Source organism: Pantoea sp. NGS-ED-1003 (genome assembly GCF_000738765.1).
In the GTDB taxonomy this organism is placed as follows: domain Bacteria; phylum Pseudomonadota; class Gammaproteobacteria; order Enterobacterales; family Enterobacteriaceae; genus Pantoea; species Pantoea septica.
Map to the genome: position 1 here is coordinate 224063 of NZ_JPQA01000005.1, position 226822 is coordinate 450884.

213 protein-coding genes, 10 tRNA genes, 1 other RNA gene and 1 riboswitch (1 of these 225 only partly in view) are annotated in these 226822 nt (G+C 60.4%); of the genes, 96 read left to right on the top strand and 128 right to left on the bottom strand.

All coding sequences use genetic code 11. The features are described from left to right. From artP to JS46_RS11980, 5 genes are all read left to right on the top strand, one after another. On the top strand, positions 1 to 646 hold the 3' portion of the coding sequence (gene artP / locus JS46_RS11960; protein ID WP_033751350.1) for an arginine ABC transporter ATP-binding protein ArtP. 83 nt of this gene lie to the left of the window's left edge; only the last 646 of its 729 coding nucleotides appear in the window; its start codon lies beyond the left edge, outside the window; the stop codon is at positions 644 to 646. Between the two features lie 15 nt (positions 647 to 661). Beyond that, positions 662 to 1393, top strand: coding sequence for an arginine ABC transporter substrate-binding protein (artJ, locus tag JS46_RS11965; RefSeq protein ID WP_033751352.1), 732 nt, complete (start codon positions 662 to 664; stop codon positions 1391 to 1393). A gap of 6 nt (positions 1394 to 1399) precedes the next feature. After that, on the top strand, positions 1400 to 2116 hold the full coding sequence (gene artQ, locus JS46_RS11970; protein WP_033751355.1) for an arginine ABC transporter permease ArtQ: 717 nt from the start codon (positions 1400 to 1402) through the stop codon (positions 2114 to 2116). Next, complete coding sequence (gene artM / locus JS46_RS11975) at positions 2116 to 2784, top strand: arginine ABC transporter permease ArtM (protein ID WP_033751357.1); 669 nt, start codon at positions 2116 to 2118, stop codon at positions 2782 to 2784. The genes artQ and artM overlap by 1 nt, the downstream gene beginning before the upstream one ends. A 118-nt stretch (positions 2785 to 2902) precedes the next feature. Beyond that, positions 2903 to 3634: an arginine ABC transporter substrate-binding protein gene (locus JS46_RS11980; RefSeq protein ID WP_033751358.1), complete on the top strand. Its 732-nt coding sequence runs from the start codon at positions 2903 to 2905 to the stop codon at positions 3632 to 3634. Between the two features lie 63 nt (positions 3635 to 3697). Here JS46_RS11980 and rlmC read toward each other — a convergent pair whose 3' ends face one another. The 10 genes from rlmC to JS46_RS12030 all read right to left on the bottom strand — a co-directional run bounded on the left by rlmC (position 3698) and on the right by JS46_RS12030 (position 12474). Beyond that, the gene (gene rlmC, locus JS46_RS11985) at positions 3698 to 4849 is read right to left on the bottom strand and encodes a 23S rRNA (uracil(747)-C(5))-methyltransferase RlmC (RefSeq protein WP_033751362.1); all 1152 of its coding nucleotides are present in this window, start codon (positions 4847 to 4849) and stop codon (positions 3698 to 3700) included. Between the two features lie 48 nt (positions 4850 to 4897). Further along, positions 4898 to 5365 carry a YbjO family protein gene (locus JS46_RS11990; RefSeq protein WP_033751364.1) on the bottom strand — a complete coding sequence of 156 codons (468 nt, stop codon included), beginning with the start codon at positions 5363 to 5365 and terminating at the stop codon, positions 4898 to 4900. A gap of 73 nt (positions 5366 to 5438) precedes the next feature. Then, positions 5439 to 6284, bottom strand: coding sequence for a putrescine ABC transporter permease PotI (gene potI, locus JS46_RS11995; RefSeq protein ID WP_033751365.1), 846 nt, complete (start codon positions 6282 to 6284; stop codon positions 5439 to 5441). Continuing rightward, a complete protein-coding gene (gene potH, locus JS46_RS12000; protein WP_033751366.1) occupies positions 6281 to 7246 on the bottom strand; it encodes a putrescine ABC transporter permease PotH in 966 nt (321 codons plus the stop codon). The genes potI and potH overlap by 4 nt, the downstream gene beginning before the upstream one ends. 9 nt (positions 7247 to 7255) lie before the next feature. After that, complete coding sequence (gene potG, locus JS46_RS12005) at positions 7256 to 8389, bottom strand: putrescine ABC transporter ATP-binding subunit PotG (RefSeq protein ID WP_096072867.1); 1134 nt, start codon at positions 8387 to 8389, stop codon at positions 7256 to 7258. A 117-nt stretch (positions 8390 to 8506) separates the two neighbouring features. Then, the gene (potF, locus tag JS46_RS12010; protein ID WP_033751371.1) at positions 8507 to 9613 is read right to left on the bottom strand and encodes a spermidine/putrescine ABC transporter substrate-binding protein PotF; all 1107 of its coding nucleotides are present in this window, start codon (positions 9611 to 9613) and stop codon (positions 8507 to 8509) included. A 381-nt stretch (positions 9614 to 9994) separates the two neighbouring features. After that, complete coding sequence (locus JS46_RS12015) at positions 9995 to 10474, bottom strand: YbjN domain-containing protein (RefSeq protein WP_033751373.1); 480 nt, start codon at positions 10472 to 10474, stop codon at positions 9995 to 9997. Between the two features lie 87 nt (positions 10475 to 10561). Continuing rightward, the gene (gene rimK, locus JS46_RS12020; protein WP_033751933.1) at positions 10562 to 11464 is read right to left on the bottom strand and encodes a 30S ribosomal protein S6--L-glutamate ligase; all 903 of its coding nucleotides are present in this window, start codon (positions 11462 to 11464) and stop codon (positions 10562 to 10564) included. Between the two features lie 18 nt (positions 11465 to 11482). Further along, on the bottom strand, positions 11483 to 12205 hold the full coding sequence (gene nfsA / locus JS46_RS12025; protein WP_033751376.1) for an oxygen-insensitive NADPH nitroreductase: 723 nt from the start codon (positions 12203 to 12205) through the stop codon (positions 11483 to 11485). Beyond that, a complete protein-coding gene (locus tag JS46_RS12030; RefSeq protein WP_033751379.1) occupies positions 12205 to 12474 on the bottom strand; it encodes a DUF1418 family protein in 270 nt (89 codons plus the stop codon). The genes nfsA and JS46_RS12030 overlap by 1 nt, the downstream gene beginning before the upstream one ends. Before the next feature lie 195 nt (positions 12475 to 12669). On the opposite strand from JS46_RS12030, the gene JS46_RS12035 reads away from it, so the two are divergent. Beyond that, positions 12670 to 12927, top strand: a complete 258-nt coding sequence (locus JS46_RS12035) for a GrxA family glutaredoxin (RefSeq protein ID WP_033751382.1) — start codon at positions 12670 to 12672, stop codon at positions 12925 to 12927. Between the two features lie 52 nt (positions 12928 to 12979). Here JS46_RS12035 and ybjM read toward each other — a convergent pair whose 3' ends face one another. Continuing rightward, a complete protein-coding gene (gene ybjM, locus JS46_RS12040; RefSeq protein ID WP_033751935.1) occupies positions 12980 to 13336 on the bottom strand; it encodes an inner membrane protein YbjM in 357 nt (118 codons plus the stop codon). 251 nt (positions 13337 to 13587) lie between these two features. Here ybjM and JS46_RS12045 point away from each other — a divergent pair, with 251 nt between their 5' ends. Both JS46_RS12045 and ybjG read left to right on the top strand, forming a co-directional pair. Further along, a complete protein-coding gene (locus JS46_RS12045) occupies positions 13588 to 15276 on the top strand; it encodes an aspartate:alanine antiporter (RefSeq protein ID WP_033751385.1) in 1689 nt (562 codons plus the stop codon). 329 nt (positions 15277 to 15605) lie between these two features. Beyond that, positions 15606 to 16211, top strand: coding sequence for an undecaprenyl-diphosphate phosphatase (gene ybjG, locus JS46_RS12050; protein WP_033751388.1), 606 nt, complete (start codon positions 15606 to 15608; stop codon positions 16209 to 16211). 261 nt (positions 16212 to 16472) lie between these two features. On the opposite strand, the gene JS46_RS12055 is transcribed toward ybjG, so the two are convergent. Next, positions 16473 to 17675, bottom strand: a complete 1203-nt coding sequence (locus JS46_RS12055; protein WP_048784904.1) for a serine hydrolase — start codon at positions 17673 to 17675, stop codon at positions 16473 to 16475. A gap of 267 nt (positions 17676 to 17942) precedes the next feature. On the opposite strand from JS46_RS12055, the gene JS46_RS12060 reads away from it, so the two are divergent. Further along, positions 17943 to 18599, top strand: coding sequence for an HAD family phosphatase (locus tag JS46_RS12060; RefSeq protein WP_033751393.1), 657 nt, complete (start codon positions 17943 to 17945; stop codon positions 18597 to 18599). On the opposite strand, the gene JS46_RS12065 is transcribed toward JS46_RS12060, so the two are convergent. The 9 genes from JS46_RS12065 to JS46_RS12105 all read right to left on the bottom strand — a co-directional run bounded on the left by JS46_RS12065 (position 18600) and on the right by JS46_RS12105 (position 28413). Next, positions 18600 to 19733, bottom strand: a complete 1134-nt coding sequence (locus JS46_RS12065) for a PQQ-dependent sugar dehydrogenase (protein WP_033751396.1) — start codon at positions 19731 to 19733, stop codon at positions 18600 to 18602. It lies immediately after the preceding gene. A 108-nt stretch (positions 19734 to 19841) separates the two neighbouring features. Further along, positions 19842 to 20498 (bottom strand): DUF3313 domain-containing protein, encoded by a 657-nt coding sequence (locus JS46_RS12070; protein ID WP_033751399.1) that lies wholly within the window; start codon positions 20496 to 20498, stop codon positions 19842 to 19844. A gap of 109 nt (positions 20499 to 20607) precedes the next feature. Next, positions 20608 to 21243 carry a carbonic anhydrase gene (locus tag JS46_RS12075; RefSeq protein WP_033751938.1) on the bottom strand — a complete coding sequence of 212 codons (636 nt, stop codon included), beginning with the start codon at positions 21241 to 21243 and terminating at the stop codon, positions 20608 to 20610. A 448-nt stretch (positions 21244 to 21691) separates the two neighbouring features. Beyond that, positions 21692 to 22141, bottom strand: coding sequence for a DUF4385 domain-containing protein (locus tag JS46_RS12080; protein ID WP_033751401.1), 450 nt, complete (start codon positions 22139 to 22141; stop codon positions 21692 to 21694). Next, positions 22138 to 23043 carry a glutathione ABC transporter permease GsiD gene (gene gsiD, locus JS46_RS12085; RefSeq protein ID WP_033751404.1) on the bottom strand — a complete coding sequence of 302 codons (906 nt, stop codon included), beginning with the start codon at positions 23041 to 23043 and terminating at the stop codon, positions 22138 to 22140. Before gsiD ends, JS46_RS12080 begins: the two co-directional genes overlap by 4 nt. 9 nt (positions 23044 to 23052) lie before the next feature. Beyond that, positions 23053 to 23973, bottom strand: a complete 921-nt coding sequence (gene gsiC, locus JS46_RS12090) for a glutathione ABC transporter permease GsiC (RefSeq protein WP_033751407.1) — start codon at positions 23971 to 23973, stop codon at positions 23053 to 23055. Between the two features lie 49 nt (positions 23974 to 24022). Continuing rightward, entirely contained in the window at positions 24023 to 25558 is a 1536-nt protein-coding gene (gene gsiB / locus JS46_RS12095) for a glutathione ABC transporter substrate-binding protein GsiB (RefSeq protein WP_033751410.1), read from the bottom strand. A 38-nt stretch (positions 25559 to 25596) separates the two neighbouring features. Continuing rightward, positions 25597 to 27444: a glutathione ABC transporter ATP-binding protein GsiA gene (gene gsiA, locus JS46_RS12100; protein WP_033751412.1), complete on the bottom strand. Its 1848-nt coding sequence runs from the start codon at positions 27442 to 27444 to the stop codon at positions 25597 to 25599. Positions 27445 to 27453: 9 nt separating this feature from the next. Next, on the bottom strand, positions 27454 to 28413 hold the full coding sequence (locus JS46_RS12105; RefSeq protein WP_033751414.1) for an isoaspartyl peptidase/L-asparaginase family protein: 960 nt from the start codon (positions 28411 to 28413) through the stop codon (positions 27454 to 27456). A gap of 225 nt (positions 28414 to 28638) precedes the next feature. Between JS46_RS12105 and moeA the strand changes: the two genes are divergently transcribed. Beyond that, positions 28639 to 29874, top strand: coding sequence for a molybdopterin molybdotransferase MoeA (moeA, locus tag JS46_RS12110; protein WP_033751418.1), 1236 nt, complete (start codon positions 28639 to 28641; stop codon positions 29872 to 29874). After that, a complete protein-coding gene (gene moeB, locus JS46_RS12115; protein ID WP_033751420.1) occupies positions 29874 to 30626 on the top strand; it encodes a molybdopterin-synthase adenylyltransferase MoeB in 753 nt (250 codons plus the stop codon). The genes moeA and moeB overlap by 1 nt, the downstream gene beginning before the upstream one ends. A gap of 214 nt (positions 30627 to 30840) precedes the next feature. On the opposite strand, the gene JS46_RS12120 is transcribed toward moeB, so the two are convergent. The 8 genes from JS46_RS12120 to mntR form a co-directional block, all read right to left on the bottom strand. Then, positions 30841 to 32433, bottom strand: coding sequence for an ABC-F family ATPase (locus JS46_RS12120; protein ID WP_033751423.1), 1593 nt, complete (start codon positions 32431 to 32433; stop codon positions 30841 to 30843). A 175-nt stretch (positions 32434 to 32608) separates the two neighbouring features. Further along, entirely contained in the window at positions 32609 to 33010 is a 402-nt protein-coding gene (locus tag JS46_RS12125) for an H-NS family nucleoid-associated regulatory protein (RefSeq protein WP_033751426.1), read from the bottom strand. Positions 33011 to 33437: 427 nt separating this feature from the next. Continuing rightward, positions 33438 to 34922, bottom strand: coding sequence for a sugar porter family MFS transporter (locus JS46_RS12130; protein ID WP_033751429.1), 1485 nt, complete (start codon positions 34920 to 34922; stop codon positions 33438 to 33440). A gap of 278 nt (positions 34923 to 35200) precedes the next feature. Further along, entirely contained in the window at positions 35201 to 36730 is a 1530-nt protein-coding gene (locus JS46_RS12135) for an efflux transporter outer membrane subunit (RefSeq protein ID WP_033751432.1), read from the bottom strand. 1 nt (position 36731) lies between these two features. After that, on the bottom strand, positions 36732 to 38300 hold the full coding sequence (locus tag JS46_RS12140; protein ID WP_033751435.1) for a DHA2 family efflux MFS transporter permease subunit: 1569 nt from the start codon (positions 38298 to 38300) through the stop codon (positions 36732 to 36734). Continuing rightward, a complete protein-coding gene (locus JS46_RS12145) occupies positions 38297 to 39436 on the bottom strand; it encodes an HlyD family secretion protein (protein ID WP_033751438.1) in 1140 nt (379 codons plus the stop codon). The genes JS46_RS12140 and JS46_RS12145 overlap by 4 nt, the downstream gene beginning before the upstream one ends. A gap of 146 nt (positions 39437 to 39582) precedes the next feature. Next, entirely contained in the window at positions 39583 to 40692 is a 1110-nt protein-coding gene (locus JS46_RS12150) for an SLC13 family permease (protein WP_033751440.1), read from the bottom strand. A gap of 17 nt (positions 40693 to 40709) precedes the next feature. Next, on the bottom strand, positions 40710 to 41171 hold the full coding sequence (mntR, locus tag JS46_RS12155) for a manganese-binding transcriptional regulator MntR (protein WP_033751442.1): 462 nt from the start codon (positions 41169 to 41171) through the stop codon (positions 40710 to 40712). Between the two features lie 266 nt (positions 41172 to 41437). Here mntR and JS46_RS12160 point away from each other — a divergent pair, with 266 nt between their 5' ends. Further along, a complete protein-coding gene (locus tag JS46_RS12160; RefSeq protein WP_033751444.1) occupies positions 41438 to 41632 on the top strand; it encodes a hypothetical protein in 195 nt (64 codons plus the stop codon). A 192-nt stretch (positions 41633 to 41824) separates the two neighbouring features. On the opposite strand, the gene ompX is transcribed toward JS46_RS12160, so the two are convergent. Then, positions 41825 to 42337, bottom strand: a complete 513-nt coding sequence (gene ompX / locus JS46_RS12165) for an outer membrane protein OmpX (RefSeq protein ID WP_033751446.1) — start codon at positions 42335 to 42337, stop codon at positions 41825 to 41827. 375 nt (positions 42338 to 42712) lie between these two features. On the opposite strand from ompX, the gene rhtA reads away from it, so the two are divergent. The 6 genes from rhtA (at position 42713) to ybiO (ending at position 49414) form a co-directional block, all read left to right on the top strand. Beyond that, a complete protein-coding gene (gene rhtA / locus JS46_RS12170) occupies positions 42713 to 43624 on the top strand; it encodes a threonine/homoserine exporter RhtA (protein ID WP_033751447.1) in 912 nt (303 codons plus the stop codon). Positions 43625 to 43952: 328 nt separating this feature from the next. Continuing rightward, on the top strand, positions 43953 to 44456 hold the full coding sequence (gene dps, locus JS46_RS12175) for a DNA starvation/stationary phase protection protein Dps (protein ID WP_033751449.1): 504 nt from the start codon (positions 43953 to 43955) through the stop codon (positions 44454 to 44456). A 322-nt stretch (positions 44457 to 44778) separates the two neighbouring features. After that, entirely contained in the window at positions 44779 to 45525 is a 747-nt protein-coding gene (gene glnH / locus JS46_RS12180; protein WP_033751452.1) for a glutamine ABC transporter substrate-binding protein GlnH, read from the top strand. A gap of 74 nt (positions 45526 to 45599) precedes the next feature. After that, complete coding sequence (glnP, locus tag JS46_RS12185; RefSeq protein ID WP_033751454.1) at positions 45600 to 46259, top strand: glutamine ABC transporter permease GlnP; 660 nt, start codon at positions 45600 to 45602, stop codon at positions 46257 to 46259. Next, the gene (glnQ, locus tag JS46_RS12190; RefSeq protein WP_033751456.1) at positions 46256 to 46978 is read left to right on the top strand and encodes a glutamine ABC transporter ATP-binding protein GlnQ; all 723 of its coding nucleotides are present in this window, start codon (positions 46256 to 46258) and stop codon (positions 46976 to 46978) included. The genes glnP and glnQ overlap by 4 nt, the downstream gene beginning before the upstream one ends. Before the next feature lie 165 nt (positions 46979 to 47143). Next, complete coding sequence (gene ybiO, locus JS46_RS12195; RefSeq protein ID WP_033751458.1) at positions 47144 to 49414, top strand: mechanosensitive channel protein; 2271 nt, start codon at positions 47144 to 47146, stop codon at positions 49412 to 49414. Between the two features lie 2 nt (positions 49415 to 49416). On the opposite strand, the gene rlmF is transcribed toward ybiO, so the two are convergent. Beyond that, positions 49417 to 50337 (bottom strand): 23S rRNA (adenine(1618)-N(6))-methyltransferase RlmF, encoded by a 921-nt coding sequence (gene rlmF / locus JS46_RS12200; protein ID WP_033751460.1) that lies wholly within the window; start codon positions 50335 to 50337, stop codon positions 49417 to 49419. A gap of 141 nt (positions 50338 to 50478) precedes the next feature. On the opposite strand from rlmF, the gene JS46_RS12205 reads away from it, so the two are divergent. Next, positions 50479 to 51111 (top strand): flavin reductase family protein, encoded by a 633-nt coding sequence (locus JS46_RS12205; RefSeq protein WP_033751462.1) that lies wholly within the window; start codon positions 50479 to 50481, stop codon positions 51109 to 51111. A gap of 17 nt (positions 51112 to 51128) precedes the next feature. On the opposite strand, the gene hutG is transcribed toward JS46_RS12205, so the two are convergent. Continuing rightward, a complete protein-coding gene (gene hutG / locus JS46_RS12210) occupies positions 51129 to 51920 on the bottom strand; it encodes an N-formylglutamate deformylase (RefSeq protein ID WP_033751465.1) in 792 nt (263 codons plus the stop codon). Then, on the bottom strand, positions 51917 to 53134 hold the full coding sequence (gene hutI / locus JS46_RS12215; RefSeq protein WP_033751467.1) for an imidazolonepropionase: 1218 nt from the start codon (positions 53132 to 53134) through the stop codon (positions 51917 to 51919). Before hutI ends, hutG begins: the two co-directional genes overlap by 4 nt. Positions 53135 to 53218: 84 nt before the next feature. Between hutI and JS46_RS12220 the strand changes: the two genes are divergently transcribed. Then, positions 53219 to 54574 (top strand): formimidoylglutamate deiminase, encoded by a 1356-nt coding sequence (locus JS46_RS12220; RefSeq protein ID WP_033751469.1) that lies wholly within the window; start codon positions 53219 to 53221, stop codon positions 54572 to 54574. Then, on the top strand, positions 54571 to 55110 hold the full coding sequence (locus tag JS46_RS12225; RefSeq protein ID WP_033751471.1) for a HutD family protein: 540 nt from the start codon (positions 54571 to 54573) through the stop codon (positions 55108 to 55110). Before JS46_RS12220 ends, JS46_RS12225 begins: the two co-directional genes overlap by 4 nt. Here JS46_RS12225 and hutC read toward each other — a convergent pair. After that, positions 55094 to 55849 (bottom strand): histidine utilization repressor, encoded by a 756-nt coding sequence (gene hutC, locus JS46_RS12230; protein ID WP_033751474.1) that lies wholly within the window; start codon positions 55847 to 55849, stop codon positions 55094 to 55096. The genes JS46_RS12225 and hutC overlap by 17 nt on opposite strands. A gap of 264 nt (positions 55850 to 56113) precedes the next feature. On the opposite strand from hutC, the gene hutH reads away from it, so the two are divergent. From hutH to JS46_RS12245, 3 genes are all read left to right on the top strand, one after another. After that, positions 56114 to 57673: a histidine ammonia-lyase gene (gene hutH / locus JS46_RS12235; RefSeq protein ID WP_033751476.1), complete on the top strand. Its 1560-nt coding sequence runs from the start codon at positions 56114 to 56116 to the stop codon at positions 57671 to 57673. 10 nt (positions 57674 to 57683) lie between these two features. Continuing rightward, positions 57684 to 59369, top strand: a complete 1686-nt coding sequence (gene hutU, locus JS46_RS12240) for a urocanate hydratase (protein ID WP_033751478.1) — start codon at positions 57684 to 57686, stop codon at positions 59367 to 59369. 901 nt (positions 59370 to 60270) lie between these two features. Next, the gene (locus JS46_RS12245; protein WP_033751481.1) at positions 60271 to 61428 is read left to right on the top strand and encodes a M20 aminoacylase family protein; all 1158 of its coding nucleotides are present in this window, start codon (positions 60271 to 60273) and stop codon (positions 61426 to 61428) included. Position 61429: 1 nt separating this feature from the next. Here the strand turns inward: JS46_RS12245 and ybiB are convergent, their stop codons facing one another. Together ybiB and dinG are read right to left on the bottom strand one after the other, a co-directional pair. Further along, entirely contained in the window at positions 61430 to 62398 is a 969-nt protein-coding gene (gene ybiB / locus JS46_RS12250; RefSeq protein ID WP_033751484.1) for a DNA-binding protein YbiB, read from the bottom strand. A gap of 54 nt (positions 62399 to 62452) precedes the next feature. Further along, entirely contained in the window at positions 62453 to 64630 is a 2178-nt protein-coding gene (dinG, locus tag JS46_RS12255) for an ATP-dependent DNA helicase DinG (protein ID WP_033751487.1), read from the bottom strand. A 183-nt stretch (positions 64631 to 64813) separates the two neighbouring features. On the opposite strand from dinG, the gene JS46_RS12260 reads away from it, so the two are divergent. Then, positions 64814 to 66076 carry a histidine-type phosphatase gene (locus JS46_RS12260; RefSeq protein WP_033751490.1) on the top strand — a complete coding sequence of 421 codons (1263 nt, stop codon included), beginning with the start codon at positions 64814 to 64816 and terminating at the stop codon, positions 66074 to 66076. Here JS46_RS12260 and JS46_RS12265 read toward each other — a convergent pair. The 3 genes from JS46_RS12265 to JS46_RS12275 are packed head-to-tail and all read right to left on the bottom strand — an operon-like array spanning position 66061 to position 67609. Continuing rightward, entirely contained in the window at positions 66061 to 66528 is a 468-nt protein-coding gene (locus tag JS46_RS12265; protein ID WP_033751493.1) for a GNAT family N-acetyltransferase, read from the bottom strand. The two genes, JS46_RS12260 and JS46_RS12265, sit on opposite strands and share 16 nt — an antisense overlap. Beyond that, positions 66525 to 67052, bottom strand: coding sequence for a GNAT family N-acetyltransferase (locus tag JS46_RS12270; protein WP_033751495.1), 528 nt, complete (start codon positions 67050 to 67052; stop codon positions 66525 to 66527). Before JS46_RS12270 ends, JS46_RS12265 begins: the two co-directional genes overlap by 4 nt. Then, complete coding sequence (locus JS46_RS12275) at positions 67049 to 67609, bottom strand: helix-turn-helix domain-containing protein (RefSeq protein WP_033751941.1); 561 nt, start codon at positions 67607 to 67609, stop codon at positions 67049 to 67051. The genes JS46_RS12270 and JS46_RS12275 overlap by 4 nt, the downstream gene beginning before the upstream one ends. A 155-nt stretch (positions 67610 to 67764) precedes the next feature. Here JS46_RS12275 and JS46_RS12280 point away from each other — a divergent pair, with 155 nt between their 5' ends. Next, a complete protein-coding gene (locus JS46_RS12280) occupies positions 67765 to 68505 on the top strand; it encodes a MerR family transcriptional regulator (RefSeq protein ID WP_033751498.1) in 741 nt (246 codons plus the stop codon). Between the two features lie 165 nt (positions 68506 to 68670). Here the strand turns inward: JS46_RS12280 and JS46_RS12285 are convergent, their stop codons facing one another. From JS46_RS12285 to JS46_RS12300, 4 genes are read right to left on the bottom strand one after another with little or no spacing between them, the layout of a single operon-like run. Beyond that, positions 68671 to 69402: an ABC transporter permease gene (locus JS46_RS12285; protein WP_033751500.1), complete on the bottom strand. Its 732-nt coding sequence runs from the start codon at positions 69400 to 69402 to the stop codon at positions 68671 to 68673. Further along, complete coding sequence (locus tag JS46_RS12290) at positions 69402 to 70337, bottom strand: ABC transporter ATP-binding protein (protein ID WP_033751502.1); 936 nt, start codon at positions 70335 to 70337, stop codon at positions 69402 to 69404. Before JS46_RS12290 ends, JS46_RS12285 begins: the two co-directional genes overlap by 1 nt. Further along, positions 70324 to 71505 (bottom strand): ABC transporter permease, encoded by a 1182-nt coding sequence (locus JS46_RS12295; protein WP_033751504.1) that lies wholly within the window; start codon positions 71503 to 71505, stop codon positions 70324 to 70326. The genes JS46_RS12290 and JS46_RS12295 overlap by 14 nt, the downstream gene beginning before the upstream one ends. A gap of 3 nt (positions 71506 to 71508) precedes the next feature. Continuing rightward, positions 71509 to 72423, bottom strand: a complete 915-nt coding sequence (locus tag JS46_RS12300) for an ABC transporter substrate-binding protein (protein ID WP_033751506.1) — start codon at positions 72421 to 72423, stop codon at positions 71509 to 71511. A gap of 208 nt (positions 72424 to 72631) precedes the next feature. On the opposite strand from JS46_RS12300, the gene JS46_RS12305 reads away from it, so the two are divergent. Next, a complete protein-coding gene (locus tag JS46_RS12305; RefSeq protein WP_033751507.1) occupies positions 72632 to 74107 on the top strand; it encodes an MFS transporter in 1476 nt (491 codons plus the stop codon). Between the two features lie 33 nt (positions 74108 to 74140). On the opposite strand, the gene idi is transcribed toward JS46_RS12305, so the two are convergent. The 3 genes from idi to JS46_RS12320 form a co-directional block, all read right to left on the bottom strand. Continuing rightward, the gene (gene idi / locus JS46_RS12310) at positions 74141 to 74674 is read right to left on the bottom strand and encodes an isopentenyl-diphosphate Delta-isomerase (RefSeq protein ID WP_033751508.1); all 534 of its coding nucleotides are present in this window, start codon (positions 74672 to 74674) and stop codon (positions 74141 to 74143) included. Positions 74675 to 74962: 288 nt separating this feature from the next. Next, positions 74963 to 76858: a methyl-accepting chemotaxis protein gene (locus JS46_RS12315; RefSeq protein WP_033751511.1), complete on the bottom strand. Its 1896-nt coding sequence runs from the start codon at positions 76856 to 76858 to the stop codon at positions 74963 to 74965. 163 nt (positions 76859 to 77021) lie between these two features. Then, entirely contained in the window at positions 77022 to 78131 is a 1110-nt protein-coding gene (locus JS46_RS12320; RefSeq protein WP_033751514.1) for a suppressor of fused domain protein, read from the bottom strand. 262 nt (positions 78132 to 78393) lie between these two features. Here JS46_RS12320 and JS46_RS12325 point away from each other — a divergent pair, with 262 nt between their 5' ends. Beyond that, on the top strand, positions 78394 to 78687 hold the full coding sequence (locus tag JS46_RS12325; RefSeq protein WP_033751517.1) for a hypothetical protein: 294 nt from the start codon (positions 78394 to 78396) through the stop codon (positions 78685 to 78687). An 84-nt stretch (positions 78688 to 78771) separates the two neighbouring features. Here the strand turns inward: JS46_RS12325 and JS46_RS12330 are convergent, their stop codons facing one another. Beyond that, positions 78772 to 79644 (bottom strand): oxygenase MpaB family protein, encoded by an 873-nt coding sequence (locus tag JS46_RS12330; protein ID WP_033751520.1) that lies wholly within the window; start codon positions 79642 to 79644, stop codon positions 78772 to 78774. 69 nt (positions 79645 to 79713) lie between these two features. Further along, positions 79714 to 82011: a beta-glucosidase BglX gene (gene bglX, locus JS46_RS12335; RefSeq protein ID WP_033751523.1), complete on the bottom strand. Its 2298-nt coding sequence runs from the start codon at positions 82009 to 82011 to the stop codon at positions 79714 to 79716. Positions 82012 to 82168: 157 nt separating this feature from the next. Here bglX and dld point away from each other — a divergent pair, with 157 nt between their 5' ends. Then, on the top strand, positions 82169 to 83881 hold the full coding sequence (dld, locus tag JS46_RS12340; protein WP_033751526.1) for a D-lactate dehydrogenase: 1713 nt from the start codon (positions 82169 to 82171) through the stop codon (positions 83879 to 83881). A gap of 100 nt (positions 83882 to 83981) precedes the next feature. Here dld and JS46_RS12345 read toward each other — a convergent pair whose 3' ends face one another. The 3 genes from JS46_RS12345 to JS46_RS12355 form a co-directional block, all read right to left on the bottom strand. Then, positions 83982 to 86420 carry a DUF3772 domain-containing protein gene (locus JS46_RS12345; RefSeq protein ID WP_033751528.1) on the bottom strand — a complete coding sequence of 813 codons (2439 nt, stop codon included), beginning with the start codon at positions 86418 to 86420 and terminating at the stop codon, positions 83982 to 83984. A 141-nt stretch (positions 86421 to 86561) separates the two neighbouring features. Beyond that, positions 86562 to 87509 carry a D-alanyl-D-alanine endopeptidase gene (gene pbpG / locus JS46_RS12350; protein ID WP_033751531.1) on the bottom strand — a complete coding sequence of 316 codons (948 nt, stop codon included), beginning with the start codon at positions 87507 to 87509 and terminating at the stop codon, positions 86562 to 86564. A 222-nt stretch (positions 87510 to 87731) separates the two neighbouring features. Further along, the gene (locus tag JS46_RS12355; protein WP_033751944.1) at positions 87732 to 88319 is read right to left on the bottom strand and encodes a Yip1 family protein; all 588 of its coding nucleotides are present in this window, start codon (positions 88317 to 88319) and stop codon (positions 87732 to 87734) included. Between the two features lie 209 nt (positions 88320 to 88528). On the opposite strand from JS46_RS12355, the gene JS46_RS12360 reads away from it, so the two are divergent. Beyond that, a complete protein-coding gene (locus tag JS46_RS12360) occupies positions 88529 to 89104 on the top strand; it encodes a DedA family protein (RefSeq protein WP_033751534.1) in 576 nt (191 codons plus the stop codon). Here JS46_RS12360 and JS46_RS12365 read toward each other — a convergent pair. Further along, complete coding sequence (locus JS46_RS12365; protein WP_033751536.1) at positions 89101 to 89883, bottom strand: SDR family oxidoreductase; 783 nt, start codon at positions 89881 to 89883, stop codon at positions 89101 to 89103. The genes JS46_RS12360 and JS46_RS12365 overlap by 4 nt on opposite strands. 118 nt (positions 89884 to 90001) lie before the next feature. Here JS46_RS12365 and JS46_RS12370 point away from each other — a divergent pair, with 118 nt between their 5' ends. The 4 genes from JS46_RS12370 to JS46_RS12385 all read left to right on the top strand — a co-directional run bounded on the left by JS46_RS12370 (position 90002) and on the right by JS46_RS12385 (position 94992). Next, complete coding sequence (locus tag JS46_RS12370) at positions 90002 to 91816, top strand: glycoside hydrolase family 15 protein (RefSeq protein ID WP_033751539.1); 1815 nt, start codon at positions 90002 to 90004, stop codon at positions 91814 to 91816. Positions 91817 to 92001: 185 nt separating this feature from the next. Continuing rightward, the gene (locus tag JS46_RS12375; RefSeq protein WP_033751542.1) at positions 92002 to 93090 is read left to right on the top strand and encodes a L,D-transpeptidase family protein; all 1089 of its coding nucleotides are present in this window, start codon (positions 92002 to 92004) and stop codon (positions 93088 to 93090) included. Between the two features lie 67 nt (positions 93091 to 93157). Then, complete coding sequence (locus tag JS46_RS12380; RefSeq protein ID WP_033751545.1) at positions 93158 to 93652, top strand: glutathione peroxidase; 495 nt, start codon at positions 93158 to 93160, stop codon at positions 93650 to 93652. A 332-nt stretch (positions 93653 to 93984) separates the two neighbouring features. After that, positions 93985 to 94992, top strand: a complete 1008-nt coding sequence (locus JS46_RS12385) for a hypothetical protein (RefSeq protein WP_033751547.1) — start codon at positions 93985 to 93987, stop codon at positions 94990 to 94992. 215 nt (positions 94993 to 95207) lie between these two features. On the opposite strand, the gene JS46_RS12390 is transcribed toward JS46_RS12385, so the two are convergent. Continuing rightward, entirely contained in the window at positions 95208 to 96233 is a 1026-nt protein-coding gene (locus JS46_RS12390; protein WP_033751550.1) for a transporter, read from the bottom strand. A gap of 165 nt (positions 96234 to 96398) precedes the next feature. Between JS46_RS12390 and JS46_RS12395 the strand changes: the two genes are divergently transcribed. Then, positions 96399 to 98003 carry an inorganic phosphate transporter gene (locus JS46_RS12395; RefSeq protein ID WP_033751553.1) on the top strand — a complete coding sequence of 535 codons (1605 nt, stop codon included), beginning with the start codon at positions 96399 to 96401 and terminating at the stop codon, positions 98001 to 98003. A gap of 17 nt (positions 98004 to 98020) precedes the next feature. Here JS46_RS12395 and JS46_RS12400 read toward each other — a convergent pair whose 3' ends face one another. The 4 genes from JS46_RS12400 to JS46_RS12415 all read right to left on the bottom strand — a co-directional run bounded on the left by JS46_RS12400 (position 98021) and on the right by JS46_RS12415 (position 102185). Further along, positions 98021 to 99208 carry an MFS transporter gene (locus JS46_RS12400; protein WP_033751556.1) on the bottom strand — a complete coding sequence of 396 codons (1188 nt, stop codon included), beginning with the start codon at positions 99206 to 99208 and terminating at the stop codon, positions 98021 to 98023. Between the two features lie 72 nt (positions 99209 to 99280). Continuing rightward, the gene (gene dusC, locus JS46_RS12405) at positions 99281 to 100231 is read right to left on the bottom strand and encodes a tRNA dihydrouridine(16) synthase DusC (protein WP_033751558.1); all 951 of its coding nucleotides are present in this window, start codon (positions 100229 to 100231) and stop codon (positions 99281 to 99283) included. Between the two features lie 4 nt (positions 100232 to 100235). Continuing rightward, positions 100236 to 101585, bottom strand: coding sequence for an ATP-dependent RNA helicase RhlE (gene rhlE, locus JS46_RS12410; protein WP_033751560.1), 1350 nt, complete (start codon positions 101583 to 101585; stop codon positions 100236 to 100238). Between the two features lie 207 nt (positions 101586 to 101792). Next, on the bottom strand, positions 101793 to 102185 hold the full coding sequence (locus JS46_RS12415) for a YbhQ family protein (RefSeq protein ID WP_033751562.1): 393 nt from the start codon (positions 102183 to 102185) through the stop codon (positions 101793 to 101795). Positions 102186 to 102364: 179 nt separating this feature from the next. On the opposite strand from JS46_RS12415, the gene JS46_RS12420 reads away from it, so the two are divergent. From JS46_RS12420 to JS46_RS12430, 3 genes are read left to right on the top strand one after another with little or no spacing between them, the layout of a single operon-like run. Then, positions 102365 to 103126, top strand: coding sequence for an endonuclease/exonuclease/phosphatase family protein (locus JS46_RS12420; RefSeq protein WP_033751565.1), 762 nt, complete (start codon positions 102365 to 102367; stop codon positions 103124 to 103126). Then, the gene (gene clsB / locus JS46_RS12425; protein WP_033751567.1) at positions 103123 to 104367 is read left to right on the top strand and encodes a cardiolipin synthase ClsB; all 1245 of its coding nucleotides are present in this window, start codon (positions 103123 to 103125) and stop codon (positions 104365 to 104367) included. Before JS46_RS12420 ends, clsB begins: the two co-directional genes overlap by 4 nt. Next, on the top strand, positions 104367 to 105335 hold the full coding sequence (locus JS46_RS12430; RefSeq protein ID WP_033751569.1) for a lysylphosphatidylglycerol synthase domain-containing protein: 969 nt from the start codon (positions 104367 to 104369) through the stop codon (positions 105333 to 105335). The genes clsB and JS46_RS12430 overlap by 1 nt, the downstream gene beginning before the upstream one ends. A gap of 51 nt (positions 105336 to 105386) precedes the next feature. Here JS46_RS12430 and JS46_RS12435 read toward each other — a convergent pair whose 3' ends face one another. After that, positions 105387 to 106094: a Bax inhibitor-1/YccA family protein gene (locus tag JS46_RS12435; protein WP_033751572.1), complete on the bottom strand. Its 708-nt coding sequence runs from the start codon at positions 106092 to 106094 to the stop codon at positions 105387 to 105389. Between the two features lie 92 nt (positions 106095 to 106186). Continuing rightward, positions 106187 to 107281: a DUF1615 domain-containing protein gene (locus JS46_RS12440; protein WP_033751575.1), complete on the bottom strand. Its 1095-nt coding sequence runs from the start codon at positions 107279 to 107281 to the stop codon at positions 106187 to 106189. Between the two features lie 150 nt (positions 107282 to 107431). Between JS46_RS12440 and JS46_RS12445 the strand changes: the two genes are divergently transcribed. Continuing rightward, positions 107432 to 108217 (top strand): OBAP family protein, encoded by a 786-nt coding sequence (locus tag JS46_RS12445; protein ID WP_033751578.1) that lies wholly within the window; start codon positions 107432 to 107434, stop codon positions 108215 to 108217. Here JS46_RS12445 and moaE read toward each other — a convergent pair. From moaE to moaA, 5 genes are all read right to left on the bottom strand, one after another. Continuing rightward, positions 108214 to 108666: a molybdopterin synthase catalytic subunit MoaE gene (moaE, locus tag JS46_RS12450; protein ID WP_033751581.1), complete on the bottom strand. Its 453-nt coding sequence runs from the start codon at positions 108664 to 108666 to the stop codon at positions 108214 to 108216. The two genes, JS46_RS12445 and moaE, sit on opposite strands and share 4 nt — an antisense overlap. Position 108667: 1 nt before the next feature. Continuing rightward, positions 108668 to 108913: a molybdopterin synthase sulfur carrier subunit gene (gene moaD, locus JS46_RS12455; RefSeq protein WP_033751584.1), complete on the bottom strand. Its 246-nt coding sequence runs from the start codon at positions 108911 to 108913 to the stop codon at positions 108668 to 108670. Further along, positions 108906 to 109388, bottom strand: coding sequence for a cyclic pyranopterin monophosphate synthase MoaC (gene moaC / locus JS46_RS12460; RefSeq protein ID WP_033751587.1), 483 nt, complete (start codon positions 109386 to 109388; stop codon positions 108906 to 108908). Before moaC ends, moaD begins: the two co-directional genes overlap by 8 nt. A gap of 3 nt (positions 109389 to 109391) precedes the next feature. Beyond that, positions 109392 to 109907 carry a molybdenum cofactor biosynthesis protein B gene (moaB, locus tag JS46_RS12465; RefSeq protein ID WP_033751590.1) on the bottom strand — a complete coding sequence of 172 codons (516 nt, stop codon included), beginning with the start codon at positions 109905 to 109907 and terminating at the stop codon, positions 109392 to 109394. Positions 109908 to 109923: 16 nt separating this feature from the next. Then, complete coding sequence (moaA, locus tag JS46_RS12470; protein ID WP_033751592.1) at positions 109924 to 110910, bottom strand: GTP 3',8-cyclase MoaA; 987 nt, start codon at positions 110908 to 110910, stop codon at positions 109924 to 109926. Further along, positions 110900 to 111034, bottom strand: a riboswitch (molybdenum cofactor riboswitch). Its footprint overlaps the gene before it by 11 nt. Before the next feature lie 179 nt (positions 111035 to 111213). On the opposite strand from moaA, the gene yvcK reads away from it, so the two are divergent. Further along, complete coding sequence (gene yvcK, locus JS46_RS12475; RefSeq protein ID WP_033751595.1) at positions 111214 to 112119, top strand: uridine diphosphate-N-acetylglucosamine-binding protein YvcK; 906 nt, start codon at positions 111214 to 111216, stop codon at positions 112117 to 112119. 4 nt (positions 112120 to 112123) lie between these two features. Here the strand turns inward: yvcK and uvrB are convergent, their stop codons facing one another. Continuing rightward, complete coding sequence (gene uvrB / locus JS46_RS12480; RefSeq protein WP_033751598.1) at positions 112124 to 114145, bottom strand: excinuclease ABC subunit UvrB; 2022 nt, start codon at positions 114143 to 114145, stop codon at positions 112124 to 112126. A gap of 889 nt (positions 114146 to 115034) precedes the next feature. Here uvrB and JS46_RS12485 point away from each other — a divergent pair. Further along, complete coding sequence (locus JS46_RS12485; RefSeq protein ID WP_033751601.1) at positions 115035 to 115757, top strand: ABC transporter ATP-binding protein; 723 nt, start codon at positions 115035 to 115037, stop codon at positions 115755 to 115757. A gap of 3 nt (positions 115758 to 115760) precedes the next feature. Here the strand turns inward: JS46_RS12485 and bioD are convergent, their stop codons facing one another. From bioD to bioB, 4 genes are read right to left on the bottom strand one after another with little or no spacing between them, the layout of a single operon-like run. Continuing rightward, positions 115761 to 116429, bottom strand: coding sequence for a dethiobiotin synthase (gene bioD, locus JS46_RS12490; RefSeq protein ID WP_033751603.1), 669 nt, complete (start codon positions 116427 to 116429; stop codon positions 115761 to 115763). Then, positions 116426 to 117181: a malonyl-ACP O-methyltransferase BioC gene (gene bioC, locus JS46_RS12495; protein WP_033751605.1), complete on the bottom strand. Its 756-nt coding sequence runs from the start codon at positions 117179 to 117181 to the stop codon at positions 116426 to 116428. The genes bioD and bioC overlap by 4 nt, the downstream gene beginning before the upstream one ends. Beyond that, the gene (bioF, locus tag JS46_RS12500; RefSeq protein WP_033751608.1) at positions 117165 to 118304 is read right to left on the bottom strand and encodes an 8-amino-7-oxononanoate synthase; all 1140 of its coding nucleotides are present in this window, start codon (positions 118302 to 118304) and stop codon (positions 117165 to 117167) included. The genes bioC and bioF overlap by 17 nt, the downstream gene beginning before the upstream one ends. After that, positions 118304 to 119335 carry a biotin synthase BioB gene (gene bioB / locus JS46_RS12505; protein WP_033751611.1) on the bottom strand — a complete coding sequence of 344 codons (1032 nt, stop codon included), beginning with the start codon at positions 119333 to 119335 and terminating at the stop codon, positions 118304 to 118306. Before bioB ends, bioF begins: the two co-directional genes overlap by 1 nt. A gap of 87 nt (positions 119336 to 119422) precedes the next feature. On the opposite strand from bioB, the gene bioA reads away from it, so the two are divergent. Then, positions 119423 to 120715: an adenosylmethionine--8-amino-7-oxononanoate transaminase gene (gene bioA, locus JS46_RS12510; protein ID WP_033751614.1), complete on the top strand. Its 1293-nt coding sequence runs from the start codon at positions 119423 to 119425 to the stop codon at positions 120713 to 120715. Positions 120716 to 120801: 86 nt separating this feature from the next. Beyond that, the gene (locus tag JS46_RS12515) at positions 120802 to 121278 is read left to right on the top strand and encodes a kinase inhibitor (protein ID WP_033751616.1); all 477 of its coding nucleotides are present in this window, start codon (positions 120802 to 120804) and stop codon (positions 121276 to 121278) included. A gap of 48 nt (positions 121279 to 121326) precedes the next feature. Here the strand turns inward: JS46_RS12515 and pgl are convergent, their stop codons facing one another. After that, positions 121327 to 122325, bottom strand: a complete 999-nt coding sequence (gene pgl, locus JS46_RS12520; RefSeq protein WP_033751619.1) for a 6-phosphogluconolactonase — start codon at positions 122323 to 122325, stop codon at positions 121327 to 121329. Between the two features lie 158 nt (positions 122326 to 122483). Here pgl and JS46_RS12525 point away from each other — a divergent pair, with 158 nt between their 5' ends. Next, positions 122484 to 123302, top strand: coding sequence for a pyridoxal phosphatase (locus JS46_RS12525; protein WP_033751622.1), 819 nt, complete (start codon positions 122484 to 122486; stop codon positions 123300 to 123302). Here the strand turns inward: JS46_RS12525 and modC are convergent, their stop codons facing one another. The 4 genes from modC to JS46_RS23395 form a co-directional block, all read right to left on the bottom strand. Then, entirely contained in the window at positions 123303 to 124361 is a 1059-nt protein-coding gene (gene modC / locus JS46_RS12530) for a molybdenum ABC transporter ATP-binding protein ModC (protein ID WP_033751626.1), read from the bottom strand. It lies immediately after the preceding gene. Continuing rightward, positions 124361 to 125050, bottom strand: coding sequence for a molybdate ABC transporter permease subunit (modB, locus tag JS46_RS12535; RefSeq protein ID WP_033751628.1), 690 nt, complete (start codon positions 125048 to 125050; stop codon positions 124361 to 124363). The genes modC and modB overlap by 1 nt, the downstream gene beginning before the upstream one ends. Further along, a complete protein-coding gene (gene modA / locus JS46_RS12540) occupies positions 125047 to 125820 on the bottom strand; it encodes a molybdate ABC transporter substrate-binding protein (protein ID WP_033751631.1) in 774 nt (257 codons plus the stop codon). The genes modB and modA overlap by 4 nt, the downstream gene beginning before the upstream one ends. A 136-nt stretch (positions 125821 to 125956) precedes the next feature. Continuing rightward, the gene (locus JS46_RS23395) at positions 125957 to 126109 is read right to left on the bottom strand and encodes an AcrZ family multidrug efflux pump-associated protein (RefSeq protein ID WP_033751635.1); all 153 of its coding nucleotides are present in this window, start codon (positions 126107 to 126109) and stop codon (positions 125957 to 125959) included. Between the two features lie 134 nt (positions 126110 to 126243). Here JS46_RS23395 and modE point away from each other — a divergent pair, with 134 nt between their 5' ends. The 6 genes from modE to gpmA all read left to right on the top strand — a co-directional run bounded on the left by modE (position 126244) and on the right by gpmA (position 132939). After that, positions 126244 to 127026 carry a molybdenum-dependent transcriptional regulator gene (gene modE, locus JS46_RS12550; RefSeq protein ID WP_033751637.1) on the top strand — a complete coding sequence of 261 codons (783 nt, stop codon included), beginning with the start codon at positions 126244 to 126246 and terminating at the stop codon, positions 127024 to 127026. Positions 127027 to 127102: 76 nt separating this feature from the next. Next, entirely contained in the window at positions 127103 to 128572 is a 1470-nt protein-coding gene (gene modF, locus JS46_RS12555; protein WP_033751638.1) for a molybdate ABC transporter ATP-binding protein ModF, read from the top strand. A 237-nt stretch (positions 128573 to 128809) separates the two neighbouring features. Further along, complete coding sequence (gene galT, locus JS46_RS12560) at positions 128810 to 129853, top strand: galactose-1-phosphate uridylyltransferase (protein WP_033751639.1); 1044 nt, start codon at positions 128810 to 128812, stop codon at positions 129851 to 129853. Next, entirely contained in the window at positions 129850 to 130998 is a 1149-nt protein-coding gene (gene galK, locus JS46_RS12565; protein WP_033751641.1) for a galactokinase, read from the top strand. The genes galT and galK overlap by 4 nt, the downstream gene beginning before the upstream one ends. Further along, positions 130992 to 132026: a galactose-1-epimerase gene (gene galM / locus JS46_RS12570; RefSeq protein ID WP_033751643.1), complete on the top strand. Its 1035-nt coding sequence runs from the start codon at positions 130992 to 130994 to the stop codon at positions 132024 to 132026. Before galK ends, galM begins: the two co-directional genes overlap by 7 nt. A 160-nt stretch (positions 132027 to 132186) precedes the next feature. Next, positions 132187 to 132939 (top strand): 2,3-diphosphoglycerate-dependent phosphoglycerate mutase, encoded by a 753-nt coding sequence (gene gpmA, locus JS46_RS12575; protein WP_033751646.1) that lies wholly within the window; start codon positions 132187 to 132189, stop codon positions 132937 to 132939. A gap of 96 nt (positions 132940 to 133035) precedes the next feature. Here gpmA and aroG read toward each other — a convergent pair whose 3' ends face one another. Then, a complete protein-coding gene (gene aroG, locus JS46_RS12580; protein WP_033751648.1) occupies positions 133036 to 134088 on the bottom strand; it encodes a 3-deoxy-7-phosphoheptulonate synthase AroG in 1053 nt (350 codons plus the stop codon). 288 nt (positions 134089 to 134376) lie between these two features. Between aroG and JS46_RS12585 the strand changes: the two genes are divergently transcribed. From JS46_RS12585 to zitB, 4 genes are all read left to right on the top strand, one after another. Continuing rightward, positions 134377 to 134733, top strand: a complete 357-nt coding sequence (locus JS46_RS12585; protein ID WP_033751651.1) for a YbgS-like family protein — start codon at positions 134377 to 134379, stop codon at positions 134731 to 134733. An 88-nt stretch (positions 134734 to 134821) separates the two neighbouring features. Beyond that, positions 134822 to 135403 (top strand): response regulator transcription factor, encoded by a 582-nt coding sequence (locus JS46_RS12590; RefSeq protein WP_033751654.1) that lies wholly within the window; start codon positions 134822 to 134824, stop codon positions 135401 to 135403. Then, a complete protein-coding gene (locus JS46_RS12595; RefSeq protein ID WP_033751657.1) occupies positions 135385 to 138444 on the top strand; it encodes an ATP-binding protein in 3060 nt (1019 codons plus the stop codon). The genes JS46_RS12590 and JS46_RS12595 overlap by 19 nt, the downstream gene beginning before the upstream one ends. Continuing rightward, positions 138434 to 139393 (top strand): CDF family zinc transporter ZitB, encoded by a 960-nt coding sequence (zitB, locus tag JS46_RS12600; RefSeq protein ID WP_033751660.1) that lies wholly within the window; start codon positions 138434 to 138436, stop codon positions 139391 to 139393. Before JS46_RS12595 ends, zitB begins: the two co-directional genes overlap by 11 nt. Here zitB and pnuC read toward each other — a convergent pair. From pnuC to JS46_RS12615, 3 genes are all read right to left on the bottom strand, one after another. After that, positions 139387 to 140109, bottom strand: a complete 723-nt coding sequence (gene pnuC / locus JS46_RS12605; protein WP_033751661.1) for a nicotinamide riboside transporter PnuC — start codon at positions 140107 to 140109, stop codon at positions 139387 to 139389. The genes zitB and pnuC overlap by 7 nt on opposite strands. Positions 140110 to 140119: 10 nt before the next feature. Continuing rightward, positions 140120 to 141181 (bottom strand): quinolinate synthase NadA, encoded by a 1062-nt coding sequence (gene nadA / locus JS46_RS12610; protein WP_033751664.1) that lies wholly within the window; start codon positions 141179 to 141181, stop codon positions 140120 to 140122. 127 nt (positions 141182 to 141308) lie between these two features. Then, complete coding sequence (locus JS46_RS12615) at positions 141309 to 141839, bottom strand: methylated-DNA--[protein]-cysteine S-methyltransferase (protein WP_033751667.1); 531 nt, start codon at positions 141837 to 141839, stop codon at positions 141309 to 141311. A gap of 157 nt (positions 141840 to 141996) precedes the next feature. On the opposite strand from JS46_RS12615, the gene JS46_RS12620 reads away from it, so the two are divergent. Then, positions 141997 to 143469 (top strand): AlkA N-terminal domain-containing protein, encoded by a 1473-nt coding sequence (locus JS46_RS12620; protein ID WP_033751670.1) that lies wholly within the window; start codon positions 141997 to 141999, stop codon positions 143467 to 143469. 237 nt (positions 143470 to 143706) lie between these two features. On the opposite strand, the gene JS46_RS23400 is transcribed toward JS46_RS12620, so the two are convergent. The 23 genes from JS46_RS23400 to sdhC all read right to left on the bottom strand — a co-directional run bounded on the left by JS46_RS23400 (position 143707) and on the right by sdhC (position 163622). Next, a non-coding RNA gene (locus JS46_RS23400) (RtT sRNA) lies at positions 143707 to 143834 on the bottom strand. A 45-nt stretch (positions 143835 to 143879) separates the two neighbouring features. Next, positions 143880 to 143955, bottom strand: a tRNA-Lys gene (locus tag JS46_RS12625). A 43-nt stretch (positions 143956 to 143998) separates the two neighbouring features. Continuing rightward, positions 143999 to 144074: transfer RNA gene (locus JS46_RS12630), tRNA-Lys, on the bottom strand. Positions 144075 to 144142: 68 nt separating this feature from the next. Next, a tRNA-Lys gene (locus JS46_RS12635) sits at positions 144143 to 144218 on the bottom strand. Between the two features lie 166 nt (positions 144219 to 144384). Beyond that, positions 144385 to 145188, bottom strand: coding sequence for a cell division protein CpoB (gene cpoB / locus JS46_RS12640; protein WP_033751673.1), 804 nt, complete (start codon positions 145186 to 145188; stop codon positions 144385 to 144387). 9 nt (positions 145189 to 145197) lie between these two features. Further along, positions 145198 to 145728: a peptidoglycan-associated lipoprotein Pal gene (gene pal, locus JS46_RS12645; protein ID WP_033751676.1), complete on the bottom strand. Its 531-nt coding sequence runs from the start codon at positions 145726 to 145728 to the stop codon at positions 145198 to 145200. Positions 145729 to 145791: 63 nt separating this feature from the next. Then, the gene (gene tolB / locus JS46_RS12650) at positions 145792 to 147087 is read right to left on the bottom strand and encodes a Tol-Pal system beta propeller repeat protein TolB (protein WP_033751678.1); all 1296 of its coding nucleotides are present in this window, start codon (positions 147085 to 147087) and stop codon (positions 145792 to 145794) included. 115 nt (positions 147088 to 147202) lie between these two features. Beyond that, complete coding sequence (tolA, locus tag JS46_RS12655; RefSeq protein ID WP_033751681.1) at positions 147203 to 148534, bottom strand: cell envelope integrity protein TolA; 1332 nt, start codon at positions 148532 to 148534, stop codon at positions 147203 to 147205. A gap of 27 nt (positions 148535 to 148561) precedes the next feature. Continuing rightward, positions 148562 to 148990 (bottom strand): colicin uptake protein TolR, encoded by a 429-nt coding sequence (tolR, locus tag JS46_RS12660; protein ID WP_033751683.1) that lies wholly within the window; start codon positions 148988 to 148990, stop codon positions 148562 to 148564. 13 nt (positions 148991 to 149003) lie between these two features. After that, a complete protein-coding gene (tolQ, locus tag JS46_RS12665) occupies positions 149004 to 149690 on the bottom strand; it encodes a Tol-Pal system protein TolQ (RefSeq protein ID WP_033751685.1) in 687 nt (228 codons plus the stop codon). After that, on the bottom strand, positions 149687 to 150091 hold the full coding sequence (gene ybgC, locus JS46_RS12670; protein WP_033751687.1) for a tol-pal system-associated acyl-CoA thioesterase: 405 nt from the start codon (positions 150089 to 150091) through the stop codon (positions 149687 to 149689). Before ybgC ends, tolQ begins: the two co-directional genes overlap by 4 nt. A 177-nt stretch (positions 150092 to 150268) precedes the next feature. Then, positions 150269 to 150562, bottom strand: a complete 294-nt coding sequence (gene ybgE, locus JS46_RS12675; protein ID WP_033751690.1) for a cyd operon protein YbgE — start codon at positions 150560 to 150562, stop codon at positions 150269 to 150271. Beyond that, positions 150562 to 150675, bottom strand: coding sequence for a cytochrome bd-I oxidase subunit CydX (gene cydX / locus JS46_RS23405; RefSeq protein WP_065426323.1), 114 nt, complete (start codon positions 150673 to 150675; stop codon positions 150562 to 150564). Before cydX ends, ybgE begins: the two co-directional genes overlap by 1 nt. A 15-nt stretch (positions 150676 to 150690) precedes the next feature. Further along, complete coding sequence (cydB, locus tag JS46_RS12680; protein WP_033751693.1) at positions 150691 to 151830, bottom strand: cytochrome d ubiquinol oxidase subunit II; 1140 nt, start codon at positions 151828 to 151830, stop codon at positions 150691 to 150693. Positions 151831 to 151841: 11 nt separating this feature from the next. Further along, positions 151842 to 153413, bottom strand: coding sequence for a cytochrome ubiquinol oxidase subunit I (gene cydA, locus JS46_RS12685; RefSeq protein ID WP_033751696.1), 1572 nt, complete (start codon positions 153411 to 153413; stop codon positions 151842 to 151844). Between the two features lie 617 nt (positions 153414 to 154030). Then, complete coding sequence (sucD, locus tag JS46_RS12690; RefSeq protein WP_033751698.1) at positions 154031 to 154906, bottom strand: succinate--CoA ligase subunit alpha; 876 nt, start codon at positions 154904 to 154906, stop codon at positions 154031 to 154033. Next, positions 154906 to 156072, bottom strand: a complete 1167-nt coding sequence (gene sucC, locus JS46_RS12695) for an ADP-forming succinate--CoA ligase subunit beta (RefSeq protein WP_033751700.1) — start codon at positions 156070 to 156072, stop codon at positions 154906 to 154908. Before sucC ends, sucD begins: the two co-directional genes overlap by 1 nt. A 73-nt stretch (positions 156073 to 156145) precedes the next feature. After that, positions 156146 to 157366 carry a 2-oxoglutarate dehydrogenase complex dihydrolipoyllysine-residue succinyltransferase gene (gene odhB, locus JS46_RS12700; protein ID WP_033751703.1) on the bottom strand — a complete coding sequence of 407 codons (1221 nt, stop codon included), beginning with the start codon at positions 157364 to 157366 and terminating at the stop codon, positions 156146 to 156148. 16 nt (positions 157367 to 157382) lie between these two features. Continuing rightward, positions 157383 to 160190, bottom strand: coding sequence for a 2-oxoglutarate dehydrogenase E1 component (gene sucA, locus JS46_RS12705; RefSeq protein ID WP_033751706.1), 2808 nt, complete (start codon positions 160188 to 160190; stop codon positions 157383 to 157385). Positions 160191 to 160393: 203 nt separating this feature from the next. Then, the gene (locus tag JS46_RS12710) at positions 160394 to 161110 is read right to left on the bottom strand and encodes a succinate dehydrogenase iron-sulfur subunit (RefSeq protein ID WP_033751709.1); all 717 of its coding nucleotides are present in this window, start codon (positions 161108 to 161110) and stop codon (positions 160394 to 160396) included. A 14-nt stretch (positions 161111 to 161124) separates the two neighbouring features. Further along, a complete protein-coding gene (gene sdhA / locus JS46_RS12715) occupies positions 161125 to 162891 on the bottom strand; it encodes a succinate dehydrogenase flavoprotein subunit (protein WP_033751712.1) in 1767 nt (588 codons plus the stop codon). Further along, positions 162892 to 163239 (bottom strand): succinate dehydrogenase membrane anchor subunit, encoded by a 348-nt coding sequence (gene sdhD / locus JS46_RS12720; RefSeq protein WP_033751715.1) that lies wholly within the window; start codon positions 163237 to 163239, stop codon positions 162892 to 162894. Continuing rightward, entirely contained in the window at positions 163233 to 163622 is a 390-nt protein-coding gene (gene sdhC / locus JS46_RS12725; RefSeq protein ID WP_033751718.1) for a succinate dehydrogenase cytochrome b556 subunit, read from the bottom strand. The genes sdhD and sdhC overlap by 7 nt, the downstream gene beginning before the upstream one ends. A gap of 633 nt (positions 163623 to 164255) precedes the next feature. On the opposite strand from sdhC, the gene JS46_RS12730 reads away from it, so the two are divergent. Then, positions 164256 to 165539, top strand: coding sequence for a citrate synthase (locus JS46_RS12730; protein ID WP_033751723.1), 1284 nt, complete (start codon positions 164256 to 164258; stop codon positions 165537 to 165539). 466 nt (positions 165540 to 166005) lie between these two features. Here the strand turns inward: JS46_RS12730 and nei are convergent, their stop codons facing one another. The 11 genes from nei to JS46_RS12785 form a co-directional block, all read right to left on the bottom strand. Continuing rightward, on the bottom strand, positions 166006 to 166794 hold the full coding sequence (gene nei / locus JS46_RS12735) for an endonuclease VIII (protein ID WP_033751725.1): 789 nt from the start codon (positions 166792 to 166794) through the stop codon (positions 166006 to 166008). A gap of 10 nt (positions 166795 to 166804) precedes the next feature. Beyond that, on the bottom strand, positions 166805 to 167452 hold the full coding sequence (gene pcp / locus JS46_RS12740; protein WP_033751727.1) for a pyroglutamyl-peptidase I: 648 nt from the start codon (positions 167450 to 167452) through the stop codon (positions 166805 to 166807). Between the two features lie 7 nt (positions 167453 to 167459). Beyond that, complete coding sequence (locus JS46_RS12745; RefSeq protein ID WP_033751729.1) at positions 167460 to 168476, bottom strand: DUF979 domain-containing protein; 1017 nt, start codon at positions 168474 to 168476, stop codon at positions 167460 to 167462. Further along, the gene (locus JS46_RS12750; RefSeq protein ID WP_033751732.1) at positions 168476 to 169204 is read right to left on the bottom strand and encodes a DUF969 domain-containing protein; all 729 of its coding nucleotides are present in this window, start codon (positions 169202 to 169204) and stop codon (positions 168476 to 168478) included. The genes JS46_RS12745 and JS46_RS12750 overlap by 1 nt, the downstream gene beginning before the upstream one ends. Before the next feature lie 54 nt (positions 169205 to 169258). Beyond that, complete coding sequence (gene pxpA, locus JS46_RS12755) at positions 169259 to 169996, bottom strand: 5-oxoprolinase subunit PxpA (RefSeq protein ID WP_033751734.1); 738 nt, start codon at positions 169994 to 169996, stop codon at positions 169259 to 169261. Continuing rightward, positions 169986 to 170918, bottom strand: a complete 933-nt coding sequence (gene pxpC, locus JS46_RS12760) for a 5-oxoprolinase subunit PxpC (protein WP_033751736.1) — start codon at positions 170916 to 170918, stop codon at positions 169986 to 169988. Before pxpC ends, pxpA begins: the two co-directional genes overlap by 11 nt. Continuing rightward, on the bottom strand, positions 170912 to 171568 hold the full coding sequence (pxpB, locus tag JS46_RS12765) for a 5-oxoprolinase subunit PxpB (RefSeq protein ID WP_033751738.1): 657 nt from the start codon (positions 171566 to 171568) through the stop codon (positions 170912 to 170914). The genes pxpC and pxpB overlap by 7 nt, the downstream gene beginning before the upstream one ends. 136 nt (positions 171569 to 171704) lie before the next feature. Then, the gene (locus tag JS46_RS12770; protein WP_033751740.1) at positions 171705 to 172448 is read right to left on the bottom strand and encodes a type 2 GTP cyclohydrolase I; all 744 of its coding nucleotides are present in this window, start codon (positions 172446 to 172448) and stop codon (positions 171705 to 171707) included. Between the two features lie 17 nt (positions 172449 to 172465). Continuing rightward, on the bottom strand, positions 172466 to 173893 hold the full coding sequence (phrB, locus tag JS46_RS12775) for a deoxyribodipyrimidine photo-lyase (protein ID WP_033751743.1): 1428 nt from the start codon (positions 173891 to 173893) through the stop codon (positions 172466 to 172468). A 1-nt stretch (position 173894) separates the two neighbouring features. Next, positions 173895 to 174851, bottom strand: a complete 957-nt coding sequence (locus tag JS46_RS12780; protein WP_033751746.1) for a 2-thiouracil desulfurase family protein — start codon at positions 174849 to 174851, stop codon at positions 173895 to 173897. Between the two features lie 161 nt (positions 174852 to 175012). Continuing rightward, entirely contained in the window at positions 175013 to 175213 is a 201-nt protein-coding gene (locus JS46_RS12785) for a DUF2517 family protein (RefSeq protein ID WP_033751749.1), read from the bottom strand. Positions 175214 to 175446: 233 nt separating this feature from the next. Here JS46_RS12785 and kdpE point away from each other — a divergent pair, with 233 nt between their 5' ends. Beyond that, positions 175447 to 176121 carry a two-component system response regulator KdpE gene (kdpE, locus tag JS46_RS12790; RefSeq protein ID WP_033751947.1) on the top strand — a complete coding sequence of 225 codons (675 nt, stop codon included), beginning with the start codon at positions 175447 to 175449 and terminating at the stop codon, positions 176119 to 176121. Between the two features lie 281 nt (positions 176122 to 176402). On the opposite strand, the gene pgm is transcribed toward kdpE, so the two are convergent. Together pgm and seqA are read right to left on the bottom strand one after the other, a co-directional pair. Further along, on the bottom strand, positions 176403 to 178043 hold the full coding sequence (gene pgm / locus JS46_RS12795) for a phosphoglucomutase (alpha-D-glucose-1,6-bisphosphate-dependent) (protein ID WP_033751752.1): 1641 nt from the start codon (positions 178041 to 178043) through the stop codon (positions 176403 to 176405). A 25-nt stretch (positions 178044 to 178068) separates the two neighbouring features. Then, a complete protein-coding gene (gene seqA / locus JS46_RS12800; protein ID WP_033751754.1) occupies positions 178069 to 178620 on the bottom strand; it encodes a replication initiation negative regulator SeqA in 552 nt (183 codons plus the stop codon). 250 nt (positions 178621 to 178870) lie between these two features. On the opposite strand from seqA, the gene ybfF reads away from it, so the two are divergent. The 4 genes from ybfF to fur all read left to right on the top strand — a co-directional run bounded on the left by ybfF (position 178871) and on the right by fur (position 181529). Then, positions 178871 to 179635 (top strand): esterase, encoded by a 765-nt coding sequence (gene ybfF / locus JS46_RS12805; protein WP_033751757.1) that lies wholly within the window; start codon positions 178871 to 178873, stop codon positions 179633 to 179635. A gap of 155 nt (positions 179636 to 179790) precedes the next feature. Next, positions 179791 to 180066 carry a LexA regulated protein gene (gene ybfE, locus JS46_RS12810; RefSeq protein ID WP_033751760.1) on the top strand — a complete coding sequence of 92 codons (276 nt, stop codon included), beginning with the start codon at positions 179791 to 179793 and terminating at the stop codon, positions 180064 to 180066. 134 nt (positions 180067 to 180200) lie between these two features. After that, positions 180201 to 180731 carry a flavodoxin FldA gene (gene fldA / locus JS46_RS12815; protein WP_033751762.1) on the top strand — a complete coding sequence of 177 codons (531 nt, stop codon included), beginning with the start codon at positions 180201 to 180203 and terminating at the stop codon, positions 180729 to 180731. Between the two features lie 354 nt (positions 180732 to 181085). Then, a complete protein-coding gene (fur, locus tag JS46_RS12820; RefSeq protein ID WP_033751764.1) occupies positions 181086 to 181529 on the top strand; it encodes a ferric iron uptake transcriptional regulator in 444 nt (147 codons plus the stop codon). A 59-nt stretch (positions 181530 to 181588) separates the two neighbouring features. Here the strand turns inward: fur and JS46_RS12825 are convergent, their stop codons facing one another. The 3 genes from JS46_RS12825 to nagE form a co-directional block, all read right to left on the bottom strand. Beyond that, a complete protein-coding gene (locus JS46_RS12825; RefSeq protein ID WP_033751768.1) occupies positions 181589 to 181984 on the bottom strand; it encodes a hypothetical protein in 396 nt (131 codons plus the stop codon). 236 nt (positions 181985 to 182220) lie between these two features. Further along, entirely contained in the window at positions 182221 to 183888 is a 1668-nt protein-coding gene (glnS, locus tag JS46_RS12830) for a glutamine--tRNA ligase (RefSeq protein ID WP_033751771.1), read from the bottom strand. 163 nt (positions 183889 to 184051) lie between these two features. Further along, positions 184052 to 186082 carry an N-acetylglucosamine-specific PTS transporter subunit IIBC gene (gene nagE / locus JS46_RS12835; RefSeq protein WP_033751775.1) on the bottom strand — a complete coding sequence of 677 codons (2031 nt, stop codon included), beginning with the start codon at positions 186080 to 186082 and terminating at the stop codon, positions 184052 to 184054. Between the two features lie 331 nt (positions 186083 to 186413). On the opposite strand from nagE, the gene nagB reads away from it, so the two are divergent. The 12 genes from nagB (at position 186414) to JS46_RS12895 (ending at position 193259) form a co-directional block, all read left to right on the top strand. Next, a complete protein-coding gene (gene nagB / locus JS46_RS12840) occupies positions 186414 to 187214 on the top strand; it encodes a glucosamine-6-phosphate deaminase (RefSeq protein ID WP_033751778.1) in 801 nt (266 codons plus the stop codon). Positions 187215 to 187271: 57 nt separating this feature from the next. Continuing rightward, positions 187272 to 188420, top strand: coding sequence for an N-acetylglucosamine-6-phosphate deacetylase (gene nagA / locus JS46_RS12845; RefSeq protein WP_033751781.1), 1149 nt, complete (start codon positions 187272 to 187274; stop codon positions 188418 to 188420). Positions 188421 to 188427: 7 nt separating this feature from the next. Continuing rightward, on the top strand, positions 188428 to 189648 hold the full coding sequence (locus JS46_RS12850; protein WP_033751784.1) for an N-acetylglucosamine repressor: 1221 nt from the start codon (positions 188428 to 188430) through the stop codon (positions 189646 to 189648). Between the two features lie 20 nt (positions 189649 to 189668). After that, positions 189669 to 190421 (top strand): HAD-IIA family hydrolase, encoded by a 753-nt coding sequence (locus tag JS46_RS12855; protein WP_033751787.1) that lies wholly within the window; start codon positions 189669 to 189671, stop codon positions 190419 to 190421. Between the two features lie 294 nt (positions 190422 to 190715). Further along, the gene (asnB, locus tag JS46_RS12860; protein ID WP_033751789.1) at positions 190716 to 192383 is read left to right on the top strand and encodes an asparagine synthase B; all 1668 of its coding nucleotides are present in this window, start codon (positions 190716 to 190718) and stop codon (positions 192381 to 192383) included. A 216-nt stretch (positions 192384 to 192599) separates the two neighbouring features. After that, a tRNA-Met gene (locus tag JS46_RS12865) sits at positions 192600 to 192676 on the top strand. A gap of 8 nt (positions 192677 to 192684) precedes the next feature. Further along, positions 192685 to 192769, top strand: a tRNA-Leu gene (locus JS46_RS12870). 21 nt (positions 192770 to 192790) lie between these two features. Then, positions 192791 to 192865 (top strand) — tRNA-Gln (locus tag JS46_RS12875). A gap of 34 nt (positions 192866 to 192899) precedes the next feature. Continuing rightward, positions 192900 to 192974 (top strand) — tRNA-Gln (locus tag JS46_RS12880). Between the two features lie 26 nt (positions 192975 to 193000). Then, positions 193001 to 193077, top strand: a tRNA-Met gene (locus tag JS46_RS12885). Positions 193078 to 193083: 6 nt separating this feature from the next. Then, positions 193084 to 193158 (top strand) — tRNA-Gln (locus JS46_RS12890). Positions 193159 to 193184: 26 nt separating this feature from the next. Then, positions 193185 to 193259 (top strand) — tRNA-Gln (locus tag JS46_RS12895). Between the two features lie 284 nt (positions 193260 to 193543). On the opposite strand, the gene ubiF is transcribed toward JS46_RS12895, so the two are convergent. Further along, positions 193544 to 194716, bottom strand: a complete 1173-nt coding sequence (gene ubiF / locus JS46_RS12900) for a 3-demethoxyubiquinol 3-hydroxylase (protein WP_033751791.1) — start codon at positions 194714 to 194716, stop codon at positions 193544 to 193546. A gap of 213 nt (positions 194717 to 194929) precedes the next feature. Here ubiF and miaB point away from each other — a divergent pair, with 213 nt between their 5' ends. The 9 genes from miaB (at position 194930) to JS46_RS12945 (ending at position 204209) form a co-directional block, all read left to right on the top strand. Next, positions 194930 to 196366: a tRNA (N6-isopentenyl adenosine(37)-C2)-methylthiotransferase MiaB gene (gene miaB, locus JS46_RS12905; RefSeq protein ID WP_033751793.1), complete on the top strand. Its 1437-nt coding sequence runs from the start codon at positions 194930 to 194932 to the stop codon at positions 196364 to 196366. Between the two features lie 204 nt (positions 196367 to 196570). Then, positions 196571 to 197632, top strand: coding sequence for a PhoH family protein (locus JS46_RS12910; RefSeq protein WP_033751796.1), 1062 nt, complete (start codon positions 196571 to 196573; stop codon positions 197630 to 197632). Beyond that, positions 197629 to 198102 carry an rRNA maturation RNase YbeY gene (gene ybeY / locus JS46_RS12915; protein WP_033751799.1) on the top strand — a complete coding sequence of 158 codons (474 nt, stop codon included), beginning with the start codon at positions 197629 to 197631 and terminating at the stop codon, positions 198100 to 198102. The genes JS46_RS12910 and ybeY overlap by 4 nt, the downstream gene beginning before the upstream one ends. Positions 198103 to 198183: 81 nt before the next feature. Next, positions 198184 to 199065 carry a CNNM family magnesium/cobalt transport protein CorC gene (gene corC, locus JS46_RS12920; RefSeq protein ID WP_033751802.1) on the top strand — a complete coding sequence of 294 codons (882 nt, stop codon included), beginning with the start codon at positions 198184 to 198186 and terminating at the stop codon, positions 199063 to 199065. Positions 199066 to 199069: 4 nt separating this feature from the next. Further along, the gene (gene lnt, locus JS46_RS12925) at positions 199070 to 200593 is read left to right on the top strand and encodes an apolipoprotein N-acyltransferase (protein ID WP_033751805.1); all 1524 of its coding nucleotides are present in this window, start codon (positions 199070 to 199072) and stop codon (positions 200591 to 200593) included. 417 nt (positions 200594 to 201010) lie between these two features. Next, on the top strand, positions 201011 to 201910 hold the full coding sequence (locus JS46_RS12930) for a glutamate/aspartate ABC transporter substrate-binding protein (RefSeq protein ID WP_033751807.1): 900 nt from the start codon (positions 201011 to 201013) through the stop codon (positions 201908 to 201910). A 155-nt stretch (positions 201911 to 202065) separates the two neighbouring features. Then, positions 202066 to 202806: an amino acid ABC transporter permease gene (locus tag JS46_RS12935; protein WP_033751810.1), complete on the top strand. Its 741-nt coding sequence runs from the start codon at positions 202066 to 202068 to the stop codon at positions 202804 to 202806. After that, the gene (gltK, locus tag JS46_RS12940; RefSeq protein ID WP_033751813.1) at positions 202806 to 203483 is read left to right on the top strand and encodes a glutamate/aspartate ABC transporter permease GltK; all 678 of its coding nucleotides are present in this window, start codon (positions 202806 to 202808) and stop codon (positions 203481 to 203483) included. Before JS46_RS12935 ends, gltK begins: the two co-directional genes overlap by 1 nt. Continuing rightward, a complete protein-coding gene (locus JS46_RS12945; protein ID WP_033751815.1) occupies positions 203484 to 204209 on the top strand; it encodes an amino acid ABC transporter ATP-binding protein in 726 nt (241 codons plus the stop codon). It abuts the gene before it with no gap. Between the two features lie 124 nt (positions 204210 to 204333). Here the strand turns inward: JS46_RS12945 and JS46_RS12950 are convergent, their stop codons facing one another. Beyond that, positions 204334 to 204822 (bottom strand): zinc ribbon-containing protein, encoded by a 489-nt coding sequence (locus JS46_RS12950; protein ID WP_033751817.1) that lies wholly within the window; start codon positions 204820 to 204822, stop codon positions 204334 to 204336. Between the two features lie 224 nt (positions 204823 to 205046). On the opposite strand from JS46_RS12950, the gene leuS reads away from it, so the two are divergent. The 13 genes from leuS (at position 205047) to lipA (ending at position 218555) form a co-directional block, all read left to right on the top strand. Further along, positions 205047 to 207629 carry a leucine--tRNA ligase gene (leuS, locus tag JS46_RS12955; protein WP_033751819.1) on the top strand — a complete coding sequence of 861 codons (2583 nt, stop codon included), beginning with the start codon at positions 205047 to 205049 and terminating at the stop codon, positions 207627 to 207629. 14 nt (positions 207630 to 207643) lie between these two features. Continuing rightward, a complete protein-coding gene (gene lptE / locus JS46_RS12960) occupies positions 207644 to 208237 on the top strand; it encodes an LPS assembly lipoprotein LptE (protein WP_033751820.1) in 594 nt (197 codons plus the stop codon). Next, a complete protein-coding gene (holA, locus tag JS46_RS12965) occupies positions 208234 to 209265 on the top strand; it encodes a DNA polymerase III subunit delta (protein WP_033751822.1) in 1032 nt (343 codons plus the stop codon). The genes lptE and holA overlap by 4 nt, the downstream gene beginning before the upstream one ends. Beyond that, positions 209258 to 209902: a nicotinate-nucleotide adenylyltransferase gene (gene nadD / locus JS46_RS12970; RefSeq protein ID WP_033751824.1), complete on the top strand. Its 645-nt coding sequence runs from the start codon at positions 209258 to 209260 to the stop codon at positions 209900 to 209902. The genes holA and nadD overlap by 8 nt, the downstream gene beginning before the upstream one ends. Before the next feature lie 119 nt (positions 209903 to 210021). Continuing rightward, positions 210022 to 210339 (top strand): ribosome silencing factor, encoded by a 318-nt coding sequence (gene rsfS / locus JS46_RS12975; RefSeq protein WP_033751826.1) that lies wholly within the window; start codon positions 210022 to 210024, stop codon positions 210337 to 210339. A 3-nt stretch (positions 210340 to 210342) separates the two neighbouring features. Continuing rightward, positions 210343 to 210813 (top strand): 23S rRNA (pseudouridine(1915)-N(3))-methyltransferase RlmH, encoded by a 471-nt coding sequence (gene rlmH, locus JS46_RS12980; RefSeq protein WP_033751828.1) that lies wholly within the window; start codon positions 210343 to 210345, stop codon positions 210811 to 210813. A 34-nt stretch (positions 210814 to 210847) separates the two neighbouring features. Beyond that, complete coding sequence (mrdA, locus tag JS46_RS12985) at positions 210848 to 212752, top strand: peptidoglycan DD-transpeptidase MrdA (RefSeq protein WP_033751830.1); 1905 nt, start codon at positions 210848 to 210850, stop codon at positions 212750 to 212752. An 8-nt stretch (positions 212753 to 212760) separates the two neighbouring features. Next, positions 212761 to 213873 (top strand): peptidoglycan glycosyltransferase MrdB, encoded by a 1113-nt coding sequence (mrdB, locus tag JS46_RS12990; RefSeq protein ID WP_033751950.1) that lies wholly within the window; start codon positions 212761 to 212763, stop codon positions 213871 to 213873. A 10-nt stretch (positions 213874 to 213883) separates the two neighbouring features. After that, positions 213884 to 214972, top strand: a complete 1089-nt coding sequence (rlpA, locus tag JS46_RS12995; protein ID WP_033751832.1) for an endolytic peptidoglycan transglycosylase RlpA — start codon at positions 213884 to 213886, stop codon at positions 214970 to 214972. A gap of 131 nt (positions 214973 to 215103) precedes the next feature. Continuing rightward, the gene (dacA, locus tag JS46_RS13000; RefSeq protein ID WP_033751834.1) at positions 215104 to 216315 is read left to right on the top strand and encodes a D-alanyl-D-alanine carboxypeptidase DacA; all 1212 of its coding nucleotides are present in this window, start codon (positions 215104 to 215106) and stop codon (positions 216313 to 216315) included. A 100-nt stretch (positions 216316 to 216415) separates the two neighbouring features. Continuing rightward, a complete protein-coding gene (ybeD, locus tag JS46_RS13005) occupies positions 216416 to 216679 on the top strand; it encodes a DUF493 family protein YbeD (RefSeq protein WP_033751835.1) in 264 nt (87 codons plus the stop codon). A gap of 81 nt (positions 216680 to 216760) precedes the next feature. Then, positions 216761 to 217420: a lipoyl(octanoyl) transferase LipB gene (lipB, locus tag JS46_RS13010; RefSeq protein ID WP_033751837.1), complete on the top strand. Its 660-nt coding sequence runs from the start codon at positions 216761 to 216763 to the stop codon at positions 217418 to 217420. Positions 217421 to 217589: 169 nt separating this feature from the next. Next, entirely contained in the window at positions 217590 to 218555 is a 966-nt protein-coding gene (lipA, locus tag JS46_RS13015; protein WP_033751839.1) for a lipoyl synthase, read from the top strand. Between the two features lie 103 nt (positions 218556 to 218658). On the opposite strand, the gene tatE is transcribed toward lipA, so the two are convergent. The 6 genes from tatE to JS46_RS13045 form a co-directional block, all read right to left on the bottom strand. Then, positions 218659 to 218862 carry a twin-arginine translocase subunit TatE gene (gene tatE, locus JS46_RS13020; protein WP_033751842.1) on the bottom strand — a complete coding sequence of 68 codons (204 nt, stop codon included), beginning with the start codon at positions 218860 to 218862 and terminating at the stop codon, positions 218659 to 218661. A gap of 103 nt (positions 218863 to 218965) precedes the next feature. Continuing rightward, positions 218966 to 219736: an amino acid ABC transporter ATP-binding protein gene (locus JS46_RS13025; RefSeq protein WP_033751845.1), complete on the bottom strand. Its 771-nt coding sequence runs from the start codon at positions 219734 to 219736 to the stop codon at positions 218966 to 218968. Then, the gene (locus tag JS46_RS13030; protein WP_033751847.1) at positions 219733 to 220689 is read right to left on the bottom strand and encodes an amino acid ABC transporter permease; all 957 of its coding nucleotides are present in this window, start codon (positions 220687 to 220689) and stop codon (positions 219733 to 219735) included. Before JS46_RS13030 ends, JS46_RS13025 begins: the two co-directional genes overlap by 4 nt. Then, positions 220686 to 221573: an ABC transporter substrate-binding protein gene (locus JS46_RS13035; RefSeq protein WP_033751850.1), complete on the bottom strand. Its 888-nt coding sequence runs from the start codon at positions 221571 to 221573 to the stop codon at positions 220686 to 220688. The genes JS46_RS13030 and JS46_RS13035 overlap by 4 nt, the downstream gene beginning before the upstream one ends. 21 nt (positions 221574 to 221594) lie before the next feature. Next, positions 221595 to 222389 (bottom strand): deaminated glutathione amidase, encoded by a 795-nt coding sequence (locus JS46_RS13040; protein ID WP_033751953.1) that lies wholly within the window; start codon positions 222387 to 222389, stop codon positions 221595 to 221597. Then, positions 222389 to 223357 carry a nitrate ABC transporter substrate-binding protein gene (locus tag JS46_RS13045; RefSeq protein ID WP_033751852.1) on the bottom strand — a complete coding sequence of 323 codons (969 nt, stop codon included), beginning with the start codon at positions 223355 to 223357 and terminating at the stop codon, positions 222389 to 222391. The genes JS46_RS13040 and JS46_RS13045 overlap by 1 nt, the downstream gene beginning before the upstream one ends. 131 nt (positions 223358 to 223488) lie before the next feature. Between JS46_RS13045 and JS46_RS13050 the strand changes: the two genes are divergently transcribed. Continuing rightward, positions 223489 to 224844 carry an aminotransferase class I/II-fold pyridoxal phosphate-dependent enzyme gene (locus JS46_RS13050; protein ID WP_033751854.1) on the top strand — a complete coding sequence of 452 codons (1356 nt, stop codon included), beginning with the start codon at positions 223489 to 223491 and terminating at the stop codon, positions 224842 to 224844. Here JS46_RS13050 and JS46_RS13055 read toward each other — a convergent pair. The 3 genes from JS46_RS13055 to pagP all read right to left on the bottom strand — a co-directional run bounded on the left by JS46_RS13055 (position 224828) and on the right by pagP (position 226455). Next, a complete protein-coding gene (locus JS46_RS13055) occupies positions 224828 to 225253 on the bottom strand; it encodes a GNAT family N-acetyltransferase (RefSeq protein WP_033751856.1) in 426 nt (141 codons plus the stop codon). The genes JS46_RS13050 and JS46_RS13055 overlap by 17 nt on opposite strands. Positions 225254 to 225521: 268 nt before the next feature. After that, a complete protein-coding gene (gene cspE / locus JS46_RS13060) occupies positions 225522 to 225731 on the bottom strand; it encodes a transcription antiterminator/RNA stability regulator CspE (protein ID WP_033751857.1) in 210 nt (69 codons plus the stop codon). Between the two features lie 151 nt (positions 225732 to 225882). Continuing rightward, complete coding sequence (gene pagP, locus JS46_RS13065; RefSeq protein WP_369799165.1) at positions 225883 to 226455, bottom strand: lipid IV(A) palmitoyltransferase PagP; 573 nt, start codon at positions 226453 to 226455, stop codon at positions 225883 to 225885. Positions 226456 to 226822: the final 367 nt, after the last annotated feature.

Consider the following 226822-nt stretch of genomic DNA (forward strand, 5'->3'; position numbering starts at 1 on the left):
CGAAACGCTGGTGCTGCTCGGCCCAAGCGGCGCGGGGAAAAGCTCACTCCTGCGCGTGCTTAACCTGCTGGAGCAGCCACGCTCGGGCAGCCTGAAAATCGCCGGCAACCATTTCGACTTCAGCAAGACGCCGTCCGACGCCGCCATCCGCGAGCTGCGTCAGAATGTTGGCATGGTTTTCCAGCAATATAACCTCTGGCCGCATCTTACCGTGGTGCAGAACCTGATCGAAGCGCCGTGCCGCGTGCTGGGCCTCAGCAAAGCGGAGGCGCGCGCGCGCGCCGACAAGCTGCTGGAGCGCCTGCGTCTTACGCCCTATGCCGATCGTTTCCCGCTGCACCTCTCCGGCGGCCAGCAGCAGCGCGTCGCCATTGCCCGCGCTCTGATGATGGAGCCGCAGGTGCTGCTGTTCGACGAGCCGACCGCCGCGCTCGATCCGGAAATCACCGCGCAGATCGTCAGCATTATTCGCGAACTCGCCCAGACGCACATTACCCAGGTCATCGTGACGCACGAAGTGGAAGTCGCCCGTAAAACCGCCAGCCGCGTGGTCTATATGGAGAACGGCCATATCGTGGAACAGGGCGACGCCAGCCGATTTACACAGCCGCAAACCGAGGCGTTTGCACATTATCTTTCGCATTAAGTCAGGAAGCTCTCAATGAAAAAAATCGTACTTGCTGCACTGCTTGCTGGTCTGAGCCTGAGCGCGTATGCGGCGCAGACTATTCGCTTCGCCACGGAGGCCTCCTATCCGCCGTTTGAGTTCGTCGATTCCAGCAACAAGATTCAGGGCTTCGACGTCGACCTGGCGAACGCGCTCTGCAAAGAGATGAACGCGACCTGCACCTTCACCAACCAGGCGTTCGACAGCCTGATCCCGAGCCTGAAGTTCCGCCGTTTCGACGCGGTGATGGCCGGTATGGACATTACGCCCGAGCGCGAAAAACAGGTGCTGTTCAGCAAGCCTTACTACGACAACTCCGCGCTGTTTATTGCGCAGAAAGGCAAAGTGGCCGACGTGGCCGCGCTGAAAGGCAAGCGCGTCGGCGTGCAGAATGGCACGACGCACCAGAAATACCTCAACGATCAGCATGCCGATATCACCACCGTGCCCTACGACAGCTATCAGAACGCGGTGCTGGATCTGAAAAACGGCCGTATCGACGCGGTCTTCGGCGACACGGCGGTGGTCAACGAATGGCTGAAGCAGAACGCCAGTCTGGCGGCGGTCGGCGATAAAGTCACCGACAAAGCCTACTTCGGCACCGGTCTCGGCATCGCCGTGCGCCAGGGCAATACCGATCTGCAGGCGAAGTTCGACGCCGCGCTGGAGAAGGTAAAGGCTGACGGCACCTATAAAACCATCTACAGCAAATGGTTCCAGCAGTAATTAACCATGAGTGAGTTCTATCCTCTCGCCAGCGCCGCCGGCATGACCGTCGGCCTCGCTGTGTGCGCCCTGATCGCCGGCCTCGTGCTGGCGATGATTTTCGCCGGCTGGGAATCGCTGCGCATTAAGCCGCTGGCGTGGATCGGCACGGCGCTGGTGACGCTGATCCGCGGCCTGCCGGAAATCCTGGTGGTGCTGTTTATCTATTTTGGCGCCTCGCAGCTGCTGCTGGTGCTTTCCGACGGCTTTACCCTCAATTTCGGCCTGTTTCAGCTGCCGGTGCAGGTTCAGATCGAGAACTTCGACGTCAGCCCGTTTCTGTGCGGCGTGATTGCGCTGGCGATCCTCTACTCTGCCTACGCCTCGCAAACCCTGCGCGGCGCGCTCAAGGCGGTGCCGCAGGGTCAGTGGGAGTCGGGTCAGGCGCTGGGCATGAAGAGGTCCGCCATCTTCCTGCGCCTGATCATGCCGCAGATGTGGCGCCACGCGCTGCCCGGACTCGGCAACCAGTGGCTGGTGCTGCTAAAGGATACCGCGCTGGTATCGCTGATCAGCGTTAACGATCTGATGCTGCAGACCAAAAGCATTGCGACCCGCACGCAGGAGCCTTTTACCTGGTTTCTGATCGCCGCGGCTATCTATCTGGTGATAACGCTGCTGAGCCAGGCGGTACTGCGCCGTATTGAGCTGCGCACCACCCGCTTCGAGCGAGGGAATAGCTGATGCTGAGCTACCTGCCTGAAATTCTGAAAGGGCTGCACACCAGCCTGACGCTCACGCTGGCGTCGCTGCTGGTGGCGCTGGTGCTGGCGCTGCTCTTCACCGTGGTGCTGTCGCTGAAAACGCCGCTGCTTACTCCGCTGGTGAAGATCTATATCACCCTGTTTACCGGTACGCCGCTGCTGGTGCAGATCTTTCTGATTTACTACGGCCCCGGCCAGTTTCCCAGCCTGCAGAGCGTTCCCTGGCTGTGGCATCTGCTGTCGCAGCCCTGGCTGTGCGCCATGCTGGCGCTGTCGCTCAACAGCGCCGCCTATACCACACAGCTGTTTTACGGCGCGATGCGCGCCATCCCTTCAGGTCAGTGGCAGTCCTGCGCCGCGCTCGGGATGAACCGCAAAGATACGCTGCGCATTCTGCTGCCCTATGCGTTTAAGCGCGCCCTCTCCTCCTATTCCAACGAGGTGGTGCTGGTGTTTAAAGGCACCTCGCTCGCCTACACCATTACGCTGATGGAAGTGATGGGCCACGGCCAGCTGCTTTACGGCCGCACCTACGACGTGATGGTGTTTGCCGCCGCCGGGCTGGTCTATCTGGTGGTAAACGGCCTGCTGACGCTGATGATGCGGCTGATCGAGCGGCGCGCGCTCGCCTTTGAGCGCAGAAGTTAATATCCAGGCGAGCAATGCTCGCCTTTTTCATTTTTTACTCACAAATATTGCATAAAGATTCATTTACTGGCATCGTGTCAACCATTCCGCCTCTGGCATGGTTTTCAGGAGTAATACGATGAAAAAATGGATCCTTGCCGCCGCGCTGGCGACGCTGACCCTGAGCGCCCACGCGGCGGATACCCTCCGCTTCGCCTCTTCCGCCACCTATCCTCCGTTTGAATCGCTGGATCGCGATAATCAGATCGTAGGCTACGATATCGATCTGGCTAAAGCGCTCTGCCAGCAAATGCAGGCGGAGTGCACTTTTACCAATAACGCCTTCGACAGCCTGATCCCTTCGCTGAAGTTTCGCCGCTTTGACGCGGTGATCTCCGGCATGGATATCACCGACGATCGCAGCAAGCAGGTCGATTTCACCCAGCCCTACTACGCCAACTCCGCCATCGTCATCGCGCGCAAAGGCAAGTTCAGCGATTTCGCTTCGCTCAAGGGCAAGCGTATCGGGGTCGAAAACGGCACCACGCACCAGAAATATCTGCAGGAGAAGCATCCTGAGATCGCTACCGTCGCCTACGACAGCTATCAAAACGCCATTCTCGATATGAAAAATGGCCGTCTTGACGGCGTATTCGGCGATACGGCAGTGGTGAATCAGTGGCTGAAGACCAACGGCGATTTAGCGCCGGTCGGCGAGCACGTGACGGATAAGGCTTACTTCGGCACCGGTCTGGGCATCGCGGTGCGTAAAGGCAACGACGCGCTGCGCGACAGGCTAAACGCCGCGCTGGCGACGCTGAAGAGCAACGGCGTCCTTCAGCAGCTCAATCAGAAATGGTTCCCTGAGTAAGACGCTATTATGGGCTGGCGGACGGGCGTCCGATCGGTTCTGCATCGTTCCTGGCTCTGAGGCTCAGGACGCTGGCCCACCCTCTTCCGCGCTATAGCGCGTCAGCAGGCAGAGCACTTCGAAGTGCGCGGTATGCGGAAACATGTCGAACAGCTGCACGCGCGTCACGCGATAATCCGCCAGTCGCGCGATATCCTGCGCCATGCTCTCTGGATTACAGCTTGAGTAGAGAATGTTATCCGGCGCCATGCGGCTGAGATAGTCGCACAGCGCGGCGCCGATGCCGCGCCGCGGCGGGTTGACCAGCACCAGATCGGGCACCGCGTCCCGCCCGGTGGCGAAGGCGGTGGAATCCAGCGCGGCGAAACTCACCTTTTCCAGCCCCAGCATCTCGGCCGACCGCTGCGCGCAGGCGATCGCTTCGGCGCTGATCTCAATGCCGGTCAGCTGCATCTGCGGCGTGGCGCAGTGCAGGCCGAAGCCGCCGACGCCGCAGAAAAGATCCCACATGCTGCCGATGCGCAGCTCGCCGACCCAGTCGCGCGCGGCGGCGTAAAGCGCGGCGGCGACCTGCGGGTTGGTCTGGAAAAAGCTTTGCGGACGGATCCAGAGCGGCACCTGATTGAAATTTTCCGCCAGCGACTGCGACGGCGTCAGCGCAATCTCCTCATCCCCTTCCAGAATCGCCATGTGCACCGGCTGTATATTCGCGGAGATTATCTTGAGCTGCGGCAGCTGCTGCTGCAGCCAGGGCAGCGCGGCGCGCAGCTGGTCCAGCTTCTCTCTGGAGCGCAGCACAAAGCGCAGCATCATGCCGCCCTGAGTGCTTTCGGTAAGCAACAGGAACTTCAGCTCGCCGCGCCTGCGCGCCACGTTATAGGGGGTTAAGCCCGCGCAGGCGATAAAGGGCTTCAGCGCGGCGAAAACCGGCGCGAAGCTGTCTGGATAGAGCGGACAGGCGCAGAGATCCACCGCGCTGCCGTCGCGCTGCACCATGCCCAGCACCGGGCGCTCCACGCTGCCGCTGACCACCATCTTCGCCTTATTGCGAAACGCCTGCTGCGCCGAGGTGACCGGCGGCAGCCACTGCGCCACCGGCTGCTGCGCCAGCAGCGACTTCAGCCGCGACTGCTTGTCGCTGAGCTGCTGCGAATAGGGTTTTTCCAGCCACTGGCATGAGCGGCAGCGGTCGGCGTCATAAAGCGCGCATTGCATGGGGTAAGGCCTGTGTCATTCAAGGGGGTCGGGCGGAGCGCGATTGTATCACCGCTTACGGAAAAATGCGCGGCTGGCGGCCGGCACGAACAGCAGGCCGAGCACCAGCAGGTCGGGCAGCTTTTGCATCAGCGTATGGTGAATGATTTGCGCGTTGTTCGCGCCGCTGATGCTGAAAATCTCCGGATAGATACCGCCGGTAGAGGCCAGCAGCATATAGAGCAGCACCACCAGCTGAGTGGCGGCGAAGCCCCAGCGGCCGCGATTGCTGCCGCGCAGCAGCAGAAAGGCGCAGCGCAGCTCATAGAAAAAGATCAGCTGACTGGCGATAAAGATAAGCGTGGAGTCCCAGGCCTGCGCGCTGCGGTGCACGAAGTTCGCGATCTCCTCCAGACCCAGCTCGTTCGCCAGCATCAGCACGCTCAGGCAGCGCGTCGCGATAATGGCGATGCCCGCTACCGTCACCGGCACGGGCGCAAGAGAGATAAAATCGCCTTTTTTCAAGGTTTCGGACATGGCCAGGCTCCATCACTACACGCAGACGGGCGGAAAAATCCGCCCGCCTTTATAGTGGCAAAGATCAGGGATTTCAGCCACGTCTCGCCTTCTGAATATCACGAATACGCTGTTTTTCTTCGTGCGCCATCCAGCGCCAGGCGATAAAGCCCACCAGCCCGACCACAAACAGGATCAGCGACGCCAGCGCGTTAATCTCCGGGTTCACGCCGCGCCGCACCGTGGCGAAGATCGCCATCGGCAAGGTGGTGGCGCCCGGCCCGGTGACGAAGCTGGCGATCACCAGATCGTCCAGCGACAGCGTAAAGGCGAGCAGCCAGCCGGTGACGATTGCCGGGGCAATCATTGGCACGGTAATCACGAAAAACACCTTGAGCGGTGTCGCCCCCAGGTCCATCGCCGCCTCTTCAATCGAGCGATCCAGCTCGCGCAGGCGCGAGTTGATCACCACCGCCACATAGGCGGTACAGAAGGTGACGTGCGCCAGCCAGATGGTCAGCATGCCGCGGTCGCTCGGCCAGCCGAAGGCGTTGCCCATCGCGACGAACAGCAGCAGCAGCGACAGGCCGGTGATCACGTCGGGCATCACCAGCGGCGCGGTCAGCATAAAGGCGAAGCCGGTATGGCCGCGGAAGCGGCCAAAGCGCACCACCACCACCGCCGCCATGGTGCCGAGCACCACCGCCATGGTAGCGCTCAGCGCGGCGATAGTCAGGCTGAGGCCTACCGCGTCCAGCATGGCGCTGTCCTGGAACAGCACGCGATACCAGTGAAACGAGAAGCTCTCCCACACCGTTACCAGCTGCGAGCTGTTGAAGGAGTAAACCACCAGCAGCAGCATCGGCGCATAGAGAAACAGGAAGCCGCAGATCAGAATGGCGGTGCGCCACGGCGAGCGAATCGCAGGCAGCTGATTCATTCCTTCTCTCCCATTTCACGGTTTTGATGCTTGTGGAACCAGACGATCGGCAGGATCAAAATCAGCAGGATAATTACCGCCAGCGCCGAGGCGACCGGCCAGTCGCGGTTGTTAAAGAACTCCTGCCACAGGATGCGGCCGATCATAATGCTGTCCGGGCCACCCAGCAGTTCCGGGATTACGTACTCGCCCACCGCTGGAATAAACACCAGCATCGAGCCGGCGATAATGCCTCCTTTGGTGAGCGGTACGATGACGCTGAAAAAGGTCTTCAGCGGCTTCGCGCCCAGGTCGAGCGAGGCTTCCACCAGCGAGTAGTCGATGCGCGTCAGCGCGGTATAGATCGGCAGCACCATAAAGGGCAGATAGCAGTAAACGATGCCGATATAGACCGCCGTATTGGTATAGAGGATCACCAGCGGATGATCGATAACGCCCAGCCACATCAGGAAACGGTTCAGGATACCGTTGTTATTGAGCAGCCCCATCCAGGCGTAGACGCGCACCAGAAACGAGGTCCACGACGGCAGGATCACCAGCAGCAGCAGGATGGTGCGCATCGAGGGCTTGCTGTGCGCCACCGCCCAGGCGAGCGGGTAGCCGACCAGCAGGCAGATCAGCGTCGAGATCGCCGCCACCTTCAGCGACTGCAGGTAGGCGTCCACGTAGAGCGGATCGTCGGTGAGCGTCAGATAGTTGCCGAAATTCAGCACCACATTGAGCTGATCGTCGGCCCAGCTAACCAGCTCGGTATAGGGCGGGATCGCGCGCGCGATATCGGCAAAGCTGATCTTCAGCACGATTAAAAACGGCAGCAGGAAAAAGAGCACCAGCCAGACGTAGGGCAGCGCAATCGCCAGCTTGCGGCCGTGGCGCATTTTCATGCGCGTCGCCCAGCGCTGCAGCGGCGTGCCGGCCAGCCAGGCGCGCGCCGGTTTGCTGGAGTGAAAAAGTTGGCTCATCGCATCTCCTCAGGCGGTCAGCACGACGCAGCTGTCGACATCCCAGCAGAGGCGCACTTCGTCGCCCCAGGTCGGCAATCCTTTGCGGAAACGGTGGGCGTTCTGCAGCTGGGCGCTGATCATCTGCCCGCTTTTCAGACGCACGTGAAAGATAGAGAGATCGCCGAGATAGGCGATATGCACCACTTCCCCGACGGCGAAGTTGTAGCCGTCCGCCGGCACCTCGTCGCACAGCATCACTTTCTCCGGGCGCAGCGCGACGTGCACCGGCACGTTATCCGGCACCGAGACGTCGGAGTCAACCTTCAGCGGATGCACCAGGCCAGGGCTGTCGATCACCAGGCCATCCTCCTGACGTTCGCGCAGCAGCCCGCTGAAGACGTTAACCGAGCCGATAAATTCGGCGCTGTAGACGGTGGTGGGATGCTCGTAAATCTCTTCCGGCTCGCCGATCTGCACGAACTTGCCGCGGTTCATAATGGCGATGCGGCCCGCCATGGTCATCGCCTCTTCCTGGTCGTGGGTCACCATGACGCAGGTGGCGCCGACGCGCTCCAGAATATCCACCACTTCCAGCTGCATGCGGTCGCGCAGTTTTTTATCGAGCGCGCCCATCGGCTCGTCAAGCAGCAGCAGCTTAGGACGCTTCGCCAGGCTGCGCGCCAGCGCCACGCGCTGCCGCTGGCCGCCGGAGAGCTGATGCGGCTTGCGCTTCGCGAACTCCTGCATATGCACCAGCGCCAGCATCTCCTGCACCCGCGCCGTGATTTCGCCCTTCGGCAGCTTGTCCTGCTTCAGGCCGAAGGCGATATTCTGCTCTACCGTCATGTGCGGAAAGAGCGCATAGGACTGAAACATCATATTGACCGGACGCTGATACGGCGGCACGTGAGAGAGATCCTGACCGTCCAGCACAATCTGGCCGCTGGTCGGCGGCTCGAAACCCGCCAGCATGCGCAGCAGCGTCGATTTTCCGCAGCCGGAGGCGCCGAGCAGCGCGAAAATTTCGCCTTTATAGATGGTCAGACTGACATCGTCCACGGCGTGCTGTCCGTCGAACGATTTGGTCAGGTTGCGGATTTCCAGCAAGGGCGTTAACGCCTTTGCGGTTTTAGGTTGGGGACGAGGGATCGCGTCGTTCACTAACAGTTCACTCCGGTCTACGCGGAACGGCTAAGCCAGCCGCTAAAAAAGAGAAAACAGAGGCCAGCGCAGCGCCTCTGTTCCAGGTTGTAAATGTGCGAATGCGCAAAAAGCCGCTTATTTCCCGCTTTTCACTCGCGTCCACGCACGGGTGCGCGCGCGATCCAGCTTCGGATCCTGCACCTTCAGCACGAACAGCTTCGACATCGCCTCTGGCGTCGGGAAGATGCCCGGATTGTTGCGGATATCGGCGTTGATCAGCGGCAGCGACGCCTTGTTACCGTTAGCGTAGGACATCTTGTTGGAAACGTCGGCAATCACTTTCGGATCCATGATGTAGTTCAGCCATTGATAGGCCGCGTCGAGATTTTTCGCGTCTTTCGGGATCGCCATCATATCGAAGAAGGCGAGCGCGCCCTCTTTCGGCACGCTGTAGGCGAGATGCACGCCGTTTTTCGCCTGCTCGGCGCGGTTTTTCGCCTGCAGAATATCGCCCGACCAGCCGATAGCGACGCAGGTGTTGCCGTTCGCCAGATCGTTGATGTACTGCGACGAGTGGAAGTAGCGAATGCTGGGGCGCAGTTTCAGCAGCAGATCGGTCGCCGCGCCGGAGTAATCTTTCGCGTCTGAACTGTTGGGATCTTTGCCGAGGTAGTTGAGCACGGTGGCGAAAATCTCTTCCGGCGCGTCAAGGAAAGAGACGCCGCAGCTTTTCAGCTTTTCGAGGTTTTCCGGCTTCAGCACCAGATCCCAGCTATTGACCGGCGCGTCGGCGCCCAGCGCCGCCTTCACCTTCTCGACGTTATAGCCGATGCCGGTGGTGCCCCAGAGATAAGGAATGGCGTATTTGTTATCGGGATCGTGCTGCGCCACTTTCTTCATCAGCTCAGGATCGAGATTCTTGTAGTTCGGCAGTTTGCTCTTATCCAGCGGCTGGAATACGCCGGACTGCAGCTGGCGCGCCAGGAAGCTGGAGGATGGCACCACCACGTCGTAGCCGGTGCTGCCCGCCATCAGTTTGCCTTCCAGCACTTCGTTGGAGTCGAAGACGTCGTAGACCACCTTAATGCCGGAGGCTTTTTCAAAATTCGGCACCGTGTCTGCCGAGATATAATCTGACCAGTTATAAACATGCAGCGTTTTATCTTCCGCCATCGATCCTGCAGAGGCGACCATCAGTACGCCGGTAACCGCAGCTGACAACCATTTTTTTTGATTGAACATCTTTTTATTTCCTCCTGAGCGGATCGTCACGGCCTGGCTAAAGCGAATGCCAGCGCTGCGAGCTGTGCGTCAATTCACAGACACAATGAATCAATATTCATTGAGAGTTTAATAGTAAAAACTGATACCTGCGCTGCGAATCCACGTCTCATGCAGCCCCGCAAGAATAGCCCTGCTACCCTGCCGCTGCCAGACCCCAGCGTAAAAAACGCCTTTTAGCGACAGGTTATGCATGTTTGTGCTATGTGGTCTGGCAGGAACGGCACAAACCACGAGAAATATCTGGCATTAAAGGGCAAAATGCAGAATAAAAAATGGTGGGCCGAAAATGAAAACTGCCGCATAAAGCGGCAGTTAAAGCGGGGCGGAAGAAAGGCTGGCTTAGTGCAGCAGCGAGTGGCTGAAACTGACCGGCGCACGCTCTTCTTCTTCGCCCATCATCAGCAGATTATTGGCAAACGCTTCCATAATTACCATGGAGACCTGCTCTTCGCTCTGCTTCATAAAGCTGGCGAACTGGCCGAAGGTCAACCCAGCGCTGGTCGTCAGGGACTGGCAGACAATCAGCTTCGGCAGGTTGTCGTCCTGAATGTCGACAAAGGCTTTTACCGTCAGCGAGCTGGCGTTGATCTGCGACAGATCGCCGACCAGCGGGATCAGCGCCGTCGGCTTCACTTCCGCCAGCGCGGAAAAGAGAATAACGTTGTCGACCAGATCGATTTTGGCGTCGAACACCCCATCGAAATTTTGCATGTGCGGCAGATGAAGTGCCTGACAGGCATCACATTCGAACCAGGTGATATTTTGCTGATCCAGCCAGCGACGCAACAGGTCGATATCCGGAACGACAAGAGAATCCATCGTAGTGTCCCAAGGGGTGAATAAACAGGCGACTAAGCTTACGGAAAAAATGCGCCTGACGCTACGAAAACCGCTGAAAAGCGCGCGTCAGCCGCCGGTTTTAAGACTGAAACCGGGCAGAGCGTTGCGCTCTGTCCAGCCGATCATCAGGCCGGCGATATCGATGCCGGTGCTGGTTTCGATCCCTTCCAGGCCGGGTGAGGCGTTTACCTCCATTACCAGAGGTCCGCGATGCGCGCGCAGAATATCGACGCCCGCCACGTCCAGCCCCAGCGTCGCGGCCGCTTTGACCGCGATGGCGCGCTCCTGCGGCGTAATCTCCACCGGATGCGCTTTGCCGCCGCGATGCAGATTAGAGCGGAAATCGCCCTCTTTCGCCTCGCGCTCGATCGCCGCCACCACTTCGCCGCCAATCACCAGGCAACGCACGTCGCGTCCTTTTGCCTCCTGGATAAACTCCTGCACCAGTATATGCGCGTTAAGGCCGCGAAAGGCGTCGATGACGCTCTCCGCCGCCTGCCGCGTCTCCGCCAGCACCACGCCGATGCCCTGCGTGCCCTCTACCAGCTTCACCACCAGCGGCGCGCCGCCGACCATGGCGATGAGATCCTGGGTATCATCCGGCGACGAGGCGAAGCCGGTCACCGGCATATCGATGCCCTGACGCGCCAGCAATTGCAGCGAGCGCAGCTTGTCGCGCGCGCGGGCGATTGCCAGCGACTCGTTGAGCGGATAGCTGCCGCACATCTCGAACTGGCGCAGCACCGCCGTGCCGTAGAAGGTAGCGGCGGAGCCGATGCGCGGAATGACCGCATCGAAATGGCCGAGCGGCTCGCCGCGGTAGTGCACCGCTGGGGAGGCCGGGTTGATATTCATGTAGCAGGAGAGCGGATCGATGATTTGAATCTCATGCCCGCGCAGCTCGGCAACCTCGCGCAAGCGTCGGCTGGAGTAAAGTTGCCCGTCGCGCGACAGGATAGCGATTTTCATCATCGGCCCTCTCTGGAATTAGCGCGTCGCCCAGCCCTGCTGGTGCAGGTAGTCGAGCATAAAGGGGCGCGTCTCTTTGACGATCAGACGCTGAATCAGCTCGCTCCAGGTCTCGCTGCGCTGATTGCTGTCGCGCTGCTCGTAGTAGATCGCCGTGCGGCTATCGTAGTCGGCCAGCACCTGCGGATCGACCGGCTGATAACGGTTCTCATGCACCAGCATCGCCTGCGGCAAACGCGGTTTAACGGCGGGCTCCGCATCGGGATAGCCGATGCAGAAGCCGAACAGCGGCAGCACGAATTTCGGCAGGCCGAGCAGCTCGGTCACCTGCGCGATATTGTTGCGGATGCCGCCGATAAAGACGCCGCCCAGGCCGAGGGATTCGGCGGCGACCATGGCGTTTTGCGCCATCAGCGCGGTATCGACGCAGCCGAGCAGCAGTTGCTCGGCGCGGCCCAGCTGCGCATCGGGACAAATCTGCAGGTGGCGGTTGAAGTCGGCGCAAAATACCCAGAACTCCGCCGCGTCCGCTACCCACTGCTGACCGCCGGTCAGCGTCACCAGCTGCTGGCGCAGCGCGGTATCGGTGATGCGAATAATGGAAGAGCACTGCAGAAAGCTGGAGGTGGACGCCGATTGCGCCGCGGCGATAATCGCCTCACGCTGTTCCGCGCTGATCGCCTGGTCGGTAAAGGCGCGAATAGAACGGTGGCTGCACAATAGATCGATTGTCGGTGTCATTAAGGTCTCCGGCGAGTGTCATTTTTAGTATTGGCGCGACCAAACAGCTGCGGCGCCATCGCTTGCGCGGTACGCCAGATCATCAGCCAGGCGGCGGGCAGCATCAGGAGAATGCCGATAATCAGCAGCGCGGTCGCCAGCGTCTTGCCGTCAGCGTGCGCGGGCAGCGGCAGCCAGCGGTTAGCCAGCAGCAGCGCGCACAGCGTCAGCAGGCCGCCGAGCGCCTCCATGATCAGCAGAGCTTTGGGTAAACGCGCCAGATTCGGCATAGCATTCTCCTGGGTCGCACCGGGTTCAGGCCGTCAATTATGGTCAAGGTTCACAGACTTGCATAGACGACGCGCATCAGACTAACAGGCATTTCCTGCTTTCTTTAAGCGGTTTGAGCGGGCATCATGTTGACCATCCACCTTGAGCTTGTGTGACATGGGTCACATTAAATAGCCTGAATTAAGGAGCTTTTCATGGTTACTGTCATTTTTGGTCGTCCTGGCTGCCCCTATTGCGTACGTGCGAAAGAGCTGGCCGACAAGCTCAGCGCTGAGCGCGACGACTTTAGTTACCAGTATGTGGATATCCAGGCGGAAGGCATTACCAAAGCGGATCTGGAAAAAAGCGCGGGCAAACCCGTCACCACCGTACCGCAGATTTTCATCGACGAGCAGCATATCGGCGGCTACACCGATTTCGCCGCCTGGACCAAAGAAAACCTGAGCGCATAAGATTTTTTCGCCAGCGTAACGGGCCGACACGGCCCGTTTTTTCGTTCTGACGTCAGCGCCAGACGATGCGCGCCAGACGCACCAGCAGCGCGCCGCTGCCCGCCCAGAAGAGCGCGCTCAGGCTCCAGACCAACAGGGTCAGCCAGCTGGTGTGGGCCAGCAGCGTGCTGTTGAGCAACAGAACGCCGAGAAGCGTGCCCCAGAGCGCCATCAGCAGCGTGCTTTTCAGCGGACTCTCCGCATGCAGCAGCGCCATTACCGCGCCCGGCAGCAAAAAAAGCAGCAGCTCAGGCTGCCCGCCCAGCGGCGCATTGCCCACCAGCCAGTAACGATGCGCATAAATAAACACCAGACTGTAGAGCGCAACGCCAAGCGTCGCACTGGTCCAGCGTAAGGAACGCTGTGGCATATCACCCCACTTATTGAAAATCATCACAATGACAACAACCTGCCGCGATCTCTGGTGGAAATAAAATGAAACAGGCCGTTAGCGGTATGAAATTTAAAGCTAATGGCTGAGGGTGATTTTTATGATTAGAATACCTGCCGTTTAAGAGCGGCCTGTTTAAAATCTGGCAGCAGGCTCACTGCGCAGCCTGCACAAGATAGCGAAAAACAGGCCTGTCATCAACAGCTTACAAGTAAACAAGAAGTTAAACAGTGAACATAAACGTCGCAGATTTGTTAAGCGGAAATGACGTTCTGTTATTATTTGTCGTTTTAGCACTCGGTCTTTGCCTGGGTAAATTGCGCCTGGGTTCAGTGCAGTTGGGAAATTCCATCGGCGTATTAGTCGTTTCTTTATTACTCGGCCAACAACACTTCGCGATAAATACCGCCGCATTGAGCCTCGGCTTTATGCTGTTTATTTTTTGCGTCGGCGTAGAAGCGGGGCCCAACTTTTTTTCTATTTTCTTCCGCGACGGTAAAAACTATTTTCTGCTGGCGATCGTCATGGTGCTGAGCGCCCTGCTGCTGGCGCTGGGCTTCGGCAAACTTTTCGGCTGGGATATCGGCATGACGGCGGGGATGCTGGCGGGCTCGATGACCTCGACGCCGGTGCTGGTCGGCGCGGGCGATACCCTGCGACAGAGCATCAACGACGGCGGCCAACTGGCGCTAATGCAGGATCACCTCTCGCTCGGCTACGCCCTGACCTATCTGATAGGCCTGGTAAGCCTGATTTTCGGCGCGCGTTATCTGCCACGCCTGCAGCATCAGGATCTGCCCACCTGCGCCCAGCAAATCGCGCGCGAGCGCGGCCTGGACGCCGACAGCCAGCGTAAAGTCTTTCTGCCGGTGATCCGCGCCTACCGGGTCGGCCCGGAGCTGGTGGCGTGGAGCGGCGGCAAGAATCTGCGCGAGCTCGGTATCTATCGCCAGACCGGCTGCTATATCGAACGTATTCGCCGTAACGGCATTCTCGCCAGCCCGGACGGTGACGCGGTGCTGCAGCTCGGCGACGAAATTTCGCTGGTGGGTTATCCAGATGCTCACGCGCGGCTCGACGCCAGCTTTCGCAACGGCAAAGAGGTATTCGACCGCGATCTGCTCGATATGCGCATCGTGACGGAAGAGATTGTGGTGAAAAACCACAACGCCGTGAATAAGCGCCTCAGCAAACTCAATCTCACCGATCACGGCTGCTTTTTGAACCGGGTCATCCGCAGTCAGATCGAGATGCCGATCGACGACAGCATTATGTTGCACAAAGGCGATATCCTGCAGGTCAGCGGCGAGGCGAAGCGCGTGAAAAACGTAGCGGACCGCATCGGCTTTATCGCGATTCATAGCCAGGTGACCGATCTGCTGGCGTTCTGCGCCTTCTTTATCGTCGGGCTGATGATCGGGCTAATCACCTTTCAGTTCAGCAACTTCAGCTTCGGCATCGGCAACGCTGCCGGGCTGCTGTTCGCCGGCATTATGCTCGGCTTTTTGCGCGCCAACCATCCTACCTTCGGCTATATCCCGCAGGGCGCGCTGACCATGGTGAAAGAGTTCGGGCTGATGGTGTTTATGGCGGGCGTCGGGCTGAGCGCCGGCAGCGGCATTAACCAGGGTTTGGGTAGCGAAGGCGCGCTGATGCTGCTGTGCGGTCTGCTGGTGAGCCTGCTGCCGGTAGTGATCTGCTATCTGTTCGGCGCCTACGTGCTGCGCATGAACCGCGCGCTGCTGTTTGGCGCGATTATGGGCGCGCGCACCTGCGCGCCGGCGATGGAAATTATCTGCGATACGGCGCGCAGCAATATTCCGGCGCTGGGCTATGCGGGCACCTACGCCATCGCCAACGTGCTGCTGACGCTGGCGGGCACGCTGATTGTGATTATCTGGCCGATTTTGCCCTTATAAAATTTTTTCGACTCAGTCCAGAACTTTTTTGTTAAGGGTGAGTCTGAATAAGTGCCACTGCTTTTCTTTGAAATCCCCAAATTGTGGAGCCCGCCAGCTTTTTTGCTGACGGGTTTTTTTATGCCTGCGGTTTACCCGGCCGCGACAGGCAGAGCGCATAAGGGATGCGCGCACTGTCACTGAACTTAAACCGTTCTGAAACCTGCGCGTCATTTAGGAGCCGGCGCTATATATCCCGGCGCGCGGCGTCGCCAGAATAGGCCTGTTCATTGACATTTTGTGCGCAGCGGCGAATGAGCGCAGGTACACGACGAGGATTTATTACCCCTATGGAAGCGTTTAACCACTCTCTGTTTTTATCCATTAACGCGACGCCCGATTCGCCCGACTGGCTGCTGGCGCTGGCGACCTTTATCGCCAAAGATCTGATCGCCATCGTGCCGCTGCTGATTGTCGCGCTCTGGCTGTGGGGGCCACGCGACCAGGTGAAATCGCAGCGCGTGCTGGTGCTGAAAACCGGCATGGCGCTGATCTATGCGCTTGCTATCTCCTGGTGCGTCGGCCAGCTTTTCCCTCATCCGCGCCCATTCGCCATCGGGCTTGGGTATCAGTTTCTGCATCATGCGCCTGACGACTCCTACCCGAGCGATCACGGCACCACGATTTTCACCTTCGCGCTGGCGTTTATCTTCTGGCATCGCCTCTGGTCAGGCGTGATCCTGATGGCGCTTGGCACGGCCATCGCCTGGTCGCGCGTCTACCTCGGCGTGCACTGGCCGATGGATATGCTGGGCGGGTTTCTGGTGGGGCTGCTCGGCTGTCTGGCGTCGCATCTCGCCTGGCAGGGATATGGCGCGCGCATGCTGGCGACCTTTAACGCCGCCTACCGCGCGCTGTTCGCCCTGCCGATACGCAAGGGCTGGATCCAGGATTAAGCAAACTGGCAGCGCGCTGGCCTCAAAGCTGATGGCGCTCTTAGTCTGAAAGCGGATGGCATGGGCAAAGGAGCAAAGCGTCCCGCGACAGGGACAAAAACGCCGGGAGCGTTTTTGAACAACGCAGCGCGTTGGCCCGTTTACGGGCGCACCTCAGGGATGAGGTGCGTAACCACGCGGGCCGAGCGCGCAGGGAGGCCTTGAGCGACTTTGCGATCGGCCCATGCCATCCGCGTCTGCTCAACGCTACCAGAGTGTGCTTTAACTAAACCACTTGCCGAACAGGGAGTGGAACTGCATCAGCACGAAATCGACGATGCGGCTGAAGAAATTGCCCTCCGGCACCTCCTCCATCACCACCAGCGGCCGTTGCTCAATGGTTTTGCCGTCAAGCTGGAAGTCGATAGTGCCCACCACCTGATTTTTCTTTAACGGCGCCTCAAGCTGCGGCGTAGTGAGGGTATAGCTCGCCTTCAGGTTCTTCATCTGTCCTTTCGGCAGCGTCAGCGCGGCATCCTTCTCGACGCCGAGGTTGACCTCTTTGCGATCGCCGAACCAGACGCGCTGCTGGGCGAAGGGCTTATCCGCCTTAATGGGCGTCACGGTCTCAAAAAAGCGGAAACCCCAGGTCAGCAGCTTCTCGCTCTCGCGGAAGCGCGCGGCGTCGGTGGCAGTGCCGAGCACCACGGAGATCAACCGCATATCGTTCTCGGTGGCGGAGGCTACCAGGTTGTTACCGGCGCCCGAGGTATGGCCGGTCTTGATGCCGTCGACCTGCAGGTTGGTGCTCCAGAGCAGCCGGTTGCGGTTCATCTGGCGAATATGGTTGAAGGTAAACTCTTTCTCTTTATTCAGCGCATACTCTTCCGGCACGTCGCGGATCAGCGCCTGACCAATCAGCGCCATATCGCGCGCGGTGCTGTACTGTCCTTCCGCATCCAGCCCGTGCACCGTCATAAAGTGGGTGTTCTTCAGCCCGAACGCCTTAACGTAGTTGTTCATCAGGCCGATAAAGGCGTCCTGGCTGCCGGCGACATAGTCCGCCAGCGCGATGCAGGCGTCGTTGCCTGACTGAATAACAATGCCTTTATTCAGCTCCGACACCGGAATGCGGTCGCCGGGCTTGAGGAACATCAGCGAAGAGCCTTTTAGTTTGGGATTGCCGGTCGCCCAGGCGTCCTGGCCGATGGTCACCATATCGTCGCGCTTGATTTTGCCCGACTTCAGCGCCTGGCCGACCACATAGCTGGTCATCATCTTGGTCAGGCTGGCGGGATCGAGCCGATCGTCCGCATTGCCTTCCGCCAGCACCTTGCCGCTGGCGTAATCCATTAATATCCAGGCTTTGGCCTCGACCTGAGGTGGCGCAGGCGCATCCACGGCAAAAGCAACGGGGGCGATAAACAGCAGTAACGAGGCGGCGGCGACGTGCCGCAGGCGGCGTGGAGAGCGAATAGTTGTCATGTGCGAGGAAATTCCATGTTAAATCGCGGTTTTAAGGCAAAAACCTACAGAGTGAAACGCTACCCTCTGCAGAGCATGAAAAAAACCGCCCAACCGTAAAGTTTTATAGAGTTTAGTAGAGGAACCTTGGCATTTGCCGGGCGCGCTTACCAGTGTCGCGCCAGGCAAGCGCCCGGAAAAGCCGGTGAAATTCCGATTTTTCGTAGAAAGGTTAAGAGCGTCACAAAATTCTGCCAGGCTGTTGTGAGTCTACAGAGGAGACCCACCATGGACTTAGCCGTATTCGATCTCGACGAAACCGTTATCTGCGCAGACAGCACCGGCCTCTGGCTGCGCTGGCTGGTATCGCAGGGCTTTGCCCGTGAAGAACTGCTGGCGCAAGAGCAGGCGCTAATGGCGCAGTACTACGCCGGCACGCTGGCGATGGAGGATTATATGGCGCTGACGCTTTCGCCGCTGGTCGGTCTGGCGGCACCGACCGTCGCAGGCTGGGTGCGCCGCTGGATCCAGCGCGACATTCTGCCGCGCGTCTATCCTGAAGCGCGCGACCGCATCAGCTGGCACCAGCAGCGCGGCGACAAAGTGGTGATATGCTCCGCCAGCGGCGAACATCTGGTGACGCCGATAGCCGAACGGCTGGGCGCGCACGGCGCGCTGGCGATTGGCGTCGAGGTGGTGGATGACCGCTACAGCGGACAAACCTACGGCACCATGACCTATAAAGAGGGCAAGGTGACGCGATTGACCGACTGGCGCGCCCTGCAGCAGGAGCAGGATTTCGCCCGCACCTGGGCCTACAGCGACTCGATGAACGACCTGCCGCTGCTGGCGCAGGCCGATCACGCGCTCGTCATTAACCCGGATGCGCTGCTGCATCAGGAGGCGCTGAACCGCGGCTGGCAGGTCTGCCGCTGGGCGCGCTGATTAGCCGCGGGACGCGCTGGCGTCCTGCGCCAGGCCCACTTTAAGCAGCTTACCGTTGTCGTCGTCGGTCAGCACGTAGAGATAGCCGTCCGGCCCCTGGTGCACGTCGCGGATGCGCTCGTCGCGATCCGTCAGCAGGCGCTGCGCCTCCACCACCTTATCGCCATTGACGCTGAGGCGGATCAGGTTCTTTTCTTTAAGCGCGCCGATAAACAGCGAATTTTTCCACTGCGGGAAGCGGGCGCTGTTGTAAAACGCCATGCCGCTCACCGCAGGCGATTTTTTCCAGTAGAAGACCGGCTGTTCCGTTCCCTCTGCGTGGCTGCCCTTCGATTCCGGCACCTTGCTGCCGTTGTAGTCGATGCCCCAGGTCGCCAGCGGCCAGCCATAGTTTTTGCCTTTCTGCGGGATATTCACCTCGTCGCCGCCGCGCGGGCCGTGCTCGCTCTCCCATATCTGCTGCGTCCAGGGGTTCAGCGCCAGACCCTGCGGATTGCGCAGGCCGTAGGCCCAGATCTCCGGACGCGCGCCGCTGCGGCCGACGAAAGGATTATCTTTCGGCACGCTGCCGTCCTGAGTCAGCCGCAGGATTTTGCCGGTCAGCTTGTCGAGATCCTGCGCGCTGCTGCTGTGAAAGTTATCGCCGAAAACGATATAGAGATAGCCGTCGCGATCGAAGGCCATGCGCGTGCCGAGATTATTGCCCGCCGAAAGCGCCGGCGTCTGACGGATGACGGGTTTAAAGCCGGTCAGACGCCGGTTATCCGCGCTGAGCTGGCCATAGCCGACCACCGCGCCCAGTTCGCCGCTGCTGCTGGCTTCGGTATAGCTGAGCCATACGCGACGGCTCTGCGCGAAGTCCGGCGCCAGCACCACGTCGAGCAGTCCCGCCTGGCGGCGCACTGTCGCTTTCGGCACCCCTTCGATCGGCTGCGACAGGCCGCTGTCGGGCCGCCAGCTGCGCAGCTCTCCGCTCCGTTCAGTTATCAGCAGCGTTTGATTGTCGGGCAGAAACGCTACCGACCAGGGATGATTAAGCTTGTCCTGCAAAACCTGAACCTGCAGCTCCTCCGCCAGCGCGGGGAGAGTAAACAGCGCGCCGCCAAGTAGCAGCGCAGCAGTCAGTCGGGCCATAGTGTGCTCCAGTCATCAGGGGATGAGCTTAAGCGTAGCCAGCGCGACCCGATAATGTTCAGGCTTTACAAAAGATTAAACAAGGCGTCCCTGCCCTCGGCGCGCGACTCAGGGCGCGCTGAAGTGCACGGCGTCGCTGACCGTATCGTCAATGGCGCTTTTCACGTCAGCGTAAGTGATGGGCGCGCTGCTGTTGTTCAGCGGCTTGCCGAACGCCTTGCGCACTACCTTGATCAGCGGCTTGCCGGTCTGCGCGTCGCGCGCCTCGATCTCCAGAAACAGCGCGCTATTCTGGGTGCGGTGGCCGGTGGCCGCCATGGTGCTGGCAATCACCGCCGCCACCGGCACCACCTCATAGAACTGGACGCCCTCGTTTTCCGCCGTCACGCCGGTAATGGCGCTGCGCACGATCAGCGTATGCGGACCAGGCTGGGTCACCAGCTTTTTACGTTCGCCAATCGCCGCCTTAAGTCGCGTATCGGTGTAGCTGCGGATCTGATCCAGCGTCTGCTGGCTGACGCGCGCCGTCGGCTTCGCCGCCGGATAGTAAACCACCGGCGTATAAACGACCGAGGTATAGTCGCTGTCGCGATAGTCGGGCGAGATCCAGCGCAGCGTAGGGCGATCGCTGGCGGAGGTGGCGGGTTTAAGCTGGCTGTAATCAGTGATAAAACCGGAATATTGCTGTTTATCGGCAACGTGCGAGGTGCATCCCGCCAGCAGCATGGCGCTCGCCATCAGGGTCAACAAGGAAATTTTGCGCATAGTCAGTTCTCAAGTGGAAACAGGACGTTAATAGCTTAGATAATCCGTTGAGAACGTGCCGGGAGAAACAGAAAGAAAACGCCCGCTGCGGGTGCAGCGGGCGAAAGGCTTACTCGAAGCAGGTTTCCGGGTTATCGGAGAGAGAGATAAAGCTCTTGCCGCCTTCGGTCAGGGCGATGATTTTGCCTGACTCGATATCGTAGACCCAGCCGTGCAGGCGCACTTTGCCTTTACGCAGCGCCAGCGCCACGGATGGATGTGTCTTGATGTTGTTCAGCTGGGCGATGACGTTCTCTTTGACCATCTCGTTCAGCTTCGCTTCCGGCGTCTCGTATTCGCGCTCTTCCACCACGGTTTTCGCCGCATCGGCGTAGTGCAGCCAGTGATCGACCGCCGGCATATTGTCCATGCACTGACAGGAGGCGATAGCGTTCATCGCGCCGCAGTTGGAGTGACCGCAGATGATAATTTCGCTTACGCCCAGCACCATGACCGCATATTCGATGGTGGCCGATACCCCGCCTGGCTCCGGCCCGAACGGCGGCACGATGTTCCCCGCGTTGCGGATCACGAAGAGCTGGCCCGGCTCCTGCTGGGTCACCAGCTCCGGTACTAACCGGCTGTCGGAACAGGAGATAAACAGCGCTTTCGGATTTTGGTTCGACGCCAGGCTTTTGAAAAGATCCTTCCTTTCAGGAAACACATTCTGTTGAAAACTCAGAAATCCGTTAACGATCTCTTTCATCATTGCGCTCTCACATTATCCACTTAGTCGACTGCGGCGACAGGTGTCCGCAGCTGCCTTGTTATCTGCTTATTATTGAATTCACAGTAAATTTGAATTCAGGATTTAAGCACCAGGCCGCGTTAAACTCAACCCTGTTCTGATCATTGACAAATGATGCGCCTGTAGCGGATAAGAATTTTTGCTGAAATTCCGGCAGGTTAGCCTCACACCATCCGGCCGCGACGTTTGCACTTATTTACGTAACATGCGGGCAGATCGCCGCCTTTTTATCAGGTAAAAGCGCCGCTTATCTCACTGAAAAGACGTCATAATTCCCCCACAAAAAGCACGGCAATTTCAGGCGAAACGCGACGAAAACGCGCACGCGCAATCGCCGACGTGCCGAATGAGGCCAGCGTCAGGTAGGATGGATGGCGAAATTCAGCCGATCGCTGGCATGATGGATTTAACCGTACAGCTTCTGATGCGCCTGCTTGCGCGTCAGGTAATCTTCATCTTCGCGCAGGCGATCCCAGTAGGCTTTGAAAACGGCCGCCGCAGCGGCCTTTTCTTCGTCGACGCCGCGCGGCAGCTCGTTGCCGTCGGCGTCGTACTTGCGCCCGCCCTTGTGATTGCTGTAGCGGCGCGCGCGGGTATAGCCCATCTGGATGAACTTGCGCGCCATATCCATACCGACAAAATCATCCTGCGCGCGGTAGGCTTCAAACAGCTCCATGATCTTCGCCGCCGATGCTTCGGCGATCGGCACGGTGCGGAAGCGCCAGTGCGGCAAGATTTCGCTTTTATAGGGCTCTACCATCAGCACGCCCTGCTCGCCGCGCCCGACCTGATAGCGCTCCGGCTGTTTGCGGAAGTCGATGGTTTTAAAGTCCTGCTCGTAATCGAATTTTTTCATGTCTTGAGTTTAGGATCGAGTGCGTCGCGTAGCCCGTCGCCAAGCAAATTAAATGCTAAAACCGTGAGAAAAATCGCGAGACTGGGAAAAATCGCCACGTGCGGCGCCAGTACCATATCGGCGCGCGCCTCGTTGAGCATCGCGCCCCACTCCGGCGTCGGCGGCTGCGCGCCCAGTCCGAGAAACGACAGGCTGGCGGCGGTAATAATCGAGGTGCCGATGCGCATGGTGAAGTAGACCACGATAGAGGACACCGTGCCGGGCAGAATATGCCTGAGTAGAATGGTGGCGTCGGACGCGCCGATGCTGCGCGCCGACTCGATATAGGTCTGATGCTTCAGCACCAGCGTATTGCCGCGCACCAGGCGGGCGAACGCCGGAATGCTGAAAATAGCCACCGCGATAATCACGTTGCTCATGCCGCTGCCCATAATCGCCACCACGGCAATCGCCAGCAGAATGCCGGGAAAGGCGAACAGCACGTCGCAGATGCGCATGGTGACGCGATCCCAGGCGCCCTCGTAGTAGCCCGCCAGCAGGCCGAAGAAGGTGCCGATGGCCGCGCCGATCGCCACCGAAAAGAAGCCGGCGATCAGCGAGATGCGGGTGCCGACCAGCACGCGGCTGAAGATATCGCGGCCCAGCGCATCGACGCCGAACCAGTGCATCAGCGAAGGCCCCTGATTGAGCCGGTCGTAGTCGAAATAGTTCTCAGCGTCGAACGGCGCAATCAGCGGCGCGATAAACGCCAGCACGATCAGCAGCAGCACGAACAGCCCGGCGGTCATCGCCACCGGCTGGCGACGAAAGCGTCGCCAGAACTCGCTCCAGGGCGTACGAACCCGATTTTCCGTCGTCAGCGGCAGGCTTTTCAGCACCGCTTCGCGTCGCCAGTTTTTCATTGCGACTCCTTACCTGTAGCGAATAGCGGGATTGATTGCCGCATAGAGCAGATCGACAATCAGGTTAATCAGGATGAACTCCAGCGAGAAGAGCAGCACTTCGGCCTGGATCACCGGGTAGTCGCGCATCTCCACCGAATCCACCAGCAGGCGGCCGAGGCCAGGCCAGTTGAAGACCACCTCCACCACGATCGAGCCGCCGAGCAGAAAGCCGAACTGCAGGCCCATCATGGTGACCACCGGGATCATGGCGTTGCGCAGGCCGTGTTTGACCACCACCAGCGATTCGCGCACCCCTTTGGCGCGCGCGGTGCGCATATAGTCTTCCTGCATCACCTCGACGAACGAGGCGCGGGTAAAGCGCGCCATCACCGCCGCCACGGCGGCGCCCAGCGTAATCGACGGCAGAATATAGTGCCGCCAGCTGTCGGCGCCGACGGTCGGCAGCCAGCCCAGCTCCACCGAAAAAACCTGCATCAGCAGCATGCCGAGCGCGAAGGCGGGAAAGGAAATGCCCGAAACCGCCAGCGTCATGCCGAGGCGATCGGGCCAGCGGTTGCGCCACACGGCGGAGACGATGCCGATCGTCATGCCGAAAATCACCGCCCAGATCATGCTGGCCAGCGTCAGCCACAGCGTCGGCATAAAGCGGGTGGCGATCTCCTCGGCGACCGGCCGCTTCGACACCAGCGAATGGCCGAAGTCGCCCTGCAGCGCATTCAGAATAAAGTGCCAGAACTGCTGCGGCAGCGGCTGATCCAGACCCAGCTCCTGGCGCACCAGCGCCACCACCGTGGCGTCGGCGTCCTGACCGGCGATCAGGCGCGCCGGATCGCCTGGCAGCAGGTGCACAAACAGGAACACCAGCACCGCGACAATCAGCAGCGTCGGGATCAGCCCGAGCAGACGTTTAATAAAATAGTTAAGCATGCGAAATCCTGCGCAGCGGCGGCCAGCCCGCGCGGGCTGGCCGATCGGGTTACTTCAGGTCGGCCTCGTCAAAGCTGAATGAGGTATCGGGCATCACGTAAAACCCGGTCAGCGACGCGGTGTTGGCGGAAACCAGCTGCTCCACCACCAGCGGGATCCACGGATGATCGTTCCAGATCTTATCCTGCGCATCTTTATACAGGCTGGCTTTACGCTCGCGATCGGTGGTCTTCAGCGCATCGGCCAGATCTTTATCCACCTGCGGATTGCTGTAGAAGGCGGTATTGAAGATCGCCGGCGGCCAGGAGGTGGTGGCGAATAGCGGCGTCAGCGCCCAGTCGGCTTCGCCGGTAGAGGCGGACCAGCCGGTGTAGAACATGCGGACGCCGCTCTCTTTCTGTCCTTTACTCTCCACCTCGGCGGCGCGCTGGCCAGCGTCCATCGCCGTCACTTTGACCTTCACGCCCACCTGCGCCAGCTGCTGCTGGGTAAACTGCAGCACTTTTTGCGCGGTGCTGTGGTTATGCGATGACCAGAGCGTAGTCTCAAAGCCGTTGGGGTAGCCCGCTTCCTTCAGCAGCTCGCGCGCTTTGGCCGGGTTATACTGAATCGCCGGGTAGCGCTGCGCAAAGTCGATCGACGGCGGCACTATGCCGGTCGCCGGCGTCGCGTAGCCGGCAAAGGCGACTTTAGTCAGCGCCTCGCGGTTGATGGCGTACTCTAGCGCCTCACGCACTTTCGGGTTATCGAACGGCTTCTGGGTGACGTTCAGGCTGATATAGCGCTGCATGATCGACGGCGAGGTCACCACCTTCAGCTTCGCGTTCTTCTCCAGCAGTTTGGCCTGCTCGAAGGGGATCGGGAACGCGAAGTTCGCTTCGCCGGTCTGCAGCATCGCCGCGCGCGTGTTGTTGTCCACTACCGGGCGCCAGGTAATGCTGTCGAGCTTCGGATAGCCCTTCTTCCAGTAGCCGTCCCACTTTTTCACCTTCACGTAGTCGGTCTGGTTCCAGGTTACCAGCTCATACGGGCCGGTGCCGACCGGGTGAAAGCCGATCTCTTTGCCATATTTCTTCAGCGCGGTGGGCGAAATCATCGCGGCGGCCGGGTGCGCCAGATTGTTGATAAAGGCTGAAAAAGGCTGCTTCAGGGTGATCTTCACCGTAGTGGGATCGACGGCCTCGGTGGTGGCGATATATTTAAACAGGTTATAGCGCTTAAGGTGGTTATCCGGATTGCTGGCGCGCTCCAGGTTAACCTTGACCGCTTCGGCGTTGAAGTCAGTGCCGTCCTGGAATTTAATCCCTGGGCGCAGCTTAATGGTGTAGGTCAGGCCGTCCGGGCTTGCCTGATAGCTTTCCGCCAGCACGTTGGTCAGCTTCATCTCTTTATCGAAGCCGAACAGCCCCTGATAGAACGATTTCGCCACCGCCTGCGACAGCGTGTCGTTGGCGTCGTAAGGATCGAGCGTGGTGAAGTTGGACCCGACGGCGATAACCGCGTCTTTTGCCGCCCAGGCGGGCAGCGCCGCCATGGCGCTCATCACGCCCGCAGCCAGTAACCCTTTACGCATTGCGTTGTGCATCGTGTTCTCCTGTATCCCTGCTTAGTGTGATTGTGATGTCAGGTGCTGCTGATAGCGTGGCGCGCGACGAAATGGCCTGGCGCCACCTCCATCAGCGGCGCGACTTCAGGCTCGTCGCCCAGCGCGCGCACGGCGCTGGGTATTTCATCCACCATCAGCGCGCGTTCGCGCCGGCGATGCGCCGGATCCGCCACCGGCACGGCGGCCATCAGCTTGCGGGTATAGGGGTGGCGCGGCTGCTCGAACACCGCCTGGCGCGGCCCCATTTCAACGATTTGTCCCAGATACATAACCGCCACGCGATGGCTGATGCGTTCGACAACGGCCATATCGTGCGAAATAAACAGGAAGGCGATGCCGAATTCGCGCTGCAGATCGAGCATCAGATTGACGATCTGCGCCTGAATCGATACGTCAAGCGCCGACACCGACTCATCGGCGATAACCACTTTGGGATTGAGCGCCAGCGCGCGCGCGATGCAGATGCGCTGGCGCTGGCCGCCGGAGAATTCGTGGGGATAGCGCTGCGCGTGCTCCGGCAGCAGCCCCACCTTTTCCAGCAGCCAGGCGACGCGCTGTTCCGCCTCGCGGCGCGGCATCACCTTATGCACCAGCAGCGGCTCCATAATAGAGAAGCCCACCGTCAGACGCGGATCGAGCGAGGCGTAGGGATCCTGAAAGATAAACTGGATATCGCGCCGCAGATGCGCCAGCGCCGAGCCGGCGAGCCTGTCGATGCGCTGGCCGTTGAAGGTAATGGTGCCGCCCTGGCTCGCCACCAGCCGCAGCAGCGAACGCCCGGTGGTGGATTTGCCGCAGCCCGATTCGCCTACCAGCGCCAGCGTCTCGCCGGCGTAGAGATCGAAGCTCACCTTCTCTACCGCGTGTACGCGACGCTTCACGCGGTTAAGCAGGCCGCCGCGAATATCGAAGCGCGTCACCAGTTCGCGCACCTGCAAAATCGGCTCGAGGTCGCGACGCACAGTATCCTGCGGCGTCTCCGGCTCCGCCTGACCGCCGGCGCGCAGCAGCGGAAAACGCGCGGGCAGCGGCTGGCCGCTCATCGCGCCGAGCTTCGGCACCGCCGCCAGCAGCGCCTGGGTATAGGGCTGCTGCGGCGCGTCGAACAGCTGCTGCACCGGCGCGCTCTCCACCACGTCGCCGCGGTACATCACCTGGACGCGGTCCGCCATTTCAGCCACCACGCCCATATCGTGGGTGATAAAAATCACCCCCATCTGCATCTCTTTTTGCAGCACGCGGATCAGCTGCAGGATTTGCGCCTGAATGGTGACGTCGAGCGCCGTGGTCGGCTCATCGGCGATCAGCAGCGCGGGACGGCACGACAGCGCCATGGCGATCACCACACGCTGGCGCATGCCGCCGGAGAGCTGATGCGGATAGCGCGACAGCACGCCCTGCGCTTCGGGAATGCGCACCAGATCGAGCATACGGCGCGCTTCCGCCAGCGCCTGCTGATGGCTTTTGCCCTGATGCAGGCGGATCGATTCGGCGATCTGCTCGCCAACGGTGAAAACCGGGTTGAGCGAGGTCATCGGCTCCTGAAAAATCATCGCCATGTCGGCGCCGCGCACGCGGCGCATCACGCCTGGCGCTGCGCGCGTCACATCCAGCAGCTCGCCGCTGCGGCGGCGCAGCACTATATCGCCGCTGACCTCGCCGCCCGCCTGTTCGATCAGCCGCATCAGCGCCAGCGAGGTGACCGATTTGCCGGAGCCGGACTCGCCGACGATTGCCAGGGTTTCGCCACGCTGCACCTCGAGCGACAGGTCGCGCACCGCGTGCGTCACGCGCCCTTCATGGCTGAAGCGCACGTTGAGATTGCGTACCGCCAGAACCTGATCCGGCGCCATTTGCTGCGTCATGCCTGCTCCTTAGCCTTCGCGGTAGATGCCGACCTCAATCTCTTCGCCCACGCGCGCGACGCCGCGGTACATGCCTTCGCTATTGAACGGCAGCGCCACGTTGCCGAAGCGGTCGATAGCGATCAGGCCGCCGCTGCCGCCCAGCTCAGGAATGGCGTCGTGAATGACGTTAACGCACGCCTGCTGCAGCGAATGGCCGCCGTAGCGCATCTGCGCGGCGATATCGTAGGCCGCCAGGGTGCGAATAAAGACTTCACCCGTACCGGTGCAGGAGACCGCCACCGTATCGTTGCTGGCGTAGCAGCCTGCACCCGGCAGCGGCGAATCGCCGACGCGGCCCGCCTGTTTGTTGGTCATGCCGCCGGTCGAGGTGGCGGCGGCAAGGTTGCCCTCCGCATCGATCGCCACCGCGCCGACAGTGCCGAATTTACGGTCGGGATGGAGCGGGTCGTCCGATTTCGCCGCGCCGTCGTGATCCAGCACCATCTCGTCGCTGGCCAGCGCGCGCTGAAGCTGCTCCCAGCGTTCCGGCGTCGAAAAGAAAGCGGGATCGACCTCTTCCAGCCCGTTATCCCGCGCGAACTGCTCCGCGCCCGCGCCGATAAAGAGCACGTGCGGACTCGATTCCAGCACCTTGCGCGCCGCCAGCACCGGATTGCGCAGGCGCGACACGCCTGCCACCGCGCCTACCGCCAGCGTGCGGCCGTCCATTACGCAGGCGTCCAGCTCGTGCGTGCCCTGATGGGTGAACACCGCGCCCTTGCCAGCGTTGAACAACGGGCACTCTTCCAGCTGCCGCACCGCTTCGGTCACGGCGTCCAGCGCGCTGGCACCCTGCGCCAGCATCTGCTGTCCCGCGCTAAGGATATCGCTCAGCGCCTGACGATACGCCTGCTCTTTTTCTGCGCTCATTGCCGAGCGCGTAATGGCGCCTGCCCCACCGTGAATGGCGATGACTGCTTTAACCATAACGCTTGCCCTGTCCTTTTACCGGAGTGAAAACACTGATTTAAAATGGTTTTCAGCCAATTTAAATGATTTTTGACTATAGAAAGCCTGTCAAAGCTTGTAAAGGGGAAACTGGCGCGTCAGCCATAACCTTTTATTGTGGCTTATGCCGCGGCGGAAATGTGACTCCGCTGGCAATTAGCACCATAATAGTCAGCAACTGTCTTTACTCAGGTTGCTAATACGATGGAAAGCTTTACCGCAGGATTAATTTCTCTGGAAGAGGCGCAGGCGAAAATGCTGGCGCAGCTTCAGCCTCTGCGCGATCGCGTCAGCGTGCCGCTGGCGGACGCGGCCGGCCGCATTACCGCCTTGCCGGTCACCTCGCCGATCGACGTGCCCCCGTTTGATAACTCGGCGATGGACGGCTACGCCGTGCGGCTGGCCGATATTCAATCCGATCGACCGCTGAAGATCGCCGGCAAAGCCTTTGCCGGCGCCCCTTTTGACGGCGACTGGCCGGCGGGCAGCGCGGTGCGCATTATGACCGGCGCGCCGGTGCCGCCAGGCTGCGAAGCGGTGGTGATGCAGGAAGAGACGCGCGAGGTCGAGGACGGCATTGTGATTAACGCGCCGGTGCGGGCGGGACAAAATATCCGCCTGATCGGCGAAGATATCCGTCGCGACCAGCCGGTGCTGGCGGCAGGCGTGCGCCTCGGCGCGGCAGAGCTGCCGCTGCTCGCCTCGCTCGGCCTGGCCGAGGTCAGCGTGCTGCGCAAGCTGCGCGTCGCGGTTTTCTCCACCGGCGACGAGCTGCAGCCGGTCGGCCAGCCGCTGGCGCCGGGTCAGATCTACGACACTAACCGTTTTGCCGTCTCGCTGATGCTGCGCAAGCTCGGCTGCGAGGTGATCGACCTGGGCATCATCAAAGATGATCCGCAGGCGCTGCGTCACGCTTTCGCAGAGGCGGATCGGCAGGCCGACGTGGTGATCAGCACCGGCGGCGTGTCAGTGGGCGAAGCGGATTTCACTAAAGCTATGCTGGACGAGCTGGGCGTCATTACCTTCTGGAAGCTGGCCATCAAGCCGGGCAAGCCTTTCGCCTTCGGCCGTCTCGCCAGCAGCTGGTTCTGCGGGCTGCCGGGCAATCCGGTGTCGGCCGCCGTCACCTTCTATCAGCTGGTGCAGCCGCTGCTCGCCGCCCTGACCGGCCAGCGCGAATCGCCGCTGCCGCCGCGTCTGCGCGCGCGCGCCGCCTCACGCCTGAAAAAATCACCCGGCCGCCTCGATTTCCAGCGCGGCATCATGCGCCGCGGCGCGGACGGCGAGCTGGAGGTGCACAGTACCGGCCATCAGGGCTCGCACGTATTTAGCTCGTTCGCCGCCGCCAACTGCTTTATCGTGCTGGAGCGCGATCGCGGCGCGGTCGAGCCGGGCGAATGGGTCGAGGTGGAGCCCTTCAACGCGCTGCTGGAGGGATAATGCTGCCTGAACTCAGCGATAAAGAGATGCTGCGCTATAACCGCCAGATTGTGCTGCGCGGCTTCGACTTCGATGGTCAGGAGAAGCTCAAAGCGAGCCGCGCGCTGATTGTCGGTCTCGGCGGGCTGGGCTGCGCGGCGTCGCCTTATCTGGCCGCGGCGGGCGTCGGCGCGCTGACCCTGCTCGATTTCGATACCGTCGCGCTGTCGAATCTGCAGCGTCAGATCCTGCATCACGACGCGGATATTGGCCGCGCCAAGGTCGACTCGGCGGCGGAGAGTCTGTCCGCCATCAACCCGCATGTGCATATCGATACCGTTAACGGCATGCTGGAAGATGAGGCGCTTGAGACGCTGATCGCCAGCCATCAGGTGGTGCTCGACTGTACCGACAACGTGCAGATCCGCGAACAGCTGAACCGCCTGTGTCGGTCGCGTGGCGTGCCGCTGGTTTCCGGCGCGGCGATCCGTATGGAAGGCCAGATTAGCGTCTTTACCTGGCAGCCGGGCACGCCCTGCTATCGCTGTATTAGCCGCCTGTTCGGCGAGCAGACGCTCAGCTGCGTCGAAGCGGGCGTGATGGCGCCGCTGGTCGGGGTGATTGGCGCCATGCAGGCGATGGAGGCGATTAAAGTGTTGACGGCCTTCGGCACGCCCGCCTCCTCGCGGCTGCTGATGTATGATGCGATGAGCGCGGAATTCCGCAGCGTGAAGGTGGCGCAGGATGCGCACTGCGAAGTCTGTGGTAAATAATAAAGGGGATAGCTTACGCTATCCCCTTTATGCCCTCAATTAAGCTGTCTGCCTGTTTTGCGCTAACGCAAGTGGCGTGGACCGATCGCAAAGTCGCTTTACGCATCCCTGCTCGCTCGGCCCGCGCCATCCATGGCGCGGGACGCTTTGCTCTTCGGTCCACGCCACCCGCTTATTAGCGTTCTTCGTCGTCTGTCAGAAGGATCCGGCGGCCTTAGTAAATACCCTGACTGCGCAGATAGTCTTCGTAGGTGCCGGTAAAGTCCACCACGCGGTCCTCTTTGATCTCCAGCACGCGCGTCGCCAGCGAGCTGACGAATTCACGGTCGTGCGAAACGAAAATCAGCGTGCCTTCATACATCTCCAGCGCCATATTCAGCGACTCGATCGACTCCATATCCAGGTGGTTGGTCGGTTCGTCCATAATCAGGATATTGGGTTTCTGCATCATCAGCTTGCCGAACAGCATGCGCCCCTTTTCCCCGCCCGACAGCACCTTCGCCGGTTTTTTGATGTCGTCGTGGCTGAACAGCAGACGACCCAGAATGCTGCGCACCGCCTGCTCGTCATCCCCTTCCTGCTTCCACTGGCTCATCCAGTCGAAGACGCTAAGGTCGTCGGCGAAGTCGGCGGCGTGATCCTGCGCGTAATAACCGATGCGCGCATTTTCCGACCATTTAACGCTGCCGCTGTCTGGCTCAAGTTCGCCTACCAGCGTTTTCAGCAGCGTGGATTTACCAATACCGTTCGCGCCGATAACCGCCAGCTTTTCGCCCACTTCAAGCAGCAGATTGAGATTTTTAAACAGCGGACCGTTATCAAAACCTTTGGTAAGCGCTTCGACTTCCAGCGCATTACGGAACAGCTTCTTGTCTTGTTCAAAACGAATAAACGGGTTTTGACGGCTGGACGCTTTAACTTCATCCAGCTTGATTTTATCAATTTGTTTCGCGCGCGACGTCGCCTGACGCGATTTAGAGGCGTTGGCGCTAAAGCGGCTGACGAAAGACTGCAGCTCGGCGATCTGCGCTTTTTTCTTGGCGTTGTCTGCTAATAAACGTTCGCGCGACTGGGTAGCCGCCGTCATATACTCGTCATAGTTGCCTGGATATACGCGTAATTCGCCGTAATCGAGATCCGCCATATGCGTACAAACCATATTCAGGAAGTGACGGTCGTGCGAAATGATGATCATGGTGCTTTCACGCTCGTTCAGCACCTGCTCCAGCCAGCGGATAGTATCAATATCCAGGTTGTTGGTTGGTTCGTCCAGTAACAAAATATCAGGATTTGAAAATAACGCCTGCGCCAGCAGCACGCGTAATTTCCAGCCCGGCGCAATTTCGCTCATCGGGCCATAATGCTGTTCAACCGGGATGCCAACGCCGAGTAATAACTCGCCAGCGCGCGACTCGGCGCTGTAGCCATCCATTTCGCCGTAAAGCGCTTCAAGGTCTGCGACTTTATAGCCTTCCTCTTCGCTCATTTCCGGCAAAGCATATATGCGGTCGCGCTCCTGCTTTACTTCCCACAATTCATGGTGACCCATGATGACGGTGTCCAGCACGCTATATTGTTCAAACGCGAACTGGTCCTGTCTTAACTTGCCGATGCGCTCGTTGGGATCGTAAGAGACATTACCGCCGGTGGGCGCCAGATCGCCGCCGAGGATTTTCATAAAGGTGGATTTACCGCTGCCGTTTGCACCGATTAAACCGTAACGATTACCGCCGCCAAATTTTACGGAGATATTTTCGAACAGTGGCTTGCTGCCAAACTGCATGGTGATATTGCTGCTTACTAACACGGCATTGACCTTTATGGCTGAGTGAGGGGAAAAACGGCGGCCATTATGCCAGACATCGCCTTACGCATGCCAGCGCCAGGCGTGCGGCCTGAGGCAAGCCGCTGGCAGTGGGGGAAAAATAAAAAGCCGGTGGCTGTTCAGGCCACCGGCTCCCACTTGCAAGGATTGGGTAAATTTAGCCGATCAGGAAATCGTCAAGGCTTTTGCCGGAATCGAGCGCCTTTTTAATTGCCGCTGGAGTACGGCCCTGGCCGGTCCAGGATTTTACTTCGCCGTTTTCGTCGGTATAAGAATACTTGGCGGGACGCGGCGCGCGCTTGGCGCGTTTTTTACCGGTTTCCAGCGCGCCCAGTAATTCGTTCGGGTCGATACCGTCAGCCAACAGCATTTCGCGATATTTAGAGAGCTTTTCTTCTTTTTCGCGGTTTTGCGCTTCTTCAGCTTCCACTTCTTCACGACGTTCTGTGACGACGACGGTTAATTTTTCCAGAATTTCTTCCAGGTCGCTCAATGGCAGTTCGCGTGCCTGAGCACGTAATGTGCGAATGTTGTTCAGAACTTTAAATGCGTCACTCATTATACTGTCCTTGACTAAGGGGTTTAATAAAACTGTAGCGACAAGATTACCCAATTCAAATAAAAAAATAAATTAATTTTCTACTCCAGAAAATTCCGAAGCGCGCAGGTAAAATTTCGTAGCAGAAACTTAAGGGAATTCTCACGGTGTTATTAACGGTGAATTAACAGTGCACGTCTGGATAAAAGCGCGCGGCTGAAATCGTTTTCATTGAAGGTTGAAGGGTTTAATAGCTCGCAGCCTGAGGATAAAAGGCGATATAAAGTGCTTTTCAGATGATATTTTACAAATAGTGCCTGCTCGGTTCATGTAAGACGCCTGCGGGGAGTTTAAGCGTAAGCGAGCATGAAAAGGTTAATCTTCGGCACGAATGGATAAAAAAAAGCCGGCGCGGGCGCCGGCTCAGACTCAAATTGATAACCTTTTATTATGATGTTTTATTTGCCGGCCGTCTCAGGGGTTCGCGCACAATCTCATCATCGCGCGAGAGGGTTTCATGCAGATAGTGTTCAATCTGCTCCAGACTACGATTACGCGTTTCCGGTACGCACTTAATGACAAATATCGCGCCCGCAATACCCACCAGCGCAAAGATAAAGAAAGCACCTGCCAGACCGACGCTTGCCAGCAGCACCGGAAACATTAGCGAAATAAGGAAATTGGCGATCCACATAGCGAATACCGCGCCGCCCATAAAAATACCGCGCAGACGCGTTGGGAATATTTCCGACAGCAGCAGCCAGGTGACCGGCGATAACGCGCCCTGCTGAAAACTTAAAAACAGCAGCATGCCGAACAGCACCATATAGCTGCGCCACATATCAGGTTGCCCATTAACGGTTTCCGGCATCAACAGCGTCACTGCGCCGATAAAAACCAGGCAGGCGGTGCAGCCGAACTGTCCAGTCATGGTCAGCGTTCGCCGCCCCATTTTTCCCAGCAGCCAGATGCCGACAAAGGTCATTAACACTGAGATAGCACCGTTGGCGATCGTGGCGAACAGCGCCGCGCTGTCATCCATGCCGACCGCTTTCAGCATGGTCGGTGCGTAATACATAATGGTATTGACGCCCGTTAGCTGCTGAATGACCGCAATACCCATACCGATCAAAAAGAGCTTGAACAGCCAGGGTTTGCGCAGCTCGCTCAGCCGCGGGCGCTGCTGCTGCTCTTCCGTCAGCGTCTCTTCTATTTCCGTCAGTTCCCATTCAACGTCCTGGCGAGCGCGGGTCCGCTCCAGCACCCGGCGCGCATCGGCCAGGCGCCCTTTCATCGCGTACCAGCGCGGCGTGTCTGGCATAAACATCATGCCGAAGAAAAGCAGTACCGCCGGCAGCGTCGCTACCGCCAGCATCCAGCGCCAGGTCGTTTCACCGCCCCAGGCGGCGTTGAAACCGGCGTTGGAGATATAGGCCAGCATCTGGCCGGAGACGATCATCAGCTCCTGGAGCGTCACCAGCTGGCCGCGTCGGTTCGCCGGCGCGATTTCCGCGATATAGACCGGTACGGTGGCCGCCGCGCCGCCGACGGCGACGCCCAGCACCAGACGGAAGAAAATCATCCAGGCCACATCTGGCGCCATCGAGGTGCCCAGGGCGCCCATGGCGAAGATCACGGCCAAAACCAGAATAATTTTTTTCCGTCCGGCCGCTGCCGCGAAATGACCGGAGAGCAGCGCGCCAAAGGCCGCGCCAAACAGCAGGCTGCTGGTCACCAGACCGGTGGTAAACGGCGTCAGATGGAGTTCCGGGCCCATAAACAGCAGCGCACCCGAGATCACGCCGGTGTCGTAGCCAAACAGCAGCCCGCCAAGCGTAGCGACCACGGCGATGACTTTAACAAAAGGTTCGGTGCGGGCGTTGCTGTTCGGCCCTGAGGCTTTATTCAGCGTAAGGTAGGATTCTCTGGACATGTCTTCTCCCGATGGTGTGCAGATGTCCAGTGAAAATAGATTATTTTTATCGCAAATATAAAATATGAAATATTAGTTTTGCGTGGTGAATCATAGGCTCCGCTTATTTTTGCCTGATAGATCACATTTATGCGCCGTAAGCCTTTACCTGGCACCGTTAATTGCGCCGTGCGTAAAACGCATCAAGGCGATAAAAAGAAATTTTTATTTCATTAATAGCGGCGTGGCTGTGGAGAGCGGCTGCGACAGATGCCGCAGCCGTAAGCAGAGAGAAAGCGTTAGCTGGCGGCCGGGCCGAAAACGTCGAACTGCGGCAGCGTAACATTCTGGTAAGTTTCCCAGCCGCCGCCCAGCGCTTTATAGAGCGCCACTAAATCGAGCGCGCTCTGCATGCGCGCCTGGGTCGCCTGTTCCTGCGCCTGCGCCAGCTGACGCTGCGCGTCCAGCACGTCGATAAAAGTTGAGATGCCCTGACGATAGCTGTCGCTGGCCAAATCGAAGGCGCGCTGCAGCGACCCGGTGGTTTCATCCAGCGCCGTGACCCGCGCCTGATCGGCGCGATAGCTCACCAGCGCGTTTTCTACATCCTGCAGCGCGGTAAGCACCGTCTGACGATAGTCGAGCGCCGCACTCGCCTGCTGGGCGCGCGCCAGCTTCACGCTGGAGACCAGACGACCGCCCTGAAAAATGGGAATCGACAGCGAGGGGCCGACGGAATAGAAGTGGCTGCTCCAGTTGTCGAGATAGCTGACGTCGGTATTGCGCACCCCGAGCTGCCCGGTAAGCGACAGGCTGGGAAAGAGCTGCGCCACCGACACGCCGATATTCGCCGTCTGCGCGTGCAGCGTCGCCTCCGCCTGACGAATATCGGGTCGGCGGCGCGCCAGCGTGGCGGGAATGCCGACCGGCACGATCTGCGGCAAGGCGGGCATCGCTTTGGGCGCAAAGAGCTCGTTATCCAGCGCGCCGGGCGTTTTGCCCAGCAGCACCGCCAGCCCGTTCATCGCCTGGCGCGCCTGAGACTGATACTGCGGCAGCTGCGCCTGCAGTGAACTAAGCTGCGCGCGCGCATTCTCTACATCGGTAAGCGGCGCCAGTCCGTTGCGCTGCTGGCTTTGCGTCAGCTCCCAGCTCTGCTGCGCCACCGCAATCTGCTGCTCCAGCGTGGCGACCGTCGCCTGCGCGCCGCGCAGCTGCAGATAAGCGCGCGCCACCTCCGCCTCCAGCGAGACCAGCGCGTCGTTGCGCTGTTCAATAGCCGCCTGAGTTTGCGCATCGGCCAGTTCGACCTGACGGCGCACTTTACCCCAGAGATCCAGCTCCCAGCTGGCGTCAAAGCTGCCCTGATAGAGCGTCACCGGCTGTTCCAGGCTGCTGAGCTGGCTGGCGGTCTCGCTGTCTAGCTGGTCGGTGGCGCCGTTCGCTTTCAGCAGGCCTTCCAGCCCCAGCTGCTGACGCGTGACTTTCGCGCTGCCGTTCAGGCTGGGAAAGAGACCGCCGCGCGCCTGCGCCAGCTCCTGCCGCGCGCCCGCGATGCGCAGCACCGCCTGCTGCAGCGTCAGGTTGCCCTCGACGGCGCGGTCGATAAGGCTGTTGAGCTGCGGATCGTTAAAGGTTTGCCACCAGCGCGTATTAACGGCGCCGGGCGCGGTTTTCGACGCCTGCTGCGCGTCCATCAGGTGGTAACCGCCGGGCAGCTGCGGCTTCGGCGCCTCATAATCGGGACCGACGGCGCAGCCCGCCAGCCAGAGCGCCAGCGTCAACAGGCTGAGCGGTCTCGCCAGCGAGCGTGTAGAGATAACCTTCATGTCAGTGTGCTCCTGCGCTGCCTTCGCTCTTAATCGGCGACAGCAGCCAACAAAATGGAATCAAGATCAGGGCAACGATACTCAGGCCCGTAAAGACGTCGATGTACGCCAGAATGCGCGACTGCGCCACCATCTCCTGATAGAGCTGACCGGCCGCCAGCGTGGCGGGATCGCCCACCGCCGAGGTAAAGTCGCGGATCGCCTGCGCCCAGTGCTGCACGGTGATGTTGAACTGTTCGTTCAGCGGCGTCATGTTGTGCACCATATGCGCCGAGCGCACCTGCTCGCGCTCGGTGATCGCCGCGGTCGAAAGCGAAATGCCGATAGAGCCCGCCACGTTGCGGAACATGGTAAACAGCGCCGAAGCGTCGGCGTTGAGGCGCTGCGGAATAGTAATGAACGCGATGGTGGTCAGCGGCACAAACAGAAAACCCAGCCCGATAGACTGCGCGCTGCGCATCAGCACCAGCGTTTTAAAATCGACATCCGGTGTCAGGGTCGAGGAGTACATAAACGCCAGCGCCAGGCAGGTAAAGCCGAAGGCGATGATGTAACGCGTCTGCACGCGCGGCATCAGGGCGAGCACCAGCGGGATGGTGAGCACAATTAAGACTGCGCCCGGCGACAGCACCAGTCCCGACCAGGTCGCGGTGTAGCCGAGATCCTGCTGCGCCAGCTGCGGCAGCACCACGGAGCTGCCGTAGAGGATCATTGCCATGCCCGCCATCAACAGCCCGGAGACCCAGAAATTGCGGTCTTTCATCACCAGAATATCCACCACCGGCTTACGCGCATACATCAGCCAGTAGACTGCGCCGACGATACCGACCAGCGCCAGAGTGGCGAACAGCACGATAAAGTGCGAGGCGAACCAGTCTTCATCTTCGCCGCGATCGAGAAAGACCTGCAAACAGCCGAGTCCCAGCGTAATCAGCCCGATGCCGATATAGTCGATCTTCAGCCGCCCTTTCGCCCACTTGCGCTCCCAGGGTGGATCTTCCAGCAGCTGGTAGATCGCCAGCACCGTCAGGATGCCGACCGGGATATTGATAAAGAAGACCCAGCGCCAGCTGTAGTTATCGGTGATCCAGCCGCCCAGCGTCGGTCCGATAACGGGCGCGACAATAATGGCAATAGAAGAGAGGCCGAACGCCTTACCGCGATCTTCCGGCTTAAAGTAGTCGAGCAGCACCGATTGCTGCACCGGCTGCAGGCCGCCGCCAAAAAAGCCCTGCAGCACGCGGAACAGGATGATTTGCCATAGCTCGGTGGCGATACCGCACAGGAACGAGCAGACGGTGAACATCACGATGCAGATCAGGAAGAACTGCTTACGGCCGAAGAGTCGGCTGAAAAAGGCGGAGATCGGCAGCACGATGCCGTTCGCCACCAGATAAGAGGTCAGCACCCAGGTAGATTCGTCATAGCTGGAGGAGAGCGAACCGGCAATATGAGGCAGCGCCACGTTAACGATAGTGGTGTCCAGGATCTCCATAAACACCGCCAGCGTGACGGTCACCGCCACCAGCCAGGGATTGCTGGAAGGTTGCCAGCTCTGCGCCTGACTCATTCCACGGTGACCTTAGGTTCTACCGACAGGCCGAGCGGCAGCGGATGGTTCGGATCCAGCCCTTTGTCGATCACGATTTTCACCGGGACGCGCTGGACGATCTTCACGTAGTTGCCGGTAGCGTTCTCTGCCGGGAAGGTCGAGAAGCGCGACCCCGAGCCCATCTGAATGCTGTCGACGTGCCCTTCCAGCTCCATATCGGGCCAGGCGTCGACGCTAATCGCGACTTTATCGCCTGGATTCATACGCGCCAGCTGCGACTCTTTAAAGTTGGCGGTGATCCAGATATCGGGCGACACCAGCGAAAACAGCGAACTGCCCGCCTGCACCAGGGTGCCGAGCTGCACGTTGCGTTTGGTGACGAAGCCGTCGTACGGCGCGCGCACCTGGGTATAGGAGAGATTCAGCTCAGCGGTATTCAACTGCGCCTGCGCCTGCGCGACCTGCTGTTGTCGCGCTTCTACGTTGGTTTCCTGCTGGCGAATTTGCAGCGCCACCTGCGAGGCGACTTCCACCTGCGCTTTGGCGCTCTGCAGCTGCGCCTGGGCCGAACGCAGCTGCGCGGCGGCGGTATCGATATTGCGCTGGCTGGTGGCGCGCGGATCGACGCCGCGCTGACGACGATAGTCCGCCTCGGCGTTCAGCAGGTTAGCCTGGGCTTTCGCCTGATCGGCCAGCGCCTGGTCGCGCTGCGCCGGATACTGTACCTTCGACAGCGCCAGCTGCGCCTGCGCCTGATGGAGCTGCGCCTGCGCCAGACCCAGCTGCGCTTTGGCCTGGTCACGCTGCGCCAGGGTATCGCGCGGATCGATCTCCACCAGCAGATCGCCTTTCCTTACGCGCTGGTTGTCTTTAACCAGCAGCTTTACCACGTAGCCGGAGGCTTTGGGCGCGATGGTGACCGCGTCGCCTTCGGTAAAGGCATCGTCGGTGGTCTCTTCATTGCGCGTGCTGAACCAGAACCAGAAGCCGACGATCAGCATGATCACCACCACCACGGCGAGAATGATCAGCGGTTTTTTGCCGGGTCTTTTACGTTCAGGCTCATCGTTATTCTGGTCAGACTGCTCACTGGATGGATCCTGCTTTTTCTTCGCATCATCCTGATGAGATTCGCCTTTTTCATTCTCGCTCATAGTCAGTTCCGCATAGCTAACGCCCTAATTCCAGGGCATAAAAGGTCAGATAAACAGTAGATGGTAAACTGACATTTTCCAGCGTTTCTTGACCTTTCCCGACAAAAGAGGCACAACCTGCAACATTTTTTTAAGCGCAGCGGAAGTTAGTGCAGCAGGCGTAGCAGCAGCCAGCCGCTCAGCATCGACCAGGCGAGCATCGGTATAGAGAAGAGATGGAACTGCCACCAGACGGCGCGATCTTTCGCCATGCGTAGCGCGATCAGGTTGGCGAGCGAGCCGGGCAGCAGGCCGAAGCCGCCGATATTCACCGCCCAGGCGAGTACGTCGGAAGGCGGGATCTTCTGCAGCAGCAGAATGGTGGCGGGCACGTTGCTGATAACCTGCGACAGGCCGATAGCCAGCAGGTAAATTGCGCCTTCGCTGAAGTGCGACACGGCGTCGAAGTGACGCTGCACCATCGGCAGATGGGTGAGCAGATAGACGTCGATAAACATGGCGATAAAGACCGCCAGCAGACTCCAGTCGATGGCGAGCAGCACCTTCCGCGCCATGACCAGATAGCAGCCCATAATCAGCAGCAGCGCCCAGCCGGTCATCTGCCACTCCAGCGCGGCGACGAACAGCAGATAGAGCAGCACGCTGACGGCGAACAGCGGTTTCTGCCAGTCGCGCGTCTCGTCGCTGCCCTGCTTTTGAATATCGCGCGGCTTAAAACTGAACCACGTCAGCGCCAGCAGCGTCACCAGCAGCCAGACCGCCAGCGGCGTCATTTGCCCGATGAACCCGGCCACGCTGAGCTTACCGTGACTCCACAGCAGGATATTTTGCGGATTGCCTACCGGCGTCAGCAGCGATCCGGCATTGACCGCCAGCGCTTCAAAGATGATCAGTCGCGAAAGAGGCAGGCGCGAATATTTACGCAGCGTCAGGGTCAGCGGCACCAGAATAAACAGCGCCACGTCGTTGGTCAGAAAGGTAGAGAGCAGCGCGGCGGCCAGCACCATAAACAGCGCCAGCGCGCGTTCATGGCGGAAGCGGCCAATCAGGCGCGCGCCCAGCACGTCGAAGTAGCCGCTGGTCTCCAGCCCTTTGGTTAACAGCAGCAGCCCCGTCAGCGTGACGATGGTGTGCCAGTCGACGGCGCCAGGCAGATCCGCCCAGCGGAAATTCGCCAGCAGCAGCAACACCGCGCCGAGCGCTAACAGCAAATGCAGAATACGATCATGCAAAAAAGGGCGCAGCACGGTGAGCATGGTAGCGAGTCCGGTGATTAGTGGCGGCTTTCGCAAAACTTCTGGAAGACAGCGAGCGTTTCATCGCTGACGTGATGCTCGATGCCTTCGGAATCGCGACGCGCGGTTTCCGGGCTGATGCCCAGCGCAAGCAGAAAGGTTTCGACGATATGATGGCGGGCGCGACTCTCCGCCGCCAGCTTCTCGCCCTCGCCGGTCAGAAAGACGCCGCGATAGGGAACCTGTTCCACCAGCCCGGCGCTGCTGAGGCGTTTCAACATTTTGGCGACGGTAGGCTGCGAAACGCCCAAACGCGCTGCCATATCGACCTGACGCGCTTCGCCGAATTCACCGATTAAATCTGAGATCAACTCAACGTAGTCATCGATCAGTTCGCGACGATGCGCTTCGCGAACCTGTCGAAATCCTTCGACATGCTCTTCAACATCTTTCAGGGGTCCAGGCGACGCGGACGCCCCACTTTTGGCACGACGACTCATTCAGCTTCCTCTTTATTATTCTCCGCACCCGCGCAGCGAGACGGATTTGCTGCGCTCATTGTAAACCAGGCACAAAGAAGCTCAAATTTTTCGTAAATAGCATTGGCTACAGGGTATAGCCAGTGCTATATTTGTCGATATTGTAGGCAAACGCGCAGACAATCAGGAGACGATCGTGCAGGATCCTTATCTGTTATTACTGCTTTTTCTCCTGTTTATCGCCGGTCTTTGCCTGCTATTACGACGTTACTGATTGGGAGGTCGATATGAGCACCCTGAAATGCTGTCTTGACTGCGGCAAATGCTTCCAGACTGAAAAACCGGCTTCATCCGCAACGCTGAAATCCTGGCTTTGCCTGCTGAGCCGCTCCCCGTTTTCGCTCCGTCTGATGCTGGTTGAAAAACTGCTGGGCGAAAAACGCAGCAGTCGCAACTGCCCAAATCTTATCTGGCGCGGCTGACGCGCAACCTTTCTGATGCAGCCTCTGCTTTTCGCCTGGGCTGCTTTGCTGTTCGCCCTTCTCACTCCTTTTAGCGCCATTTCCCTTCTTTAGCGAAGCGATTGCGCCGATCCGATAATAAGACGCGCTAAAAAAGGATAAAAAAAACGGCCGCAAAGGGCCGTTTTTTTCTGCAACTGGTCTAAGCAAAACTTAGAAGCTGTAACCTACGCCAGCAATCCAGGTGCCTACGTCGACGTTACGGATACGGCTCTGCTCGTAACCCACGTCAATAGCGAACTGCTGGTACGGGTTGAACTGCAGACCGGCACCGTAGGAGAAGCCCACGTCGCTGGAATCAGAGTTAGAACGGAAAGTGGTTTCGTTCTGCTGGAATTTACCGTAGCCGATACCTACAACGCCGTAGATGCTCGCCCAGTCGTTCAGACGGTAAGCAGGACCTGCGGTGAAACCGTAGTACTGGCCTTTGTTGTACACGCCAGAATCAGTGCGATCTTTTTCGGTGTAGGTGAAAGAACCGATCCAACCCAGCGGGTTAGAGCCGTCTTCGTAACGGTATTTCAGGTTGAAACCGTTCGCTTTGTTAGCCACGCCCTGATAGTCGGACTGAGCGTAACCGCCGGTGACTGTGCTCTGCGCCATTGCGGAACCCGCAGAAACTGCCAGAACACAAGCCAGTGCTGAAAGACATGCAATTTTTTTCATAACCACCTCAAATGTGATAATACTTCTCTCCTGACAACGCTGAAAATATAACAAAACTTAGCAAGAAACTCTGCCCGCAAATTATTGTCTAACAGAATGTTTGGTGTAACAGAAAGTTAATGAAGCATCCTATGCTATTCATTTTACTTATGATTTTCGTCATTAAACTGCAATGAATTTCTCGCAATAAAAATTGTCCTTTAAGTTAAATCCTAAAAAAACCTGACATTTCTTTACGCTACTGGCCCTGAAATTGCCTGATTTTTGCTCAGTCGTCTGCGGATTTTCCTGATTGTCTCCTCTGCTTTTACTGCTGCTTCGATTAAACTGGGCCTCATAAAGCCTTTCCGCCGATCATCAGGACGCGTTTACAGGATGTCACTTTCTCTCTCGGGTAAAACCTCTGCTCCGGCCGTCTCGGTCGCCGTACTGCTGATAGCGATGCTGTCGCTCCAGGGCGGCGCCTCGCTGGCTAAATCGCTTTTCCCTACGGTAGGCGCCACCGGCATTACCGCGCTGCGTCTCGGCCTCGGTACGTTGATGCTGTGCGCGATTTTCAAACCCTGGCGGCTGCGCTTTACCCGCGAACAGCGTCTGCCGCTGCTGCTGTACGGGCTGGCGCTGGGCTGTATGAACTTTCTGTTTTACCTGTCATTGCGCACCGTGCCGCTCGGCGTCGCGGTGGCGCTGGAGTTTACCGGGCCGCTGACGCTGGCGCTGCTGGGCACGCGCCGCCTGCTCGATTTCATCTGGGTGGTGCTGGCAGTAGCCGGACTCTGGTTTCTGCTGCCGTTCGGCGACAGCATGAAAACCATCGATCCGCTGGGCGCGGCGCTGGCGGTGGGCGCGGGCGCCTGCTGGGCGCTCTATATTCTGGCGGGGCCGCGCGCCGGCGCGCAGCACGGCCCGGCAACCGTGGCGATGGGCTCCTTAATCGCTTCCGCGATCTTCGTGCCGCTGGGGCTGACGTTCGCCGAGCCCGGCATCTGGCACTGGAGCGTTATTCCCGTCGCGCTGCTGGTCGCCCTGCTCTCCAGCGCCATCCCCTACGCACTGGAAATGGTGGCGCTGACGCGCCTTCCAGCACGTATTTTCGGCACGCTGATGAGCCTGGAACCGGCGGTAGCGGCGCTGTCGGGCATTTTGTTCCTGGGTGAAACGCTGTCGCTGACGCAGAGCCTGGGTTTGCTGGCGATCATTCTGGCGTCGGCCGGTGCGACGCTGACGCTCAAGCCCAGAAATAAGGCGCTTAAAGAAGTCGAAATATCCACGCCGCCGCCGCAATAAATTATTCCGCCTGCGTCTAACGCAGGCGAATAATATTCAGCTGCAGCAGGCGGCTTTATTTTAACCAATGGTAAACATTATTATTATCATTCTGAAACATACTGTATGATCTCAACCCAGGTAAAATTCTAAATATTTAATATTTAAGTATTTTTCCTTAAATCAGCTACAACCGGCTTATCTGCTGGCCGTTATTGCCGTTCACTCTTTATCTGTAAATGCTATCTATTTCAGCCATTGATAAGCTCAATCCTGCAAACGCCTAAAGCGCTGCTATACTTATTCCCGTGCTTGATTAGGACAACCCATCAAAGAGAGGATTCATACGATGAGTACCGCAAAACTGGTTAAAACGAACGCTTCCGATCTGCTTTACACCCGTAACGATGTGGCTGACGACGAGAAAAAAGCCACCATCGAGGTGCTCAACCGTCTGGTAGTGGAATTTATCGATCTGTCGCTGATCACCAAGCAGGCGCACTGGAATATGCGCGGCTCCAACTTTATCGGCGTGCATGAAATGCTGGACGGTTTCCGTACCACCATTACCGATCATCAGGACACCATTGCTGAACGCGTTGTACAGTTAGGCGGCGTGGCGCTGGGCACCACTCAGGTCGTTAACGACAGAACGCCTCTGCAGAGCTATCCGCTGAACATTCACAGCGTACAGGACCATCTGAAAGCGCTGGCCGATCGCTACGCCATTGTGGCGAACGATACCCGTAAAGCGATCTCTGAAGTGAAAGACGAAGACACTGCAGATATCTTCACTGCGGCATCGCGCGATCTGGATAAATTCCTGTGGTTTATCGAGTCCAACATCGAATAAGTGTGAATGCACTCATCAGGCGGGGAAACCCGCCTTTTTTATGCCCGCTTAACAGCAAAATTACTATTTTTTGACCTCCATAACATTTCTGAACGCCTCTCCTTCCCTCGCCCAATGCCGCATGCAAAGGTGCATTGCACCAGAATAATCCTATGCACCATTTTGGTGATCGTTTATGGTGCAAAAGTTTTTACCTGTGCAAAATCGTGTCAGCTTTCAGGTTTAACCCATTGATTGTGGTTAAAATGAAAAGTTGGCATAATTTTTTCATATGGTAAGCCGTAAACACCGCCTTCAGGCCGGGTAGTAATAAGGAAAAATGATGAAGTCACTGTTTAAAGTCTCTGTGGCCGCGCTGGCGCTGGCCTTCTCACTCTCTTCCACCGCAGCAGAAAAAAAACTGATCGTTGCCACCGATACCGCGTTCGTTCCTTTTGAATTCAAACAGGGCGATAAGTATGTCGGCTTCGACGTCGACCTGTGGGACGCCATCGCTAAAGAGCTGAAGCTGGACTATACCCTGAAGCCGATGGACTTCAGCGGCATTATCCCTGCTCTGCAGACGCGCAATATCGACCTGGCGCTGGCGGGCATCACCATTACCGACGAGCGTAAAAAAGCGATCGAGTTTTCTGACGGCTACTACAAAAGCGGTCTGCTGGTGATGGTTCGCAACAATGAAAACGACATCAAAGGCATCGACGACCTGAATGGCAAAGTGGTTGCAGTGAAGAGCGGCACCGGTTCGGTCGATTACGCTAAAGCGCATATCAAAACCAAAGATCTGCGTCAGTTCCCGAATATCGACAACGCCTATATGGAGCTGGGCACCAACCGCGCCGACGCGGTGCTGCACGACACGCCAAACATCCTTTACTTTATCAACACCGCAGGCAAAGGCCGCTTTAAAGCGGTCGGCGACTCTATCGAAGCGCAGCAGTACGGCGTCGCGTTCCCGAAAGGCAGCGACGAGCTGCGTGAGAAAGTAAACGGCGCGCTGAAGACCCTGAAAGAGAACGGCACTTACAACCAGATCTACAAAAAATGGTTTGGCAGCGAACCTAAATAATAATTTTTTGTTTCTATTTTGAGCAGGGACGCGTGCCCTGCTTTTTTCCATCGCAACACAACTGGAGTCACACCATGGAGTTTGACTGGAGCGTCATCTGGCCCGCGATGCCGGCGCTGATCGAAGGCGCGAAAATGACCCTGCTGATCTCGGTGCTCGGCCTGGTCGGCGGGCTGATTATCGGCCTGGTCGCCGGCTTCGCCCGCGCCTACGGCGGCTGGATCGCTAACAACCTCGCGCTGGTCTTTATTGAGATCATCCGCGGCACCCCTATCGTGGTGCAGGTGATGTTTATCTACTTCGCGCTGCCGATGGCCTTCCCCGATCTGCGCATCGATCCCTTCACCGCTGCGGTGGTGACCATCATGATCAACTCTGGCGCCTATATCGCCGAGATCACGCGCGGCGCGGTGCTGTCGATCAATAAAGGCTTCCGCGAAGCGGGCCTGGCGCTGGGGCTGTCGCGTCGTGAAACCCTGCGCTACGTGATTATGCCGCTGGCGCTGCGCCGCATGCTGCCGCCGCTCGGCAACCAGTGGATCGTCAGCATCAAAGATACCTCGCTGTTTATCGTTATCGGCATGGCGGAACTGACGCGTCAGGGCCAGGAGATCATCGCCGGCAACTTCCGCGCGCTGGAGATCTGGAGCGCTGTGGCGATTATCTACCTTGTGATTACGCTGGTGTTGAGCTTTGTGCTGCGCCGCATCGAGAAAAGGATGAAAATCCTGTGATTGAATTTAAAAACGTTTCAAAGAGCTTTGGCACCACCCAGGTGCTGCACGATATCAACCTGAAGATTAATCAGGGCGAGGTGGTAGTGATTATCGGGCCGTCCGGCTCCGGCAAATCGACGCTGCTGCGCTGCATCAACAAGCTGGAAGAGATCACCAGCGGCGATCTGATCGTCGACGGCCTGAAGGTCAACGATCCCAAAGTAGACGAGCGTCTGATCCGTCAGGAAGCGGGCATGGTGTTCCAGCAGTTTCATCTGTTCCCGCAGATGAGCGCGCTGGATAACGTAGCCTTTGGCCCGATTCGCGTGCGCGGCGCGAAGAAAGAGGATGCGCATACGCTGGCGCGCCAGCTGCTGGCGAAGGTCGGCCTGGCCGAGCGCGCGCACCACTTTCCATCCGAGCTTTCCGGCGGCCAGCAGCAGCGCGTCGCCATCGCCCGCGCGCTGGCGGTAAAGCCGAAGCTGATGCTGTTCGACGAGCCGACCTCCGCGCTAGATCCCGAACTGCGCCACGAGGTGCTGAAGGTGATGCAGGATCTGGCGGAAGAAGGCATGACCATGGTGATCGTCACCCATGAAGTCGGCTTCGCGCAGAAAGTCGCGTCGCGCCTGATCTTTATCGATAAAGGCACCATCGCGGAAGATGGCGATCCCGATGCGCTGATTACCCAGCCGCCGAGCGATCGCCTGCGCGAGTTCCTGCAGCACGTTTCCTGAGTTTCCGGGCCGACATCTGTCGGCCCGTCGCTTTTTATCTCTACAACAGGGCGGCATGGCCCGCCCCTTTCCTGAACCGTACGATTAATGCCTTTCTGACCATTCACGCCCGGCGCCTGACTATACTTCTCCACCTGTGAGCCAGAGGTTGCTAAGGAGAAAGCCATGTCGTCAGCCCACAACTATTGTCGCCTGGTGCGGCAAGGGATCGCGCTGTTGCTGCTTTGCTGTTTTATGCTGCCCGCCGCACAGGCGGTCACGCTGCCGCAGGCGGCGGTGGCGGCGCAGCAGTCGTCCGGCAGCGCCAGCAGCGCGCAAAACGAGCCAACGCTCGACGAGAAAAAAGCCGCTTACGCCGCGCTGGCGAATATTCTGGAAGACGATCGGTCGCGCGCAGAGCTGATTAACCAGCTGCGCGGCGCCTCCAGCGCAGCGGCGAAAGACAACGCGCCTGCGCTGACGCCGCCGACCGAAGAAGAAGATAAAACCGTGCTGCAGGGCGTGACGGACGTCACCCGCGAGTTCGGCGGCAACGTAGCGCAAAAGTTCGCCCGCCTGCATGACAATATCGTCGACGCGCCGCACAAGGCGTTCAACCCGGAGACCTTCTTCAACGCGCTGCGCCACTTCGTGGTGCTGGCGGCGGCGCTGTTCGCCTTTTACTGGCTGCTGCGCCGCGCGATGTCGCCGCTCTATCGCCGTATGGGCCGCTGGGGACGCGCAAAGAACCACGAGCAGCATAACTGGCTGCAGTTGCCGGCGGCGATTATCGGCGCCTTCGCGATCGACCTGCTGATGCTGGCGCTGACGCTGTTTGTCGGTCAAATCCTCAGCGACAACTATCACGGCGACAGCCGCACTATCGCCTATCAGCAAGGGTTGTTCCTCAACGCCTTCGCGCTGATTGAGTTTTTTAAAGCGGTGCTGCGCCTGATTTTTTGTCCCGGCTTCGCCGACCTGCGCTTCTTTCATCTCAGCGACGGACGCGCCCGCTACTGGAGTACGCGCTTAAGCTGGCTCTCCGGGCTGATCGGCTACGGGCTGCTGGTGATCGTGCCGATTGTCTCCAATCAGGTTAACGTGCAGGTCGCGGCCGTGGTCAACGTATTGATTATGGGGATCATGACCGGCTGGGCGCTGTTTCTTATCTTTACCAACCGCCGCGCGATTCATTTCGCGCTGCAGGCGTTGTCGGATCGCAGTATGGCCTTTTTCGCCTTTTTTATCCGCGCCTTCGCGCTGGTGTGGCACTGGCTGGCGAGCGCCTACTTTATCGCGCTGTTCCTGCTCTCTATTTTCAATCCCGGCGACAGCCTGAAATTTATGATGGCGGCCACGGTGCGCACGCTGGCGATTATCGGCATTGCCGCCTTCGTCTCCGGCATCCTGACGCGCTGGATAGGCAAAACCATTACGCTGTCGGCCGACCTGCGCCGCAACTATCCGGCGCTGCAAAAGCGCGTCAACGACTGGGTGAAGGCGCTGCTGAAGCTGGCGCGCGTCGTCACGGTGTTCGCCACGCTGCTGCTGCTGCTTAACGCCTGGAACCTGTTCGATCTCTGGCACTGGCTCACGGTGGGTGCCGGAGAGAAGATGGTGGATGTGCTGATCCGCATCGTGATGATCCTGCTGTTCTCGGCGATAGGCTGGACGGTGCTGGCGAGCCTGATTGAGAGCCGACTCGCCTCCGACTCGCACGGCCGCCCGATGCCGAGCGCCCGCACCCGCACGCTGCTGACGCTGTTCCGCAACGCGCTGGCGGTGGTGATCAGCACCATTACCATCATGATTCTGCTGTCAGAAATCGGCGTCAATATTGCGCCGCTGCTGGCGGGCGCGGGCGCCCTCGGCCTGGCGGTCTCATTCGGTTCGCAAACCCTGGTGAAGGATATTATCACCGGCATCTTTATCCAGTTCGAGAACGGCATGAATACCGGCGATCTGGTGACTATTGGCGCCATCACCGGCACGGTAGAGCGGATGTCGATTCGCTCGGTCGGCGTGCGTCAGGATACCGGCGCCTATCACATCATTCCCTGGTCTTCGATCACCACCTTCGCCAACTTCGTGCGCGGCATCGGCTCTTTTGTGGCGAATTATGACGTCGAGCGCGGCGAGGATAGCGAGCGGGTGAATCGCGTGCTACAGGAGGCGGTGGATGAGCTGCTGAAGAATACGGATATTCGCGGCATGGTGATTGGCGAACCGAACTTCGCCGGTCTGGTGGGCTTAACTAACCAGGCCTTTACCGTGCGCGTCTCCTTTACCACCCAGCCGCTAAAGCAGTGGACGGTGCGCTTCGCGCTGGACAGCATGGTGAAGAAACATTTCGACGCGGCCGGGATTAAAGCGCCGCGCCAGACGGTCGAGGTGATGCAGACTGGCAGCAGCGTGGCGAGCGCGGCCGCCCTGCCCGCGCTGCCGGCACCGGAGTAAGGCTATTTCGCCAGCCGCTGCGCACGCGTCGCGGCTGGCATAAAGCTCCAGGCGAGGAAACGACTCTGCTTCTGCCCCTGCGCCATATTCACCACCCGCACCTCCGCCGCGTCGAGCGCCTGCAGCTGTTTTTCCAGCGCGGGCAGGTTCTCGCGGCGCGACACCAGCGAAGTGAACCAGACGCACTGGCTCGCCAGCGCCGCGCTCTCGGCAATCATCTTGCCGACGAACGCTTTTTCGCCGCCTTCGCACCACAGCTCGTTATGCTGACCGCCGAAGTTGAGCGGCGTGGCGCTCTCCAGCTTCAGATTACGCGTTTTACGCTGCGAGGCGCCCGCCGCTTCCGCCGCCGAGGCGTGGAACGGCGGGTTGCAGATCACCGCGTGAAAAAATTCATTTTTATTCACTACGCCCGCCAGCACTGCCTGCGGATCTTTCTGCCGACGCAGGCGAATCGCGCGCTGTAATCCGGGATTGGCCGCCACGATACGGCTGGCCGCCTTCAGCGCCGCCTCGTCGATATCGGTGCCGGTAAAGCGCCAGCCATACTCCGCCTGGCCGATTAGCGGGTAGATGCAGTTTGCGCCGCAGCCGATATCCAGAATATCCGCCTGCGGGATCGTGCCGCGATTGTCCAGCGCCAGCAGATCGGCCAGATAGTGCAGGTAATCAGCGCGGCCCGGCACCGGCGGACAGAGCGCGCCGGGCGCCAGCTGCCACTCGATGCCGTAAAAAAGCTTCAGCAGCGCATGGTTGAGCAGCATTACCGCCTCCGCGTCGGCAAAATCGATCGACTGCGCGCCGTAGCCGTTGGGCCGTACTTTGGCCGCCAGCGGCGGATGCGCGGCGGTCAAGGCGGCAAAGTCATATTCGCCCTGATGGCGGTTGCGGGCGTGGAATAAATTACTGGCTGGCTTGTTCATGGCGTCTCCCGTTTTGCAGGCGCGTACAATACGCCGCAGCGCCGGGAAAAGAAAGCCGCACAATCCGCTTACACATTTCTTCCCGATGCAGCCGATGCTGTAGCGCTAAGATATTGTTAACACTTCGCTACGGGATAAAAGATGACGCATAAACGCTACTCCTACCAGCCGCGCGCTGGCCACGGCCTGCCGCACGACCCGCTGAATGCCATTATCGGGCCGCGCCCCATCGGCTGGATCAGTTCGATTTCCGCGGCGGGCCAGCGCAACCTGGCGCCCTACAGCTTCTTCAACTGCTTTAACTACCATCCGCCGATCATCGGCTTCGCCAGCAGCGGCTGGAAAGACAGCGTGCGCAATATCAGCGAAAGCAAAGAGTTCGTCTGGAACCTGGCGACGCGCTCGCTGGCGGAAGCGATGAACGAGAGTTCGGCCTCGGTGCCGCCGGAGCAGGATGAGTTCGCGCTGGCGGGCGTCACGCCGCTGGCCGCCTCGCAGGTGAAGGCGAGCCTGGTGGCGGAAAGCCCGGTGAATTTCGAATGCCGCCTGACGCAGCTGATCCAGCTGCAGGATGCGCAGGGCAACCCGCTCGACAGCTGGCTGGTGCTGGGCGAAGCGATCGCCATTCATATCGACGAGTCGCTGCTGGATGAGGGGATTTACCAGACGGCGCGCGCCCAGCCTATTCTGCGCGCCGGCGGGCCGAGCGCCTATTACGGCATCAGCGAAAACGAGCGCTTCGACCTGATGCGGCCGGACGCGCGCCGCGGCTAAGCGCGGCACGCCGCCCGCTACCGGCTTTTGCCGCGCGCGATAAAACTTTGCATAAGCGGCTTCAGCACCTTCTGCAGCGCTGAAGCCCGCTCCTGCCGCCAGGCGAACGGCGGCGTCTCCTCCATATAGTTCCGCTGTGCCAGCTCCAGCTGCACCGCCTCGACCTGCTCCTCCGGCTGACCATAGGCGCGCGTAATGTAGCCGCCCTTAAAGCGTCCGTTCACCACCCAACTGTAGTCGCTCTGCGCCGCGCAGACCGCTTCCAGCCCCTGCGTGACTTCAGAACGGCAGCTTTTGCCATCGTTGGTGCCGATATTGAGATCCGGCAGACGTCCCTCAAAGAGTCGCGGGATGACGCTGGCGATGGAGTGAGCGTCAAACAGCAGCGCGTAGCCATGTTCCGCCTTCAGACGCGCCAGCTCCTGCTGGATCTGCTGATGATAAGGCTGCCAGATATCGCGGAGATAGCCTTCGCGCTGCGCCACACAGGGCGTCTGGCCCGGCGCGAAGGTCGGCGAGCCGTCGAACAGGGTTTCCGGAAAGAGTCCGGTAGTGGCCGTAGCGTAGAGCGGCTGATTGTCCGGCGGACGATTCAGGTCGATAACAAAACGCGAATAGCGGCCGATCAGCACGCTGGCACCCAGATCGCGCACAAAATCGAACAGCAGCGGAATATGCCAGTCGGTATCGGGCAGGCCGCGCGCCGCCTCGCTCAGCCCCGCTTCCACCTCCGGCGTAAGCTGCGTGCCGGCGTGAGGAATGCTGACCAGCAGCGGCAGGCTGCCTGGCGTAAAGTCAAAAGGTGTCATTGCGCTTCTCCGCGATAGATAACGGTACAGGGCAGCTCGCCGCCCAGCCAGTAAACCAGTTCCGCCGGACGCGCCAGCGGCCAGTGGACGAAATTCGCCACTTTGCCCGCTTCCAGCGAGCCGTGCGTCTGCTGCAGCCCCAGCGCTTTCGCGCCCCAGAGCGTGACGCCTGCCAGCGCCTCTTCCGGCGTCATGCCGAACAGCGTGCAGCCCATATTGAGCATCAGGCGCAGCGACAGCGCAGGCGAAGTGCCGGGATTGGCGTCGCTGGCCAGCGCCATGGGCACGCCGTGCTGGCGAAACAGCGCCACCGGCGGCCGTTGGGTTTCGCGCAGCAGATAGAAGGCGCCGGGCAGCAGCACCGCCACCGTGCCCCGCTCGCCCATCGCCCGCGCGTCCTCTTCGGTAGCATATTCCAGGTGGTCGGCGGAGAGCGCGCCGTAGCCCGCCGCCAGCCGCGCGCCGCCCAGCGAAGAGAGCTGCTCGGCATGCAGTTTCACCGGCAGGCCAAGCTCCACGGCCTTATCGAACACACGCGCTACCTGCGCCGGAGAAAAGGCCAGATGCTCGCAGAAAGCGTCGACCGCGTCCGCCAGCCCGTTGGCTTTCACCTGCGGCAGAATGCGCTGGCAAATCAGATCGACCCAGCCGTCGGGATCCTGTTTAAACTCCGGCGGAAAGGCGTGCGCCGCCAGGCAGGTCGCCAGCACGTCAACGGGCGCGCTTTCGCCTAACTGGCGGATAGCGCTCAGCATCCGCAGCTCGCTCGCCTCATCCAGCCCGTAGCCCGATTTAATCTCTACCGTGGTGACCCCTTCCGCCAGCAATCGGTCGAGCCGCCAGCGCGCCGACGCTACCAGTGACGCCTCGCTGGCTTCGCGCGTGGCGCGCACCGTCGAGAGAATGCCGCCGCCCTGCGCGGCGATCTCGGCGTAGCTGACGCCGTTGAGGCGCTGCTCAAACTCCGCGCTGCGGTCGCCGCCGAACACCAGGTGGGTATGACAGTCAATCAGTCCTGGCGTCAGGATGCCGCCGTCGAAGCGGTGCTGCTGACGCGGCGTAAAATCGGGCATCTCTGCGCGCGGCCCTACCCACACCAGCCGGTCGCCTGTGACCGCCAGCGCGCCATCCTCGATGATGTGATATTTGCCTTCGCGCATAGTGACCAGATCGGCCCCCAGCCACAGGCTGTCGATCGCTTTGCTTTCCGCCATTGCGCTTTCTCCCGTTGCGGACGATTTACTCCGCCTTTTAAAGTATGTATATGTATATACAACTACAGCCGGTGAGGATCAACTATGGCAACCTTTTTTGCTCCACGCGCGCTGCTGGCCGACGGCTGGCGACATCAGGTGCGCATTACCGTTAACGACGCCGGCATCATTGAGCGCGTCACGCCCGACAGCGACGCACACGACGCTATCCGCCTGCCCGGCGCAACCCTTCCCTCTGTCGCTAACCTGCACTCGCACGCCTTTCAACGCGCCATGGCCGGGCTGGCGGAGGTCGCGGGCGATCCCCAGGATAGCTTCTGGACCTGGCGCGACCTGATGTATCGCATGGTGCAGCGCCTGACGCCGGAGCAGGTCGGCGCTATCGCCGCGTATCTCTATATCGACATGCTAAAAGGCGGCTATACCCAGGTAGCGGAGTTTCACTATCTCCATCACGATCCCAGCGGCGCGCCCTACGCGCAGGACGAGATGCTGCAGCAGCTGATGCAGGCCGCCGACATCGCCGGCATCGGCCAGACGCTGCTGCCGGTGCTCTACAGCCACAGCGGCTTCGGCGCGCAGCCGCCGCTGCCGGGACAAAAACGTTTTATTCAGCAAACCGACGCCTGGCTGCGGCAGCAGGAACGGCTGGCGGCGAGCGTGCGCGATAAGCCGCTGCTTAATCGCGGCCTCTGCTTTCACTCGCTGCGCGCGGTGAGCGAAACGCAGATGCGCGAGGCGCTGGCCGCGAGCGATACCGCGCTGCCGGTGCATATCCACGTCGCCGAGCAGGAGAAAGAGGTCAACGACTGCCTGGCCTGGAGCGGCGAGCGGCCGGTGGAGTGGCTGCTTAACCGCTTTGAAGTCGATGCGCGCTGGTGCCTGATCCACGCCACGCATCTCGACGCGCGCGAAATCGCGCAGCTCGCCGCCAGCCGCGCGGTGGCCGGTCTCTGCCCGACCACCGAAGCTAATCTCGGCGACGGCATCTTCCCGGCGGCTGAGTTTATCGCCCAGGGCGGACGCTGGGGCATCGGCTCCGACAGCCATGTTTCCCTCAGCGCGCTGGAGGAGCTGCGCTGGCTCGAATATGGCCAGCGGCTACGCGATCGCCGCCGTAACCGCATCACCACGGCGGAGCAGCCCTCGGTAGGCGATCTGCTGTGGCGCGGCGCGGCGCTCGGCGGCGCGCAGGCGTGCGGCGTTGCGCTCGGCGAACTGTCGCCGGGTAAACGCGCCGACTGGCTGGTGCTGGCGGAGGATGAATGGCTCGACAGCGTGGGCGACGAGGCGCTGCTCAACCGCTGGCTGTTTGCCGGACAGCGCGCACAGATCCGCGAAGTGTGGGTCGCGGGTCGCGCGGTGATCGAGGCGGGACGCCACGCCGCGGAAGAGCGCTGCGCGGCCGCGTTTCGCCAGGCGATGGCGGCGCTGCGATGAGAACGCGCTTCTGTTATGCCGACCTTCCGGTCAGCCGCTGGCGCAACGGCGGCGGCGAGACGCGCGAAATCGTCAGCTATCCGCCGGGCGAAGCGGATTTCGCCTGGCGCGCCAGTATCGCCACCCTCGCCCACGACGGCGATTTCTCGCGCTTTCCCGACATCGATCGGGTGATTACGCTGCTGCGCGGTGATGAGGTGCGGCTCAGCGCGCCCGGTACGACCCACCGGCTGATGCCGCTTCAGCCGTGGCGCTTTCCCGGCGAATGGGCCATCCACGCCGCGCTGCAGGGGGAAAGCGAAGATTTTAACATCATGACGCGACGCGACAGCTGGGCGGCGGAGGTAGCGGTGACCGCGCAGGCGGCGGCCAGCCTGCACGGCGTCGCCTGGACGATCGCCGGCGAATGGCGGCTGGATAACGGCGAACGGTTAGGCGTCGCGCAAGGTGTCTGGTGGCTGGATGAGGAGACGCGGCTGACGCCGGTCACGCCAGGTGCGCAGCTGCTGCTGACGCGTCTTAGCCGTGTCCCTTAAAGCGGCCGAGCAGCTTATAGCGCGATCCTGGATAGAGCAGGCGCGCGTAGGTGACGATTTTGGTGTCGCTCCAGGTCTGGCGTCGAATCAGCAGGCAGGGCTCGTGCTCATCCAGCGACAGATATTTACGCTGGCGCGCGTCTGGCAGCACCGCTTCGACGATATGCTCGCCTGCGGTGAGCGGCGCCACCTGCATCAGATAGGTATAGGGCGTAAGCCGATGGTAATCCTGGCTCAGGTAATCGGGCGCCACCAGCGGATTGACCAGACGATCCTCCAGCTGCACCGGCAGATCGTCCTCATAGTGCACGATCAGCGAATGAAATAAGGTTTGACCGGTGCTTAAGCCAAGCACCGCCGCCTGCTCGGGATCGGCTTTATTCTGGCCGATCGCGAGGATCTGGCAGCGATGCTGGTGGCCGCGCTGGGCGATCTCGTCCGCGATGTTATGCACTTCAAGCATCGCCGTGTAGCCTTTCATCTCGGCGACGAAGGTGCCGACGCCCTGCATCCGCACCAGAAACCCTTCACTGGTCAGTTCGCGCAGCGCGCGGTTGATGGTCATGCGGCTGACGCCCAGCTCGTTGACCAGCTCGCTTTCAGACGGCACGCGCTGGTTCGCCTTCCAGCTGCCCGCGCGGATCTGGCTAACGATCGCCTGCTTGACGCGCTGATAGATTGGGGCTGGCTCATCGCTCATCGCGGCCGCCAGCTGCGCTATTGCCGAATGCTCGACCATATTCATTTCCTTATCACGGTAGTGCCTGAAGTTTACTGTCTTGCGGCGTAAATGTATATACATCCTCAGCCCCGCCCGTCTCGCTATCGCACGCCAGCTGAGCACGCTAATTTGTGATCGCGCTGGCATAGCAAATGCTTATAGCTTGCCAGTTGTATAGACAAGAATAGACACTTGTGGTTCACTCGATTTCATTCGCTGCGCAGAGTGAAAACGGTTCAGGTTTTTGCTTAACGCGCTTACTTGTATAGACAGGAGTAGACTATGTCAGGTTCGGCTCAGGCGATGCGCCTGGTTCCCGGTAAAGTGGATCTTGCCGCGCTGCGCAGGATATATCAGGGCGGCGTGACGCTCACGCTCGATGAGCAGGCGCAGGAAGCTATCCTGCGCGCGCAGCAGACCGTGGATGAGATTGTCGCTTCCGGCAAGGTGGTATACGGCATCAATACCGGCTTCGGCAAGCTGGCGCAGACGCAAATCCCCGCCGCCCGCCTTGCGGAACTGCAGCGTAATCTGGTGCTGTCGCACAGCGTCGGCCTGGGCGATCTGCTGCCCGACAACGTAACGCGCCTGGTGATGGCGACCAAAATCATCAGCCTGGCGCGCGGCCATTCCGGCGTGCGTATCGCGCTGATCGACGCGCTGCTGACGCTGTTTAACGCTGGCGTGATGCCCTGTATTCCGGAAAAAGGCTCGGTCGGCGCGTCGGGCGATCTGGCGCCGCTCGCCCATCTCTCGCTGATGCTGCTCGGCGAAGGCCAGGTACGCGTCGAGGGCGCGCTGATCCCCGCGCGCGACGGCCTGGCCTCTGTTGGGCTGGAACCCTTCGTGCTCGGCCCGAAAGAGGGTCTGGCGCTGCTTAACGGCACCCAGGTGTCGACCGCGCTGGCGCTGCGCGGCCTGTTCGAGGCGGAAAACCTGATGGCCGCCGGGCTGGTAGCGGGCGCGCTGTCGCTGGAGGCGATTAAAGGTTCGCTGAAACCTTACGACGCGCGCATTCATCAGGCGCGTGGCCAGCGCGGGCAAATCGCGGTGGCCGCCGCCGTCGAGACGCTGGTCAACGGCAGCGAAATTCTTGGTTCGCACGCTAACTGCGGCCGGGTGCAGGACCCCTACTCGGTGCGCTGCGTGCCGCAGGTAATGGGCGCCTGCCTCGACAATCTTACTCACGCCGCGCGCGTGCTGCAGATTGAATCCAACGCCGCTTCCGATAACCCGCTGGTGTTCAGCGACAGCGGCGATGTCATCTCCGGCGGCAATTTCCACGCCGAACCGGTGGCCTTCGCCGCCGACATTATCGCGCTGGCGGTGGCGGAGATCGGCGCCATTTCCGAACGCCGCATGGCGCTGCTGCTCGACACCGGCCTTTCTGGCCTGCCGCCCTTTCTGGTGCGCGACGGCGGCGTCAACTCAGGCTTTATGATTGCGCAGGTCACCGCCGCCGCGCTGGCCTCAGAGAATAAATCGCTGGCGCATCCGGGCAGCGTCGACAGCCTGCCAACCTCCGCCAATCAGGAAGATCACGTCTCGATGGCGACCTATGCGGCGCGGCGCCTCGGCAGCATGTGCTTTAACACCGCCGCAGTGGTCGGTATCGAAGCGATGGCGGCGGCGCAGGGCATCGAGTTCCATCGTCCGCTGCAAAGCTCCGCCCTGCTCGAGCATGAGATTAGCCGTATTCGTCAGCAGGTTGCCTTCCTTGAGGAAGACCGCCTGCTGGCGCCCGATATCGACGCCATGCGTCTGTGGGCCAGCCGTAGCGACTGGCCCGATTTTCTCACGGCGCTGCTGCCCAGCCAGCAGACCGTCTCTTCTGGTGAATAAGGAATCTGCTATGAGCGAAACTCTCTCCCAGGCCGTGGCGCGCGAAGTGCGTGCGCCGCACGGCACTACGCTGCACTGCGCCAACTGGCTGATCGAAGCCGCCTGGCGCATGATCCAGAATAACCTCGATCCCGACGTGGCCGAGCGGCCTGAAGATCTGGTGGTTTACGGCGGCATCGGCAAAGCGGCGCGCAACTGGGAATGCTTTGAACAGATCCTGCGCTCGCTGGAGCTGCTGCAGCCCGACGAAACCCTGCTGATCCAGTCGGGCAAGCCCGTCGGCGTCTTCCGCACCCACGCCGACGCGCCGCGCGTGCTGCTGGCGAACTCCAACCTGGTACCGCACTGGGCCAACTGGGATCATTTTCACGAGCTGGATAAGGCCGGGCTGATGATGTACGGCCAGATGACCGCCGGTTCGTGGATCTATATCGGCGCGCAGGGCATCGTGCAGGGCACCTATGAAACCTTCGTCGAAGCGGGCCGCCAGCACTATAACGGCGATCTGGCCGGACGCTGGATCCTGACCGCCGGTCTGGGCGGCATGGGGGGCGCGCAGCCGCTGGCAGGCGTGCTGGCGGGCGCCTGCGTGCTGGCCATCGAATGTCAGGAGTCGCGCATCGATTTTCGTCTGCGCACCCGCTATGTCGATCACAAAGCCTACACGCTGGACGAGGCGCTGACGCTGATTGAAGAGGCGACGCGGGCGAAACAGGCGATCTCCGTCGGCCTGCTGGGCAACGCCGCCGAGATCCTGCCGGAGATGGTGAAACGCGCCCGCGCGGGCGGCCTGAAGCCCGATATCGTGACCGATCAGACCTCCGCGCACGACCCAATTAACGGCTATCTGCCGATCGGCTGGGACGTGGCGCGCTGGCAGTCCGAACGCGCCAGCGCGCCGAAAGCGGTGGAAAAAGCGGCGCGCGCCTCAATGGCGGTGCACGTGCAGGCGATGCTCGACTTCTGCCATATGGGCATCCCCACGGTGGACTACGGCAACAATATTCGTCAGGTAGCGCTGGACGAGGGCGTCGAGAACGCCTTTGATTTCCCGGGCTTCGTGCCGGCCTATATTCGCCCGCTGTTCTGCGAGGGCAAAGGGCCGTTCCGCTGGGTGGCGCTGTCGGGCGACCCGGAAGATATCTACAAAACGGATGCGAAGCTCAAAGAGCTGTTTCCGCAGCATAAAAGCCTGCATCGCTGGCTCGATATGGCGCAGGAGCGCATCGCCTTTCAGGGCCTGCCAGCGCGCATCTGCTGGCTGGGGCTGGGCGAGCGCCATCTGGCCGGACTGGCGTTCAACGAGATGGTGCGCAACGGCGAGCTGAAAGCGCCGATTGTGATTGGCCGCGATCATCTCGACTGCGGTTCCGTCGCCTCGCCGAACCGCGAAACCGAGTCGATGAAGGATGGTTCCGACGCGGTGTCCGACTGGCCGCTGCTTAACGCCCTGCTGAATACCGCGGGCGGCGCGACCTGGGTGAGCCTGCACCACGGCGGCGGCGTCGGCATGGGCTTTTCGCAGCATGCGGGCGTGGTAATTGTCTGCGACGGCAGCGAGCAGGCCGACCAGCGTCTGGGCCGCGTGCTGTGGAACGATCCCGCTACGGGCGTGATGCGCCATGCGGACGCCGGGTATGAGCGCGCCCAGGCCTGCGCGGCCGAGCACGGGCTTAATCTGCCGATGGTGAAGTGAGGGACGCCGGGCCGGGCGCGGGCGGCGGCGGGTTCCGTCCCGCCTGACGGGGGTTGCCTGCTGCGCAGGCGGCGCTGAGCGGGTTCCGCCCGCCAGGCGGCAGGGAGTTTCAGCCGCTCCGCTGCTGGCGTGCGTGTTAAGGGGCTCGCCAGCCCCTTAACAATCCCGGCTTCCGGCAGCCTCCACGCCGCGCTGCGCGCGGTTCCTTCGTTGCTTACGTCGGCCGCACGGACCCGTCGGGACAGGCCGTCCTGGCCTGGCCCTCCCTCTCGCCGACGTCCTGTCGGCTCGTCCTGGCCGCCGTGCGCGCCTCAGCGTGTCGGATGCCTCTACTAACCCCCGCCTGTGATTTCCTGGCTTTTCATTAACTACGGCATCATCTGAATGCATGTCTCATGCTTTCAACGACGAAGTTGCGTCTTCAATAATCAGGACGTACAGCGGGGGTTGTGGGGGCCATCGCAGCCGCTGAGCGGAGGAAGGATTTCAGGATGAGGCGACAGGACGTCGCCGAAAGCGCGGGCCAGGCCAGGACGGCCTGTCCTGCGCGGTCCGTCAGAAATCCTGACGAAGCGAAGGGACCCGCGCAGCGGGCGGCTGAGCTGGCCCGGGGCGCGGGTGCAGGGCCGGCGCCTACCGGCCCTGCTCGGTCGCCCGCAGCGGGCGAAATGAAACTGCCAGGCTACCGGGCGAACGAAACCCGCTCAAGACCGCCTGCGCAGCAGGCCAGTCGCCGCGCACAAAAGGCAAGCGGGGCCGCTACCCCGCACCGCCCCAGCCGGTCTGCTGCCCCTTATTCCCTTTGGTTCTGACCTATAGCCAAATTCCCAGCCCGGAAGATAGACGCGCCTGCGCCTTGCCACTAAAGTGGAGACTCATCACTACAGGAGCGCGATTCCGCATGACCCTATCCCCTGCCCTGCTCGACAAAGCCCAACACTGGCGTCATCAGCTGCACCGCGAACCGGAACTCGGTTATCAGGAGCATAAAACCAGCGATCTGGTCGCGCAGGAGCTGGAAATGGCGAGGCTACAGGTGCATCGCGGGCTGGCAGGCACCGGCGTGGTCGGCACGCTGCGCAACGGCGACGGCCCGGTTATCGGACTGCGCGCCGATATGGACGCCCTGCCCATCACCGAAAAAGGCAACCCGCAATGGCGCTCTGCGCGTCAGGGCGTGATGCACGCCTGCGGCCACGACGGCCATACCTCGATATTGCTGGCGGCAGCGCTGCAGCTGGCGGCCACGCGTCGCTTTCGCGGCACGGTGCACTTTATCTTTCAGCCCGCCGAGGAGAATCTGGGCGGCGCGCGCAAAATGGTGGAAGAGGGTCTGTTTCAGCGCTTCCCTATGGATGCGATCTATGCGCTGCATAACTGGCCGGGCATGCCGGTGGGATCGCTGGCGGTCAATCCCGGCGCGATGATGGCGTCGCTCGACTCGTTTGAAATAACCCTGACCGGCAAAAGCTGCCACGCGGCAATGCCGGAAAGCGGCGCCGATCCGATGGTGGTGGCCGCCGAACTGATTCTGGCGCTGCAAACCATTCCCTCGCGCCGCCTCTCGCCGCTCGCCTCGGCGGTGGTCAGCGTCACGCAGATCCACGGCGGCGAAGCGATTAACGTCATTCCGGAAACGCTGGTGCTGCGCGGTACGGTGCGATGTTTGCAGACCGACGTACGCAACAAGGTACGCGGTCTGATCGAAGAATTTGTCACTACTCTGCCGCGCCCGTTCGGCGTCAGCGGCGCTGTGCACTGGTTTCCCGGCTATCCGGTCACCGCCAACCACGCCGAACCCGCTGAGCAGGTACGCATGGCGGCGCAGCAGATGCTGGGCGAAGAGCAGGTCCACTGGCAGGTGAATCCCTCTATGGCGTCGGAAGATTTCGCCTGCATGCTTGATGTCTGTCCCGGCGCCTATTTCTGGCTGGGCGCCGATGGCGCGACGCCTTCTGCACCGCTGCACAATGCCGAATATGACTTTAACGACGCGCTAATCCCGCTGGGCGTGACGTTCTGGCAGCGCCTGGTCGAACAGGCGCTGCCGCAAGGCTAACTTAAAACCCGGCGTCGCTGAGGCGTGCCAGGCCCGCCTCCAGCGACGCGCTTTCTCCGCTGGCGCGCAGGCAGCAGGCGATTTGCAGACGCAGCGCCTGCGGCACCGGGATCTCGCCCTTCAGCACCCTTTCCGTCCAGCGCGCGGTCGCCTCGGCCGATTTATCCGCTGGCAGCTCCGGCGCCGCTTCCGGCTGACGCTCAACCCAGACTTCCGCTTCGCGTCCCGCGCCGGGAATAAAGCTGATTGCCGGACAGCGCAGCGGACTGGCGTAGACTTCCCCTTCCGTGCCGTTCAGCAGAATGGCGGGCGCGTCGATATCGCTAAAGAATTTCGCCACGCGCGGCACATATTCCGGATGCGATACGCTGGAGAGACGCAGCGCGGCGCGTTCGCCGAACGGCGTCGCCAGCTTCACCAGCGTATGGGCGCTGCTGCGCACTCCCATCCGCCAGCGCAGCGAAAGCTGCTTCGCCATCGGCGGGCAGAGATGATCGATGGTGATAAAGGCGAGGCCGCTTTGGTCCAGCGCCGCCTGCGCCTGCTGCTGCGTGGTCACCGCCGCAATGCCGAGCGCGGCGAACACCGCCTCGCTGGTGATGCGCGTCGGATCATCGCTGACGCCGTGCACCAGCACCGGAAAGCCCAGACGATTCAGCAACAGCGCCAGCAGCGGCGTCAGGTTGCCCTGACGCCGCGCGCCGTTGTAGCTGGGAATAACTATCGGCTGCGGACGCTGCGCGGGCGCCTGCAGCGACATCATGCGCGCCTGCATCGCCTGATAGAAACCGCGCATCTCCTCTTCGCCTTCGCCCTTGATGCGCAGCGCGATGAGAATGCCGCCCAGCTCCAGCTCCGGTACTTCACCCGCCAGCATCGCCGTATAAAGCGCCTGCGCGGTGGCGAGGTCGAGATCGCGCGCGTGATTTTTGCCGCGTCCGATCTCTTTAATCACTTTGTTCAGTTCCATTCTTCGCTTCCGGTCAGGGGCCGCGCCAGGCGGCGGCCAAAAGTTAGTCAGTGGTTAACGCTTCGCCGCCGGCCGCCGGGTGGGGCGCCGTTTGTTACCCGCCAGCGTGGGCGCGCGTTTCACCTTCAGCGCGGCGGGCGCCTCCGGCTGCTCGATAGGAAAGACCGGCAGCGCAGCCAGCAGGCGGCTGCCATAAGTTTTGCTCAGCAGACGACGGTCATAGATGACGATTTCGCCGTAGCACTGATGACTACGGATCAGGCGGCCAACCTGCTGGATCAGCGTAAAGGAGGCGCTCGGCAGGCTCTGCACCTCAAACGGGTAGCGATTCAGGCTCTTGAGCCATTCGCCTTCGGTCAAAATTACCGGACTGTCCACCGGCGGAAAAGCGATTTTATGAATATGCACCTGGCTCAGCAGCTCGCCTTTTAAATCCAGCCCTTCGGCGAACGACTGCAGACCCACCAGAATGCTGGTGTCGCCCTTCGCCACCCGTTTACGGTGCAGCTCCACCAGGCGCGAGCGCGGCTGATCGCCCTGCACCAGCATGGTCAGACGCAGCTCCGGCAATTGTGCGACGAACTGCTGCATCGCGCGGCCGCTGGCGAACAGCACCAGCACTCCTTTGTGCTTCTCCTCTTTCATCTGCTGACGGAAAAAGGCCGCCATTTCGGCGATATGCTCCGCTTCGTTAGCCAGCAGCGGCTCGTAGCGCATCTGCGGGATCACCAGCTTGCCCTGCTCGACGTGATTAAACGGCGAGTCGAGCGCCACAAATCGGTCGCCGGCCTTCTCGCTCAGGCCCGACATCTCCTGCAGGCGGCCGAAGCTGTTGAGCGAGCGCAGCGTGGCGGAAGTCATTACCACATGAGGGATTTTGCGCCACAGCAGCTTCTCCAGCTGATCGCTGACGCGAATGCCAGCGCAGTGAAACAGCAGATGCGCCTGGCCGTCGCGCAGCTCGCGCGTGATCCACTTCGACACCGGCGCGCCCGACGCTTTCGGCATCGCCGCCAGCCGCCACAGCTTGCTGACCGATTCGAACCAGCCGAACTGGCGGTTAAGCTGCAGCAGATTGCGGTGCAAACGCATCAGATCGACGCTGCCGGTCTGCTCGCTGAGGGCGTTGATCAGCCCTTCCGCCAGCCCGCGCAGCGCGTCGCTCAGCTTGAACAGGCGCGCGCAGAGGGCCAGCAGCTCTTCAGGCAGCTCGCCGAGCACAAAGCGAAACTCGCCCGGCTGGTTGTCGGCGGGCAGCAGCGGATTGAGCGCCTGGCTCAGCGTCGTCAGCAGCTCGCGCAGCTCCTCGCAGTGCGCCTTAAGACGCTCCGGATTGCTGAGCGGCGGCGGCGATTTCGGGCGCATCTGCGTCATAATGCCCTCTACCAGCCGCACGAAGAGATCGAGCTGCAGGCTGCTCCAGCCGGGCGTGATGTCGGCGCTCATCTCCAGCGCGTCGCGCGCCACCTCCGGCAGATGGTGTCCTTCGTCCAGCACCAGCATCAGGTGCTTCGGCGGCGGCAGCACCGACTCGTTCTCCATCGCCGCCATCACCAGCGCATGGTTAGCCACCACCACATCCACCTGCTCGATTTCACGGCGGGCGACGAAAAAGGGGCATTCGCGATACCAGCGGCAGTGCGCACCGAGGCAGCTCGCCTTGTCGGTCGAGAGGCGCTGCCACAGGCTGTCGCTGATGTTCTCTTCGCTGTGATCGCGCAGTCCGTCCCACGCGTAGCTGCCGAGCGACTTCTCCAGGCGGCCGCACTGCGTTTGCTCCTCCTGAGTGCTGCTTACCGCTTCGTCGTCGAGATAGAGCAGCAGATCGCCCTGCTGATCGTCGCTGGCCGCCAGCGCCGCCAGATTGCGCGGACAGACGTAGCGCCCGCGCCCGAAGGCGGCGGTAAAGGTAAGATCGGGAATGATCTTTTTCAGCAGCGGCAGATCTTTGGTAAAGATCTGATCCTGCAGCGCCACGTTGGCGGTGCTGACGATCAGGGTCTTCTCTTCGGCGCGGCTCGCCGCGATGCCGGGGATCAGATAAGAGAGAGTTTTGCCGACGCCGGTCGGCGCTTCAATCGCCAGATGACGCGCGTCGTCGCCCGCCAGGCACTTCGCCACTTCGGCGATCATCTGACGCTGCGGCGCGCGCGGAATAAAGTCCGGCACCTGCGGCTGTAGCGCCTTATACCACTGCGCTATCTGGCTTTTTATTGCTGCTGTCAGGGCCATAGTCGTTTACCGCCGGGTGAAAATGGCCTGTATTTTTACACAGTAATCCGCCAGCGTCAGCTTCGGGCCGCATTTTTTCGCGCCACCTCGAGGAATTGCGCAGCGGAAAAATCTTGCCGTAGCCAGCGGCCGGGCTTCAGCGCTATGGTGTCGCATCACCGCCGTTCTCCTGAGGAAGAAGAGATGATTTTCCCCCGCCGCGCCTTTGCCGCTCTCTGCGCCCTGCTGCTCTGGTCGACGCAGGCCGCCGCACAGCCGCCGACATATCAGCTGGAGCAGGTGGTGGAGCTGAGCCGCCACGGCGTGCGTCCGCCCACGCCGGGCAACCGCAAAGAGATTGAGGCCGCCACTCAGCGTCCCTGGCCAGTATGGAGCACGCGCGACGGCGAGCTGACTGGCCACGGCTACGCGGCGGTGGTCAATAAAGGGCGCTGGGAGGGCGAACATTATCGCCAGCTCGGCCTGCTGACGGCCGGCTGCCCGCAGCCGCGGGATATATACGTGCGCGCCAGCCCGCTGCAGCGCACCCGCGCCACCGCCGAAGCGCTGGTGGACGGCGCCTTTCCCGGCTGCGGCGTGCCGGTGCATCACGTGGCAGATGAAGCCGATCCGCTGTTCCAGACCGACGCCTTCGCCGCGACGGCGACCGATCCCGCGCAGCAGCGGGCGGCGGTCGCGGCGAAGGCGGGCGATCTGGCCGCGCGCCAGCGGGCGCTGCAGCCCTCCGTCCTGGCGCTGAAGCAGGCGGTATGTCTCTCCGACGCCCACTGCGCGCTGTTCGATCAGCCCTGGCAGATCCGCCAGAGCAAAAGCGGCCATGCCTATATCGCCGGCCTGAGCGTGATGGCGAGCATGGCGGAGACGCTGCGCCTCGCCTGGAGCGAAAACCTGCCGCTCAGCCAGATCGCCTGGGGCCATATCACCCGCTCCGCGCAGATCACCGCCATTCTGCCGCTGCTGTCGGCGAACTACGACCTCAGCAACGACGTGCTCTACAGCGCGCAAAGGCGCGGATCGATTCTGCTCAACGCCATGCTGGAGGCAGCGGAAAGCCACAATGCCGCGCCGAATGCGCGCTGGCTGCTGCTGGTGGCGCACGACACCAATATCGCGATGGTGCGCACCCTGATGGGCTTTAGCTGGACGCTGCCCGGCTATGCGCGCGGCAATATCCCGCCCGGCGGTAGCCTGGTTTTCGAGCGCTGGCGCGACAACGCCAGCGGCCAGCGCTTCCTGCGCGTCTATTTTCAGGCACAAAGCCTGGATGACCTGCGCCGTCTGCAGCCGATCGACGCCGCGCATCCGCTGCTGCGCGAAGAGTGGCGGCAGGCGGGGTGCCGCGTGACGCCGGTAGGAACCCTCTGCCCGCTGAAGAGCGCCGTTCGCGCGCTAAGCCGGCAGATTGACCGTCGGGCGGTGACGCCGGTCAGCTATGCGCTGCCCTGACCATCCAGCCGCTTGCCCAGACATTGCGCCTGCGGCATCGCGGCATAAGGTCCGAACGCGGCAATGGGCTGAAAGCCGTGGCGTGCGTAAAAAGCCAGCGCGCGCGCATTGACGCGCCGCGTCTCCAGCCACAGCTCCCGATATCCCTCCAGCCGCGCCTGTTGCTCAAGGAAGTGCAGCAGCGCCGCGCCAGCGCCCTGGCTTCCGGGCAAGGCGAACATGCGTTTAAGCTCAGCCACGTCGGGCTGCAACGGGCGAAAGGCGCCGCATCCGACAGGCTGCCGCTGCGCATTCCGGGCCACGGCGAAGCAGCGTCCCGGCATCGCCATTTCCGCCGCATCAAAACGGATGCGGCCGCTGCTGCCGGTTAACTGCGTCAGGGTGTCGGAAAGCTGATCCAGCAGCCAGCGAGCGTCGGGATGATCCGCATCTTCACGCATAACCTGGATCATGGCAGGGGCTTCAGCAGCTTAAACATCACCGTCGTCGCCTCTAGCTCGCCCGCGATCGATTCGGCGTAGCCTGGAATCGCGCCGGCGATCTGCCAGCCGAGCGAAAGATAGAGCTGCGTGGCGGCGTCGCCGCTGCGGGTGTCCAGCACCAGCAGCGTTTTGCCCAGCGCCTGCGCACGCTGCTCGGCCAGCTGCATCAGCTGGCGCGCGATGCCCTGACGGCGGGCGGCGGGATGCACCAGCAGCTTGTTGATCTCCGCGCGATGGCGGCCGTTGGGCATCACGGCGGCGCTCAGGGTTAGCGTGCCGACCACTCGCTCGTGCTGGCGCGCAACGATGAGTTCGTTCTCCCCCTCGGCGAGGCTGGCTGCGCGTTGCTGCCAGAAACGCGCTATCGTCGCGCGGTCCTGCGGATCGGTAAAGCCGATACTGGCACCGTCCGCCACGCACGCCTGCAGCAAATCGCTGAGAAAGCCCTGCTCGATGCGCGCCCGATCTGCGTCAATCCATTCATACGTCGTCATGGTTTGCACACCACCAGCACATAGCGCGCGCCGTCGGTAAGATGCGCCTCGAACGCCGAGCGGCCGGTCAGATGAAAACGCAGGCAGTCGCCGCTCTGTAAGGTCCAGCTCTGCCCGTCCATGGTGATGGTCAGGCCGCCCTGCTGCAGCCAGATATGCTGCTCCAGCCCCTGAACAGGTGGCGCATCGTAATCGATGCGCGCGCCCGGCCGCAGCTGCCCTTCCACCAGCTCTGCGCGAAAGTGGGCGACTGGCGGCGAGACGTTGCGGCGCACGAAGCCGCTGGCGTCATCGCGCCATACCGGCTGCTGTTCCGGCGTCAGCAGCAGATTAACCGCCTCTTCCACTTCACTTAACAGCCGCGACATGGTAAGACCATAAGCGACGCACAGGCGATTCAATAAGGCAGCCGTCGGGCTGGTTTCGCCGCGCTCGATACGCGACAATGACGCCCGGCTGATGCCGGTCGCTGTGGCAAGCTCATCCAGCGACCAGCCGCGCTGAACGCGGAGTTCTGCCAGGCGAGCCGCAAGGCGTTGTTCAGTCTCTTCAGTCAGCACTATTCTCGTCTCATATTTGGAAAAAATATCTCATATATGAGATTAAGCGTGAAACTTGCGCCACGGTCAACTTGTACACTTAAAAAACATTTGTACAAGTTGATCGGGTTGGTTAAGGTTATTGGATCGCAGTCAGGAAGTTTGGGGAAGTTATGGCCTTTTACAGTATCGGTGACGTCGCCGAACGCTGTGGAATAAACCCAGTCACGCTGCGTGCGTGGCAACGACGTTATGGCTTATTAAAGCCGCAGCGATCGGAGGGTGGACATCGTCAGTTTGATGACGAGGATGTGCAGCGCATCGAAGAAATTAAACGCTGGATCGAAAGCGGCGTGCCGGTGGGCAAAGTCAAAGCGCTGCTCGAAGGCGAAAGCGTGAACGTGCACGACGGCTGGGTGAACCTCCAGGAAGAGCTGATGAGCGTGCTGCGTCACGTCAAACCGTCGAAGCTGCGCGCAAAAATCGCCGCGCTGGGGCGTGAAAATCCAGTTGATCCGCTTATCGATCACGTCATTATGCCGGTTCGGCAGAAACTCGGTCTGGATCAGAATACCGCACGCGTGATGAGCAGCCTGCTGGACGGCGCGCTGATAGATTACGTCGCCTTCTGTCTGGCCGCCAGTCGTAAAAAAGCGGGTAAAGACGCGCTGATCCTCGGCTGGGCGGTAGAAGACCGCACCCGCATCTGGCTGGAAGCCTGGCGGCTCTCGCAGGAGGGCTGGCGGCTTGACGTGCTGGCGGAGCCGCTTGACCTGCCGCGCCCCGAGCTTTTTCCCGGTCAGACTATTTTTGTCTGGACCGGCAAAAAGCTTACGCGTCGCCAGCAGGAACAGCTGACGCACTGGCAAGAGCAGGGATATACCATTCGCGCCCACGAGACGCGCTTTCAGTAAAACGCACGCAGGGCCCTTTTCGCCTCGCCCTGCCCGCGTTATTATCCCCGGCTTTCGGGCTCTACTCAGGTTTCCGCATGAACTGGCAAAAAATCTTCTTCGCAACGCTGTTTTTCATTATGGCCGTCGGCGGCACCGGCGGGCTGATGCTGGTCGGCTACACCCTTATTCTCCACTCACGCTAAGCCAGCGCTGCAGGCGCTCAAACAGGCGATCGCTGACAATCGCCAGCAGCGCCACCAGCAGCGCGCCCTGAATCACATAGGCGGTGTTAAAGCCGCTCAGGCCGATGATTACCGGCGAACCGAGACTCTCCGCGCCCACGGTCGAGGCAATGGCCGCCGTGCCGATGTTAACGATCACCGAGGTGCGCACGCCCGCCAGTATCACCGGCGCAGCCAGCGCCAGCTCTACCTGCCACAAACGCTGCCATGCGCTCATGCCGACGCCGTCGGCGATTTCCCGACTGCTGGCGGGCACGCTATCGAGTCCGGCCAGCGTGCCCTGTAAAATCGGCAGCAGGCCGTAAAGCAGCAGCGCCACCACCGCCGGCCAGGCGCCGAACCCCATCACCGGCACGGCGATCGCCAGCACTGCGACCGGCGGAACGGTCTGTCCGGCCGCCACGATGGTTTCTACCAGCGGCCGAAAGCGCCGTCCCGCGCGCCGGGTAACCAGCACCCCGCCGCCGACGCCGACCAGCAGCGCCAGCGCGCTGGCGGTCACCACCAGAAAAAGATGCGCCAGCGCCAGCTGGAGAAAGCTCTCCTGTTGGTAGAGCGGACGCGCCTGCTCGGGGAACCACCAGGCGAAAAGCGGTCCGCTGTAGGGCAGGCCGAGCAGCAGCGCCACAAACAGGATAATCAGCCACAGCAGCGGATCCTTCAGCCAGCGCATCATTGACCCTCGCGCAGCGTCAGCAGATCGCTGAAGTAGAGCACGCCCAGCGGCTGCTGGCGTTCATCCACCACCGGCAGCTTATCGGCGCGCCGGGCGATAAACTGCGACAGCGCTTCGCGCAGCGACTGCGCGGCCGCCAGCGGCTCGCCTTCCAGCCACTCGCCGCGCCGCGCCGCGTTGCCGACCTGTCCCAGCGACAGCAGACGCACGCCCAGCTCGCTTCTGCCGAAGAAGTCCTGCACAAAGTCGTTTTTCGGCTGCGTCAGCAGCGCGGCGGGCTTGCCCTGCTGCACAATTTCCCCCTGATCCATCAGCACGATGTTATCCGCCAGCGTCAGCGCCTCGTCGATGTCATGCGTAACCAGCACGATGGTGCGGCCCGAGAGGCGGTGAATGCGCAGCATCTCCTGCTGCAGCGCGCCGCGCGTGACCGGATCGAGCGCGCCGAAGGGTTCATCCATCAGCAGCACTTCAGGATCCGCCGCCAGCGCCCGCGCCACGCCGACGCGCTGCTGCTGGCCGCCGGAGAGCTGATGCGGCAGACGCCGCGCCAGATGCGCATCCAGACTAAGCAGCGCCAGCAGCTCCTCAACTCGCGCGCGGATGCGGGCTTTGGGCCAGCCGAGCAGTTCAGGCACGGTGGCGATATTTTTTTCCACCGTCCAGTGGGGAAACAGACCGATGGACTGAATGGCGTAGCCCATGCGCCGGCGCAAATCGCGCGCGTCAAGGCGTCGGATCGACTCCCCCGCGAACAGGATCTCGCCCTCGTCGAACTCCACCAGGCGATTGATCATCTTCAGCGTGGTCGATTTGCCGGAGCCCGAGGTGCCAAGCAGCACGCTAAACTCGCCCTCGCCGATCTGCAGCGACAAATCCTTCACCGCCGCTTTGCCAGCGAAGTGCTTACTGACGCCGTTAAAGTGAATCATGGGTTCTCTCCAGCAGGGAAATCAGCAGGCGGAACAGCGCGTCAATCACCACCGCCAGCGCAATCACCGGGATCACCCCCAGCAGCACCAAATCGAGCGCGCTGCTGAGGAGTCCCTGAAAAATTATGGCGCCGAAGCCGCCTGCGCCGATCAGCGCAGCGATCACCGCCATGCCGAGCGTCTGCACCACCACCACGCGCAGCCCAGCGAGCCAGACCGGCAGCGCCAGCGGCACGTCGACGGCGAAAAAGCGCTGCAGCTGGCCCATGCCCATGCCGCGCGCGCTTTCGCGCACGTCGCGCGGCACCTGCTGCAGCCCGGCCACCACGCTGCGCACCAGCGGCAGCAGCGCATAGAGCGTCAGCGCGATCAGCGCCGGCGCCATGCCGATGCCGCTGACGCCCCAGCTTTTCAGCCAGGGAAAAGCGCTCGCCAGCCCGGCCAGCGGCGCGATCAGCAGGCCGAACAGCGCCACCGACGGCACGGTCTGAATAACGTTCAGCACGCTGAAAACGCCGCTCTGCCACGCCGGACGCCGGTGCAGCAAGATGCCGAGCGGCAGGCCGATGAGCAGCGCAGGCAGCAGCGTGCCGCTGAGCAGCGTCAGATGGCGCGCCAGCGCCGCGTCGAACACCGCGTGGCGGTTGGCGTACTCCTTCAGCAGCGACAGCGCGTTCAGCTCGCCGCTGAACAGCATCAGCAGCGGCAGCAGCCAGATCTGCAGATTGAGCAGCAGTCGCCAGAGATTATTGCGCGTCAGCGTGCGCGCCAGCTCCGCGCCCAGCAGCAGCGTGACGCCGCACGCCAGCCACAGGCCGCCGCCGAAGCTGGTGCGCGCCAGCGCGCTGCCCTGCGCCGCCAGCCGCGCCGCCTCGTGCCCGCTCAGCCAGACCATGCCGGTCAGCAGCGCGTCGCAGGCGAGCAGCATCAGCGCCAGCGCCGCACGCGTCGGGCGCGCCCACAGCAGCAGCCAGAGCGCCGCCAGCGGCAGCGCCAGCCAGCCGGCGTCGCTGACCTGGCCGAGCATCAGCGGCTGGCCGGAAACCAGCCGGTTTGGCGCGTAGCTGAGAAACGGCAGCCAGTAGAACGCCAGACTTAGCAACAGCAACAGCAGCAGCGCGACCGGCTGACGCCGCGCCGCCAGCATCGCATCCCGCGATAGCGCCATGGTTTACAGCAGCTTCTGCTGCTGCAGCCATTCGCTCGCCACGCTGCTGGCGTCCTGGCCTTCGACAGCAATCTTCGCATTAAGCTGCTGCAGGGTTTTCTCATCCAGCTTGCTGAAGACCGGCTTCAGCCAGCTTTCGATGTCGGGATAGGCTTTCAGCACCGCGGCGCGGATCACCGGCGTCGGCGCATAGATCGGCTGCACGCCTTTGGGATCGCTCAGGGTTTGCAGGCCCAGCGCCGCCACCGGGCCGTCGGTGCCGTAGGCCATCGCCGCATTGACGCCGGAGGTCTGCTGCGCCGCCGCCTTGATGGTTACCGCCGTATCGCCGCCCGCCAGCGAGAGCAGCTGGCTCTGCGTCAGCTTAAAGCCATAGGCTTTTTCAAAGGCTGGCAGAGCGTCGCCGCGCTCGATAAATTCCGCCGAGGCCGCCAGCTTGAAGGTGCCGCCTTTTTTCAGGTAGCTGCTGAGATCGTCAAGCGAACTGAGCTTGTTCTGCTGGGCGACATCCTGGCGCACCGCGATGGTCCAGGTGTTGTTCGCTGGCGCAGGCGTCAGCCACACCAGCTGATTTTTGTCGGCGTCGAGCTTTTTCACTTTCTCATAGCCCTGACGCGCATTTTTCCAGGCGGCGTCTTTTTCGTCGTTGAAGAAGAAAGCGCCGTTGCCGGTATATTCGGGATAGATGTCCAGTTCGCCGGCGGTGATGGCGCCGCGCACCACCTGGGTGGTGCCGAGCTGGATTTTGTTCACTGTTTTCACGCCGTGCTTTTCCAGCACCTGCAGGATCACGTTGCCCAGCAGCGAACCTTCCGTATCGATTTTCGAACCCACGCGCACGGGATCGGCGGCCTGCGCCGCGCCTGTCGCCAGCAGCAGCGCGGCTGCCGTCAATGCCAGAAAACCAGACCTTGCCATGAGGTGTTCCTTTAATTCGGTTATTTGTGAGGTGCTTATAGAGAATAGTCGTTTCGTCAGGCATCGCGTAACACATTGCCTGAAGCGTGAAGTGTCGCGCCTCAACTTTCTCATACTGTTATCGGCTCGGTTATAACTGAAAAGAATTTACGTCCAGACGTCTGGACGGTAAGCTGTCCATTCACTCACAATAATCACAGACAACATTATGACCGACTTCACTTCATCTTCCGCCCACGTGGCGTTAACAGGGAACCGGCGCGAAGGGGAAACGCAGTGGATCCGCAGCGCGGCGGACGTGTCGCGCCTGATAAACAGCGGCGACGGCGCGCGCAATAACGCGCGCATTGTGGTGGCGATCGCGCTGGGCGGCGTGTTTCTCGATGCTTACGATCTCGGTGCGCTGGCGTTCGGCATCAAGGATGTGGCGCGCGAGTTCAACCTCACTCCGACCGGCACCGGCATGGTCGCCTCCGCCATTACCTTTGGCGCCATTGTCGGCGCGCTGATCGGCGGCTACCTCACCGATAAGATCGGCCGCTATCGCGTTTTTATGGCGGATATGTTCTTTTTCGTGGTGGCAGCGCTCGCCTGCGCCTTCGCGCCCAATGAGTATGTGCTGGGCGGCGCGCGTTTTGTGATGGGGCTGGGGGTCGGCATTGATTTGCCGGTGGCAATGGCGTTTCTCGCCGAGTTTTCCCGCCTGCGCGGCAAGGGCAACAAGGCCGCCAGCGTGGCGATGTGGTGTCCCACCTGGTATGCGGCGATCAGCATCTCCTATCTGCTGGTGCTGCTGCTCTATGCAGTGCTGCCGGAGAGCCACACCGGCTGGCTGTGGCGCCTGATCCTCGGCTTCGGCGCGGTGCCGGCGCTGATTATTATCGCGATACGCAGTCGCTATATGAGCGAGTCGCCGGTCTGGGCGGCCAATCAGGGCGATCTGAAAGGCGCGGCCGCCATTTTGCGCAGCGGCTGGAATATCAACGCGCAGGTGGCCGAGGATGCGTCCACAGCGCCTGTCCAGCCTGCACGCCGTGCCAGCTGGCGCAACTACGGCGCGCTGCTGCGCGGCGTCTATCTGCGCCGCACGCTGTTGGCGACCATCACCTCAGTCGCCTCTTCCTTCGCCTATAACGCGGTGGCCTTTGGCCTGCCGGTGATCATCACCAGCTTTTTCGCCCAGTCGATGCTGACCACGATTCTGGTGTCGCTGGCGCTCAATTTGCTGTTCGCCTTTGTCGGCGGCGTGCTGGCGGTGCGGCTGGTGCCGCGTCTGGGCGCGTGGAAGATGTCGGTAGCAGGCTACGCCTGTCAGTGCGTGGCGCTGCTGGGGCTGGCGCTGATTGGGCGTCCCGAAGGCGGTCAGGAAGCGGGCATCGCCATCGCGATGCTGGCGCTGTTTCTGTTTGGTCAGGGCTTTGGTCCCGGTTCGCATACCATGACCTTCGCGTCGCTCAGCTATCCGACTTCGCTGCGCGGCGTCGGCGTCGGTTTTAACCAGACGCTGATGCGCGGCAGCTCGACCGTTTCGCTGTTTCTGTTTCCGGTGCTGGTCGCCGCGCTGGGCACCGGGGTTTTCTGGGTGATTTTCCTGGCGCCGCTGGCGGGTCTGCTGGCGCTGCTGGCGATCCGCTGGGAGCCGTCGGGCTACGATGTGGACGCGGAGGATTTTGCCGCGCGTTAACGAAATGGCCGCCCGAACGGGCGGTCATTCTCTTTACGCCGGCATACTCAGCGCATTTAAATAGGCGGGGATGCGCGGAAAGGTGTAGAGAAACCAGGGCGTGAACTGCTGCGGCTCCTCAAGCATCGCGCGCTGGATGTCGCTTACCGAGAGATAGCGCCAGTCATCCGCTTCTTGCGGGTTGGGCGTGGGCTGGTCATCGCTGACGGCGAAGTAGACATGACCATACTCATGCTCGATCAGGCCGTTGCTGAGCGGCAGGTTGTAGCTCAGCTCGAAGACCGGCGTCAGCGACAGCTCCAGCCCCATCTCCTCGTATAAACGACGTTCCGCCGCCTGCTGCGTCGGCTCCGCCGGACAGGGGTGCCCGCAGGTGGTGTTGCTCCACAGCCCGCCGCAGTGGTATTTGCCGCTGGCGCGGCGCTGCAGCAGCAGTTCGCCGGACGAATTAAATACGTAGACCGTGACCGCGCGGTGCAGCAGCCCCTTCTCATGCACTTCCAGCTTTTCCATTTTACCGGTGGGACGATCGAGATGGTCGACGAGAATAACTTCGATAGCAGACATGAGGATTCCTTAAGATAACTCTTACTATTCTGGCACATCCCTGCCGTTTCATGCCGCGTGAATTCGTGCGGTTTTGCGCAAAAAAACGGGCTCGCCTGTGCGAGCCCGTGGGATAGCTGACGTTGTGATGACGCGGATGACAGGGAGCGATCGCAAAGACGCAAAAAACGCCATCCATGGCTGCTCGGCCCGCGCAGTCCCTTGCGCGGGACGCTTTGCTCTTCGCGCCCTGTCACCCGCGTTCTGCGTTTGCTGACGAGCTCGCCTGCGCGAGCCCGTGGGTGACGCTTACAGGCGGAAGCTTTGCACCACCTGCTCCAGCTGCACGCTCTGCTCTTCCATCGCCTGGGCAGCGGCGGAAACCTGCTCCACCAGCGCGGCATTCTGCTGCGTCGTGCCGTCGAGCTGGGTGATCGCCACGTTGACCTGCTCGATGCCCATGCTCTGCTCGCGGCTGGCGGACATGATTTCGCTCATCAGCGTGGTGACGCTGCTGACGCCCTGCATCAGTTCGTCCATGGTCTCGCCCGCCTGCTCCACCAGCTGACTGCCGGCGTCGATATTGGCCACCGACTCTTCGATCAGCTTTTTGATTTCGCGCGCCGAGTTGGCCGAACGTTGCGCCAGGTTACGCACTTCAGAGGCGACCACCGCGAAGCCGCGGCCCTGCTCGCCTGCGCGCGCCGCTTCTACCGCGGCGTTGAGCGCCAGGATATTGGTCTGGAAGGCGATGCTGTCGATGACGCTGATAATATCGACCACTTTGCGCGATGAATGATGGATCTCGCCCATGGTGCTCACCACCTGACGCACCACTTCCGTACCGCGCGCCGCCACCTGCGACGCATTGCCCGCCAGTTGATTGGCGTGGGTAGCGTTGTCGGCGTTCTGGCGCACCGTGCCGGTCAGCTGCTCCATAGAGGCGGCGGTTTCGACGATCGAGCTGGCCTGATCTTCGGTGCGTGACGAGAGGTTGGCGTTGCCGCTGGCGATCTCGCGCGACGCAGCGGTGATCGCCAGCGCGCTGTCGCCGACCTGACGCATCAGCCCCTGCAGATAGCCGATAAAGTTGTTGAAGCTCTGCGCCACGGCGTTGAACTCCGGGCTGTTGCTGGTCGGCAAACGCTGGGTCAGATCGGCCCCGCCCTGCGCCAGCGCGTCGATGTTGCGGTGCAGCACGTTAAGGCGCTGCATCATCGCGCGGATAAAGCCCAGCAGCACCAGCAGCAGCACGATCGCCAGCGGGATCTGCACCAGGCCGAGACGCGTCAGCATGCTGTGCGCCTGCGCGGTGAGCAGGCTGGTCGGCACGTCGCTGGCCAGATACCACGGGCTGCCCGGGATAGCCTGCAGGAACAGCGTATGTTCGCCATCCTCGCCGTCAAAGGTCGTCTCGGTCGGCTGCGAGCCTGCGCCGCTCAGCAGGCCCTTCAGCGGCGCCGCCATCGGCAGTTGCAGATCGGTCAGGTTTTCCAGCTTCGGCGTGCCGTCTACCAGCGCGGCGTTGCCCACCACTTTGCCGTCGGCCTCGACGATCAGCACGCGTCCCTGAATGGCGTCGCCCATCTCTTTCGCCAGATGGTTGAAAAAGCCGAGGGTGACGTCGATGGTGGCGACGCCCCAGACGGTGCCGTCGCGGTAGATCGCCATGGCGCAGTTGGTGCGCGGCTGCGGACTAGCGGCGTCCTGATAGGCTTTCGCCCAGGCGCACTGCCCTTTCGGCGCGGCCATGCCGTCCTTGTACCAGGGTTGCTCCCAGTATTTATCGGCGGCGTCGGAGTTCCAGTAGGTGTTGACCTGCAGCTGGTTGCTGGCGTTGCGCGCAAAGAAGCTGCTGTCTTTCTCTTTCGCCGGATCGCGACGGTTAGGCAGCGGCCAGATGCCGCCGCCGAAGACGTTGCTGTCCTGATACTGGTTCACCAGCGCCGGCAGCATCTGATCGATGGCGGGACTCTCCATCACGCTCGCGGCTTCGGTGATGGCGCGCTGCTGCGCCTGAACGCGGTTCATCTGTTCCACGATGCCGGTCGCCAGCGCGTCAACCTGGTAGCGCACCAGCTGGCTCTGATTCGCGGTCAGCTGTGGCGAGATAAACTGTTTAATCACTACTACGGTGATGAGCATCAAAACGAGAAAAAAGAGTACAAGAACCGCGGTAAAGCGGGACTGAGTTGTTTTTAGCATCTGCTTTCCCCTGGCAGAAACGGCGCGATTGCCTGATCAGGGTTAACGGCGCAGCAGCAGCTAACTTGAGATGCGCGAGATCACAAATTTAACAACTCGTTGAGGCAGGTGATTATTTAGTCACTAACGACCGGCGGCGCGCTGGGCAAGCAGCGCGCCGCCGTCAGATTTCGCTCTCCACTACCTGCTGGCGCGGACGGAAGATATGGTTATTGCCCGCCGCCATCAGCAGCTCCGCCAGCTGCTGACCGCCCAGCTCATCCGCCTGCGCGAACTGACGCTCCGCTTCGGTGATCGGCGTCGCCCACAGCAGGTTAGGCCGATCGCCGTCGCGCTTCGGCAGGTTAAACTGCGCGCTCTCGTCCGCCAGCGCGTTGGCCAGCAGAAAGCTTTCAAAACCGACCGGCGCCACTTCCGACGCCAGCGTATGCCCTTCGCCCAGCCAGGTGAGACGCGCCCAGGGCAGATGGGCGAACTCCGCCAGCGCGCTCGCCATCTGCACCGCATTGCCTTCGGTCATCACTTCGCCATCCACCGCCATCGCCAGCTCGACGCGGCGATACTGCGGCGCCAGTTCGTCGAACAGATAGTCGACCTGCGGCATCGGGCGAATGATCATGCCGAGCGTGAGGAAATACCATACGCCCTGATGCCAGTGCTGGGAGATAGCCATCGGCGGCCAGCTGCCCTGATCGATGGCGTAATACTTCACCGACTCGCCGAACTGCGCCTGATAGCGCTGCAGCAGCGCCTGCTGCACCCGATCCCACTCGTTGCCGTCGTGCCAGTCGCGCCAGAACTGACGCTGATGCTCCGCGCGCGCGTAGTAGTCGTTGGTGGAGGCGGAGCCAAGCGGCGCGGTCAGCCGGTTTTTTTTGATGCAGCCGGCAGAGAAGCTGACCTGTTTATCCTGGTAGAGGCTCCAGCCGGGGATCACTGCCAGCAGCTGGCCGTAATACCACAGCGCCGCGCCGTCGTCGCTCGGCTCCCACAGCACCTGCAGGCCCGCCGGATCGAGCGGCGGCTCCGCCTCCAGCGTGCGGCAATACTCGGCGCTGAGCAGCGGCGCGATGCCCTGCTCCATCGCCGCGCGATCTTCCTGCGCCGGCGCAGGCAGCAGATTGCGCAGCCAGCAGCCGCGCACCGCATACTGGCTGCGGAACAGATCCGTCGGCCAGATGTAGAAGTAAGCGGTGCGCTCATCCTGTTCGACAATCGCCGTCAGTGTATGTTGCTGATTGTGGACCTCAGCAATCAGAGGTTGGTAAGTCATAGCGCCTCGACAAAGCTTAGGGATCCATTTCCCCGAGATTAGAGCAGGATCCCCACTGCCGCCACGTGAGACAAGGGTAAAACTCTCAAAGTCGGCGCAATGCGCCTGCGCAAGGGTAAGCAAAAGTAAAGCGGAGAACGCGGCGCGGCGCGGAAAGGCGCAACGCCGCTAAAGAGTGGGCAGCCCGGATGGTGAAACGCTATTCGCGTTTCTGGCGCGCAGCGGCGTGCTAAGGTCGATCTCACCTTTTTATCGGAGGCGCATGATGCAGCCCGTTACCGATTTTGCCTGGCGCGAGCTGGCGTTTCTCGCGCTTTTTCTCTGGCTTCTTTATCGCTACACCACGCTTACGCTTGCCGTCACGCTGATAGCGGTCGGCCTGGCGGCGCTTATCCTGCTGCCTGTCGACCTCACCTTCGGCCTGCTGTCGCTGGCCGCCATCGGCGCCGGGCTGGGCCTGCTGGCGCACCGCCTGCAGCAGCGCCGGACGGCAAAGCAGCGGCAGACGCGCGCGCCGCGCAGCTATACGCGGCCGCACGACGAATTTCATCATTAATCTTCGGTTACCTTTACTGCCGCCGCGCTGTTAAGCGGCGGCATAGCGTCGACAGGCTGGCGTACAGAAAAGGTTAAGAAGGCGTTAAGGCTGGCGTCCCATGCGCAGCATGGCGCGATGGTATGCGCCGCGCGTAATTGACCAGCGCAGGGTTTTCGCCAGCAGCCGCATCTCGGCGTCGAGCAGCGCGCGCGACAGCGGGCTGAAGCGATAGCCGGACATCTGCTGCGCCCAGTCGGGCAGCAGGGCCATGCCGGAATTCAGCATCACTTTCATCGCTGGCTTTGCCTGCCAGCCTGGCGCAGGCGCCTCGCGCAGCAGGCGCGTCACCTCGGCGGTGCGCTCGTCATAGCGTAGCTCGCCGCGCATATCCTGCAGGTATCGCCTCACCGCCTCGACGCTTTTCGGCACGCCGGTGGCCCCCAGCGCTTCGGCGATCAGCGCCGCTTCCTGATAGTAGCGATCCTGCTCCGCCAGGCTGAGCTGCGGATTTTTAAAGCGCAGATGCGCGGCGAGAAAGGCGCTGGTTTCGGCGACGTGCACCCAGGTAAGAAGACGCGGGTCGCTGGCGGCGTAGGGCTGCCCGTAATTGTCGACGCCGCTGACGCGCAGATGAATGTTTTTAATGCGCTCAATCAGCAGGCTGGCGTCGTGACGATTGCCGAAGGTGGTGACGGCGATGAACTGGCTGGTGCGCCGCAGGCGGCCCATCATATCCTGGCGGAAGTTGGAATGATCCCAGACGCCCGCCAGCGCGGAAGGATGCAGCATCTGTAACAGCAAGGCGCTGATGCCGCCGCACAGCATGGCGGGAAAGTCGCCGTGCACGCGCCAGATAACGCTGTCGGGGCCGAACAGGCCGGGATCGCCGGGCGGCTGCGAAATATCGAACTCATTAAGCGCCAGGCCGTTAACGCGAAAAACCTGGTTCTGGATACGGTTGCGGATGCTGTTCATAAGGTTGCGGTTGGCCTGGTGTGCCCGCTGCTCCCGGCCGCCAGGCCGGGAGCAGCGTATCGTGCAGCGTCAGAGATAGTCGAACTGCGCGTTCTGGGTGCGTACCGAATCAAGTCCGATCATCACGTTGAACTTGCCTGGCTCCGCTACCTGTTGCATCTGCTGGTTCCAGAACTTCAGCGCGTCCACGTCGATCTTAAAGCTGACGGTCTGCGATTCGCCTGCTTTAAGCATAATCCGCTTAAAGCCGCGCAGCTCGCGCACCGGACGGCTGATGGAGGCGACCGGATCGTTCAGGTACATCTGTACCACCGTCGCGCCGTCGCGGTCGCCGGTATTGGTCACCGTCACGCTCGCCTCGACCGTGCCGTTGCGCGGCATCGTGGCCGCCGACATTTTCACCGGCGAGACGCTGAAGCGGGTGTAGCTCAGCCCGTAGCCAAACGGATAGAGCGGGCCGTTCACTGAATCATAGTAGTGCGAGGTGTATTTGTTCGGCTTGGCGAAGTTGTAAGGACGGCCGGTCGGCAGATGGTTGTAGTAGAGCGGGATCTGCCCCACCGAGCGCGGGAAGGTAATCGGCAGCTTGCCGGACGGGTTGTAGTCGCCGAACAGCACGTCGGCGATGGCGTTGCCGCCTTCAGTGCCGCTGAACCAGGTTTCCAGCAGCGCGTCCGCCATGCGATCTTCATTGACCAGCGTCAGCGGTCGGCCGTTCATCAGCACGATCACCAGCGGTTTGCCGGTGGCCTTCAGCGCCGCCAGCAGCTTCTGCTGGCTGGCTGGAATGGTGAGTTCGCTGCGGCTGGAGGCCTCATGCGCCATCCCCTGCGCTTCGCCGACCGCCGCGACCACCACGTCCGCCTGCTTCGCCTTCTCCACTGCCTCGTCAATCAGCGCCTGCGGCGAGCGCGCGTCCACCGACACCGCCTGCTCGTAGAGGTTAAGGAAGTCCTGAATGCCTTTGTTGTCGCTGATGTTGGCGCCTTTCGCGTAGAGCAGCGACGCTTTGCCTGCGGTGGCGTTACGCATGCCCTGCAGCAGGCTTACCGACTGCTTCGCCACGCCCGCTGCCGACCAGCTGCCCATAATGTCGCGCTGGCTATCCGCCAGCGGCCCAATCAGCGCAATGGTGCCGGCGCGCTTCAGCGGCAGGGTTTCCAGCCGGTTTTTCAGCAGAACGATGCTTTTACGCGCCACATCGCGCGCTTCGGCGCGGTGCAGGCGGCTTTCGGCGTTGGTATCCTGCGGATCGCTCTCTTTCGGGCCAAGATGGCTATAAGGATCGTTGAACAGCCCCATATCATATTTAACGTTCAGCACATGGCGCGCCGCGTCGTCGATCTCCGCCATGCTCACCGCGCCGCGCTTCACCAGGCCCGGCAGATATTTGCTGTAGTACTCGTCGCTCATGCTCATATCGATGCCCGACTTCAGGGCGACGCGCACCGCATCCTCGGGATCGGTCGCCACGCCGTGCTTGAGCAGCTCTTTAATCGCGCCGTGGTCGCTGATGGTGATGCCTTTGAATTTCCACTGATCGCGCAGCACCGTTTTCAGCAGCCAGCCGTCGGCGGTGGCGGGCGCGCCGTTAAGCGAGTTAAGCGCCACCATCACGCCGCCGCTGCCGGCGTCGAGCGACGCTTTATAGGGCGGCAGATAGTCCTGGAACAGGCGCTGCGAGCTCATGTCCACGGTGTTGTAGTCGCGGCCGCCCTCGATACCGCCATAGGCGGCGAAGTGTTTGACGCTGGTCATTACCGCATAGCGATCGGCGGGGCTTTTGCCCTGCATCGCCTTCACCATGGTGCTGCCCATCTTCGAGGAGAGCCAGGTGTCTTCGCCGAACCCTTCGGAGATGCGGCCCCAGCGCGGTTCGCGGCTGACGTCTACCATCGGCGCCCAGGTCATGTTCAGCCCGTCGTCGGCGGCTTCATAGGCCGAGACGCGTCCGACCTCGCTGACGGCGTCGAGATCCCAGCTGGCGGCGAGCCCCAGCGGGATAGGGAAAATGGTACGCTGGCCATGCACCACGTCATAGGCGAAAAACAGCGGAATTTTCAGGCGGTTGAGCTGCATCACCTGATCCTGCATGGCGCGAATATCCTGACGCGTCACGGTATTGAAAATCGCGCCGACCTGACCTTTCTGTATCATGTCGCGAACCGCCGATTTCGGGGTATCCGGCCCCACGCTGATCAGCCTGAGCTGGCCGATTTTTTCGTCCAGCGTCATTTTGGTCAGGAGTTGATTAACGAAAGCGTCGCGCGCCTGCGCGTTCATGGGATGCGGTCCCGTCAGCTCGTCGGCCAGCGCGGGTTGCAGAGCGAGTGAGACAGCGAGACTAACAGAGTAAATCCATTTCATCAGGTCGGGTTCTCTTAAGTAACTGCGCAATATCGAATAAACAGGCGGCAGTGTGCCACAAGTTGAGGATAGCAGGTAGCTGTCAGCGTCACACTGCGCCGCGCTTTTCCCTGACGTGCTACAGTAATGGCGCCATGTAATGACAAGGGAGTTGCACATGATCCATCCAGCGTCTCATTCCGCTTTACTCTCCGATCTGCGCCGCCACGTTGGCGCCTCCCACCTGCTTACCGACCAGGAGCAGACCGCGCGCTACCGCAAAGGCTTTCGCTCCGGCGAAGGCGAGGCGCTGGCGGTGGTCTTTCCCGGCACCCTGCTGGAGCTGTGGCGCGTGCTGCAAACCCTGGTTAGCGCCGACGCCATTATCCTGATGCAGGCGGCCAATACCGGTCTGACGGAGGGTTCGACGCCCAGCGGCAACGACTACGATCGGCCGGTAGTGATTATCAGCACGCGACGTCTCGATAAGCTGCAGCTGATCGACGACGGCAAACAGGTGCTCGCCTTTCCCGGCAGTACCCTTTATCAGCTGGAGAAGACGCTGAAGCCGCTTAACCGCGAGCCCCATTCGGTGATCGGCTCCTCCTGCATCGGCGCCTCGGTGCTGGGCGGCGTCTGCAATAACTCCGGCGGTTCGCTGATCAAACGCGGCCCGGCCTACAGCGAGATGGCGCTGTTCGCCCAGGTGGACGAGCAGGGCAAGCTGAAGCTGGTGAACCATCTCGGCATCGATCTCGGCGCCTCGCCGGAAGAGATCCTCGGCCGGCTGGACGATGAGCGCTGGCGAGCGGAAGATGTGCAGCACGACGGACGTCATGCCTCCGACCCCGACTATGCCGACCGCGTGCGGCACGTTGACGCCGATACGCCGGCGCGCTTCAATGCCGATGCGCGCCGGCTGTTCGAAGCCTCCGGCTGCGCGGGCAAGCTGGCGGTGTTCGCGGTGCGGCTGGATACCTTCCCCTGCGAGCCGCAGCAGCAGGTATTCTATATCGGCACCAACGATCCGGCGGTGCTGAGCGATATTCGCCGCCATATTCTCGCCCACTTCACCCATCTGCCGGTGGCGGGCGAATATATGCATCGCGATATTTACGACATCGCCGAAGTCTACGGCAAAGATACCTTTCTGATGATCGACAAGCTGGGCACCGATAAGATGCCGCTGTTTTTCACGCTGAAGGGACGCGTTGACGCCTGGCTGGCGAAGCTGAGCTTCGTTAAGCCGCACCTGACCGATCGCCTGCTGCAGCGCGTCAGCGCCCTTTTCCCGGCGCATCTGCCGAAGCGCATGAAGCAGTATCGCGATAAATACGCGCATCACCTGCTGCTGAAGATGTCCGGCGCGGGCGTCGAGGAGGCGCGCGACTACCTGAAAGAATATTTCCGTGAAGGCGGCGGCGCGTTTTTCGAGTGCGAAGGCAAAGAGGGCGCGCACGCCTTCTTGCATCGCTTCGCCGCGGCGGGCGCGGCGGTGCGCTATCACGCGGTGCACGCCGACGAGGTCGAAGATATTCTGGCGCTTGATATCGCGCTGCGCCGCAACGATCGCGACTGGTTTGAAACCCTGCCGCCGGAAATTACCCAGTCGCTAAGCCATCGCCTCTATTACGGCCACTTCTTCTGCCACGTTTTCCATCAGGATTATATTGTGAAAAAAGGAGTGGACGCGCACGCGCTGAAAGAGCAGATGCTGGCGCTTTTAGAGGCGCGCGGCGCAGAGTATCCGGCGGAGCATAACGTTGGCCATCTCTATCGGGCGAAGCCGCAGCTGGCGGACTTCTATCGTCGGCTCGATCCCACCAATACCTTTAATCCGGGAATTGGCAAAACCAGCAAGCAGAAAGGCTGGGCGGTGAAGCAGCCCTGAGGAAGCGGGGACTGTGATGAAGGGATTTTTGCAGACGGCTCGGGGCGTAAAACGCGGATAACGATCAATCCTGTCATCCACGTCGGCGCCCCTTGCGGGCTTAAGGCAGCGGATCGGCCGCCTGCTCCGCCATCTGCTGGCGGCGCTCGATAATCATGGTCTGCGGCGTCGACAGCACAATGCCCTCTTTGCGCAGGCGCGTCAGAATATCGAACAGCAGGTCGCTCTTCGCGCCTGCAATCTGCCGCTGGCTGGCAACGTTGCCGGTCACGCTCAAGATGATGCCCTGCGCCGTCAGATCCTTAAAGGAGACCGACGGCTCCGGCGTCTCGAGAATACGTTCATTCTCGTTATAAACCTCCAGCAGCAGCTCGCGCACCCGCACCGGATCGATATTGAGCGGGAAAGTCAGCGTAATGGTCACCACGCCCTGCGCGTTGCCCATGGTGGCGTTGCGCACGTTCTGCGAGATAAACTGCGAGTTCGGCACGATCACCGTCGACTTGTCGCCCAGCTGGATCTCGGTAGCACGTACGTTGATACGGCGGATATCGCCCTCAATGCCGCTGATGGTTACCAGGTCGCCCACCTTTACTGGCCGCTCGGTCAGCAGGATCAGGCCGGAGATAAAGTTCTTCACAATCTCCTGCAGGCCGAAACCGATACCCACCGACAGCGCGCTGACGATCCACGCCAGCTTGTTCCACTGCAGGCCCATTATCGACAGCGTCAGCAGGATCACCAGCACGTAGCCGATATTGCTGAACAGCGTGATCAGCGACACGCGCATGCCGGCGTCCATGGTGGTTTTCGGCAGGAAATCGTTGTCGAGCCAGCGGCGCACGCTGCGCAGCACGTAGATGCCCACCACCAGACAGATAATCGCGTTGACCATGTGCGCCGGCACGATGTTCAGCGACTCCAGCCCTTTGCCGCCCCAGAACTCAATCGCTTTTTGCAGCAGCTCGATTGGCGTCGACGAGGCGAAGGTGCCGTTAAGCAGCGCCAGCGCGACAAAGCCGATCAGCAGGGTTTTGCCCAGCGCGGCCAGCAGCGTCGCCGCCTGCTGCAGATGGCGCTCGTCGATGTTAAGCGAAGTTTGCAGCCGTCGGCCGGTCAGGCTGTTGACAGAAAAGAGGCTTTCGCAGCCGTCGTTAATCAGGTGGCTGAGGAAGTAGAACGAACCGAACAGAATGCCGCACCACACCACCTCGTAGCTCAGGAAGCGCGCCAGGGTAACGTAGCCGATAATCAGCGACAGCAGAATGGCGACCGCCGTCAGCGTCAGCGCCATCTGGATCAGCCCCACCAGCGTCGAGCGCACTTCCGGCGCGTTGCCCTCGTGCGCCATACGGCGACGCACGCGGTTGGTGCGCATGCTGATCGCCAGCGCGGTGCTGCCGATCAGCAGCGCCGTCAGGCCGTTGGCGAAAATCGTGGTGTTCAGGCTGGTGCCGACGGTGTAGTTAAAGTTCTCGACCGTCTGGAAAATAAACACCAGCGCGGCGGTAATCGGCGGGAACGGCTTCAGCGCCATCGCCACTTCATTAGAGATGGCGGGCAGACGCCAGCTCGGACGCCGCGTCGAGAGAAAAGCGCGTCCCAGACCGGCAATCAGGCCGCAGAAGACGCTGAGCTTCACCAGACTCACCACGAAGTCCTGTACGTCGCCGGAGACCTCATCGCGGCGCGCGAACGCCAGCGCGGTAAAGTTAAAGGTCAGCACCACCGCCGCCAGCGTGGTCAGGGCGATCGCCGCGGCAAGGAAGCTGCGGCGCAGCCGCCCTTCCGGCATCTTGTGGATGCTGATCCAGGCGAGGAACTCTTCGCTGTAGCGGCGTCCCAGCGTCATCACCAGCATCGCCGCCAGCAGCCAGGCGACGGTGCCGAAACGGTAGCCCGGCTCCCACGACAGCGCGGCGGTGTCCTGCAAATCCTGCAGGAAGCCGTCGATCTTCTCGTTGTCCAGATCCTGCTTCACAAACAGCGGCGCCCAGAAGCGCGGGCCGAGGATACTGCCGGAGTTAAGCGCCAGCTGGGTTTTCATCAGATCGCGGCGCAGGTTGGTGATCTGCGACGAGAGCATCAGGGCGCTGTTTTTAATGCCGTCCGCCTGCTTGATCTGATCGTCCAGCTTACTCTTCTGCGACTCCAGCGAGCTGCGCTTGCGGGTCACTTCCGGCGTCTCTTTCACGCCGCTGTCCGCTTTAGGCGCGGGGCCCAGCACCGCCAGCTGCGCGTCGAGCTGCTGACGCTGCGGCTGCAGCGCCTGCGCGAGCGTATCGGCGTTGCCCGACAGCTCCAGCGCCAGCTCGTTAAGCTGCGTCAGCTGGTTTTCATTGGTCTGCCCCGACACCTGACCTTTGATCTTGTCGAGGACTTTCTGCATTTTCGGCAGTTCAACCGCCGCGTTCACTTTGGGCGCGGCGTCAGCTTGCTGCGCGGCATCGGCCGCATCGTCGTCTGCCATGCTCCAGGCGGGGAACAGCGTCGCCGTCAGCAGCATCAGCAGCGGTAAAAAGAGGCGTAACGTAAACATATAGAGGTTCCAGCACAAATTCAGGCGATCGACCATCGCGTTGGCGCGTAGTTTAGGGCCAGGCGCACCGGGAAACTATAGGAATGCTGGCCGTTGTCGTCGAACAGGTTGCGGCGTCCGCGCGCGGACGCCGGTAAAGGGTTATTCCACTACCGCCGCGCCGTGGACGTTGTTCACCACCAGCCCCGCCTTCTGCTTTTTATAGGCGAGTGCCGCCGCCGGCACCGGCGCAGCCTTGCCGGTTTCCAGCCAGTCGCGCAGACGGTTGGCATCGGCGAAGTGGGTATATTTGCCGAAGGCGTCCAGCACCACCAGCGCTACCGGCCGGTTATTGATCGTGGTGCGCATCGCCAGGCAGTGGCCCGCTTCGTCGGTATAGCCGGTTTTGGTGAGCTGAATGCGCCAGTCGTTTTTATAGACCAGATGGTTGGTGTTGCGGAACGGCAGCGCATAGCTGGGATGGGTGAAGACCGCAGTCTGTTCTTTCGTGGTACTCAGCTCGCCCAGCAGCGGATAGTCGCGCGTGGCGCGCAGCAGCTTAACCAGGTCTTCCGCGCTGGAGACGTTCTGAGTCGACAGACCGGTCGGCTCGACGTAGCGCGTATGGGTCATGCCCAGCGCGCGCGCTTTGGCGTTCATGGCGCGGATAAAAGCGTCGTAGCCGCCGGGATAGTGATGCGCCAGGCTGGCCGCCGCGCGGTTCTCCGACGACATCAGCGCCAGCAGCATCATATTGCGGCGGCTGATTTCGCTATTGAGCTTGACGCGGGAAAAGACGCCGCGCATCTCCGGCGTGTGGCTGATATCCACTGAAATTCGCTCATCGAGCGACTGCTTCGCATCCAGCGCCACCATCACCGTCATCAGCTTGGTGATAGAGGCGATAGGCCGTACGCGGTTGGGATGGCTGGAGAACAGCACTTTCCCGGTGTTGAGATCGACGATCATCGCGCTGCCTGAGGCGATTTGCGGCTCGGCGACCGGCGCGAGCTGAGAAAGTGACGTAGCCGCCTGCGCGGGCGCGATAGCCGCCTGGCCGCCGAACAGCAGCGCCAGCGAAAGCAGTGAATAGCGAATGGTTACAGGCATCTTATAAAAAGACCGATTAAGATAGTACGCCGTGTTTTACACAGGCCGCCCGCCGCAGAGCCGACCACGCGGAGGCTGGCAGCAGCATAATACGCGGAAGCGTAAGAAATTTCCTGGCGAGAATGTTTCCGGGCGTTAAAAAAAACGTTTTGGACATTTCTGTCGCAGGACGCTTTGCGCGGCGGCGCGCTTTATCCGCCGCTGGCGCGGTTGGCCAGGGGGTTAAAACAGCCGCGGCCCGTAGCCCCACAGCACCACGGTCAGCGCCAGCAGCACTTCAAATACCAGCACGCCGATCGCCAGCGTCGAGCCGGAAAAACGCAGGCTCTCGTCACGGTCGATATTCAAAAACAGCGGAATGCCGATATAGAGCAGATAGCCGGTGTAAACCAGCGCCAGCGCGCCCGCCAGCACGCAGAGCCAGACCAGCGGATAGAGCGCCACAATACCGCTGAGAAACAGTGGCGTGGCGACATAGCCGGCGAACACCGTACAGCGCTGCACGCTGGGCCGCTGCGGATAGTCGCGCGCCATCCAGTGAATGACGCGGCCCATAACCGCCACGCCGCCTAAGATAATCAGATAAAAGAGCACGCCGAGCGCAATGCCGGTCAGCAGATTAAGCTGGACAAACTGCCCTTCGCCCAGATTCCAGCCCAGTTGCGTAGTGCCGATAAAGGCGCAGATCACCGGGATCGCCGCCATCAGCAGAACGTGGTGGGTGTAATGGTGCGAAACGCTTTCATTCTCTTGCTTGATATCGCGCATTTCCCGATCGGGATGCGCCATAAGACCCCAGACATGATTCATATCATCACCTCGCAGATGCGAAAGGCCGCCCAGAACCCGCATCGCCGATCCCTCAGGCAGCATTCCCTGAAGTATAAACGGCATTGCTGCTTTTGTAGCCAGTACGACGGGATCAGGCGAAAAATTGTGATCGAACGAGCCGGCTGCCTGAAGGATTGGCCGAAGCGGTATAGAATGTATGAATCGCTGACCGAACAGGGAGTTTACTTTTGCATTTCGATATCAACGGATTAATTACGCAATATGGCTATCTGGCGCTGCTGATCGGCTGTATCGCCGAAGGGGAAACCTTTACGCTGCTGGGCGGCGTGGCGGCTCATGAAGGGTTGCTCAACTTTGTCGGCGTGGTGCTGGCGGCGATGGCTGGCGGCATTATCGGCGATGAGCTGCTCTACTGGATCGGCCGTCGCTACGGCACGAAAATTCTGCGCAAGCTGAAAAAACATCAGGACAAGGTGCGTAAGGCCAACCGGCTCATCCAGCGCCATCCCAGCCTGTTTGTTATCGGCGTGCGCTTTATGTACGGCTTTCGCATTATCGGCCCGATTATCATCGGCGCCAGCCATCTGAAGCCGCTGAAATTTCTGTTGCTCAATATTATCGGCGCGGCGATCTGGGCGACGATTTTTGTCGCCCTGGGCTACTTTGCCGGCGGCATTATCGCCCCGTGGCTGCACAAACTCGACCAGCACCTGAAGCATATTCTGTGGCTGGTCGCGGCGGTGGTCTTCGCCTTTGCCCTGCGCTGGGTGATCCGTCGCTGGAACACCCGCCGCGCCGGTTAAATATCTTTCCCGCCGTAAAACTGCGGATTGGCCAGCATAAAGCCGCCGTCGACGATAAAAGATTGTCCGGTGGTGTAGCTGGCCCATTCTGAGCAGAGCCAGGCCACCAGGCTGGCAATTTCACGCACGTCGCCCGGCCGTCCAATCGGAATCTCCGGCGTCTTGATCTTCTGCGCGTCGCCGTCGCCCATATTGTTCATCGGCGTGGCGATCGCCCCGGGCGCCACCGAGTTCACCAGAATATTGTGTTTGATCAGGCTGATGGCCATCGATTTGGTCAGGCCGCCCATGGCGTGCTTCGCCGCCGTGTAGGCGACGGCGTCGGGCAGCGGCGTATGCTCATGCACCGAGGTGATATTGATAATGCGCCCGCCGTCGCCCTGCTCCACCATTTTGCGCGCGGCGATCTGCCCGCAGACAAAGGCGCCGTCGACATCGACGCTGAAGACCTTGCGCCACTCCTCAAACGGCGTGTCGAGGAATTCAGATTTAGCGTTCGCCCCTGCGTTGTTGACCAGCGCGTCGATACGGCCCAGCTTGTCGATCAGCGCCGAAAGCGAACGGCCGCCCTCCTGCGGATCGGCGAGGTCGAGGTGGATCAGTTCCGCACGGCGGCCTTTGTCGCGCACCAGGCGCGCCGTCTCCTGCGCGCCCTCTTCATCGGAACGCCAGGTGATGCCGAGATCGTAGCCTTGCTCCGCCAGCATCAGCGCGCTGGCGCGGCCAATGCCGGAATCAGATGCGGTAACGACGGCGACTTTGTTCTGTGGTGTGGTCATGATTGCCTCCTCAGGGTATCGGGTAAGCTGAAGTATAGAAGCAATCGGGTAATGTCCAGCCGCAGCCGCTTCTGCCGCTTTGTCTATAGTTAACAGATTGCCCGCTATGGAGATGAGGATGAGCACGATAAAACGCCCGATCGAAGATCACGGCATCATTGGCGATCTGCGCACCTGCGCGCTGGTGGCCAACGACGGCACCATTGACTATCTCTGCTGGCCGGCGCTCGACAGCCCCTCGGTGTTCGCCGCGCTGCTCGACAGCGACGACGCCGGGCTTTTTTCGCTGGCGCCGGAGTGGGAAAACGTACGGCGCCAGCAGCTCTACCTGCCGGATACCAATATTCTGCAGACGCGCTGGCTGGGCGCAGAAGGCGTCGCAGAGATCACCGACTATATGCCGATCTGCGACGACGCGAAAAAACAGCCGCGCCTGGTGCGCCGGATCAAAATGGTGCGCGGCAGCGCCTGGTTTAACATGCGCTGCGCGCCGCGTCACGACTACGCCCGCGCCGAAACCCGCGCGCAGGCCGCTGGCGACTGCATCGACTTTTACGCCGAGAACCAGCCGACGCTGCGGCTCGCCGCCACCGTGCCGCTGACCTGCGAAGCGGACGCCGCGACGGCGCGTTTTGAACTCCAGTCGGGCGAGCACGTCGAGTTCGAATTCGGCAACCAGGAGGACGCGCGCATCGGCGACGTCGCCACGGAAGTCTGCTTTGAAGAGACCCTCGACTACTGGCGGCGCTGGAGTAAAAAAAGCAACTACAGCGGGCGCTGGCAGGAGATGGTGCAGCGCTCGGCGCTGGCGCTGAAGCTGCTGACCTCCAGCCAGCACGGCTCTATCGCCGCCGCCGCCACTTTCGGCCTGCCGGAAGAGTTGGGCGGCGTGCGCAACTGGGACTATCGCGCCTCCTGGATCCGCGACGCCTCGTTCAGCATGTATGCGCTAATGCGCCTGGGCTACGTCGACGAAGCGAAACACTTTACCCGCTGGGTCGGCCGCTGCGTCGAGAACAGCCACCATGACGAGATGCGTCTGCAGGTGATGTATCGCCTCGACAGCGGCATCGAGCTGCATGAGATCGAGCTGCTTAACCTCTCCGGCTACGCCGACTCGCGGCCGGTGCGCATCGGCAACGACGCCTGGCAGCAGACGCAGCTCGATATTTACGGCGAGCTGATGGACGCAGTCTATCTGGCGAACAAGTATGGTGAGGCAATCTCGGAACGCGGCTGGCAGCACGTGGCGCAGATGATCGATATGGTGTGCGAAAGCTGGAACCAGCCCGACGCCGGTATCTGGGAGATGCGCGGCGAGCCGGAGCATTTTCTTCATTCACGCCTGATGTGCTGGGTGGCGCTGGACCGCGCGCTGCGCCTCGGCATGAAGCGGTCGCTGCCGATGCCCTACACCCGCTGGGACAGCGCGCGCAGCGAGATCCGCGCCGATATCTGGCAAAACTTCTGGAATGCCGAGCGCGGCCATTTTGTCTCGACGCGCCACGGCGACCATCTCGACGCTTCGATGCTGCTGATGCCGCTGGTGCGCTTCGTCGGCGCGACCGATCCCGAGTGGCTGTCGACGCTCGACGCCATCAAGCGCGAGCTGGTGAGCGACGGCATGGTGCGCCGCTACAATATCGACGAGACGCCTGCCGACGGTCTGACCGGTTCGGAAGGCTCTTTCGGCGCCTGCTCCTTCTGGTACGTGGAGTGTCTGGCGCGCGCCGGCCGCATCCACGAGGCGCATTTCGAATTTGAAAAGCTACTGAGCTACGCCAATCCGCTGGGTTTGTATGCCGAGGAGTTTGACAATCACGGCCGCGCGCTGGGCAATATGCCGCAGGCGCTGACCCATTTGGCCCTGATCAGCGCCGCCTTTTTTCTCAACCGTAAACTGAGCGGCGAAGTGACCTTATGGCAGCCCTGACCGGCTTCGTTATCGCGGCAAGGAGGCCCGATAACACAGCTGGATACCTAAAGTCTGCGATGGCTGCTAAAATCCTGATTCACAACATCGAAACAATGCCCATATAATGTGCAGCCGGCCACGCTGACCGGTACGGGTTCGATAAACTGACAAGCCTGCTAACAGGCCATAACGACTTGTAAAATATGAAAATGATTCGCGCGTTCGCTTCAATGGCTCTGGCGCTGGCTGCATTCAGTCAGTCCGCCTTCGCTGTGGTTTACCCCTTACCAGCCGCCAACAGCCGTCTGGTTGGGCAAAATATTGAGATTACCGTCCCTCAGGACAACAAACTGCCGCTGGAAGCCTTTGCGGCGCAGTACCAGATGGGCCTCAGCAATATGCTGGAAGCCAACCCGGGCATGGACGTCTACCTGCCGCAGGCGGGCAAAAAAATGATTATTCCGCAGCAGCTGATTCTGCCTGACGCCCCGCGCGAAGGCATCGTGATCAACAGCGCGGAGATGCGCCTCTACTACTATCCGAAAGGCACCAAAACCGTTGTGGTTCTGCCGATCGGTATCGGCGAGTTAGGCAAAGATACGCCGGTCAACTGGACGACGACCGTACAGCGCAAGAAAGCGGGTCCGACCTGGACGCCGACCAAAGCGATGCATGCAGAGTACGCGGCCCGCGGCGAGAGCATGCCAGCAGTGTTCCCGGCCGGTCCGGACAACCCGATGGGCCTTTACGCGCTCTATATTGGTCGTCTGTATGCCATCCACGGCACTAACGCCAACTTCGGTATCGGTCTGCGCGTCAGCCACGGCTGCGTGCGTCTGCGCGCCGACGACATCAAATGGCTGTACGATAACGTGCCGGTCGGCACGCGCGTGCAGTTCATCGACCAGCCGGTTAAAGCGACGGTAGAGCCGGATGGTTCGCGCTACGTAGAGGTGCATAATCCGCTCTCTACTACCGAAGAGCAGTTCAACTCGCGCGAAGTAGTGCCGATCACCCTGACCTCTGCGGTGACCAAAGTGATCACCGACGCCAGCGTCAGCCAGGATCAGGTCAACGCGGCGATTCAGAACCGCACCGGCATGCCGACCAAAGTGAACGGCGTTGCCGACAGCGTGCAGACCGCGCCGACCGAAGTACCGGAAGCGCCGGGCGCGCAGCCGCAAGAACAGCCGATGACGCCGGTTACGCCGCAGGGCGCGAACGTTGTCGACCCGAATGCCGCACCGCAGGCGCAGCCTGTTGCTCCGGCTCCGGCTAATAATCCCTCGTAAGGGTTGTTGGTAAATCGCTGTTTTAAAAGCCCGCTTCTGCGGGCTTTTTTATTCTGAGGATGCTGTCATGACCGCTTTTCATCAACTTGTCGCCACCAGCCTGCGAGGCGAACTTATCCCTATGGCCAACTACGCCGGCAAGCTGGTGCTTGTGGTCAACACCGCCAGCCACTGTGGTTTTACGCCGCAATACGCCGGCCTGGAGTCGCTTTACAAAAAATACGCTGCGCAGGGGCTGGTGGTGCTGGGTTTTCCCTGCAACCAGTTCGGAAAGCAAGAACCAGGCGGCGCGGAGGAGATCGCGCAGACCTGCCATATCAACTATGGCGTGAGCTTCCCGATGTTCGAGAAAGTGGCGGTCAACGGCGCTTTAGCGCACCCCATTTTTCGTTATCTGAAAAGCGAGCTGCCCGGCGTGCTGGGTGGGCGCATCAAATGGAATTTTACCAAGTTCCTGATTGGACGCGACGGCAAGCCGCTCAAGCGCTTTGCGCCGATCGCTACGCCGGAGAAAATGGAAGCGGCTATCCGGGCGGCGCTTGAAAGCCAGGCGGCTGGGTAGTTTGAATCACTGATTCCTGGCGCGTTTCCGACAGGCAAAGGGGAGATGTGCGGGAAAAAACCTTTGCACCTGGCCTGCTTCTTGTCCGCGTAAACCGGCTTTGTGGCAAAAGCGGCGCTCTCTTAGCTCCATAGCGCCCACAACTCTACAGCGGTACAGAATGCAATATTTTTTATCCTGCAGACAATTGCCTTCCAGAGTTCTCAGCCTCTGGCTCGGTGAGAATCTGTCTGCCGCCAGGGAGTCACAGGCAAACGCACATTGACTTTTGATTAACGCATATTTATAGAAGTATGCAAGTCACGGTAACTTTTCTCAGGAGATACAGGCTTATGCCATTGCAGGATGACCTTAAACAGGAAGTTATAGAGTCTGTAAAGAAATCACTGACCTTTAATATTTTCTATCAGAGAATAAGGCCAGATATATCACCGTTTATTGCTGCCACTTCAAAAGTGCCTTTAAAAAGCCTTGATGAATGGGAGCGCCTCATTCAACAGACGATTTCCTTGTCTCTTCAGCGGTTTAATCCGTTACGTACAAGGGTCGAAGACCGTTTGGTTGGCTCTCTCAGATGGCTTGATATATGTAACGCTAATGGTTTCAGAAGGGAGAGAGCGTTAAGGATATTAGCAGGTGACGCACCTAATAGTTTTTTATTCGCTTTGATCGTCAGAAAACTAAATGACTGGGTTCCTCAGGTAAGAGAAGCAGCACGTGATGCCCTACTTTTGATAGCTAAGGATTCTGATCCAGAAATTATTGTTGATGTTTTGTTTATAACACTGCCCTACTGGGATTCATGGGGGAGAATGGGAGAAAAAGAAAAAGAGACGCTGATGGAAATTATTTTAATGGACAAAGTAACTCGCTGTCTAAAAAAACGACTTATATTATCTACTTCAGGACCTGCTGCTACTATATTTATGCAGACAGGCCGAACGTCAGCCTTAGACAATTTTGTGGCTGAGATTGCAGAATCATCGGTTCAACCCTCTTTGCGAGCAAGAGCATATCGCTGTCAGTTTGAAGGAAAATTTGTCTGGGCTGAGGGGACAGAATGGCAGTGGATCGACAAAGCATACGGCATAAGACGGCGCATTCCTGCTTTAAAAGAACGAACAATATCGATAACAACCCCTTTCCTTGAAAATCTGAGGGCGGCGGCAATCGATCGCTCTCCAATGGTTCGGCGTATAGCTGGCGAAATGCTTATTAAAGAGTTAGATAATATCGGTGATGAAGCTTTCAGCCTGGCAAAAATGCTGGCATCCGATATATCAGCCTCAGTAGCAGAAAGAGGAAAATATGCTCTGGCAGACTTACAAAAACGTAAGTGACGTCTTAATTGCAAAGGGTATATAAAGTCTGTCGATTTTACTGCTTGGGCAGTCTCTTCTAATCTGCTCTAAATTGCATCACAACGTCCTGAGCTTATTCATTTTAAGAGCGGTGCTAACGTCCGCTCTTCGCTTATAGCGAACAACCAACGCTTCCTCTGCTTGTCCCCCATCACGGAAGCGCGCACAACCACACTGCCCCGATAGCCTTTCCTTCACTTCCGCGGCCTTCTCAGCGCCAGCCAGCCCGCCACGATGGTAAACGCCAGCACCACCAGCACCAGAATCAAAAAGCCGTGCGCATTGCCCGCCAGCGGGATGCCGCCGACGTTCATGCCGAAGAAGCCGGCGACGATATTGATCGGCAGCGCCAGTACGGTAATCACGGTTAACAGAAACAGCGTGCGGTTGCTCTGCTCCATCAGGCGCGCGGCGATCTCCTCCTGCAGCAGCCGGATGCGCTCCATCAGGCTGGCGAGGTCGTTAAGCACTACGCTGAACTCCTCGGTAAAGGCGCGCAGCTCGCGCAGCGTATCGCGGTTCAGCCAGGCGGGCGGACGATTCAGCAGGCGAAACAGCGCGGCCGGCTCCGGCGCCAGCAAACGCTGAATACGCAGCAGCATGCGGCGCAGCTGCCCCAGTTCGCTGCGGTTCGCCTTGATCGCCGGGCTGAGCAGCCGCTCCTCGATCGCGTCCACCGCCAGGCTGGTGCGCCGCACCACCTGCTCCAGCTGCCGCTCCTGCTCGCCCAGCAGGCTGAGCAGCATCTCTTCAGCGTTGCGAAAGGCGCACGACTGCAGGCGCTGGTGCATGCGTTCGATCATATCGACCTGGCGATAGCGCGCGCTGACCAGCAGCTGGCGACGGCACCAGATCCAGAGGGTGGCGTTCTGCGCGCTGTGCTCTTCCTGGCTAAAGGTGACGTCGTTAAGGATCGCCATCAGCGCCTCGCCCTGCTCCGCCAGCCGGGTGCGCGACGAGGCGGAATGGATCTCCTCGAAGAAATCTTCATCAACCTGAAAATGGCGCTGAACCCAGTGCTGGGCGCGGGCGTGATTAAGATTGATATGCAGCCAGAGAAACTCGCCGTCGCGGCGCGGACTCTCTCCGGCCTGCACCGCTTCGCGCGCGTTCAGGCGACGCGGCGGCGCGTCGGGCGACATCAGATAGCCGTGAATTAAACCGGCGACCTCGTCGTCGAAATCGGATTTATTAGGCGCCAGCAATAGCTCAGAAACCATGGATGGACTAAATATCAGAGCGGACCAGATCCACAGCCTGATGCAGAGTGATGACAGAATAATGACAGCGGCCGCGCAACATCATTGTTCTGTCATATAAAGCGCGTATCCCTGCCAGTAATGGGTGCGGACAGGGCGCGCCCGTCACTATCCACCGAGGTGTTTATGAGCGAAAACAGCTTATCGTCATCCCCATCGGTTGCCGGGCGTCCCAACCTTACTGGCAAGCGCAACCGTTTTTCAAAACCGCTGTTTCTTATCCTGCTGATCGCCGGGCTCTCTTTTGCCGGGTTCAACTTGTTCAGCGACGTACAGGAGACCGACACGCCGGTCACCAGCTACGTCCCCTTCTTTCTGCTGGGCCTGGCGCTAGTGATCGCGCTGGGGTTTGAGTTCGTTAACGGCTTTCACGATACCGCCAACGCGGTGGCGACGGTGATCTACACCCACTCGCTGACGCCCGGCGTGGCGGTGGTCTGGTCAGGACTGTGCAACTTTCTCGGCGTGCTGCTCTCCAGCGGCGTGGTGGCGTTCGGCATTATCTCGCTGCTGCCGGTCGAGCTGATTTTGCAGGCGGGCAGCGGCGGCGGCTTCGCCATGGTCTATGCGCTGCTCTTCTCCGCCATTATCTGGAATCTGGGCACCTGGTATCTCGGCCTGCCCTCCTCCTCTTCCCATACGCTGATCGGTTCGATTATCGGCGTCGGCGTCGCCAATGCGCTGCTGCACGGTCGCAGCGGCATGAGCGGCGTGGACTGGGATCAGGCGATTAAAATCGGCTATTCGCTGATCCTCTCGCCGCTGGTAGGTTTTATCTGCGCCGCGCTGCTGCTGCTGGCGATGAAGGCCTTTATTCGCAACCGCGACCTCTATGAAGCGCCGAAAAGCAACGAGCCGCCACCGGCCTGGATCCGCGGCCTGCTGATCCTGACCTGCACCGGCGTCTCCTTTGCGCACGGCTCTAACGACGGGCAGAAAGGCATGGGGCTGATTATGCTGATTCTGGTGGGCACCATGCCGATCGCCTATGCGCTGAACCGTTCGCTGCCGCCGGATCAGATCCCGCGCGTGGCGGCGCTGGCGCAGGTGACGGAAAACCAGCTGCTGCAGCTACAGCCCGCCAGCGCCCGTCCGCCGGTCGCGCGCGACGTGCTGACCGACTATGTGCGCACTAATCAGATGAACCCCAACGTGCTGCCCGCGCTGGCGCTGACGCTGGGCGACATCAGCGAGCAGATCCGCCGCTACGGCTCCATGGAGAATATCCCGGCGCAGGCGGTGTCGAACACCCGTAACCAGATGTACCTGACCTCGGAATCGATCAAGCATATCCAGACCAATAAAGTGGCGATGCCGGAAGAGACGCAGCGCAATCTGACGGCGATTAAGCATGAGCTGGACAGCGCCACGCGCTTTATTCCGATGTGGGTGAAAGTGGTGGTGGCGATTGCGCTGGGCCTCGGCACCATGGTCGGCTGGCGTCGCATCGTGGTGACCGTGGGCGAACGCATCGGCAAAACCCACCTTAACTATGCGCAGGGCGCCAGCGCGGAGCTGGTGGCGATGGCGACCATCGGCGCGGCGGACAGCTTCGGCCTGCCGGTCTCTACCACCCATGTGCTCTCGTCCGGCGTGGCGGGCAGCATGGCGGCCAACCGCTCCGGCCTGCAGCTCGCCACGCTGCGCAACCTAGCGATGGCGTGGATCCTGACGCTGCCGGTTTCTGTTTTGCTGGCCGCCGGACTCTACGCCCTTTTCTCGCAGTTCTAGTGGCCGTCGGCGCGGCGCTACGCCGCGCCGCTGTAGCGCTGCATCAGGCGCAGCGTAATGGCGAAGGCGCCCAGCACCATCATCGCCGCCGCCAGATAGACCGACTGCATGCCCCAGTAGCCAATCAGCAATCCTGCCACCGGCCCGGTCAGGCCGAGCCCCAGATCGAGAAACGCCGAGTAGACGCCGAGCGCCGAGCCCTGATCCTGCCGCTCTACCTGTTTCACCGCCTCCACGCCCAGCGCCGGGAAAATCAGCGAAAAGCCGCAGCCGGTGAGCAGCGCGCCGAGATCCACCAGCAGGCTACTCTCCGCCTGCCAGATAATCAGCAGCCCGGCGCACTCCAGCAGCAGAGAGACGATAGCGACGCGCAGCCCGCCGAAGCGCGTTATGGCGCGGCTGAACAACAGGCGAAACAGCACGAAGCCGAGGCTGAACAGCGACAGCGCGAAGGCGGCGCCGCTCCAGTCGCGGCTGGCAAAGTAGAGGGTAATAAAGGTGGAGATGACGCCGAAGCCGATGGTACCGAAGCCGAGCGCCAGGCCGAACAGCCAGACGCGCGAAAAGACGCGATGAAACGGAATGCGTTGCCCCTGACTCACCTCGACCGCCGGTTTGCGGCTCGCCAGCAGATAACCCACGACGCCCATCAGCGCCACCAGGCCGGCAAAGCCGCTGATGCCCAGCCCCTGGTTCAGCATCACGCCGAGCGGCGCGCCGATCGCCATCGCCAGATAGGTGGCGACGCCGTTCCAGGAGATCACGCGCGCCGTCTGCAGCGGCCCGACGATGTTCATGCCCCACAGCGTGGAGCCGGTGCTGCTGAAGCTCTCGCCGACGCCGAGGAACAGGCGTCCAGCCGCCAGCAGCAGCAGGCTGACCAGCGGCCAGTCGCGGCACAGCGCGGCGATAATGGTCATCACGCCGCTCATGCCGCAGAGCAGCGTGCCGAGCATCACCACCCGTTTCGGCCCCAGGCGATCCGCCAGCCGGCCTGACTGCGGACGGCTCAGCAGCGTGGCGAAATATTGCAGGCTGATAATCAGACCCGCCACAAACGAGCTGAAGCCGAGCTGGTTATGCACGAAGCCCGGCAGCACCGCCAGCGGCAGCCCGACGGAGAGATAGCAGAAGAAGGTGAAGATCAGAACCGAGAGAATGCGTTTGTTGAGTTGACCGTTAGTCAGTACCGCGACATCAGACATAGCAGGCTGGCTTGTTGTGAAAAATGGCTTTCACTATACGCTTAGCCTGCTAACGGGTCGCCTGAATTTTTGTCACAGGGCCAGCGAGAGGGCCTGTCGGTCGATCGCCTCGGCGATAGCGGCGGAGTGTCTTAGCGCGCGAATGTCGGTGAACAGGCCGTCGGCCTGCGGATAGGCTTTGCGCAGGTAGCCGAGCCACTGCTTGATACGCGCGACGTGGTAGAGGCCTGTGTCGCCCTGCTTCTCCAGCCGCGTATATTTCTGCAGCAGCGCCACCACGTCCGGCCAGGCCATCGGCGCCTCGTTGTACTTCACCACCAGGCTGAGGTTCGGCACGTTGAGCGCGCCGCGACCGATCATCACCGCATCGCAGCCGGTGGCGCTCAGACACGCCTGCGCGCTCTGCCAGTCCCAAATCTCGCCGTTCGCCACCACCGGGATGCGCAGCCGCTGACGGATCTCGCCAATCGCCTGCCAGTTGATCGCCTCGGCGCGGTAGCCATCCTCTTTGGTGCGGCCGTGCACCACCAGTTCGCTGGCGCCCGCCTGCTGCACCGCGTCGGCGATTTCAAAGCGCCGCTCGCCGGAATCCCAGCCGAGACGCACTTTCACCGTGACCGGCAGATGCGACGGCACCGCCTCGCGCATCGCTTTCGCGCCGCGATAGATCAGTTCGGGATCTTTCAGCAGCGTAGCACCGCCGCCGCTGCCGTTCACCAGCTTCGAGGGGCAGCCGCAGTTAAGATCGACGCCCCAGGAACCCAGCTCGGCCGCGCGCGCCGCGTTCTCAGCCAGCCATTCAGGATGCTGGCCGAGCAGCTGCAAACGCACCCGCGTGCCCGAAGGCGTGCGGCTGTTATTGCGCAGCTCGGGACAGAGCCGGTAAAACGATTTTACCGGCAGCAGCTGATCCACCACGCGCAAAAACTCGGTGACGCAGAGGTCGTAGTCGTTGACCTCGCTCAGCAGCTCGCGCACCAGCGAATCCAGCACGCCCTCCATCGGGGCAAGCAACACCCGCATGGCGTTACGCGGTTCCGGTTTTCTTCGCAGCCGGACGACGCGACGGACGCGCAGGCTTAGCGCCCTGCTCAGACTGGCTCTGACGGCGCGGCTGCGGCGCGCGTTTGTCGCCCTGCGGACGTGCAGATGACGGCGCGCCGCCCTGGCCACGACCGCGGCCGCGCGGCTGCTGTTGCTGGCCGCGACCGTTTTGAATCGGCTCCGCCTTGATGCTCGGATCCGGCTCGTAGCCCGGCACCGCCATACGCGGGATCTCGCGCTTCAGCAGACGCTCGATATCGCGCAGCAGCTTGTGCTCATCCACGCAGACCAGAGAGAGCGCGGCGCCGGTTGCGGCGGCGCGGCCGGTACGGCCGATGCGGTGCACATAATCTTCCGCCACGTTCGGCAGTTCATAGTTCACCACGTGCGGCAGCTCTTCGATATCGAGACCGCGCGCGGCGATATCGGTCGCTACCAGCACGCGGATCGCGCCGGTTTTAAAGTCTGCCAGCGCGCGGGTACGGGCGCCCTGGCTTTTATTACCGTGGATCGCCGCGGCGGTGATGCCATCTTTATTCAGCTGTTCCGCCAGGTGGTTGGCGCCGTGCTTGGTGCGGGTAAATACCAGCACCTGCTGCCAGTTGCCTTCGCCGATCAGCTGCGAAAGCAGTTCCCGCTTGCGCTTCTTGTCGACGAAATGCACCAGCTGCGATACCTGCTCGGAAGCGGTGTTGCGGCGCGCCACTTCGACCTGCTCTGGGTTGTGCAGCAATTTTTCCGCCAGCGTTTTAATGTCGTCGGAGAAGGTTGCGGAGAAAAGCAGGTTCTGGCGCTTAGCCGGCAGCTTGGCCAGCACGCGACGGATGTCGTGGATAAAGCCCATGTCGAGCATGCGATCCGCTTCGTCCAGCACCAGCACTTCGATCTGCGACAGATCGACCGCGTTCTGGTGTTCCAGATCGAGCAGACGGCCCGGCGTGGCGACCAGAATATCGACGCCGCCGCGCAGTTTCATCATCTGCGGGTTAATGCTGACGCCGCCGAACACCACCAGTGAACGCAGCTCCAGGTATTTGCTGTAGTCGCGCACGTTTTCGCCGATCTGGGCGGCCAGTTCGCGCGTCGGGGTCAGGATCAGGGCGCGTACCGGACGACGACCGCGTCCCGAGGCAGCCTGAGTAGAAAGCTTTTGCAGCAGCGGCAGCGTAAAGCCGGCGGTTTTGCCGGTACCGGTCTGCGCGCTGGCCAGCAGATCGCGCCCGGAGAGCACCACAGGGATCGCCTGGCGCTGGATAGGCGTAGGTTCACGGTAGCCCTGTTCAGCGACCGCACGCAAAATATCGGCGCTCAGGCCGAGAGAGTCAAAAGACATTAAGTGTGTTACTCCGGTCCGCCCTGACCGCGATTCACGGTGTAGTTTTCAGGGGGGAAAGTGACGCCAGCCGAGGGCTAACGTGTGAAAAGGGCACAAACTACGATGCGTAAGGCAGGCAGTGTAGCAGCTTTCGTCGCGGGGTGCGAGAAAGGCAGAAACAACAAGGGCCGCCTTGCGGCAGCCCCTGATAGCGAACGCGGAAGCTTAGCTGCGCTTCTTCTGGATGCGCCCTGCCGGCTCTTTCGCCAGCAGCGAGACCAGCGCCGGCCCTACCAGCATCACCACGCCCAGCATGCCGATCAGCAGGGCGTTATGGATGTAGCGCGAGACGATAAACAGCGTCATCATCGCCGCGCCAAAATAGTAGGTGGTAGTCGCTTCTTCAAGATAATCACCGATGCGACGCAAACGAACACTACGCTGCAGGACCAGCATGGCGATAAACACCACGGCATAGGCGGCTACCAGCGTGCTGCACACTTCGATCAGAGCTTTGTGCTTCCAGCCCCAGATCAGCGCGGCGATCACCAGCGCGTGCATTGCGATATGCACGCAGGTTTGTCCAGTGATGATTTGAACACGATTAGACCATTTCATTCTTTTCTCCTGGCAGACCCAACAGGTCGCCCAAGTGCAACCGGCACAGGCCGGTAACGGTTTCCTCAATGTAAAGCAATTTTCGGATAACGCCCTAAATTTCCATCCTTATCCGCACCCGTTTGTGACAAAGACTACACTTTACTTTTGTTGCTGATGAAAAGGAGTGCGTCGAGAGTATGCCACAAACCAAGCAAGGATTTTCCCTTAAAGTCCTGACGATCAATACCCACAAGGGATTTACCACTTTTAACCGTCGCTTCATCCTGCCGGAACTGCGCGAAGCGGTACGCGCCACCTCAGCGGATATCGTCTTTTTGCAGGAGGTGATGGGCACGCATGCCGTACACCCGCTGCATCACGAGAACTGGCCGGGCACGCCGCACTACGAGTTTCTGGCCGACACCATGTGGAACGACTTTGCCTACGGCCGCAACGCCGTCTATCCGGAGGGACACCACGGGAACGCGATTTTGTCACGGTTTCCCATTCAGGAGTACGAAAATCGCGATATTTCTGTTGCAGGAAGTGAAAACCGCGGCATGTTGCACTGCAAAATCAGCCTGCCGGAGCCGCACGGCACCCTGCACGTGATCTGCGTGCATCTGGGTCTGAAAGAGGCGCACCGCCACGCACAGATGAAAATGATGTGCGACATGGTGGCCTCGCTGCCGCACGACGCGCCGCTGGTCGTTGCGGGCGATTTCAACGACTGGCAGCTGCGCGCCAATCACATTCTGAAGCATGGCGCAGGATTAAAAGAGGTATTTAGCATGAAACACGGTCGCCCGGCGCGCACCTTCCCTGCCCGCTTTCCGCTGCTGCGGCTCGATCGTATCTATGTCCGCAACGCCACGGTCAGTCATCCCTGGGCGCTGCCGCGCAAACCCTGGTCGCACCTGTCGGATCACGCTCCGCTCGCCGTGGAGATCCACCTATGAATTTTGAATGGCGAGAAGGCAACAGTCTGCGTCTGCTGGAGAACGGCGAAGAATTTTTCCCGCGCGTGTTCGGCGCGATTCAGCGTGCCGAACGCAGCGTAATGCTGGAAACCTTTATCCTGTTTGAGGATGAGGTCGGCAACGCGCTGCACCGCGAGCTGCTGGCCGCCGCGCAGCGCGGCGTGAAGATAGAGGTGATGGTGGACGGCTACGGCTCGCCGGATCTCTCCGACAAATTCGTCAACAGCCTGACGGCTGAAGGCGTGCGCTTTATCTATTACGATCCGCGTCCGCTGGTGATGGGGATGCGCACCAACGTCTTCCGCCGCCTGCATCGGAAAATCGTGGTGGTGGACGACGTCATCTCTTTCGTCGGCGGCATTAATTTTTCCGCAGAGCACAACACCAGCTACGGCCCGGAGGCGAAGCAGGACTATGCCGTTGAGGTCAAAGGCCCCATCGTGGAGGATATCACCCGCTACGTGCGCGAGGCGATGGGCAGCGAAGCGGTGACGCGCCGCTGGTGGGGCGGCCGCTCGCATCGCCCTGCGGTCAACGCCGTGCCCGGCAACGCGCAGGTGCTGTTCGTCTATCGCGACAACGACGACCACCGCGACGATATCGAAAAGCACTATCTTGATATGCTGCGCACCGCGAAAGAGGATGTGATTATCGCCAACGCCTACTTTTTTCCCGGCTATCGGCTGCTGCGCGAGATGCGCAGCGCGGCGCAGCGCGGCGTGCGGGTCAGGCTGATCGTGCAGGGCGAGCCCGATATGCCCATCGTCAAAGTCGGTGCGGAGCTGCTCTATAACTACCTGGTGGATGCCGGCGTGGAAGTCTACGAATATATTCGCCGCCCGCTACACGGCAAGGTGGCGGTGCAGGATCGCCAGTGGGCCACCGTCGGCTCCAGCAACCTCGATCCGCTAAGCCTGTCGCTCAACCTCGAAGCTAACCTGATCGTCTACGATCGCGATTTCAACCAGACGCTGCGCGATAACCTGGAACAGCTGCTGGCGAAAGACTGCCAGCGCGTGCAGGAAGATCGCTTGCCGCCGCGCAACTGGTGGCAGCTGACCAAAAGCGTGGTGGTGTTTCACTTCTTACGCCATTTCCCGGCTATCGCCGGCTGGCTGCCCGCGCATACACCACTGATTGCGCAGGTCGATCCGCCGGTTCAGCCGGAAATGGAAACGCAGGACCGTGTCGAAACAGACAATGAAGGGGCGAAATCCTGATGGCGGAAAAACATCCTAAATGGAAGCTGGCGAAGAAGGTGCTGACCTGGCTCTTTTTCATCGCGGTCATTGTGCTGCTGGTGGTCTACGCCCGCAAAGTGAACTGGGAAGATGTCTACAACGTTATCGTCAACTATAACCGCCTGGCGGTGCTGAGCGCGGTCGCGCTGGTGATCGTCAGCTACCTCACCTACGGCTGCTATGACCTGATCGGCCGCGCCTACTGCGGCCATAAGCTGGCGAAGCGACAGGTGATGCTGGTGTCGTTTATCTGCTACGCCTTTAACCTGACGCTAAGTACCTGGGTCGGCGGCGTGGCGATGCGCTACCGGCTCTATTCGCGGCTGGGGCTGGACAGCGCGACCATCACGCGTATTTTCTCGCTCAGCATCGCCACCAACTGGCTCGGCTATATTCTGCTGGCGGGCATAGTGTTTAGCGCGGGTATGGTGCCAATCCCCGGCGGCTGGTTTATCGGCGAGACCACGCTGCGCATTATCGGCGTGGTGCTGCTGGCGGTGGTGGCGGTCTTTCTCTGGGCCTGCGCCTTTTCAAAGCGCCGCAAGTGGACCATCCGCCGTCAGACGCTGCAGCTGCCGTCGCTGCGCATGGCGCTGTTTCAGTTCGCGGTCTCCTCCGCCAACTGGCTGGTGATGGGCGCGATTATCTGGCTGCTGCTGGCGCGTCAGGTGGATTACCCCATCGTGCTCGGCGTGCTGCTGATCAGCAGTATCGCGGGGGTGATTATTCATATTCCGGCCGGGATCGGCGTGCTGGAGGCGGTGTTCCTGGCGCTGCTGAGCGGGCAGCACGCGTCGCACGGCACCATTATTGCGGCGCTGCTCGCCTATCGCGTGCTCTATTTTATTCTGCCGCTGCTGCTGGCGCTGGTGCTCTACCTGATGCTGGAGAGTCGCGCGAAGCATCTGCGCGCGAAGAATGAACAGAAACTGCAGAAGAGTGCGTAGTACGCAATGGCTCCATCCCGGCCTGGCGGGCGGGATGGAGCGCATCGTTCCTTAGCGACGGTTGCCGAAGATACGCAGCAGCATCAGGAACAGGTTGATAAAGTCGAGATAGAGCTTCAGGGCGCCCATAATCGAATAGCGGCGCAGCGACTCGCGGTCGCGCACGTCGATCTGCTCGCCCATCTGGCGCAGCTGCTGGGTGTCATAAGCAGTCAGCCCCACGAAAACTACCACGCCGATATAGGTAATCGCCCACATCAGCGCCGGGCTCTTCAGCCAGAAGTTCACCAGCGACGCCAGCAAAATCCCGATCAGCGCCATAAACAGCAGGCTGCCGAAGCGGCTCAGGTCGCGTTTAGTGGTGTAGCCATAAAAGCTCATGGCGCCGAACATCCCCGCCGTCACAAAGAAGGTGCTGGCGATGGAGGTGTAGGTGTAGGCGAGGAAAATGCTGGCCATCGTCAGGCCGGTCAGCACCGAATAGAGCATAAACAGCCCGGTCGCCAGCGCGCCGCTCAGGCGGTGCACCATGCCGGAGAGCACGAACACCACCGCCAGCTGGGCGATAATCAGACCGAAGAAGGTCATACGGTTGGAAAAGATAAAGAACATGATGCGCTCGTTGCCCGCCGCATACCAGGAGACGAAGGCGGTGAGCAGCAGCCCGCAGGTCATCCAGCCGTAAACCTGCGCCATAAAAGCCTGCAACCCGCTCGTCGCGGGCTGCACCAGAGAATCATTGCGTGGATATCGATCCATGATGCACCTCATGTGAGTGAAAAGGCGTCGGCAAGCCGACGGATATGCCTAATTGTGGCACAGCATGGCTTAACTGCCCCACAATGCGCGCCTCAGCGGCGCGATAAACATTGCTGATAGCGGCTGTCGACGCGCTGCGCGAACCAGGCCGTGGTGAGATTGCGGGTGATTTTCGGGCTCTCCAGCTTGATGCCCGGCAGCATCTCGCGCGGCAGCGGGCGGCCAGCCATCTTGTCCGCCAGCGCGAAGACCTGCTTCCACAGCGTGCTGTCGCTGAAGCTCGCCTGCTCTCCTTTCTCCAGGTCGCGACGAATGGCGCTGTCGCTCATGTCGATCTGCTTCGCCAGGGTGCGCACCGCCAGCTCGGTCGCGCCCGCTTTGTCTGAGCCATAAAGGATCAGATCGCCGTCCAGCGCCAGCTTCATGCCGGTCGCGCGCGCCACCGCCGCCTGAAAAGCGGCGTTGCGGCTGGCGTACCAGCCGGCGTTAAAGTCGGCGAAGCGGTAGATCGGCTTACTGTAGTCCGCCGGATAGCCAAGCAGATGCATAATGCCGAAGTACATGCCGCCGTGGCGGGTAAAGACCTCGCGGCGGATCGAGCCGTCGATCGGCCAGGGATAGCCTTTGGCGTGCGCCTCGGCGAAGCTGATGCTGACCTGCATCGGGCCGCCGGTATGAATCGGGTTCAGGTTGCCGAACAGCGTCTGCCCCATCGGCACCATATCAATAAAATCGTCGAAAATGGCGCTCAGCTCTTTTTCGCTGCGTACTTTGTCGAGCCGCGCCGCATAACTTTCGCCGTTAGAGGATTTAATCATCAGCGCGGTGCGCACCAGGAATGCCGGCACGTGCACCTTTGCCGCGCGGCGGTCGATCTCGCCCCAGGCGATTTTCGGCAGGCCGGGCACCGCCGCCTCGGCGCTGAAGTTCGACTCCTGATCCGCGACGGCGATGGCGGCGCACAGATTGCTGACGCTGGGGTCGATCTGCTGGGTGCGAAACGACGTATAGATATCGGTGGCCCAGCCCGGTTTGTCGCTAACGTGCGCGGGCAGCAGACGCTGAATTTGCGCCTTGACGTCGGCCGGCTGACGCACCGGCGCCTCGGGCGTTTTTTTGGTGCTACAGCCCGCCAGCACCAGCGCGGCGAGCAGTGAGAAACGTTTGAGCGATGCGGAAACTGGCATAGCGGTCCTTGCAGGAAAACAAAACCCTTACCTTAGCACCGAAGCGCGGACAAACCATCAGACGAGGCGTAAATTCCCGCGCTGCCGTCGCGCTTGCGTATCGGCGTTTCTCAGCCAGGCTGAGGTTTTCTCGCGTAAAAGGAAATAGTTATGCAAAAACTCTGGCTCGGTGCCGCCATTGCCCTGCTGCTCAGTGGCTGCGGCGCAAATAACACGCCCGCGCAGGTCGCCTCGCCCGGCGCGCCCACTTCGGCAAAAATGAAAGCGCTCGCCACCGGCGCAGACCTGCTGCAGTCGCGTCCGCCTATCGAGGCGATCAACACCTATCTCGACGGCTTTCACTTCTACAACGGCGATCAGAACGGCCAGATGGAGGCGCACCACTACGTGACGGTGCTGAACGACGACGTGATGCAGGCGGTGATTTACGACGGCAATACCAAAGACGCGCGGCTGATGGGGGTGGAGTACATTATCAGCGCGCGGCTCTATCAGAGCCTGCCGCCGGAAGAGAAAAAGCTGTGGCACAGCCACGACTATGAAGTGAAATCGGGCACGCTGATTGCGCCGGGCCTGCCCCAGGCGGCGGATCACGCGCTGATGGCGCGCATCGCCAATACCTACGGCAAAACCTGGCACACCTGGCATACCGATCGCGACAAAACCCTGCCGATCGGCATTCCGGCGCTGATGATGGGCTTTACCGCCGACGGCCAGCTTGATAATCGCCTGCTGGCGGATCGCGACAAACGTTTCGATATCGACAGCCGCAAGCTGCGGGCGTCGCGCGCCGATATCGTCACCCAGCCGGTGGCGCCGGGCGCTAACGCCTGGCAGCGCGGCGAGGTGATCCAGCTAAAACGCGTCTCCGGCGGCGGCGAGCACGCTCACGGCCATACCCATTTCGGTCCAGCGGAGCAGCTCAGCAAGCCTTAATCCCAGCGCTGCGCGGCCTGATGGTCGCTGTCGCGGGCGTCGACCCAGCGATCGCCCTGCTCGGTGGCTTCGCGCTTCCAGAACGGGGCGCGGGTTTTCAGGTAGTCCATGATGAATTCCGCGGCGGCGAAGGCGCTGCCGCGGTGCGCACTGGTGACGCCGACGAAGACGATCTCATCGCCGGGAAAAAGCTCGCCGATGCGGTGGATAACGCTGACGCGCTGGAGCGGCCAGCGGCTGCGTGCCTCGTCGACAATCTCGTGCATCGCTTTTTCCGTCATACCCGGATAGTGCTCAAGGGTCAGCGCGGCGACGCTGTCGCCCAGGTTGTGATTGCGTACCTTGCCGGTAAAGGTCACCACCGCGCCGTCGGCGTCAGAGGTTGAGAGCCAGGCATATTCGTCGGCCATGCTGAAGGGCGCCGCGCCGACGCGAATTTGCGTTGCCATCTTAGCCTCCCGTGACCGGCGGAAAAAAGGCCACTTCGTCGCCCGCCTTCAGCGGATGCGACATCGGCACCAGCGTCTGATTAACGGCGGCCAGCAGTTTGCCTGCGTCGAGCGCCAGCGCCCAGCGATCGTCTTTTTGCGCCAGCGCGTCGCGCAGCGTCGCCACGTCGGGAAAGTCAGCAGGCATTTCCAGCGAGCTGGTGCCCACCAGCTCGCGCACCTGCGCGAAAAACATCACCTTAATCATGGGCCACCGCCTGGAAATCGCCGGATTTGCCGCCGCTTTTGCTCAGCAGGCGCAATTGGTCGATAACGATATCTTTCTGCACCGCTTTACACATGTCGTAGATGGTCAGGGCCGCCACCGACGCGGCGGTCAGCGCTTCCATTTCGACGCCGGTTTTGCCGCTCAGGCGGCACAGCGAGGTGATGCGCACGCGCTGATGTTCCGGCTCGGCGATCAGGTTGACTTCAACCTTGCTCAGCATCAGCGGATGGCAGAGCGGGATCAGCTCCCAGGTGCGTTTGGCGGCCTGAATGCCGGCGATGCGCGCCGTGGCGAAGACGTCGCCTTTATGGTGGCTACCGTCGACAATCATCTGCAGCGTCTCGGCGGCCATCAGCACCAGCGCTTCCGCGCGCGCCTCGCGCACCGTTTCCGCCTTGGCGGAGACGTCGACCATATGGGCTTCGCCCGCGGCGTTAATATGTGTCAGTTGCATGGCTTACAGCTTCTTTAAGTGTGAAACGAAATTACAGGGACCGGTGCGGGCGTCGATCTGGTCGGCGATAATGCGCTCCCAGGCGCTTTCGCAGGCGCTGGTGGAGCCAGGCATCGCGAAGATCAGCGTGCCGTTGGCGATGCCGGCGACGGCGCGCGACTGCAGCGTCGAGCCGCCGATATCCTCCCAGGAGAACATGCGGAACAGTTCGCCGAAGCCCTCTATTTTGCGATCGAACAGCGGCTCAATCGCCTCTGGCGTAATGTTTTTCGCGTTGAACCCCGTGCCGCCGTTGATCACCACCACCTGGACATCCAGGCTGGCAATCCAGCGCGACACGATAGCACGAATGCGATAGCGATCTTCGCCGACGATGGCGTGATCCACCACCACGTGACCCGCTTCGTGCGCCGCAGCGCGCAGATAATCGCCGGAGGTGTCGCTGCTGGCGTCGCGTCGATCGGAAACGGTCAGCACCGCCAGGTTGACCGGAATAAATTCACCCGTAGATTTGCCCATTGACTCGCTCCTGAGATTAACCGCCGATGAAGGAAAGGTTCTGCGTGATGCCGGTATTGCCCTGATGCAGGAAGTGCGTCTGTTTCTTCGCGCCCAGGCTGTGGGCGATGCGCGCCTGCAGCTCCGCCTGCTGCGCGTCGGAAACCAGCAGATCGCGCAGCGGCACGCCGCTGTCGCCGAACAGGCAAAGATGCAGATTGCCATGCGCCGAGACGCGCAGACGGTTGCAGCTGGCGCAGAAATCGCGCGAATAGGGCATAATCAGGCCGATCTCGCCGACGTAGTCAGGATGGTAAAAGACCTGCGCCGGACCGTCGCTGCGGCCGCGCTCGCGGCGCTGCCAGCCCTGGGCGATCAGCTGGTCGCGGATCACCGCGCCTGAAACGTGCTGGTCGCGGAACAGCGCGCCGCCCTCGCCCGTCTCCATCAGCTCGATAAATCGTAGCTGAATCGGGCGCGTGCGGATCCAGTCCAGAAAGGTTTGCAGGTTGCGGCTGTTGAGGTCGCGCATCAGCACGCTGTTGACTTTGACCTGCTGGAAGCCCGCGTCGAAGGCGGCGTCGATGCCCGCCATAACCTGATGGAACTTGTCCTGGCCGGTAATGGCGTGGAACTGGCGCGCGTCGAGGCTGTCTACGCTGACGTTCAGCGCGGTGAGACCGGCAGCGCGCCAGGCGGCGACGTCGCGCGCCAGCCGATAGCCATTAGTGGTGACGGCGATCTGCCGAATGGCGCGGTTTTCCCGCACGGCGGCAATAATGTCGGTAAAATCGCGACGCAGCGACGGCTCGCCGCCGGTCAGACGCACTTTTTCAGTGCCGGCCGCGGCGAAGGCGCGCGTGACGCGTCGAATTTCATCGAGCGAGAGAAAGCTTTTGTTGCTCACGCCCTGCGGCTTATAGCCGTCGGGCAGGCAGTAGGTGCAGCGGAAGTTACAGACATCCGTCACCGAGAGACGCAGGTAGTAAAACCGACGTGCAAATGCATCAGTAAGTTGTGACACCAGAACACCTTTTCCAAATACGGGAGATGCAGGCATTTCTTTCTGCACCCTGGCAGCGCGTCGGCTGCGGCCTGAACCCCCTATCGTTTGACTTAGGCGTTCAGGCTTTGAGTGTATGTCGCCCACATGGACGACACGGTTGGCAAATGGTAGCGCGAATTTTGCCGCTCTGCCATCCACTACGTGCGCTATATATATTGATACATAACGATTTTTCGCCGCATTTTCGCGGCAGTAAGGTTAACATGGCCCGCTGAAAAAGACGCCGGTACGGTAAGTCGGCAGCGGGTGTAAAGAGGAAATATGAACCGAACTTTGGCAGACCTCGATCGCGTGGTGGCGCTGGGCGGCGGACACGGGCTGGGGCGCGTGATGTCCGCCCTGTCGCCGCTGGGCTCGCGCCTGACCGGCATTGTCACCACCACCGATAACGGCGGCTCTACCGGACGCATACGCCGTTCCGAAGGCGGCATCGCCTGGGGCGACATGCGCAACTGCATCAACCAGCTGATCACCGAGCCGAGCGTCGCGTCGGCGATGTTCGAATATCGCTTTGCCGGCAACGGCGAGCTCTCCGGCCACAACCTGGGCAACCTGATGCTTAAGGCGCTGGACCACCTCAGCGTCAGGCCGCTGGAGGCGATCAATATCATCCGCAACCTGCTCAAGGTCGATGCCTTCCTGATCCCGATGTCAGAGCAGCCGGTCGATCTGGTGGCGTTAGACAGCGAAGGCAATATGGTTTACGGCGAAACCGATATCGACGCCATGACACAGCCGCCGCAGGAGCTGATGCTGCATCCGAACGTGGCGCCGACCCGCGAGGCGCTGGAAGCGATTGCCGAAGCGGATCTGATTCTGATCGGACCGGGCAGCTTTTACACCAGCCTGATGCCGAGCCTGCTGATGGAGGAGATGGCGCGCGCGCTGCGCCGTACGCCCGCCACCATGGTGTTTATCGGCAATCTGGGACGCGAGCTGAGTCCAGCCGCCGCCAGCCTGACGGTGGCGGATAAGCTGGCAATGATGGAGAAATATATCGGCAAACGGGTGATTGACGCGGTAGTGGTCAGCCCGGCCGCTGATACCGCTGGCGTAGAGAAGCGTCTGATCGTGCGCGAGCCGCTGGAGGCCGCCGATATTCCCTATCGTCACGACCGCCAGCTGCTGCGCCTGGCGCTGGAACACGCCATTCAGCGGTTTAGCTAAGCCGCTACGAGGCGGCGATAAAGAGTTCGCGCAGCTGATGCAGCTTGTCGCGCACGTTCGCCGCCTCTTCGAACTCGAGGTTCTGCGCGTGCTGCTGCATCTGCGATTCCAGCTCGTGGATCTTTTTCTGCAGCGCCTGCGGCGTCAGCGCCAGATAGCTGGCATCCGCCTCGGCGGCGCCGCGGCTGCTGGCTTTGGCCTTGCCGCGCGTCTTGATGACGTTCTGACCCAGTTCAAGAATATCGGTGATCTTCTTGTTGAGCCCCTGCGGCACAATGCCTCTTTCCTCGTTGTACTTCTGCTGCTTCTCGCGACGGCGTTCGGTCTCTTCGATGGCGCGCGCCATGGAGTTGGTGATCTTGTCGGCGTAGAGGATCGCCTTGCCGTTAACGTTACGCGCCGCACGCCCGATGGTCTGGATCAGCGAGCGTTCGGAGCGCAGGAAGCCCTCTTTATCCGCATCGAGGATCGCCACCAGCGACACTTCCGGCATATCCAGCCCTTCGCGCAGCAGGTTGATCCCCACCAGCACGTCGAACTCGCCAAGACGCAGATCGCGGATGATCTCCATACGCTCGACGGTATCGATATCTGAGTGCAGATAGCGCACCTTCTCGCCGTGCTCTTCGAGATATTCGGTGAGATCTTCCGCCATACGCTTGGTCAGCGTCGTCACCAGCACGCGCTCGTTGATGGTGACGCGTTTGCGGATCTCCGACAGCAGATCGTCCACCTGAGTCGCCACCGGACGCACCTCCAGCAGCGGATCGAGCAGACCGGTCGGACGCACCACCTGATCGATCACCTCGCCGCCCGATTTCTCCAGCTCGTAGTTGCCCGGCGTTGCCGAAACGTAGATGGTTTGCGGCGCCAGCGCCTCAAACTCTTCGAATTTCATCGGACGGTTGTCGAGCGCGGAAGGCAGGCGGAAGCCATACTCCACCAGCGTCTCTTTACGCGCGCGGTCGCCCTTATACATCCCGCCGATTTGCGGAATGGTGACGTGCGATTCATCGACAATCAGCAGACCGTCAGCGGGCAGGTAGTCGAACAGCGTCGGCGGCGGCTGGCCCGGCCCGCGCCCGGAGAGATAGCGCGAGTAGTTTTCGATGCCCGAGCAATAGCCCAGCTCGTTCATCATCTCCAGATCGAACTGGGTGCGCTGCGTCAGGCGCTGCTCTTCCAGCAGCTTGTTGTTCTCGAGCAGCACCCGACGACGATCCGCCAGCTCGACTTTGATATCTTCCATCGCCTGCACGATACGTTCGCGCGGCGTCACGTAGTGCGTTTTGGGATAGATAGTAAAGCGCGGCACGGTAGAAAGGATCTGCCCGGTAAGCGGATCGAACAGCGACAGCCGCTCGACCTCTTCGTCGAACAGCTCGACGCGCAGCGCGGTATCTTCCGACTCCGCCGGGAAAATATCGATCACTTCGCCGCGCACGCGGAAGGTGCCGCGCTGGAACGCCTGGTCGTTGCGCGCATACTGCAGCTCCGCCAGACGGCGCAGAATGCTGCGCTGGTCGATAATCATGCCGCGCGTCAGGTGCAGCATCATTTTCAGATAGAGATCGGGATCGCCCAGGCCGTAGATAGCGGAAACCGACGCCACGACGATAACGTCGCGTCGCTCCAGCAGCGCCTTGGTGGCCGACAGACGCATCTGCTCGATATGTTCGTTTACCGAGGCATCTTTTTCGATAAAGGTGTCGGAGCTCGGCACATAGGCTTCGGGCTGGTAGTAGTCGTAATAGGAGACGAAAAACTCCACCGCGTTGTCGGGGAAGAACTCTTTCATCTCGCCGTAGAGCTGCGCCGCCAGGGTTTTGTTCGGCGCCAGCACCATCGCAGGCCGGTTAAGATCGGCGATAACATTGGCGACGGTAAAGGTCTTGCCGGAGCCGGTTACGCCGAGCAGCGTCTGATGGGCAAGACCATCCTCCAGCCCCTCTTTGAGGCGACGAATCGCCTCTGGCTGGTCGCCGGAGGGCTGGAAGGCGGAATTTAGTTTAAAGACTTTACTCATGAGATGCGGTTCCTGCTGAAGAATGCGGCGGCTAGCCGAGTCATTTTACTCTGCCGTGGCGATTTTGCCAGAAAATAATACTGGATAAATCACCAGTAACGCGGCACAGTGGGACGCTGGCGCGGCACAACGTCTCGCTGGCTGTAACAACGCCACAACATTTTCGCTGTTGCGCAAGGTTATCCCCAGCCGGAGCGGATTTATAACATTTGTCAAGAGACCGTCATTAAATTTCAGCTCTGTTACGCAGCGGAAAATTCTCAGGCTTGTTTTTTATTAACTACCTGTTTTTTAAATAAATAAGATAAAAGCCCAGTTTCTCAGCATTATGTAACCAGGCCGCGTATTTCCTCGCTTGCGCTCTGTTTTCACTGTCTAATGCACAAGGTTATCCACAGGAATGGTGGATAACTAAAGACAGCCCTTTCGCCATCGGCTGTGCATAATTTTTTGTCCTTAAGCCGCCCGCGTGAAAAAAAAATATTTCCGCTTAAATTCCTGCCGGAAACGTGGCGGTTAACTATGCTTTTTCAGCTCGCCGCTGAATTTTCGTCCAGCCGCGACCGCCTTTAAGACCAGTAAAATTCAACAAGCTGCCGTGCCGCAGCCCCGTTGCACCAGAAACGTCAACTCATCAGCACCGTGAAAGTGCAGCACCCTGATTACCCGCGGTAATTGTTAAGCATTTTTCATCTTTTACCGGCTAATTGCCCCCGGCTGGCGCTTCACGGCCTGCAAAGTGATTCTGGCCCGGTAATTGCAGCGTTCAGCGAGAGGGTTGAGGAAAGTAAGGCATGGCGACATTCGCGCTACCGCCACCGTTGAAGACTTGTTTGCCAGACGTCAAAGAGCGGAAGCATTCAGGCAAGATCTGTAAGAGGAGAGTCAGATGCTGAGTTTACGTTCGGTGAATCAGTTTTACGGACAGAACCATATCCTGTGGGATGTGGATCTCGACCTGCCGCCCGGCACCTGCACCGGCGTGCTGGGCCGTCCGGGCATGGGCAAAACCACGCTGGTGAACTGCATTATGGGTCGCCTGCCGATTAACAGCGGATCGATGACCTGGCAGGAAGATGGCTCGCCGCCGCGCGATCTGCTGCTGCAGCCAGCTGAACAGCGTGCGCGCATGGGGATCGGCTACGTGCCGCAGGGCCGCCATATCTTCTCGCAGATGAGCGTAGAGGATAACCTGCTGATTGCCCTGCTGGCGGGCAGCGGGCAAAGCGACAAACCGCACGTCATCCCCGAGATGGTGTTCGACCTGTTTCCGGCGCTCTATTCGCTGCGGCAGCAGCGCAGCGGCGAACTGCCTATAGACCAGCAGCAGCAGCTGGCGCTGGCGCGCGCGCTAGTGCTGCGGCCCAGATTGCTGATCCTCGACGAACCGACCGACGGCATGTCGCCCTGGCTGGAAGAGGAGATGGGCAACCTGATCCGCCGACTGAATCTCGATTACGGCCTGACCGTGCTGCTGCTGGAACAGCGCGTCTCGCTGATCCGCCGCGTCGCCGACTACTTTTTGCTGCTGCACCGCGGACGCAACGTCGCGCAGGGACGCGTGGCGCAGCTGGACGATCTCACCGTCAATAAGTGGCTGACGGTGAGCTGAAGGCTAGTCAGGCAGCGTGATAAAGCGGCCGCAGTCCGCCTGCGCCGCCGCATCGGGCAGCCAGGGGATTTCGCCGAGAAACGGCGCGGGAATGCGCTGTTTCAGCGTCGCCATATAGGCCTGATGGCGCTTGCCCGGCGGCTCAATATCGTTGGCTATCCAGCCCGCCAGCCGCAGGCCGCGCGCCTGCACCGCATCGGCGGTCAGCATGGCGTGGTTGATGCAGCCCAGTTTGACCCCGACCACCAGGATCACCGGAAGCTGCTCCTGCGCTACCCAGTCGGCGTAGGTCTGCGTCTCAGACAGCGGCGTGTACCAGCCGCCGGCGCCCTCCACCAGTACCCACTCCGCCTGCGCCTCCAGCGCGCGCAGCCCCTGCGACAACGCCTCGAAAGCGATTGGCCTGCCCTCTTCCGCGCTGACGATATGCGGCGCCGTCGGCTCGATAAACGCCAGCGGATTAACCTGTTCGTAGCGCAGCGTCAGGCTGCTGTAGCGCTGCAGCGCCAGCGCATCGCTGTTGCGTACGCCCTCCGGCGTGACGTCGCAGCCGGAGGCGACCGGCTTGTAGCCGGCGGTGCGATAGCCCGCCGCGCCCGCCGCCTGCAGCAGCGCGCCGCTGGCGACGGTTTTACCCACCTCGGTGTCGGTGCCGGTAATAAACCATTTCATCGTTGCGTAACTCCAAAAAGCAGTTGATAAGTCAGACGGCAACCCTGCGCATCGCGCGGCCACAGCGCCTCGAGCTGCGCCAGCCGCTGCCGCGTCAGCGGCGCGCCGTCCCGGCCCTGGTGCAGATGCGTGGCGCCGATGCCCTTCAGCGATCGCATCGCGCTCAGGGCGTTGGGAAAATGCATCACCTGCGTCTGACGGATAAAGCGAAGGTTGAGCCCGGCGCCCGCCGCGCGCACCTGCTCCTCGGTCAGAAAGCGATTGGCATGCTCGCCGAGGCCCAGCGGCCGCCAGGCGTCGTGCACCTCCTGCAGCGAGCCGGCCAGCAGCGTCGAGAAGAGCATGACGCCATCGGGCCGCAGCACGCGGGAGAACTGGTGCAGCGCGGTGCGCAAGTCGCTGCTCCACTGCACCGCCAGATTGCTCCAGACGCAATCGACGCTCTGGCTCGCCAGCGGCAAGGCGTCAATGTCGCCCGCCAGATAGCTGCTCGCCGCGTCGAGGCCGCGCGCCTGCCGCAGCATCTGCGGCGAGAGATCGAGCGCCACGACGCGCTGCCCGCGCTGTTGCCAGAGGCGGCTGTACCAGCCGGTGCCACAGCCTGCGTCAAGCAGATCCCCATCGGCCAGAGGCGGCGCCAGCGCCAGCAGCGCGTCGCCGCAGCGACGCTGCAGCTCGGCGTGCTGTTCATAGTGGCCCGCCGCACGGCCGAACGCGCGCGCCACCGCCGCTTTGTTAACCCGCAGCGTCATGCAGCGCCTCCAACAGTGCGTCGATATCATCCGCCCGGTGGGCGGCGGTCAGGGTGATGCGCAGCCGCGCGGTGCCGGGCGGCACCGTCGGCGGCCGGATGGCGCTGACCCAGCAGCCCGCCTGCATCAGACGCTGCGACAGCGCCAGCGCGCCGCCGTTTTCGCCGACGATCAGCGGCTGGATTGCGCTTTCTGAGGGCATCAGCGCCCAGGGTAAGCCCGCCGCGCCGCGGCGAAAGCGCTGAATATTGTCGCTGAGCCGCTGACGCAGCGCGTCCCCGCCCTGAATCTCATGCAGCGCCGCCAGCAGCGCGCTCGCCTGGGCGGGCGGCATCGCCGTCGAGTAGATGAGGTGGCGAGAAAACTGCAGGAAATAGTCGGCGGTCGCGTCGTCGCACAGCAGCGCCGCGCCGCTGACGCCAAAGGCTTTGCCGAAGGTCACCACCAGCAGCTCCGGCTTGACGCCCTGCCGCCAGCAGCTGCCGCGCCCCTGATCGCCCACCACGCCGATGCCGTGGGCGTCATCCACCAGCAGCCAGCCGTCGGCGCGGCGAGCGGCGGCGGCGAGCGCTCCCAGCGGCGCGCTGTCGCCGTCCATGCTGAAGATCCCTTCGGTGATCACCAGGGTTTCGCCATCGCACGGCGACGCCAGTCGCTGCGTCAGGCTCTCGACATCGTTATGGTGAAAGCGGCGCAGCGTGGCGGGCGTATGGCCCGCCGCATCGAGCAGCGAGGCGTGCGCCAGCTTATCGGCGATAATGCGATCCTGCTTCTGCGCCAGCAGATGCACGATCGCCTGATTGGCGGCGAAGCCCGAGATAAACAGCAGCGCGCGCGAATAGCCGAGCCAGTCGGCGAGCTGCGCCTCCAGCTCGGCGTGGCGGGTGCTATACCCCGTGACGTGTCCCGACGCGCCGGCGCCCGGCGCGCCCTGACGCCAGCCGGCGATCACCGCCGGATGCTGGCTCAGGCCGAGATAGTCGTTGCTGGAGAAGTGACGGTACCGCTTTCCCTCGACCTGCAGCGTGCGGGTATCGTTGCGCGCCACCAGCCGACGCTGACGCCAGCCGTCAGCGGCACGGCGCGTCTCCAGCGCCTGCGCCATACGCGTGGAGAAGCTCATTACAGCGCCGCGTTGTAGAACTGGTCGGTGTCGGCGTGGAACAGCTGCTCGCTCAGCTGCTGCTGCTGTTCATTATCGCCGTGCGCGGTGTGGGTATGTTCAGGATTAAGGCCCAGCTTGCGGAACAGCAGCAGGTCTTTATCCTCTTCCGGGTTCGGCGTGGTGAGCAGCTTGCAGCCGTAAAAAATCGAGTTGGCGCCTGCCATAAAGCACATCGCCTGGGTCTGCTCGCTCATCTGCTCGCGGCCCGCCGAGAGACGCACGTGCGAGGTCGGCATCATGATGCGCGCTACGGCGATAGTGCGGATAAAGTCGAACGGCTCGACGTCGTCGTTGTCCGCCAGCGGCGTGCCCTTGACCTTCACCAGCATATTGATCGGCACGCTCTCCGGCGGCGTCGGCAGGTTCGCCAGCTGCACCAGCAGCCCGGCGCGATCGCTCACGGTTTCGCCCAGCCCGACGATGCCGCCCGAGCAGACTTTGATACCGGCATCGCGCACTTTGCCGAGCGTATCCAGCCGCTCCTGATAGGAGCGCGTGGTGATGATGCTGCCGTAAAATTCCGGCGAGGTGTCGAGGTTGTGGTTGTAAAAATCGAGCCCGGCGCCCGCCAGACGCTGCGCTTGTCGATCGCTTAGCGTGCCGAGCGTCATGCAGGTTTCCATTCCCAGCGCCTTCACGCCCTGCACCATCTGCTCAAGATAGGGCATATCGCGGTCGTTGGGATTTTTCCACGCCGCGCCCATGCAGAAGCGGCTCGAGCCCGCCGCTTTCGCTTTGCGCGCCGACGCCAGCACCTCCTGTACCTCCATCAGCCGCTCGGATTCCAGGCCGGTTTTATAGCGGGCGCTTTGCGGGCAGTATTTGCAGTCCTCCGGGCAGGCGCCGGTTTTGATCGACAGCAGCGTGCTGACCTGAACCTGACGCGGGTCGAAATGCTGGCGGTGAACCTGCTGCGCCTCAAACATCAGCTCAAGAAAAGGTTTATCAAACAGCGCCTGCGCCTGCGCCAGAGTCCAGTGTTGTGCCATTGCCTACTCCAAAAAAAGGGTGTCATCCCGACAGTTAACGTGGTTATACTTGTAAACTAAATCTTTTTATTTTGGTTTACAACTACCATGTTTACCCCTCAGGACGCTGAATTCGACCGCCAGCATATCTGGCATCCCTATACCTCGATGCGCGATCCGCTGCCCTGCTACCCGATAGTGGCGGCGCAGGGTACGCAACTGCAGCTGGCGGACGGCCGCGAACTGGTGGACGGCATGTCCTCCTGGTGGGCGGCGATCCACGGCTATAACCATCCCCGGCTGAACAGGGCGATGCAGGATCAGATGGCGCAGATGTCGCATGTGATGTTCGGCGGTATTACGCATCCTGCGGCGGTCGCGCTCTGCCGCCAGCTAGTGGCGATGACGCCCGCCGCGCTGGAGTGCGTATTTCTCGCCGATTCTGGCTCGGTCGCGGTGGAAGTGGCGATGAAGATGGCGATGCAGTACTGGCTCGGGCGCGGCGAAACGCGCCAGCAGTTTCTTACGCTACAGCGCGGCTATCACGGCGACACCTTTGCGGCGATGTCGGTATGCGATCCCGATAACTCGATGCACAGCCTGTGGCGCGGCTATCTGCCGGAGCACCACTTCGCCGCCGCGCCGCAGTGCCGCTTTGACGATATCTGGGACGAGCGCGACGCGGATGACTTTGTCCGCCTGATTGAGCAGCACCATGCGCAACTTGCCGCGGTCATCCTTGAGCCGATCGTCCAGGGCGCGGGCGGCATGCGCTTCTATCATCCGCGCTATCTGCAGCGGGTGCGCGAGTGCTGCGATCGCTATGATGTGCTGCTGATCGCCGACGAGATCGCCACCGGTTTCGGCCGCAGCGGCAAGCTTTTCGCCTGCGAGCATGCGGAGGTGACGCCCGATATTCTCTGCGTCGGCAAGGCGCTGACCGGCGGCATGATGACGCTGGCGGCGACCCTCGCCACGCGCCGCGTCGCCGACGGCATCAGCGACAGTCCGGCGGGCTGTTTTATGCACGGGCCGACCTTTATGGGCAACCCGCTGGCGTGCGCCGTGGCCGCAGAGAGTCTCTCTCTGCTTAACGAGGGCAGTTGGCCGCAGCAGGTGGCGCGCATTGAACGGCAGCTGCGCGATGAGCTGATGCCGCTGCGCGCTGCGCCGCAGGTGGCGGATGTGCGCGTGCTGGGCGCTATCGGCGTGGTTGAGACGCGCCGTCCGGTCAATATGGCCGCGCTGCAGCGCTTTTTCGTCGATCGCGGCGTCTGGATCCGTCCGTTTGGCCGCCTGATCTACCTGATGCCGCCCTATATCATTACGCCGCAGGCGCTGCGCCAGCTGACCGAGGCAATTGCCGAAGCGCTGACGCGGGAGGCGCACTTTAACGCCTGATCGTCGCTAACAGCTGGAACCGCCTGCTTTTTTCGCTAAGATGGAAGACGTTGATACTGAAGGTTTATCCCAACCGAGGAGAGAAGATGCGCGTTTACAGCAATGATTTTAACGACGGCGACAAGATGCCGGAGCGCCAGGTGTTTAACGGCATGGGCTATCAGGGCGACAATATCTCCCCGCACCTGGCGTGGGACGATGCGCCGGAAGGCACCAAAAGCTTCGTCGTGACCTGTTACGATCCCGATGCGCCGACCGGTTCCGGCTGGTGGCACTGGGTGGTGGTGAATATTCCCGCCAGCACCCAGCTGCTGGAGCAAGGCGCCGGTTCCGGCCTGGCGATGCTGCCGCCGGGCGCGCTGCAGACGCGCACCGATTTCGGCAAAGCCGGCTACGGCGGCGCCGCGCCGCCGCAGGGCGAAAGCCATCGCTATATTTTTACCGTGCATGCGCTGGATGTCGAAACGATCGAGGTGGACGCCGAAGCGAGCGGCGCGATGGTCGGCTTTAACGTGCATTTTCATGCGCTGGCGAGCGCCAGCATTACGGTGAACTATTCGTAACGGAGCCTGAAGGCGGCGCAGCGTGGCCGCTGCGCCGGAGTTCTCTTCTTAATCGAGCGAGTGGATCACCACCCACATCGGTCCCTGGCCCACCGCATAGCGCGCCAGCGGAGTCAGCAATCCCTGCGGCTCGCTGATGCGGTACACTTCGATATGGTGCGATTTCTGACCTGCCGCCACCAGATAACGACCGCTGTGATCGATATTAAAGCCGCGCGGCTGGGTTTCCGTCGGCTGATAGCCCTCGATAGAGAGCAAGCCACCATCTTCGCTGACGCTGAACACCGTAATGGTGCTGCTGGTGCGATCGCAGGCGTAAAGGAAGCGGCCGTTAGGGGTCAGGTGTATATCCGCCGCCCAGCGCGTTTCGTTAAAGCCCGGCGGCATCATGTCCAGCGACTGCACGCGCTCTACTTCGCCGCGCGCATTGCTCAGCGCCCAGACGTCGACGGTGCTGTCGAGTTCATTGACGCAGTAGGCGTAGCTGCCGTTGGGATGAAACGCCATATGACGCGGACCCGCGCCCTCTACCGTGGTGACCTGCGCCTGCTCGCGCGGCGCCAGCGTGCCGTCGGCGCTCAGGGAGTAAAGGCAGATGCGATCCTGCTTCAGCGCCGGAACGAACAGCGTCTGGTTGGCATTGTCGATATTGGCGGAGTGGCAGCCGTCCAGCTCGCGGATCACCTGAGACGGCGCCTGCGGCAGGCCGTCATCGCCAATCGGGCTGACGCTGACGCAGGCGTCGTTATAGGAGCCGCAAAACAGAAAGTTGCCAGCGCGATCGGTGGAAATATGGGTCGGACTGCCCGGCAGCGGCGCTTCGCCCGCTTCGCTCAGGGTGCCGTCGGCGGCAATGCGGAACGCCAGCACGCGGAAGTTCGGGCGCACGCCGACGTAGAGAAAATCTTTCTTCGGGCTGACCACCATCGGCTGAACCTGGCCGGAGACGTCCGTCACCTGCAACAGCGAAAGTGCGCCCTCTTCATCTAACCGCCACGCGTGGATCTGCTGGCTCTCGGGACTGGCGGTATAAACGACTTGTTTCATGCATTCTCCTTGTTCGCAGCCTGTCAGTTTGTGTCTGTGGCTCACTGTAGCCTGTTTTGCCACGGTGCGCCGGAATCATTTGTGCCCTGCTTTTTGTCTCAGGCCCGCGCCCGGGTGTAGACTCGGTGCCTCTTTAATCCTTTCACTCGGAATAAGCCATGAGCTATCGCGTAATCGCCCTCGACCTTGACGGCACCCTGCTGACGCCCGCGAAAACCATTCTGCCTCAGTCCATCGAGGCGCTGAAGCGCGCCCGTCAGGCTGGCGTCAAGGTGGCTATCGTCACCGGCCGTCACCACTGCGCCATCCACCCTTTTTATCAGGCGCTGGAACTCGATACACCCGCAATCTGCTGCAACGGCACCTATTTGTATGATTATCAGGCGAAAAAGGTGCTGGCTGCCGACCCGCTGGATAAGGACCAGGCGCTGCGCGTGATTGAGATGCTGGATGAGCACCACATTCACGGTCTGCTCTACGTCGACGATGCGATGCTCTATCAGACGCCGACCGGTCACGTAATACGCACCCTGAAATGGGCGGAATCGCTGCCGCCGCATCAGCGTCCGCTGTTTGTTCAGGTGCCGGACCTGGCGCAGGCGGCGCGCGACGCGCAGGCGATCTGGAAGTTCGCGCTTTCCCATGAAAACACTGCCGAACTGCAGCGGTTCGCCACGCTTGTGGAAGCGGAGCTGGGACTGGCGTGCGAATGGTCGTGGCACGATCAGGTGGATATCGCGCAGCGCGGCAACAGCAAAGGCAAGCGGCTGGCGGAGTGGGTCGCCTCGCTGGGCTTCTCTATGCAGGATGTCATCGCCTTCGGCGACAACTATAACGATCTCAGCATGCTGCAAGCCGTCGGGCTGGGCGTGGCGATGGGCAATGCCGACGAGGCGATCAAGGCGCGCGCGAAGCAGGTGATCGGCACCAACCTTGAGCCGGGCATCGCCGAGGTGATCGCGCAGCAGCTGCTGTAATCAGGCGGCGACCGATACGCTTTTAATCTGGGCATAGAGCCACTGATCCGGCCGAATGCCCAGCTCATCCCGTGCCCAGGGCGAAATGCGCGCCCAGAGTTCGCTGACGCCGATGCGCAAACGCACTTCGACCTGATCGCCCACTTCCAGCAGCTCCACCACCTGCGCCGGCAGGATATTGCGTATCGAGCTGAGCTGCGGCGGCTGCAGCGCCAGCGAGACGTCCGCCGAGGCGATACGGATGCGCAGCGGGGTTTTCACCGGATAGTTAACCCGGCTCACCCAGATATGCTGGTCGCCGAGCGACAGCGCGCTCATTGGATAGTCGGGATGATGCTCCAGCACCTGCACGCGCAGCACGCTGGTCAGTTCGCTCACCGGCAGCCAGGGCCGCATCGCGCTGCTGCTCCAGACCTTCTCCAGCGGTCCGAACGCCCTGACGCCGCCGCGATCGAGCACCAGCACGTTTTCCGCCAGCTGCAAAATTTCATCGAGGCTGTGGGTGACGTAGAGCACCGGGATCTCGACCTGTTTCGCCAGCTTCTGCAGATAGGGCATCAGTTCGCGCTTGCGCGGCAGATCGAGCGAGGCGAGCGGCTCGTCCATCAGTAAAATATCGGGCGCGCTCAGCAGCGCGCGGCCAATGGCGACGCGCTGCTTTTCACCGCCGGAGAGCGACAGCGGAAAGCGATCCAGCAGGCTTTCCAGCCCCAGCAGCGCCACCAGCGCGTCGAACTGCCCTTTCATCGCAGGCGACATGCCGTAGTGCAGATTGCCGCGCACGCGATAGTGGGGAAACAGCCGCGCATCCTGAAACACATAGCCGACGCGGCGTTTTTCCGGCGGCAGCATCACGCCCTTCTCAACGTCGAGCAGCACACGGCCGTTAAGCGCAATCGTACCGCGCTGCGGCTGCGTCAACCCGCTAATGGCGTTGATCAGCGACGTCTTGCCTGCGCCGGAGACGCCGAATACTGCGGTAATCCCCTTCGCCGGGATCTGTGCGTCGATATCGAGCTGGTGATCGCCCAGCCGCTGCGAAAAGTTCAGCGTCAGCATCAGGCGCCCATCCTTTTACGGCCCCAGCGCGCCAGCCATTCGGAGACGAGCAGCGACAGCAGCGCCAGTGCGATGGCGATAGCGCACAATCGCGCCGCCGCGCCCTCTGCGCCTGGCGTTTCAATCAGGGTAAACATCGCCAGCGGCAGCGTGCGCGTCTCTTGCGGAATGTTAGAAACGAAAGTAATGGTGGCGCCGAACTCGCCCAGTGAGCGGGCAAAGGCCAGCACGGTGCCGACGATAATGCCGGGCAGCGTCAGCGGCAGCGTGATGGTGAAAAAGACGCGCCAGCGCCCGGCGCCGAGCGTGCGCGCCGCCTGCTCCAGCCGCATATCCACCGCCTCCAGCGCCAGCCGGATGGCGCGCACCATCAGCGGAAAGGCGATCACCGCGGAGGCGAGCGCCGCGCCGCGCCAGCTAAAGGCGAAGCTAAAGCCGAACCAGTCGTAGAGATACTGGCCAATCACGCCGCGTCGGCCCAGGCCGATCAGCAGCAGATAGCCCACCACCACCGGCGGCAACACCAGCGGCAGATGAATAAGGCTGTCGAGCAGCGATTTGCCTGGAAACTGGCAGCGCACCAGAATCCAGGCCGTAAGGATGCCAAACGGCAGGCTGAACAGCACTGCGATGCTGGAGACTTTCAGGCTAAGCACCACCGCCTGCCATTCGGGATCGCTGAGTATCATGCTTTCGGGGAGAATCCGTACTGTTTAAACACCGCGGCCGCTTCAGGCCCTTTCAGATAGTCATAAAACGCCTTCACCGCAGCGTTGTTATGCGCTTTTACTATCGCCATCGGATATTCCACCGGCTTGTGGCTGGCGGCCGGAAAAGTGCCGACAACCTGTACTTTCTTGCTGGCGACCGCGTCTGACCCGTAGACGATGCCGTAGGGCGTTTCGTTGCGCTCCACCAGCGCCAGCGCGGCGCGCACGTTATTAGCGCGCGCCAGCGACGGCGAAACCTGCTCCCAGGCGCCCAGCTTTTGCAGCGCTTCCTGCGCATAGATGCCGGCAGGCACATGATCGGGATCGCCGACCGCCAGACGCTCGCCTTTCAACAGGCTTTTCCAGTCGGTCTGTTGATTCAGCGTAACGGGCTTCGCGCTGTCGCCGCGCGGCGCCACCAGCACCAGTTCGTTGCCGAGCAGGGTCACGCGCGTGGCGTCCTCCATGCTCTTTTTCGCTACGGCGTCATCCATCCACTGCTGGTCCGCTGAGATAAAAAGATCGGCTGGCGCGCCCTGCTCAATCTGACGCGCCAGCGTCGAAGAGGAAGCAAACGACGACACCACCTCGACGTCAGTTTTCTTTTTATACTGCGTCGCAATCTCCTGCAGCGCGTTGGTCAGCGACGCGGCGGCGAAAACGGTGACTTTCTCAGCGGCGGCCGCCTGACCGGCCAGCGTGACGCTCAGCGCGGCGGCGATGCCCCAGCGGATTGATGGTAATGACATAGGTGTTCTCCTGTTTTGCGTTGTATAGTCGATGATACAACGCCCGCCTGGGGGAGCGTGATAAAATTATCGGCAGAAAGAGAGGAAGGTTGAGCGTAAGCAAATAAAAACGCCCGCTTGAGCGGGCGTCGTAAAATCAGCGGGTGGAGCGTGAAGCGTGCTCGCGGCGGCCGAATTTCGAGATGACGTTGAACACCTCGCCCAGACCATAGATCAGGCCCAGCATAATCGCCATCACCACCGGCACCATAATCACCGCCACAGCAAGGCTTTTTAACAGTTCCAGCATGGAAGTCTCACTCAGCAAAGCAAAAAAGTGATTGTAACGTCTGAGGAAAAAAACGCACTGCCCTTTTCGTGCTTTTACTTTTTACGCCGCTCACCGCTATGATCGTTGCATTCACACGTTCTGGAGACGCCACTATGCAGGCTGAACTTTCCCTCTCTATCCGGCTGCAGCAGAAGCTGTTCGCCGATCCGCGCCGTATAGCGCTACTGAAACGCATCCGCGAAACCGGCTCTATCAGCCAGGGCGCGAAGCTGGCGGGCATCAGCTACAAAAGCGCCTGGGACGCCATCAATGAGATGAACCAGCTGGCTGACGAGACCCTCGTAGAGCGCGTTACCGGCGGCAAAGGCGGCGGTGGCGCGCAGCTGACGCGCTACGGCGAGCGGCTTATCCAGCTGTTCCAGCTGCTGGAGCAGATTCAGCAAAAGGCGTTCGACGCGCTGCATAACGACACGGTGCCGCTCGACAGCCTGCTGGCGACCATCGCGCGTTTTTCTCTGCAGACCAGCGCGCGCAATCAGCTGTTCGGCACCGTGGTGGCCCATGACGATCGGCATGTGGTGCAGCATCTTCAGGTGCGGCTGGCCGACGGCGCCACCCTGCTTAACGTGGCGCTGACCGAGCGCAGCGTGGCGCGCCTGCAGCTCGAGGCGGGCAAAGAGGTGCTGGTGCTGATCAAAGCGCCATGGATCCAGGTGAGCCGCGAGGCGTCGCAGGCGGATAATCAGCTGAGCGCACAGGTGAGCCAGATTGAACCCGGCGAGCAGATGAGCGAAGTGCTGATGACGCTGCCGAGCGGCGAATCGCTCTGCGCCACGCTCTCTAACCAGCAGGTGCAGCAGCAGAATCTGCAGCCGGGCGACGCCGTCACGGCAAGTTTCAATGCCGAACACGCGATTATCGCTACGCTGCTCTGACCTGCGCGCCATGATTTGACTTCCCTGACGGCACTGGGTACAACCCGGTATTACAGTGCATAAAGTGGAACACATCATGGCATTATTGCAAATTTCGCAAGGCACGTTTCGTCTTAGCGACACCCGATTACTGAACCTGAACGATCTGCGACTGACGGGCGGCCAGAGCTGGGCCTTTGTCGGCGCCAACGGCAGCGGCAAATCGTCGCTGGCGCGCGCGCTGGCAGGCGAGCTGGCGCCGGAGAAAGGCGCGTTCGCCAGCCGGTTCGCGCGCCCGACGCGCCTGTCGCTGGAACAGCTGCAAAAGCTGGTTGCCGACGAATGGGAACGCAACAACACCGATCTGCTGAGCGAAGGCGAAACCGATACCGGCCGCACCGCGCTGGAGATTATCCAGGATGAGGTACAGGACGCGGCGCGCGCGCAGGCGCTGGCGGAGCGGTTCGCCATCGGCTACCTGCTCGATCGACGCTTTAAATACCTTTCCACCGGCGAGACGCGCAAGGTGCTGCTCTGCCAGGCGCTGATGAAACAGCCCGATCTGCTGATCCTCGACGAGCCTTTCGACGGCCTCGACGTCGCCTCGCGCGCCAGCCTGACGGAGACGCTGGCGAACCTGCAGCAGCCCGACGTCGCGCTGGTGCTGGTGCTCAATCGCTTTGACGACATCCCCGATTTTATTCAGCAGGTCGGCGTGCTGGCGGAGTGCACCCTGACCCACGTCGGCGCGCGCGATGCGATTCTGGCGGAGGCGCTGGTGGCGCAGCTGGCGCACAGCGAACGGCTGGAGGGCATGGCTCTGCCGGAGCCGGATGCGCCCGACCAGCTGCCGCTGCTGGCGCAGGGTACGCCGCGCGTCATCCTGCGCAACGGCATGGTCTGCTACAACGACAAAGCGGTGATCAACGGGCTGAACTGGCAGGTCAACGCCGGCGAACACTGGCAGATCGTCGGGCCGAACGGCGCCGGAAAATCGACGCTGCTGAGCCTGGTGACCGGCGATCATCCTCAGGGCTACAGCAACGAGCTCTGGCTGTTCGGCATTAAACGCGGCAGCGGCGAAACCATCTGGGATATCAAACAGCATATCGGCTACGTCAGCAGCAGCCTGCATCTGGAGTATCGCGTCAGCGTCAACGTGCGCACCGTGATCCTCTCCGGCTTCTTCGACTCCATCGGCCTTTATCAGGCGGCGTCGGAGCGGCAGAAGGCGCTGGCGCGGCAGTGGCTGGCGCTGCTCGGTATGGATAACGCGCTGGCCGACGCGCCGTTCCATAGCCTCTCCTGGGGCCAGCAGCGGCTGGTGCTGATCGCCCGCGCGCTGGTGAAGCATCCGGCGCTGCTGATCCTTGACGAACCGCTGCAGGGGCTGGATCCCATCAATCGCCAGCTGGTGCGCCGCTTCGTCGATATTCTCATCGGCGAAGGCCGCACCCAGCTGCTGTTCGTTTCTCACCACGCGGAAGACGCGCCGCGCTGCATCACCCATCGACTCAGCTTTGTGCCTGCCGCCGATGGCTACGCTTATCAGCAAGAAAGTCTGTAATAACTCCCGCGACGCCGCTCTGCGGCGTTCGCTTACTTACGCCGGCCCTACCTATGTAACCGCTACCATGGCTTTGCCCTTTTCACCTCTATATTCGCAAGCAAAAGGCTTTGAATAAGAATTTTCAGCTTGTGTAAACGATTCCATTTATCCAGACTTGATCACGCTTTACCGCGCGATGATGTGCTACTTTTTAACCCTGCCTGTCTGGCTTTTTGACGTTAACCAGGACTCAACATGGAAAAATTTAACCCGGTCGATCATCCGCATCGCCGTTACAATCCGCTGATCGATCAGTGGATCCTCGTTTCGCCCCACCGTGCCAAACGTCCCTGGCAGGGCGCGCAGGAAACCCCTTCGCAAGAGAAGCTGCCGGCGCACGATCCCGACTGTTTCCTCTGCGCGGGCAACACGCGCGTCACCGGCGACAAAAACCCTGATTATAAAGGCACTTACGTTTTCACTAACGATTTCGCCGCGCTGATGACCGATACGCCGGAAGCGCCGGAGAGCAGCGACGTGCTGATGCGCTGCGAAAGCGCGCGCGGCACCAGCCGGGTGATCTGCTTCTCGCCTGATCACAGCAAGACGCTGCCGGAGATGTCGCTGCCCGCGCTGGAAGAGGTGGTTAAAACCTGGCAGGCGCAGACCGCCGATCTCGGCCAGCACTATCCCTGGGTGCAGGTTTTTGAAAACAAGGGCGCGGCGATGGGCTGCTCTAACCCTCATCCGCACGGCCAGATATGGGCCAACAGTTTTCTGCCTAACGAAGCGCAGCGCGAAGATGCGCATCAGCGCGCCTACTATGCTGCGCACGGCTCGCCGATGCTGGTGGACTACGCCGCACGCGAACTGAGCGACGGCAGCCGCACCGTGGTCGAGACCGAACACTGGCTGGCGGTGGTGCCCTGGTGGGCAGCATGGCCGTTCGAAACCCTGCTGCTGCCGAAAGCCCATATTAAACGCCTCAACGATCTCTCGCCGGAACAGAGCGCAGATCTGGCGAAAGCGCTTAAGCAGCTGACCAGCCGCTACGACAACCTGTTTCAGTGCTCTTTCCCCTACTCCATGGGCTGGCACGGCGCGCCGTTCAACGGCGAAGAAAACGACCACTGGCAGCTACACGCGCACTTCTACCCGCCGCTGCTGCGCTCGGCTACGGTTCGCAAATTTATGGTCGGCTACGAAATGCTGGCTGAAACCCAACGCGATCTAACGGCGGAACAGGCGGCAGAACGTCTGCGCGCCGTTAGCGATATTCATTTCCGCGAGGCACAATAATGTTAAAAACCACCACGCAGCAGATTTTCAACGACACCTTCGGCTATGCCCCGACCCACACCATTCAGGCACCGGGCCGCGTGAACCTGATTGGCGAACATACTGACTACAACGACGGCTTCGTGCTGCCGTGCGCTATCGATTATCAGACCGTTATCGCCTGCGCGAAGCGCGACGATCGTCAGGTGCGCGTCGTGGCGGTGGATTACGATAATCAGCAGGACAGCTTCTCGCTTGACGCGCCGATCCTCAGCGTGAAAGAGCCGATGTGGGCCAACTACGTGCGCGGCGTGGTGAAACACCTGCAGCAGCGCGACGCCAGCTTCGGCGGCGTCGACATGGTGATTGCCGGCGACGTGCCGCAGGGCGCGGGCCTCAGCTCGTCGGCGTCGCTGGAAGTGGCGGTCGGCACCGTATTTCAGCAGCTCTACCACCTGAAGCTCGATGGCGCGGCCATCGCCGTCAACGGTCAGGAGGCGGAGAACCAGTTCGTGGGCTGTAACTGCGGCATTATGGACCAGCTCATCTCCGCGCTGGGCAAAAAAGATCACGCCATGCTGCTCGACTGCCGCACCCTCGGCACCCGCCCGGTTTCAATGCCGAAAGATGTCGCGGTGGTGATCATCAACTCTAACTTCCGCCGCAATCTGGTGGGCAGCGAATACAACACGCGCCGCGAGCAGTGCGAGACCGGCGCGCGCTTCTTCGCTCAGCCGGCGCTGCGCGACGTGGATATCGATCAGTTCAAAGCGGTGGAGCATGAGCTGGACCCGCAGGTGGCAAAACGCGTGCGTCACGTGCTGACGGAGAACGCCCGTACCCTGGAGGCGGCCGACGCGCTGAGCAAGGGCGACCTGAAACGCATGGGCGAGCTGATGGCGGAATCGCACGCCTCGATGCGCGACGACTTCGAAATCACCGTGCCGCCGATCGACGCGCTGGTCGAGATCGTTAAGGCGGAGATCGGCGATCGCGGCGGCGTGCGCATGACCGGCGGCGGCTTCGGCGGCTGCGTGGTGGCGCTGATGCCGTTCGATCTGGTGGATCGGGTGAAGGCGGCGGTGGCGGAACAGTACGAGGCGAAAACCGGCATCAAAGAGACCTTTTACGTTTGCACCGCCTCAGAAGGAGCGGGCCAATGCTAAGCGACGTCAATTCACACGCGCCAGACGGTCAGCCGTGGCGCATTACCGTGCTGCGCAACGCCAGCGGCATGGTGGCGACCTTTATGGACTGGGGTGCCACCTGGCTGTCGGCGCGGGTGCCGATGCGCGACGGCAGCGTGCGCGAAACCCTGCTCGGCTGCGCCACGCCGTCCGACTATCTGCAACAGGACGCCTATCTCGGCGCCACCATCGGACGCTACGCCAACCGCATCAGCCAGGCGACGCTGACGCAGCAGGCTATTCAGCTGGTGGCGAACCAGGGCGAGCACCAGCTGCACGGCGGGCCGCAGGGCTTTGACAAGCGCCGCTGGCAGATCGTCAGCCAGAGCGAGAACAGCGTGGTTTACCGCCTGGATTCGCCGGACGGCGACCAGGGCTATCCTGGCAACCTGCTGGCGCAGGTACGCTATGAGCTGGACGACGACAACTGCCTGTCGATCAGCTATCAGGCGGAGGTCGATCGGCCCTGCCCGGTCAATCTCACCAACCACGCCTACTTTAATCTTGATGCGCATCATGGCGACGCGCGCCAGCATCGCTTACAACTGCTGGCCGAACAGTATCTGCCTGTCGACAGCGACGGTATTCCCAATGCGCCGCTGAAAGCGGTGGCGGGCACCAGCTTCGATTTTCGCGCGGGCAAGATTGTGGCGCAGGATTTTCTCGCCGACGCCGATCAGCAGGCCGTGAAGGGTTACGATCACGCCTTTCTGCTCGACAGCGCCGGCGACGCCAGCCAGCCAGCCGCGCACCTCTGGTCTGCCGACGGCGAACTGCAGCTGACCGTGACCACTGCCGCGCCCGCGCTGCAGTTCTATACCGGCAACTATCTGGCGGGAACGCGCGCGCGCGAACAGGAAAGCTATACTGCTTTCCAGGGCATTGCGCTGGAGAGCGAATTTTTACCCGATTCGCCGAATCATCCCGAGTGGCCCCAGCCCTCATGCTGGCTGCAGCCGGGCGAGCGCTGGGAGTCGGTGACGCGCTACCGCTTCACGCCGCGCTGAACCGCCTGAAAAACGCGCAGTGCGTTGCCGACAGGCTTACACCCTGCGCCGTTTTCCGCTATGGTATGGCGCTATCCATGTGCCGCCGGGCGCGCGCGTCGGGTTGGTTGCAGCAAGGTTTCCATTATCGTAGAAACATCAAAGAGTTAAGGAGTTAACTATGGCCGTAACTAAGCTGGTTCTGGTCCGCCACGGCGAAAGTCAGTGGAACCAGGAAAACCGCTTCACCGGATGGTATGACGTGGATCTTTCTGATAAAGGTCGCACCGAAGCCAAAGCAGCCGGTCAGCTGCTGAAAAAAGAAGGTTTCGTCTTTGATTTCGCTTACACCTCCGTACTGAAACGCGCCATTCACACTCTGTGGAATGTTCTTGATGAGCTGGATCAGGCCTGGCTGCCGGTAGAGAAATCCTGGCGTCTGAACGAGCGTCACTACGGTGCGCTGCAGGGTCTGGATAAAGCGGAAACCGCGGCCAAATATGGCGACGATCAGGTGAAACAGTGGCGTCGCGGCTTTGCGGTTACGCCGCCGGAGCTGGATCGCAACGACGAGCGTTTCCCTGGCCACGACCCGCGCTATGCGAAGCTGAGCGCTGAGCAGCTGCCGACCACCGAGAGCCTGGCGCTGACCATCGATCGCGTTATCCCTTACTGGAACGAGAGCATTCTGCCGCGCATCAAGAGCGGCGAGAAAGTGATCATCGCGGCGCACGGCAACTCGCTGCGCGCGCTGGTGAAATACCTCGACAACATGAGCGAAGATGAGATCCTCGAGCTGAACATCCCGACCGGCGTGCCGCTGGTGTATGAGTTCGACGAGAATTTCAAACCGATCAAACACTACTATCTGGGCGATGCCGACGAGATTGCCGCGAAAGCCGCCGCCGTCGCTAACCAGGGTAAAGCAAAGTAAGCGCGAGCTGAAATGTAAAAAGGCCAGACAATGTCTGGCCTTTTTTTATGGCTGCGGATCTGGCGCTGACGCGAACAGCATCTCCACCGCTTTTAATCAGCCGCGGCGCTGCTTCACCGCCGCAGCCAGCTGACGCAGCACCTTGTCGGTGTCAGGCCAGCCGATGCAGGCGTCGGTGATGCTCTTGCCGTAGACCAGCGGCTCGCCGCTCTCCAGGCTCTGGTTGCCCTCGACCAGATGGCTCTCAATCATCACGCCGATAACGCCGCGCTCGCCGCCAGAAATCTGCGCCGCCACGTCATCCGCGACTTCCAGCTGCTTCTGATACTGCTTGCTGCTGTTGGCGTGGCTGAAGTCGATCATCACCTGCGGCGGCAGACCCGCCTTCTCCAGCCCGGTTTTCACCGCGCTAACGTGCTGCGCGCTGTAGTTCGGCTCTTTGCCGCCGCGCAGAATAATGTGGCAGTCCGCGTTGCCGCTGGTTTCGACAATCGCTGAATGACCATACTTGGTCACTGACAGGAAACAGTGCGGCGAACCCGCGGCGTTGATGGCGTCGATCGCCACCTTGATGGTGCCATCGGTGCCGTTCTTAAAGCCGACCGGACAGGAGAGCCCTGACGCCAGCTCGCGATGCACCTGCGACTCGGTGGTGCGCGCGCCGATAGCGCCCCAGCTCATCAGGTCCGCCACGTACTGCGGCGTGATCATATCGAGAAACTCGCCCGCCGCCGGCAGGCCGCTGTCGTTGATCTCCAGCAGCAGCTGGCGCGCCAGGCGCAGGCCGTCGTTCAGCTGAAAGCTGCCGTCCATATAGGGATCGTTGATCAGCCCTTTCCAGCCGACGGTGGTGCGCGGCTTTTCAAAATAGACGCGCATCACCACTTCCAGCTCGCCTTTCAGCTCGTCGCGCAGCTTCAGCAGGCGCGAAGCGTACTCTTTCGCCGCCTGCGGGTCGTGAATCGAACAGGGGCCGATTACCACCAGCAGGCGATCGTCCTCGCCCTGCAAAATCTGATGGATAGCGTCGCGCGCGCGGGCAACGGTGCGCGCGGCATTATCGGTGGCGGGAAACTTCTCCAGCAGCGCAACGGGAGGCAGCAGCTCTTTAATATCCCGAATACGTAAATCATCATTCTGGTAATTCATAAATCATTCCATTTATTCCTGGCCCAACGCGGGTCGGGCACAACCCGACCAATTTATCCCGTTGCGCCCGGAGTGTAAATTCAGGGCGCGTCTTAAATGCATGCGTGAGATTTGCATTTATAGGGTTCTCAACTAGGCTTTTACATGTAAGCACTGAGGAACGCTTCGCTTACATTATTTATCCCTTCCGGACGACCTTTGGGTGAAATTAAATTTCGCCGGAACCTCTTTACGTCAAACTGCACCATCGGGTTCAAAACAGCAGCTATCATTGATTACAGGAGCATAATGATGAATAAGTTTGCAATTATCTTTCTGACGGCAGCAATGACTTTAGGCAGCGGCGCGGCGATGGCCGACAATAACGGCACGGCTAACCAGGCGGCTGAAGCAGGCGCGGCAGCGGGCGGCGCGAAACAGAATCTGCCGCCGAATAATGTCGATAACAACGACATTAATAACACCGGCACCAATACTAATCCTGCGGCCAACGGCAGCAGCACCAGCGGCAGCAATATGTCTGCCAATGAGATGGACCAGAATAGCCAGTGTAAAGACGGCAAATGCCCCGATATCAACAGCAAGGTGCAAACCAAAGAGGGCGGCGGCAAAGTCGACCGCAAAACTGACGGCACCTCGCAGTAATATCTTCTGGAGAGCTTCGGCTCTCCATTATTTTTCTCTGCGTTAACTTCCGCTATGCTGGGGCAATGAATTCTGTCAGGAAACGTTCATGGCCTCGCTGTTGTTAATAGACGATCACCCGCTGGTCGAAGTGGCGCTGGAAGCCGCGCTCGATCGGGCCCCCTTCTCCATCCTTTTACGTTCCGCCGCCAGCGAACAGCAGGCGCGCCAGCTGCTGACGCAGCCCACCGACATTATCGTGCTGGATATCGGCCTGCCGGACGGCGACGGGCTGGAAATCCTGCGTCGCCTTAGGATCCATTTTCCGCAGATCCCCGTGCTGATCTATTCGGCGCAGCAGGGCAGCCACTATGTGCGCAGCGCGCAGGCGCTGGGCGCGGCGGGCTACGTGGTCAAAAGCCAGCGTATGGAGCAGCTGCTGAGCGCGATCCTCGCGGTGCTGGGCGGCCAGCTCGCCTTCCCGCCTGAGGTGACCGCTTCCGCCCTGCCGCTCACCAGCAAAGAGCAGCAGGTGCTGGCGCTGCTGGCGACCGGCCTCTCGAACTTGCAGATCGCCGAGCAGCTGCACATCAGCAATAAAACCGTCAGCACCCATAAAAAGAATATTCTGGAAAAAACCGGCGCGCGCTCGGTGGTGGAGCTGGCCGACCTGTGGAAAGCGCAGCAGTGAGGCGATTCCTGCTGCTGCTGTTGCTCTCTCTCTCGGCCACTTTGACCTGGGCCGAACTGCGGCCGGTCAGCAGCCTGGATCTGCCGATGATGATGCCGGTCAGCGGCGCCGACGCGATGCAGGGAAAGACGCTGCGCGTCGGCCTGCTGGAGGAGAGCAACGCGCCCTGGACGATGCGCGTCGGCGACGAGCTCTACGGCCTGGACGCCGACGCGCTGGCCGCCCTGCATCAGCTTACCGGCGCCCGGTTTACGCTCAGGCTGTTCGCCGATCGCGCGCAGCTGATGGCGGCGCTGCAGAGCGGCCAGATCGATTTTGCGCTGGGCGCGCTGCCGAACCCGCTGCCGGCGGGCGTGCTGCACAGCGAAAGCTGGTTCAGCAGCCCGCTGCGCATCTATCGCAGCCAGCGCAACGCGCGTGCCGTGATGTTCAACAGCGAGAATGCGCAGCTCGCCATCAGCCAGGTCACGCTGGCGCAGCTGCCGGCGACGGTGGCACAAAAGCATCGCTGGCGCACCTACAGCAACGACCTGCAGGCGATTTCGACGCTGCTTAATCAGCAGAACGACTATGTGGTGGCGGATGAGATCAGCGCCAGCTTCCTGCTCAGTCAGCTGCAGCAGGGCGAGATCTACCAGATCGCCTCGCAGCTGGATGTCGGTCAGCTGACGCTGCGCGCCTTCGCCCGCGACGCCGCGCTGATCGACTGGATCAACCAGAGTCTGCGTCAGCTGCCCGCCGAGCTGGCGACCAGCCTGCAGTCGCGCTGGGGCGCCCCGCTGCCGCGCTATCAGGATACGCAAACCCTGATGCTGAGCGCGGCAGAGCGCGCCTGGCTCAGCGCCCATCCGGTTATCTACTACGCCGCGGAGAGCGATAACGCCCCCTGGAGCTACCGTGACGGCAGCGGCGCGGCGCGCGGCTACAGCGTCGATCTGCTCAACGCCATCGCGCAGAGCAGTGGCGTGCGCTTCGCGCCGCGCTGGGTCGCCGGACCGCAGCAGGCGGACGAACTGCTGGCGCAGCGTCAGGTGATGCTGCGGCTCACGCTGCCGCTCAGCGGCGACGCGGCGCAAAACGCCACGCTGCCGGTCTGGCGCGCCCTCTGGGGCATCTACAGCCGGCGCGATGCCAGCTTCAGCCGCTGGCACGATCTGGCGGGCAAGCGGGTCGGCATGCTGCGCGACGACGTCGCGACGCGGCTGCTGCCGCCCGAGGTGACGCCGCAGGTGTTTGCCGATCGCGCCAGCCTGTACGACGCGCTGGCGAACGGACAGATCGACGCGCTGGCGGATAACGTGCTGTCGGCGCGCTGGCGCATTGCCGCGCGCTACGGCGATCGGCTGCGTCTCGCCTTCGCCGCCAGCGATATCGCCTGGCCTGTAGCGCTGGGCGTCGCCGCCGACCAGCCGCTGCTGCGTCCGCTGATCAACCGCGCGCTGCAGCAGATTCCCGTTGATACGCAGCGGCAGATGCGCGACGGCTGGCTGACGCCGCCGCAGCCGGGCAATGCGATGACGATGCGCGCGCTGCCGCAGCTGGTGCTGGCCGCAGCGGGCGCGGCCATCGTCGTGCTGCTGCTGCTGCTGGCGCGCCGCTACTGGCAGCAGCGGCGCGAACGTCTTCAGCGCCAGCAGGCCGAGCGCGCCAACGCGATGAAAAGCCAGTTCCTCGCCACCGTCAGCCATGAGCTGCGCACGCCGATGCAGGCGATCCTCGGTCTGCTGGAGCTGGAAAAAGCGCGCTCCGCTAACCTGTCGCTGGTCTACAGCAGCGCCCGTTCGCTGCTGACGCTGTTGAACGATCTGCAGGATCACGCACGCATCGAGAGCAACAGTTTTACCCTCGCGCCGCGTCCGCTGGCGCTGGAGGCGTGGCTGGCGCAGCAGCAGCGCTTTTATCATCCGCTGATGCGCGCCGGCGGCCCGACGCTGATCGTCGAGGCGCTGACGCCGCTGCCGGAGCGCGTGCTGATCGACGCGGATCGGCTGCAGCAGGTGATCAATAACCTGATGACCAACGCCCTGAAGTTTACCGCTCATGGCGAGATACGCCTGACGCTCGCCGCCGATGAACAGCTGATCTTCACCCTGCGCGACAGCGGCAGCGGCATTCCGCCGGAAGAGCAGCCGAAGCTGTTCGATCCCTGGTATCAGGCGCCGTCGGGCAAGAAGGTCTCGGTGCAGGGCAGCGGCCTGGGCCTGTTTATCTGCCGGGAGATCGTGCAGCGCATGGGCGGTGATATTGCGCTGCGCTCGCAGCCCGGCCACGGCACCGAGGTCACGGTGACGCTGCCGCTGGAGCGCTGCGAGGCCGCGCCGCAGGAGAACGCCGTGCTGCCGCGCTATGCCGCACTGCGCTGCGCCATCGTCGACGATCACCCGGCCAACCTGATGGTGCTGCAGCAGCAGCTGGCGCGCTTCGCCGTCGAGGCGGACTGCTTTGCCGACGGGCGCGCCCTGCTGCGCGCGGATGCCGAACGGCCCTACGATCTGCTGTTTATCGATCAGATGATGCCGCGTCCGGACGGCCAGCTGCTGCTGCGGCTGCTGCGCCGCCGCGATCGTCAGCGTCAGCGAGCGGCGATGCGGGTGCTCTGCTCCGCCGACGCGCAGCTGCTCAGCCTGCCGCTGCAGGCGAACGAGCGCGTGCTGATTAAGCCGGTGCAGCTAGGCGATCTCGCCGCGCTGCTGGCGCATTTCGATCGGGATCCGCTGGCGGCGCTGGATGACAACCTGCGCCAGCTGGCGCAGCAGAGCGAGAAGTTTCTGGCGCGGCTCAGCCGGACCCTGCGCGACACGCTAAACAACGACGTGGCGCGCATCACGGCGGCGCGCGCGGCGCGCGACTGGCCGCAGCTGGCGGAAGCGGCGCACCGCATGAAGGGAAGCTGGCTGCTTATCGGTCTGGAGCAAGGCGCCGAACTCAGCCAGCGGCTGGCGGATCGGGCTAAAGCGCAGCAGGACGCGCCGGATGAATGGGATTTGCTACTATTACTCACCAACAGGTTACTGATAAAACTGGACTCTTATGGCTCATAACCACGCTCACAGCGCGCCGGCGGGCAATCGCAAACGCCTCGCGGCCGCTTTCGCCGTTACGGCAATCTTTATGCTGGCGGAGGCGGTCGGCGGCTGGATTTCCGGCTCGCTGGCGCTGCTGGCCGATGCCGGACACATGCTTACCGACGCCGCCGCGCTGCTAATGGCGCTGCTGGCGGTGCAGTTCGCCCAGCGCAAGCCCAACGCTCGTCATACCTTCGGGCTGCTGCGTCTTACCACGCTGGCGGCCTTCGTCAACGCCATCGCCCTGCTGGTGATCACCGCGCTGATCGTCTGGGAGGCATTGCGTCGCTTTTACCAGCCGCAGCCGGTGACCGGCGGTTTGATGCTCGGCATCGCGGTCGCGGGCCTGCTGGCCAATATGCTCTCTTTCTGGCTGCTGCATCACGGCAGCGAAGAGAAGAATCTCAACGTGCGCGCCGCCGCGCTGCACGTTATGGGCGATCTGCTGGGTTCGGTGGGCGCGATTGTGGCGGCGTTGATTATCCTCTATACCGGCTGGACGCCCATCGACCCGATTCTGTCGCTGCTGGTGTCGCTGCTGGTGCTGCGCAGCGCCTGGGCGCTGCTGCGCGAGAGCCTGCACGAGCTGCTGGAGGGCGCGCCGGCGGTGATCGATACAGAGAAGCTGACGCGCGACCTGACGCTGAATATTCCGGAGGTGCGCAACGTGCACCACGTGCACGTCTGGCAGGTCGGCGAGAAGCCGGTGGTGACGCTGCATGTGCATGTGATCCCGCCGTACGACCACGATGCGCTGCTGCAGCGTATCCACCGCTATCTGCACCAGAAGTATCAGATTGGACACGCCACGGTGCAGATGGAGTATCAGCCGTGCGCCACGCCCGACTGCGAGCTGGGCTTCGACGGCGGCTCAGCGACGGCGCATCACCATCATCATCACGGTGAAGAGGCGCACCATCACTGACGCGCCAGCGCGCGCGAGCCGTGCTGCCGCGCGCTCGCTATCCACAGGCGCGAGCCGTTAAGGGCAATCAGCGTCAGGATGACATATTCCAGCGCCATGGCGTAGACGCCCTGGCGCGCGAAGATCATCACGCTGATCACGTCGATTACCACCCACAGCAGCCAGTTCTCGACATATTTGCGCGTCATCAGGATCATCGCCACGATGGAGAGCACCATCATGCTGGCGTCCCAGAACGGAAAGGCATCAGGCTGCAGCGTCGGCATCGCCACCTGCAGGCCGAGCGCGTTCATCAGCGACACGGCGATCTGCGTCAGGAAGGCGAAAACCGGATCGATAAAGCGCGTCATCAGCGCAATGGCGACGACGCAGACCGCGCCCCATCCCAGCGCCTTCGGCAGCGACAGCCAGCGGATTTTCAGCGCCGCCTGGCGATCGTCGGTCTGCCGGCTCCAGGCGTACCAGCCATAGACGTTGGCGACGAAAAAGAAGAGCTGCAGCAGCAGGCTGGCGTAGAGCTGGATCTGGAAGAAAATGGCGGCGAACAGCGTGACGTTAATCAGGCCGAACGGATAGTTGATCACTTTTTCCAGGCTGGCGAGCCAGATGCAGAGCAGACCCGCCAGCGTGCCGATGGCTTCAATCCACGAGAGATCGTAGCCGCCCGCGCCAATCGGGATATGAACCAGGATATTGCTTGTGCTGAAAAAATCCATCATCGGTTCCTCAGGCGTTCCCTTTTACCTTCAGTTTGAGATCCGCAGCGAAAGAGAGCATGCGGTTGAGCGGCAATAATGCCGCCTCGCGCAGCGCGGCATCAACCTCTATTTCATGCTGCGCGCCGCCCTGCTCCAGCCCCTCGGCGATAGCTTTCAGGCCGTTCATCGCCATCCACGGGCAGTGCGCGCAGCTGCGGCAGGTCGCCCCTTCGCCTGCAGTCGGCGCTTCCAGCAGCGTTTTTTCCGGCACCGCCTGCTGCATTTTGTAGAAGATGCCGCGATCGGTAGCCACGATCATCTGCGGATGCGGCAGCTGCTGCGCCGCCTGGATCAGCTGGCTGGTGGAGCCGACCGCGTCGGCAAGATCGACCACCGCCTGCGGCGATTCCGGATGCACCAGCACCGCCGCGTCGGGATAGAGCGCCTTCATGCGCAGCAGCGCCTGGGTTTTAAATTCGTCATGCACGATGCAGGCGCCCTGCCAGCAGAGCACGTCCGCGCCGGTTTTCTGCGTGACGTAGCGGCCGAGATGGCGATCCGGCGCCCAGATGATTTTTTCGCCCAGGCTGTCGAGATGGTCGATCAGCTCTACCGCGATGCTGGAGGTGACCACCCAGTCGGCGCGCGCTTTGACCGCCGCCGAGGTGTTGGCGTAGACCACCACGGTGCGGTCGGGATGGGCGTCGCAGAAGGCGTTGAATTCGTCGATGGGGCAGCCGAGGTCGAGCGAGCACTCTGCCTGCAGCGTCGGCATCAGCACGGTTTTCTCCGGGCTGAGGATTTTGGCGGTTTCGCCCATAAAACGCACGCCCGCCACCAGCAGCGTCGACGCCGGATGCGCGCTGCCGAAGCGCGCCATCTCCAGCGAGTCCGCCACGCAGCCGCCGGTCTCTTCCGCCAGCGCCTGGATTTCCGGGTCGGTGTAGTAGTGCGCCACGATAACCGCGTCGCGCTCTTTTAGCAGGCGTTTGATTTTACTCAGATAAAATTCTTTTTCGTCGCCGCTGAGGCGCGCAGGTTTCGCGGGAAAGGGCCAGGCCGCGCTGTCTGTATCGAATAAAGCACTCATTACACCGCTCTCGTTTTATTAAATGAACGAAAATCGCTTAAGACGGCGAAAACTGACGTTCATCCCGCCATAGTGTTTTATATGCTAAACACGATAGCGGAAACGCGCGGCGGTGTCGTGCTCTTTTTTAGACGCGCGGCGGTGAAGGCTCCTCGGTGAATAGCGGCAGCACGGCCCCCTTTTGCGGCATTTCCAGATCCAGCAGGAAGGCTTTGACCTCCAGACCGCCAGCGAAACCGGTCAGCTTGCCGTTGGCGCCGATGACGCGATGGCAAGGCGCGACGATAGAGATCGGATTTCTGCCGTTCGCCGCGCCGACCGCGCGCACCGCCTGCGGATGGCCGATCTGGCGGGCGATTTCGCTGTAGCTGCGCGTTTCGCCGAAGGGGATCGCCACCAGCGCGTTCCACACTTTTTTCTGAAACTCAGTGCCGACGAAGTCGAGCGGCAGCGTGAAGCAGCGGCGCTCGCCGGCAAAGTACTCTCGCAGCTGGCGCTCCGCCTCGATCAGGATTTGATGCGACTCGTCGCGCGTTTGCGGCAGAAAGCGCGCGCCGTGCGGGTCGTCGTTTTTCCAGAGTATGCCTGCAAGTCCGCGATCGCTCGCCACCAGTTTCAGTTCGCCCACCGGCGTGGAGACAAGTTTGTAGTGATACATGATGCTGTTCTCCCTGTTTGAGACATCCGCTATTGTCGCATTTTAGCCACTGCGCGCTGGCCGTTTTCGGCCATCAGACTAAACTGCTTTGCTGTCCGAAAACAGCGAGTCTGCATCAGAAAGCGGGTATAGGCTCTGTTTATTTGCAGGAGTCACTATGTTCGATCCTGAGATTGCTTATCAGGCGCTCACCTCGCGCGATACCCGTTTCGACGGGGTGTTTTTCGTCGGCGTCACCTCGACCGGCATTTACTGTCGCCCAATCTGCCCGGTTAAAGCGCCGCAGCAGAAGAACTGTCTGTTTTTCGCCAGCGCCGAAGCGGCGGAGAAGGCCCATTTCCGCCCCTGTTTGCGCTGTCGCCCCGAGCTTGCGCCGGGCAACGCGCCGGTCGATCAGCCTCACCGCGTGGCGGACAGGCTGATTCAGCGCATCGAGGAGGGCATGCTGGAGGAGAGCGAAGGTCTGGAGGCGATCGCCGCCGAGTTTGGCGTCAGCCTGCGCCAGCTGCGCCGCATCGTGCAGCAGGAGCTGGGCGTGTCGCCGCTGGAGCTGAAGCAGACGCGGCGCATGCTGCTGGCGAAGCAGCTGCTGACGGAGACGCAGCTGCCGGTGACGGATGTCGCCTATGCCAGCGGCTTTAGCAGCCTGCGCCGCTTTAACGATGTGTTTCAGGCGCGCTACCGCATGACGCCGAGCGCGCTGCGCAAAGGCGTCAGCGCCTCGACGCGCGCGCAGCCGGGCGACAGCACCACCCTGCTGATGGTCTATCGTCCGCCGTACGACTGGGAGGCGATGCTGGCTTTTTTGCAGACCCACCTGATGAAAGAGGTCGAGGCGGTGCAGGATGGCGCGTACCGGCGCACCGTGGCGCTGGGACGCTGTCGCGGCTGGGTTAGCGTGTCGCATCTGCCGCAGAAGTGCGCGCTGCAGCTGACCTTTTCCACCTCGCTGACGCCGGTGCTGCCGCTGCTGCTGCGCCGCCTGCGCGATCTTTTCGACCTTAACGCGCAGCCGCAGCTTATCGCTGACCGGCTGGCGCAGGATGCGCTGCTGGCGCCGAGCCTGGCGCGCAATCCCGGTTTGCGCGTGCCGGGCGCATTTGACGCCTTTGAGCTTGGCGTGCGCGCCATTATCGGGCAGCAGGTGACGGTGAAGGCCGCGACCACCGTGAGCAGCCGTTTTGCCGCTGCCTTTGGCGAGCCCTGCGTGACCCCTTTTTCCGATCTGACGCGCTACGCTGCGCTGCCGGAGCGCGTCGCCAGCCTGACGGTGGACGACGTTGCGCCGCTCGGCATCGTGAGCGCGCGCTCACGCGCCATTATCGCCTTTGCGCAGGCGTGTGCCGGCGGCTCGCTGCGCTTTAACGCCACGCAGTCGCCGGAGACGGTGATGAAGCAGCTGGTGGCGCTGCCGGGCATTGGCCCCTGGACGGCGCACTATATTGCGATGCGCGCCCTGCGCTGGCCGGACGCGTTCCCCAAGGAAGATATCGCCATTCGTAATAATCTGGGCGGCCTGAAGCCCGCCGAGGCGGAGGCGCGTTCGCAGCAGTGGCGTCCGTGGCGCAGCTACGCGGTGATGCATATCTGGGAGAATCTCACCGTAGCAAAGGCGAAGAAAGAATCTTAACGAGGCGCGGGATAGCCATAGCTGCAGGTATAGTGCGCGGCGCAGAGGTAGCGAGCGCGATCGCAAAGGAATCCCACATCCCTGTGGGTCGGCCTCGCCATCCTGGCTCGGACGCTTTGCTCTTCGCGCTCGCCACCCCTGCGCCAGTCTGGCTGCGGTTTAGCTTTACGAAACGGCTGATTATAGCCGCATAGCGCAGAAACGAAAAAAGCGCCCATTGGGCGCTTCTTTCTGAATTGGTGGGTCGTGCAGGATTTGCCTCGGCCCGTCCGGAGCCTCGCCCTCCGGGTGATGCGCTCCTGAATCGCTCCCGGCGATTCAGTCGAACCTGCGCAGGTTCTCATCCTGCACGTCAGACATCTCAGCCTGCCTGAACAAAAAAAGCGCCCATTGGGCGCTTTTTTCTGAATTGGTGGGTCGTGCAGGATTCGAACCTGCGACCAATTGATTAAAAGTCAACTGCTCTACCAACTGAGCTAACGACCCGCTTGGGGCTTACAACCCGCAAACCTGAAGCCTGCGTAAAAGATGGTGGGTCGTGCAGGATTCGAACCTGCGACCAATTGATTAAAAGTCAACTGCTCTACCAACTGAGCTAACGACCCATCTTTAGGTTGTGAAGCGATGCTGAAGTTTCGCAGCAACAGAGCAGAAAACCTGTTTGCTGAGAAGATGGTGGGTCGTGCAGGATTCGAACCTGCGACCAATTGATTAAAAGTCAACTGCTCTACCAACTGAGCTAACGACCCATCTTCAGGCTTGCCAGACACATTTGCAATCTGTCCCGGCAACGGCGGCATATATTACTGATTTACCGAGGTAGCGCAACCCTTATTTTCCACCAGCGGCGTCAACTGCTTACCTTTCATGCTGCCAGACCAGAAATCAGGCAAAATCCGGTGCTGGCTGCACAAATTACAGCCCGTCGAGACGTTTTTGCGCCTGCTTGGCTGAATCGGTATTGGGGTAAAGTTTTATCACCTGCTGGAAAACGGCCTTGGCTTTCGCCGTATCCTTTTTCTCCTGCATGATAACGCCAACCTTTAGCAACGCTTCAGAAGCCTTCGGCGACTTCGGGTAATTTTTAACCACGGTGGCATAATAATAGGCCGCGTCGTCTTTTTTACCCTTGTTGTAGTTCAACTGCCCCAGCCAGTAATTGGCGTTCGGCTGGTAGGTTGAGTCAGGATAGCGCTTGACCCACGCCTGCAGCGCGGTAATCGCCTGGTCATACTGTTTTTTTTCCAGAATCAGCGCCACCGCGGCGTTATAGTCGCTGTTGGCGTCGCCGCTCTGCACCGGCGCGCCTGATGAGGCTGCCGCCGCGCCGTCTGCGCTGGCCGCTGCGCCCGTATCGGCGCTCGCCGCCGGCGCATCAGCGCCGCTTTGTGCCGCACTGTTCGCGCCGCTGCTGCTCAGGCTGTCGATCTGCTGATAGAGCTGCTTCTGCCGCTCGATGACCTGATTAAGCTGGTAGCTGTTTTGCTGGATTTGCCCGCGCAGCGAATCGATATCGCTTTGGTTGTCGCTCATCTGCTGCTGCAGTTGCTGCAGAAGCTGAGCCTGGGCGTTGGAAATGCGTTCAAGAGTGGTGACGCGGTCTTCGACCGAGCCAGAGCCGACGTTACTGATTGATGCCTGGGCATTAGCGGCCCAGGGGGCCGCTACGCCAACCAGTAACGACAGACCCAACAGGTGAAGTCTGAAGTTACTAATCATGTGATTCTCTTAGTAGACCAGAACGGCACGACGGTTTTTAGAGTAAGCCGCTTCGTCATGACCCAGAACAGCCGGTTTCTCTTTACCGTAAGAAACGATAGACATCTGGTCAGCCGATACGCCTTTGCCCTGCAGGTACATCTTCACGGCGTTAGCACGACGCTCGCCCAGTGCGATGTTGTATTCCGGCGTGCCGCGCTCATCCGCGTGTCCTTCGATGGTCACTTTGTATGACGGGTTGCTGCGCAGGAAGGCTGCGTGCTGGTCCAGCATCTGAGCGTAGTCAGACTGCACGTCATATTTGTCCAGACCGAAGTAGACGATGTTGTTCTGCTGCAGCTGCTGCATCTGCAGACGCGCCTGCTCGTCAGAAGACATGTTGCCGTTGCCGCTGCCGTTCATGCCAGCACCGTTGCCGTAAGCGCCGTCAGCGCCCATGCCAGTCTGGTCATTGTTGTTGTTTTTGTGTGAGCTACAAGCGGCTACAGCCAGAACCGGCAGAGCCAGCATCAACCCTTTCAGCACTTTGTTCAGTTGCATTTTGTTATCCTGTTATATTGTTTATCATACATTTAACCCCCTGCTGCGCAGGGGACCTATGCATTACAGATACGGCGACCAGGCAGGTGATTTTACCTGTCCATCAGTTGCCGGAAGACGCGCTTTGAAACGCCCATCTGTTGATACCAACTGCAACACGGAACCCATCCCCTGAGTAGAGCTATAGATTACCATCGTGCCGTTTGGAGCCAGACTTGGCGATTCATCCAGGAACGTGCTCGTTAACGTTTGAACGGCTCCCGTTACCAGATCCTGTTTGGCGACGTGCTGAGCGCCACCGGCGCTGCTAATCATCACCATGGTTTTACCATCGGCAGAGACGTCCGCATCCTGGTTTTGCGAACCTTCCCAGGTAATACGCTGTGGCGCACCGCCGTTGATACCAATTTTATAAATTTGCGGCGCTCCAGCCTGATCCGAGGTGTAAGCCAGCGTCTGGCTATCCGGGAACCAGCTCGGTTCAGTGCTGTTGTAGCGACCGTCGGTGATTTGACGCGTCTGGCCGGAAGCCAGATCCATCACGTAGAGGTTCAGGCTGCCCGTTTTCGACAGGGCGAAAGCGAGTTTAGTCCCATCCGGCGAGAAGGCCGGCGCGCCGTTGTGACGCGGGAAAGAGGCAACCTGGCGAATCGCGCCGTTTGACAGCGTCTGTACCACCAGCGCCGATTTACCGCTTTCAAAGGTCACGTAGGCCACTTTGCTGCCGTCTGGCGACCAGGCCGGAGACATCAGCGGCTGCGGCGAGCGATGCACGACAAACTGGTTAAAGCCGTCGTAGTCTGACACGCGCAGTTCATACGGGAACTGGCCGCCGTTGGTCTGCACCACGTAGGCGATACGAGTGCGGAACGCGCCTTTAACGCCCGTCAGCTTCTCGAACACCTCGTCACTGGCGGTGTGCGCAGCATAGCGCAGCCACTGTTTGGTGACTTTGTAAGAGTTCTGCGCCAGAACGGTGCCCGGCGCGCCGCCGGTGTCCACCAGCTGATACGCAACCTGATAGCTGCCATCTGGATTAGAGGTGACCTGACCGACAACCACCGCATCGATACCCAGCGCGCTCCAGGCGGCAGGCTGTACTTCCTGCGCGCTGGTCGGCTGCTGCGGCAGACGTGAACGATCGATTGGATTGAATTTACCGCTGTTGCGTAAGTCAGCAGAGACGATGCCGCCCACATCTTCAGGCGCGGCGCCTGAGCCAGCCCATTTGAACGGGACGACACCGATTGGGCGCGCGGTGTTTACGCCCTGCGTAATTTCAATGCGTACTTCTGCGTGGAGCATCGCAGCCCACAGCAGAACAAAAAAACCTAAGGTTACACGAAGTGCCTGCTTCATCTTTTCTCCCTTACCTGAACCTGAGTTCATGATAATTCGCACAGTTCCTGAAAAACACGAGTATTCATCTAATACGGCTAGCTAACCTTAGTCCAACCTGCCGCGGGTTACTGCATTATTCCGGTTTGAAACGCATTGGCGCGTTTTTAAACACTTCATACACTGCTTGCGATGGCGGCTTAGGAATGCGAGCCTGCTTCGCGGCAGCGATAGCCGCCTGGCATAATGCCGGGTCGCCACCTTCAGATTTGACGTCAATCAGCAAACCGTCAGGCGCCAGCTTGATACGCAGGTTACACTCTTTCCCCTTATAAGTATCAGCATCGTAGAAGCGGCTCTGAATCGCGCCCACAACCTGTCCCAGATAAGAGTTAATCTCTGCGCCCGATGCGCCGGCTTTTTTCTGGTTGCCCTGCCCTGCCGCGCCGCCGCCGCCGGCCGCGCCACTTTTCGGTGCATTCTTACCAGAGGTCAGGCCGCCAAGCAGATCGTCGACGTCACTGCTGTTTTTCGCCGCTTCCGCCGCCGCTTTTTTCTTCGCGTCGGCGGCGGCCTTGGCTTTCGCCGCGGCGTCCGCTTTGGCTTTGGCGGCCGCATCGGCTTTCGCTTTCGCTTCGGCCGCCGCTTTCTCTTTCGCGGCTTCCGCTTTTTCTTTGGCTTCCTGCGCGGCTTTTTCTTTGGCCGCTTCGGCTTTCTCTTTCGCTTCCTGAGCCGCCTTCTCTTTAGCCGCTTCGGCTTTCTCTTTCGCTTCCTCGGCCGCTTTGGCTTTCGCCTCCTGCGCCGCTTTAGCTTTCGCCTCCGCCGCCGCTTTCGCCTTCGCATCGGCTGCCGCTTTCGCGTCGGCTACCGCTTTCTCTTTGGCGGCGGACGCGGCGGCGGCTTTCGCCTGCTCTTCCGCCTTTTTCTTCGCGTCGGCGGCGGCCTGCTTAGCCTGTTCTTCCGCCTTTTGCGCCGCCTCGGCAGCCGCTTTGGCCTGCGCCTGCGCTTCCGCTCTGGCATCGGCTTTCGCCTGCGCCGCAGCCGCCTCGGCCGCTTTCTGCTGCTCCTGCGCCGCTTTAGCCGCCGCTTCCGCCTGTTTCTGCTGTTCAGCCTGCGCTTTTGCCGCTTCCTGCGCCTGCAGACGCTCTTTTTCCAGGGCCTTCAGACGCTGCTGTTCCGCGGCCTGCTTCTGCTGCAGCTCTTCAGCCTGCTGCTGCGCCTGCTTCTCACGCTGCTGCTCGGCGCGCTGGCTGTCGCTTTTCTGGTTCTGTTGACGGTTGTACTGCTCTACCACGGCGCCAGGATCGACCATCACCGCGTCGATATCGCTGCCGCCGCCTCCGCCGCTCGCCTCAATATTCTCGTTGAAGGAGCTCCAGATCAGCAGGGCGATCAGTACCACGTGCAGAGCCACCGATATAATTATCGCGCGCTTTAACTTCTCGTTTTGCTCGGTTGCCTTCGACACACTCGGTTCCCAAAAAACGGTTCGACTTTAAATCGGCTGCGTCATCAAACCGACAGATTTAACGCCTGCCTGATGCAGCAGGTTGAGCGCTTTAATAATTTCGTCATAGGGCACATCCTTTGCGCCGCCGATTAAAAAGACGGTTTTCGGATTCGCCTCGATGCGACGCTGCGCTTCGCTCACCACCTGTTCCGGCGGCAACTGCTCCATACGATCGTGATCCACCACCAGGCTGTACTGACCGACGCCTGAGACCTCAACGATCACCGGCGGATTATCGTCGCTGGAGACCGTTTTCGAATCGGTGGCGTCCGGCAGGTCCACTTCTACGCTCTGGGTAATAATCGGCGCTGTCGCCATAAAGATCAGCAGCAGCACCAGCAGGACGTCGAGCAGCGGAACGATATTAATTTCCGATTTCAGGTCGCGGCGGCCGCGACCACGTACTCTGGCCATGGGTTACCTCCGCTTACTTCGCGCTGTCGCTGGAGAAGGCCTGACGGTGCAGGATGGCCGTGAACTCTTCCATAAAGTTGTCGTAGCCCTGCTCCAGCTTGTTGACGCGCTGGTTCAGTCGGTTGTAGGCCATGACCGCCGGAATCGCGGCGAACAGGCCGATCGCGGTGGCGATCAGCGCTTCGGCGATGCCCGGCGCAACCATCTGCAGCGTCGCCTGCTTGACCGCGCCCAGCGCGATAAAGGCGTGCATGATGCCCCATACGGTGCCGAACAGGCCGATGTAGGGGCTGATAGAGCCGACGGTGCCGAGGAAAGGAATATGGTTTTCCAGCGTTTCCAGCTCGCGGTTCATCGAGATGCGCATCGCGCGGCTGGCGCCTTCCACCACCGCTTCTGGCGCATGGCTGTTGGCGCGGTGCAGACGAGCGAACTCTTTAAAGCCGGCGTAGAAGATCTGCTCTGAACCGCTCAGCTCTTCACGGCGTCCCTGGCTCTCCTGATAGAGACGCGACAGCTCGATGCCAGACCAGAATTTATCTTCAAAGGCTTCCGCCTCGCGTCCCGCCGCGTTCAGAATTCGGGTGCGCTGAATAATGATGGCCCATGAGGCAATAGAAAAGCCGATCAAAATCAACATGATAAGTTTGACCAGAAGGCTCGCCTTCAGGAACAAATCAAGAACGTTCATGTCAGTCACTGCTTGAACTCCGCGACAATAGACTTGGGAAGCGCAATCGGCTTCATAAGATGTGGGTTAATGCAGGCAATCAGGACTTCTGCTTCATTCAGGACTCTGCCTTCTGCATTCACGATACGCTGGGAAAATGTCATGGTTGCGCGCGTCATAGCGGTGACTTCGCTCTGGATCTCCAGAAGGTCGTCAAGACGCGCCGCCGCAACATAGTCCACCGTCATGCGCCGCACCACAAAAGAAACCTGCTGTTCCAGCAGCGTTTGCTGATTGAAATGGCGCTGACGCAGCATTTCGGTACGTGCTCGTTCATAAAAAGCGATATAGCTGGCATGGTAAACCACGCCACCAGCATCGGTGTCTTCGTAATAGACCCGAACCGGCCAGCGAAACAGCGTTGTACTCACTCTACATCCCGGTCTCGTTTTTAAACGTTGCTACTATACGCAAGAGATTTGGGGTTGGGAATGGGATGCCAGAGCCAGGAGAAAATAATTATCGGAAGGTAACAATCAGAAGGATTTTCAGTAGATTTCTTGACCTGCCGCTGACAATACCTCACCACCAGCGGCGGGCATTGCGCGTCAGCGCCAGAACCAGTAGAGCGCGAACAGCAGAACGATCAGGGCCACCGCCGGCGAGAAGAGCGCCTGCCAGCGCGTGCGGCGCGGATGGAAGCCTACGCCGTGGATCACGCCGGCGCAGACCGCCCAGATAACCAGAATGCCCTGCCAGACCGAGAGCGTGCTGGTGTGCGCGGCGTAGCGTGAGGGATCCCAGAACAAACAGCCCGCGACAATCAGCGCCAGGATGAGCGAAAGGGCCCGTAAAGGCCCTTTGTTCATCAGACGGTATGACGTCCGAATCAGTTTGCGCATCAGGCGCGCTCGTCCTGCGCGGCGCTATCTTCAACGTGCTCAAGCGCCAGCGCGGTGATGATGCCGAAAGCGCAGGCCAGCAGGGTGCCGAGAATCCAGGCAAAATACCACATGCGTCGTCTCCTTAATCAGTAGAGAGAGTGCGTATTACGCTCAATATGTTCTTTCGTGATCCGCCCGAACATCTTGTAGTAGCACCAGCTGGTGTAGGCCAGGATAATCGGAACGAAAATAATGGCGGCGAAGGTCATCACCGTCAGCGTGCGCTGGCTCGAGGTGGCATCCCACATCGTCAGGCTCATGCCGGGTTCGATGCTCGACGGCATGATAAAGGGAAACAGCGCGATACCGGCGGTCATAATGACGCACGCCAGCGTCAGCGATGAGCTGACGAACGCCCAGCCGCCCTTCTCGCAGCGCGAGAACAGCACCGTCAGCAGCGGCAGCACCACGCCGAGCAGCGGAAAGAGCCACAGCGCCGGCATATGGTTAAAGTTCGCCAGCCAGGCGCCCGCCTCGCGCACCACGGTTTTACCCAGCGGGTTCGACGCGGCGTGGTGATCGATGGCGCTGGTAATAACGTAGCCGTCGAGGCCATATTTTACCCAGACGCCCGCCAGCACGAAGCAGACCATCATCACCAGCGCCGCCGCCTGCGCCACCGCGCGCGAACGCAGATGCAGCTCGCCTGCGGTGCGCATCTGCAAATAGGTCGCGCCCTGCGTCAGGATCATCGCGACGCTGATCACGCCCGCTAGCAGCCCGAACGGATTGAGCAGCTGGAAGAAGTTACCGGTGTAGTCGAGGCGCAAAAATTCATCCGCGCGGAACGGCACGCCCTGCAGCAGATTGCCGAACGCGACGCCAATCACCAGCGGCGGCACGAAGCTGCCGATAAAGACGCCCCAGTCCCACATGCCCCGCCAGCGCATATCTTCAATTTTAGAACGATAATCGAAACCTACCGGACGAAAAAAGAGCGACGCCAGCACCAGAATCATCGCCACATAGAAGCCGGAGAAGGCGGCGGCATACACCATCGGCCAGGCGGCGAACAGCGCCCCGCCCGCGGTGATCAGCCAGACCTGGTTGCCGTCCCAGTGCGGCGCGATGCTGTTGATCATAATGCGGCGTTCGGTGTCGTTGCGGCCCATCAGCCGCGTCAGCATGCCGACGCCCATATCAAAGCCGTCCGCTACGGCGAAGCCTACCAGCAGAATGCCAATCAGCAGCCACCAGACAAAGCGCAAAACTTCATAATCAAACATGGTTGCTCTCCTTAACCGCGTACCGGCTCAGCCGCCGCTGCGACCTGCTCATGGTGATAGCGTCCGGTTTTCAGGCTGCTCGGCCCGAGGCGCGCGAATTTAAACATCAGATACATCTCCGCCACGAGGAACAGCGTATAAAGACCGCAGATCAGCAGCATGGAGAAGAGCAGATCGCCTACGGTAAGAGACGAGTTGGCCACCGAGGTCGGCAGCACTTCGCCGATCGCCCACGGCTGACGACCATATTCGGCGACGAACCAGCCCGCTTCGACCGCAATCCACGGCAGCGGTATGCCGTAGAGCGCCGCCTTCAGCAGCCAGCGATGCTTGCCGACGCGGTTGCGGATCACGCTCCAGAACGAGAAGGTGATAATGCCCAGCAGCAGCACGCCCGCCAGCACCATAATGCGGAAGGCGAAATAGAGCGGCGCCACGCGCGGAATAGAGTCTTTCACCGCCTGCCTGATTTGCGCTTCGGTGGCATCTGCCACGTTCGGCGTATAGCGTTTCAGCAGCAGGCCGTAGCCCAGATCCTGTTTGCTCTGGTCGAAGGCTTCGCGCACAGCCGGATCTTCGCTGCCGCTGCGCAGCTGATTCAGCAGCGCGTAGGCTTTCATGCCGTTGCGGATGCGTACCTCATGCTGCGCCATCAGATCTTTCAGGCCGGTGACCGGCGTATCGACAGATCGCGTGGCAATCAGGCCAAGCAGGCCGGGGATCTGCACCGCCGCGGCGTTTTCTTGCTTCTCCTGATCCGGCAGGCCGAACAGCGTGAAGGCCGCCGGCGCGGGCTGGGTATCCCATTCGGCTTCAATAGCGGCGAGCTTGGTTTTCTGCACGTCGCCCATTTCGTAGCCCGATTCGTCGCCCAGCACGATAACCGACAGCACCGCTGCCATGCCGAAGCTGGCGGCGATGGCGAACGAACGTTTCGCAAAGGCGACGTCGCGTCCCTTAAGCAGATACCAGGCGCTGATGCCGAGAATAAACATGGCGCCGGTGGTGTAGCCCGCCGCGACGGTATGCACGAATTTCACCTGCGCCACCGGATTGAGCACCAGTTCGGAGAAGCTCAGCATCTCCATTCGCATGGTTTCGTAGTTGAACGCGGAGGCGATAGGATTCTGCATCCAGCCGTTCGCCACCAGGATCCAGAGCGCCGACAGGTTAGAACCCAGCGCCACCAGCCAGGTGACCGCCAGATGCTGCGTTTTGCTCAGGCGATCCCAGCCGAAGAAAAAGAGCCCGACGAAGGTGGATTCCAGGAAGAACGCCATCAGCCCTTCGATGGCGAGCGGCGCACCGAAGATGTCGCCAACGTAGTGAGAGTAATAAGACCAGTTGGTGCCGAACTGAAACTCCATGGTCAGACCGGTGGCCACGCCCAGCGCAAAGTTAATGCCGAATAACTTGCCCCAGAATTTGGTCATATCTTTATAGATCTGTTTGCCGCTCAGGACGTAAACCGTTTCCATGATCGCCAGCAAAAACGCCATACCGAGCGTAAGCGGGACGAACAGGAAATGGTACATCGCCGTTAAGGCAAACTGTAAACGCGACAGCTCGACGATATCTAGCATAATGACTCCTTGCTCCTCGCATGACCTTACTCTGCGAATAACAACGGCGAACAACGGGCATAGACGCAGAGAATAAGATTCAGGAACGACTGATTATTAATTCCAGCTTTTTGTTACCGACGGATAAGACGCATCCGCGGCCCGACGTGAGCGAGTAACAGTGGTGAAACTTCCCCGAAAAGCATCATTCAGTCGATTTCAGGCAGGCGAGCGAGAAAAGCCGGCGGCATTGATTTAGCGCGACCTGGCGCAATCTGCTGGATGTTATTGGAAACGACTGAATTGATGCAGCGCAATTAAAACCGGTTGGCTTACGCTTTGCCAGCGGTAAAGTTTGTTAAATATCGATAATTATTGATCTGGATTAACGCTTTTAATTTCCAGATGTGTAGCCTTGAGAAGATTGTTAATTAGTTGTCACTGAGAAATAGCGTAATTTAGAAAAGCATTACCTTTAATTTTAATTTTTAACTTACCGCCTTAAAAAGAACTTATTGCTTCTCGCCCGTTACACCTCTCGCTGCCCGCGTCCGGAGAAGAATTTTCAGCGCCCTGCTCTCTCTACAGGCAAAAAAAAGCCACCCCGAAGGGTGGCCTGATAGCTGATGCGTCCGCGCTTATTTAGCCGGCAGCACCGCTTTCACCGCATCGCCGATATCCGCGAGACTGCGCACGGTTTTCACGCCTGCCGCTTCCAGCGCCGCGAACTTCTCGTCCGCCGTGCCTTTGCCGCCTGCGATGATGGCGCCCGCATGGCCCATACGCTTGCCTTTCGGCGCGGTAACGCCCGCGATATAGCCAACAACCGGTTTGGTGACGTGCTCTTTAATGAACGCCGCCGCCTCTTCTTCCGCGCTGCCGCCGATTTCGCCGATCATGACGATCGCTTCGGTCTGCGGGTCATCCTGGAACATTTTCAGGATGTCAATGAAGTTGGAGCCCGGGATCGGGTCGCCGCCGATGCCGACGCAGGTCGACTGGCCGTAGCCGATGTCCGTGGTCTGCTTCACCGCTTCATAGGTCAGGGTACCGGAGCGCGATACGATGCCGACGCGGCCCGGCTGATGGATGTGACCCGGCATGATGCCGATTTTGCATTCGCCTGGGGTGATCACGCCCGGGCAGTTCGGGCCGATCATGCGCACGCCCGCTTCGTCCAGCTTCACTTTAATCGTCAGCATATCCAGCGTCGGGATGCCTTCGGTGATGGTGATGATCAGCTTGATGCCTGCATCAATCGCTTCCAGAATGCCGTCTTTACAGAACGGCGCCGGAACGTAGATCACGGTCGCCGTCGCGCCGGTGGCTTCTACCGCTTCGCGCACGGTGTTAAACACCGGCAGACCGAGATGGGTGGTGCCGCCTTTGCCCGGCGTCACGCCGCCAACCAGCTGCGTGCCGTAAGCCAGCGCCTGCTCAGAGTGGAACGTACCCTGACCGCCAGTAAAACCCTGGCAAATCACTTTAGTGTTTTTGTCGATCAGAATAGACATTATTTCCCCTCCGCAGCCGCAACGACGCGCTGTGCCGCATCTGTCAGGCTGGTTGCTGCAATGATATTCAGTCCGCTGTCCGCCAGTTTCTGTGCGCCCAGCTCAGCGTTGTTTCCTTCCAGACGCACCACGACCGGCACGTTGACGCCGACTTCCGCCACCGCGCCGATGATGCCGTCGGCAATCAGGTCGCAGCGCACGATGCCGCCGAAAATGTTAACGAATACCGCTTTTACCGCGTCGTCGGAAAGGATGATTTTAAAGGCTTCGGTAACGCGCTCTTTGGTCGCGCCGCCGCCCACGTCGAGGAAGTTAGCCGGCTGGCCGCCGTGGTGCTTAACGATGTCCATGGTGCCCATCGCCAGACCTGCGCCGTTGACCATACAGCCGATATTGCCTTCCAGCGCCACGTAGTTCAGTTCCCACTGCGTAGCGTGCGCTTCGCGCGGGTCTTCCTGGCTCGGGTCGCGCATTTCGCGCAGCTCCGGCTGACGGAACAGCGCATTGCCGTCCACGCCCAGCTTGCCGTCGAGGCAGACCAGATCGCCCTGCTTAGTGATCACCAGCGGGTTGATCTCAACCAGCGCCAGGTCGCGCTCCAGGAACAGCGTCGCCAGGCCCATAAAGATTTTTGTGAACTGGCTGACCTGCTTGCCGGTCAGGCCGAGTTTGAACGCCAGCTCGCGGCCCTGATAAGGCTGCGGACCGGTCAGCGGATCGAGCGCCATTTTGTGGATCAGGTGCGGGGTCTCTTCCGCCACTTTCTCGATCTCAACGCCGCCTTCGGTCGAGGCCATAAAGACCACGCGACGGGTCGCACGGTCAACCACCGCGCCCAGATAGAGTTCCTGATCGATGTCGGTCGCCGCTTCAACCAGGATCTGGTTTACTGGCTGGCCGTCGGCGTCAGTTTGATAGGTCACCAGGCGTTTGCCCAGCCAGTGTTCAGCGAAAGCGCGAATCTCTTCCTTGCTGTTAACCACTTTCACGCCGCCCGCTTTACCGCGTCCGCCGGCATGAACCTGACATTTCACTACCCACGGGCCAGCACCAATTTTAGAGGCCGCTTCTTCTGCTTCACGTGGCGTAGTGCAGGCGTAGCCGGTGGGTGCCGGCATACCATACCGTGCAAACAGCTGTTTCGCCTGGTATTCGTGTAAGTTCATGATGTTCTATCCATTCAGGTCTGAAAAGAGTAATAAGGTTGGGCGCGCGTTTCGTCGGCGCGCCCGGCAAAAATCAGACGTCCAGCAGCAGACGTGCCGGATCTTCCAGCAGCTCTTTCACCGCCACCAGATAGCTGACCGATTCACGGCCATCGATCAAGCGGTGATCGTAGGAGAGCGCCAGATACATCATCGGCAGCACCACGACCTGACCATTGACCGCCATCGGGCGATCTTTGATGGCGTGCATGCCCAGGATGGCGCTCTGCGGCGGGTTGATGATCGGCGTCGACATCAGCGAGCCGAAAACGCCGCCGTTGGTGATGGTGAAGTTGCCGCCGGTCAGCTCGTCGACCGTCAGCTTGCCGTCACGGCCTTTCACCGCCAGCTCTTTGATTTTCTTCTCGATGTCCGCCATGCTCAGCGCGTCGACATCTTTCAGCACCGGCGTCACCAGGCCGCGCGGCGTGGAGACTGCGATGCTGACGTCGAAGTAGTTGTGGTACACCACATCTTCGCCGTCGATAGAAGCGTTCACTTCCGGGAAACGCTTCAGCGCTTCCACTACGGCCTTGAGGTAGAAGGACATAAAGCCCAGACGCACGCCGTGACGCTTCTCGAAGGAGTCGCCGTACTGCTTGCGCAGATCCATAATCGGCTTCATGTTCACTTCGTTGAAGGTGGTCAGCATGGCGGTGCTGTTTTTCGCTTCCAGCAGACGCTCGGCCACGCGCTTGCGCAGACGGGTCATCGGCACGCGTTTTTCACTGCGGTTGGCGACGGCTGGCTGCGGCGCAGCTTCAGCGGCGGCCGGCGCGGCTTTGGCCGCGGCAGGTTTGTTCGCCAGATGCTTTTCCACATCTTCGCGCGTGATTCGACCGCCGACGCCGCCGCCTTTAATCTGCGTCGCGTCGAGATCGTGTTCGGCGATCAGGCGACGAATGGCCGGGCTCAGCGCATCGTTGCTCTCTTCTTCCAGCGACGCGGTCTGGCGCTGCGCCGGCGTGGATTCGTTAGCTTCGGCTTTAGCGTTGGTTTCTTTACCAGCGCTGTTGCCCTCTTTCAGGCGACCCAGAATCTGACGCGACGTGACGGTCGCGCCTTCTTCTTCCAGCACGGCTTCAAGCACGCCGTCAGCCTGGGCCGGCACTTCCAGTACCACTTTGTCTGTTTCGATCTCTACCAGCACTTCGTCGCGGCTTACCGCATCGCCTGGTTTTTTGTGCCAGGTTGCCACGGTGGCATCGGCAACGGATTCAGGCAGGTCGGGAACGAGAATATCTACGCTACTCATTATCTTTCCTTTTAAATTAACCAAGGTTCAGCGCGTCATTAACCAGGTCTTGCTGCTGTTGTTGATGTACGGACATATAGCCCACGGCCGGCGAAGCGGAGGCCGGACGGCCCGCATAGCGCAGCGACGCGCCAAACGGAACCACTTCGCGGAAGTGATGCTGGCTACAATACCATGCGCCCTGATTCAGCGGCTCTTCCTGACACCAGACGAAATCCTGCACATGGGCATAATCTTTTAACGCTTCCTGCACCGCTTTATGCGGGAACGGATAGAGCTGCTCGATGCGCACGATGGCGACATCGGTCTGCTCGTTTTTGCGACGCTGCTCCAGCAGATCGTAGTAGACCTTGCCGGAGCAGAGCACTACGCGTTTTACCTGCTGCGGATCGAGCGCGTCGATTTCGCCGATAGCGGGCTGGAAGCTGCCGTTGGCCAGCTCGTCCAGCGACGAGATCGCCAGCGGATGACGCAGCAGCGATTTCGGCGACATGACGATCAGCGGACGGCGCATACCGCGCAGCGCCTGACGACGCAGCATGTGGTAAACCTGCGCCGGCGTGGAGGGCACGCACACCTGCATGTTCTGCTCGGCGCAGAGTTGCAGATAGCGCTCCAGACGCGCGGAGGAGTGTTCCGGGCCCTGGCCTTCGTAGCCGTGCGGCAGCAGCATCACCAGGCCGCACATACGCCCCCACTTCTGCTCGCCGGAGCTGATGAACTGGTCGATCACCACCTGCGCGCCGTTGGCGAAGTCGCCGAACTGCGCTTCCCAGATGGTCAGGGTGCGCGGCTCTGCGGTGGCGTAGCCATATTCGAACGCCAGCACCGCCTCTTCCGACAGCACGGAGTCCCAAACCTTGAACTGACCCTGTCCATTATGGATATGGTGCAGCGGCGTGTAGGTTGAGCCGTTAGCCTGGTTGTGGATCACCGCATGACGGTGGAAGAAGGTGCCGCGACCGGAGTCTTCGCCGGAGAGACGCACCGGAATGCCCTCATCCACCAGCGTGGCGTAGGCCAGATTCTCGGCGCCGCCCCAGTCGAAGGGCTTGTTGCCTTCGGCCATCTCTTTACGGTCGTTGTAGATTTTCGCCACGCGCGCCTGTACTTCGACCGCGTCCGGGATTTGGCTGATGCGGCGCGCCAGCTCCTGCAGACGTTTTGGCTCGACGGTGGCCGGGTAGCTCTCGTCCCACTCATGGTTGAGGTAAGGCGACCAGGTAAAGGAGTGCAGGCTCATCGGGCGCCATTCGGCTACCACGCATTCGCCCGCGTCCAGCGCATCGCGATAGAGATTGACCATTTCGGTCGCATCTTCCGCGCTGGCAGAGCCTTCCGCCGCCAGACGATCGGCATAGAGCTTACGCGGCGTCGGATGCTTTTTGATCTTCTGATACATCAGCGGCTGGGTCGCGCTCGGCTCGTCGGCTTCGTTATGGCCGTGACGACGGTAGCAAACCAGATCGATAAAGACGTCGCGCTTGAAGGTGTTGCGATAATCGAGCGCCAGACGCGTGACAAACGCCACCGCTTCCGGGTCGTCCGCGTTGACGTGGAAGATCGGCGCCAGCACCATTTTACCGATATCGGTACAGTACGGCGTCGAACGGGCGTCGCGCGGGTTGGAGGTGGTAAAGCCCACCTGGTTGTTGATCACGATACGGACGGTGCCGCCGACTTCATAGCCGCGCGCCTGAGACATGTTCAGAGTTTCCTGCACCACGCCCTGACCGATAACCGCGGCGTCGCCGTGGATAGTGATCGGCAGTACCTGGTTGCTGCCCGGCGAATCGAGACGATCGAGACGCGCGCGCACCGAGCCCATGACGACCGGACTGACGATTTCCAGATGCGACGGGTTGAACGCCAGCGCCAGATGCACCAGACCGCCTTCGGTCTCTACATCAGACGAGAAGCCCATATGGTATTTCACGTCGCCGGTGCCGAGGTGATCTTTATGCTTGCCGGAGAACTCGTCGAAGAGATCCTGCGGCTTTTTGCCCAGCACGTTGATCAGCACGTTAAGGCGACCGCGGTGCGCCATACCCAGCACCACTTCGCGCGTGCCGCTCTTGCCCGCGTGGCGGATCATTTCGCGCAGCATCGGGATCAGCGCGTCGCCGCCCTCCAGCGAGAAGCGTTTCGCGCCCGGGAATTTCGCGCCCAGGTATTTTTCCAGCCCTTCCGCTGCGGTCAGCTCTTTCAGGAAACCTTTTTTCTCTTCGCTGCTGAAAGCTGCACGGCCCGCCGCCGATTCAAGACGCTGCTGGATCCAGCGCTTCTCTTCGGTGTTGTTGATGTGCATGTACTCTGCGCCGATAGAGCCGCAATAGGTCTGCTGCAGCGCATCGAAGAGGTCGGCCAGCTTCATGGTCTCTTTGCCGATGGCGAAAGAGCCTACGTTAAAGCTTTCCTGAAAATCGGCGTCGGTCAGATCGTGAAAAGCGGGATCGAGGTCAGCGACGCGATCCTGCTTCCACAGGCCAAGCGGGTCGAGATTCGCATGCTGATGGCCGCGAAAACGGAAGGCGTTAATCAGCTGCAGGACTTTAACCTGCTTTGAATTGGCGGCCGGATCGGAGACGGTGGAGGTGTAACGAGATGCATCTTTCGCCAGGCGACGAAAGTATTCGCGCGTGGTGGAGTGAAACTGTTCAGGTTTCACGCCGGTGCCCGGCAGCTGTTGGAACATCGTGCGCCACACTGCATCGACAGAGTCCGGATCGGTCAGGAAATCCTCATAGAGTTGCTCTATGTAAGACTGGTTCGCGCCGGCCAGCCAGGAGGAGTCCAGCCAGGGCTTCATCGCGCTGTTCTGCATTGTGATCCCTTAAGCATTACTATGCTTTTTTGAGGTTTCATTTGTTGCCGCTTTCGCGGTTTGCCGTAGTGAGTTCAGCGATACGAGCCTGTGCGCTCACACGCGCCCTGCCCGTAAGGGAACCTTGCTAAGCGTGGCGTCGCCGCGCTTAGCAAGGCTTCCGTAAAACGCCGGGAACCTGAGGTTCCCGGACGGATACTGTTTTACGCCCCCCGCTGCAGCAGCATCGACTTGATATGGCCGATGGCGCGCGTCGGGTTCAGCCCTTTCGGACACACGCTCACACAGTTCATAATGCTGTGACAGCGGAAAACGCTGAAAGCGTCACTCAGATTGTCCAGACGCGCTTCACTTTCGGTGTCGCGGCTGTCGATGATGAAGCGATACGCGGCCAGCAGACCCGCAGGACCGACGAACTTGTCCGGATTCCACCAGAACGACGGACAGGAAGTCGAGCAGCAGGCGCAGAGAATACACTCGTACAAACCATCCAGATGCTCGCGCTCGCCAGGCGACTGCAGATGTTCGCGCGCTGGCGGTTTCTCTCCGTTATTCAACAGGTAAGGCTTAATCTTCTCATACTGCGCGTAGAATTGCCCCATATCCACGACCAGGTCGCGAACCACCGGCAGGCCCGGCAGCGGACGAATGACGATCTTCTTCGTGCCGTTGCCCAGCGCCGACACCGGCGTGATGCACGCCAGGCCGTTTTTGCCGTTCATATTGAGGCCGTCGGAGCCGCACACGCCTTCACGGCACGAGCGACGAAACGCCAGCGTCGGATCTTTCTCTTTCAGCCGGATAAGCGCGTCCAGCAGCATCATGTCGCGGCCGTCTTCCGATTCCAGCGTGTAATCCTGCATGCGCGGCGCGGCGTCGACTTCAGGATTGTAGCGATAAATTGAAAACTCGAGTTTCATGATCGTCTCCGCTATTAGTAGGTACGCACTTTCGGCGGGAAAGCCGCGCGCAGTTTCGGCTGCATGTTCACCTCGCGGCGCGTCATGCTCTCGGTTTCGGGGACGTAGAGACTGTGGCACAACCAGTTTTCATCATCGCGATCCGGGAAGTCGAATCGACTGTGCGCGCCGCGGCTTTCGGTGCGGAAGTTCGCCGCAACCGCCGTGGCGTAAGCCGTTTCCATCAGGTTATCCAGCTCCAGGCACTCAATACGCTGGGTATTGAAGTCCGGTGAACGGTCATCCAGACGGGCTGATTTCAGACGCTCGCGAATCTGTTTCAGCTCTTCCAGACCCTGCTTCATCGCATCGCCTTCGCGGAATACTGAGAAGTTGTTCTGCATGCAGCGCTGCAGCGCTTTACGGATTTCTACCGGATCTTCGCCGGTGGTGTTGCTTTCCCAGCGGTTGAAGCGCGCCATGGCGGCGTCGATTTCATCCAGCGTGGCGTCGCGCAGCGGACCCTGCTGTTCGATGCACTCCATCAGATGCACGCCGGCCGCGCGGCCGAATACCACCAGGTCCAGCAGCGAGTTGCCGCCGAGACGGTTGGCGCCGTGCACCGAGACGCAGGCGATTTCACCGACGGCGAACAGGCCGGGAATCACTTCATCTTCGCCCTGCGCGTTGACGCGCAGCGCCTGGCCGGTCACTTTGGTCGGAATGCCGCCCATCATATAGTGGCAGGTCGGGATCACCGGAATCGGCTCTTTGATCGGATCGGCGTGCGCAAAGGTGCGCGACAGCTCGAGGATGCCCGGCAGACGCGACTCCAGCACTTCGGCGCCCAGGTGATCGAGCTTCAGTTTGATGTGCGGGCCCCACGGGCCGTCGCAGCCGCGGCCTTCGCGGATTTCGATCATCATTGAGCGCGCGACCACGTCACGGCCCGCCAGATCTTTGGCGTTCGGCGCGTAACGCTCCATAAAGCGCTCGCCATGTTTGTTCAGCAGGTAGCCGCCTTCGCCACGGCAGCCTTCGGTTACCAGCACGCCCGCGCCGGCGATGCCGGTCGGGTGGAACTGCCACATCTCCATATCCTGCACCGGCACGCCTGCGCGCAGCGCCATACCGACGCCGTCGCCGGTATTGATGTGGGCGTTGGTGGTGGACTGATAGATACGGCCGGCACCGCCGGTGGCCAGAATGGTCGCTTTGGCTTTGAAGTAGACGGTTTCGCCGGTTTCAATGCAGATCGCCGTACAGCCGACGATGGCGCCGTCCTGATTTTTCACCAGGTCGAGCGCATACCATTCGGAGAAGATGGTGGTTTTGTTCTTCAGGTTCTGCTGATAGAGCGTATGCAGCAGCGCGTGGCCGGTACGGTCAGCCGCCGCCGCGGTGCGTGCCGCCTGCTCGCCGCCGAAATTTTTCGACTGGCCGCCGAACGGGCGCTGATAAACGCGGCCATCCTCCAGACGGGAGAACGGCAGACCCATATGTTCCAACTCCAGAATCGCTTCCGGGCCGGTTTTACACATATATTCGATCGCGTCCTGGTCGCCGATATAGTCGGAACCTTTGACGGTGTCGTACATATGCCATTCCCAGTTATCTTCATGGGTGTTGCCGAGCGCGACGGTAATGCCGCCCTGCGCAGACACGGTGTGGGAACGGGTCGGGAAGACTTTCGACAGCAGGGCGCAGGTCTGGCCCGACTGGGAGATTTGCAGTGCGGCGCGCATTCCCGCGCCGCCTGCGCCGATCACCACGGCATCAAATTCTCTGACTGGCAAATTCATTTACACACCCCACACCACAACAGTTCCATAAATTGCATACGACAACAGCGCGATCACAATCGCAAACTGCAGAATCAGACGCACGGCCAGACCTTTTACGTAGTCGGTCAGCACTTGCCACATTCCAATCCAGCCGTGGATCAGAATCGAGAACAGCGTCAGCAGAGTGAACACTTTGGTGAAAGACGAGGCGAAGAAGCCGCGCCAGACATCATAGGTCAGCGTGTCGGTCAGGGCGATAAAGCCCACGATGTAGAGGATGTAGAGCGTAATGAGGATTGCCGAAGCGCGCAGCAGCAGCCAGTCCTGAATGCCGTTGCGGCCCAACGAGGATGCATTGCTTACCATACGAGAACTCCTGCCAGGATTGAAAGCACGACAGTAATGCCGAAGGTGACCCAGGCGGATTGGCGGCCGATAGCCAGCGTCTCAGCAAGGTAACCAAAGTCCATCAACATATGACGAATCCCGCCCACCGTGTGGAATGCCAGCGCGGTAAGGATGCCCCAGAGAATAAACTTCACGAAGAAGCTATCCATAATGGCGGCAGCGTGCTGGAAACCTTCCGGGGAAGAGAGAGAAGTGCCCAGCAACCAGAGCAGGATACCGAGAGCCACAAAGGTTATGACGCCGGAAACGCGGTGGAGAATGGACGATATTGCAGTAACGGGAAACCGGATCGTCGAGAGATCCAAGTTGACAGGTCTTTGTTTTTTCACGGTTTTGCCCACACAGCTCTTTTTTATTTTGCTTCCTCCGGTCCCTGAGGCGGAGTCGAATCACAGGTGTGTTCAGACTTTAACCGTCACCAAATCAGCAACATCCAGTGTTAATTGACGCGGTAGAAACGCTGGGTGGCTCCTGGTGTCAGGGGGTTTCCGGAGACCTGGCGGCAGTATAGGACGATCACATTCTTATTACAATTACCCTACAATCTCTTTGGGTACATTTGCGTGAAACAGTGATCCGACTCACGAATTTCACATTTAATACAAATTTAATTATCTGATTTGACAAAAGTTCAACAATTCAGTTACAAACTAGGGCATCAAACCCCAGTGATGCACAAAAGTTATGGGGATACACTTTCCCCTAAGCACAAGTTATGTAACATTCTGATTATGAGCACCCTAAAACAACAGGTTGTTGATTACCAGAAAGTTATGTCCAGACCGGATCTTTAACAACCGCGATATGCAGAATTTCATGACTGCCACGTTCCCTGCCGGGAAACGCCTCTCACTCTGTACCCTGCACCCGCGTTGTTACCGCAGAGTGTTATTGTGAAGTTAATGGCGACCGCAACATGACCGCTTTTCAGGTGTCTAAGATCCATACTTACATAAGGCGCTATGGAGACGAAAATGACAGATAAAAAAGTGACGCTAACCCTACAAGATGACACGGCTCTTGAGCTGGACGTGCTGCAAGGCACACTTGGGCAGGATGTGGTTGATGTCCGCGCCCTGGGCTCCAGCGGCCTTTTCACCTTTGACCCGGGTTTCACCTCTACAGCGTCCTGCGAATCCAAAATCACCTTTATCGACGGCGATGAAGGCATTCTGCTGCATCGCGGCTTCCCTATCGATCAGTTGGCGACCCACTCTAACTATCTGGAAGTGTGCTATATCCTGCTGAACGGCGAAGCGCCGACGCAGAAGCAGTTTGAAGAGTTCCGCGAGACCGTGACCCGTCATACCATGATCCATGAGCAGATTACCCGTCTGTTCCACGGCTTCCGTCGCGACTCCCACCCAATGGCGGTGATGTGCGGCGTGACCGGCGCGCTGGCTGCCTTCTATCACGATTCGCTGGATGTGAATAACGAGCGTCACCGTGAAATCGCCGCGTTCCGTCTGCTGTCGAAGATGCCGACCATGGCGGCGATGTGTTACAAATATTCTATCGGTCAGCCTTTCGTTTATCCGCGCAACGATCTCTCCTACGCCGGCAATTTCCTGCATATGATGTTCGCCACCCCTTGCGAAGAGTACAAGGTGAACCCGGTGCTGGAACGCGCGATGGACCGTATTCTGATCCTGCACGCCGACCATGAGCAGAACGCCTCGACTTCTACCGTGCGCACCGCAGGCTCGTCCGGCGCCAACCCGTTCGCCTGTATCGCCGCGGGCATCGCCTCGCTGTGGGGACCGGCGCACGGCGGCGCAAACGAAGCGACCCTGCGTATGCTGGAAGAGATCAGCACCGTTGAGCATATTCCGGAGTTTGTGCGTCGCGCGAAAGATAAAAACGACTCTTTCCGCCTGATGGGCTTTGGTCACCGCGTTTACAAAAACTACGACCCGCGCGCCACCGTGATGCGCGAGACCTGTCACGAAGTGCTGAACGAACTGGGCATGAAGGATGACCTGCTGGAAGTGGCGATGGAGCTGGAACATATCGCGCTGAACGACCCCTACTTTATCGAGCGTAAACTCTATCCGAACGTCGATTTCTACTCCGGCATTATTCTGAAAGCGATGGGTATACCGTCTTCGATGTTTACCGTGATTTTCGCCATGGCGCGTACCGTCGGCTGGATCGCCCACTGGAAAGAGATGCATGACGAAGGCATGAAAATTGCGCGTCCGCGTCAGCTCTATACCGGCTATACCGAGCGTGAGTTTACGTCTGCGCTGAAGAAATAACCGCAGCGGACTCTGCTTCAGGCCGCACAGAAGCCTGAAGAGCGGGTAACATGGCCCGAAGAGCAAAGCGTCCCACGCCAGGGATGGCGTGGGCCGAGCGAGCAGGAATGCGTAAAGCGACTTTGCGATCGGGCTATGTTACCCGCGTCGGCTCGATATATCAGACTATGAGCGGAGAGAAATCTCCGCTTTTTTTATGGTGGTGAGATTCCATTGTCTGGAGGAAAGGTGCCGGTCGCGGGTAACCGGACCCGATCGCAAAGACGCAAAAAACGGCATCCTTGCCAGCTCGGCGCGCACGATAACGCACCTCATCCCTGAGGTGCGCCCGTAAACGGGCCAACGCGTTGCGTTGTTCAAAAACGCTCCCGGCGTTTTTGTCCCTGGTGCGCGACGCTTTGCTCCTCGGGTCCGGCTACCCGCTCCTCAAGCTTTTAAGTCGTCTGTAGCAATAGGCCGTGCCCTTTTAGTGCTGGCAGCCCGGACACCAGTAAAACGGCCGCGACGACAGCGTCCCCTTCTGAATAATCTCGCCGCAGCGGCGGCACTTCTTGCCCTGCCGATGAAACACCTCAAAGCGAAACGCCGCGCCGTGATGGTACTTCTTCATCGTGCCGCGCATCCGGTAGGAGTGACGCGGTATCGCCAGCAGCGCCTCGCTGAGCACGTCAAGCTGCTCATCCGTTAAATCCTGCGCGCGATGCTGCGCCAGCAGGCCCGCCTGCCAGAGGATCTCCACGCGCAGATAGTTGCCCAGCCCCGCCAGAAACGCCTGATCGAGCAGCAGCCCGCTGAACTGACGACGGCGAAAGCGCGGCGACAGTAGCCGCTCGCGCACCGTCGCCACGTCAAGCTGCGCATCGAGCACGTCGGGGCCAACGCGATTTAAAAACGGATGCGCCGCCAGCGACTCGGCGTTCAGCAGTTCGATATCGGAGGCGCTGTAGAGCAGAATGGCGCGATCGGCGACCGCCAGCCGCACGCGCAACTGACGTTTGGTTTCCGGCACCGTGCCGCTCTCCACCACGCGCCAGACGCCGTACAGCTGGTTATGGCTGTAGAGCGTCAGGCCGTTGGAAAAGTGCGTCAGCAGCGCTTTGCCGCGCGTCTCGATGGCGTTGACCTGCTCGCCCAGCAGCGCGGGTTCGTAGGTCTTGAGTTCAGGAAAGGCAAACCAGACATCCGTCAACGGTTTGCCGACAATGGCTTCCTCAAGCTGATCCGCCGCGCGGCGGATCTCCGGTCCTTCAGGCATAGTCGTCCTCTTAGTGCGTGGCGCCGCCGCCGACTTTCAGGTCCGTTTCCGTCTCCAGCGAGACGCGGATCGCGATCTCCAGCGCCTGCATCACGTGATCGCGCGCCATACTCGGCGCGCCGGGATGCTGCGCCGCCTGCTCCGGCAGATAGGGAATATGCACGAAGCCGCCACGCACGCGGTTGCCCTGAGAATGCAGCCGGTGCAGCAGACCGTACATCACGCGATTGCAGGTAAAGGTGCCGGCGGTTTGCGACACCGACGCGGGGATCCCGGCCGCACGCACCGCGGCGACAATCGCCTTAATCGGCAGCGTGGAAAAATAGCCCGCCGGGCCGTCCGCCACGATCGGCTCGTCCACCGGCTGCTGTCCTGCGTTATCGGCGATACGCGCGTCGTCAACGTTAATGCCGATGCGCTCGACGGTGATATCGCTGCGCCCGCCCGCCTGGCCGACCGAGAGAATCAAATCGGGCTCGACTTCATCCATGGCGGCATAGAGCACGCCGAGCACGTCGCTAAAGACCACCGGCAGCTGACGCGCCACGATGCGCGCGCCGCCGATCGCTTTGCCTTCGAGCGCACGCACCGCTTCCCACGAGGGATTGATCGTTTCGCCGCCGAAGGGTTCGAACGCCGTCACTAATACCGTCTTCATACTGACCTCACCGGAACATCAGGAAATAGAGCAGAAATACGTTAACGATTAACAGTAGCACACCGGTCGGCACCTGAGCCTTGATCACCGCGTTGCGATCCGGCAGCTCCAGCAGCGCGGCAGGCACGATATTGAAGTTGGCCGCCATCGGCGTCATCAGCGTGCCGCAGTAGCCCGAGAACATGCCAATCGCCGCCATCACGGCGGGATCGCCATGATGCTGCAGCACCAGAATAGGAATGCCGACGCCGGCGGTAATAATCGGGAACGCGGCGAAGGCGTTGCCCATCACCATGGTCAGCAGCGCCATGCCGACGGCATAGACCGTGACGGCGACAAAGCGGTTATCGACCGCCAGATAGTTCTCCGTGAGATGGGAAATGGCGCTGCCGACGCCGGCGCTGGTGAACAGCAGGCCAAGGGTGGCGAGAATTTGCGGCAGGATAAAGGCCCAGCCGATGGCATCCAGCAGGCGTCGCGTCTCCTGCATCGACTGCACCGGCTTCTCGTGCGTCATCTTCAGCGCAATCAGCCAGCCAAGCAGACAGCCGATCATCATGGAGAAGAGCGTCACCAGCGTTGAATGGTTGCCTGCGCCGAATACCGCTTCCTGCAGGCCGGGAATATGGTTAAAGGCGAGCACGCCGATGACCGTCACCACCGGAATCGCCAGCGCGGGCAGGAAAAGCCGGTTGCCGAGGCGGCGGGCGCTGAGCTGCTTCTCCTCGTCGCTGCGCTGATGGTAGCGTCCGAGGCGCACGCCGCCGCAGCCGGCGATCAGCGCCATCGCCACCACCAGCACGCCGACGCCGATGTGCAGATAGCGCGTGCCCAGCTCTGTGGTGCCGAATAGCGTGCTCATCAGCTGCGTGGTCCACTCGCCGACCAGAAAAATCAGGCCGTACAGCGCCCAGAACAGGCCGGTGGTGAAGCGGCGCGGATTATGCGCATCGCGCCAGGAGAGAACGGCGACCACCAGCAGAATCAGGCCAGCCAGCCACATCAGATACTGTTGTTGAAACATTAGCGACCTCCTTTCGCTTTCAGCGCGTCGTTGTTCAGCGCCTGCAGCTCGCGCGCCAGCCGACGATCGAGACGCACCAGGCGCGTCGAATGGATAAGAAAGGCCGCCACGGCAGTAGGAATGCCCCAGACGGCGATATGCAGCGGCTCGGTCTGAATATTGGCCGACTCCAGCATAAAATTGTGCATAAAGATAATCGCGCCGAAGGCGACGAAAATATCTTCGCCGAAAAAGAGCCCGACGTTATCCGTCGCCGCCGACATGGCGCGCAGACGATGCCGCACCTCCGGCGATACCTCGCCATAGCGATTTTCGGTCGCGCCTTCCGCCATCGGGGCCAGCAGCGGACGCACCATCTGCGGATGACCGCCGAGGCTGGTCAGGCCGAGCGCCGCCGTCACCTCGCGCACGAAGAGATAGACGATCAGCAGGCGTCCGGCGGTGGCGGTTTTGATCTGCGCGATCCAGGCCTGCGCGCGCTCTTTCAGGCCGTGCCGCTCCAGCAGGCCGATGACTGCCAGCGGCAGCAGCAGGATCAGCGGCAGATTGCGCGTATTGAGAAAGCCCGCGCCCAGTTTTTCCAGAATATCGCCCAGCGGCATCAGCGCGGCAAAGCCGGTGACGAAGCCGGCGACAATCACCACCAGCACCGGATTGAAGCGCAGCAAAAAGCCGACGACGATTGCCGCAATGCCCAGAAGCGGCCAGAGGTTTATCACGTTATCCATGTTTACCCTTATGTTGAAAAAGCCCGGCTGCGAGGCCGGGCAAAAAATGAAAATTCAGGCGCTGGTGACGGCGATCTGCTCGGCGGCGAAGAGGTCGCGCAGGCGCTCTGCAAACAGCAGCGCGTGCGCGCCGTCACCGTGCAGACAAACGGTCTGCGCGTTAACCGCGACCCACTCGCCGCTGACGCTCTCTACCCTTCCCTCTTTCACCATGGTCAGCGTCTGCTGGATAGCGCGCGCCTCTTCTTCAATCATCGCGCCCGGCTGACTGCGCGGCACCAGCGCGCCGCTGCTGAGGTAGCCGCGATCGGCGAAGACCTCTTCGCGCGTGCGCAGCCCATGGCGCGCGGCGGCGCGGATCGATTCGCTGCCCGCCAGCCCGACCAGGATCAGATCCGCGTCGATCGCCTTGACCGCGCGCGCGATGGCATCCGCCAGCGTCGCGTCGACGGCGGCTTGGTTATAGAGCATGCCGTGTGGCTTAACGTGCGCCAGCCGCTCGCCTTCGCTTTCCGCCAGGCTTTTCAGCGCGCCGATCTGATAGATCATCTGCGCGTAGACCGTTTCCGGCGGCAGCTGCATGGCGGTGCGGCCGAAGTTCTCGCGATCCGGGAAGCTGGGATGCGCGCCGATGGCTACGCCGAATTCTTTCGCCCAGCGCACCGACTGCAGCATGGTCTGCGCGTCGCCAGCGTGAAAGCCGCAGGCGATATTGGCCGAGCTGACCAGCTGCAGCAGCGCGCGATCGCTGTCGCCGCCTTCGCCGAGATCGGCGTTCAAATCAATTTTCATTAGCAAGTCCCCATGCCATATGCTCCAGCGCGCGCCGCTGATGCATGCGAGCCTGCATCGCGACCGGCAGCGAACACTGGAGAAAGTGAATCGGCTCGCCCAGACGTATCTGCGCCAGCTGATAGAGATCGGCGTCGATCACGCAGGCGATTCGCGGATAGCCGCCGGTGGTCTGCGCATCGGCCATCAGCACGATCGGCTGACCGTTCGGCGGTACCTGCACCACGCCGGGCACCAGCCCGTGCGACAGCAGCTCGCGCGCGGTTTCGCGCTTTAGCTCCGGTCCCTGCAAACGGTAGCCCATGCGGTTGCTCTGCGGACTAAGCAGCCAGGGCGTGCGCCAGAAGGCCTGCTGCGCCTCGCGGCTGAACTCGTGATATTCCGGCCCCGGCAGCGCGCGGATGCGGTTGCCCCACAGCAGCTGGCGGACGCCCGCTTTGCGCGTAAAGGCCCGCGTCGGCTTGCCGAGCGGCAAGCGATCGCCATCTTCCAGCTTGCGTCCTTCCCAGCCGCCGAAGCCCGCTTTCAGATCGGTACTGAGAGAGCCGAGCATCGGCGCGACGTCGAAGCCGCCGTGGATCGCCAGATAGCTGCGCATGCCGTGCAGCGGCATGGAGAGCGTCAGCACCTGCCCTTTCTTCACCGGCAGCCGCCAGCCGGTCCAGACCGGTTTATCGTCCAGTTCGGCATTGCAGGCGGCGCCGGTCAGAGCGAACCAGCCGTCGCGCATAAACTCGGCCTTGAACTGGCCCAGTACGATTTCCAGCACCGCGCTGTCCGGCGCATTGCCGACCAGCAGGTTGGCGGTGCGCATCGCAGGCAGGTCGAGCACCCCGCCGACGCTGATGCCGGACTGCCGCCAGCCGGTGCGGCCGCTGTCCTGAAGCGTGGTCGCCAGTCCGGCGCGCAGGATCCTCAACATATGCCCTCCTTTTGCGGCACAAAGCGCACGCTGTCGCCGGGACGCAGCAGCGTCGGGGGCTGCTGCTGCGGATTAAACAGCGCGACGGGGGTTCTCCCCAGCAGCTGCCAGCCGCCCGGCGTGGCGAGCGGATAGATGCCGGTCTGGCTGCCGCCGATGCCCACCGAGCCGGCCGGCACGCTCAGGCGCGGTTCGGCGCGACGAGGCGTGTGGAGACGGTCGTCAAGGCCGCCCAGATAGGGGAATCCCGGCTGAAAGCCGATAAAATAGACCACGTAGTCAGTGCTGCTGTGCAGCTCCACCACCTGCTGCGGCGTCAGGCCGGCGTGGTCAGCCACCACCTGCAGATCCGGTCCGGCCTCGTTGCCGTAGATCACCGGGATCTCCACCAGCCGCGACGTCGCCTCCAGCGCCTCGCTCTCTTCCCACCAGCGCTGCAAATGTTCGATGGCGTCCAGCGCGTTCTGCTGCGGGTCGCGCAGCAGCAGCGTGATGTTGTTCATGCCTGGGATCACTTCCGCCACCTGCTCATGCTGCTGCAGATGCTGCGTTAATCCCCAAATGCGCTGCTGGCTTTGCAGCGATACCGGTGGTTCAAGCTCCAGCACCACCGCCTGTTCGCCAAGCAGATAACATCGTGCTCGTTGCAAATCCCACCTCCACTTTTCCGCTGCGCGACGCGCGCGGCGGCTGACGATTATCAGAAGAAAGCGAATAGTTATGCGAAAGTGTCAGAACGGTGTCAACAGATTTGCGCCCGAAAGCGGGCGCAGTGGAGGAGAAAAATCAGGCGGGATTGGGAATATCGATAAAAGTTACGTCCAGACCATGCTCGCTGGCCAGCCACTCACCCAGCGCTTTGATGCCGCCGCGTTCGGTAGCGTGATGGCCGGCGGCGAAGAAGTGAAGTCCCTGCTCGCGGGCGCTGTGAATCGTCTGCTCGGAGACTTCGCCGGTGATATAAGCATCGACGCCAAATGCGGCCGCGCTGTCGATAAACCCCTGGCCGCCGCCGCTGCACCAGGCGACGCGACGGATCTGCGCCGGGGCATTATCGCCGCAGTGCAGCGGCGTGCGACCCAGTTTTTCCTCGATACGCTGCGCCAGTGCCTCGCCGCTCAGCGGCGTAGCCAGTTCGCCCCAGAAGACCAGCGGCTGCACCTCGCCTTTCACCTCGATATCCAGCAGCTTCGCCAGCTGGGCGTTATTACCCAAGGTCGGATGGGCGTCGAGCGGCAGATGCCAGCCGTAAAGATTGATATCGTTCGCCAGCAGCGCGCGCAGGCGTTTGCGCTTCATGCCTGTGATGACCGCCGGCTCGCTTTTCCAGAAATAGCCGTGATGCACCAGAATCGCATCGGCGTTGCGCGCCACGGCTTCATCCACCAGCGCCTGGCACGCGGTCACGCCGGTGATCAGAGTTTTAACCTCGGTTCGTCCCTCAACCTGCAGACCGTTGGGCGCGTAGTCGCTGAAGGCGCCGCTGTTGAGCTGCTGGTTGACGATCTTTTCCAGTTCGTAATGATTCATAACGGCTCCATGCCGCCTCAGGCTGCGTTTTTCGCGCGCACAAAGGCGTCTAATGTCTTTTTACGGGCCTGCTTATGTTCCACGATTGGCGACGGATAATCGAGTCTCTTATGGTTTTTCTCTGCCCAGCGCTGCGGCTGATGGATATCGCTGTCCGGCACCTCTTTTAGCTCCGGCAGCCACTGGCGGATAAATTCGCCCTGACTGTCGAAGCGTTCGCCCTGCGTGGTTGGGTTAAAGATGCGGAAGTATGGCACCGGATCGGTTCCCGTCGACGCCGCCCACTGCCAGCCGCCGTTGTTGGCCGCCAGATCGCCGTCGATCAGGTTTTGCATGAAGTAACGCTCCCCTTCGCGCCAGTCGATCAGCAGATCCTTCACCAGAAAGCTGGCGGTGATCATGCGCAGCCGGTTATGCATCCAGCCCAGCGCTTTCATCTGCCGCATCGCCGCATCCACGATGGGAAAGCCGGTTTTGCCCGCCTGCCACGCGGCGAAGTGCGCGTCGTTGTGCTGCCAGTCAACGTGGCGCGTCCATTCGACAAAAGGCTGATGCCTGCAAAGCGCCGGAAACGCGACCATCAAATGACGATAAAACTCGCGCCAGATTAATTCGTTGAGCCAGGTGAAAAGGTTGCTCTCCTCCAGCGCGCGCGGATGCTCTTTCAGCACGCGATGCAGACACTGACGCGGCGACAGCACGCCGGTGGCGAGATAGACCGAGAGGCGGCTGGTGCCGTCTACCGCAGGCGTATCGCGCGCCGTACTGTAGTCGACGATCGGCTGGCGCGCGAAATGACGCAGCCGCTCCAGCGCCGCGCGTTCGCCCGGCGGGAAGCGTTCGCGGTCATACTCTTCGGTGGGATAGTCAAAACGCGCTGGCGCGGCGCCAACCTTAATAGCGCCGTCGCCGCGCGTTTTCGGCGCAGCGACGCACTCCGGCAGCGCCTGCTGCAGCCGCCGTACAAAGGCTTTGCTGAACGGGGTATAGACTTTGTACATCTTGCCGTCGCCGGTCTGTACGCTGCCCGGCGGCAGCAGCAGGCTGTCGTCGAAGCCCTGGCAGATCACACCCGCCTTATCGAGGCGCTTTTCCGCCTCGGCGTCGCGCCTGCGCTCGTTCAGCTCATACTGGTAGTTGTAAAACAGCGCATCGACGCGGTGCTTTTCGCAGAAAGCGCTCAGCAGATCGATCGACGCGGCGAAATCATCGCACGCCTGCGTAAACAGCGTAATGCCGCGATCGGCCAGCGCCTGCTGCAGCTCAAGCAGGCTGTCGTAGACAAAAGCCGCCTGTTTCGGCGCCATATCGTGCTGACGCCACTGCTGCGGCGTGGCGATAAACAGCGCGATCACCTTTGCGTCGGGATCGCGGCAGGCGGCGCTCAGCGCCAGATTATCGTTCACGCGTAAATCGTTACGCAGCCAGACTAAATGGGTGCGCATCTTACTGGCCGTAGCGCAGGCGCAGCGCCTCCGGGTAGGGATCGAAGTAGCGCTGCTGCGTCAGCCAGGGATGCGGATACTGCGACATGTAGTGCTTAAGCATGGTAATCGGCGCCAGCAGCGGCTGCACGCCGCAGCGGTAGCGATCGATTAGCTCTGCCAGCTCCTTACGCTGCGGCGAGCTAAGCTGACGGCGGAAATAGCCCTGCGCATGCATCAGCACGTTGGTGTGGTTGCGACGCGACGCGGGCTGCGACAGCAGTTCCATCATGCGATTACGGTATTCAAAGGCGAAGGCTTCCAGCGAATCCCACTGGCTCATCGAGGCGACGAACGGGCCAAGCTCGCGATATTTCTCCTGCGAATGCGCCAGCATCAGCAGCTTGTAGCGGCTGTGGAAGGCGATAAGCTGCGCGCGCGTAAGCCCGCGTCGCCACATCTGGTTAAATTCGTGCAGCGCGCAGATACGTCCAACGAAGTTTTCGCGCAGCGCCGGGTCGTGCAGCCGGCCATCCTCTTCGACCGGCAGCCAGGGCAGCTCCGCCTTAAGCTTCTCGGCGAACAGTCCCATTCCCGCTTTACGGTTATTGTTGGTGTCGGGTTCATAGACGCGCACGCGCTCCATACCGCAGCTGGGCGATTTGGCGCACAGAATATAGCCGCACAGGTGATGCAGCGATTTAACCCGTTCCGCAGACCAGTCGTTCATCTGCTGGGTCAGCTCTTCGCCGCCCTCTTTGCTGAAGCAGAGATGGATCTCTTCATCGCCCTGCTTTACCAGCCGCAGCGCCGGACGCGGCGTCGGCAGGCCTATCGCCATTTCGGGGCAGATCGGTTCAAAGCGTACAAAGGGCGCAAGCTCGTTGACGGCAAACGCCAGACGTTTATGACCGCCGTCGAAACGGACTTGCTCTCCCAGCAGGCAGGCACTGATACCCAGCGGAATTTTTACGCTCATACTTGTACAACCTCCGAAATCTTGTAGAGGTTTAAGTGTAGCTGAAAATTGAACGAATAACAGCCTCAAGTCAGGGCTGGAGAGGCTTTTCTCTGTGACGGGGCTTCAGAAACAACAAAGCCCGATGGGGGAATCGGGCTCTTTTTTGCGATGCAACGGGATTACCAGAAGACGCCGCCGGCGGCTTCACTCTGCGCCAGCCAGACCGGCTTAGCGCTGGTTTTGCACCACATGCGATGAAGATAGCTGTAGAAACGTGCCCGATCCTGGCGAAACAGCATAACCGGCAGCGCCGCGACGCCCAGCAGGACAACCAGCGCGCGCCGCAACAGGACTTTATACACAGGATACTTTTGATACATCGTTGGCCTCCTTGAGAGCTGTGACTGAAATGTGATTTTGCTCAGATATTACGCTTCCCTGTGTAATTTTACTACTCATCCGACCACTATTTTTCGCTTTTAAGACTCACCTTCAGATAATAGTGTAAGTAAGTTACAGAATGGTTAAAGGCTTGATCGCCTTATGATCAATTCGCAGCCGGATATTTTACTGCTACAGTAGCGCCAGGTTTTCAGGCATGGAGCACCGCTGCGTGGCCACCGTACTAATCGTTGAAGATGAAAAAGAGATCCGGCGCTTTGTGCGCCTTGCGCTGGAAGGCGAAGCGCTGAAGGTATTTGATGCCGACACGCTGCAGCGCGGGCTGATTGAGGCGGCGACGCGCAAGCCCGATCTGGTGATCCTCGATTTGGGCCTGCCGGACGGCGACGGACGCGACTTTATTCGCGAACTGCGCCAGTGGAGCGCCGTGCCGGTGATTGTGCTGTCGGCGCGCGTAGACGAGCAGGATAAGATCGACGCGCTCGACGTCGGCGCAGACGACTATCTGACCAAGCCTTTCGGTATTGGCGAGCTGCTGGCGCGCGTGCGCGTGGCGCTGCGTCGTCATCCCGGCCAGCAGCCGGAGCCGGTGATCCGTTTCGCCGACGTTAGCGTCGATCTCGCCGCGCGCCGCGTGGTGCGCGCCGATCGCGAGGTGCATCTGACGCCGATTGAGTTTCGTCTGCTGGGCGTGCTGCTGAGCAATATCGGGAAGGTGCTGACGCAGCGCCAGCTGTTGAGTCAGGTCTGGGGGCCGAATGCGGTGGAGCACAGCCACTATCTGCGCATCTATATGGCGCATCTGCGGCAGAAGCTGGAGGCGGATCCGGCGCAGCCGAAGCATCTGCTGACTGAAACCGGCATCGGCTACCGCTTTATGCCATAAAAAAAGCGCCCAGGGGGCGCTTGATGCTTGTGTCACTGTGCAGACGCGGATGGCATGGACCGATCGCAAAGTCCATGGCTCCATGCTCGCTCGGCCCGCGCGATTACGCATCTCATCCCTGATGTGCGCCCGTAAACGGGCTAACGCGCTGCGTTGTTCAAAAACGCTCCCGGCGTTTTTGTCCCTGTCGCGGGACGCTTTGCTCTTCGGTCCATACCATCCGCGTTTTGACTATTGAGCCGCCTGAAAAACCCTCTGGTTTACCAGCCAGCTCAATATTATCAGGCGTTTTTCAGCACTTCGCTGACGATCTCTACCGCTTCTTTCTCGATCTGCGCGCGATGCTCCGCGCCCAGGAAGCTTTCGCAGTAGATCTTATAGGCGTCTTCGGTGCCTGACGGACGCGCGGCGAACCAGCCGTTTTCCGTCATCACTTTCAGACCGCCGATAGAGGCGCCGTTGCCCGGCGCCGCCGTCAGGCGCGCGGTGATCGGATCGCCCGCCAGGGTGTCGGCGCTGACCATCTCCGGCGACAGCTTCGACAGCGCCGCTTTCTGCGCAGAGGTCGCAGGTGCCTGCAGACGGTTGTAGCTCGGCGCGCCGAAGCGTGCAGCCAGCTCGTCGTAGTGCTGCTGCGGGTTTTTGCCGGTAACCGCGGTGATTTCCGCCGCCAGCAGGCAGAGAATGATGCCGTCTTTATCGGTCGACCAGGCGGAGCCGTCGAAACGCAGGAAAGAGGCACCCGCGCTCTCTTCGCCGCCGAAGCCGAAGCTGCCGTCGAACAGACCGTCGACGAACCACTTAAAGCCCACCGGCACTTCCACCAGCTTACGGCCGATATCGTTAACTACGCGGTCGATCATCGCGCTGGAGACCAGCGTTTTACCGACGGCGACCTCTTTGCCCCACTGCGGACGATGCTGGAACAGATAGTTGATCGCCACGGCCAGATAGTGGTTCGGGTTCATCAGGCCCGCCGGCGTAACGATGCCGTGACGGTCATAGTCCGGGTCGTTGCCGAACGCCAGATCGAACTTGTCTTTATAGGCCAGCAGGCCCGCCATGGCGCATTCGGAAGAGCAGTCCATGCGCACCACGCCATCTTTATCCAGATGCATAAAGCGGAAGGTCTGGTCGATGGCGTCGTTCACGATGGTCAGATCGAGCTGATAGTGCTCGGCGATGCGCTTCCAGTACTCCATGCCGGAGCCGCCCAGCGGATCGACGCCCAGCTTCAGGCCCGCTTTCTGGATAGCGGCGAAGTCGATCACCTGTGCCAGCCCTTCTACGTAAGGCTGGATCAGATCTTTCTCGACGATGCGGCCGCTTGCCCATGCCTGATCCAGCGGCAGACGTTTGACCTCTTGCAGGCCCGCTTTAATCAGCTGGTTGGCGCGATCTTCCACCACTTTGGTCACGTTGGTGTCGGCCGGGCCGCCGTTCGGCGGGTTGTACTTGATGCCGCCATCTTCCGGCGGGTTGTGCGACGGCGTAATCACGATGCCGTCCGCCTGCGCGCCGCCCTGCTTGTTGTGCTCAAGAATAGCGTTGGAGATAGCCGGCGTCGGCGTGTAGCCGTTGTCCTGCTGCACGATGACGTCTACGCCGTTGGCGGCCAGCACTTCCAGCACCGACAGAATCGCCGGCTCAGAGAGCGCGTGCGTATCTTTACCGACATAGCAGGGTCCGGTAATGCCGTTTTTCTTGCGCTCTTCCGCGATGGCCTGCGCGATCGCCAGAATATGGTGCTCGTTAAAGCTCTGGCGTCCTGCGCTGCCGCGATGCCCGGAGGTGCCGAATTTCACCGCATGGTCCGGATTCGCCACGTCGGGCTGCAGGACATAATACTGTGATGTTAACTGTGCAACGTTAATCAAATCGCTCTGCTGGGCGGGTTGCCCGGCACGGGGGTGACTGGCCATTGGCGCTTCTCCCTGACGCTTCAGTTTAAATGGTGCCGCAAACTTTCTCTGCCAGCTCCTGCGGGAACTGCATTGAGACCATGATGTGTTCCACCATGCTGCATTTACGGCCGGTATTGGTATTGGTTATCACCCAGTACGGCGTGCCGGGGACATGCTTCGGCTTAGTATGGGTGCCATTTTGCAACAGCGTTTGCTCGTCGCCCGCAAAATAGACGCGAGTACGGCCCTGCAGCGACGCAGTGGCTTCAGCAAACGCCGAAGGATCAAGACGATAGAGCGTTGAAAGAACCATCATAAAGCGATTAACCGCTTTCTTCTGTTCGGCATATTCGTCGGAAAGCAGCAGCTCACGCACGGCGCGCACGCGATCCTGCGGGCGGTTTTCCGCGCGCACGGGCTGGATCGTTTTTTGCGCCGCGTCGCCAGCGGCTAACGGCGCCGCTGCCGCAGGCGCGCTTTGACCGGCATTAAATTTTAGCATCCGCCGTAAAATGTCAGAGGCGCTCTCGCCGATATGTTGCGTGTGGCTGGCGATATAGCGGTAGAGGTCTTCGTCAACTTCGATCGTTTTCATCTTTTTCCGTACGGTTTCGACTCGTGACAGAACCACGCCAGCCTGAAAAACGCCGTTGCAACGCTCGGTTGCTGGCGAGACAGGCGGGTTCTAACATAAGGATTATAAAGTTAAATCCAGGCGGGCTGATAGCCTTCGCACGCTCAGACGGCAAAAGTCGGAATATGCCCTAAAGCCTGCCGTGTCGTCGCGCCTGGAAAGGTGAAAGCATGATAACCTAACCCAAGGTCCCCATCTTAAGAACTTTGCCATGATTTTAAATGCTCGTCTGCAAACTGACCAATCAATCGCTGCTTCCTTGCCCATCCTGTTTATTCACGGCCTGTTCGGCAGTCTGGATAACCTTGGCGTGCTGGCGCGCGGCCTGAAAGACGCGGGCCCGCTGATACAGGTAGATGTGCGCAACCACGGCCTGTCGCCGCGCGCCGACGAGATGAGCTATCGCGCCATGGCGCAGGATATGCTCGACACCCTGGATGCGCACCAGATCGATCGCGTCGCCGTTATCGGCCACTCAATGGGCGGAAAAATCGCCATGGCGATGAGCGCGCTGGCGCCGCAGCGCCTGGAGAGGCTGGTGATGATCGACATCGCGCCGGTAGATTATCAGACGCGACGCCACGACGAGATTTTCGCCGCCATCCGCGCCGTTAGCGACGCGGGCGTGCGCCAGCGCAGCGAGGCCGCGCAGGTGATGCGTGCTCATATAAAGGAAGAAGGCGTCATCCAGTTTATTCTTAAATCGTTTCAGGATGGCGAGTGGCGCTTCAACGTTCCGGCGCTATGGGAAAATTACGCTACAATATCTGGCTGGGAAGCGGTGCCGCCCTGGCCGCATCCCGCGCTCTTTATACGCGGCGGCGACTCGCCCTATCTCGACAACCAGCATCGCGACGCGCTGCTGCGTCAGTTTCCCGCCGCGCATGCGCACGTCATCAGCGGCGCCGGCCACTGGGTGCACGCCGAGAAACCTGATGCCGTATTGCGCAGCGTCCGCCGCTTTTTTGCGCTTTAAAAGCAAAAGCTTGCCGTTCGCGGTTTAGCATTGGCGTCATCACTTCGGCTGGAGTATGATGGCGCGCTAAATTTTGCCGCTGCTCATTTTTTTGCCGCGGCAATGGCCCATTTCGTTATAAACGCGCCTGCTCGCGCCGCTAGTTTTACTAACTCATGGCAAAAGAACACACTGACCGCACTACGCTGGATCTGTTTGCAAACGAGCGTCGGCCCGGTCGACCGAAAACCAGTCCGCTCTCGCGTGATGAACAGCTGCGCATCAATAAGCGCAATCAACTGAAACGTGACAAAGTGCGCGGGCTGCGTCGTGTCGAACTCAAAATGACCAGCGAAGCCGTGGATGCGTTAAACACCCTGGCTGAGCAGCGCAACATCAGCCGCAGCGAACTGATTGAACAAATGCTGCTGGCGCAACTCAAACTGGGCTGAACAGCGCAAAGCGCACGCAGAAGCAAATGGAGCGGCTTTTCGAGTTCCGCCCTTTTGCCCGCTCTGCTATCATTCGCTTAATTGTGCGCTCTGCGCATGCACTCATTATCAGGATTTAAGAGGTTATTTACCCCATGGCAATCGTAGGCATCTTCTTTGGCAGCGATACCGGCAACACCGAAAACATTGCAAAAATGATCCAGAAACAACTGGGCAAAGAGGTTGCGGAAGTGCATGACATTGCCAAGAGCACGAAAGAAGATCTCGAGGCGTTCGATATCCTGCTGCTGGGCATTCCGACCTGGTACTACGGCGAAGCGCAGTGCGACTGGGACGACTTCTTCCCGACGCTGGAAGAGATCGATTTCAACGGCAAGCTGGTCGCGCTTTTCGGCTGCGGCGATCAGGAAGACTATGCGGAATATTTCTGCGACGCGATGGGCACCATTCGCGACATTATCGAGCCGAACGGCGCGGTGATCGTCGGCCACTGGCCGACCGAAGGCTACCATTTCGAAGCCTCTAAAGGTCTGGCGGACGACAAGCACTTCCTCGGCCTGGCGATTGACGAAGATCGTCAGCCGGAACTGACCAATCAGCGCGTCGAGGCCTGGGTTAAGCAGATTTCCGATGAGCTGCAGCTGCAGGCGATCATCGAAGCCTGATTACCCACATACTCAATGTGGGCGCTGGCTCACATTGAGTTAATGGTTTTTCCTATAGAAATAATAGCTACAGATTTTTAACTTTTATCTCTGATTCTGTACAATACCCACATCGGTTATCTGCTTATTTCTTCCGCGAGGTCAGGAAGTTAGCGAGATGATAACGAACCTCCTGCATTTCTCCGCCCGGCGCCGTTACGCATCTTCTTACAGCCCGTGTTGATTTCAGGCGTTTCCCTCGGTTTTCATTTCAAAACTTCACCTCTATAATGAGACGCAAATGAGAATAGACACCGAACGACATTCAAGGCAAGGCGCCTCAAGTAACCAGCAAAGTAACAGGACAATATCCGCATGACTGACAACAACACCGCATTAAAGAAGGCTGGCCTGAAAGTCACGCTGCCCAGACTTAAAATTCTGGAAGTGCTTCAGGAACCTCAGTGCCATCACGTCAGCGCGGAAGATCTGTATAAACGCCTGATTGATATGGGCGAAGAGATTGGTCTGGCTACCGTTTATCGCGTACTGAACCAGTTTGACGATGCGGGCATCGTTACGCGTCATAACTTCGAAGGCGGAAAATCGGTTTTCGAACTGACCCAGCAGCATCATCACGATCACCTGATCTGCCTCGACTGCGGTAAAGTTATCGAATTTAGCGACGAATCAATCGAATCGCGCCAGCGAGATATTGCTACCCGCCACGGCATCAAGCTGACGAACCACAGCCTCTATCTCTATGGACACTGCTCGCTGGGCGATTGCCGCGAAGACGAAACGCTCCACGATCAGTAAAGATGTGTGCTATGCAGTAATTCTACAAGCCGGTCTGTGTACCGGCTTTTTTTATGCCGTCAGCCGACCAGCGTTTCGTGCAGATAGCGCCAGCGGGGAATCGACGTGGTGCAGTCGAGGATCGCCAGCGAGATGCGCGCCTGATCGCTGCCGTTCATCATCTGCAGCTCGCGATACTGAATTGTGACCTCATCTTTGCCCTGAGAGATCACCGCGTGTTCGCTGGTGGCGATGCGCATGCCTTCGCGACGCCCCTGCAGCTGACGAAACAACTCTTCCGTTTGATTCAAATCGAGCAGCCGACCCTGCGGCGTGACCATGCGGAAATCGGGATGGAAGTGCGAAAGCAGCAGATCGAAGGTATCGTCTTCGCCTGAAGGCTGATTGAATATACGTTCGATTAACTGATGTAAAACTACCACGCTGTGTTTTGCTTCCTGACCAAGAGCCGTCATCATTTTTCCTTTTTATGCCCGCATAGCCTCTTCAAAGAGCGAATAGCCTACCTGAAAAAACGAAATTCACATCTGGAAATTGATTAATTTTCGTTAACTCAGACAACTCCCAGACTGGTCAGACAAGCGGTAATCATTTGTTACAGAACAAAAAATTGCCTTGCAGCTAATTGCAGATATAAAAAAGGGCGATTGCTCGCCCTGTAGTAATTTTATCATGCTGTTAATGCAAAAATTTAATCGCCGATTTTCGCCCAGGTATCGCGCAGACCCACGGTGCGGTTAAACACCAACTGGTTCGGACGCGAATAGTGGCTGTCGGCACAGAAGTAGCCTTCACGCTCAAACTGGTAAGGCGCTTCCGGGCTGGCGTTCTGCAAACCTGGCTCGACGAATCCCTGACGAATTTCCAGCGAATTCGGGTTGATGGTGGTCAGGAAATCCTCTTCCGCGCCTGGATTCGGCACGCTGAACAGGCGATCGTAAAGGCGGAATTCCGCCGGCAGCGCATGGTCGGCGGAGACCCAGTGGATCACGCCTTTCACCTTGCGGCCGTCAGCCGGATCTTTGCTCAGGGTATCGACGTCGCAGGTGCAGTAGATGCAGGTGATATTCCCCTCTTCATCTTTTGCCACGCGCTCGGCGCGGATCACGTAAGCGTTGCGCAGGCGTACCTCTTTGCCCAGCACCAGTCGCTTGTACTGCTTATTGGCTTCTTCGCGGAAGTCAGCGCGATCGATCCAGACTTCACGGCCAAACGGCACTTCGCGGGTGCCCATCTCCGGCTTGTTCGGATGATTCGGCATGGTGATGATTTCGTTATGGCCGGCCGGCAGGTTCTCAATCACCACTTTCAGCGGATCGAGCACCGCCATGGCGCGCGGCGCGTTTTCGTTCAGATCGTCGCGAATGCAGGATTCCAGCGACGCCATCTCGACCACGTTATCCTGTTTGGTAACGCCGATACGGCGGCAGAACTCGCGGATCGAGGCGGCGGTGTAGCCGCGACGGCGCAGGCCCGATACGGTCAGCATGCGCGGATCGTCCCAGCCTTCCACTACGTTTTCGCTGACCAGCTGCGTCAGCTTGCGCTTTGACATCACCGCATATTCGAGGTTAAGACGCGAAAACTCATACTGGCGCGGATGCACCGGTATAGAGATGTTATCCAGCACCCAGTCATAGAGGCGACGGTTATCCTGGAACTCCAGCGTACAGAGCGAATGGGTGATATTTTCCAGCGCATCGGAGATGCAGTGGGTAAAGTCGTACATCGGATAGATGCACCACTTTTTGCCGGTCTGGTGATGCTCGGCGAACTTAATGCGGTAGAGCACCGGATCGCGCATCACGATAAAGCTGGACGCCATATCGATTTTGGCGCGCAGGCAGGCTTTACCCTCGGCGAATTCGCCGTTGCGCATTTTTTCGAACAGCGCCAGGTTCTCTTCGACGCTGCGATCGCGATAGGGGCTGTTTTTGCCCGGCGCGGTCAGGGTGCCGCGATATTCGCGGATCTCTTCCGGCGTCAGCTCGTCGACATAGGCCAGACCTTTATTGATCAGTTCAACCGCGTAGTGATAAAGCTGATCGAAGTAATCTGAGGAATAACGAACGTCACCACTCCACTCAAAGCCCAGCCATTGCACGTCGCGCTTGATGGACTCGACGAACTCCATATCCTCTTTAACCGGGTTGGTATCGTCGAAACGCAGGTTGCACTGCCCCTGATAGTCCTGAGCGATGCCGAAGTTCAGGCAGATCGATTTAGCATGGCCGATATGCAGGTAGCCATTGGGCTCAGGCGGAAAACGGGTATGCACGCTACTGTGCTTGCCGCTCGCCAAATCTTCGTCGATGATCTGACGAATAAAGTTAGTTGGGCGGGCTTCAGCCTCACTCATCTCTCAATCCTCAATACGTATAGCGGGTGGTTTGTACCACGAAGTAACGGAGTATGATCCACAAAGCGTCGAAGGGAAACAACCGGTTTGTTAAGGCGATAAAACGAAAAAAGGCAGGAATCGCTTCCTGCCTGCTTTTTTTTATGGCGATGCGGTTAGGGGCTTAGCCTTTTACCTCGTAAAGCGGGGTTTCGCCAGCTACTACCGTGCCGGTCGCCAGCAGCGTCAGCCCGGCGAAATCTTCGCTGTTGCTGACTACCACCGGACTGATCATCGAACGTGCGTTGCCGTTAAGGAAATCAAGATCCATCTCCAGCACCGGCTGACCCGCCGCGACCGTTGCGCCCTCTTCCACCAGGCGGGTAAAGCCTTTGCCGCCCAGCGCCACGGTGTCGAGGCCCATATGCACCACAATTTCGACGCCGCTGCTGGTTTCCAGGCAGAAGGCATGATTGGTGTCGAAGATCTTCACCACGGTGCCGGCAACCGGCGCCACCACGGTTTTACCGCTCGGCTTGATCGCCAGCCCTTCGCCTACCGCCTTGCTGGCGAAGGCTTCGTCAGGCACCGCCTCCAGCGCGACCACTTCGCCGCTCACCGGCGCCATCAGCGTCACGATGGTTTTGGTCTCGCGATTCAGCACGGCCTGCGGTTTTGCCGCAGGCGCGGCAGGCGCTGCTGAAGCGCCGCCCGCCGAGGCGACCGGCCCTTTTGTCAGCACTTTTTTCATCGCGGTGGCGATGCTTTCCGCCTGGGTGCCGACAATCACCTGCACGCTCTGTTTATTCAGGCGGATAACGCCGGACGCGCCCAGATGTTTAGCGACGGACTCATTGACCTGCGCCGAGTCTTTTACGTTGAGACGCAGACGCGTGATACAGGCGTCGATGCCGGTCAGGTTATCGGAGCCGCCGACGGCGCCGATATAGCGACGCGCCAGCGATTCGGTCGCGCTCTCGCCGTTGTCGGTTGTGTCGACGTTAACGTCGTAGCCGTCCGTTTCGTCGCCCGCCACCGCCAGCTCGCGGCCCGGCGTCATCAGGTTGAATTTTTTAATCGTGAAGCGGAATACCACATAGTAGAGCGCAAAAAAGACGATGCCCTGCGGGATCAGCATCCACCAGTGGGTCGCCAGCGGGTTGCGGCTCGACAGCACCATATCCACCAGACCGGCGCTAAAGCCGAAGCCGGCGATCCAGTGCATGCTGGCGGCGATAAATACCGAGATGCCGGTCAGCACCGCGTGGATGACGTAAAGCACCGGCGCGACGAACATAAAGGAGAACTCCAGCGGCTCGGTAATGCCGGTGAAGAAGGCCGCGAAGGCCGCGGCCAGCATGATGCTGCCGACTTTAACGCGGTTTTCCGGTCGCGCGCAGTGATAGATCGCCAGCGCCGCGCCAGGCAGGCCGAACATCATGATCGGGAAGAAGCCCGCCTGATAGCGTCCCGTGATGCCGACAATGCCGGTGCCGTTAGCGATTGACTGCGCGCCGCCGAGGAATTTAGGAATATCGTTGATGCCCGCGACGTCGAACCAGAACACCGAGTTAAGCGCATGATGCAGGCCGACCGGGATCAGCAAACGGTTAAAGAAGGCGTAGACGCCCGCGCCGACCGAGCCCAGCTTCTGAATATGTTCGCCAAAGCTCACCAGTCCGTTAAAGATCAGCGGCCAGATATACATCAGAATGAAGGCAACCGCGATCATCAGGAATGAGACGAGGATAGGCACCAGGCGGCGTCCGCTGAAGAAAGAGAGCGCCTTCGGCAGTTCGACATGGCTAAAGCGGTTATAGACCTCCGCGGAGATAATGCCCACCATGATGCCGACAAACTGGTTTTCGATTTTGCCGAAGGCGGCGGGCACCTGATCCAGCGGTATTTTTTGGATCATCGATACGGCAGCCGGCGAGCAGAGCGTCGTCACCACCAGAAAACCGACGAAGCCGGTCAGTGCCGCTGCGCCGTCTTTATCTTTTGACAGCCCATAAGCCACGCCGATAGCAAAGAGTACGGACATATGCTCAATAATGGCCGCGCCCGATTTTATCAGCAGCGCGGCGAGCGCGTTGCTTGCGCCCCAGGCGTCCGGATCGAGCCAGTAGCCGACCCCCATTAATATCGCCGCTGCCGGCAGGGTCGCTACCGGCACCATCAGCGCGCGGCCAACCTTCTGTAAGTAACCTAACATTTGTCCTTTCCCCCTATGAGACTGGCTTGTCGCCCTGCGCCGCTTGCTTTTTATTGTCAGCCGCAGGGGTTGATTGACACTACACTTCACGTTGCGCAGTGTAATGACAAATTAATTCGCCTCGCAAATTATACGCGTCTCTTCTGTGATAATTATCACCAAAAAGCACCATTAACTGCCGAGACGTCTGGCGAACGACCCTAACTTATTTTATGATGAAAAATATCAAGACGCAGCGATCGCGAGCTGAAACGGTCTCACGGCTTTAATGTGATAATGACCGCCGCGATGGCGCGTCGTCCCCTTTTCTTTTCTCAGAATGAGGTGAAACATGCGACTTATTCCTTTGGCTACCCCTACGCAGGTCGGTAAATGGGCAGCCCGTCATATCGTCAACCGTATCAATGCTTTTAACCCTACCGCGGATCGTCCCTTCGTGCTGGGTCTGCCGACGGGCGGCACGCCGCTGGAAGCTTACAAGCATCTTATCGAGATGCACAAAGCGGGCCAGGTCAGCTTTAAGCATGTAGTGACGTTCAATATGGACGAATATGTCGGCCTGCCGAAAGAGCACCCGGAAAGCTATCACAGCTTCATGTACCGCAACTTTTTCGATCACGTTGATATTCAACCAGAAAATATCAATCTTCTGAATGGCAATGCGCCAGATATTGACGCAGAATGTCGCCAGTATGAAGAGAAGATTCGCGCGCTGGGCAAAATTCACCTGTTTATGGGCGGCGTCGGCAACGACGGCCATATCGCCTTTAACGAACCGGCCTCTTCCCTCGCCTCGCGCACCCGCATCAAAACGCTGACGCACGATACCCGCGTGGCGAACTCGCGCTTCTTCAACGGCGATGTGGATCAGGTGCCGAAATATGCGCTGACCGTTGGCGTCGGCACGCTGCTGGATGCGGAAGAGGTGATGATTCTGGTGACCGGCCATGTCAAAGCGCAGGCGCTGCAGGCCGCCGTAGAAGGCAACGTCAACCATATGTGGACCATCAGCTGCCTGCAGCTGCATGCGAAATCGGTGGTGGTATGCGACGAACCCGCCACCATGGAACTGAAAGTGAAAACCGTTAAATATTTCCGCGAAATGGAAGCGGAAAATATGAAAGGCGTGTAAGACGATGTTGTAAATGCCCGCCGCGAGGCTCTGGCGGGCTCTGCCGGGAGAACCACGATGTACGCATTAGTTAACGGCCGAATTTATACCGGTCATGAAATTCTGGATAACCACGCGGTGGTTATCGCCGATGGGCTGATCGAACGCGTCTGTCCGCGCGACGCGCTGCCAGCCGATATCGCGCTGCGCGACGTTTCAGGCGCGCTGATCGCTCCCGGCTTTATCGATTTACAGCTGAACGGCTGCGGCGGCGTGCAGTTCAACGACGACATCGACGCCTTGAGCGTCGAGACGCTGGAAATCATGCAGCGCGCCAATGAAAAGTCAGGCTGCACCAGCTTTCTGCCCACGCTGATCACCAGCAGCGACGCGCTGATGAAGCGCGCCATCGACACTATGCGCGCCTATAAACGCAAGCATCAACATCAGGCGCTCGGCCTGCATCTGGAAGGCCCCTGGCTGAATAAAGCCAAAAAAGGCACCCATAATCCCGATCTCATCCGCCTGCCCGATCCGGCGCTGGTGCGCTATCTGTGCGATAACGCCGACGTCATTACCAAGGTGACGCTGGCGCCGGAAAACGCCGGCGACGCGGTGATCCGTCAGCTAACACAGGCGGGCATCATCGTCTCCGCCGGCCACTCCAACGCCACCTATGACGAAGCCAAAGCGGGCTTCCGCGCGGGCGTGACCTTCGCTACCCATCTCTATAACGCCATGCCCGCTTTCGCCGGACGCGAGCCGGGCCTGATCGGCGCGCTGTTCGATGCGCCGGATGTTTATTGCGGCATTATTGCAGATGGATTGCACGTCCATTACGCTAACGTACGCAACGCGAAACGTATTAAAGGCAATAAGCTGGTGCTGGTTACCGACGCCACCGCGCCCGCAGGCGCCGAAATTGATAAATTCATTTTCGCTGGCAAAACAATATACTATCGCAATGGCCTGTGCGTGGACGAGAACGGCACCCTGAGCGGCTCTGCGATTACGATGATTGAATCGGTGCGCAACGCCGTCGAACATGTCGGTATCGCGCTGGATGAAGCACTGCGCATGGCGACGCTCTATCCGGCGCAGGCAATGGGCGTGGAAAAACAGCTGGGCACGGTCGAAGCGGGAAAAGTCGCCAACCTCACTGTTTTTACGCGTGATTTCAAGATCACTAAGACGTTTGTCAACGGAGACGACGTCCTGAGCGAGTAAGCACTGAATGACCACTGGCGGCCAGACACAAATAGGAAATGTCGATCTTGTCAAGCAACTCAACAGCGCGGCCGTTTACCGGCTGATTGACCAGCAGGGCCCTATTTCGCGCATTCAGATTGCCGAACTCAGTCAGCTTGCGCCCGCCAGCGTCACTAAAATTACCCGCCAGCTCATTGAGCGCGGGCTGATCAAAGAGGTGGATCAACAGGCATCCACTGGCGGTCGCCGCGCTATCTCCATCGTCACCGAAACGCGCAACTTCCACGCCATCGGCGTGCGGCTCGGCCGTCATGACGCCACCCTGACGCTGTTCGATCTCAGCGGCAAATCGCTGGCGCAGGAGGATTATGCCCTGCCGGAGCGCACGCAGGAGACGCTGGAGCATGCGCTGTTCGCCGCTATCGACAGCTTTATCAACACCCACCAGCGTAAAATCCGCGAGCTCATCGCCATCTCGGTGATTCTGCCCGGCCTGGTCGATCCGATAAACGGCGTTATCCGCTATATGCCCCATATCGCCGTCAGCCACTGGCCGCTGGTGGCCGGACTGCAAAATCGCTTTAAAGTTACCAGCTTCGTCGGTCACGATATCCGCAGCCTGGCGCTGGCTGAGCACTACTTTGGTGCAAGCCGCGACTGCGCCGACTCGATTCTGGTGCGGCTCCATCGCGGCACCGGCGCCGGTATTATCGCCAACGGCCATATTTTTCTCGGCAGCAACGGCAACGTAGGCGAAATCGGCCATATTCAGGTCGATCCGCTTGGCGAACGCTGCCACTGCGGCAATTTTGGCTGTCTGGAAACCATCGCCGCTAACGGCGCGATTGAAAACCGCGTGCGCCATCTGCTCAGCCAGGGCTACCCCAGCGTGCTGACGCAGGACGCCTGCCAGATGGCGCAGATTTGCAAAGCGGCCAACCAGGGCGACGCGCTGGCCTGTGAAGTGATTGAATATGTCGGACGTTATCTGGGCAAAGCGATCGCCATTGCGATTAACCTGTTCAACCCGCAGAAAGTGGTGCTGGCGGGCGAAATCACCGACGCCGAGAAAGTGCTGTTCCCCGCTATTGAAGGCTGTATCAACACGCAAGCGCTCAACGCCTTCCGCAAAAATCTGCCGGTGGTGCGTTCCGAGCTCGATCATCGATCGGCGATAGGCGCCTTTGCGCTGGCAAAACGCGCTATGCTCAACGGCATTCTGCTGCAACATTTACTGGAAGAGTAAACGCCACCCGGACTGAACCTATGACGATAAAAAGCGTAATTTGCGATATTGACGGCGTGTTAATGCACGACAACACCGCCGTGCCCGGCGCGCAGGAGTTTCTGCAGCGCATCCTGCAAAAAGAGATGCCGCTGGTGGTGCTGACCAACTATCCTTCGCAGACCGCGCAGGATTTGGCGAACCGCTTCGCCAACGCCGGCGTCGAGGTGCCCGACTCGGTGTTTTATACCTCCGCGATGGCGACCGCCGATTTCCTGCGTCGTCAGGAAGGTAAAAAAGCCTACGTGATTGGCGAAGGCGCGCTGATCCATGAACTCTATAAAGCGGGCTTTACCATTACCGACGTCAATCCCGATTTCGTGATCGTCGGCGAGACGCGCTCTTTCAACTGGGAGATGATGCATAAGGCCGCCTTTTTCGTTGCCAGCGGCGCGCGCTTTATTGCCACCAATCCCGATACCCACGCGCGCGGCTTTGTGCCCGCCTGCGGCGCCCTCTGCGCCGGCATCGAAAAGATCTCCGGCCGTCGCCCGTTTTACGTCGGCAAGCCTAGCCCCTACATCATGCGCGCCGCGCTGAATAAAATGCAGGCTCACTCCGAGGAGACGGTGATCGTCGGCGACAACCTGCGCACCGACATCTTGGCCGGCTTTCAGGCTGGTCTGGAAACCATTCTGGTGCTCTCCGGCGTCTCGACGCTGAGCGATATCGACGCCATGCCCTTCCGTCCCGACTGGATCTACCCTTCTGTCGCCGATATCGATCTCTTTTAATCGCTCTCTTCGCGCCGCCTGACGTCAGGCGGCCGCTTTTTCCCCTGAAGCCCTCTCTAACTTGACTATTTTTTAGTCATATTTGGCTATCCATTGCCGATCCGTTAATGAAACGCGCTTTAAATTGAACATTATTCAAATTAAAAGCCTCAGCAACAATCTTTTTATCAGTAAAAGGTGAATATGCTTGCATTGACTGCATGAAATAGCGCATTTTCTTATACATCACGCAGCCGCTGGCTGCCGGACAAGGCAACGATAACATCGCCGACAGGCGAGCTCAGGAGTCAGAATATGTGTTCTATTTTTGGTGTGTTGGATCTGAAAAGCGATCCGATTGATCTGCGTAAAAAAGCGCTGGAGAGTTCTCGCCTGATGCGTCATCGCGGACCGGACTGGTCCGGCGTGTATGCCGACGATAAAGCGATTCTCGCGCATGAACGTCTGTCTATCGTCGACGTCAACAACGGCGCCCAGCCGCTGTACAACGCCGATCACACCCATGTTCTGGCGGTTAACGGCGAGATTTACAACCATCAGGCGTTGCGCGCCGAGCTGAGCGATCGCTACCAGTTTCAGACCGGCTCCGACTGCGAAGTCATTCTGGCGCTCTATCAGGAAAAAGGGGTCGACTTCCTCGACGATCTCGAAGGCATGTTCGCTTTTATCCTGTGGGACAGCGCGAAGCAGCAGTACCTGATCGGCCGCGACCATATCGGCATCATCCCGCTCTATATGGGCAACGACGAACACGGCAACCTGTTTGTCGCGTCGGAAATGAAAGCGCTGGTACCGGTGTGCCGCTCGATTAAAGAGTTCCCGCCGGGAAGCTATCTCTCCAGCACCGACGGCGAAATTCGTCGCTACTGGCAGCGCGACTGGATGGAGTACGCCGCGGTAGAACATAACGTCACCGATGCGGCGGGCCTGAAGCATGCGCTGGAAGAGTCGGTGAAAAGCCATCTGATGTCAGATGTGCCGTATGGCGTGCTGCTCTCCGGCGGTCTCGACTCCTCTATCATCTCGGCGGTAACCAAACGCTTTGCGGCGAAACGTGTCGAAGATCAGGACAAGAGCGACGCCTGGTGGCCGCAGCTGCACTCGTTCGCGGTCGGCCTGGAAGGCTCGCCGGATCTGAAAGCAGCGAAAGCGGTGGCTGAACATCTGGGCACGGTGCATCACGAGATTCACTTTACCGTGCAGGAAGGGCTGGATGCGATTCGCGATGTGATCTATCACATCGAAACCTACGACGTCACCACCATTCGCGCCTCGACGCCGATGTACCTGATGTCGCGTAAAATTAAGGCGATGGGCATTAAGATGGTGCTCTCCGGCGAGGGCGCGGACGAAGTGTTCGGCGGCTACCTCTACTTCCATAAAGCGCCAAACGCCAAAGAGTTTCATGAAGAGAACGTGCGCAAGCTGATGGCGCTGCATATGTACGACTGCGCGCGCGCCAACAAAGCGATGTCCGCCTGGGGCGTGGAAGCGCGCGTGCCTTTCCTCGACAAGAAATTCCTCGACGTGGCGATGCGCATCAACCCGCAGGACAAAATGTGCGGCAGCAACGGCAAAATGGAAAAACATATCCTGCGCGAATGCTTCTCCTCATATCTGCCGGAAAGCGTCGCCTGGCGCCAGAAAGAGCAGTTCTCTGATGGCGTCGGCTACAGCTGGATCGATACGCTGAAAGAGGTTGCGGCGAAGCAGGTCAGCGATCAGCAGCTGGCGACCGCGCACTTCCGCTTCCCGTACAACACGCCGGCGTCGAAAGAGGGCTACCTCTATCGCGAAATTTTTGAAGAGCTGTTCCCGCTGCCGAGCGCGGCGGAGTGCGTGCCGGGCGGTCCGTCGGTCGCCTGCTCCTCCGCCAAAGCGATTGAGTGGGACGAAGCGTTCAAATCGATGGACGATCCTTCAGGTCGCGCGGTGGGCGTGCATCAGTCTGCTTATAAATAAGCAAAATAAGCCATAACAAAATGGGCCTTGCGGGGCCCCTTTTTTTTAGCTTTGATGTGGTTACGATCAAAACCTGCCGAATAATTCGCCACCCTGGTTACAAGCCAGACAAACAGGCGCGCAGAGGCGAAAATCGGCAAAAAATGTGTTGACGCTCCAGAGCTCAATACGCATAATGCGCCCCGCAACGCCGATGAAGGTAACGCGAAAAAAGATGGCTACGTAGCTCAGCTGGTTAGAGCACATCACTCATAATGATGGGGTCACAGGTTCAAATCCCGTCGTAGCCACCATCTTTTTTGCGGGAGTGGCGAAATTGGTAGACGCACCAGATTTAGGTTCTGGCGCCGCAAGGTGTGCGAGTTCAAGTCTCGCCTCCCGCACCATTTCAGTCTTCGGCAGCCGGATGGGGTATCGCCAAGCGGTAAGGCACCGGTTTTTGATACCGGCATTCCCTGGTTCGAATCCAGGTACCCCAGCCAATCCGATGCGCTCTCGTGGATACGAGTCGACGAATGGGATATCGCCAAGCGGTAAGGCACCGGTTTTTGATACCGGCATTCCCTGGTTCGAATCCAGGTATCCCAGCCACATCGGGTGCAGTAAGCAGTACATTTGGCTACGTAGCTCAGCTGGTTAGAGCACATCACTCATAATGATGGGGTCACAGGTTCAAATCCCGTCGTAGCCACCAAATTATTGGGGTATCGCCAAGCGGTAAGGCACCGGATTCTGATTCCGGCATTCCGAGGTTCGAATCCTCGTACCCCAGCCATACAAGACAATTTGAAAAGACACTATTGGGGTGTCGCCAAGCGGTAAGGCACCGGATTCTGATTCCGGCATTCCGGGGTTCGAATCCCTGCACCCCAGCCAAATTGACAACAGGCCCGCTTTTGCGGGCTTTGTTGTTTTTGTCGTCTGGTCACTTTTGCTTTAAAACAGCAACACTGCTGTTAAGTCCGGTCACAGAGGCGCTTCCCGAAGAGCAAAGCGTCCCGCGCAAGGGACTGCGCGGGCCGAGCGGTCATGGATGACGAACAGCGACTTTGCGATCGGGGAGCCCCTCTGTGGCCGCGCACGGATACCACAGCCACACCTGTTCTCAGGCCCCATATTATAGCCATGCCCGCTCTTCGGCCCGAAAGACGCAGCCGCGTCTACAAACCCAGCGCGTAGCGCAGCACCTTGCGCTTCAGCGCGCCCGAACGCTCCGCGGCCATCAGCCCCAGGTTGCGGGCGAACTTCAGCGGCGGCAGCCGATTGCTAAAGGCGAAATAGAACAGATCCATCCCTCCCTGCATCAATAGATTATCGCGACGACGCTGTGACTGATAACGACGCAGCACATTCTCGGACGCCCACTCCTGCGCGTTAGCGCGCGCCTCCACCAGCACATCCACCAGCGCGTCTACATCGCGATAGCCCAGATTAACGCCCTGCCCCGCCAGCGGATTAATGGTATGCGCCGCATCGCCGATCAACGCCAGGCCAGGCAGCACATAGCGCTGCGCATGACGGCGCACCAGCGGAAAACCGCCCGCCGCATGCGCTTTAAAACGCCCCAGCCGCGCCGGGAAAGTCGCGGCGATCTCTTTTTCCAGCTGCGGCAGCGGCATCGCCTGCAGCTGACGAATGCGCGCCGGCGCGTCATACCACACCAGCGAGGCGCGATTATCATACAGCGGCAGAAAAGCGCGCGGCCCCTGCGGCGTAAACTGCTGCCAGGTCGCGTCGCCCGCCGGGTGCTCGCAGGTCACGCTAATCAGCAAACAGGATTGCGCATAGCTCCAGCCGTCGATGCCGATGCCCGCCATCTGCCGTACCTGCGAGTTGGCGCCGTCGGCGCCGACCACCAGCCGGGCATGCAGCGCTTCGCCATCGTTGAGATCGAGCCGCCAGCCGCCATTCTCCTGCTGTAAACCTGCGAGCGTCGCGGGACAGCGCAGCGTAATACCGAGCTGCTCCATTCTTTCCCACAGCGCGCGCTGCAACACACTATTTTCGACCATAAAACCCAGCTCCGGCAGGCCGAGCGACGCGGCGTCGAAACTGACGTGAGCCGTCTGCCACTCCCAGGTTTCCAGCTTGCGATAGGGCGCGCAGCGCATCGCCTGCACGCGCGGCCAGACGTCGAGCTGCTTCAGCAGACCCGCCGAGGCGCTGCCGATGGCGGAGATACGCACGTCGGGATCGCTGTCGGCGTCAAAAGGCGCAGGCGCCGCGCGCTCCACCACCGCGACGCGAAACTGCTGAAGCGCCAGACCGCACGCCAGCGCGGCGCCGACCATGCCGCCGCCCACCACCACTACATCAAAGCGGTTATCCTGCATTGCTCATCTCCTTCTGAATCCTTACCCGCCGCAAAAAGCGGGATAACTGGCGCAAAGTGTACCGGAAAAACGCCCGGGCGGCAGAAATGGCCTGCCCGACCAGAGACGGATCGTCGCTCGCGCCGCAGATATGCGAAGTATGGCGGCTATGCGCTGGTCACAACAGCGTCAAAGCATTACAATACGCGCCCTGCACCTCACTGCACTGAATCAATGGCTAGTTCGACAATGAAAAAACTGCATATCAAAACCTGGGGCTGTCAGATGAATGAGTACGATTCATCCAAGATGGCTGACCTGCTGAACAGCACCCACGGCTACACGCTGACCGAGGAAGCTGAAGAGGCAGACATTCTGCTGCTCAACACCTGCTCAATTCGCGAAAAGGCGCAGGAAAAAGTTTTCCACCAGCTTGGACGCTGGAAAAACTTAAAAGAGCGCAACCCTGATTTGATTATCGGTGTCGGCGGCTGCGTGGCGTCGCAGGAAGGGGATCATATTCGCCAGCGCGCCAGCTATGTGGATATCGTATTCGGCCCGCAAACCCTGCATCGTCTGCCGGAAATGATCAACAGCGTGCGCGGCAGCAAAAGCCCGGTCGTGGATATCAGCTTCCCGGAAATCGAAAAATTCGACCGTCTGCCGGAACCGCGCGCGGAAGGCCCCACCGCCTTCGTCTCCATCATGGAAGGCTGTAACAAATACTGCACCTTCTGCGTCGTGCCCTATACGCGCGGCGAAGAGGTTAGCCGTCCCTGCGACGACATCCTGCTGGAGATCGCACAGCTGGCGGCGCAGGGCGTGCGTGAAGTCAACCTGCTCGGCCAGAACGTCAACGCCTATCGCGGCGCGACCTTCGACGGCGAAATCTGCACCTTTGCCGAACTGCTGCGCCTGGTGGCCGCCATTGACGGCATCGACCGCATTCGCTTCACCACCAGCCATCCGATCGAATTCACCGACGACATCATCGAGGTCTACCGCGACACGCCTGAACTGGTGAGCTTCCTGCACCTGCCGGTACAGAGCGGCGCGGACCGCATTCTGACGCTGATGAAGCGCGCCCATACCGCACTGGAGTACAAAGCGATTATCCGCAAGCTGCGCGCCGCGCGCCCGGATATCCAGATCAGCTCCGACTTTATCATCGGCTTCCCGGGTGAGACCCAGCAGGACTTCGAACAGACCATGAAGCTGATCGCCGACGTCAACTTCGACATGAGCTTCAGCTTTATCTACTCCGCGCGTCCCGGCACGCCGGCGGCGGATCTGCCGGACGACGTCTCGGAAGAAGAGAAAAAGCAGCGCCTCTATATCCTGCAAGACCGTATCAATCAGCAGGCGATGGCCTGGAGCCGCCGTATGCTCGGCACGGTGCAGCGCATTCTGGTGGAAGGCACCTCGCGTAAAAACGTGATGGAGCTGTCGGGCCGTACCGAAACCAACCGCGTGGTGAACTTCGAAGGTTCGCCGGAGATGATTGGCAAGTTCGTCGATGTGGAGATCGTCGACGTCTACACCAACTCGCTGCGCGGCAAAGTAGTGCGCACCGAAGATGAGATGGGCCTGCGCATCGTAGAAAGCCCGGCATCAGTTATCGCGCGCACGCGCAAAGAGAACGAGATCGGCGTCGGCACCTTCCAGCCTTGATACACGCTTCACTCAGCGGCGGCGCCTGCGGCGGCGTCGCTCTTTTCTTCTGCACGCCCTTGCTTTCTGGACGCGCTGCCCAAATATCACTAGCTACGCTTGCGCCCCGGCGACATGCCATAAATAATTTCTCAAAGTGCCGTCGTTAATCAACCCGGCATCAGCACACATTCTAACTGGCCCTGAGTGACCCAAAGGATTCGTTTGAATATCGAAACTCGTGAAATCGCCCTTGAACCGGCAGATAACCGCCGACTGATGAGCCTGTGCGGTCCGTTCGACGACAACGTCAAACAGCTTGAGCGTCGTCTGGGCATTGAAATCAACCGTCGCGACAACAGCTTTAAGCTGGTTGGCCGCGCGCTCTGCGTCAACGCCGCTGAAGATATTTTGCGTACCCTTTACGTCGATACCGCGCCGGTGCGCGGCGTCATCCCGGATATCGATCCAGAGCAGATCCATCTGGCGATTAAAGAGAGCCGCGTGCTGGAGCAGACCGCCGACAGCGTGCCGGAGTTCGGCAAAGCCGTGCATATCCAGACCAAACGCGGCGTGATCAAGCCGCGCACGCCAAATCAGGCGCAGTACATCGCCAATATTCTCGATCACGACATCACCTTCGGCGTCGGCCCGGCCGGTACGGGTAAAACCTACCTTGCGGTCGCGGCGGCGGTGGATGCGCTGGAGCGCCAGGAGATTCGCCGTATTCTGCTGACGCGTCCGGCGGTGGAAGCGGGCGAAAAGCTTGGCTTCCTGCCAGGCGACCTGAGCCAGAAGGTCGATCCCTACCTGCGTCCGCTCTATGATGCCCTGTTCGAGATGCTCGGCTTCGAGCGCGTTGAAAAGCTCATGGAGCGCAACGTCATTGAGGTCGCGCCGCTGGCCTATATGCGCGGCCGCACGCTGAACGACGCCTTTATCATTCTTGATGAGAGCCAGAACACCACCATCGAACAGATGAAGATGTTCCTGACGCGCATCGGCTTCAACTCCAAAGCGGTGATCACCGGCGACGTCACGCAGATCGACCTGCCGCGCAGCACCAAGTCGGGCCTGCGCCACGCCATTGAAGTGCTCTCCGATGTCGAGGAGCTGAGCTTCAACTTCTTCCACAGCGAAGACGTGGTGCGTCACCCGGTTGTGGCCCGAATCGTTACCGCCTATGAAGCCTGGGAAGAGGCGGATCAGAAACGCCGCGACAAGCTGGCGGAAGAGCGCAAACGCGACGCGCTGGCGGCGCAGATCGAGGCGCAGGAGAGTAAATGAGCCAGGTGATTCTTGATCTGCAGCTGGCCTGCGAACAGACCGGCGGCCTGCCTGACGAGGCCGCTTTCCAGCGCTGGCTGGAGGCGGCGGTGACCCCTTTTCAGCCGGAAAGCGAAGTCACCATTCGCCTGGTGGACGAGGCGGAGAGCCATGAGCTTAATCTGACTTACCGCGGCAAAGACAAGCCGACCAACGTGCTCTCTTTTCCCTTCGAGGCGCCGCCGGGTATTGAGCTGCCGCTGCTGGGCGACCTGATCATTTGTCGTCAGGTAGTGGAGCAAGAGGCGGAAGAGCAAGGCAAAAGCGTTGAAGCGCACTGGGCCCATATGGTGGTGCACGGCACGCTGCATCTGCTCGGCTACGACCATATCGAAGATGACGAAGCTGAAGAGATGGAAGGGATCGAGACTGAGATAATGCTTGCTCTTGGCTATCCCGATCCGTACATTTCGGAAAAAGAAGACGCCTGAGCCGCTGGCTCAGTTTATCCTGCTGTCGGCGAGGACGCCGGCAGCGACCATCCCCATCAGAGAGATCTCTAAAAAAACGCCATGAGCGACGACCATTCTCAAAACAGCGATGCACCCAGTAGTAAAAAGGGATTTTTTTCCCTGCTTATCAACCAACTGTTTCACGGCGAACCGCAAAACCGTGATGAACTACTGGAGCTGATCCGCGACTCCGAGCAAAAAGAGCTGATTGACGAAGATACCCGCGACATGCTCGAAGGAGTGCTGGATATTGCAGAGCAGCGCGTGCGCGACATCATGATCCCGCGTTCGCAAATGATTACCCTGAAGCGCAACCAGACGCTGGACGAGTGCCTGGACGTGATTATCGAATCCGCGCATTCACGTTTCCCGGTAATCAGCGAAGACAAAGACCATGTCGAAGGCATTTTGATGGCGAAAGATCTGCTGCCGTTTATGAGCAGCGAATCGGAGCCGTTCAGCATGGAAAAAGTGCTGCGCCCGGCGGTTGTGGTGCCGGAAAGCAAGCGCGTCGACCGCATGCTGAAAGAGTTTCGTTCTCAGCGCTATCATATGGCGATCGTTATTGATGAATTCGGCGGCGTCTCCGGCCTGGTCACCATCGAGGATATCCTTGAGCTGATCGTCGGCGAAATCGAAGATGAGTATGACGACGAAGAAGATCGCGATATCCGTCAGCTGAACCGTCAGACCTATACGGTGCGCGCCCTGACCCCGATTGAAGATTTTAACGAGGTGTTCGGCACGCAGTTCAGCGACGAAGAAGTCGACACCATTGGCGGACTGGTCATGCAGGGATTCGGCCATCTTCCCGGACGGGGAGAGAGCATTGACATCGACGGGTATCATTTCAAGGTCGCGATGTCCGACAGCCGCCGCATCATCCAGGTACACGTAAAGATTCCGGAAAACGCGCCGCTACCTCAACTGGATGACGAATAACCCTATGTCTTTGGCCCTACTATACCCGCGCCAGCGGGTACGTTTGTTGCTGGCATTGTTAACGGGGGCCATCGGCACCCTCGCCTTCTCCCCCTATGATTTCTGGCCCGCCGCGCTGCTGTCGCTAGGCGGCCTGCAGCTGCTGACGCTGGATCGGCGCAGCGGCCAGGCTACCGCGATCGGCTTCGCCTGGGGCTTCGGCCTGTTCGGCAGCGGCATAAACTGGGTTTACGTCAGTATCGCCACCTTTGGCGGCATGCCCGGACCGGTCAACGTCTTCCTGGTGATTTTGCTGGCCGCCTATCTGTCGCTCTACCCGGCGCTGTTTGCCGGCGTGCTTAACCGCATCTGGCCACGCGCGACGCTGTGGCGCCTGACGCTGGCGGCGCCGGCGCTGTGGCAGCTTAGCGAATTTCTGCGCGGCTGGGTGCTGACCGGCTTTCCCTGGCTGCAGTTCGGCTACAGCCAGATCGACGGCCCGCTAAAAGGCCTGGCCCCGCTGGCGGGCGTGGAAACCCTCACCTTTATTCTGATGGTTGTCGCAGGCCTGCTGGCTTACGCCCTTCACCAGCGCAGCATAAAAAGCGCGATCGCCGCGCTGCTGCTGCTGGCGCTGCCCTGGCCGCTGCGTTATATCCACTGGACCCAGCCGCAGCCGGCGCGCAGCGTCGAGGTGGCGCTGGTTCAGGGCAATATTCCGCAGTCGATGAAGTGGGATCCGCAGCAGCTGCTCAACACGCTGCGTGCCTATAACGGCCTGAGTCAGCCGCTGATGGGCAACGCGCCGCTGATTATCTGGCCGGAGTCGGCGATTACCGATCTGGAAAGCAATCAGCAGCCCTTTTTGCGCGCGCTGGACGGCGAGCTGCGCCAGCGCGGCAGCGCGCTGATCACCGGCATCGTCGATTCCCGTCTGGAGCAGAACCGCTATCACGACTACAACTCGGTGATCGTGCTGGGCGGCGAGAAGCCCTACAGCTATCAGAGCATGAACCGCTACCAGAAAAACCATCTGGTGCCGTTCGGCGAGTTCGTGCCGCTGGAGAACCTGCTGCGTCCGCTGGCGCCTTTCTTCGATCTGCCGATGTCCTCCTTCAGCCGCGGCGACTATCTGCAGCCGCAACTGCAGGCGGCGGGCTACCACCTTACCAGCGCCATCTGCTATGAGATCGTGCTGGGCGAGCAGGTGCGCGCCAATTTCCATCCCGACACCGATTTTCTGCTTACCGTCTCCAACGACGCCTGGTTCGGCCACTCTATTGGCCCCTGGCAGCACTTCCAGATGGCGCGTATGCGTGCGCTGGAGCTGGGGCGTCCGCTGCTGCGCGGCACCAATAACGGCGTGACCGCGGTGGTGAATGCGCAGGGCGAAGTCGAGAAGATCCTGCCGCAGTTTACCCGCGGCGTGCTGCTGGATAAGGTGACGCCGACCACTGGCGAAACGCCTTACGCCCATGCCGGCCTGTGGCCGGTCTGGCTGCTGACGCTGGGCGCCGCGCTGCTGGCGCTGTGGCGCCGCAAAGCCTGACCTGCCGTACGGCGGCGAGCGCCCTGCTCGCCGCCTTCTCGCCATATTCCGCTCGCTTTCTCGCCGTCTTCCCCGATTTTCTGCTGTGTCGCTGACCTGGCACGATGCTTGCTATCAGTAACCCTGTTTCCTGTAAACCTGGCGGACTAACGGGTTAACGCGAGCTGCGCTGCACCGTTAAAAGGCAGAGCGACGCACCCTGAGCGCGCAACCTGAGAAATACGCCTCAATTTGGTGCGGAACACTTCGCAAAATAAGAAACTTTTTCGTTTCATAACGTTAACAATCCGCTATGTTAGTGAATATTCTTAGCGCGCCGACGCGATGAGATAACAAAAAAAGCAGCAGGAAATACACACAACATCACACATCTGCGCAGTTTATATTCTGCGCGACATCTCTTGAAGGAGTTGGACCATGCAGATTCGCAAAGTGGCACTATCGCTTTTGCTGGCAGGCGTTGCAGCAGCGGGCGCAGCCCAGGCGGAAGACCTCAGCGGCACCCTGAAGAAAATCAGCGATAATGGCGTTATCGTCGTGGGGCATCGCGAGTCCTCTGTTCCTTTTTCTTATTACGACAACCAGCAAAAAGTCGTGGGCTATTCGCAGGCTTACTCCAACGCCATCGTCGAGGCGATTAAAGCGAAGCTGAACAAACCGGATCTGCAGGTCAAGATGATCCCTGTCACCTCGCAGAACCGTATTCCGCTGCTGCAGAACGGCACCTACGACTTCGAGTGCGGATCCACCACCAATAACCTCGAGCGCCAGAAACAGGCGGCGTTCTCCGACACCATTTTCGTTATCGGCACGCGTCTGCTGGTGAAAAAAGGCGGCGACATCAAAGATTTCGCCGATCTGAAAGGCAAAACCGTGGTCGTCACCTCCGGTACCACCTCGGAAGTGCTGCTGCATAAGCTGAACGACGAGAAGAAAATGGATATGCGCATCATCAGCGCGAAAGACCATGGCGACTCGTTCCGCACGCTGGAAACCGGCCGCGCCGTCGCCTTTATGATGGATGACGCCCTGCTAGCCGGCGAACGCGCTAAGGCGAAGAAGCCGGATAACTGGGAGATCGTCGGCACGCCGCAGTCGAAAGAGGCCTATGGCTGTATGCTGCGTAAAGATGACGCGTCGTTCAAAACGCTGGTGGACGATACCATCGCCAAAGCGCAGACCTCGGGCGAAGCCGCGAAGTGGTTCGATACCTGGTTCAAGCAGCCGATTCCGCCGAAGAATCTGAACCTGAACTTCGATCTCTCAACGGATATGCAGGCGCTGTTCAAAACGCCGAACGACAAAGCACTGAACTAACAACGACAACAAGGGCGGCCTCGCTGCCCTCTCGATTGCTGAAAACCCGGCGCGGACAGACAAGCTGCTCAGGTCGTTCCCCTGAAGCAGGCAGTACAGACGCCGTTCATCAATCTTCAGGGTAGCTTAGCTACCCTTTTTTACCGGAGCTCGTTATGGGTATCGACTGGAACTGGGGCATCTTTCTCGAACAGGCCCCGTTCGGCAACACGACCTACCTTGGCTGGCTGTGGTCCGGATTTCAGGTGACCATTGCGGTCTCCTGCTGCGCCTGGATTATCGCCTTTCTTGTAGGATCCTTTTTCGGCATTCTGCGCACCGTGCCTAACCGCCTGCTTTCGGCGATCGGCACCTGCTACGTAGAGCTGTTCCGCAACATTCCGCTGATCGTGCAGTTTTTCTTCTGGTATCTGGTGGCGCCGGAACTGGTAGGCGAGAAGCTCGGCATGTGGTTTAAATCGGAGCTGGACCCCAATGTCCAGTTTTTCACCGCGTCGGTGATCTGTCTCGGCCTGTTTACCGCCGCTCGCGTCTGTGAGCAGGTGCGTGCCGCCATTCAGTCGCTGCCGCGCGGGCAAAAGAACGCCGGTCTGGCGATGGGTTTGACCCTGCCGCAGACCTACCGTTATGTGCTGCTGCCTAACGCCTACCGCGTGATCGTGCCGCCGATGACCTCGGAAATGCTCAACCTGGTGAAAAACTCCGCTATCGCTTCGACCATCGGGCTGGTGGATATGGCGGCGCAGGCGGGCAAACTGCTCGACTACTCGGCCCACGCCTACGAGTCCTTTACCGCGATTACGCTGGCCTATATCGCCATTAACCTGGTGATCATGCTGATTATGAGTCTGGTGGAGCGCAAGGTGCGCCTGCCGGGTAACCTGGGAGGAAAATAATGTACGAGTTTGACTGGAGTTCCATTCCTCCCAGCCTGCCCTACCTGCTTAACGGTATGGTGATTACGCTGAAGATCACCGTGACCGCGGTGGTGTTCGGCATTATCTGGGGCACGCTGCTGGCGGTGATGCGGCTGTCGAGCTTTAAGCCCATCAGCTGGTTCGCCAAAATTTATGTCAACCTGTTCCGCTCGGTACCGCTGGTAATGGTGCTGCTGTGGTTCTATCTGGTGGTGCCGAGTTTCCTGCAGCAGGTGCTGGGCCTGTCGCCTAAAACCGATATCCGACTGATTTCAGCCATGGTCGCTTTTTCGCTGTTCGAAGCGGCGTACTACTCAGAAATTATTCGTGCCGGCATCATCAGTATCTCACGTGGACAGGGTAACGCCGCGCTGGCGCTCGGCATGACGCACTGGCAGTCGATGCAGCTGATTATTCTGCCGCAGGCGTTTCGCGCCATGGTGCCGCTGCTGCTGACGCAGGGCATCGTGCTGTTCCAGGATACCTCGCTGGTCTATGTCTTAAGTCTGGCGGACTTTTTCCGCACCGCGTCCACCATCGGCGAGCGCGACGGCACCCAGGTGGAAATGGTTCTCTTCGCCGGTCTGGTCTACTTCGTTATCAGCCTGAGCGCTTCGCTGTTGGTCAGCTATCTAAAAAGAAAAAGGACGGTTTAAATGATTAGCCTGAAAAATGTTTCTAAGTGGTATGGTCACTTTCAGGTGCTGACCGACTGCACGACCGAAGTCCAGAAAGGGGAAGTCGTGGTGGTGTGCGGGCCGTCGGGCTCGGGCAAATCGACCCTGATCAAAACCGTTAACGGTCTGGAGCCGATTCAGCAGGGCCATATTCTGGTAAACGGCACCGAAGTGAATAACAAGAAAACCAATCTGGCGCAGCTGCGCAGCAAGGTCGGTATGGTGTTCCAGCACTTCGAGCTGTTTCCCCACCTCAGCATCATCGATAACCTGGTACTGGCGCAGGTGAAAGTGCTGAAGCGCGACAAAGCCGCCGCGCGGGATAAAGGTCTGAAGCTGCTGGATCGCGTCGGGCTGACCGCTCATGCGCAAAAGTTTCCCGGCCAGCTGTCGGGCGGCCAGCAGCAGCGCGTGGCGATTGCGCGCGCGCTCTGTATGGATCCTATCGCCATGCTGTTCGACGAACCGACCTCGGCGCTCGATCCGGAAATGATCAACGAAGTGCTCGACGTGATGGTGGAGCTGGCGCAGGAAGGCATGACGATGATGGTGGTGACGCACGAAATGGGCTTTGCTCGCAAAGTGGCGAACCGCGTCATTTTTATGGATGAAGGCAAGATTATCGAAGATACGCGTAAAGACGACTTCTTTAATAATCCGCAGTCGGATCGCGCGAAGGATTTCCTGGCGAAGATTCTGCACTAAGGGATAGCCTGGTCCCGGCGCTTATGCGCCAGAACCGCCTGGCTGCCATCCGGCCTGCGACAGCCTTGGCGCGGGCCGCTTTACTCTTCGGACAGTCTCATCCGCGTAAGCACAGTCGCCGTTCTTACGGCTCAAACGGCTGGCGCTGGAACTGATCGTGTCCGCACTCCGGGCAGCGCGTTAACGTCTCAGGGGTATAAATCGCGCGCGTAAAGTGACACTTCTCGCACACCAGATTGCCCAGTCCCACCACCTCGCCGCTCTGATACACGCCGTGATGATGGAGATCCTGAAACACCTCGCGCCACTCCAGCTGGCTCTTGTCGGTAATATCCGCCAGCTCTTTCCACAGGCTCTCGCGCATAATGCGCATAAACAGCGAATCGTTCGCCTTCTCTGGCTGATGGACCTCCTGATAGCTGCGTGCAAACTCCTCTAAATCGCGTCGAACCGCCGCCAGCGCCTGGTCGATCTCGCCCGGCGTCGCGGACTCGCTGGCCATGAGCTGCTGACGTCGCGACGTCACCAGCGCGTCGATATCCCGATCGCCCTGGCGCAGTCGCTCCGTCAGCGCGGCCAGAGATTCACGGTAAATTTGCGCCACTTTGTTCATTTTATTCTCCTTTCTGCGCGGGTAAGCCAGCTTTAAGTTTAGCCGTTTTGCGCCGTTTGCCGCGTTGTTTAGCAAAGCGAATCGGAATATGAGAGCAGGATGCGGCCTTCCGCGAGAAATCGCCGCAACAGGCCGGTGAAGTGTTGTTGACCGGCAGCCATATGGGTATGCTATGCGGATCTTAAAGTAAGCTAAGCGTTATTCATTAAGGACCACAGGCTGCCATGCAAGAGCAATACCGCCCGGAAGAGATAGAATCCCGCGTCCAGCAACACTGGGACGAAAACCAAACGTTCAAAGTGACCGAAGATGAGAGCAAAGAGAAATATTACTGCCTCTCCATGCTGCCCTATCCTTCCGGCCGCCTACATATGGGCCACGTGCGTAACTACACCATTGGCGACGTAATCGCCCGTTACCAGCGTATGCTCGGCAAAAACGTGCTGCAGCCGATCGGCTGGGACGCGTTCGGCCTGCCGGCGGAAGGCGCGGCGGTAAAAAACAACACCGCGCCCGCGCCATGGACCTATGACAACATCGAATATATGAAGAACCAGCTGAAACTGCTGGGCTTCGGCTATGACTGGAGCCGCGAGCTGGCCACCTGCAAGCCGGAATACTATCGCTGGGAACAGTGGTTCTTCACCAAACTGTATGAAAAAGGCCTGGTTTATAAAAAAACCTCGGCGGTGAACTGGTGCCCGAACGATCAGACGGTGCTGGCGAACGAGCAGGTTATCGACGGCTGCTGCTGGCGCTGCGACACCAAAGTCGAGCGCAAAGAGATCCCGCAGTGGTTCGTTAAAATCACCGACTATGCCGATGAGCTGCTTAACGACCTCGACACGCTGGAAGACTGGCCGGAGCAGGTCAAAACCATGCAGCGCAACTGGATTGGTCGTTCCGAAGGGGTCGAGATCACCTTCGATGTCGCCGACAGCGAAGAGAAAGTGACCGTTTACACCACGCGTCCGGACACGTTCCTTGGCGCCACCTACGTCGCGGTCGCCGCTGGCCATCCGCTGGCGCTGCAGGCGTCGATGGGCAACCCGGTGCTGGCTGACTTTATCGCCGAATGCCGCAACACCAAAGTCGCCGAGGCAGAGATGGCGACGATGGAGAAAAAAGGCATGGCGACCGGCCTGTTCGCCATCCATCCGCTGACCGGCGACAAAGTGCCGGTCTGGGTCGCCAACTTCGTGCTGATGGAGTACGGCACCGGCGCCGTTATGGCGGTTCCGGCGCACGACCAGCGCGACTGGGAGTTCGCCACCAAATACGATTTGCCGATTACGCCGGTCGTGCTGAACCAGGACGGCAGCGAGCCGGACGTCAGCGCCGCCGCCATGACGGAAAAAGGCACCCTGTTCAACTCCGGCGAATTCAGCGGTCTGAGCCATGAAGCGGGCTTCAACGCTATCGCCGACGCGCTGGCCGCGAAAGGCGTCGGCGTACGCAAGGTCAACTACCGTCTGCGCGACTGGGGCGTTTCCCGTCAGCGCTACTGGGGCGCGCCGATTCCGATGGTGACGCTGGAAGACGGCACCGTGATGCCGACGCCGGAAGATCAGCTGCCGGTGATCCTGCCGGAAGATGTGGTGATGGACGGCATTACCAGCCCGATCAAGGCGGACCCGGAGTGGGCGAAAACCACCGTCAACGGCCAGCCGGCGCTGCGTGAAACCGACACCTTCGACACCTTTATGGAGTCATCCTGGTACTACGCGCGTTACACCTGCACCAACTACGATGAAGGCATGCTGGATCCGGCTGCGGCCAACTACTGGCTGCCGGTCGATCAGTATGTCGGCGGGATTGAACACGCCATCATGCACCTGCTCTACTTCCGCTTCTATCACAAGCTGCTGCGCGACGCGGGCCTGGTAACCTCTAACGAGCCGGCGAAGCGTCTGCTGTGCCAGGGCATGGTGCTGGCGGACGCCTTCTACTACCACGGCGCCAACGGCGAGCGCAACTGGGTCTCTCCGGTGGACGTCACCGTCGAACGCGACGAGAAAGGCCGCATCGTGAAAGCAACCGACAGCCAGGGCCGCGAGGTGATTTACGCCGGCATGAGCAAAATGTCGAAGTCGAAAAACAACGGCATCGACCCGCAGCTGATGGTCGAGCGCTACGGCGCCGACACGGTTCGCCTGTTTATGATGTTCGCTTCGCCGGCGGAAATGACGCTGGAGTGGCAGGAGTCAGGCGTCGAAGGCGCGAACCGCTTCCTGAAGCGCGTGTGGAAACTGGCCTACGAGCATACGGCGAAAGGCGCGACGGTAGCGCTGGATCTCGGCAGCCTTAACGACGATCAGAAAGCGCTGCGTCGCGATCTGCACAAAACCATCGCCAAAGTTTCCGACGACATCGGCCGCCGTCAGACCTTCAACACCGCCATCGCGGCGATTATGGAGCTGATGAACAAGCTGGCGCGCGCGCCGCAGGAGAGCGAGCAGGACCGCGCGCTGATGCAGGAAGCGCTGCTGGCCGTCGTCCGCATGCTCTACCCGTTCACCCCGCACGCCAGCTATGTGCTGTGGCAGGAGCTGGGCGGCGAAGGCAGCGTGGACAACGCCGACTGGCCGGTAGCGGATGAGGCGGCGATGGTGGAAGAGTCACTGCTGGTGGTTGTGCAGGTAAATGGTAAAGTGCGTGGTAAAATTACCGTGGCCGCCGACGCGACGCAGGAGCAGGTTCAGGCTCGCGCCGCCCAGGAACATCTGGTAGCGAAGTACCTTGACGGCGTCACCATCCGCAAAGTGATTTATGTACCCGGCAAACTGCTTAACCTGGTCGTAGGTTAAGTTCAGGAGGAACTGTGCGACATCTGATTATCAGGCTGTTTGTCCTGCTGGCGGTGATGATTACCGCCGGCTGTGGTTTTCATCCGCGCGGCACCACGCAGGTGCCGAGCGAGCTGAAAACGCTGATCTTGAACAGCGGCGATCCGTACGGTCCGCTGGCGCGCACGGTGCGTCAGCAGCTGCGCATCAACAACGTCACCATCGTTGAAGATACGAAGCAGAACCGTACCGACATCCCGACGCTGCGCCTGGGCGCTGAAACGCAGGGCCGCGATACCGCCTCGGTGTTTATCAGCGGTACCACGGCGGAATACTCGCTGATGATGAACGTGACGGCGCAGGTTCTGCTGCCGGGCAAAGGCATTTATCCGATCAGCACCACGGTGTATCGTTCGTTCTTCGATAACCCGAACGCGGCGCTGGCGAAAGATGCCGAGCAGGACATGATCGTGCAGGAGATGCGTCAGCGCGCCGCAGAGCAGCTGGTGCGTAAGCTGCTGACCGTGCATGCCGCGCAGATGAACCAGAAAGAGACGCTGCCAGCGTCGGCCAGCGAACCTGCGGTGCCCGCGCCAGCCTCCTCCTCTTCCGCTACCAGTACGCAATGATCAGGATCTATCCTGAGCAACTTGGCGCGCAGCTCCGCGAGGGGCTGCGCGCTTGCTATTTGTTAGCCGGAAACGAGCCGCTGCTGCTGCAGGAGAGCGCCGACGCGATTCGCGCCGCTGCCGTTGCGCAGGGGTTCGAGGAGCATTTAAGCTTTACGCTCGACGCCCAGACCGACTGGGAAAGCCTCTTTGCCAGCTGTCAGGCGCTCAGCCTGTTCGCTCAGCGTCAGACGATGACGCTGCTCTTCCCGGAAAACGGCCCCAACGCCGCGATGGCCGAACAGCTGAATAAGCTGGCGGGCCTGCTGCATGCCGATATTTTGCTGATTTGCCGCCTGGCGAAGCTGACCAAAGCCCAGGAGAACAGCGCCTGGTTTAAAGCGCTCTCCGCTCATGGCGTGCTGGTACCCTGCCAGACGCCGGAGCAGGCGCAGCTGCCGCGCTGGGTGGCGACGCGCGCCAAAAGCATGAAACTCTCGGTAGACGACGCGGCGATCCAGCTGCTCTGCTACTGCTATGAAGGCAATCTTCTGGCGCTGGCGCAGGCGCTTGAGCGCCTGTCGCTGCTCTGGCCCGACGGCAAGCTGACGCTGCCGCGCGTGGAAGAGGCGGTCAGCGATGCGGCGCACTTTACCCCGTTTCACTGGGTGGACGCGCTGCTGGCGGGCAAAAGCAAACGCGCGCTGCATATTCTGCATCAGCTGGAAAAAGAAGAGAGCGAGCCGGTTATTCTGCTGCGCACCCTGCAGCGCGATTTGATGACGCTGCTGCACCTGCAGCGTCATCAGGCGCAGCAGCCGCTGCGCGCATTGATGGATCAGCAGCGCATCTGGCAGAATCGCCGCGCGCTGTTTACCGAGGCGCTGCAGCGCGTGGACGGCGCGCGCCTGCAGCGCGCGATTCGCCTGCTGACGCAGATTGAACTCACCCTGAAGCAAGATTACGGGCAGCGTATCTGGCCGCAGCTGGAGACGCTCTCGCTGCTGCTCTGTCACCGACATTTTCCTGCGAGCTTCGCCAGTGTCTGAACTTCACGCCCTGTTCGGCGGCACCTTCGATCCCATCCACTTCGGCCATTTGCGGCCGGTAGAAGCGCTGGCGCAGCAAACCGGGCTGGCGCGCGTGCTGCTGCTGCCCAATAACGTGCCGCCGCATCGCCCGCAGCCGGAAGCCAGCGCGGCGCAGCGCGTCGAGATGCTGCGCTGTGCCATTCAGGATCGGCCGCTGTTCGATATCGATACTCGCGAGCTGATGCGCGAAACACCGTCGTGGACGGTGGCGACGCTGGAGGCGCTGCGCGCCGAACGCGGGCCGGATCAGCCGCTGGGATTTATCATTGGTCAGGACTCGCTGCTCAGCCTGTCGGGCTGGCATCGCTGGCACGATTTGCTGTCGCTTTGTCATCTGCTGGTATGCAAGCGTCCCGGCTACCCGACCGAGATGGCGTCGCCGGAGATGCAGCGCTGGCTGGAGAACCATCTGGCTGTTGATACGGCGCAGCTGCACCAGCAGCCCGCCGGCTTTATCTGGCTGGCCGATACGCCACTGGTGAATATCTCCGCCACGGAAATCCGGCAGCGCCGTCACGCCGGCCTGTCGTGCGAGCAGCTCTTGCCGCCGGCCGTTATCGACTATATCGACCGCGCAGGGCTCTATCTGAAATAAGCGCTCACCGGGCATATATCGCACGGGCAAAGGCGTGCTATACTGCGCGGCTTAATTTTTTGGCTGCCTCATCGGGGCCAGCAGCCGGCCCGCTACTATCCGTATTAAAGGGGAACCTTTTGCAAGGTAAAGCACTCCAAGATTTCGTTATTGATAAGATTGATGATCTTAAAGGTCAGGATATCGTCGCGCTCGACGTTCAGGGTAAATCCAGCATCACCGACTGCATGATCATCTGCACCGGCACCTCGACGCGCCACGTCTCGTCTATCGCCGATCACGTGGTGCAGGAGTCGCGCGCTGCCGGTTTGATCCCGCTCGGCGTCGACGGCAAAAATGCCGCTGACTGGGTGGTGGTCGATCTGGGCGACGTCATCGTGCACGTCATGCAGGAAGAGAGCCGCCAGCTGTATGAGCTGGAAAAACTCTGGAGCTGACGCGTGAAACTGCAGCTTGTGGCCGTGGGCACGAAGATGCCCGACTGGGTGCAAACCGGTTTTACTGAGTATCTGCGTCGTTTTCCCAAAGATATGCCGCTGGAACTGGTGGAAGTCTCTGCCGGAAAACGCGGCAAAAACGCTGATATCAAGCGTATCCTGGAAAAAGAAGGCGAGGCGATGCTGGCCGCAACCGGCAAGGGCAACCGTATCGTTACGCTCGATATTCCCGGCCAGCCGTGGGAAACGCCCCAGCTTGCTCAGCAGCTGGAGCGCTGGAAACAGGACGGCCGCGACGTCAGCCTGTTGATTGGCGGTCCGGAAGGATTATCGCCTGCCTGCAAAGCCGCCGCCGAGCAGAGCTGGTCGCTTTCCGCGTTGACGCTGCCTCATCCGCTGGTGCGCGTGCTGGTCGCTGAAAGCCTCTATCGCGCCTGGAGCATCACCGCCAATCATCCTTATCATCGTGAATAACCGGTAAGGCTAACCCCGACATTTTAAGTAGCGGATGAAATTACAAAGCAACGCCTTTCGCGATTACAGTGCCGAGCAGAAACTCTTTGTCCGTCGGGCGTTAATTGCGTTCTTCGGAATTCTGGTGCTCTCCAGCGTGCTGGTGGTCAATCTTTACCACCTGCAAATCCTGCGCTTTGAAGATTACAGTACCCGCTCTAACGAAAACCGCATCAAGCTGGTGCCGGTCGCGCCGAGCCGCGGCATTATCTACGACCGCAACGGCACCGCGCTGGCGCTTAATCGCACCATCTATCAGGCGGAGCTGGTGCCGGAAAAAGTCGACAACCTCAAGCAAACGCTGGAAGATCTGCGCCCGGTGCTGGATATCACCGACGAGGATCTCGACGCCTTCGATAAAGAGCGCAAGCGCTCGCGTCGCTTTACCTCGATTCCCGTCAAGGTCGGCCTTAACGACGTGCAGGTGGCGCGTTTCGCCGTCAACCAGTACCGCTTTCCCGGCGTCGAGGTGAAAGGCTATCAGCGTCGCTACTATCCCTACGGCCCGACGCTGACGCACGTCGTCGGCTACGTCTCCAAAATCAACGACCGCGACGTGGCGCGCCTCGATAAAGAGGGCAAGTGGCCGAACTACGCCGCGACGCACGATATCGGCAAGCTGGGCATCGAAAGCTACTACGAAGATGTGCTGCACGGTATTACCGGCTATGAAGAGGTCGAGGTGAATAACCGCGGCCGCGTGATCCGCCAGCTGCACGAGCAGTCGCCGCAGGCCGGACGCGACATCTGGCTGACCATCGATCTCAAGCTTCAGCAATATATCGAAACGCTGCTGGCCGGCAGTCGCGCGGCGGTGGTAGTCAGCGATCCGCGCACCGGCGAGATTCTGGCGATGGTCTCCACGCCCAGTTACGATCCGAATCTCTTCGTCGACGGCATTTCGGGTAAAGATTACCGCGGCCTGCTCAACGACGAAAACCGCCCGCTCTATAACCGCGCCATTCAGGCTTCCTATCCGCCCGCCTCGACGGTGAAGCCCTATGTGGCGGTCTCGGCGCTGAGCGCCGGCGTCATCAACCGCAATACCAGCCTGTTCGATCCCGGCTGGTGGCAGCTGCCCGGCTCGGAAAAGCGCTATCGCGACTGGAAAAAATGGGGTCACGGGCGCCTCAACGTGACCAAATCGCTGGAGGAGTCGGCGGATACCTTCTTCTATCAGGTGGCGTATGATATGGGCATCGATCGCCTGTCGGAATGGATGAACAAATTCGGCTACGGCCACCGCACCGGCATCGATCTGCCGCAGGAGAGCGCCGGCAACATGCCGACGCGCGACTGGAAGATGAAGCGCTTCAAAAAACCGTGGTATCAGGGCGACACCATTCCGGTCGGCATCGGTCAGGGTTACTGGACCGCGACGCCGCTGCAGATGAACAAGGCGCTGATGATCCTGATTAACGACGGCGTGGTCAAAGTGCCGCACCTGCTGCGCGCCACCCGCGAGGGACGCACTATGGTGCCCTGGCGTCAGCCGCCGGGCGAGCCGATCGGCGACGTTCACTCCGGCTACTGGGAGATTGCCAAAGACGGCATGTACGGCGTGGCGAACCGCGCCAACGGCACGGCGCATAAAAGCTTCGCCGACGCGCCCTATAAAATCGCCGCCAAATCGGGTACCGCGCAGGTCTTCGGCCTGAAAGAGAACGAGACCTATAACGCGCACAAAATCGCCGAGCGTCTGCGCGACCATAAACTGATGACCGCGTTTGCCCCTTATGACAAACCGCGCGTCGCCGTCACCATGATTCTGGAAAACGGCGGCGCAGGCCCGGCGGTCGGCACGGTGATGAGACAGATTCTCGACCACATTATGCTGGGCGACAACAATACGGCTCTGCCGGACGCGGCCCCTACCCCGCCCGGCTATGAAGGTGAATAACGATGTCGATGAACGATAGTCCGCAGAAAAGATCGATCTGGACGCGTATCCACATCGATCCGCTGTTTATGCTGGTGATTCTGGCGCTGCTCGCCTATAGCGCCATCGTGATCTGGAGCGCCAGCGGCCAGGATCCGGGCATGATGGAGCGCAAAATCGGCCAGATTGCGATGGGCCTGGTGATGATGCTGGTGCTGGCGCAGGTGCCGCCGCGCGTCTATGAGGGCTGGGCGCCCTATCTCTATATTATCTGCGTGATATTGCTGATCGCGGTGGACGCCTTCGGCCATATCAGTAAAGGCGCGCAGCGCTGGCTCGACCTCGGCGTGGTGCGCTTCCAGCCCTCGGAGATCGCCAAAATCGCCGTGCCGCTGATGGTGGCGCGCTTTATCAACCGCGACGTCTGCCCGCCGACCTTAAAGAATACCGGCATCGCGCTGATCCTGATCTTTATGCCGACGCTGCTGGTCGCGGCGCAGCCCGACCTTGGCACCTCTATCCTGATTGCCGCCTCCGGGCTGTTCGTGCTGTTTCTTTCCGGCATGAGCTGGAAGCTGATCGGCGTGGCGGTGCTGCTGGTCGCGGCCTTTATTCCGGTGCTCTGGTTCTTCCTGATGCACGACTACCAGCGCGACCGCGTGATGATGCTGCTCGATCCGGAAAGCGATCCGCTCGGCGCCGGCTACCATATTATTCAGTCTAAAATCGCTATCGGCTCCGGCGGATTGCGCGGCAAGGGCTGGCTGCACGGCACCCAGTCGCAGCTGGAGTTTTTGCCGGAGCGCCACACCGACTTTATCTTCGCCGTGCTTGCGGAAGAGCTCGGTCTGGTGGGCGTGCTGATCCTGCTGGTGCTCTATCTGCTGCTGATCCTGCGCGGGCTGGTGATCGCCGCGCGTGCCCAGACCACCTTCGGCCGCGTGATGGCGGGCGGATTAATGCTGATTTTGTTCGTTTATGTTTTCGTTAATATTGGCATGGTAAGTGGTATCTTACCGGTGGTTGGCGTTCCTCTGCCGCTGGTCAGCTATGGCGGCTCGGCGCTTATTGTCCTTATGGCGGGATTCGGCATCGTCATGTCGATCCATACTCACAGAAAAATGTTATCTAAAAGCGTTTAAGAGGCTGCACATGCGTAAGGAATGGCCTGCTGTTGCTCTGGCACTACTGGTTTTGACCGCCTGTACCACCACTCAGGAACCGCAAAACACCGCGCCGCCGCAACCGGCCTATAACGGCCCGGTGGTGGAAATCCCGGGCGTCGAGCCAAAATATGAGCCCATTAATCCCGGCACCAGCCAGGATTACAGCGCGAACGGCAAGTCTTACCGTATCGTCAAGGATCCCTCTAACTTCAGCGAAGTGGGATTAGCCGCCTGGTACGGCGAAGAAGCGCAGGGCAAGCGCACCGCTACCGGCGAAAGCTACGATCCCGACGCGCTGAGCGCGGCGCACCCTACGCTGCCGCTGCCCAGCTACGTGCGCGTCACCAACCTTGCCAACGGTCGCCAGATCGTGGTGCGCGTCAACGATCGCGGTCCTTATACGCCGGGACGCATTATCGACCTGTCGCGTGCGGCGGGCGATCGCCTCAATATCTCTAACAATAGCCGCGTGCGCGTCGATTACATCAAGGTCGCGCCGGACGGCACGCTCTCCGGCCCCGGTACCATCGGCACCGTGGTGGCGAAGCAGAGCTACGCCCTGCCCGCGCGCCCCGATCTCGGCGGCAACGGCGTGATGAACGGCAGCAGCGAACCTGCCGCCGCGCCGGTGCCGGCGCAGGATATTCGCGCCGTCGACAACCGTACTCTGCAGAGCAACGGCGAGATGGGCGCGCCTGTCAGCAGCAGCGGCTTCCTCGGCGCCCCTCAGCCGCTGGCAAACGGCGTGCTGGAGGGCAGCGAGCCTGCGCCGCAGCCGGTCGCCGCGCCTGTAGCCGCACCAGCGGCAGCGGCGCCTGTCGCCAGCAGCGCAACCGCGCAGCCGTCCGGCGGTTTCGTGGTGCAGGTGGGCGCCATCAACGACGCTGCGCGCGCGCAGCAGATGGCGCAGAGCCTCGGAGAGAAATATGGCGTGCCCGGCTCGGTCGAGAATGCCGGCAACAACGTCTATCGCATTCAGCTCGGCGGTTTTAAAAACCGCGCCGATGCCGCTGCGCTGCAGCAGCGCCTGAACGCCAACGGCCAGGCTTCATTTATCACCAGCGCGCGTCGTTGAATTCCCGGCTCGCCGCGCTGGACATCTCTGCTAACAACAGAATGCCAAAGCAAGATGCCTGTAAAACAGGCATTTGCTATGATGAGCCACTTTTTTTTTAACCTTAACTCACGGATGTTGTAGTCCATAACATGAACACGCAGAAACCCTCTCGTTTTCTGAAACGCCTGACAGTGGGATCACTGGTCGCCTTTTCGCTCAGCCATGTAGCATTTGCTGATGACGTCAACCTTAAAACGATGATCCCGGGCGTGCCGGATATCGATGCCGAAGCCTATGTGCTGATCGACTACAACTCGGGCAAAGTGCTGGCCGAGAAGAACGCCGATGCCCGTCGCGATCCCGCCAGCCTGACCAAAATGATGACCAGCTATGTGATTGGTCAGGCGGTCAAAGCAGGCAAGATTCACCAGGAAGATATCGTAACCGTCGGCAAAGACGCCTGGGCGACCGGCAATCCGGTGTTCAAAGGCTCGTCGCTGATGTTCCTGAAGCCGGGTGATCGCGTGCCGGTTTCCCAGCTGACGCGTGGCATCGTGCTGCAGTCGGGCAACGACGCCTGCGTGGCGATGGCGGACTATGTCGCCGGCAGCCAGGACGCCTTCGTCGGCCTGATGAACAACTACGTGAAGGCGCTGGGCCTGCAGAATACCCACTTCCAGACGGTGCATGGCCTGGATGCGGACGGCCAGTACAGCTCGGCGCGCGATATGGCGCTGATCGGCCAGGCGCTGATCCGCGACGTGCCGGACGAGTATTCGGTTTATAAAGAGAAAGAGTTCACCTTTAACAATATTCGCCAGACCAACCGCAACGGTCTGCTGTGGGATACCAGCCTCAACGTCGATGGCATTAAAACCGGCCACACCGAAGCGGCAGGCTACAACATCGTCTCTTCCGCCACCGAAGGCCAGATGCGTCTGATCTCGGCGGTGCTGGGCGGCCGCACCTTCAAAGGACGCGAAGTCGAGAGCAAAAAGCTGCTCACCTGGGGCTTCCGCTTCTTTGAAACCGTGGCGCCGCTGAAGGCGGGCAAAGAGTTCGCCTCTGAGCCGGTCTGGTTCGGCAACAGCGATCGCGTACAGCTCGGCGTAGAGAAAGACGCCTACCTGACCATTCCGCGCGGCCGTATGAAAGATTTGAAAGCCAGCTATGTGCTGAACAACAGCGAACTGCACGCCCCGCTGCAGAAAAATCAGGTCGTGGGCAGCATCAACTTCCAGCTTGACGGCAAGACCGTGGAACAGCGTCCGCTGGTGGTGCTGAACGAAGTGCAGGAAGGCGGATTCTTCAGCCGCATCATCGATTACATCAAGCTGATGTTCCATCACTGGTTCGGCTAAGCGGCCTGGCGGTTGAAAAGTCGCCACGTCGTCGCCATAACTACGCTATGATAATGCTCCCGCTTCGGCGGGAGCCTGTTTTTTATGCACCGGAGTCAATATGAAAACCAAACTGAATGAACTGCTCGAATTCCCTACCCCTTTTACCTATAAAGTGATGGGTCTGGCGCAGCCGGAGCTGGTTGATCAAGTGGTTGAAGTGGTGCAACGCCATGCGCCAGGCGACTACTCGCCCGACGTCAAGCCAAGCAGCAAAGGCAACTACCACTCGGTATCGATCACCATTAACGCCACGCATATCGAACAGGTGGAAACCCTGTATGAAGAGCTGGGCAATATCGATATCGTGCGCATGGTGCTGTAAGTGCCGGCGTCGGCGAAGGGTCTTGGTCTTGCCCTTTGCCGACGTTATACTCAGCCTTTCCTCCTTAACCGGACCGCCGTTTTGTCAGCAGATACGCTTCTTATTCGTCAGCTCGGCCAGCGCGACTGGCAACCCGTCTCCGATGCCATGCATCAGTTCACCGATCGCCGTAACGGCGACAGCCGCGACGAAGTCTGGCTGGTGGAGCATCACGCCGTTTTCACCCAGGGCCAGGCCGGCAAGGCCGAACATCTGCTGATGCCGGGCGATATTCCGGTGGTGCAGAGCGATCGCGGCGGTCAGGTCACCTATCACGGTCCGGGCCAGCAGGTGATGTACGTGCTGATTGACGTTAAGCGCCGCAAGATCGGCGTGCGTCAGCTGGTGACCGCGCTGGAAGAGACGGTGATCGGCACGCTGGCGCACTTCGGCGTAGAGGCATGCGCGCGTCCCGACGCGCCGGGCGTCTATGTCGGCGAGGAGAAGATCTGCTCGCTCGGTCTGCGCATCCGTAAGGGCTGCTCGTTTCACGGTCTGGCGCTTAACGTCGCGATGGATTTAACCCCATTTCTGCGCATCAATCCCTGCGGCTACGCCGGAATGCGCATGACGCAGCTCAGCGCCTTTCAGCCCGGCGTCAGCCTGGCGGACGTGCAGCCGCTGCTGGTGGCGGCCTTCGCGCGCCAGCTGGGCTTTGCCCAGGTTGAGTGGCTGGCGGCTGAATCGGCGCCGCTGCCTTAACCGTGCATGCGAATTTACAAAATTGTAACTTTTCCCGCCGCCGGACGGCTGCTTCTGCCAGGCGGAACTGGTATAATTTTTGAAATTTTATCAAATAAAGTTGAAAGCTTTACCGCTGGCCTGAAGGCGAAAGCTCTCATCACGCAATCCGACCGGAACCTGCAGACTTATGAGTAAACCAATTCAGATGGAACGCGGCGTCAAATATCGCGACGCAGATAAAATGGCGCTGATCCCGGTGAAAACCGTGGTGACAGAACGTCAGGAGCTGTTACGCAAGCCCGAATGGATGAAAATCAAGCTGCCTGCGGATTCCAGTCGAATCCAGGGCATCAAGGCGGCGATGCGCAAAAACGGCCTGCACTCGGTGTGCGAAGAGGCCTCCTGCCCTAACCTGGCTGAATGCTTTAACCATGGCACCGCGACCTTTATGATCCTCGGCGCCATCTGTACCCGCCGCTGCCCGTTCTGCGACGTGGCGCACGGCCGCCCTAACGCCCCGGACGCCGGCGAACCGCTGAAGCTGGCGCAGACTATCGCCGATATGGCGCTGCGCTATGTGGTCATTACCTCGGTAGACCGCGACGACCTGCGAGACGGCGGCGCGCAGCACTTCGCCGACTGCATCAGCGCGATCCGCGAAAAGAGCCCGACCATTAAAATCGAAACCCTGGTACCCGATTTTCGCGGCCGTATGGATCGCGCGCTGGAGATCCTCACCGCCACGCCGCCGGACGTCTTCAACCACAATCTCGAGAACGTGCCGCGCGTCTACCGCCAGGTGCGTCCGGGGGCAAACTACGACTGGTCGCTGAAGCTGCTGGAACGCTTTAAAGAAGCGCATCCGTCTATCCCGACTAAATCGGGTCTGATGGTGGGCCTGGGCGAAACCAATGCGGAAATTATCGAAGTGATGCGCGACCTGCGCCGTCACGGCGTCACCATGCTGACGCTGGGCCAGTACCTGCAGCCGAGCCGTCACCATCTGCCGGTTCAGCGCTACGTCAGCCCAGCCGAGTTTGACGAGATGAAAGAGGAAGCGCTGGCGATGGGCTTTACCCATGCCGCATGCGGGCCTTTTGTGCGCTCTTCTTATCATGCGGATATGCAGGCGAAAGGTCTGGAAGTGAAATAAACTCAGCCCTGTCGCAGGCAATAAAAAACCAGACGCTATTAGGTCTGGTTTTTTTATGTCCGTGAGAAATAAATGGTTACATCTATTCTCTGGCGGTCATGCATCACTCTTTATGGGTGACGCGCTCTGCCGGAACATCTTCAGCCGTTGTCTTGGTTGCGGTGGGTTCTTCATCTTTCATGGCTTTTTTGAAGCCTTTGATTGCGGAGCCCAGATCGCCACCCAGTGAACGTAACTTGTTGGTGCCAAAAAGCAGTACGATGAGCGCACCGATGATCAGCAGTTTGGCAATACTGATACCTTCCATACTTTACCTTTCAACCTAAGCGAAAATGAACAGTGCTATTTACGCGCAGATCGCCGCCAACCTCAACTAGATTCTGTAACAGAGTAAGATTGTTGATGCAGCGTTAAATAAAACGGCTTAAAAATGCCTGGGTGCGCGGATGCTGCGGCTGCGCAATCACCTGCTCGGGCGGCCCCTGCTCCACCACCACGCCGCCATCCATAAACACCACCCGATCGGCCGCTTCGCGCGCGAAACCAATCTCGTGGGTCACTACGATCATGGTCAGTCCCTGATCCGCCAGCGTGCGCATGGTGGCCAGCACTTCGCCGACCAGCTCAGGGTCAAGCGCCGAGGTCGGCTCGTCGAACAGCATCAGCGTCGGCTTAATCGCCAGCGCGCGAGCAATCGCCACACGCTGCTGCTGACCGCCGGACAGATGCCGCGGCCAGGCGTCCGCCTTATCGCTCAATCCTACCGTCGCCAGCAGCGAACGCGCATAGGCGATCGCCTCGTGACGCGGAAATTTATGCACGCCGATCGGCGCCTCGATGATGTTCTGCAGCACCGTCAGATGGGGATAGAGGTTAAACTGCTGGAAGACCATGCCGATTTTCTGGCGCTGAAGGGCGATTTTACGCGGCGAGAGGCGATGCAGAATGCCTTTTTTCAGCTCGTAGCCAATTTGCTCCTCTCCTACCATGATCGAGCCGCCGTTCATATCTTCCAGATGGTTGATGCAGCGCAGGAAGGTCGATTTGCCCGAACCGGACGGTCCGAGGATCACCACTACCTCGCCTGGAAAGACGTCGAGATCGATCCCTTTCAATACCTGGTTATGGCCGTAACTTTTATGGACGTTACGCGCGCTGACCAGCGGCGCTACAGCACTCATAAATCCTCCTTCTGCAGCAGGCGCGCGCCGGAGAGCGGCGTGGATGCGCGCGATGTCGCCGCTTCTACCGTGCGGCGCGTGCCGCGCGCGTAGTAGCGCTCTATCGCCGACTGGCCGACGTTCAGGATTGAGGTAATCAGCAGATACCAGATCACCGCCACCATCAGCATCGGAATAATTTCAAAGGTGCGGTTATAGATCGCCTGCACCGAATAGAGCAGATCGCCCATAGCAATGACGCTCACCAGCGAAGTCGCCTTAATCATGCTGATCAGCTGGTTGCCGCTGGGCGGAATAATGGCGCGCATCGCCTGCGGAATAATAATGCGTCGTAGCGCGCGGCTGCGGCTCATGCCGAAGGCCTGGGTGGTTTCGACCTGGCCGCTATCCACCGACAGCAGTCCGGCGCGGATAATCTCCGCCATATAGGCCGCCTCGTTCAGCGCCAGCCCGGCGATGGCCGCCGTCAGCGGCGTAATCAGATCGTTGGTGTTCCAGCTGGCCCAGGTCAGGGATGTCCAGGGCAGCGTCAGCGAAAGCGTGGGAAACAGCGTCGACAGGTTGTACCAGAATATCAGCTGCACCAGCAGCGGCGTGCCGCGAAAGAACCAGATATAGAGGCTGGCGATGCCGCTCAGCAGCCGGTTCTCCGACAGACGCCACACCGCCAGCAGCAGTCCCAGCCCGGTGCCGAGGATCATCGAAACGACGGTCAGGCCGAGCGTGATTTCCAGCCCCTTCAGCACCGATTCCTCGGTAAACCACTGCAGCACCACCTTCCATTCGAAGTTAGGGTTGGTCGCTACCAGCCAGAGAAAGTTGGAGGCGAGGATCAGCGCCACAATCCAGGAGACCCAGCGTCCCCAGGCGGGCGCGCTGCGGGCAAAAGCCACGTCGCGCTGCTGCACGTCGGCCCTGTCCGTGGCTCGTGTATTGTGGATGTTCCGACTCATTTTGCCGCCCCTTTCGCCAGGTTGAGACCCGGCGCGCTAATCATATTGCCGTCCAGCTTCCACTTTTTCATGATGGCGGCGTAGGTGCCGTTTTGGTAAAGCGCCTTATAGCCATCCAGCACCACCTGGCCCAGCGGCGATCCTTTTGGCACTACCGTGCCCTGGAAAATATCGCCGAAGCCGTTTTTCTGCCCCTTGCCCGCCAGCTCAAGCTGGCCGCTCGCCTGCTCGATAAAGTATGTCAGCGGCGCCTGCGAAGAGAAGAAGGCGTCAGACCGCTTCGAGCGTACCGCAAGAATCGACGAAGGCTGATCGGTGAAGGATTGCACCACCACGGCCGGTTTGCCTGCCGCTACGCACGCTTCCGACTGTTTGCGGATCACCTGCTCTGCCGATCCCGCCGCCATCACCGCGATGCGCTTGCCGCAGGTATCCTCCAGCCCGTTAATCTTTTGCGGATTGCCTTTTTGTACCCCGAACACCACGAACTCCTGCACGAAGTCGATAAAGTCCACTTTCTGCTGACGATCCGGGTAGTCGCCTATCGGGCCGATCGCCAGCTGGTAGCGCCCGGAGTTAATGCCGGAGAGCACCCCTGACAGACCGCTGACCGTGGCGTGCTCGATTTTCACGCCCAGCAGCTGGCTCAGTGCGCTGCTGAGGTCGGCGGAAGCGCCGTCCATAGCGTGTGGGCCGTTGACGATTTCATAGGGCGGAAAGGATCCGTTGTTTACCGAGATCATCTTGCCCGCCTGCTTAATGGCGTCGGGCAGGCGGTCATGCAGCCCCTGGTCGACCTGCTGCGTCGGTATGGCGTCGGCGGCGTGGGCCAGCGAGGCACTCAGGCCAAGCGCCAGCAAAATGGCGGTTGCACTCTTTTTCACGGTGATTTCTCCCAGGCGTACTTATTCTGTTTTGAGTTCCGGACGGGCGAAGCGACGATTTCCCAGCACCGGCAGCACGCTGCGCGCATAGGCGATACGCTGCGGATCGAGCTCCGCAAACACCAGCGCGGTCGACTCCGGCGCTTTCGCGATGGCGACGCCCAACGGATCAACGACCAGGCTGTTGCCGATATTGCGCGGGCCGCACTCGCCCACCGCCACCATATAGCAGGTGTTCTCCAGCGCCCGCGCCGTCGTGAGCAGCTCCCAGTGCATCTCTTTCAGCGGGCCTTTTACCCAGGCGGCGGGCAGCACCAGCACCTCGGCGCCGTCCAGCGCCAGACGCCGCGCCAGTTCGGGAAAACGCACGTCGTAGCAAGTCATCAGCCCCACCTTCATACCGGCGACCTCAACCAGCGGCGGGATAACGGCGCCGGGATTGACGCGCTGCGACTCCTGCATAGCGAAGGCGTCGTAGAGGTGCAGCTTTTCATAGGCGGCGATAATTTCGCCGTTGCGCAGCGCAACCAGCACGTTCAGCGCTTTGTCGCCCTCGGTCGGCACATGAATGCTCATCATGGTGGTCAGCGCGCTGTCACGGCTTTTTGCCAGCAGCTGCGTCAGAAAAGGGCCATCCAGCGGCTGGGCCGCCTTCAGCACCAGATCGGGATCGGCGATATCGCGCGCCAGCACCCCTTCCGGCAGCACCAGCAGATCGGCGCCGCCCGCTTCGGCGCGCGCCATGAGATCGAGGCAGATAGCCGCGTTTTCCTGCCATTCGCGGCTGACCGCGAACTGTCCCATCGCTACTTTCATCATATGTCCCCCTTGCTGGCCGCCGGGAAGATCGCTTCCGGCGTCAGGCGCGTTTTCGTCAAACCCTGCAGATAAAGCTCATCGGCAAAGTCGGCAATCATCTTCTTGTTAACCTCAAACCCGTTCTGATTCCAGCTGGCGGGCAATTCCTGGGCGGTACGTCGCAAATCGTCCAGCAGCCAGGGCGTGGTGTCGGCGTACTTCTCCCGCTTTTGCATCCATAACCGCCATGAGCGGTCGATAATCTCGCTGAGCGCCTGCGGCAGCCAGGGATGCGCCTCCGCCAGCGCCGGCTTGAGCGCCAGAATATGGATGCCCGGCACGTAGCCGACGCGATGGAAATAGTCGCGCTCCGCCTGCTGAAAATCGACCTGTAGCTGACGCAATCCGGAGTCCGGCTGGAAAAAGCCTTCCGGCATAAAAGGCGTAAACAGCGCGTCCAGCTCCCCTGCCCGCAGCAGATCGAGCAGCGGACGCTCGCCCGGCGCGGCTTCGATGCGGCCCGGACGGCCAAACCCCGCCAGGCGATCGACAACGGGATGCGACTCCGTCAGGCGACCGGCGAACCAGTAAGCATCGTCGATCTCTATGCCCGCTTCGCGCAGTACGGCGCGCGTCCAGGTGTTACCGGAGTCCTGCCAGCCGGTGACGCCGATGCGCTTGCCCTTCAGCTGCGCCGGCGTTGTGAGCGGACTGTCGGCAGTGGTGATAATGCAGCGCTGCCGAAAGCCGCGCATCAGAAAGTGCGGCAGTCCCAGCAGGCCGGTTTCGCCGCGCGCGCGTCCCTGGGCATAGCGGCTGAAAGAGACTTCGCCGCCCTCATAGTCGGGGCTATCGGCCAGGCGATCGACCAGCGTGCCGACGCGGTCGATCACCAGCTCAAAGCCCTCCGGTCGCAGGTCGCCCAGCGCCAGCGGCGTAAAGTAATCCCAGTCGCGCACGGCCAGTCTGACGGTTAATCTGCTCATGTTTGCCCCGTTAGCAGGTAGCGCCCTGTGGCGCCGATGATTTATTCATCAAATAGTGCTTGAATTTGATACTAGTTCGGGAATACTTATCTGAACAATCATTAATTCGTTACTGAACAAAGTATTTTCTTATGACGCAAACGGTGGATATCGACTGGCTGAGCGAGCAGATAAGCGACGCCTCAGTAAAAGGCATTGCGCTGGCAGCCTCCACGCTGATCCGCGAAGGCAAGATTGCGGTAGGTATGCAGATGCCTGCCGTACGCGAGCTGGCGGAGAAGCTGGGCGTCAGTCCGGCGACGGTGTCGGCGGCCTGGGGGCAGCTTAAAAAGCATAAGGTCCTGGCGGGCAAAGGACGCAGCGGCGTCTGGGTGTCGGGCAATACCGTAATGCCGCGCCCTATTCGCTTTGAAAAGATCGGCAACTACGGCGACAACATCCGCGCCGATCTGTCGATGGCCTCGCCCGATGCCGCGCTGCTGCCCGATCTGCAACCTGCCCTGCTGGCGGCGCTGCAGTCGCCGCACCTTAACAGCTATGTTCGCGAGGCGATTTCGCCGGTGCTGTTGTCCGCCATCAAGCCGCGCTGGCCCTATGCGGCCGAAGCCTTTCTGGCGACGGACGGCGGCTTCGACGCGATGAATCTGGTGGTGCAGACGCTGGTCTCGCCGGGCGATCGCGTGGTGATTGAGGATCCCACCGCGACGCGGCTGCTGGATATGCTTGATAACGTCGGCGCGGAGATCCTGCCGTTGGCCTGCGACGATGAGGGACCGCTGCCAGAGATGCTCGCCGCGCTGCTGCAGAAGTCGCCGGTGATGGTGATTTACCAGCCGCGTACCCATTCCGCGACCGGCAGCAGCGTCAGCCGAGCGCGTCAGGCCGCGCTGGCGCAGACGCTGGCGCAGAGCGCGACGCTGATTGTCGAAGATGATGGGCTGGGCGATCTCTCCGCGACGCCCGCCTGGAGCCTCGGCACTATTTTTCCTGACCGCACGCTGCACGTCCGCTCGTTTTCCAAAGCTTACGGCCCCGATCTGCGGCTGGCGGTTCTCTCCGCTACGGCGGAGATGGTGAGGCGCATTCAGGCGTGGCGCAATTTCGGCGTCAGCTGGACCAGTCGAATTTTGCAGGACAGCGTCGCCTGGCTGCTGCAGGACGCCGCGACGCAGGAGACGATCGCCGCCGCGCGCGCAATCTATCGCCAGCGTCGCGAGCAAATGCTGGCGGCGCTGGCGGCGCATGGGCTGAGGCTGCCGATGCGCGACGGGCTAAGCATTTGCATACCGGTGGCGTCGGAGCAATATGCGATGATTACCCTGGCGGCGCGCGGCATCGCCGTGCTGCCCGGGGAGCGCTGTCGGCTGGGGCCGACGCAGTTTATCCGCGTCAGCATCGCCTGTTTGCAGGAGAGGCAGCTGGAGATGCTGGCCAGCGCGCTGGCGATCGCCGCCGGGCGCGAGGCGCGGCTTAGTTCAGACCTTTGATATGGTAGCGCGGCGACTCTTCATAGCCTTCACGCAGGTAAAACTGGTTCGCCTTGAGCCGCGATGCGTGGCAGTGCACTTCCATGCGGTCGCAGCCACGCTGCATCGCCATCGCTTCGGCGTGCTGCAATAGCTGCTGGCCGACGCCCTTGCTGCGTTCCCCTTCTGCGATGCAAAAGTAGCTGATGCGCGCAAAGTCCCCCGCCAGCGCCAGCTGAGGAATAAAATGCATCGACAGGAATCCCAGCACCTGGGTGCCATACTCCGCCACCAGCAGCATCTCGTCGGGATCGCTGCTCAGCTGGGCAAGGCGTTTATCGATAAAGCTCTCGGTGCCGCCGTAGCCTAATTCGGCCAGCAGCGCGCTGAGTGCAAAGCTGTCTTTCGCCTGTGCCTGACGTATATTCATCCTGCCTCCTGAAGAAGATAATGCTGCCGCTCTGTTATATAGCGTCAGCAAACAAAAAGCTGCAACTACGGGTTGTTATAATAATGTTACGAGGCTTTTATGTGACTGACGCCGCAGTTCGTGCGGCGTTACGCATTCATCCTAAGCGATTGAGGCGGAGTAAATCTTTGTCGGCAAGGTCAGGCAGCGTAACGAGCGGGTTTTGCGCCTTTTTTAAGGCATAAAAAAACCCGCCATAAGGCGGGTTTTTGAAATTCTGACTGTTAACTTACAGGCTGATAACGTTAGCAGCAGATGGGCCTTTGGCGCCTTCGGTGATTTCAAACTCTACGCGCTGACCTTCAGCCAGAGTTTTGAAGCCGTTGCTCTGGATAGCAGAGAAGTGTACGAACACGTCTTTGCTGCCATCTTCTGGAGTAATGAAACCGAATCCTTTAGATTCATTAAACCACTTAACGTTACCTTTAATCTTGGACATCTATATTACCTTTACATGAAAAATGGACACTAAACTGTGTCGCCGTCTAGTACAGCAATTGCCGTGACATTTGTCCAGTGAGAATTGATGAAAAAGTGATAAATATCGCCTTTTTTTCACTTCGTCCCCGCCTGACAGACGCCCCAAAAAGTTAAAACTGAAACCGCAGCCAGGCGAAGTAGACGTTGCCGTTATTGTAAGTGCCCGGAATATAGGTCATCTGAAAATTTAGTGGACCATAACCCACCGACGCCAGCGGCAGCAGCGCGGGAACCGGAATATAGCGCCAGTTATCGCGCGCCGTGACGCCAGCGGTGTAGCCGGCGCCGAGATGAAAACGGCTCCCGTCGATCGGATGCCACGTCGCCTCCCAGCCGTAGCCGGTGAACGGCTCCCACTTGTTATAGGAGTTCTTAAAAGCCATCAGATAGAGGCCGTGCCAGTTTCCCTTGTCGTCATAGCGTGAGATACCGCCGCCCGCACCCCAGGGGCGCTCGTTGTAGCGCTCGATATGCTCGTCGTCGTAGGTCCAGCGGTTATGCCAGGTGATAGCGGGCAGATAAAAATCTTTGTTCTGGGGCTCTTCCCAGGTCTGCTGCACGTTGCTGGTGAAGGTGTTCCAGCCGCTCTGGATGCTTTGCGTCAGGGTCGCAGCCTGAAGGGAACATGAAAAAATAAGCGCGGAGCAGGCGCCCACTACGGCGCTCGAAGAAGACCGGTTCACAACTCTTTTCCTGTACAAATCGACGGCGCGCCGACCAGCTTGCTCCTTTCCGGCCGCACGCATCCCGGTTGAATACAATCCTGCGTCAGGGGCGCGATTATGCCCAACCGAAATCAAACCGGAACCAAACAGAGAAAAATAACTGCGTTTAGCTGCCTCGACAGGCGTGCCCGAGGCCATTTCAGCGCCTCATCAGATAGCTTCTGATATGCCCCTGCGCGTCGATGTTACCAAATGAAACAATAACTTCATGTAATTATTAAATAATTAATCAGCAACTCCAAAAGATAACGCGCATTAATTGTTTAGGATTTTTGATAAATAAAGTGGAGGGATTTGTTAGAATAGCGCCTGTTCGATTCAGGCA

Coding starts and splice junctions, on each gene's coding strand:
- moeB (WP_033751420.1), top strand. CDS start 29,874: ATGCTGCCTGAACTCAGCGATAAAGAGATGCTGCGCTATAACCGCCAG.
- JS46_RS12390 (WP_033751550.1), bottom strand. CDS start 96,233: ATGGTTTCTGAGCTATTGCTGGCGCCTAATAAATCCGATTTCGACGAC.
- JS46_RS12430 (WP_033751569.1), top strand. CDS start 104,367: ATGGCGGAAAAACATCCTAAATGGAAGCTGGCGAAGAAGGTGCTGACC.
- mrdA (WP_033751830.1), top strand. CDS start 210,848: ATGAAATTACAAAGCAACGCCTTTCGCGATTACAGTGCCGAGCAGAAA.
- JS46_RS12070 (WP_033751399.1), bottom strand. CDS start 20,498: ATGCGCAAAATTTCCTTGTTGACCCTGATGGCGAGCGCCATGCTGCTG.
- cydX (WP_065426323.1), bottom strand. CDS start 150,675: ATGTGGTATTTTGCCTGGATTCTCGGCACCCTGCTGGCCTGCGCTTTC.
- asnB (WP_033751789.1), top strand. CDS start 190,716: ATGTGTTCTATTTTTGGTGTGTTGGATCTGAAAAGCGATCCGATTGAT.
- moaD (WP_033751584.1), bottom strand. CDS start 108,913: ATGATTAAGGTGATGTTTTTCGCGCAGGTGCGCGAGCTGGTGGGCACC.
- JS46_RS12305 (WP_033751507.1), top strand. CDS start 72,632: ATGACCGACTTCACTTCATCTTCCGCCCACGTGGCGTTAACAGGGAAC.
- sdhA (WP_033751712.1), bottom strand. CDS start 162,891: ATGAATTTGCCAGTCAGAGAATTTGATGCCGTGGTGATCGGCGCAGGC.
- galT (WP_033751639.1), top strand. CDS start 128,810: ATGGAAAAATTTAACCCGGTCGATCATCCGCATCGCCGTTACAATCCG.
- nagB (WP_033751778.1), top strand. CDS start 186,414: ATGCGACTTATTCCTTTGGCTACCCCTACGCAGGTCGGTAAATGGGCA.
- JS46_RS12525 (WP_033751622.1), top strand. CDS start 122,484: ATGAGCTATCGCGTAATCGCCCTCGACCTTGACGGCACCCTGCTGACG.
- JS46_RS12770 (WP_033751740.1), bottom strand. CDS start 172,448: ATGAATCATTACGAACTGGAAAAGATCGTCAACCAGCAGCTCAACAGC.
- tolB (WP_033751678.1), bottom strand. CDS start 147,087: ATGAAGCAGGCACTTCGTGTAACCTTAGGTTTTTTTGTTCTGCTGTGG.
- cpoB (WP_033751673.1), bottom strand. CDS start 145,188: ATGATTAGTAACTTCAGACTTCACCTGTTGGGTCTGTCGTTACTGGTT.
- ybfF (WP_033751757.1), top strand. CDS start 178,871: ATGATTTTAAATGCTCGTCTGCAAACTGACCAATCAATCGCTGCTTCC.
- JS46_RS13025 (WP_033751845.1), bottom strand. CDS start 219,736: ATGAGTGCTGTAGCGCCGCTGGTCAGCGCGCGTAACGTCCATAAAAGT.
- JS46_RS12590 (WP_033751654.1), top strand. CDS start 134,822: ATGGCCTCGCTGTTGTTAATAGACGATCACCCGCTGGTCGAAGTGGCG.
- JS46_RS12850 (WP_033751784.1), top strand. CDS start 188,428: ATGACCACTGGCGGCCAGACACAAATAGGAAATGTCGATCTTGTCAAG.
- pnuC (WP_033751661.1), bottom strand. CDS start 140,109: ATGGATTTTTTCAGCACAAGCAATATCCTGGTTCATATCCCGATTGGC.
- ybiB (WP_033751484.1), bottom strand. CDS start 62,398: ATGGAACTGAACAAAGTGATTAAAGAGATCGGACGCGGCAAAAATCAC.
- nei (WP_033751725.1), bottom strand. CDS start 166,794: ATGCCTGAAGGACCGGAGATCCGCCGCGCGGCGGATCAGCTTGAGGAA.
- JS46_RS12400 (WP_033751556.1), bottom strand. CDS start 99,208: ATGTCTGATGTCGCGGTACTGACTAACGGTCAACTCAACAAACGCATT.
- modE (WP_033751637.1), top strand. CDS start 126,244: ATGCAGGCTGAACTTTCCCTCTCTATCCGGCTGCAGCAGAAGCTGTTC.
- JS46_RS12930 (WP_033751807.1), top strand. CDS start 201,011: ATGCAGATTCGCAAAGTGGCACTATCGCTTTTGCTGGCAGGCGTTGCA.
- JS46_RS12270 (WP_033751495.1), bottom strand. CDS start 67,052: ATGACGACGTATGAATGGATTGACGCAGATCGGGCGCGCATCGAGCAG.
- ubiF (WP_033751791.1), bottom strand. CDS start 194,716: ATGCAGGATAACCGCTTTGATGTAGTGGTGGTGGGCGGCGGCATGGTC.
- JS46_RS12440 (WP_033751575.1), bottom strand. CDS start 107,281: ATGCCAGTTTCCGCATCGCTCAAACGTTTCTCACTGCTCGCCGCGCTG.
- zitB (WP_033751660.1), top strand. CDS start 138,434: ATGGCTCATAACCACGCTCACAGCGCGCCGGCGGGCAATCGCAAACGC.
- hutI (WP_033751467.1), bottom strand. CDS start 53,134: ATGGCGGAAAGCAAAGCGATCGACAGCCTGTGGCTGGGGGCCGATCTG.
- artM (WP_033751357.1), top strand. CDS start 2,116: ATGCTGAGCTACCTGCCTGAAATTCTGAAAGGGCTGCACACCAGCCTG.
- dps (WP_033751449.1), top strand. CDS start 43,953: ATGAGTACCGCAAAACTGGTTAAAACGAACGCTTCCGATCTGCTTTAC.
- moeA (WP_033751418.1), top strand. CDS start 28,639: ATGGAAAGCTTTACCGCAGGATTAATTTCTCTGGAAGAGGCGCAGGCG.
- JS46_RS12280 (WP_033751498.1), top strand. CDS start 67,765: ATGGCCTTTTACAGTATCGGTGACGTCGCCGAACGCTGTGGAATAAAC.
- JS46_RS12620 (WP_033751670.1), top strand. CDS start 141,997: ATGTTCGATCCTGAGATTGCTTATCAGGCGCTCACCTCGCGCGATACC.
- cydB (WP_033751693.1), bottom strand. CDS start 151,830: ATGTTTGATTATGAAGTTTTGCGCTTTGTCTGGTGGCTGCTGATTGGC.
- modF (WP_033751638.1), top strand. CDS start 127,103: ATGGCATTATTGCAAATTTCGCAAGGCACGTTTCGTCTTAGCGACACC.
- JS46_RS13030 (WP_033751847.1), bottom strand. CDS start 220,689: ATGAGTCGGAACATCCACAATACACGAGCCACGGACAGGGCCGACGTG.
- JS46_RS12220 (WP_033751469.1), top strand. CDS start 53,219: ATGGCAACCTTTTTTGCTCCACGCGCGCTGCTGGCCGACGGCTGGCGA.
- JS46_RS12485 (WP_033751601.1), top strand. CDS start 115,035: ATGCTGAGTTTACGTTCGGTGAATCAGTTTTACGGACAGAACCATATC.
- glnP (WP_033751454.1), top strand. CDS start 45,600: ATGGAGTTTGACTGGAGCGTCATCTGGCCCGCGATGCCGGCGCTGATC.
- hutU (WP_033751478.1), top strand. CDS start 57,684: ATGAGCGAAACTCTCTCCCAGGCCGTGGCGCGCGAAGTGCGTGCGCCG.
- pbpG (WP_033751531.1), bottom strand. CDS start 87,509: ATGCCTGTAACCATTCGCTATTCACTGCTTTCGCTGGCGCTGCTGTTC.
- artQ (WP_033751355.1), top strand. CDS start 1,400: ATGAGTGAGTTCTATCCTCTCGCCAGCGCCGCCGGCATGACCGTCGGC.
- rlmF (WP_033751460.1), bottom strand. CDS start 50,337: ATGAACAAGCCAGCCAGTAATTTATTCCACGCCCGCAACCGCCATCAG.
- gpmA (WP_033751646.1), top strand. CDS start 132,187: ATGGCCGTAACTAAGCTGGTTCTGGTCCGCCACGGCGAAAGTCAGTGG.
- bioD (WP_033751603.1), bottom strand. CDS start 116,429: ATGAAATGGTTTATTACCGGCACCGACACCGAGGTGGGTAAAACCGTC.
- hutG (WP_033751465.1), bottom strand. CDS start 51,920: ATGACACCTTTTGACTTTACGCCAGGCAGCCTGCCGCTGCTGGTCAGC.
- JS46_RS12365 (WP_033751536.1), bottom strand. CDS start 89,883: ATGACCACACCACAGAACAAAGTCGCCGTCGTTACCGCATCTGATTCC.
- JS46_RS12060 (WP_033751393.1), top strand. CDS start 17,943: ATGGACTTAGCCGTATTCGATCTCGACGAAACCGTTATCTGCGCAGAC.
- JS46_RS12785 (WP_033751749.1), bottom strand. CDS start 175,213: ATGTATCAAAAGTATCCTGTGTATAAAGTCCTGTTGCGGCGCGCGCTG.
- JS46_RS12265 (WP_033751493.1), bottom strand. CDS start 66,528: ATGATCCAGGTTATGCGTGAAGATGCGGATCATCCCGACGCTCGCTGG.
- JS46_RS12075 (WP_033751938.1), bottom strand. CDS start 21,243: ATGAAAGAGATCGTTAACGGATTTCTGAGTTTTCAACAGAATGTGTTT.
- JS46_RS12325 (WP_033751517.1), top strand. CDS start 78,394: ATGATGCAGCCCGTTACCGATTTTGCCTGGCGCGAGCTGGCGTTTCTC.
- JS46_RS12055 (WP_048784904.1), bottom strand. CDS start 17,675: ATGACAACTATTCGCTCTCCACGCCGCCTGCGGCACGTCGCCGCCGCC.
- nagA (WP_033751781.1), top strand. CDS start 187,272: ATGTACGCATTAGTTAACGGCCGAATTTATACCGGTCATGAAATTCTG.
- JS46_RS12260 (WP_033751490.1), top strand. CDS start 64,814: ATGATTTTCCCCCGCCGCGCCTTTGCCGCTCTCTGCGCCCTGCTGCTC.
- JS46_RS12295 (WP_033751504.1), bottom strand. CDS start 71,505: ATGGCGCTATCGCGGGATGCGATGCTGGCGGCGCGGCGTCAGCCGGTC.
- JS46_RS12435 (WP_033751572.1), bottom strand. CDS start 106,094: ATGGATCGATATCCACGCAATGATTCTCTGGTGCAGCCCGCGACGAGC.
- pxpA (WP_033751734.1), bottom strand. CDS start 169,996: ATGAAAATTGATTTGAACGCCGATCTCGGCGAAGGCGGCGACAGCGAT.
- modA (WP_033751631.1), bottom strand. CDS start 125,820: ATGTCATTACCATCAATCCGCTGGGGCATCGCCGCCGCGCTGAGCGTC.
- rlpA (WP_033751832.1), top strand. CDS start 213,884: ATGCGTAAGGAATGGCCTGCTGTTGCTCTGGCACTACTGGTTTTGACC.
- ybeD (WP_033751835.1), top strand. CDS start 216,416: ATGAAAACCAAACTGAATGAACTGCTCGAATTCCCTACCCCTTTTACC.
- JS46_RS12015 (WP_033751373.1), bottom strand. CDS start 10,474: ATGGATTCTCTTGTCGTTCCGGATATCGACCTGTTGCGTCGCTGGCTG.
- tolR (WP_033751683.1), bottom strand. CDS start 148,990: ATGGCCAGAGTACGTGGTCGCGGCCGCCGCGACCTGAAATCGGAAATT.
- JS46_RS12710 (WP_033751709.1), bottom strand. CDS start 161,110: ATGAAACTCGAGTTTTCAATTTATCGCTACAATCCTGAAGTCGACGCC.
- uvrB (WP_033751598.1), bottom strand. CDS start 114,145: ATGAGTAAAGTCTTTAAACTAAATTCCGCCTTCCAGCCCTCCGGCGAC.
- JS46_RS11990 (WP_033751364.1), bottom strand. CDS start 5,365: ATGTCCGAAACCTTGAAAAAAGGCGATTTTATCTCTCTTGCGCCCGTG.
- JS46_RS12375 (WP_033751542.1), top strand. CDS start 92,002: ATGAAAATGATTCGCGCGTTCGCTTCAATGGCTCTGGCGCTGGCTGCA.
- JS46_RS12445 (WP_033751578.1), top strand. CDS start 107,432: ATGCAAAAACTCTGGCTCGGTGCCGCCATTGCCCTGCTGCTCAGTGGC.
- JS46_RS12245 (WP_033751481.1), top strand. CDS start 60,271: ATGACCCTATCCCCTGCCCTGCTCGACAAAGCCCAACACTGGCGTCAT.
- JS46_RS12935 (WP_033751810.1), top strand. CDS start 202,066: ATGGGTATCGACTGGAACTGGGGCATCTTTCTCGAACAGGCCCCGTTC.
- mntR (WP_033751442.1), bottom strand. CDS start 41,171: ATGAGTCGTCGTGCCAAAAGTGGGGCGTCCGCGTCGCCTGGACCCCTG.
- JS46_RS13040 (WP_033751953.1), bottom strand. CDS start 222,389: ATGAAAGTAGCGATGGGACAGTTCGCGGTCAGCCGCGAATGGCAGGAA.
- sdhD (WP_033751715.1), bottom strand. CDS start 163,239: ATGGTAAGCAATGCATCCTCGTTGGGCCGCAACGGCATTCAGGACTGG.
- JS46_RS12225 (WP_033751471.1), top strand. CDS start 54,571: ATGAGAACGCGCTTCTGTTATGCCGACCTTCCGGTCAGCCGCTGGCGC.
- idi (WP_033751508.1), bottom strand. CDS start 74,674: ATGTCTGCTATCGAAGTTATTCTCGTCGACCATCTCGATCGTCCCACC.
- ybgE (WP_033751690.1), bottom strand. CDS start 150,562: ATGCGCAAACTGATTCGGACGTCATACCGTCTGATGAACAAAGGGCCT.
- dacA (WP_033751834.1), top strand. CDS start 215,104: ATGAACACGCAGAAACCCTCTCGTTTTCTGAAACGCCTGACAGTGGGA.
- JS46_RS12150 (WP_033751440.1), bottom strand. CDS start 40,692: ATGCTCACCGTGCTGCGCCCTTTTTTGCATGATCGTATTCTGCATTTG.
- corC (WP_033751802.1), top strand. CDS start 198,184: ATGAGCGACGACCATTCTCAAAACAGCGATGCACCCAGTAGTAAAAAG.
- hutC (WP_033751474.1), bottom strand. CDS start 55,849: ATGGTCGAGCATTCGGCAATAGCGCAGCTGGCGGCCGCGATGAGCGAT.
- JS46_RS12035 (WP_033751382.1), top strand. CDS start 12,670: ATGGTTACTGTCATTTTTGGTCGTCCTGGCTGCCCCTATTGCGTACGT.
- pgm (WP_033751752.1), bottom strand. CDS start 178,043: ATGGCCAGTCACCCCCGTGCCGGGCAACCCGCCCAGCAGAGCGATTTG.
- pal (WP_033751676.1), bottom strand. CDS start 145,728: ATGCAACTGAACAAAGTGCTGAAAGGGTTGATGCTGGCTCTGCCGGTT.
- JS46_RS13050 (WP_033751854.1), top strand. CDS start 223,489: ATGACGCAAACGGTGGATATCGACTGGCTGAGCGAGCAGATAAGCGAC.
- artJ (WP_033751352.1), top strand. CDS start 662: ATGAAAAAAATCGTACTTGCTGCACTGCTTGCTGGTCTGAGCCTGAGC.
- JS46_RS13055 (WP_033751856.1), bottom strand. CDS start 225,253: ATGAATATACGTCAGGCACAGGCGAAAGACAGCTTTGCACTCAGCGCG.
- pxpC (WP_033751736.1), bottom strand. CDS start 170,918: ATGTTGAGGATCCTGCGCGCCGGACTGGCGACCACGCTTCAGGACAGC.
- JS46_RS12780 (WP_033751746.1), bottom strand. CDS start 174,851: ATGAGCGTAAAAATTCCGCTGGGTATCAGTGCCTGCCTGCTGGGAGAG.
- gsiD (WP_033751404.1), bottom strand. CDS start 23,043: ATGAAAAACTGGCGACGCGAAGCGGTGCTGAAAAGCCTGCCGCTGACG.
- moaE (WP_033751581.1), bottom strand. CDS start 108,666: ATGGCAACGCAAATTCGCGTCGGCGCGGCGCCCTTCAGCATGGCCGAC.
- JS46_RS12065 (WP_033751396.1), bottom strand. CDS start 19,733: ATGGCCCGACTGACTGCTGCGCTGCTACTTGGCGGCGCGCTGTTTACT.
- ybjM (WP_033751935.1), bottom strand. CDS start 13,336: ATGCCACAGCGTTCCTTACGCTGGACCAGTGCGACGCTTGGCGTTGCG.
- JS46_RS12105 (WP_033751414.1), bottom strand. CDS start 28,413: ATGGTTAAAGCAGTCATCGCCATTCACGGTGGGGCAGGCGCCATTACG.
- mrdB (WP_033751950.1), top strand. CDS start 212,761: ATGAACGATAGTCCGCAGAAAAGATCGATCTGGACGCGTATCCACATC.
- JS46_RS12315 (WP_033751511.1), bottom strand. CDS start 76,858: ATGCTAAAAACAACTCAGTCCCGCTTTACCGCGGTTCTTGTACTCTTT.
- JS46_RS12395 (WP_033751553.1), top strand. CDS start 96,399: ATGAGCGAAAACAGCTTATCGTCATCCCCATCGGTTGCCGGGCGTCCC.
- bioA (WP_033751614.1), top strand. CDS start 119,423: ATGTTTACCCCTCAGGACGCTGAATTCGACCGCCAGCATATCTGGCAT.
- nfsA (WP_033751376.1), bottom strand. CDS start 12,205: ATGACACCGACAATCGATCTATTGTGCAGCCACCGTTCTATTCGCGCC.
- JS46_RS12615 (WP_033751667.1), bottom strand. CDS start 141,839: ATGTATCACTACAAACTTGTCTCCACGCCGGTGGGCGAACTGAAACTG.
- potH (WP_033751366.1), bottom strand. CDS start 7,246: ATGAGCCAACTTTTTCACTCCAGCAAACCGGCGCGCGCCTGGCTGGCC.
- JS46_RS12145 (WP_033751438.1), bottom strand. CDS start 39,436: ATGAGCGAGAATGAAAAAGGCGAATCTCATCAGGATGATGCGAAGAAA.
- rhtA (WP_033751447.1), top strand. CDS start 42,713: ATGTCACTTTCTCTCTCGGGTAAAACCTCTGCTCCGGCCGTCTCGGTC.
- aroG (WP_033751648.1), bottom strand. CDS start 134,088: ATGAATTACCAGAATGATGATTTACGTATTCGGGATATTAAAGAGCTG.
- JS46_RS12345 (WP_033751528.1), bottom strand. CDS start 86,420: ATGTTTACGTTACGCCTCTTTTTACCGCTGCTGATGCTGCTGACGGCG.
- JS46_RS12825 (WP_033751768.1), bottom strand. CDS start 181,984: ATGACGGCTCTTGGTCAGGAAGCAAAACACAGCGTGGTAGTTTTACAT.
- sucA (WP_033751706.1), bottom strand. CDS start 160,190: ATGCAGAACAGCGCGATGAAGCCCTGGCTGGACTCCTCCTGGCTGGCC.
- lipA (WP_033751839.1), top strand. CDS start 217,590: ATGAGTAAACCAATTCAGATGGAACGCGGCGTCAAATATCGCGACGCA.
- dusC (WP_033751558.1), bottom strand. CDS start 100,231: ATGCGGGTGTTGCTTGCCCCGATGGAGGGCGTGCTGGATTCGCTGGTG.
- potF (WP_033751371.1), bottom strand. CDS start 9,613: ATGTTCAATCAAAAAAAATGGTTGTCAGCTGCGGTTACCGGCGTACTG.
- JS46_RS12285 (WP_033751500.1), bottom strand. CDS start 69,402: ATGCGCTGGCTGAAGGATCCGCTGCTGTGGCTGATTATCCTGTTTGTG.
- JS46_RS12140 (WP_033751435.1), bottom strand. CDS start 38,300: ATGAGTCAGGCGCAGAGCTGGCAACCTTCCAGCAATCCCTGGCTGGTG.
- pgl (WP_033751619.1), bottom strand. CDS start 122,325: ATGAAACAAGTCGTTTATACCGCCAGTCCCGAGAGCCAGCAGATCCAC.
- moaB (WP_033751590.1), bottom strand. CDS start 109,907: ATGGGCAAATCTACGGGTGAATTTATTCCGGTCAACCTGGCGGTGCTG.
- nagE (WP_033751775.1), bottom strand. CDS start 186,082: ATGTTAGGTTACTTACAGAAGGTTGGCCGCGCGCTGATGGTGCCGGTA.
- seqA (WP_033751754.1), bottom strand. CDS start 178,620: ATGAAAACGATCGAAGTTGACGAAGACCTCTACCGCTATATCGCCAGC.
- modB (WP_033751628.1), bottom strand. CDS start 125,050: ATGATACTCAGCGATCCCGAATGGCAGGCGGTGGTGCTTAGCCTGAAA.
- modC (WP_033751626.1), bottom strand. CDS start 124,361: ATGCTGACGCTGAACTTTTCGCAGCGGCTGGGCGATCACCAGCTCGAT.
- moaC (WP_033751587.1), bottom strand. CDS start 109,388: ATGCAACTGACACATATTAACGCCGCGGGCGAAGCCCATATGGTCGAC.
- rhlE (WP_033751560.1), bottom strand. CDS start 101,585: ATGTCTTTTGACTCTCTCGGCCTGAGCGCCGATATTTTGCGTGCGGTC.
- JS46_RS12355 (WP_033751944.1), bottom strand. CDS start 88,319: ATGAATCATGTCTGGGGTCTTATGGCGCATCCCGATCGGGAAATGCGC.
- JS46_RS11980 (WP_033751358.1), top strand. CDS start 2,903: ATGAAAAAATGGATCCTTGCCGCCGCGCTGGCGACGCTGACCCTGAGC.
- potI (WP_033751365.1), bottom strand. CDS start 6,284: ATGAATCAGCTGCCTGCGATTCGCTCGCCGTGGCGCACCGCCATTCTG.
- ybeY (WP_033751799.1), top strand. CDS start 197,629: ATGAGCCAGGTGATTCTTGATCTGCAGCTGGCCTGCGAACAGACCGGC.
- JS46_RS12515 (WP_033751616.1), top strand. CDS start 120,802: ATGCGCGTTTACAGCAATGATTTTAACGACGGCGACAAGATGCCGGAG.
- JS46_RS12290 (WP_033751502.1), bottom strand. CDS start 70,337: ATGATTCACTTTAACGGCGTCAGTAAGCACTTCGCTGGCAAAGCGGCG.
- JS46_RS12585 (WP_033751651.1), top strand. CDS start 134,377: ATGATGAATAAGTTTGCAATTATCTTTCTGACGGCAGCAATGACTTTA.
- lnt (WP_033751805.1), top strand. CDS start 199,070: ATGTCTTTGGCCCTACTATACCCGCGCCAGCGGGTACGTTTGTTGCTG.
- dld (WP_033751526.1), top strand. CDS start 82,169: ATGATCCATCCAGCGTCTCATTCCGCTTTACTCTCCGATCTGCGCCGC.
- JS46_RS12125 (WP_033751426.1), bottom strand. CDS start 33,010: ATGAGTGACGCATTTAAAGTTCTGAACAACATTCGCACATTACGTGCT.
- bioF (WP_033751608.1), bottom strand. CDS start 118,304: ATGAGCTTCTCCACGCGTATGGCGCAGGCGCTGGAGACGCGCCGTGCC.
- JS46_RS12080 (WP_033751401.1), bottom strand. CDS start 22,141: ATGAAAAAATTCGATTACGAGCAGGACTTTAAAACCATCGACTTCCGC.
- fur (WP_033751764.1), top strand. CDS start 181,086: ATGACTGACAACAACACCGCATTAAAGAAGGCTGGCCTGAAAGTCACG.
- JS46_RS23395 (WP_033751635.1), bottom strand. CDS start 126,109: ATGCTGGAACTGTTAAAAAGCCTTGCTGTGGCGGTGATTATGGTGCCG.
- gsiB (WP_033751410.1), bottom strand. CDS start 25,558: ATGCACAACGCAATGCGTAAAGGGTTACTGGCTGCGGGCGTGATGAGC.
- bioB (WP_033751611.1), bottom strand. CDS start 119,335: ATGGCACAACACTGGACTCTGGCGCAGGCGCAGGCGCTGTTTGATAAA.
- fldA (WP_033751762.1), top strand. CDS start 180,201: ATGGCAATCGTAGGCATCTTCTTTGGCAGCGATACCGGCAACACCGAA.
- bioC (WP_033751605.1), bottom strand. CDS start 117,181: ATGACGCTGCGGGTTAACAAAGCGGCGGTGGCGCGCGCGTTCGGCCGT.
- cydA (WP_033751696.1), bottom strand. CDS start 153,413: ATGCTAGATATCGTCGAGCTGTCGCGTTTACAGTTTGCCTTAACGGCG.
- JS46_RS12205 (WP_033751462.1), top strand. CDS start 50,479: ATGACGCATAAACGCTACTCCTACCAGCCGCGCGCTGGCCACGGCCTG.
- JS46_RS12320 (WP_033751514.1), bottom strand. CDS start 78,131: ATGACTTACCAACCTCTGATTGCTGAGGTCCACAATCAGCAACATACA.
- JS46_RS12370 (WP_033751539.1), top strand. CDS start 90,002: ATGAGCACGATAAAACGCCCGATCGAAGATCACGGCATCATTGGCGAT.
- JS46_RS12750 (WP_033751732.1), bottom strand. CDS start 169,204: ATGGATAACGTGATAAACCTCTGGCCGCTTCTGGGCATTGCGGCAATC.
- miaB (WP_033751793.1), top strand. CDS start 194,930: ATGGCTAGTTCGACAATGAAAAAACTGCATATCAAAACCTGGGGCTGT.
- galM (WP_033751643.1), top strand. CDS start 130,992: ATGCTAAGCGACGTCAATTCACACGCGCCAGACGGTCAGCCGTGGCGC.
- dinG (WP_033751487.1), bottom strand. CDS start 64,630: ATGGCCCTGACAGCAGCAATAAAAAGCCAGATAGCGCAGTGGTATAAG.
- ybiO (WP_033751458.1), top strand. CDS start 47,144: ATGTCGTCAGCCCACAACTATTGTCGCCTGGTGCGGCAAGGGATCGCG.
- glnH (WP_033751452.1), top strand. CDS start 44,779: ATGAAGTCACTGTTTAAAGTCTCTGTGGCCGCGCTGGCGCTGGCCTTC.
- phrB (WP_033751743.1), bottom strand. CDS start 173,893: ATGCGCACCCATTTAGTCTGGCTGCGTAACGATTTACGCGTGAACGAT.
- JS46_RS12950 (WP_033751817.1), bottom strand. CDS start 204,822: ATGAACAAAGTGGCGCAAATTTACCGTGAATCTCTGGCCGCGCTGACG.
- sucD (WP_033751698.1), bottom strand. CDS start 154,906: ATGTCTATTCTGATCGACAAAAACACTAAAGTGATTTGCCAGGGTTTT.
- JS46_RS12730 (WP_033751723.1), top strand. CDS start 164,256: ATGACAGATAAAAAAGTGACGCTAACCCTACAAGATGACACGGCTCTT.
- leuS (WP_033751819.1), top strand. CDS start 205,047: ATGCAAGAGCAATACCGCCCGGAAGAGATAGAATCCCGCGTCCAGCAA.
- hutH (WP_033751476.1), top strand. CDS start 56,114: ATGTCAGGTTCGGCTCAGGCGATGCGCCTGGTTCCCGGTAAAGTGGAT.
- gsiC (WP_033751407.1), bottom strand. CDS start 23,973: ATGCTTAACTATTTTATTAAACGTCTGCTCGGGCTGATCCCGACGCTG.
- JS46_RS12130 (WP_033751429.1), bottom strand. CDS start 34,922: ATGTCCAGAGAATCCTACCTTACGCTGAATAAAGCCTCAGGGCCGAAC.
- sucC (WP_033751700.1), bottom strand. CDS start 156,072: ATGAACTTACACGAATACCAGGCGAAACAGCTGTTTGCACGGTATGGT.
- glnS (WP_033751771.1), bottom strand. CDS start 183,888: ATGAGTGAGGCTGAAGCCCGCCCAACTAACTTTATTCGTCAGATCATC.
- rlmC (WP_033751362.1), bottom strand. CDS start 4,849: ATGCAATGCGCGCTTTATGACGCCGACCGCTGCCGCTCATGCCAGTGG.
- gsiA (WP_033751412.1), bottom strand. CDS start 27,444: ATGACGCAGCAAATGGCGCCGGATCAGGTTCTGGCGGTACGCAATCTC.
- JS46_RS12380 (WP_033751545.1), top strand. CDS start 93,158: ATGACCGCTTTTCATCAACTTGTCGCCACCAGCCTGCGAGGCGAACTT.
- JS46_RS12030 (WP_033751379.1), bottom strand. CDS start 12,474: ATGCCGAATCTGGCGCGTTTACCCAAAGCTCTGCTGATCATGGAGGCG.
- ompX (WP_033751446.1), bottom strand. CDS start 42,337: ATGAAAAAAATTGCATGTCTTTCAGCACTGGCTTGTGTTCTGGCAGTT.
- pcp (WP_033751727.1), bottom strand. CDS start 167,452: ATGAAGACGGTATTAGTGACGGCGTTCGAACCCTTCGGCGGCGAAACG.
- clsB (WP_033751567.1), top strand. CDS start 103,123: ATGAATTTTGAATGGCGAGAAGGCAACAGTCTGCGTCTGCTGGAGAAC.
- nadA (WP_033751664.1), bottom strand. CDS start 141,181: ATGAGTGCTTTATTCGATACAGACAGCGCGGCCTGGCCCTTTCCCGCG.
- ybfE (WP_033751760.1), top strand. CDS start 179,791: ATGGCAAAAGAACACACTGACCGCACTACGCTGGATCTGTTTGCAAAC.
- JS46_RS12945 (WP_033751815.1), top strand. CDS start 203,484: ATGATTAGCCTGAAAAATGTTTCTAAGTGGTATGGTCACTTTCAGGTG.
- JS46_RS12745 (WP_033751729.1), bottom strand. CDS start 168,476: ATGTTTCAACAACAGTATCTGATGTGGCTGGCTGGCCTGATTCTGCTG.
- odhB (WP_033751703.1), bottom strand. CDS start 157,366: ATGAGTAGCGTAGATATTCTCGTTCCCGACCTGCCTGAATCCGTTGCC.
- JS46_RS12135 (WP_033751432.1), bottom strand. CDS start 36,730: ATGAAGGTTATCTCTACACGCTCGCTGGCGAGACCGCTCAGCCTGTTG.
- yvcK (WP_033751595.1), top strand. CDS start 111,214: ATGAACCGAACTTTGGCAGACCTCGATCGCGTGGTGGCGCTGGGCGGC.
- JS46_RS12385 (WP_033751547.1), top strand. CDS start 93,985: ATGCCATTGCAGGATGACCTTAAACAGGAAGTTATAGAGTCTGTAAAG.
- JS46_RS12415 (WP_033751562.1), bottom strand. CDS start 102,185: ATGAAATGGTCTAATCGTGTTCAAATCATCACTGGACAAACCTGCGTG.
- holA (WP_033751822.1), top strand. CDS start 208,234: ATGATCAGGATCTATCCTGAGCAACTTGGCGCGCAGCTCCGCGAGGGG.
- JS46_RS12855 (WP_033751787.1), top strand. CDS start 189,669: ATGACGATAAAAAGCGTAATTTGCGATATTGACGGCGTGTTAATGCAC.
- JS46_RS12300 (WP_033751506.1), bottom strand. CDS start 72,423: ATGGCAAGGTCTGGTTTTCTGGCATTGACGGCAGCCGCGCTGCTGCTG.
- JS46_RS12330 (WP_033751520.1), bottom strand. CDS start 79,644: ATGAACAGCATCCGCAACCGTATCCAGAACCAGGTTTTTCGCGTTAAC.
- bglX (WP_033751523.1), bottom strand. CDS start 82,011: ATGAAATGGATTTACTCTGTTAGTCTCGCTGTCTCACTCGCTCTGCAA.
- JS46_RS13045 (WP_033751852.1), bottom strand. CDS start 223,357: ATGAGCAGATTAACCGTCAGACTGGCCGTGCGCGACTGGGATTACTTT.
- rimK (WP_033751933.1), bottom strand. CDS start 11,464: ATGAAAATCGCTATCCTGTCGCGCGACGGGCAACTTTACTCCAGCCGA.
- JS46_RS12160 (WP_033751444.1), top strand. CDS start 41,438: ATGAGCACCCTGAAATGCTGTCTTGACTGCGGCAAATGCTTCCAGACT.
- cspE (WP_033751857.1), bottom strand. CDS start 225,731: ATGTCCAAGATTAAAGGTAACGTTAAGTGGTTTAATGAATCTAAAGGA.
- JS46_RS12420 (WP_033751565.1), top strand. CDS start 102,365: ATGCCACAAACCAAGCAAGGATTTTCCCTTAAAGTCCTGACGATCAAT.
- ybjG (WP_033751388.1), top strand. CDS start 15,606: ATGGAAGCGTTTAACCACTCTCTGTTTTTATCCATTAACGCGACGCCC.
- gltK (WP_033751813.1), top strand. CDS start 202,806: ATGTACGAGTTTGACTGGAGTTCCATTCCTCCCAGCCTGCCCTACCTG.
- tatE (WP_033751842.1), bottom strand. CDS start 218,862: ATGGAAGGTATCAGTATTGCCAAACTGCTGATCATCGGTGCGCTCATC.